A 230686-nucleotide genomic window follows, 5' to 3' on the forward strand; every position below is an offset into this window, starting at 1 on the left:
ATTACTCTGCTTAGCTTGATAGCTTTCTGGGTCGTGTATTCAATATAGAGATCATCATAATAGATAGTGTTCACGTTCAATGAATGTCCCGATAATTTTGTCATGCATTTCAGGTGACTTCGAGTAACCTAACGTCTTACGGTTAAGGCGCTTCAAGCGGTTTCTCAGATTCAAATTCTCTCTTTCTATTCGTTGCGTATAAAACTTACTTGCTACATGTTTCTGCTTGGGCAATATCTCATAAGCACTGAACTTATCCGTGCACCAAAAAGCGACATTAAACCTAGACAGTAAAGCCAGTAACTGGCGAAGAGTCCTTTTGTTTCGACGACCAAACGTATGAGCAATAATCCGTTTTAGGCGGGGCTCCCACGCATACCAAAGCCAGCGTTGTTGCTTCTTATTAGTCACAAAAGACCACTGTTCATCGACTTCGCAAAGGAGTTCAATGTGCAGATTATCAAGAGGTAAAGAGGTTACCTGTCTAGGCGAGAGTTTTTTAAAGTACGAACAACCGCATTAATGCTGATATGAAGGGCCCTAGCAGTATCACGAATACCGGCATTATTCATCGTGAGGTCGATAATTTTATCTTTAGTTCCGGGTTGGCAAGCACGATATTTATAATCGAGTTGGAAGCTTCGGCAGCAATCTTGGCAACGATAACGTTGATGACCAGTGCTACCTAATCCATGTTTTTTCACTGGGGGCGTTTGTTGACAAAATGGGCACCTTACATCGACTTTAGCCATGAATATTCTCCGATAAATTACCCTATATTACAGGTTAATCACCGGATTGAATACATGACCGAATCCCTAATACAAATACCCATACGATAAAGAATAATGACCAACCAATGAAGAAAATGATGGAATAAGGCAACATCATTGAGACAAGTGTACCAATCCCTGCATCTTTCTTATATTTCACAACAATCGCCATAATTAAGCCAAAGTAGCTCATCATCGGTGTGATAATATTCGTGACCGAATCACCAATTCGGTATGCCGCTTGAATAGTTTCTGGCGCATAGCCCGCTAACATTAGCATAGGAACAAAAATAGGTGCCGTTACCGCCCATTGGGCTGATGCTGAGCCAATCATTAAATTAATAAATGCACAGATAAGAATAAAGCCAATAAACAGCACACCACCGTGAAGGTCGATACTATTTAAGAAGTTGGCACCTTTAACTGCGATAACTTGCCCGATGTTTGTCCAACCAAAGAAAGCAACAAATTGTGCCGCGAAGAAAATAATGACAAGGTATAAACCGAGCGTACTCATTGCTCCAGCCATTGCATCAACAATGTCTTTATCCGAGCGCATAGTTTTAGCAATATAACCATACACGATGCCTGGAACGGCAAAGAAGACAAAAATAAAGACCACAATACCTTTTAAGAATGGCGAGTTGCTAACTAATCCCGTTTCCTGATTCCGTAATATTCCGTTCTCTGGTACCACCATCAACGCCAAAATTGCCGCTAATCCCCAGAAGGTAACTGATGCCCAGAATAACGCTTTTTTCTCAAGTGGAGTAACGTTTGCAGAAGCATAAAGGCTATTTTCATCTTCATCAACGGCACCACCTGTATATGGACCCAACTGGGGTTCCACAATTTTTTCGGTGATCAAATAACCTAAAATAGTGATTAAAAACGTACTGGCAAACATAAAGTACCAGTTTGCTTCTGCACCCACGATATAAGTTGGATCAATGATTTGCGCAGCTTGCTGAGTGATACCCGAAAGTAACGGGTCAACCGTACCTAATAGTAAGTTTGCTGAATAACCACCTGAAACGCCAGCAAATGCGGCGGCAAGACCCGCTAAAGGATGACGACCTAATGAATGGAAAATAATGGCAGCCAGTGGAATAAGCACCACATAGCCCAATTCTGCCGCGGTGTTTGACATGATCCCCGCAAACACGATAGCCATTGTGGTTAATTTTCGCGGAGCTTTGGTGACAATTAAGCGCATAGCCGCGGAAAGTAAGCCGGCCCGCTCTGCAATTCCAACCCCTAATAATGCCACTAATACCGTCCCTAATGGTGCGAAACCTGTAAAGTTGGTGACGACATTCGCAATAATTTTTCGGATCCCTTCGGCATCCAATAAACTTACAATATGAATAATACCGTCTTCTGCCCGCCCTTTTGCGCCTTCTGGGCGCGGATCTGGCACGCTTACACCAAAGTACTGACCAATTGCTGAGGAAACTAATAAAATTGCAATTAAAATAATAAATAAAATGACGGGATGTGGTAGTGCATTACCTAGCCACTCAACCGTTCGCAAAAAACGGCTTCCCTCTTGCTTCTTTTGTTCCATATTTTCTCCTTATAAACAAGAAAAACGGACATTACACAATGTTTTTGTTTTTTACCATTTACAAATAGATCATTTCAAATCAACAAAATTCACACAATCTAGACATAAAATTCAACATAATTAGGGATAATTCATTTTTATTAGTCATTAATATTATTAATTTAAATAAAGGCACTAATTAAAACCAAAGTAAATCAGATAAATTAATTTCTATAAGTGTGGTCAATATAACAATTTTCATATTATCTATGACGTTTATTCGTCATTTATCACTAATTAAATATTATTTTTTAGCAGTTTTATTTCATATTAATAGTAAAAACCTTATTTATAAATACTCGATAAAACCTTACTTATAATTCGGAATAACAACCCCAACAAAGAATAATCTACCAACTTTCTTTATATTGATATGGAAGGCTATAATAGTAAAAAATCAATTCATGGAGTCACTATCATGTCAGTCATTGATCTTTGGGCAGAACGCCATATTCAAGAAGCTCTGAGTAAAGGGGAGCTTTCAAATTTAAATGGCGAGGGAAAAATGTTACAGCTTGAAGATGATAGTTTAGTTCCACCTGAACTTAGGGCTGGGTATCGAATATTAAAGAACTCGGGCTATTTACCCACTGAATTACAACAAAGGAAAGATGCACTAACGCTAAGCCATATGCTACAAGGTCTCTCTGTGGACGACCCCAATTATACGTCGATGAGTAAGCAATTAGCTTTACTCGAACTAAAACTCAAACAAGCTAATGTAAATACTGATTTTTTACATGGCAACTATGCAAATTCAATTTCTGAACAAATAGCCAATAAGTCAAATACCAAATAATGTAGGTAAGTCTTACAATAAATTAATCCATTATCCGTTTACTATTTATCTTAATCATTCTTCCTTTATTTCTCTTTGCTTGATTCGTTATTAAAAATGTCCCTTAATAGTCATATTAAGACTATTTACCTCTTTTTTATATGGTTATCCAAGTATTATCAATCCCTATTTTATACTTATTAATAAGCAAGAGATGGAAAATGGAACAGAAACAATATTCTAATAAATGGCAAGAACGTTTCGACTTTTTTGATAAGCATGGTGCTCCTGATACGCCTGAATTCAAAGCAGCGTTGAAAGCCGCCTCTTTCGGTAAGCGTATTCTCATTAATATGAACATTTTTGCCTTCTTCTTCGGTATTATTTACTTCTTGATTTTAGGGCTGTGGAAGAAAGGGTTGGTGATGCTTGGTATCACTCTTGGGGTTGGTCTAGTTTTGAATATTATTGATTTTATGATTGGTGGAACGATCCCTAATGCCGTCTTTACAGGGGTATCTGTCGGTATGTCAGCGCTGTGGGCCATGGTTGCCAATTATGCTTACTATATTAAAGAAACCAAAGGATTGGACAACTGGAACCCATTTGAAGGGATCCGCATGGTCTAAGCTGTAAAAAGATAAAAATTGGCTGCGGGCGAGGTGGCTAATTTTTATCTGGCAACAAAGCTCCCCAAAATAACCTACCGTAAGTGACTTCCCTGCAAACGATATTCATTCGGTGTTTTGCTATAAAATTGGCGAAATGCATGACTAAATGCCGAATGTGAGTCATAGCCCACCGCTAATGCAATTTGTTCTATTGATTTATTGGATAATAATAAGCGCCCTGCCGCTTCCATGCGTTTTTGTAATAGAAACTGCATCGCCGTTAACTGTGTTTCAGCCTTTATTTTTCGTTGAAGCGTACTCACTGACATACAAAAAGCCGTTGCCATATCTTCACAACTAATAGGATGGTGTAGACGCAGTTCCACCCATTGAGAAAGCTCATCAATCCATTTATTTTCAGGTTTTAACTGTGCCAACAATAGACGAGCAACCGTAAAATTATGTTCCAGAGCTTGTGGGAAGTTTTGCAACCAATTCAAAAGACCAATTGCGGCAGGTGTCAGAGTAAATTGCGTCATTTTTTCATTTAATGCCCATTGTGCTGTGGCTGGCATTTCTAATACGTAGTTTTGATTTCCTAGCTGCCCGCTAAATGCATGACTCACACTAGGCGGGATCACGACCCCCTTTCCTGCATTTAACAGAAAATGTTGCCGGTACATATTAATTTCCATCTGCCCAGATAACGACAAAACGACTTGCCACTGCCCATCATGTTGATGAGAAATGACGTCGTTCGAATATTGGCGAAAATGAAGCTCAGGTAATCGCAAAGGGTTTCACTCCCACGGTCAATGAATAGCAAGAGTATAGGACTATAGGTGGTAATATTGCTATAGAGGAAGTAACTGGCCTATCTATCAAATTCATCAAAATAAAAATGTTTCAGCGGTTCCATTTGCTGGTGAAGAACTCGTATAACAAAGATATCTTTGGTTCTCTGCCGATAAAAAATGACATGCTTAGAATGATTATAACGCCTAATCCCCTCTGAAATTTCCGCACACTTCAGTCCTATCAAAGGATTGGAGCTCAACATTTCTAACGCACAATGTAAACTTTTAGTATACTCATCCGCTTTACTGACACCAAAATTCACCAAAGTATATTCAAATATTCCTTCAAAATCTTTAGCGGCTAAGTTAGAAAGTTTATACATTATGTGCGGTCTTCATTTTTTTGGCTATATCATGGAGTGTGAATGATGATTCACCGCTTTTTTCACCTTCTTCAATTAGCATCTTCAATGCAGCCGTTTGTTTTTCTTGAATTTCAAGTAAACGCAGTGCGGAGCGAACAACTTCACTTGTTGAACCATACCTTCCAGATGAAATCAGTTGATTTACAAATTCATCTAATTGCGTTCCGATTGTCACACTTGTGGTACGAGCCATAAGATCACCTTTGTGTTAATTATTAACACAATTATTTTAGTGGGTTATCACCATAAAATCAATCAATGTAGGCATTAGGCTAAAAGCGCCCCATTCGGCAAAGGTAAGTTAAATTCAGCAAGAACAATCGCCCCCTTTTCATCAGGTGCCCCCGTGATCAACACTTCCGATTTAATGCCTGCTATACGCTTGACTTCAAAGTTACACACACATAGTACCTGCTTACCAATCAAATCATCTGGCGTATAATTGACAGTGATCTGTGCGCTAGAGCGCTTAATACCCAATTCGCCTAAATCAACTTCCATAACATAAGCTGGCTTTTTGGCTTTACTGTTGACTTGTGCACTAACAATAGTCCCAACACGCATTTCAACACGGGTAAAATCATCCCATTCAATAATTTGCATAAATCCATTCCTAAATTAAATTACTTATGTGTAATAAATTAACATACAACAGGCTTTGCGGTTTATCGCCAGAACGTCATTTTATGTAGCCAAACCACCACAGGGCTCAGATGATAAGCAAAAAATAACCCTCATAAAAATGAGGGCTAAAGATAAATAACAGAAAGTATGTTGAAGTACGGCGTTTTCTTTTTTACTACATCGTTGAAAATGTATTCATAATGATCCCACCAGTGATAATGAGGCCCATCGCAAATACTGCTGGGAAATCGGGTTTTTGTTTATATAAAATCATAGAAACGAGTGTCACACCGACAATACCAAACCCACACCATAATGAATAAGCCACACCGACTGGGATATAACCCATTGCACGGGTTAGTGCGAAATAACACAAGCAATAAGCAACAATGACTAATACAGATGGACCCAATTTGCTAAAGCTATTGGTCTTTTTTATCATTGAAGTACCCGTTATTTCAGAGCCAATAGAAAGCGCTAACCATAAAAATCCAGTAAACATAATATTCCCCTTAACTTTGAATTAATGAGCTGTGTTATTTTTTGTTGATAATAATGAAGACTCAGTTTCATCTTTAGATGGTTCAGTTTCTTCCGGATCATCGGAGCCCATTTTGGAGAATAGATTCATGATCACAATGCCACTCGCGATCACGGCCATACCGATCATCGCCGCAGTGTCTGGGTGTTGCCCATAAAATAGCATGCCGAGGGTAGAAACCATTAAGATCCCTGTACCTGACCATGTTGCATAAGCCAAACCAACAGGAATATATTTTACTGCCCGAGAAAGTGAATAGTAACAAATAACATATAGCACAACGATTAATGCCAATAATAATGATTTAGTCATACCTTCACTATTATCAAACATTTTTAAGGTCGATGTTGCTGAGGTTTCAGAAACAATAACCGCCAGCATCCAAAGCCATGACTTTGCTTTAGGGGACATAGATAATACTCCTACAATAAATAGAAAGATTAATTTTTAATTTGATTAAATAACTTTATTTTTTAAGAGACTTTAAATAATCGATTGCTGAATCTGTTAATTTATTTTCATTCGCGCAATACCCCCTAGGGTTATTCATTACTTCCTTTAAAGTAATATAGCGATTTGGATGTTCATTATTTATTTCAGGTTTTAAATTTTCAGTAATATCACGAATTAAAAATTTATTTTCTATTTCATTAAATGAATCAAAATAAACACCTAACTTGATTGCTTTAGTGATATTTTCTTTAATCAACTGATTATAATTTTCATTTTTATTTAAACCTAAAACCTGACTTAATTCACTTTCAGGGCAACAATGGTATTTCAGTGCCAATATCGGCATGTTTTGTGATAATGCATGAAAGACTAACTCACTTTCCTCACTCATAAACAAACCATTGGCTATCTCACCAACGACTTTTGCATCAATAAACGGTAAAAACAGGCTGTCATAATGATTTAAACTATTTATTGATAAGGTGCTTTTATTTATAACACTTCCCAATTCAGCCCATTTTTCAACATCAAAAGACTGGTGCATTGATGCGGTGGCATAAAAGGAAAAAGAAACAGAATCTAACTGTGCCAGTCTTTGGTAAATAGCTTGCTGATACCCCTCAACAGGCGATAGCACCACCAGAACTTGTCGCTTTAACTGACGTAAAACTTGCTGCACAATTCGCTCGATCAGTTTTTCGTTCATTCTGCCACCACTCCTTAGCCCGCGATAAATACGCTATCGTTATTGCGTAAGCCCGCGGCATTTGCTTCATCGGTATCAATATGAAACTCAAGAGAAAAGCGTTCATCCACTCTCACGACAACTTCATCAAACACTAAGCTGCGTTCACCTTCAGTACGGATATTCACCTTTTGCCCATTCACCACATTTAATGCTCTTGAGTCCATCACACTCATATGAATATGACGCTGAGCACAAATAACCTGCGACTCAAGATTGACATGCCCCGCTGGGCCAATCAGTAAAGCATTGCCTGAACCTGCCATGTCACCTGACTCTCTTACCGGCGCTTTTATACCAAGCGCAAAGCAGTCGGCCTTAGACACTTCTAATTGCGTTTTTGTGCGAACAGGCCCTAGTACTCTGACTTTGCTAATCGACCCTTTTGGTCCCACCACCATGACGCATTCTTTCGCCGCAAATTGCCCGGGCTGTTTTAAATCTTTAAATGGCGTCAGCTGATATCCTTGGCCAAACAAGGCTTCAACGTCCTGTTGTGAAAGATGAACATGGCGGTTAGATATTCCGACAGGGATAGCAATGTTGGAAACGCTGCCTTGTGCTGGTGTATAGGCTGAAAGCCGCTCCAATATTTTCCCCATTAATTGCTCATTCATCATGATTTTTTCCCTTTACGCGGGTCATTCTTGATGTCTTTCACATTGATGTCGGTTTTAACTTCAACCACAGGCGCTTCTGTTTTAGCCTCAACAACCGCTTTTTCCACTAACTTTTCTGCTTTTACTTCTGGCTGAAGACTTTTCTCTAACTCACCTTTTTTACTTTTCACTGTTAGCAATTTACTGATTACGCTTTCTTCAGGCCGCGCAATCACTAATGAGCCGACGAGTAGCTGACTATTGGCGATCACTTCAATACCATGGTCAACTGCGGTGCGAACAGCACTGATTTCGCCTTGGAAACAAACGGATACCAGTCCAGAGCCGATTTTTCGATAACCTACAATTTCTACACTGGCGGCTTTACACGCCGCATCAGCAGCCTGTATTGCGGATGTCAGTCCCCGAGTTTCAATTACGCCTAAACTTTTCATCTGTCTCTCCTACTTAGTGACGAACCAGTCGAATATCGAAATCAAATTGTTTGAAGAATGCTTCAAGTTGGTCTAATTCTTCTGCACTATAGGTTGGGTCTTGCTTAACAGGATAAATCATATCCAGTTTGTCGTACTTACCGCGGCCCAACTGGTGATAAGGCAGAATATCGATGCGTTTTACATTGCCGCGTTTGGATAATTCCATCGCATAGTTAATCGCCCCTGTAATGGCATCAAACGAGTCGTTATAGCCACGAACTAATGGCATTCTGACAACCACGTTCGCGCCGAGATCAATCAATCTTTCGAGGTTGCGGCGAACATTTTCATTGCCAATACCGAATAGATTTTTATGCTGCGCAGTATCAATATGTTTAATGTCATAGAGGAATAGGTCGACAACTTCAGCTAACTTTTCATAGTTTTCTAACGATGTTGTACCTTGGGTTTCTATTGCGGTGTTGATCATCATTTTTTTACACTCACGCAGTAGAGCGACTGCAAAATCGGTTTGTAGGCTCATTTCGCCTCCACCGATTGTCACACCACCACCGGAAGAAATATAAAAATCATAATCTTGCATGATGATATCCATCATTTCGGCCACAGTGACATCTTTACCCATGATGTCTAATGCACCGCCAATGCATACTTCTTCACATTTACGGCAACCGATACAATCAATGCTGCGATTCACGCGGTGAATTTGCTCACCTTGCTCATTAATAGTTTTGTAGTGGATCCCTGTCGGGCAGACATCAACGCATTTCCCACAATTGACGCATTTATCGTGGGAAAACATCACTTGAAACTGGCTACTTAACCCTTCTGGGTTAGCGCACCATGGGCAACGAATATTGCACCCTTTTAAGAAAATCAGTGTTCGGATACCGTCGCCATCATAAATCGAGTATTTTTGGATATTAAATATCCGACCTTTAATCTCTGCCGCGCTCATCATTGCACCTCTAACACTATGTTTATAAATCAGAATTTATTATTGTTGTTATAAAATGGCAGGTATAAATTCATACCTGCCTACATGGGTTTAGAACTTCTCAATTACAGTACGGCTAATAATTTCATCTTGAACTTCTTTACAGAGTTCAACGAAGTAGGCGCTGTACCCCGCGACACGAACGATTAAATCACGGTATTTTTCAGGCTCTTGCTGGGCTTTTTTCAGCATTTCGTTATCGACATAGCTGAACTGCATTTGACCGTTTCCTAAGATAGACGCGGTTCTTAGCAAGGTGATTAAGCCGTGGCGGCCTTCTGGTGTGTCCAATAAGCCTTTTAAGAACTTAAAGTTATGCACCATGCCAATGTTCATCGTTTCAACATTCATTTTGCTGATTGATTTAATGATGGCAGTTGGGCCTTGTTTATCCGCACCTTGTGTTGGGCTGATACCATCGGATAACGGCATCCACGCCAAGCGACCGTTGGCACTTGCTGCGGTTAACTCACCAATCGGCGTGTTGTTGGAGATGGATAAAGTTCCGTGACTCAGTGTTGAATACAACATGTCGTACTTACGACACTCACGCTCTGTCCACTCCGTAATATCGAGTGCGTATTGGTCAACATAGTCATCATCGTTACCAAATTTAGGCGCATTTAAGCAGTCACGGCGTAATTCGTCATAGCCTTCAAAGTTAGCTAATAATCCATCACGAATTTGCTCAAGGGTGTAGCGGCCATCTTCATAAACCAATTTGCGAATCGCGACAATGGAGTCAACATAGGTTGCAAGACCAGAGAAAATCAGCCCTGGGCCGTGGTTGATCATCGCCCCACCCGCTGCAACGTCTTTCCCTTTTTCCATACAGCCTTCCACTAGCAAAGACATTAAGGGTTTTGGTGCCACATCACGGTGAACTCGCTGGCTGATAACGGTACCGATAGCGGATAAGCGAATAATATGAGCAATCTGCGCTTTCACTGCATTATCAAAGTCTTCGAATGTTTTCAGATCACGTAAATCACCGGTATCTAAGCCTTGGTAGCTATCGAATAGCACCATGCGACCACGGTTTAATACAAACTCAATCGCGATTGGCCATTGGGTGTAACCAGTTGATGTCCATTGATAAATACGGCCTGATTTCTGTGGCTCAACACAGCCCATCAAACAGTAATCACGCGCATCTTCAAAATCGAAGCCTTTACGCAACATCATTTTGATGTGGGAATCGTCGAAGTGACAGGCAGGGAAGCCCATTCCGGCTTTCACGACATCAACGATTTTTTCCATGTATTTCTGTGGTGATTGGTTATGAATACGACAAGCCAACGATGGCTGATACACTTTAACGAAACGAACCGCATCCATGATTAAGTAAGTTAAGTCGTTACAAGCATCGCCACCAGAACGTTTTTGTCCACCCACCGTTAAGTTGATAAATGGCTGATAACCTGCAAAATATTTCGCACCCAGCTCACTCGACATCCACATTAACTCAGCACACTTGATAATAAATGCCTGCATCATTTCTAATGCTTGTTCTTGGGTTAAACGGCCTGTTTTGATGTCGTTTTCATACATTGGGAAGCAGTACTGGTCGAGACGTCCCAAAGAAAGACCTGTTTGGTTTTCTTCGATTTCAAACAATGACTCAACAGTCCAAATGCTTTGTAATGCTTCTTGCAACGTTGTCGGTGGGTTCGCTGGCACGTTTTCGTTGACTTGTGCGATAGTCAGCAATTCTTCGCGACGTTTTTGGTCTGACTCCAGCACGGCTAATTCACGAGCATGCGCAGCAATACGGTGTGAATACGCCACTACCCCTTCACAGGTTTCAATTGACGCTTTATAGAAATAAATACGGTCAATATCTTCTGGGTTTTCCATACTTAACTCAGCCAGTTTCGCCTGAGCATCTGCTTTAATGCCATTCATTCCTTTGGTGAATAACAGCACGTCATAACCCGGACAAGTATCTCCACCACCGTTGATTTGGTGATAAGACAAGTCACTGACAAACGTTTCACCGCTGAATTCCCATACCCCCGCTTCGCGGTATTGAGCCTCACAAATTTCATCCAATGAGCGCCCTTCCCAGAATGGCGCGATTTCCTCGCGGATCACTTTTTTGTCTTCTTCTGAGATAACAAATGGATCTTGTGGGCGCGTACTCATGGTATCGAGTTCTTCGACCACCCAGCGCCATGCGATATCTGGGGAGAAAGCACCCGCACGGGCTTTACCACATGGATGGCCTACAATCAGTTCTTCCGGCTGAATTAAGATTGGCGCAGTTTCACAAGCGCGGCGGAATGCTTTCGCACGCAATAGAATTGGCGGTAAACCAGGGTTATTTTTGACAACTTCAGTGAAGGCGAGTGCACGATAGATAGACACACTTGGGCGTGCTTCTAAGTAGCGGTTACGCAAGCGTTGTAAGCGAGGCGTTAACCCTTCCATCACTTTGAATTCAGTTTCCGCTTGTGCCGTTGGAGCAACATAGCTGGCATTTGGCGCGGCGTATTGCGGCTGAATGCTGTTTTTTCCGCAATATAAACGAACTTTTAAGCCGTTATTGATGGCACTGATGTTTTCATGAGCAGATAACATCATAGCTGATAATTCGTTAATGCATACACGAGGGTCATTCAGATAAATGCCGTCTTTTAATGCATCGAACATTGGGTAGCCATCGACTTGCTTGGTTGAGCGAACTTCAGAGAGCTCAGCCAGTTTCAACCATAAACTTTCTACAATCTCATAAGCTTGTGCTTGGGTTAAGCGGCCTTGTTCAATATCGCGTTGGTAGAATGGGTAAACTGCTTTATCGAACCCCATTGGGTTAACTGCATAACTGCCATTTTCTAAATGTAGGATAAGTTGCAGTAAATAGAACGCTTGGCAAGCTTCTTTGAAGGTTTGTGCTGGTTTTGCTGGCACATTACGTAAAATTGCTGCGCTTTCTTGTAACTCTGCGCGACGGTATTGATTAGACTCTGCTGCTGCCATGCTCTCTGCTTTAGAAGCTAAAGCTTGCGCAAAATGGATAGCGGCATCACATGCGTAAATTGCCGAGCGGCAGTTATTCGCCTCATCAATACTATTACGGCTAACTGCACTGCCGATATTTCTAACTTTATTTTCTAATTGCGCTTTGATAGCTAAAAAACCGATGTTTAATACCGCTAAGTAATCGGGTGCATCAATGGCGCTATCGCCAGCTAAAAACGTATAAATGCTGTGGCTGTTGATTTCATTTTCAGTATGGAAAATCGCCCCACGAGGCGTTGATGATTGGCTACCAATAATCAACTCATCTTGGGCAATAAATGCAGGAAAATGACGGATAAATTCATAAAAACGTTGTGCAGGTTTAATCGCCTGCGGTGCGCCAGACAGTTGGTTGCCAAGCGCTTCTAAAATATTGGCACGTTCAGTAATAATTGAGCTATTGCGGGCACTTAAGCGTTCAGCCAGCATTTTTACGCGTGGGGTCAAAGCATATTTATTCATGTTAGCCTATCCTGATGTTCTTTCTAGTTTGTTGTTCATCACATAAAAGCGTTAACTGTTAAAAAGACTGTCTATACAGCACTTCCAGTTGCACCTTGCTCACATCCCGTGGATTGGTCGGAGTGCAACTATCGCGCAGTGCTTGCCCAACCATTTCCCCTAAACGGGCGTTAAAATCGAATTCATTAATACCGGTTGCTTGAATGCCTTTTGGCATATTCATTTCATCTTTCAATACGTTGATTGCCATAATTAAGCTCTCAACGCCTTCACGTATTGTTGAAGCAGGTAAATTCAAGTTTCTTGCAAGACTCGCGTAACGTTTCGCGGCTTCGCTATCACAGCGGCCTTCAAAATCCGCATTGAAAGCCACGACTTGAGCCATCAATAAGGCATTGGCACGACCATGTGGAATATGAAATACGCCGCCTAATGCATGGGCTAAGCTGTGAGTTATCCCAAGTGATGCGTTAGTAAAGGCCATACCGGCAATACATGAAGCGTTGTGCATTTTTTCGCGTGCCACTAAGTTGCTACCGTCGCGATAACAATCAATTAAGTGACCAAAAACCAATTGCACTGCTTTTTCTGCTAAGGCATCCGAAAAATCAGATGCGGTGCGAGAAACATAAGCTTCCAGTGCATGACACAGCACGTCCATACCTGTATCTGCAGTAATCGAAGCTGGTACGGATTTCACCAGTACAGGGTCTAAAATGGCGACATCTGGCAGCATGAATTCGTCAACTAAAACCAACTTTTCAGACTGTGACTTGATGACTGAAAATGAAGTCACCTCTGAACCCGTCCCACTGGTGGTTGGGATCGCGATAAACTGCGGTTTGACTCGATTGACGTTTTTTCTGGTGTGCCAGAGGGAGTAAATAACAGCTTTCGCAGCATCAATCACCGACCCACCACCGAGTGCAATCACCACATCTGGATATTGCATATCCATGATTTTCATGCCGTTAACAATGGCTGAAATGTCTGGGTCCGGCACAACATCGTCGTAAATCGAAAATGTGATGCCACTTTGGGTTAGCCTGCGAGTGACTTCATCAGCTAAGCCAAACTTCACCATCGCTTTGTCAGTGACGATAAAGGCATGGTGAGCACTCATTTGTGAGATAAAATCCAATGCGTTAGCACCGAATTGGACTTTAGGTTTAATCAAAAACTGGTTCATGCTGTTTTTACTCCTTGGTATAAACCTTCTCAACAATGGCAACCACTGACATGGCTTTGTAATTGTCTTTATTCAAAGCGAAGTAAGCTTCAGCTAACACAATGTCGTTAATACCTGCGCCAACACTGTCGACTGCCACATACGTTTTGTTTTTCAACGGTTCAAGGTCATCCCCTAGCTTGGTAACCATTAATAAGTTACTGCCGCTAAGTTCTTGGCATTTCTGCGTTGCAACAACATGTCCGACTACCTTTGCGAGGATCATGGTTTATACCGCCTTATTCCAATGAGTTACTTATTTAGGCGTCCGAGAACGGCCTTGATGATTTGCTCAACATTTTCTTCAGTGATGTCACCTTGAGAAACTACCGCCTCAGCAGTCGCAGCCGTTGTTACAGTGCTGCCAAATCGGTTATCGCCAGTTGGGTTAGCCGCGGCTGGTGATGCTGCCGTAACAGGGTTACGGAAACGGTTGTCATCAAAAATACTCACTTGCGGTTGATTTACCGAAGTTGATGCTGTTGGCTGTGCAGGTGCACAAGGCTGAGCTGGCTGTCTTAAATCATCAATGGAACGTACGCCATAACCCACTTTACGGATATTGAGTAAGTTCATCGGGCCGACGTTATCTGAACTAGAACCGCCACCAACTGCCCCACAACCGAGCGTTAAAGCAGGTGTGATATTGGTCGTTGCACCAATTCCGCCCAGTGCCGCTGGTGTATTGATCAAAATACGATTGACGGGTTTTTCCAGAGAGAATTGACGAATAACATCTTCGTTCTGCGTATGGATCACCAAGGTATGACCGAGGCCTTCGTTGGTCAGTAAGTCAACCACACGATGGCAAGCTGACTGCCAATCTTCCTCGATATACATCCCTAAAATTGGGCATAATTTTTCGCGGGAGTATGGGTTTTTCGGTGATACGGTGTCTTGTAAAGCAATCAGCACACGTGTGTTAGCCGGAACAGTGAATCCTGCACGTTGACTCAGTGTGATAGCATCTTTACCAACGACTTCAGGGTTGATAGTACCGTTCGCTCTAAGCAACATGGATGCCATGCGTTTCGCTTCGTCTTCATTCATGAAGTAAGCGCCTTGAGCGAGCAGTTCACGATGAACTTCGTTGTAAATGCAGCGTTCTACAATGATCGATTGTTCTGAAGCGCAAATGACACCGTTATCAAAAGTTTTACTGGTGATGATGTCACTCACCGCTTGCTTGATATTGGCACTACGTTCAATAAATGCAGGGCCATTACCTGGACCACCGCTGATGGTTGGTGTACCGGATGCGTAAGCAGCGCGTACCATGCCTTCACCTCCCGTTGCCAAAATTAAAGAAACGTCTTTGCTGTGCATCAGCTCTTTCGTTGCTTCAAGAGTTAGCATCGTGACGCCATCGACAATTCCTACTGGCGCCCCCGCTTCTAATGCGGCTTTTTTGACAATTTCTAATGTGCGGAAACTGCAAGCTTTGGCATTTGGATGAGGGGAAAAGACAATGGCATTACCCGCCTTCAAGGCAATCAACGTTTTGTAGATGATGGTAGATGTTGGATTAGTAGAAGGAACTAACGCCGTGATCACACCAAGAGGAACCCCCACATCCATGACTTTGTTGACTTTGTCATCATTAATGATGCCAACGGTTTTGAGATCTTTAATGTGTTCATAAACACGCATTGAAGCAAAAGTGTTTTTCAGGACTTTATCTTGCCACTTACCGAACCCAGTCTCTTCATTGGCCATTTTTGCCAGCTCTTCTGCATGAAGTGCGGACTCAATTGCAATGTGTTTAACGATATTATCGATTTTTTCCTGCGAAAATGTCGCAAACTCTTTCTGCGCTTGTTTCGCGTTTCTAACTAGCTCTCTTGCCAGTTGTCTGGATTGCAGATCTTTGTCTAATGCAACCATGTCTTCCCCCGTATCGGAGCCAAAATTAATTCATTAACTTGTCGTGTGATTGGCTTTATCAGCCAATTACTTAGGCTTTGTGTTGCTGTGCAATTTTGCCAATATCGTTGTGTGGTCTCGCAATCACGCGTGAAGTCACCACGGTTCCGATACGTTTTGCAGCCTCAACACCTGACTCAACCGCTGCGTTAACGGCACCGACATCGCCTTTAACCATCGCTGTTACCAGACCTGAGCCAACATTTTCATAACCGATTAACTCAACATTTGCGGCTTTACACATGGCATCAGCAGCTTCAATACAAGCCACTAAACCTTTGGTTTCAATTAGACCAAGTGCTTCTTTCATAAGTAATTTCCTGTTTTATTCCGTGACTTTATACTGGGCGACGATTTTCTGAATATCACTATGAGGACGAGCGATAACCAGTGATGTCACGACGGTGCCAATACGAGAGGCGGATTCAACACCTGAATCCACGGCAGCTTTCACCGCACCTACATCGCCTTTGACCATGGCGGTAACTAAACCTGACCCAACATTTTCATAACCAATCAGCACAACATTTGCGGCTTTACACATCGAATCTGCAGCTTCAATACAAGCCACTAACCCTTGAGTTTCAATAAGACCTAATGCGTCACCCATGTTTTTTTCCTCCGGAAAAAGTTATGCCTTATGCTTAATAACGATTTTATTGATATCGTTGTGTGGACGAGCAATGACTAGTGAAGTCACAACTTCACCAACACGCTGTGCTGATTCAACACCTGAATCGACGGCTGCCTTGACTGCTCCGACATCGCCTTTAACCATTGCAGTAACTAGGCCTGAACCGACATTTTCGTAACCAATTAGCTCTACATTCGCCGCTTTGCACATCGCATCAGCCGCTTCGATACAAGCCACCAGACCTTTTGTTTCAATAAGACCTAATGCATCACCCATTGTTGTTTCCTCCGAGAAGCCTTCTTTATTTTTTCTTTACCTTCGATATTCCAAGCTAATGTGTCCGAGTACATGTCCCTTGAAATATCTGGGTAATCATTTACGCCAATGGTGTCTGCGCGGTGATCTGAACGCATGAACGCAGCCTTTGGCTTCAAACTCACTATAGAACCGAAAAATAAAAACAAAATATAAATCCACAAAACGATAATATTTAGTTTTTTAATCTAAAAATTAGAGTGGTTAATTAAGCTATTTACATATTCATACTGAAAAAATTAAAAATTCACGTATCTGTGTTGCAGATAAAAATGGGCTAAATAAAGATTTAGCGTTAGCTAGGTAGATTGTTAATAAAATATTATTGAGCTGATAAAGGGGGGTAATTTGTGAAATGATAACTGTGGGTCTGCTCACTTGGTTATAAGCTTTGCCTACATCAGATATCCGCGAGTTAGGTTCTAACCAAGAGATAGTCTACCTGTCATGATGTCAATTTATAGCTAAATTGAGGATATTGCAGCTTGTGAATACCACATCAGGGAATACGACAAAATAGGAAATAAAGGGAAGTGGGATCGTCAGTTAACGATGAAGTGAACGGCTTCACCGCTAAGCTTATTTATTTAATGAGAACTGAATTAATCAAATTTGCTGCCAGGCTTTAACGTGCAGATATAAAGTGGAGAGTTAATTGAACTGAGTAATAAAGCTTTGTCATTGAGCTTTTGGGCATTAAGAAATAGCCCGTCATGGCTATCTGACATTTCTCGCATAAAGTAATCAAATATCACATCTGGTGATTCATCAATAGAAGAAGCACTCGCTTCCCATTGACTGATATTATAATGACGCTCTGTGGGAGAAACTCGTTTTGTTGTATAACTAAATTTCACATAGCGCTGTAAGTACAACCAGCCCGCTTTAGAATCGGTATATCCTTCAACAACGATGGCTCCTTTGCCATTGGCACCAAAATTGAAATGAATATTGCCATTAACGTTTTCATCCTGCATATTTTCAAAACGCATAATGCCTTTTGTCGAGCACATTAATAAACCATCTTGTTTATTGGAAAGTAAGACCGATTGAGTGTAAATCACAACAATAATAAATAGCAAAAAGCTCAGTAAGCATAATACTTTTCCTGATATCTTCATGATGGTTTCCAAGAATAGTAAAAGTAATTATCGCAATAGCTAAATGGGTTATCTTCATTTACTGCACAATGCGCAAGAAATACTCGAGCCAATCCATTAGTCTGCAATTTATCTCCATAGAAAAAAACAAACCGTTCTTTCTCGGCACAGGCTAAATTTAAGTTATTTCTAACCTTATCAAAATTTTGTACATAGTTTAGTGCGACAGAGTTATTGATCATTTTTTCATTCGATAGCACATCACAATTAGTGTGCTCAAGTACTGTCATCTTAATCGGTACTGACGGCTGGTTTGATAAATAAGCCATGACCGCGAGTAAAACGGAACACAATAAAAAGACACCGCTAGCGAGATACCAACAGATTTCTTTTTTTTCTGGCGTCAATGTTGATTCTATTTTTTTGAGGTCTACAGGCTCAGAGATAGGTTTGGGAATTGGAGATAAAACAACCTTAGCCTCTTCTATTTCACTTAAGCTAGGGATTAACTCAGAGGAAGGAATTTTAATATCATCAATTAATTCAAGTGAAACATCTGAATTAAACTCTAATCGCCCCCTCGCCACCGTCACAATAATATTTTCAATACCATATGGACGAAATGCTTTTCTTAATATACTTAGATATTGGTTTAAATTACTGTTCGATGAAACTAATCCATTATCATCCCATACCGCTTTTAACACCTCATCTCGGGAAACAACACCTCTGTGTTGAATAAAATAAAACAACAACGCATTAGCCGTTATCGACAGTTGTGCATCCACCTCATCTTCTTTTAAAGATAAAGTGCCATCAACTGCATCATATAGAATGAAAGCATTGATTTTATATTTCACTGTCGCCTCATGTGCTTATTTTATGAATAAAATTGCACTATCATTACCACTATTATTTTTACTTACGTGCTATTTTTACTTATGGAATTTGTTCAAATGATATTGTCGTTAGCCGACTAACAATCGCATCACGTTCTTGCTGTGATAACGTTTCTCCCTCAGTCAATGACGAAAGCCACAACCCATCAGCCGCATAACGCACTAACGCGCCTAAATAACTGTTATCGAACTCATCCCCCTTTTCCAAATGGTTGGTTACCCAATCTCGCCAGCACTGACGTAACACTGGCTCAGTTGGCATAGCCAAAGACAATAACGCGAGCTGAAAACTTTCATCAGATTCTTTTAACTCACCAATATAGTGCAAATAAGCACGAGAAAAACGCCCATAGGGATTTGGGTCATTATCCATAATGGTATGTATTCTCTCATCCATAATCCCCAGCAATTGCACAAACAGTGCATGAATAAGCTCTTGCTTCGTTGGGAAGTGGTGCATTAACCCGCCTTTGCTAACACCCGCTTCCCTTGCCACTGCATTAAGTGAGAGTGAAGAGATCCCTTCTCTGCCAGCAATAATACGAGCAGCTTTCAGTAACTCCACTTGAAGCTTAATAGGATCTTTTTTTCTATGCTGAGCAGATTTATTCATGCGATGAATGATACCGACCAGTCGGTATGTTTCATTTTGACTAAAATCAAGTAACCCTGATTTGTTCATGGGTAAATCTAAATAGTGGAAGAGGACTCACAATATCGAATTATGATAAGTTGTAACCCCATAATTAATTTAAAAATATCAAATATTTTTGATATTTAGTTATCTATTTTAATTTCACTTAGTTTTGCACATCCTCAGATTATGATGTTTAATAGTGAGAGTGGAACAATTCTCTATTCAATAAATAACGGTTTGCAGTATTCCTAATTAACTCCCCGTGAAAGAGGTTTTATCATGTCAAATCAATACAATATTGGTGTCATTGTGGGTAGTTTGCGCGCTGATTCATATAATTTAGTTGTCGCTAAAGCCATGACTAAATTATTCCCCACAAATTTCACGTTTAAATTTATCAATATTGGTGAACTCCCTCTCTATAACCAAGATGCAGACCAAAATGTGTCTCCTGTTGTGGCTAATTTCAAATCTCAAATTAAAGCCTGTGATGGCATTATTTTCGCCACTCCAGAATATAACCGTTCAATGCCTGGCGTATTGAAAAATGCGATTGACCAAGGCTCTCGCCCATGGGGAGATAATTCATGGGATGGCATCCCTGCTGGAGTACTAGGGGTATCTATTGGCAATATTAGTACGGCTATTGCACAACAACATTTGCGTAATAGCTTGGCATTTTTGAATATGCCGACAATGAACCAACCAGAGTGCTATTTGAAGTGGTATGAAGGAATGGTTGATGAACAAGGTAATATTTCACCCAAAAGTAAAGATTTCCTACAACCGTGGGCAGATACCTTTGTGAAGTTTGTTGGTCATAATGCCAAACGTTAGCCATTAAAAAAAGCATCACAATCGTGATGCCTGAGGTTGTTGACAAAGCGGGATAAAAGCGTGGTTTTCCCACTTTGTGTTATCAGCCGAAAATCAATAAATTGATTTTCCTAATTTATTTTCAAAACCTATTCGACTTGCCGCCAAACATAATATGTTTGTCAGCAGTCTGAGGCATCACAATCGTGATGCCTTTTTATTATCTTCAAACCCTATTTAGCTTGCGACTAAAACAATAATTAACGTCCTGCTTTTAGCTTTTGGAAATACTCTTCATAAATAATATTAGTATTCCCCACATCACTTTGCCATTCGCCTTTTTGCAGAACTTCTTCACTTGGGTAAAGTGATGGGTCATTAGCAATTTCAGCAGGTAATAATTTTTTAGCTTCTAAATTTGGTGTTGGGTAACCAATAGATTCAGCCACTTGAGCCGCAATTTCTGGACGCAATAAGAAATTAATTAACTTATGGGCCCCTTCCACATTTTTGGCGTTAGCAGGAATAGCTAAGCTATCCATCCAGAAAATCCCACCTTCTTTTGGCCACACCACTTCAATCGGTAAGCCAGCTTGCCGCGCGACGAATGCAGAACCATTCCACAACATTCCCACATCAACCTCACCTTCAATAAATGGTGTTGCTGGGTTGTCAGAGTTGAAGGCTAAAATATTTGGGCGTAATTTTTGCAACTCTTTATACGCCTCTTCAATTTGTTTCGGATCAGTCGTATTACCTGAATAACCTAATTTAGTGAGCGCAACTTGGAAAACTTCCCGTGCATCATCCATCATCAGCAAGCTATTTTTATACTCAGGTTTCCAAAAATCCGCCCACGAGGTGACAGACTGTGGGTCAACAGCTTCACCATTAATACCTATCCCTGTCGCACCCCAAATATAAGGCACTGAATAATCATTATTCGGGTCAAATTCTTTATGGATTAAGTTTGGGTCAAGGTTTTTAAAATTGGTTAATTTGCTTTGATCAATCTTTTGTAGCATTCCTTCTTTACTCATTTTGGCAATAAAATAAGTAGAAGGCACCACCAAGTCATAAGCCCCTTCTTTATAGGTCTTTAACTTGGTATACATGCTTTCGTTTGATTCATAGGTGGAGTAAATCACCTTGATGCCCGTTTCTTTGGTAAATTGCTCTAATAAACCGGGGGGAACATATTCTGTCCAGTTATAGAAATACAGTACGTCTTTGTTATCGTCAGCGGCAGTTGCCGTGCCAATACTTGCAGCCATTAACCCTGCTGCCAGTAGATAGGACCATTTTTTCATTACTGAGTTTCCCTCAACAAAGTGTTTTTATCCCTTAATGCATCAAGTAACCACTTGAATTATTTAGGGTATATATCTTATAGGCTAAATAAAGCCCACCCTCTCGCCGTATGGCATCAAAAAGGCGCTGTTATAGAAAAAACCAACACCATCACTCATTTATGATTTCGCTTTTTTCGAGTATTTATCCCGCATCACCCATTGGCTTAAACAAACGAGCAGTAAAGACATAATCAACAATACTGTCGCCAATGCGTTTACTTCTGGGGAGACCCCGACTTTTACCATTGAATATATTTTCAATGGTAAAATCTCATAACTTGGCCCCGTAACAAATGACGAAACCACCACATCGTCCATCGACAATGTAAAACTCAGTAGCCACCCTGCCACAACCGCAGGGAGCGCTAATGGCAAAATGATTTTCCTTAAGATGGTAAACTCACCCGCACCGAGGTCACGTGCAGCTTCTAGCATCTTCACATCAAAGTCCTTTAACCTTGCATACACCGTCACCACTACAAAGGGTAGACAGAATGTAATATGGGAAAAAAGCAATGACCAAAAACCTAGCGAGACCCCAAGGATCATAAATAGAACCAATAACGAAATCGCCATGACGATATCAGGTGACATCATGACCACAAATAACATGCCACCAACAAAAGGTTTTCCTCTAAAGCGATAGCGAAATAATGCAACGGCGGTTAATGTGCCAATGGCTGTTGCGAAAGTCGCTGACAAAACCGCCATGGTTAATGAATGCCCCGCAGCCTCTAATAAGCTATCGTTATTAGCTAGTAATTCATACCATTTGGTTGAAAACCCTTGCCACTGAATACCAAAACGCGACTCATTAAAGGAATTAACAATCAAAATGATGATTGGAATATAAAGATAAGCGTAGATGATGGCCATGAAGCCACCACGCAGAGTACGTCCGATCATTCTTCATATGCCTTTTTATTCAGAAGCTTAGCTGCTCGGTAATACACATACAGCAATAACCCCATCATCACCGTGAGGAAAATGCTGGTTGCTGCCCCGAATGGCCAATCACGAATATTTAAGAACTGGCTCTTAATTACGTTACCGATCAGTAGATTTTTCGCACCACCCATTAAATCCGCGACATAGAACAGCCCCATTGCCGGTAATAAAACCAGCAAACAGCCTGCAATAATACCTGGCATCGTTAAAGGAATGATAATTTTCACAAACCGTTGAAATTTATTCGCACCGAGATCTCTTGCAGCTTCTATATATGACTTATCCAGCTTTTCAATACTTGAATACAGCGGCATCACCATAAACGGCAACAATATATAAATGAGACCTAGTATGACGGCTTCAGGTGTATACATAATTTTCAACGGTTTATCGATAACACCAACCCACAGTAAAAAGTCATTTAAGTACCCTTTGGTACTGAGAAAAACTTTTAACCCATAGATACGAATCAATGAATTGGTCCAAAATGGCACAATTAACAGAAACAGCATCAAAGGTTGCACCCGTTTAGGTAGCTTTGCCAATATAAAGGCAAATGGATAGCCAATAACTAAACAGAAAAAGGTTGCGATCACCGCCATATTGAGCGAGTGCAGCATGACCTCTGCATACATCGGGTCAGACAAGCGAACATAGTTATCCCACGTAAAAACTAAGTCAACTAAGTTGGTGTCGCTACGCGTCAAAAAGCTAGTGCCAATAATCATGATATTAGGCAAGAAGACGAATAGCAGCAGCCAGGCGACCACCCCAGTGATAATAACGTTCTGCAAAATTTTATGTTTACGAATGATCATCCAGAACTACCTCCCAACTTTCAACCCAAGTCACAGCAACTTTTTGGTTAAGGGAGTGGTCGACATCGGGGTCATCTTCATTGAAGAATTCGCTAACCATGACAATTTTGCCATCTTCCATTTCAACCACTGAGTCTAACGTCATGCCTTTATAGTTACGCTCACGAACGTAGCCAATCAGCCCCGGATGGTTATCTGCATCATTCACTTCTTCAACGCGCAAGTCTTCAGGACGTAATAACACACTGACGTGTTGCCCTTCTTTGACAGAGAGCTCAGTGAAAATATCACATTCATGCCCTTCAACATTGGCTCGAATACGCTTATCATCAATGCGACACAATACTTTCGCATCAAAAATATTAATTTCACCAATAAATTGAGCTACAAACAGATTTTTTGGTTCCTCATAGATTTCGCGAGGAGTACCGTCTTGCTCAATTTTCCCTTCACGCATCACTATGATACGGTCAGACATGGCCAAGGCTTCTTCTTGGTCGTGGGTCACAAAAATAAACGTGATCCCCAGTTTTCGTTGAAGCGCTTTTAGCTCATTTTGCATTTGTTTGCGCAGTTTATAATCAAGCGCAGACAATGATTCATCCAATAGTAGGACTTTCGGGCGATTCACTACCGCACGGGCTATCGCCACGCGTTGTTGTTGACCGCCAGATAGTTGGTTGGGTCTACGCTCAGCAAAATCTTCTAGCTGCACCATACGCAAGGCTTGGTCGACACGCTTTTGAATTTCAGCCGCAGGCGTTTTTTGCATGCGCAGGCCAAATGCCACGTTGTCGAAAACTGTCATATGAGGAAATAAAGCGTAGCTTTGAAAGACGGTATTTACAAAACGGTTTTCCGCTGGAATATCCGTAATATCTTGACCATCAAGAATAATTTGACCGCCATCGGCATCTTCTAGCCCTGCAATAAGACGTAAAACAGTCGTTTTACCGCAACCAGAAGGCCCCAGAATGGTCAAAAACTCACCGTTCTGAATGGTTAAGTCAAGCTCAGAAATAATTTGTTTGCCATCAAAACCTTTACTTAAAGATTTTAATTCAATGAGTGGTGTCAGAGAGGTTGTCTCAGTCATTTATTATACACTCTATCCCTAGGAATAATGCAGATAGAACCGCCACCGTTAAAGACTGTATAAGCTTGTCGGAGGTTTACTCTGTCAACTTAAGTAACATAAGTAAATAATTTCCCCAGCAAAGCCCAAAACCAGTAGCGCCATTTAAACTTCATAAGGCATGCATGATAAACACTGTTTTTGCAAATTGAAAGCCATTTTCACAACTTCGTTTGCCTTTCATTATGAATTCTCAATAAATAAAACAGATTTTTGAGAAAAATAAGCGACATAGCGATATATAGAATCAGTCTGTCCATATCTATAGATTTACATGATACATTCGAAGATAAAACTTAAGTCAAATTCAATGAAATTCATAGAGTTAAAACAATTCACAATAAAAATAATAATAATTATGGAATTAATAGTTTTTATTATTTTTAATTTTTTAATTCATATATTTAATGATATAAATTTTAAAACTTCATGCGAGATAAAAATACAATAAGCCTTTACCATAACTAACTCGTCGAGTTTTGATGGTAGTTATATCCAGTAGATATATATCGTGATTATATATAGAACAAAGGCAATAACTGGTAACATCTATAACAAATAATTAAAGTCGCAGTTAATAATATTATTATGTGATTTAAATCTAATTTTCATTAATCCTTATTTTTTATCTCAATAAATTTAACCAATATCATATTATTCTTTGCATCTCTTTGAATATAATAATCAAATTGATATAATTTCAATCTAAACTGTAACTTTTAGTGACTTATTTTGTGATTTTTGTTTCATTATTACACCTATAAATTTTACTTTGTATCTTTCGAGTTAAATCAATTAAAGAATAAACATAAGCCTTCGGGTGATTACCTTTGGAAATTCCACTGAAATTAATATGTGAGTGAGCAAAATGGCTAATAAAGAGTTTTTTTACCAAGAACCTTATCCATTATCTGAGGATAAAACTGAGTATTTCCAAGTCTCTGATAAATATGTTTCTGTAGAACAATTTGCTGGTAAGCAAATTTTAAAGATAGAACCTGAGGCATTAACTCTCCTTGCAGAACACGCAATTTATGAATCCCAGTTTTTTTTAAGAGCTGCGCACCAGAAACAAGTCGCCGCTATCTTACAAGACCCAGAAGCCAGCGAAAACGACAAATACGTGGCGTTACAATTACTTCGCAATGCTGAAATTTCTGCAAAAGGTATTTTGCCAAACTGCCAAGATACAGGAACGGTTGCGGTTGTTGGGAAAAAAGGCCAACAAGTTTGGACAGACTGCAATGACGAAGAGTACCTCTCTCGAGGGATTTATAACGTCTTCCAACACGAAAACCTGCGTTTTTCTCAAAATGCACCGCTAGATATGTTTAATGAAGTCAATACTGGCACAAACCTGCCAGCACAGTTTGACATTTTTGCGACCACAGGCGATGAATATCACTTCCTATTTGTTAACAAAGGCGGCGGTTCAGCAAATAAATCAGCACTTTACCAAGAAACAAAAGCAACATTAACCCCAGCTAAGTTAAAAAATTTCTTAATTGAAAAAATGCGTAACTTAGGAACAACAGCTTGCCCGCCTTACCATATTGCCTTCGTTATCGGCGGTACTTCAGCGGAAACAACACTGAAAACAGCCAAACTCGCCTCCGCAAAATACTACGACAACCTGCCAACCACAGGTAATGAGTACGGCCGTGCTTTCCGTGATATTGAACTAGAAAATGAGTTATTAGAAGCTTCTCGTCATCTTGGTTTTGGCGCACAATTTGGTGGTAAATATTTTGCTCACGATGTACGAGTTATTCGTTTACCTCGTCATGGTGCCTCTTGCCCAATCGGTTTAGCCATTTCTTGCTCTGCCGACCGTAATATTAAAGCTAAAATTACCAAAAGCGGTTTATGGCTTGAAAAAATGGAGCATAACCCAGCCCAATACATTCCTGAATCTATGCGTAACCAAGCTGAAGGAAAAGTGGTACATATCGACCTCAACCGCCCAATGAAAGATATTTTGGCTGAGCTGAGTAAACACCCGGTATCAACACGTGTTTCTCTCAGCGGGCCTCTGATTATTGCTCGAGATATTGCGCATACTAAGCTTAAAGAACGTTTAGATAACGGCGAAGAATTGCCTCAATATTTTAAAGACCACATGGTGTATTACGCAGGGCCAGCCAAAAAACCAGAAGATATGGTTTCCGGCTCTTTAGGTCCGACAACCGGTAACCGCATGGACCCTTATGTTGACCTGTTCCAATCCCACGGAGGTAGCATGCTAATGTTGGCGAAAGGCAACCGAACTCAAGCGGTAACTGATGCATGTAAAAAACACGGAGGGTTTTATTTAGGTAGTATCGGTGGCTCAGCTGCGATTCTCGCTCAAGAATACGTGAAAAGTTTAAATTGCCTTGAGTATCCAGAATTAGGAATGGAAGCGATTTGGAAAATGGAAGTTGAGGGGCTGCCTGCATTCATTCTCGTTGATGACAAAGGCAATAACTTCTTTGAACAAGTCCAAAATGAGACTTGCAGTAAATGCGTTAAATAAGATTTGCCACTCTAGCGCAAAGGAATGCGCTAAATTTCGTTAGCCTATATCACTACATAACGATGTAACATAACAAAGAGCAGGCTTTTGGCCTGCTCTTTGGTTGTTGACAACGTGGGATAACAGTGTGATTTTTCCCGCTTTGCGTTATCAGCCGAAAATTAATATATTGATTTTCATCATGTATTTTTAGCCATCTCTTCGGATTAATGTTAATAATAGTTAATACGGACAATCGTTGAGGCGCTAAATGGTCCTGTTTTTACCGCTCCCACCTTTTTAACCGTCGCACTGTAGTCACGTGTAATCGATGTACTCCCTAAGGGGAGTGTTCCGAAAAACTGGAAGTAATTAAATTTTATTTTTTCCGCTTTATCATCCGAAATAATTAAATTAGTCCCATTTTTTAGATCAATGGCATACTCTCCATTTAACGGGTCTGTAGTTTCGAAGTTAATATTCATGGAAAAATTATCTAAGCAGCCCCGCTTCACCGCTTGTATCTGAAAATCTTTTTTAAACTCTTTTCCTTGATTAAGCTCAGTGATCATTAACTGACCATAGTCAATTTGCTGTGACTCTGGGTAAACTTTAATATCAGCCCCACACTTGAGAAAGCGAATACCTCGTAACCCAGTAATAGAATACTTCAAGTTTTTTGCACCATTGGTATGGTTTATCCCACCACTTCCATCAAACTGGAAAACCGTAAATTGGTTATCCCCTGTGTAGTTACCTGAAGGAGGAACAATACCCGTCACTTTGATATATAGTGTAAAAGTCACTGTTACCGTGACATTCTCTCCGCGGCGAATAGGTGGAGTCCCTAAGTTGACACGCTGCTCATTTTGTTCCAATTGTTGGCCTTGGTAATTCGCGCCTAGTAATAACCCTGTCCCAAGTTTTTGAGATTTCGGATTAAAATACATATGAACAACGTCAACAGCATTACCAAGTACATTGTCACAATAAACGGTTACTGTTAAAGGGTCGGATTGCCAAATAATAGAACCTGCCGTTGTATCAGCAGGAATGGCCAATTGACCTACAGGAACTGCGGGTTTTTCGACGACTCCAGTCCCCTTTTCCACACAATCTAATGCAAAGGTTTTTGGGCTAATAAAAACGAATAGAAATAAAATATAAAAACCATATTTTTGAATAAACTTGTGTATCATGATTTATACACCTTATATGTAAGTAATATTTAAGGTAATTTGCGTTTTAATATTACCCACTGTTAATTCATTTCTTGGTAGATAACTCTCTAGCATGGAATAAATCGTAATTTGCTGGTTATCATCAAAATAGATTGGATAACTACGGTATTCACCATTGGGGACAATATTGCCATCTTTATCCATTAATCGAATCCCATAACCATTTAGAATGGTTTTACCACCAAATAAATTACGGTCTGTACTTTCAGTTGGTTCTGAAATAAACATGATCCGAACAACCGGAACCCTATCATCGCGATTGCGTTTTGGAAAAATACAATCATCAAACTTTAGTTTGATTTCATGCTTAGGGCTTCTGTCTCCAATTTCATTAAAGTAATTCAGAGATATTGGTCCTAATTCAATATTTTGATCTATCGAGTAAAATGAAATCTTACAAGGCAATGCCACCACATTTCCCGTAAAATTAAGATCACCTCTCATCATGCTACTATCTGCATAAGCTTGGCTTCCACATAGAGATAGCATAAAAAGACATATTGAAAAGTAGCAATTTCTCATATCTAAAATCCTATTGGCTCTCTTTTGACAGCTGGCAGGTCGACGCAGCGCATTGGTAAGTCAACATTTTCATGCCACCGTAATCATCCATATAACCGGTATATAACTGATTAAAACTGCTGGCTGGTACGGGAACACTTTCCTTAGAAAGCGGGGCAATCATCACACTTTCAAAACCAGGAAAATTTTTCTGGTTATTATTACTGAGATAACCCAATGTCACATAATATTTAGTTGGATTTTCAATAAGTAATTGCCCACCTGTGTGCGTATATTTCAGCTCTTTAGCCCATACTTTATCGCTGTTATTTTCGATTTGAGGTGGTCGATAAAACATTTTTAGACGGCTTTGAATCGCAATCTGTACGACATTTTCTTTATCTGTCACCGGTGGAATTTCACGCACATTTAAATAGAACAGAGATTCTCTATCTTGTGGAAGAGCATCTATTCCCTCTGTTTTAATAATTTTAATTTGGTTTTTAGCATTCGGCTCAACGCGTTGCATTGGAGGTAAAACTGTAAAAGGTTCAGAAACCTTATTCCCTTTTTCATCTTCCATCCAAGATTGAGCTAAGTAGGGCATTGTTTTGCTTTGGTTATTAATAACCAAACTGATTGATTTATCTTTGCCTGGAAAAATGATCCGTGTACGGTCAATATTAATCGCAGCAGACGCAACTTGCATGCCGACAAAAACTAATGAAAATCCTAAAGCTACTACATACTTTTTACTCATACATCATTCCTTTATTGGCAAGGGATCAGGACTTTCCCCTGATTTTTTTCGGCAATATTAGGTAAATTCAAACTACATTGGTTTGCGCCAGCAGCCCATTTCACTATGTAGCTTTCTTCTGGAGCCACACCCGTTAAATAAGCAACACCACTATCTGCAATAATTCCGACTTCTCTTCCTGTACTTAATTCAGTCACACTGGTACCAAGCGGTGGATAATTCCCATTATTCAAACGGATAACTGCTAAAATACGTTTTCCTTGGTTCGCTTTTATTCTCTGAAAACCAATTGAACCCTCAGTTAATGTTTTACCAATAATGTTGTCATTGACATCCACATCGTCAGGCAGTGTATTCATATCAATGTAAACATCTGAATTAGAAAAACTATTTAAGCTTGTCGCAACACCAATCCCAAATCGGTTCGTGACAGATTCACCATTATTAATAGAAATCCCAGCGACATTGTCACTATCAATCATCACTCGAGGTTCGTTGTTAGTCCCGTTACGGTGCATAGCTGCGCCATATTTCGTTGCTGTCATGGAGCCATACCAACTACCGCCAAAAGCACGATATGAGTTCACATTCTCTGTCGCATTAACATTCAATACGCCATAAGGCGATGAATATTGATAACTACCGCTGATATTTGGCTCAGCACGTCCAAGCTTGTGCTGGTCACCACCAACACGCATACTCCAGTAGTTATTATTCTCGTTCGGGCTGTAATAACCTACCGATTGGCCAAAGCTATGGTCATTATCTGCATATTGAGCGTCGTAACTGACTGACGCACCATTTTCAAGTGGCACGGAGAAAGAAAGGTAAATTTGATTATCATCCGTCTCTTCATATTTAATTTTATTAAGTGATAAGGTGCCGGAAATGTTTTTAATTTGCCCTATACTAAATAGCTTACTAAAACTCATACCAAAGTTTGTTGTAGATTCACTATTCCAAAATTGATGGTGAGAAGCATTAAAATAGACAGTTAAGTCCAACGGGCTGATATATTGGTTAAAAGACGCGGTATACACGTTTTTGTCACGTCTAAAATCAAGCACACCATTCGCTGCATCAATGTATTGAGGCATAGTTAAGAATTCTTTTTCAGAAAACTTATAACCTGCAAATGTGACCTGCGAATTGGTAGATTCAAAACGTTTAGAATAATTTAAACGGTAGCTGTTACCCGAATAAGAGCCAAAATTATCTACATTTGCATGAGTGCGAGTAATATCAAAGGAAATAGCGCCAAACATATTCATGTTTTGCCCTATTCCTAAGTTTATCGCTTGGTAATTGTTATTATCTACCGTAGCAATTAACCCGCCAAAGATGGATGTGTCACCAAATAAACCATAGGAAGCTTCCCCTACAATAAACTTAGGGTCAACTTTCTGCGAGCGGCCAAATGGGTCAGATTTACCCATAGTGAATTTATAAAGCAGTTGGCCCTGACGAGTTAAAAATGGCAGCGATGCCGCCGTCACTTGATAAGTGGTTTTTGAACCGTCCTCTTCCTCAATGGTGACATCTAAAGTGCCTTGTACCGCTTCAGTAATATCTTGAATATTAAATGGCCCTGGAGCGACTTTAACTTGTTTAATCACACGCCCATTCTGTGAAATAATCACCATTGCATTCGTTTTAGCGATACCCGTCACTTGAGGCGCGTAACCACGTAGTGACGGTGGAAGCATTCGATTATCACTAAAAATAGATGCCCCTATAAAGCGAAAACTATCAAATAAGTCAGTCTTCAAATAAGACTCACCAAGTAAAACTTTTGCACCCATTTGAGGCAAAGCACGAAAGGCATATAACTGAGTCCAATCAAACCGTTCATTCGTTTTACCTTGGGAGCGATTATATTGATATTGATAATCAGCGCGGAAACGCCAAGCTCCTAAGTTAACGCCAGCGGTACCGTTACTACTACCACTGAATGTTTCACTATTATTTTTAGGAGCGGAATAGTTGGCAAACAGGTTATAATCAAGAAATGCACCCATAATTCCATTTTCCCATTGGGAAGGTGGAACCCAGTACGGGTCATCATATTCTAACCAAGCTTGAGGGATAGAAAATAAGATATTCTGGTTAGCTTTGTCAAAGCGATAATTAATATCTAAATTTTTAGATAGCTCAATACACTGGCCATTATTATTTTGCAGAAGTTCTTCCTTAACTTTCTTTTTTAATGCAAAAATATTTACCATCTCTGGTGTAACACAGAGTGTTGAGGTATCTTTACTCTCTTCAATAAATTTAATTAAATATTGCCCTGATAATTTTCGACCATTTAATGTAATATCCGTTAGGTATTCACCTGCAGGAATAAAGTCTGGGTTAGAAAACTGACTTAAGTCAATATTATCTCTATCCTTAGCATCAATAATATTCATATTAAATTCCACTGCATTAGACATTCCAGAAAAGGAAAATGCCAAAGCAATCGAAAATAATATTTTATTTATTTTAAACTGAGGAAATAGAGACATGATGTTCCCTGTAAGAAAAATAAAAATAAAGAAAGAAAAATAACAGGCAAATACATGCCTGTTATTTTAAATAAAAAATTACAGGTAGTTTAAAGCGTAAGTTGCTTGAGAAATGATGCTACCAGTTTCAACTTTGCTACCATTTGCTTCAACACGTGCACTGAATACTAATTTATTTGGACCATCCGCTAATGGCAGCTCAACACTGGTATCACCAACTTTCATTGTTGCGCCATCTGCGTTGATTAAACGAACACCAACACCTTTAGAAGTACCTGTATTAGCCAGTAATTCTTTTGCTGTAGTATCTGGAGTACCCGTGAAAGTTACTTTAACTTTGCTAACTGCAGGGAAGACAACTACATCGCTAGCATCTTTAACTTCACCTAAATCACAGTTTTCTAACTGGATATTATATTGAACGCTTTGGCTATATTTGTTACCAGTTTCTAATACTTTATTTGCAACTTGGCCGAGGTCAACGTTAATTGTACCGTCACCTGGGATTGAGCAAGGTGCATTAATAACTTTACCAGTAAAATTGATGACACCACTACCTTGATCTACAGGTGCTGCCTGTGCAATACCAAATGAAGAAGCGATAATTGTAGCTAATGCAATCTTAGTTAATTTCATTTATATTTTCCTATAAAAAGACGACAGATGTACCAATCACCTAATAATCAATAAATTACTAGGTTGATATTTATTTGCTGAGAATGTAAAGGTAAAAATAAGAAAGTTAGATTTTTACTAAAAAAATAAAAACACTACATTTTTATTTTTTTAGATATTTAGTTAACTTTAAATATGAATATTTTTATAATTAGATTACTCTTAATTTTTTAAATTAATTACTTTCTTTATTGATAAAAACATCATCAATAAAAAAGCAAATCATTTCTGTATCTAAAGCGTTAGCAAGGGTGTGCAAGTTTTCAATATTTATATTGCACTCACCCCTTTCATAACGTGAAATCTGTTGTTGGCTAACACCAACAAGATTAGCTAATTCGATGCCTGAAAGCCCTAAATGCTTTCTTCTTTTTCTAATCTCTCTGCCTACTATCCGATTTACATTTATCATCAACAATAGCCCAAAATAACCTAAAATATTAAATGGCTAAATTATATTACAAATCAAAAAATTTCACATAATAAATTGCACTGATTATATAAAAAATCAAAAAAGAACAAACCAATTAAAACACGAAATTTGAGTTAATTATAGTTTTCAATATATAAAAGTAAAACTGTTTGTAACGATCGATAGAATAAATTAAAGCCACTGAAACCTATCAATATTTCATTTTTTTAGTTTGCATTATCATATAAGATAAAAAACACATAATTCATATTAGCTATTATTCTTTTTGAAATAAACAAATAATATGCAACTAATTGATATTAAAGAAAAATAATAAATTACCACTATCAATGGTAACATCCAAAAATATAACAACGCCTTAATTTATAATGGAATGAAGGCATTTATAATTAATTTTATATGGTATTCATTGATTCCTAAGTATTTTTATATACTTATTTTTATAAATTAATTTATTTTTTACATTTTTAATGTTTGCTTCAAAAAAACAACTAACAATGGTTTTTTTATTCTTATCATTTAATTTAATTTAATTTAATAGTATTTTTAATTACTCACAATAAGAGTTATAGGATATAAAAAACTGCAATTTTTTTTTATTGGTCGCTATCTACTCATAAATAAATCAAGTTATTCATATTAAGAGTAATAACAATATTGATAGCCATCGATAACTCACATTTCGAGTAAAAAACAACAATCACCAACAAAAATAACGTATAAATAACAATGTGTTATACTTGTTTCCAATTGTAACAAAACACAAAAGTCTATTGCAGATCAACAAGGTAAAAATGAAATATAACAAAAAGAAAACATAATAATTGCACTTCTGTGAACTATAAAACGAGTAAAACAAGAGTTTTACCTCGCACTTTCACAAGAAATCAGTCAAAACAACAAGGGAAATGCTTACTATTATTGTGTGTTGCACATATAGCTTAGGTTAAATTTGTGCTTTTAATACCGAGAATAAAGAGCATTTGTATGCTTGATTCACTAAATGAAAGCATTTCATTGAGGAATAATTGACCTGATACGCTTTAAACCAAAATGGGCAGCATAGGAAGATTACACTTAACTAGGCTATTTTTCCGTATTATATATATTTCAACATCTCTTTTTACGTTAATTTATGTATAAAAATGCTAATATTGATGACCAGACAGATTCATTCAATAACCTATCGTTATGGAATGAGAAAATAACTCATTATTTTTAGCTCAAATAACATGTTTTTATTTCCCTAACTAAGGAGATAAAAATGATGCCAGCACAATCACTGCTTCGGGTTGCAACAGTCCAGTTCCAACACCGTCCTAGCGACAAAACCTACAATTTAGAACGTATCCATGAGTTTATTACTCAAGCCGCCCAACAGAAGGTAAAAATACTGGTTTTACCTGAAATGTGTATTACTGGTTATTGGCACGTGCCGAAGCTACCAGATGATGCCGTTTATGCTTTAAGTGAAACTTTACATGATAGCCCGTCATTAGCATTAATCCGCCAACGGGCCATTGAATTAGACATGATTATCGGGGTTGGGTTGATTGAAAAAGGGTTAGATGGCAAATGCTACAATACTTGGGTCGCTTGTATGCCAGATGGCCAATACCACGCTCATCGTAAATTACATGCCTTTGAGCACCCCGCCATTCATAGCGGAGACAATTACACTGTTTTCGATACGCCATGGGAAGTAAAAGTTGGTATTTTAATTTGCTGGGATAATAACTTAATTGAAAATCCACGCGTCAACGCGCTACTTGGTGCAGATATTATTCTTGCCCCCCATCAAACAGGTGGAACTCATTCGAGTAGCCCTCATGGCATGAAACCGCTCGACCTTCGTCTCTGGGAAAATAGAAAACAAAATCCTCAAGCATTATTAGATGCATGTCAAGGGGAACATGGGCGCGGATGGCTAATGCGCTGGTTACCCTCCAGAGCCCACGATAATGGCGTGTTTTATTTATTTAGTAATGGAGTTGGCTTAGATGATGATGAAATTCGAACCGGAAACGCCATGATCATAGACCCTTACGGGCGAGTAATTAAAGAAAGCTGCGCAATAGATGATGATATCGTCATCGCGGATCTTGAATTAGATTTATTGCCTACCTCGAATGGCCGTCGCTGGTTAACCGGAAGACGCCCTGAGCTCTACCGAATCATCACTGAAACTCTGGGTTACGAAACGGATATTCGCCATGTCCGTTTTGCTTCTGAGAATTCCCCTTATCATCAAGAAAAGCAATAATAGTTAAAGTCAATGGCTCATAGCATTCATAATAGAAATGTTATAGCGTCTTCTATTATCAGGAACTGGCTAACAACTATGGATACTCGACTACTCCGTGCATTTATCACTCTCGCAGAGACAAAAAATTACCGCGAAGCCTCATCACGCCTATATATTAGTCAGCCAGCTTTAACAAAACAAATTCAACTTCTTGAGAAACAATTGGATATAGTACTATTTGAGCGGGGACGTCATGGTGCGGTACTATCAGATCATGGCCGCGCTTTACTGCCTTACGCAGAACACACGCTAAACCATATGGCGGAGCTGTTAAACCAAGCCGCCGCTCTTAGAGAAACTCCCCCGCTTTCTTTAAATGTCGGATTCGGTATTGCAACTTTTCACGAAGCCTCTTTTTTTGTTGCCCGTCTGAAAGAACAACTCCCCAATGTCACCATTCTATTAGAGGACATGCCCTCACATGTCATGAGAGAGAAGCTTGTTCAGCACCAGTTAGATATCGCATTTACCCGTAGTGATAAGCAAAACTCAGTGGAATACCTTGCCAGCCGCCCATTGAAAATTGAAACACTGGCGCTTGCTGTCACCAAAGACCAACAGCCACATAGTACAATCAATGATTATTTAGCCCAATATCCACTTCTGATGTTACGCGCACAACGCGGTCAGGGTCTTTATCAACAAGTTCAACATTATTTGCAATCTGAAAATCTGCATATCACGCCACGACAAGAAGCCAGTGACATTCAGACTCTAATTGCGTTAGTCGCCGCTAAGGTTGGCATCAGTCTTGTCCCATATAGCGCCAAGCAGATTGGTGGAGAAAATATCGATTTTATTCCAATTCAGGACAATGCAAATGCTCAATGGCAAGTTGATTTAGTTTGGCAAACGACATTACCGAAGACATGGCAGTCGCTTATTGAGAAATTGGTTGAGGAAACGTCAAAACAGACAATAACCCATATGTAAATTTGAGCTGATTTATCAAACTATACGAAACTGCTATTTATCGTCCATGTGATATTTTTAACTTGGTGATCCTAACTTTTTCTACGCTAGTACATACCATTATTTCTTGATTAAAAATAACAAGATTATTACCCGTACTATCGAGAGAACTCGCAAACTTAATGCCGTCAACGCCTGTAAAAACTTTGATGAATTCACAGATAAATTGAGTTGGAATATAGTCCAGATCTGAGTCGAATCGTCTCATAGGTTGGGATAAGTCTAAGCTGATCTTTTGCCTCAGCAATGTGCCTTTAATCTTTTTATTAATCTCGTTAGGGTGATAAAGGGAGGGGGTTTCTGTAAAATCAGCAATAGCAACTCTTGTAGTAACCGTTGAATCTAATTGAAATTTAGCTACCGTGACCTCATCCAAAAAAGTGGCTCGCACCTCATAAAGTGTTGTCGACAAATTGTCACTAAGGTACAAGTACGGAATACCTATTGGATTAGCACGACCTGAAGTCGTTAAATATTTAGGAGGACAAAGCATTTCTGTTTCATTAAAAGGATCTTGCCCCTCTTTTTGATGAAGTCTCGCTCGATAAAAAATATCACTTGGGCTTATGACAACTTGGCTTTGAAAAAAACTGTCCCAGCCAAGATCTTCTGTTAAATAATTGATATCTGTAAAATATCTTTTTTCCCACTTGAGTTGCTCTTTTAGCTGCTCCCAATAGTTTATGTTTTCATAGATTTCATCTATATAATCAGCACCATCACTCGCGCGAATAAAGTTTGTATCAATATTTTGTATAACATAATTTAGAACTTTATCTGCACACGTTTGGTTTTTAAAAAAACTCCAATCTCCCTGTAACAATTTAGATAAAGACGTTCCATGCTCTTTTGGAACTAAGTTAGTAAATAGTTCTGCAAAAAAACCATATAGCTCATCAACCCTGACAACGTCTACATCTAATGTTTTGCAAAAATCACATTGATTAATCTCACGCTGAGATATAATAAAGCCAATTATTTCAGTATCTGAAAAACATTCTTTACAAACAAATTTCATATATTAAATTGACCTTATATTAATTCATTTATAACTAACACATGATTTTTAATCGATATTTTTTTAACTGTACCTAAGCCTGGGTATTTTTTATCAGTAAAATATTTTCTCAGTTCATCTATCGCAATATTATCCAATGGTAATGAATCACAAAAAGTGATGGCCTTCTTTGTTGCCTCTGCGAATTTACCTTGTACGTTTTCTATTGAATCATTAGATTCAGATGTAAAATGGCTAATCCAAACCTCATTAGTAACCTCACTCTTCGGATAGGTGAGATGGATCACCACCGCCCTAGGAGTACTACCACCATCGACAAAATCACTAGGCAATATCGTATAATCAGAGAAACCTTGGTAGCCATCCTCTTTATAATAGAGATGCTCCTCAGTAAATTTATGCGCAGCTATATCCAAAAAATCGGAATTTCTTTGTTGTTTTTCAAATAAATCATCTAATCTAATGTAGTTTATATCAAGTAATTTCATATACTTGTCTAACCCTCGATACTTATTAGGGTCTAATAACATTAAATGGGAAATTTCATCTCGGGTAGATAATTCTTTCAACTGTTCTTCATCAGAAAATTTATCTAAACAAACTATCAAGCAATTTTCCAGATTATACTTATCTATACAAGAAAGAATATAATTACTGTTATCGGTATATATAAATGCAGGTAAATATGTTTCCCCATTTAATTCTTTCAAGTAATTCAATACATCATATCTATCCCCTGCAATCTCACCACAACAAGGATTAACGATGAGAAAAGCCTTAAAATTTTTCTCTTGAAAAATATTACATGCTAAATTCAATCCACTAAAACTAGATTTAACAGGTTCTAAAACCGGCATTACCTTATTATTTACAATGCCAGATGTAGCGAGTTCCCTTAAGGAAATCAGTTCAAACTGCCTTGCTCTTAAATATGGAAAATACATAGTTTACACCGTATTCGTTTTTAGTTTACTAATCAAATCCTCTCTATCCGTCTTTTTTAAATTTAAAGAAAGGCATATCTGATTAAGCTCATTATTTAGTTTATTAAAAAACAAATTATTAACTTTTCGTTCCTTCATTGCTTCAATAAACAAATGATTCAACTGATTATTTTCAATACTTGAAATTAACTCCTTACAAATATCAAATTGATTAAATGAGTTCATCATTGGCAACTCTTTATAGTAATTTTTTGATATTTTTAAATATTCCTTAGTGTGCAAAACATTCATCAATGTATCAATATCAACATGCTGATTTACTTTTGGCTTACGTTCTAAGTTAAACGCATTACAATCATTACTATATGAAATAACCCCAATAGAATTATCAAAATCGATATATCGCCCCAAATGCTCATGAGGGACGATAATATAAACCTCATTAAATAATTTTTTATACTCTTGGAGTTGATTAGATAACCGATAATCCTTATCTAAAATAGACTTAATTTCAAAAGCTTTCGATACACCATTAAACATAGCTAAATCTGCAATGGCATTTCCAATGCGAAATTCATTAAATATTATGGAACTATTACATCCCAATTCTTTTTTAAGCCACTGATTTAAAAATTCATTTTTTAAAACATACTCATTGGGATAATGCTTTAGCAATAACTTATAGGTCTTTTTTACAAAAGATAAATAGGTTTTACCTTTGTATTTTTCATATAGCTGATATCTATGTAGTTTTACATCAATTGATTTAAAATCGCCTTTAAACCAACGCGATACCTCACTTCTCAAAAAAAGAGAAGATAAGTCTCTAAGCTGATTCGAAGGATATGACATTTTATGTACTCTTTTCAGTATGGATCATTTATGCGTTTATTCTCTTCTATTATCTAACACCTTGAGCCATTATTCAATAACATAAATTTTACTTATTAATTGATGTGATTCGTAAAAATAGCAAACCACTGTCAGTGGCAAACGTACAATTTGTAATCTTTCGGTAATATTGTGGCTTAAGACCTTTTCCATTTTGAAGTGAGTCTTCAGAATAAAATGTCTTCTTCCTCCTCGTCTTCACCAAGGCAAAAAAAACATAAAAGTAAGAACTAAGAATAATTCCGTAATTCCTATATATTAAATATTTGAACTTTGATATTTATTGTCAATATTATGATGAGATAGGCACTACTTATATGTCTGGTAATAGGTCAATCACCCCACTAAAAATCATTGCTTCTGGTGTGGCACTACCTGAAAACAAAATTTACTCCTCAATGCTTGATGAAAAGCTCAATAAACCAAAAGGTTTTGTTGAAAAACATTCAGGTATCGAATATCGCTTCCATGCAAGTCATACCGATTCACAAGCAGTGTTAGCTTCCCTGGCGATTCAAAATGCATTGCATGCGAACCATATCGTACCAAGCAGTATTGATATGCTAATTAATGCGTCTGCAATTCCCGTGCAAGCTTTGCCTTGCTCCGCAGCGCATATCCTTGAACAATCAAATTTAAATCAAGGGATTGCCTGCTTTGATGTTAATTCAAGTTGCATAAGCTTTATCACTGCGCTACAGGTTGCTGCGGGGTTATTAGCCACCAGTGCTTATCAACGCATTGCAATTGTTTCTGCGGATATCGCCTCGCGTGGTATTGATTGGCAAGATAAAGAATCATCGTTGATTTTTGGTGATGGTGCAGCTTGTGTTGTTGTGGAAAAAGGGGATGGGAATAGTGGAATTATTTCTTACACACACACCACTTATACCGCAGGCATTGATTTTTGTGAGATTCGCGCAGGTGGCACAAGACGCAATCCACGTGCAGGGATGACCGATGATGATTTTCTGTTCCATATGCAGGGGAAAAAATTGTTTCGCCTCGCATCTTCTTTGATTGAAGATTTTATGCAACAGGTTTCCAGTGAATCAGATATACAACTCAAACAAATTGGTACCGTGATCCCACACCAAGCAAGCCATCTTTCTTTAGAACATATGCGCCAACGTGTGGGCGTAACAACTGAGCAATTAGTCGATATCTACTGCCATCGTGGGAACCAAGTTGCGGCCTCTATCCCTTCAGCATTACACGAAGCAATTATCACAGGCCGTTTCTATGAAAAACCCAGTGCCATGCTAATTGGCACTGCCGCAGGGTTAGCGCTGTGCGCCATGGTATTAGTGCCATGAAGCTCCTCGTCACAGGTGCCACGAGTGGCCTTGGTAGAAATGCAAGTGAGTACTTACTGGGGCGAGGTTTTGAAGTCGTCACTTGTGGGCGAAACCCGCAAGCAGGAGAACAGCTAGTAAAGATGGGAGCTGAATTTATCTCTTGTGAACTGGCTCAGCTTTCTTTGCAACAGGCCAAAGAGATGATGACTGGCTGTGATGCCATTTGGCACTGCGCTGCTCTTTCTTCACCTTGGGGCAAACGTCAAGATTTTGAGACAACAAATGTTCATGCAACTCAAATTTTAGCTACCGCCGCGGGGGAAGCCAAAGTCTCACGCTTTATCCATATTTCCACCCCAGCCATTTATTTTAATTTCACCCACCAGCAAAATATTCATGAGTCCACGGTTAATAAACATTTCGCTAACCAATATGCCAGAACAAAATATTTAGCCGAAACTAGGATTGAGCAGTGCGTTAAGCAGTTTCCGACAACTCGTTACACTATTTTGCGCCCTCGAGGTTTATTTGGCCCCCATGACCGCGTTTTGCTACCGCGTTTGCTCGCCCAAATAAAATCACGTAAGGGAAAATTGGTGTTACCTAATGGGGGAAATAACCATTTTGACCTCACCTATGTGGGAAATGTGGTTCACAGCATGCAGTTGGCGACTTTCAAAGAAATACTCCCTAATGGCGCCATTTATAATATTACCAACCAACAGCCCCAAGCACTAAAACAGACATTAAATCAGTTATTTAGTGAGCTAAACTTAGATTGCGAAATTCGTTCAGCCCCTTACCCTTTACTGTATGTTATTGCCAGCCTATTAGAAGCCATTGGCTATTTAACGGGAAAAGAACCATTACTCACTCGCTATAGCCTTGGCGCAGCCTATTTCACCATGACATTAGATAACCAAAAAGCACAGCAAGAACTGGGTTACTATCCTTTATATAGTATGCAACAAGGTATTCATTTGACGGCTAAATGGCTGAAACAACAGGAGAACCCATGCTAAAAATTCATCAATATGAGGTGGGTTACTGCACACATCCAGGCTGTGTGGCTTTAAAAGGTGCTAGTTTTAAATCCTGTAAATTCCCAGCAAGAGCATGGCTGATTGAAGATGAACACCAGCGTTGGCTATTTGATACGGGTTATGCCACCCATTTTTATGATCATACGCGCCATGGCATTATGCGGTTATATCGAACCGTTACCCCAGTGTATTTCGAAAGCAAAGACGCCCTTGTCAATCAATTGGCTAATGATGGCTTAAAACCTAATGATATCAATGGGGTGATTTTGTCCCATTTTCATGGTGACCATATCGCGGGGCTACGTGACTTCCCTGACATCCCCATTATTTGCTCAGGAGATGGCTGGGCTAAAACACGCCCTTTAACAGGGTTTGCTGCATTGAAAAATGCCTTTGTCAGTGGTCTTCTACCAGAAGACTTTGAACAACGTACTGTATTTTATGAAGGTTTCCCAAAGGTGGCGTTACCGAATGAATTACAAGTTTTGGGCGAAGGCTATGCGGTAAATCAACAGAAGACGTTATTCATTGTGCCGCTTCCTGGGCATGCTGCAGGGCATATTGGTTTGTGTGTACTAACTGACTCAGGCTGGATATTGCTCGCAGGTGACGCAGCATGGTCTCCCACTAATTACCGTGAATTGCGCGGCCCTATGGCCATTGCCAATATCATCATGGATGATAAGCAGGCTTATTACGAAACACTCAATAAATTACATGAAATTGATAAACGCAATGTGGTTATCCAACTGTGCCACGAAGGGGATTTATTGTGATCCTCTCGATGCTTTGGCATTACTGGCGCGCTCGTCATTTGACGTTTCGCAACCGTGACGAGCTAGAAGCTTATCAACAAAAACGTTTGGCACATTTTAAGCGCAAAGTGCTATCGAAAAGCCCTTACTTTCAGCGATATATCAATCAGCCATTATCTAATTTTCCCATTATGAATAAACAAGTCATGATGGATAATTTTGATGAGATGAATACCGCCGGGCTTTCTAGCCAAAAACTTCTAGAATGTGCACAAAAAAGTGAGCAATCTCGGGATTTTGCCCCTAAAGTAGGGCGCTACAGTGTCGGGTTGTCCTCTGGAACCTCAGGCCGTCGAGGCCTTTTCGTTGTTAGCCCAGAAGAACAAAATGTTTGGTCTGGCAGCATGTTAGCTAAAATGCTACCTAAAAGTCTGTTTAGTGGTGAACGTGTTGCTTTATTTTTACGTGCTAATAATAACCTGTATGAAAGTGTCAATAACCGTTGGATTTCACTGCGTTTTTATGACCTTTTTGCAGATTTTGACCTGCAACTTACTGCACTTGAACAATATCAACCATCAATTATTGTTGCGCCAGCCCAAGTGCTATGCGCAATAGCTGACGCCATTAACCAACAGAAACTTCAACTAAATGTGCAGAAAGTCATTTCCGTGGCTGAAATATTAGAACCCCATGATAAACAAAAATTACAGAATTGCTTCCCCAATGTTGGAGAGGTCTACCAAGCAACGGAAGGGTTTTTAGGCTGTACTTGTTCTCATGGTACTTTACACTTAAATGAAGCGTTTGTGCATATTGAGCCTAATTGGCTTGATAATAACCGTTTTTCGCCGATTATTACGGATTTTACCCGTAAAACACAGCCTATCGTTCGTTATCAACTGGATGATGTGTTAGTGGTGAAAAAAAACACCTGCCCATGTGGCTCCCCTGAAATGGCGATAGAACGCATTGAGGGTCGTTGTGATGATTTACTGCAACTTCCAGGCTATAACGGCAAAATGGTGACGATTTTTGCAGATCCCTGTGCGCGGGTTATTGTGAATCACTTACCTGTTACTGCTGATTTCCGCTTAACACAGCAAGGCAACTCATTATATTTACAGGCTGAATGCTCTCCCATGGAGTTATCCCATTGCCAGCAACAGCTAGCAAGTTACTTTGCAAGCCAACACGTTGATATTACGCAATTAGATTGGCAATTATCATCAGCCGCTATTACGCAAGCACTCTCGGTTAAAAAGCGACGTATAACCCGTAAGGAAGTAAAATGAACAACAGGGAATTATTCACTCGCTTTATCTATTGCCTACTCGGCTGGGGAACCGTAGGTATTGTTTACCAATATACCGGGCAAGTGACTGGGCAAGCTCATATTTTACTCCCTAGTGAACTAGATAATGCCGTCCCATTTTCCCCCGATGCCATCTGGCTTTACCTCTCCTTTTTTCTGTTTATCCCACTTGGGTATTTTCTCTGTCCCCTAAGAAAAGCGCGCCCACTTATGTATGCCATTCAACTCTGTGCGCTGGTTTCTGGGGCTGTTTATTTGTGCTACCCCACGACTATGCTGTACCACGATTACGACTTATCAACCTTATCCGGACTGGCTTTATCTGCTTTAATGAATATTGATAGCCCACAAAATTTACTACCTTCTCTACATGTCTCATTGACTCTCGTCGTACTGAATGCATTATGGTCAACACAACAAAAATTTCGCACGGTTCTAGCCGTAATTTGGGCCCTTGCTATTTGTGCTTCTGTATTGGTGTTAAAACGCCATTTATTTATTGATGTGGTCACTGGCGCACTCACCGCTTGTGGGGCATTAGTGATTGTTCACACTGCGAAGTTTGTCTTAAAGAGAAACACTAATGAATGAATTAACCTTTCCGATTGTTTTCATGTTAGCGGTTGTGGTCGCAGAAGGTTTGGTGATAGCCAAAACACAAAAAGGAACCGTTAGCTGGCAAGAATTGGTGTTCAACCTGAACTCTGGCCATATTATGCTGTGGCTGTTTAGAGGGTTAGAGATTTTTTGTTACGGCTTTGTCGTGACCCACTATTCGTTCAATCTCGTTGAAAACTGGCCAACCGCACTGGTGTGGGTGTTTACGATTTTTGCTTGGGACTTTGGCTTTTACTGGCTACACCGTTTACACCATACTTACCGTGTTTTATGGGCCGTTCATGTGGTACATCACCAAGGGGAGCACTATAACCTATCATTAGGCGTGCGTAATTCGTGGTATTCATCACTGACATCAATCCCATTCTTTATGTTGCTGGCGCTAATGGGGATCCCTTTAGAAGTGTTTATCACCGTTTCAATATTGCACTATACCATTCAATTTTTTAACCACAGTGCGCTGATCCCGCGTTTGGGTTGGTTGGAGAAATTTATGGTAACGCCACAGCACCACCGAGTTCACCATGTGAAAGAAGGGCACTATTCCAACCGTAATTTTGGTGGCAGTTTTATTTTTTGGGACAAACTATTTGGCACATTTTCCAAATTGCCTGAAACGAAACACCATTTTGGCATCAAAGGGGCTCCTGCTTCTGAAAACCCATTTATTGATAGTAATTTGCCTTTTTGGCGTATCATTAAACGTCGCAGTCAACCCAAGGAAAAACCCGCACCATTATTTCGCGTGAACCAAATCGCATTAGTAATGGGAACACTTCTCCTATTTAGCCTAGTTATTGGTTATGTCTATATTTATGGCTATGGTTATCAGGGAACGACTCAACAGCAAGTGATTTTATTTATCTTATTAGCCTTAGGTACCGTGGCACTATCAGGTATTTCAGATGGCCGCAAAATTGGCCTGATGAGCTGGTTTTTTATCGCTTGCTTACTATTAATTTGCATTTTATTTATTTGGCAATGGACAACGCCATTTTGGGTAATTTTTACCACTGCTCTGTGGCTGCATAGTTTATTAATGTTACTTGGCATCGGCAGAAAACCCATACAGGTGCGTGATGTCGCCTGAGCCGCTAAGGCCGTTAGGCTACCAACACCGCCATGATCAAGCGTTCCAAAAAGCGTTGAACAAAGCCGCTAAACACTATTTACAACAGCGTGCAGATCACCGGTTCGCTGACTTACGCTTTTATTTAAAAAGCTTGGTTTTAATCTTGTGCTGCCTAGGCAGTTACGGCATAGCGCTATGTGTTAACGTGTCTTGGGCTTTTTTTATTTTTTATCCCCTGTTTATCTGTTTCGCATTATTATTGGCAATTAATTTAGTTCATGATGCTTCCCATAATGCGATTTTCAAACAGGCCAAAGCCAATTATTGGCTCAATTTTTGGGTCACTATTCCGTTGGGTTTAGACCCTGAATGTTGGCGAGTCAGGCATATTATTTTTCACCATGCTCACACCAACATTCGTCATTATGATTTAGATATCGAAGAAAATTTTGTCTTGCGCCAAACCCCTTATCAGCGCTGGTACCCGTTTATGCGAGCTCAGCATCTGTATTGGCCATTAATTGCCGCAATGACTTTCCCTGCATTGATTTGGTTCTTTGATTGGATGGATAGATTTCATATGACGCGCGTCGCTCCTCATATGCGCCATCAAGGCCGTCGTGGTATTGGGGCATTTTTATTGGCTAAGTTACTACATTTGATTGTTGCAATAGTCATACCTGCGTTTGTTATCACTGATATCAGTTTAGGTACCTTGCTACTCACTTACTTATTTAGCCAAATGCTTGCCTCCCTCGTATTTGTTGTATTAATACTTGGCACCCATTGGGCGAAAGCAACTTTTTATACGCCCCCCAAAGAAGGCAATATGCCGCATGGTTTTTATACTCATACTTTTTCAACCACTTATGATTGGCAAACCACACCTCGTTGGCTAACCTATTGGTTAGGCGGGTTAAACTTACATCTTACACATCATTTATTTCCGAATTGGAACCACCGCCATTACCCTGCACTTGCTAAGATCATTGAGCAAACCGCCGAACAGTTTTCGATGGATTATCATTGTATTAGCGCGAAAGAACTGTTTGTTTACCAACAACAATTTTTAAAAGAGATGGGAACGGGCAAGCAAGCGGATGAGCACTGAGCCAAACAACCCAGTGCTTACTTCGCTATATTGATTATCTGTCGATAATAATATTTTGATTTATGACGCTTTTTTCACTATTTCCTACCATCTGAGCAAATTTCTCTAATGGGTCAGTCCGAAAAGCATACAAACGTTTGAGCGCAAAAGGGTTATCCCCCAATTTAACTTTTCCTTGAATCGTAGTGACGGCAAGATGTAGCCCCGCATCTTTAGCCGCATCCATCGCTGATTGGTTATAACCACCAAATGGATATGCAAGGTAACGCTGCTCAGGTTCGAAACGGCTTAGAATTCTCATCGATCGTTTGAAATCCAACATGATCGTATGTTCTTTCCGGCTAAATAAAATGGGTGAATTATGGTTATCTAAACGATGTAAAAAGTGAGTATGAGATTGGATATTAAAAACATCTCGGCTATCTTTTATCTCTTGTTTATTCATAAATTGTAAGTCATGCGCTGACCATTTTTGTGGCTGTGTTTTAATCCGTGAAGAAATAATAAATAGCGTCGCCTGCTGGCGGTTATGCCTTAAAATCGGTAATGCATAGCGATAAACTGATTTTAAACCATCATCAAATGTCAGTACAACGGCCTTACCCGGTAGATTTGCAGATTTATTTAGATAATCTTCCACATCGGCAAGCGAAAGCGTTTGGTAACCCGCCTGTTTTAAATAATTCATTTGTTCACGAAATGCTTCCACAGATGTCGTCGTTGACGTGTCACGAAAATGCTTATTTTCACTGTCTTTGAGGATATGGTGATAAGTTAAAATTGGAATGCCTTTATCTAATGCGACATCATCTAAACGCACATAGCCCAGCCTATCCCCTAGGCGAATCGTTAGCCAAGCAGTCTTTTCTCCTGCTTTATCCGTTTTAATCATCCGTGCTAACACAGGGTAGCGCAGGTTTTCCCATAAAGAGGCAATTTGCTTACTATTACTCTGAGTTGAGTTATATACCGCTGTTTTTTGGTGCGTGACCAAATAATCATAAATGGGATTTTGTAAATCATTTAGCCTATCCACTTCAGGTACATAACGCGGTTTTTGGTTAGAAAACGATACTGTTTTTACAAAGGCATACCCATTGCCAAACTGCATTGCACAATAATCCCCCGAAGGAGAATAGGCATAAAAACCGTGTTCTGCATTGAGTTCTGCGACGGCTCGCATTTCTCCAGCAATCATCGCAAAAATAATTTCAGGCTGTTTTGTTTGCACTAGCTTTGGTGGGATGTCTGCCAACTGCCAATCGTCAGTGTTGTTGACGGTCTCAGAAGCCAAAGATTGGGGAAGATAATTCGTAAATAAAATACAAAGCAATAAAAGAAATCGTTTAGACATGTTTTATCCACTATAAAGCTGGGTTTCCGCCATTATTCTAAACCTACTCTAGATTGAACCCCATACCCTGATAAAAATTTTTATTGTTCCCTGCTTCCCACTATTTTCACCTATTAAGCTGTTATACCAATTTTAAAGATACGCCATAATCTATCATACAAAATAAAGAGATCTAGCTCATATTTATCAGTAAAAAGCGCCATACAGGCACAATCTGTAAATCATTTGACAGTTTAATCCACTTCCCGCTGTTAGATTGGCATTCAACCACCTTACAACACCTGGGAACAACAATGAAAATAAAAGAAATTAGTACTTTTATCATGCACGTACCTGTCACTAATGACCTAATTGGTGACTCAACTCACAGCATTACCCATTGGGGGATGCCGGGTGTCATGATCAAAACAGAATGTGGATTAGTCGGTTATGGCCACACAGGGACACATGCCGACATCACCACTGACCGTTTAATCACCACTATTATTGAAGATGTTTTCGGCCCAATGTTACTCGGCGAAGACCCAACAGAAGTGCGCTATTTACATCGAAAACTCACTCGCAGCTCAACCAATATCTGGGTAGGTCGTGGTGGTTTGATGCAAATGGCGATTTCTGCCATCGATATCGCCCTTTGGGACCTTAAAGCTAAAGCCGCAGATCAGCCGCTATGGCAACTGTTTGGCGGTTCAAAACACAATAAAGTTAACGCCTATAACACCGACTGCGGTTGGTTAGTGCGTAGCCAAGAAGACTTAGTCGATGATTGTAAAAAAATGATCTTCGAAGAAGGCTTCAAAGCAATAAAAATGAAAATTGGTAAACCAGATCCACGCGAAGATCTACAACGTATTGAAGCTGTTCGTAACGCAATTGGCGACGATATCGACCTAATGGTCGATGCAAACGGTAAATGGGATATCAGTATTGCCAAGCAATATGGCCACCGTTTAAATGATTTCAATATTAAGTGGTTTGAAGAACCATTATGGCATGATGATGTCGCCAGCCATAAACAGCTTGCTGCTTATATGGATACACCTATCGCATTAGGTGAATTACTTTATCACAATGATTCATTTAAAGAATTTGTCTTGGCGGGTGCCGTTGATTACTTACAACCTGATGCAACACGCTGTGGCGGTTTAACAGCGGTATGGGAAATTGCTGACTTAGGTATGGCCTTTAATTTACCAGTGACACCACACCATGGCGATATGATGCAGGCACAATTGCATCTGGTAATGGCACATCCCGCTTGTTCTTTACTGGAATTTATTCCATGGACACTGGATTGCTTTGTTGACCCAGTCGAAGTCATTGATGGTGTTTATACCACACCAACCGCGCCTGGGGCAGGTACGACGTTAAAACCTGAAGCATTAGCCAAATTTAACGTGAAATAATGATCATTCCCTTTTTCAATATTTCATTTCTAACAACATGAAAAAGGGAAATTAATAACAAGAATTATTCATTTTAAATTACTTATTTATACTCTGAATAATTCATGGTGCAATCAACAACACTGCAACTTGAAGTATGACGAGTACATTAGCTCTATACTCTACTCTGCTGGTTATTCAGCGGCGGGCTAAACACATAATAAAAATGAATAGATAACATTACTATCTTACAAAAAACTGGGGTGAACCATGTCCACCAATACGGATCATTTATCATCGGCTACCAGCAAAGCAATACGAAAAATAATACCTATGGTGGTATTAATGTTCATATTGGCTTATTTAGACCGTTCAAATATTGGTTTTGCAAAACAAGAGTTTCAATTAACAACTGGGTTAAGTGACGCTGCATACGCATTTGGCGCAGGGATCTTTTTTATCGGCTACGCACTATTTGAAGTGCCAAGTAATATTCTGTTGTACCGAATTGGCGCTCGGGTATGGTTATCGCGCATTATGGTCACATGGGGGCTAGTCTCTGCCGCCATGATGTTTGCTCATGATGAAACCACCTTTATTGTGCTGCGTTTCTTACTTGGTGTCAGTGAAGCTGGCTTCTTTCCGGGGGTTATTCTGTATTTAACCTTCTGGTTCCCACAAAATATCCGGGCACGGGTGACAGGCTACTTCTTATTTGGGGCACCACTGGCGTTTATCATTGGCGGCCCATTATCTGGCTCATTATTGTCGTTGGAAGGAACTTCATTTGCCTTCGGTTTATACGGCTGGCAGTTAATGTTTGTCGTAGAAGGCTTATTAGCATCTATTGTCGGGATTTGGGTGTTCTTTTACCTTGATGACCGCCCTGAAAAAGCCAAATGGCTGACAGCTGAGGAAAAAAGTGCACTTTCCGCTAAATTAGCCTTGGAAGAAGATGCAAAGCAGGCCATAGCCCGAAAGGCGCCTTGAGAGCATTATTAGATATGCGCGTTCTCTACCTGTGTCTGATTTGGTTTACCGTTCAAGTATGTGGCTATGGGATTTATTTCTTCTTACCAACCCAAATCGGTACGTTGTTGGGCAGTAAAGTCGGCATACTTGTAGGCTTTGTTACCGCCATTCCACCACTGTGTGCGGCGATTGCGGTTTATTATGTACCTCGTATTTCAGAACGTCTAAAAGAACGTCGTAAAGTCGCTGCCATCACCTTTATGTTAGGTGCTGCGGGAATTGCGGTTTCTGGTTTATTCGATAGCATTCCCGTCATTGCGATTATTGCCCTGTGTGTGGCAGCGGCTGGTCACTTGGCGATGCAGCCTCTGTATTGGAGCTTCCCATCTGCATACTTAGGCGGCACCGCAGCTGCATCGGGTATTGCTTTGATTAACTCAGTGGGTAACTTAGGTGGTTTTGTGGCACCAAACTTACGAGTTTGGGCTGAAACTACCTTTGAATCTGCCCGTGCAGGACTCTATTTTATCGCATTGGTCACCTTTATCGGTGGTCTGTTGATTCTGACATTAAAAAGATTAGGTATTGAAAAACGATTTGAAGATTAATTAATTATCTTTTAAATCCCTCCCGAGCCACATTAATGGCTCGGGTTTTCTATTACCCTATTTCTTATTTATGAGGTTTACTCGAATATTACGGCGGTTCATGATTGAACATAACCCTACCAAATGTCATGATAAAGTTAGCCAATCATGCAGGGAGCATTCAGATGAACATTGCGGTACAAAACAGCCAATTAGTTCTAACGCATGAAAATATTCTTGAAATATTAAAAACAAATAGTTGGTTTAGTAACTTACCTGATTATTTGATTTCCATCTTAATGACATGCGCCACATTACGTTTCTATCCAGATGGTGAAATGGTTCACTATCAGGGTGACCCTGCTCGTGGTCTATATGCGGTGATTCAAGGTTCAGTAAAAGTAAGTTCAATTTCCTCAGATGGCCGTGAATGTGTATTTCGCTATCTTTCACCAGGCAATTGGTTTGGCGAAATTGCCATGCTAGATAAATCAGCGCGCACCCATGATGCCAAAGCGATTAGCCCAACCATTTTACTGACAATATCACCGAAAGACTTAACCATGATCTTGGAAAAACACCCCGTTTTTTACCAATTTCTGAATATTTTACTCTGCAAAGTGATTCGTAATGCCTTTACCATTATCAATGACAGTGCCTTATTATCTGTTTCAGCCCGACTCGCCAAACGCTTATTGAGCTTAGCAGAAGGCTATGGCGAACCTCATGAAAAAGGAATTCAACTAAGCTTATATCTCACACAAGATGACTTAGCGACCATCATTAATACCACACGGCAAACCATCAATAAGCGTTTAGTCGCATGGGAAAAACTAGGCTGGATTGATGCAAAATACGGGAAAATTATTTTAGTTAACCTCCCCGCGCTGAAGCAAATATCGGAAGATGATGAGGAATAACTAGCTGTTATCATCCATGGTTGGGCTATCTGCGAAGAAATAGCGATCCATGGTGAATTCGAAGTCATCACTGGTCGCATTGAATAACATTTTTTTGGTATTTTCCAAATGTTGCCACATAGCTTGCCGCGCCCCTTTAGGGTCTCGACGCGCTAACGCCTGCAAAATTTGGTCATGTTCATCGCACCAGCTCTCAATCGAACGGTTATCAATGTGCTCATGAAGCTTGAGCCAGTAAGGGTTACGTAAGCGTTGGCTCCACATTTGCTCAACGATCACCACCATCGCACTGTTATGGGTCGACGCGGCAATTTGCATGTGAAAAGCAAGATCCCATGTTGAATCACGAAAACGATCCTCTTTGCGAGCATGCTTTTGAATATCAACTAGTTTTAAAATATCTTCTTTGGTGGCTTGGGTCGCGGCAAACTCGGCGATATGGCTTTCAATCAGTTGCCTTGCTTGCAAGAGCTCAAACGGTCCACAGCGGCTAAACTCTAATCCCGTTTCTGTATTGACTGAGTTATTAGACCGGTTACTAATAACATGTATGCCAGATCCTTTGCGTACATCCACATAGCCTTCTACTTCTAACATAATGATGGCTTCACGGATCACAGTACGGCTCACCTTCATTTCGTCAGCAAGTAACCGTTCCGCAGGTAATTTAGTGCCAACTGGGTATTCGTCATTTTCGATACGTTCTTTGACCAGAGCCGCAACTTGTTGGTATAGGCGCGGTTCACTCTCTTGTGAGCTCATTATTTTCTCCTTTCACATAACCACCCGACTCGCTGGCCATCAATGTCCACAGTATAACGAAATTTTTCGACGATGGGTGAAATAGAACTTCACTAATAAATAAATCACAATAAATTGGTATAACATCTTTTAAAGTTGTAAACCGGATCGTATAATGAATGAAATTTAGACAACAAAAGATCATTCATACTTTTTATGGCTGATCATGCTTAATCCGATTTCCAGTTCAGGGAACGCAATATGATAAAAGATATAATTAAAATACATCCCAATGACAATGTCACCATTACTTTAGTTAACCGACAAGCAGGGGAAACCATTAGTGTTGCAGAGCAATCAGTAACATTAAAACAAGATGTTGATCGAGGGCATAAAATTGCCCTCACCTTGATTGAGGCTGGCAATAATATTGTTAAATATGGCGCTCCTATCGGCCATGCAACGACTACCATAACGGCTGGAGAGCATGTTCATACTCATAATACCGCCACCAATTTAAGTGCCTTAAATGATTATGAGTACCGCCCTGAACACAACACAATTGCCGTTACACGGCCGGATCCAGAAGTGCAAATCTATCGCCGAGCAAATGGTGATGTCGCTATCCGTAATGAAATTTGGGTGATCCCAACGGTTGGCTGTGTTAATGCGCTGGCGAGAAAAATGATCGAACGCTTTAATAAACAACATAATGGCGCTTCTGATATTGATGGTGTTTATCTTTATAACCATACTTTAGGGTGTTCCCAGCTCGGTGATGACCATTTAACAACCCGTACTATTTTACAAGATATGGTTAAGCACCCTAATGCAGGTGGCGTTTTAGTCATCGGTTTAGGCTGTGAAAATAATCAAGTCGCCGCCTTTAAAGAAACATTAGGTAACTATGATGATGAACGCGTGAAATTTATGGTATGCCAACAATTAGATGATGAAATTGAAGCCGGTGTAGAGCACCTTAATGCACTTTATCAAATAGTACAGCAAGATAAGCGCGGGGCAGGCAAACTAAGCGAAGTGAAATTTGGTCTTGAATGTGGTGGATCTGATGGCCTTTCAGGGATCACGGCTAACCCATTGTTAGGCTGTTTTTCTGATTTTTTAGTCAGTCATAACGGAACTACGGTGTTAACCGAAGTGCCAGAAATGTTTGGTGCTGAACAAATTCTAATGAACCACTGCCATGATGAACTGACGTTTGAGAAAACGGTTAATATGATCAATGACTTCAAACAGTATTTTATTGCCCATGACCAACCAATTTATGAAAACCCATCTCCAGGTAATAAAGCCGGAGGCATTTCGACACTCGAAGAAAAATCCCTCGGCTGCACACAAAAAGCTGGCACTAGCCAAGTAATGGATGTTTTAAAATACGGGGAGCGCCTGACAACCCCAGGATTCAACTTGTTAAGCGCGCCGGGTAATGATGCCATTGCCACCAGTGCCTTAGGAGCAGCTGGCTGCCATATGGTGTTATTTACAACAGGTCGTGGCACGCCATATGGTGGCTTTGTTCCCACCATGAAAATTGCGACCAATAATGAATTAGCCGCCAAAAAACCCCATTGGATTGATTTTAATGCAGGTGCCTTATTAACAGGAAAATCCATGGATCAGTTATTAGATGACTTCATTCAGTTGGTTGTCAAAACCGTTAATGGTGAACCTACAAAAAATGAAATCAATGATTTCCGTGAATTAGCAATTTTTAAAATGGGCGTCACACTTTAAAAACAAACTGATCCCTATTGCTTTGGTTATTATTAAGCAATAGGGATATAACTAACTATTTATATTTATTAACTTTTTCCTACCGACCTTACTTTCTATCCTAAGCCATAAGCCCCATTATCGTGACACGAAGACAATAAAGAAAAGTCACCATTTCCCTATTTTTAAGATATGGTAGGATCCCTTTCGTAATGACGAATTTTAATTTATTAGCAGGGTAAATAATGATAGACCTAAAACTTAGAGAGGCCAGAGACAGCCTTTCCACCAAAGAAAAACAAGTCGCTGAGTACATTATTGCTAATAAGAAAAACATGCAAAGTATGAGCATTCAATCCCTAGCCCAAGAAAATAAGGTCAGTACCACCACTATCTTGCGCCTGTGCCATAAGTTAGGCTACCAAGGCTTTAGCGATCTAAAAATTGATTTAATTTCATCGATTAATCACAAGTCTTACGGCACTCTACTACAAGAAGATATTGATATTAATGATTCAATGGAAACCGTTAATCACAAAGTAGGATTGATTGAAAAATCATCCATAGAAGAAACTTGCGCTTTGGTCAATTTAAATGCCTTTAAGCTAGCAAATGAATTAATTAGTAAGAGTAAAAAAATTGTCATTTATGGTGCAGGCAGTAGTGGATTAGTTGCAAAAGAATTTGAATATCAACTAATTAAAATAAAAAAAGATGTTAATTGTCACCTTGATTACAGCATCCAATTCAGTATTGTGAATACATTAGATCAGAACGATCTTGTCATTGTCATCTCTCATTCTGGTGAAAACCACGAATGTATCAAACTACTCACTCTTGCCAGAGAATTGAAAGTTCCGACCATTGCTATCACGAAAATGGGGCAAAGCTCGGTGTCATCGCTAGCAGAAACAGTCTTGCACACGATCTCCACGGAGCACGTTTCAAGGCTTATCCCTATTCGCTCAAAAATTTCGCAACTGACTGTAATTAATATGTTGATTACTAACTTATTTATTAAACAGTACGATGAACGAATTCAAAAACAAATTAGTACTCGTGCGGAGCGCTTTTCTCGCTTAAATAGCAATAACTAATCGGCTTTCTCCTCCTTAATATCTTCTATGTGGCTCTAAGTAGCCACTTCGATCTTGCTCACAAAAATGACCCTTTCTAGGAACTCCCCCTTTTCATTCCCCTTTTTTGTGATATTGTTACTTTAAAATAAATATATAAAAGTAATTTTATTACTAAAATAAAAAATAAATATAAGGGGAAAAAATGAGCTCTCAAATACCTATCATACTGGCTAGCCATGGGCCTTTTGCACAAGGGTTATTGGAATGTGCTGAAATGCTAATCGGCTCTCAAGAAGATATCAGCGTGATTTCTATCCAAAGAGAAAGCAACATTAATGAGGTAAAAAAACATTTATTTGAAACATATCAAAATGTTAATAAAGGCGATGGCGTTTTAATTTTAGTGGATTTATTAGGCGGTTCTCCTTGCAATTTAGCCAGCGAGCTCGTTATTACCCAAAATGATGTTGTGCTGTACTGCGGAATCAATGTTCCTACTTTTCTCGAAATACTCAGCAGCCGAGACCTCCCTTTACATGAACTTCATCAAGTCATTAATGATGTATTCCCTGACAGTTGCCTTAATGTCGGTGAACAACTTAAACCATTAGCACAAAATGATAGCGAACTTTAGGAGAATCCCATGCCAATTAATGTTGCTCGAATTGATGACAGACTTATCCATGGCCAAGTTATAACCACTTGGGTTAAAAATTTTGATATTGAACAGGTGATTATCGTCAATGACAAAGTTGCCAATGACACCGTTCAACAATCAGTTCTTACTATGGCTGCTCCACCAGATCTAAAAGTAGTCGTTTTTGGCGTCGATAAATTCATTGAAGTCTTAAAAAAAGCGGAAATTAAACGCCGCACTATGCTGCTGTTTACTAACAGTATTGATGTGAACAGGCTTGTCGAAAGTGGCTTAAAACTGGAAAAACTGAATGTCGGCGGGATGCGTATGCAAGAAGGCCGTCGTAATTTATCCCGTGCGGTTGCTGTAACACCGGATGAAGAACAAGCCTTTAGGTCACTTATCAACAATAACGTTGCCGTTGAAATTCAAATGGTTCCTAAAGATCCCATTGTTGAATTGAAAACATTACTCAATTAATTCATTTAATCATACTTATTTTCACTCAATAAGTAAGGAGCCTATTATGTTAGTAGAGGCCATTTTAATTGCAATTTGGGCAGGCATTTGCTCATTGGATGATGTCGGTCCGCAAATGCTAAGACGCCCACTGCTCACCGGTACTGTGGCCGGTATTATCATGGGCGATATGGTTCAAGGGTTAGCCATTAGCGCCACATTAGAATTGATGTGGATGGGAATTGGTAACGTCGGCGCTTATTCTGCACCCGATATTATCGCTGGTTCAATTATTGGAGTTGCACTCGGTATTGCTTCCAATGGCGGAATTGCAGCGGGTATCGCCCTTGCCGTGCCAGTCTCTATTCTATGCCAACAATTACTGATTATCTGGCGTTCTTTTGCCAGTTTCTTAAATGTCTGGGCCAGTAAATCCATTCTTGATGGAAACTACAGTGGCCTAACAAAAGTCCATTATTTTTCGACGCCACTGTGGTTTTTTATTCGCGCCATTCCCTGCTTTATTGCCGTTTATTTTGGTAGTGACTTAGTCAATAGCATATTAAATGCCGTACCTGAAAGTATTCTTACCGGTATGGGTGTCGCATCTAAACTAATCCCTGCTGTCGGTATCTGTATTCTGTTACTCATGTTACTTAAAGGCAGAATGTGGTTTTTCTTTCTGCTCGGTTTTATGCTCACAACCTATTTAAAACTACCAATTATCCCAATTACTTTTATCGCTCTGGCATTTGCTGTGCTTTATGACATGGCATTTGCCAACAGCTTGCGCCAAACACCAGAAGAAAAAACAGCACCAACTTCCCATAAAAATGAAGAAGAGGAGTATGACCTATGAGTGAAATAACCACCTCTGAAAATAAAAAACTCACGAAAAAAGAGCTTAATGGTATGTTTTGGCGAATTCAAACCATGTCATTCTCATACAACTACGAAAAACTGCAAACAATTGGTTTTGCTCATTGTATGGTACCCGTTCTCGATAAACTTTATGAAAAAGCAGATCAAGAAACACGTATTAAAGCCATGCAACGCCACTTCGAGTTTTTTAATACACAAATTAACGCAGGTGCATTAATTCTCGGTGTCACCGCAGCATTAGAAGAAAAAACAACAGAAGAAGAAAAAGAGGCAGTCATTTCTGTAAAAGCTGGTTTGATGGGGCCATTTGCAGGTCTTGGTGATAGCTTATTAAAATTTACATGGCTGCCCATTTGCGGCAGCATCGGAGCCGCATTTGCGCTGCAAGGTAATATTATCGGCCCTATATTAATGTTTATTCTGTTTAATATCGTCAATATCGGTACCAAATATTTCTTTATTCATTATGGCTATAACAAAGGCGTTGATTTAATCGAGCAATCGAAAAAATCAAATATTATTCAGCGAATTACTAATATAGCGAACGTTGTCGGGGTCATGGTCCTAGGTTCCTTGATAGCGACGACCGTCAAGCTTTCCACTCCGCTAACCATCGCCGTCGGTGAACAATCTATCAAAGTACAAGAGATGTTTGACAAGGTAATACCTAACTTACTCACCCTTCTCTTTGCACTCGGTATTTTCTTCCTTGTTCGTAAATTTCAAGGAAAACATACCGTTGCACTCATTGTTGCCATTATGGTTTTAGGTGTTGTTTGTTCCGTGTTCGGAATTTTAGGATGATAAAGGGAAATATATGGAAATCGAAGTCAACAGAGTGAATGAATCAACACTCGAAATAAAGTTTAGTGAAATTCCATCCTCTCCTCTGGCATTATATTGGACGGATAAACCTGATACTCAGGTTTATCCTGAGAATTTCATTACAGATAAATTAGAGAATACCATTACAGTTCAAGACCCATTAAATGCTAAACAACGCATCTATTTTATTTTACAAAATGCCAATGGACGTAAATTATTCGCTGAAAGAACATTACCTATTGAGGGATTAAATAACTTCCGTGATTTTGGGGGTTATACCACAACAGACGGAAAACAGGTGAAATGGGGAATGTTATACCGTTCCAACCATCTATTTAATTTGAATGAACAAGCGGTAAATTATATTTCCCATCTAGGGATTAACAGCATTATCGATTATCGTACTCAAAATGAAATTAATAAATCGCCCAATTGCCATGTTGGTGAAAAGAAAACCTACCATCTTGATGCAACGGCTCAAACTGCTGAATTAGCAGCACAATTTGCCGCATCACCAGATAATGAAGATAAAGCGTTAATCGAAAGTGTTATCCAGCATATTCCGAAAGAGATGATTAACGGCGATGGGTTACAAATATTAGAACAATATCGCCAATTTGTAGTGAGTGATAAGTCAAAATCCGCCTTTAAGCAAATGATAGAAGTCTTATTAGATAGTCATAATGCCCCAAATATTCAGCATTGCCGCGGCGGAAAAGATCGAACCGGTTATGGCGCATTACTGGTACTTTCCATGTTAGGTGTTCCGAAAGAAACCATTGTGCAGGACTATATGCTCACCCATTTTAACCGGCTTGAACGTAACGAAATTAAAATGGCAGGATATCGGAAAATAACTCAAGACAAAAATGTACTGGATTATTTACTTTCACTGATTGATACTCAAGAATCATTTATTATAGAGGTATTTAATACGATGGAAGAAATATCCGGCTCTGTAGAAAACTATATTAAAAATGAACTTAAATTCACAAATAATGATATTAAGCAACTTAGAGAAATATACTTAGTTTAAATAAATTCACTTGTTATATAAACAACCACAGGCTTAATAAAATAAACCTGAGTGATGGCTGTATTTAATAAATAGTAAAATAGCCACATAGCCTATTTATTGTGGCTATTTTATTGACGAAAAAATCCGTTATTGGTTATAAAATCAATAATTACTTTTATTCGCCAGTTTTATTCAATAAATTTTTAACTGCTTTATTTTTGCCCGTAATACGCATTTTTACCGTGTTTACGTAAATAATGTTTATCTAATAATACTTGTTGCATTGAACCTATTTGTGAACTTAATTGACGGGTAAATAAATTCATATAGGCAATTTCTTCTAATACCACGGCATTATGCACTGCATTATCGGGGCTTGTTCCCCAAGCAAATGGGCCATGGCTATTCACTAATACCGCTGGAATATCTTTTGCTGACAGCCCTTTTTCCTTGAAGGTTTCGATGATCACATGGCCTGTTTCTCTTTCATATTCCCCTTCAATTTCACTTTCTGTCATTTTACGGGTACAAGGAATTTCACCATAGAAATAATCAGCGTGGGTTGTCCCTAAGGCACTCAATGGCTGCCCTGCTTGAGCCCAAATAGTGGCATGACGGGAGTGAGTATGAACAATACCGCCAATTTCAGGGAATGCTTGGTACAGCGCCAAATGCGTGTCAGTATCTGAAGAAGGGCGATATTTCCCTTCTACCACCTCTCCACTTTCCAACGAGACCACCACCATGTCCTCTGCTTTCATGGTTTCATAGTCAACGCCAGAAGGTTTTATCACCATTAACCCAGCTTCACGGTCAATACCACTCACATTACCCCAAGTAAAAGTTACTAGGTTATGTTTGGGTAAGGCGAGATTCGCTTCAAAAACCTGTTGTTTCAATTGTTCTAACATAACAACTCCCTAGCTTGCTAAAATATGCTTTAATATCAACAACAAAAATTTATTATGGTGATGTTTTTTGTGTGTTGATAACCTATATCTACCTATTAAGGTAAACAGATTTAGGCCATTTAAAAAGCACCTCACTTTACAAATTCGCAACAAAACAGCCTAACTCAGGCATAATCGGTCACATTCAGTCAAATAAAGTCACCACCAGAATGTGGTTAATTGACCGAGTTAGCCCAATATTTTTTGTTTATTGTGAGAAAAACAAAAAGACACCGCCAATATAGTGATATGAGTCTAATTATTATGTAATAAAATTATTATAAATTCATAAAATGAAGATCAAAGTCACTTTAATCGGCTTTGTTTTTTTCAAAAAGAGATTACTTGAATCCAATCACGACAAAAAAAAAGCAACACGGGCAGAATGAATACCGTGGAAATAATAGGAGCTAAATATGTTACAAGCCGAACGCCATAAATTAATATGTTCTCATGTTTCGCAGAATGGTTCGGCGTTGGTACGTGATTTAGCCCAATTATGTCTCGTGTCTCAAGAAACTATTCGTCGCGATTTAACGACTCTTGAGCGAGAAAATAGGATCATCCGTAGCTTTGGAGGCGCGGTGGCCATCGACCAAGAAGAAATGCCGATGGTGAATGTTATGCCATCTTCGGTCAAACTCAGTCAAATGGTTGATGGCGCAGAGTCTTTTCGTAAAAGAACTGAAGAGCATCCTGATGCCAAAATGAAAATTTCGAAGGCTGCACTAAAATTAATCCAGCCTGGTGACTGTATTATGCTAGATAACAGCAGTACTTGCTGGTTTCTAGCGCGGCAAATACCCGATATCGACATCACCGTGGTGACAAACTCGGTCAAAATTATCCAAGCGTTGGCCTGCCGTGACCGAGTTCGTGTTATTGGTATTGGTGGGGAATATTCAGAACGTCATGATGATTTTCATGGCCCAATTGCAGAAAGTATTATTCGTAGCTTTCAGATAAAAACCTTATTTCTTTCATGCCAAGGATTCAATATCGAAAATGGTATTCGCGATGGCAGTGAAATAAACTCAAAATTAAAAAATATTATGTTACAGGTTTCTGAAAATAAAGTTTTGCTCGCGGATAATAGTAAATTAGGAAAGTATGCATTTAGTCAGGTTTGTACATTTGATGATATTGACGTATTAATTACAAACAAACTAAATGATAATAATTTTCAAAAACAATTCTCTAATCTTAAAATTATCGAGTGTGACAAATAATTTATAAAAATAAAAATTATATAGCTGTAATGTAAGTAAAAATAATAAGTTCCATTTTATTTTCTGTATTAAATAAGTGCAGGGATATTATTTACTCATAATTCCTAGCACTTAATTATAGGCATATCTAAATATGAGAAATTCATTATTTCTAAAAATGAAAATTCTTGATTTAGTATCCATCTACACTAAGGAATACAACTATGAACATGAAGAAGCTAGTTTTACCTTGTTTAATGAGCGTTGCACTATTTTCAAATGTCGCGATGGCTGAATCACAAAAAGCACAAAAGCCCTTTACCATGGGTGTCGTCGTGAAAGTCGGTGGTATTCCTTGGTTTAATGTTATGGAACAAGGTATTACTGAAGAAGGCAAAAAACTGGGAGTAAACGCCTTCCAAGTTGGCCCAACAACCGCTGACCCTGCAGAACAAGTTCGTGCTATCGAAGATTTAATCGCCAAAAAAGTAGATGTCATTGGCGTTGTTCCTAACGACGCTAAAGTTCTTGAACCTGTATTAAAGCGAGCTCAAGACGCTGGAATTAAAGTCATTACCCACGAATCACCAAACCAAAAAAATGCAGATTGGGACTTTGAATTACTTGATACCCAAAGTATGGGGGCTAACCATATGAGAGATATGGCGGCATGCATGGGCGAAGAAGGCAAATATGCCATGTTTGTGGGAAGCCTGACAGTACCATTAGTGAACGAATGGGCCGACGCTGCAATTGCTTACCAGAAAGCGAACTACCCGAAAATGCAAATGGTCGATGACCGCTTTGGTGTTGCCGAATCCGTTGATGACTCAATGCGTACAGCTAATGATTTGTTATCTAAGCACAAAGACTTAAAAGGCATCATGTCATTTGGTTCACAAGGCCCTATCGGTGCAGGCCGAGCCATTGATAAACGCCGTAAAAATGATGAAACCTGTGTATTCGGGACATTCACACCTGGCCAAGGCATCAAATTACTGGAAAAAGGCGCAATTGATGGCGGCTATATTTCGAATCCAAAAGTCGCAGGACAAGTATTTGTACAGGTGGCGACTGCCATGATGAATGGTGAAGAAATTAAAGATGGCGTGTCTATTGGTGATATGGGTGAAATCAAAGTCAGTGGCAACACGATTTTGAGTGACAACCCCGTTAATTTGAATATTGAAAATACGAAAAAATTGGTCGAAGTCGGTCTGTAATTTCACCTTGTCAAAATAATGTTCAAAACAAAAATACAATATTTATCAAGATATTAATTTTAATGTTCTTTGAGTTCGAGTCGCCTGCACTAACGCAGCGGCTCGAACTCATCACGAACAAGCCAACACCAATTTATTTGCAGTAGGAATTGTACTTATGACAAGCACCTCAAAAGCTGGCAAATCCGATCCACTCATTACCTTGCGCGACCTTTCCAAAAGCTTCGGTGGTCACCGTGCATTACGCAATATCGATTTGACGCTCAACAAAGGTGAAGTGCACTGTTTAGCGGGCACCAATGGGTGTGGGAAAAGCACATTAATTAAAACTATCAGTGGTGTCTATGCCCCTGATGACGGTAGTAAAATTGAAATTGATGGGAAAAGTTATCACCGATTGACGCCCGATAAAGCACGTGAATTAGGCGTACAAGTTATCTACCAAGATTTGTCATTATTTCCAAATTTAACCGTTGCTGAAAATATCGCCTTTGAGCTAAACCTCAAAGGCTATTTTGGCTGGTTTCGCAAAAAACAACTGCGCGAGAAAGCCTTAGAAATCCTCAATGAACTGGCTTTCACCATTGACCCCGACACACCTGTGCAATTTTTACCCATTGCTCAACGCCAACAAGTTGCTATCTGCCGTGCCCTAGTTGCTGATGCACGTCTGGTCATTATGGATGAACCAACGGCTTCATTGACCCGTACAGAAGTCAACCAACTACTCTCAACGGTTAATTACCTAAAAGATAAGGGTATTACTGTTGTTTTCGTAAGTCACCGACTAGAAGAAGTGAAAGAGATTTCTGACCGCATCACGGTGATCCGCGATGGACAAAAAATTGGGACTTGGCCTGCTGAAGGCTTAACTACCCGCAAAATTACTGAGTTAATGACTGGCTTAGACATTGTCCATGAACGCAAGCCACCAAATAACGCGGAAGACCGACGCACAGTACTTGAGCTAAAAAACCTCAGTCGAGCTGGGCAATATCGTGATATCAACTTAAATTTAAAACGCGGTGAAGTGTTAGGTTTATGTGGTTTGTTAGGCTCAGGCCGTACCGAATTAGCATTATCGTTATTTGGTATTACCCATCCAGATAGCGGCGAATTATTTATCGAAGACAAGCCTGTTAAGTTAAAAAACAACACCGACGCCATTAAGCGTGGCATTGGTTATGTCTCTGAAGACCGCCTGACTTTAGGTGCCATTTTACAACAATCCATCGCAGACAATATGGTGATTTCGATTCTTGATCGACTCAAAACACCTTGGCATTTAATCGATGAAAAACAGTGCCAAGAAATCGTACAAGAGTGGATAGCCGACTTAGATATTAAAGTCACCGACCCAAATAACGCCCTTTCAACACTTTCAGGCGGTAACCAGCAAAAAGTGGTACTTGCCAAATGGATTTTAACTCGCCCTAAAGTACTGATTTTAGATTCGCCAACCGTTGGTGTTGATATCGGTGCAAAAGACAGTATTTACAAGCTGATTCACCGTTTATCAGGTGTCGGTATCTCCATTTTATTAATTACCGATGAAGCCTCCGAAGCTTATTACAATTGCGACAGAATTTTACATATGAAACAAGGCGCTATCGTCAAAGAAATTGTGACAGATTCCATCAATGAGCAACAATTGGAGGAAATCATCAATGGCTAATTGGCAAAAGTTACGACCACAATCTGTCGAAGGTTGGCTGACTTGGGTCATTCTTATCATGGTGGTGTTCTTCACATTGATGAGCCCACAATTTCTGACTATTCAAAATTTACTCGACCTCAGTGAAAGCTACGCCGTTACGGGTATTTTCGCCTTAGGATTATTTGTGGTTCTCGTCACTGGGGGTATTGATATTTCGTTTGCTGCAGTGGCTTCCGTAGTGCAATACGTGATTGCCACTTGGTTATTGCAAGGTTTTATTGCAAGCCCGGCCGTTAGTATCACATTGGCGATTATCATCGGTATCGCTTTTGGCTTAATTAACGCCATTTTGATTTACTCGCTGAATGTTGTGTCAATTATCATCACCATCAGTATGCAATCACTGTTGTTTGGAATGCTGATGTGGTTAACCAACGGTCACAGTATTTATGACTTGCCAGATTGGTGGGTTGACCCTGTGACTATCCTGCCTTTTGAAGTGGATGGCGAATATTACCAAGTTGGCTTGCCGTTAATTGTAATGCTAGGCATTGCCTTCTTAACGTGGGTTTTAATGAATAAAACCCACATCGGCCGTCAGTTATATGCTGTTGGCGGCAGCCAAGAATCTGCATCTCGTATTGGTATTCGTGTTTCCGTGATTTATCTGTTTGCTTACGGCTACCTTGGCGCGATGGCAGCGATTGGCGGCATGTTGCAAACCTACCGAATGAGTGAAGTGGTACCGAGTGCCCTTGTGGGAGGGGAGCTGGATGTGCTTGCCGCTGCTGTATTGGGTGGAGCCAGTTTATCCGGTGGCAGAGGCTCGGTGATAGGTACATTAATGGGGGTTTTCCTGATTGGTATCTTGAAAAACGGCCTTAACCTGATTGGTGTTTCAAACTACTTCGTCAATATCGTCATCGGGCTGGTTATTCTCATTGCGATTTGTATTACCCACTATAAAAAACGTAAAGAGACGGACGTAGGTTTTGTTTAACAGGAATATCACCATGAAAAAAAATGCTTTTTTTAAAATTGATGGCTCTGTTATCGGCCTGCTTTCAATCTTTGTTCTGGCTATCGCCGCGTTTAGTATTGCCATGCCAGGGCACTTTTTTACTCAAAATACCTTTTTGAGTATCACTTTTCAGTTACCTGAATTGGGCTTACTCACCTTTGCCATGTTTGTACCTATGTTAAGTGGCGGCTTAAACCTCGCCATTATTAGTACCGCTAACTTAACTGGCCTGTTTATGGCTTGGGTGTTTATCAATTACCTGCCAGTGGATGCAGGGACGGGCACACAGCTGATGTGGCTGGTCTTCGCATTGATCGGCGCAACTGTAATTGCGGTCATTATCGGTAGCTTAACAGGGCTGATGATTTCCCATATCGGGGCACACCCTATTCTAGTCACTCTCGGTACTATGACGATTATTAGTGGTATTGGCGTTTACCTAACCAAAGGAGCAGCGCTGAGTGGCATGCCGCCCATTGTTCGTGCCATTGGTTCCGATACGGTGCTTGGGGTACCAATTGCGATGATTATTTTCATTGTTACCGCAATTCTCTTAGCGCTGTTTCTAGGCTGTACGCGTTTAGGTAAAAATATCTATATGAGTGGCAGTAACATCAATGCAACGTGGTTCAGCGGTATTCGTACCGACCGTGTCATGATTGCGATATACACCATTTCTAGCCTGTTATGTGTATTAGCTGGGCTCATCATGATGGCTCGCTTTAACTCTGCACGTATGGGCTACGGGGACTCCTATTTACTGCTCACCATTCTTGCCATCGTATTAGGTGGAACTAACCCATTTGGGGGGGTTGGTAAGGTTAGCCGAGTGTTCTGTGCCTTATTGGTTTTACAGGTCATTGCGACAGGTTTAAGCCTGCTTGGTGTAAGCCTGCACTTTAACCTCGCAGTTTGGGGGATCACGCTCATCTTGGCACTAGCATTCAAGTTCTTCAAAGAAAAATGGAGTGCTAAACGTGCGATGAACCGCAACCAACGCCTTAATAAAGCATCGACACAAAGTTAATTTTTCAAGGGGAAAACCATGCGCAAGCATCCAATTGGTATTTATGAAAAAGCATTACCGAAAAACAGCAGTTGGTTAGAAAAATTAGTTATCGCAAAATCTGCAGGTTATGATTTTGTGGAGATGTCAGTAGATGAAACTGACGAACGTCTAGCTCGGTTAGACTGGAGCCCCGCTGAACGTCTGGAAGTGGTTAGAGCCATTCAAGAAACAGGTATTCGCATTCCAAGTATGTGTTTATCGGGCCATCGCCGTTTTCCTTTCGGTAGCCATGATGAAGGCACTCGCATGATGGCCTATACCTTAATGGAAAAAGCCATTAAGCTCGCTCAAGACTTAGGCATTCGCACTATTCAGCTCGCGGGTTATGACGTTTACTATGAAGAGCAAGATGCCGAAACGATTGCCAATTTCGAAAAAGGCATGCAATGGGTCAGTGAAATTGCGGCCGCTTCTCAAGTGATGTGTGCGGTAGAAATCATGGATACGCCATTTATGAATTCCATTAGCAAATGGCAAACGCTTTCCGATAAAATTCGCTCGCCTTGGTTCAAGGTGTATCCTGATGTCGGCAACTTAACGGCATGGGGCAATGATGTCGAAAAAGAATTCACCCAAGGAATTGAACACGTCGCAGCAATTCACTTAAAAGATACGTATGCGGTGACTGAAACCTGTAAAGGCCAATTCCGTGATGTGCCTTTCGGTGAAGGCTGCGTGGATTTTGTTAATTTATTCAAATTATTAAAACGTTTAAATTACCGTGGCTCCTTCCTGATTGAAATGTGGACAGAAAAAGCCGATGAGCCACTGATTGAAATTATCAAAGCTCGTCATTGGATGGAAGACAAAATGCAACAAGCAGGCTGGCACAACGCCTAAAGGAGCCGATAATGAATGCATTTTTTATGGGTGTTGACCTTGGTGGTACCGTCATTAAAGCGGGTATCTACACCGCAGAAGGCCAAGAAATTACCGTTGCTGAACATTCTTTTCCCACTGAGAGTCCACAAGCAGGTTTTAGTGAACGCAATATGGAAATGCTGTGGGAAGCGGCTTGCAGCGTGATTCGCCAAGCGATTCAAAATAGCCAGCTCAACGCCGCCCAAATTTCCGGTGTCAGCTTTTCTTCTCACGGCAAAGGGCTGTACTTACTCAATAGCCAAGGAAAACCGGTTAGGAATGGGATTGTGTCATCTGATTCACGAGCTCAATCTATTGTTGATGAATGGCACCAAGACGGCACCGCGGATAAAGCTTATCCATTGAGTTTGCAGCAATTATGGGCTTCTCATCCTGTAGCGCTGTTACGTTGGTTAAAACAACACGAGCCCGATAATTATCGCGATACTCAACATGTTTTGATGGTCCACGATTACATTCGCTACCGTCTAACCGACCAAATTGCCTGCGAAGAAACCAATATTTCTGGCAGCCAATTATTTAACCAAACCCTGTCGAGTTATGACCCTAAATTATGCCAACTATTTGGTATTGATGAGGCAAATGACAAACTAGCACCGGTGATTAATTCGGCTCAACTTGCAGGAACGGTAACCCACAAAGCCGCTGCTGAGTCTGGACTTGTAGAAGGAACCCCTGTATTTGGTGGCTTCTTTGACGTGGTGGGTGCAGCGTTGGCGTCAGGGGTGAGTCAAAAAGATAAACTCAGCGCCGTAGCCGGAACTTGGACCATTTCAACACGCGTCTTCGATGAAATCGTGCCTTCAGATTACCCATACGTATGGAGTAAATACTGTATTCCAGGTACCTATTTTGTCCACGAAGGCAGCCCGACTTCCGCCAGTAACCTCGCGTGGTTCACTCGTCACTTCTTCAATCAACGTTTGCAAGATTATGATGTACTGAATCACTGTGTGGCTGAAGGGGCAACGCGGCCAAACGATATTCTATTTTTCCCTTGGCTGTACGGTTCTAACTACCACAGTAATTTGCACGGTGGTCTACTCGGATTGAGTTCACACCATACGGATGCCGATATTGTTTATGCTATCTATCAAGGGATTGTATTTTCACATTTATTGCACCAAGACCGTATTGTTGGCCTTGATAATACAACAGAATCTATTCGTTTCACGGGTGGCCCAACACAGTCACCACTGTGGATGCAAATGTTCTGTGATGCCAGTAACTTGCCGTTAGATGTCGTCAATGTACAGCAATCAGGTTGCCAAGCCGCTGCACTTTGTGCCGCAGTCGGAACAGGTTACTATTCAGGTTTTGATGTCGCTATTGCGGCAAGCACACCAAAAATCACGACTTACCAACCAAACGCCGTTGGGTATCAACAGTTACGTGATAAATTTGCCCGCTTTAAAGCAGTTGCAGATGCATTGAGTCAATAACTTGTTGAATAAAAATAAAGGCAGAACTGATAGCTCGGTTCTGCCTTATTTTTTGACATATTAATTGTCAGCGACAACTTTGGTATTAACTGTGGCTGGTGATAATACGGTATCCTGCGGCAAGCTATCGTACTTCACAAACTCGTCCCGTGGGAAAACAAAGACATCGATATCTTTTTCAGGTGTGATAGTCTCCGCCACGATACTTTTCGCTGGGGAGGTTAGGTTAGTTTCTACTCCTAACCACGACGCGAAGTAATCAAATAAATTCCACTCACTTAACATTTCATCGCGAAATTCACGTTTAGTATCATCCGAATTGATGACCACTAATGGGACTTGATATGCCCCTTTCACGAGTTGACCATGGCGTAAGTATAGATTTCCGTCTTTGATATACCCTTTATACTCTGCTTCCAGTGCTTTTACGTGCTGCTTATTGGCTTTGACTAGCCCTTGCCCATGGTCAGAAAAATATAAAATGGAGAACGGGTAATCCCCATTTTTATTATTTTCTTGCAAGATACTATAAATATCGCCAATAAAATCATCACTCAGTTTAATCGCTGAAACATAACAGTTCGCTATACTTCCCCAGCCAGTATCAAATTGCTCAGGGTTAATGTTGTAATTATTTTTAACGAGTTCGCAAGCTCCTTTCGGCCAACCATCATGGTGAGGCCCCCACATATGAACAAAAATGACTTTTTCTTTCTCTGACGGGTTATTTAACGCAGCTTTAAAGGCAGGTAACATTTTAAAATCATTGGTGAGTTTATTCACACTGTCATCAACGACAAACTTTTCTTGCACGAAAAGGTTTTCAAAACCAGGCTTGCTGTCTCTAACCGGTAAAAAATAATTCGCCTTTAGAAAATAATTTGTAAAGCCAATTTCATCATCACCAAAACTGCCATTATTACCGATATAATAAGTTTCATAACCCGCTTTGTTGGCTAAATCAACAACTGAATTATTATTGTAATACGGCTTTTCATGGTGCTGAGTGATCGTCTTTAAATCATTTTTCGCTAAAGCTCGCGTTAAGGTCGGTACCGTATTGGATGCCGCACTAATAAAATTATTGAAAAAACGCCCATTTACCGATGAAAGAAACGGTGTATTTTCTAATGGGTAGCCATAAGTATTCATATAATTCTTATTGGTACTTTCACCAATAATAACAACTTTTATCTTATATTTATCATCGTTTTTTTTAGTAATTTGAATATCACTAGCCGTATTCACGCCATAGCAAATATCTGCATTGCTTTTTGCTGCTTGAATTAACTCAGGTGTACAGGCTTTTTTATAGACGCCGGCACTTTCATTGGTATTTGCTTGAGCCCATGAAACGCTAGCTAACAGAAGCGCACTATAAAGTGCGGTTAATTTCATTACTTTCATACTCAGAACCTCATCTTCGTAACTTATTATATTTATGAGTTGCTGTGGTGTAGCCAGGGTAGAGTTTGTGAAATAATGTAGCATTGCACTAAAATTTCACACCTTAATTAATATATTGAAATATTATTTCATTAAAAGACGAAGAAGACGAAATTGAGATACAGCTAACAATAATTAATTATGAAGAATCACGCATTTACTAGGCATATTTTCATGTTAGCTGTATATCAAGAAAGATAAAAAATTAGTAATCAACTAGTTATATACCATAAATTCATTTATCAGAATGAATAATAAGCGTTACACCCATTACATCTAGAGTTGTGATAAAGATCTGCAATTAAACATTAATCGCCATTTGATTAGTGATGCAGCTCTAATTTTGCTCTTTCCTCACTAGAAAGCATTATGGAACCGGTTCCATAATACATTATTCGCAATGACAAATGGGCAAAATGCCCTTTAATCAGACAGAGGAAAGTCATGAGCAAACACATTATTGTTGTCACTGCGGCCTATGGGGCGCAAACCGTAAAACAATTAGGCGGCCAACAAGCCTTATTCGAAGTGATTCAAAACAGCCATGCAGATGGCGTGGAGATCCGCCAAGAGCTTTTGCTGCCGAATGATAGCCTGACGGATATTGCTGATAAGCTACAAGCAAGGCAACTAAAAGCTGTCTATTCTATTCCTGATACCCTATTTCAACAACGAGCTCCTATCGCAATCACCAAATTACAAGGCTATTTCGAAGATGCCAAACAACTCAATGCACGCTTTTTAAAACTATCACTTGGTGAGCTACCTGAGTGCTATGACTTATCCGAAGTTATTGGTGTCATCAATCAATACACCACCCAATTAGTGATTGAGAACGACCAAACAGAAGCCGGTGGTCATATTGCGCCTCTTGAACGCTTTTTTGCTGATGTCAAAACCCAGAATATGCCCATAAAAATGGCGTTTGATATGGCGAACTGGCATTGGCATCGGGAAGATCCGTTAAAAGCCGCACATATTTTTGCTCCCCAAGTCGCTTACATTCACGTTAAAGCCTGCCAATTGCGTGACAACAAACGTGTTGCTGTAGCACTTGATGACAGCGATGGCACTTGGAAAGAAGTGCTAACCGCCCTACCGAATGACGTTCCTTGTGGTATCGAGTTTCCACTCGAAGGCGATGATTTACGTGCAGTCACTGAATACTATGTTTCTCTGTTAAAGACTTTCTAGGTTAGAGGGAGAATTAATTTTATGAAAAACCAATTAGATGTCGTAACTCTTGGTGAGGCCATGATGATGTTCGTCGCCACACAAACAGGGAAATTACATGAGGTCGAAAACTTTGTTCGCCGTGCCGCAGGGGCTGAACTCAACGTTGCTGTTGGCCTTTCACGCCTTGGGTTAAAAACGGGATGGATTAGCCGCTTAGGTAATGACTCTTTTGGGCGTTTTATCCAAGCCACATTGGATAATGAATATATAGATACTCAATGTGTTACGGTAGATTCTCGTTACCCAACTGGCTTTCAACTCAAATCTAAAGCCGAAAATGGAACCGATCCCATCGTAGAGTATTTTCGTCAAGGTTCTGCGGCAAGTCACTTAGATTTAACAGACTTTAATGAAGATTATTTTCTATCCGCACGCCATTTACATTTAAGTGGCGTGGCTGCTGCGCTTTCACCCACCAGCTATCAACTTTCACTGTACGCCGCGAAATGGGTGCGAAATGCAGGAAAAACACTATCATTTGACCCCAACTTGCGCCCTTCTCTATGGAAGAGTGAAACAGCGATGGTAGAACAGCTCAACCAACTCGCGTTCCAAGCTAATTGGGTCTTACCAGGCTTAAAAGAAGGCAAAATTCTGACGGGCTTCGACCAATCCGAGTCTATTGCTGACTTTTACCTCGCTCAAGGTGTTGAAGCCGTTGTGATTAAAACCGGAGAACACGGCGCATATTATAAAACTGCGGGTAACCAACAAGGTATGGTTCCTGCCGTGCATATTAAACAAGTCATTGATACCGTCGGTGCCGGCGATGGTTTTGCCGTTGGCGTCATTAGCGCCTTACTTGAAGGCTTAACACTACCGCAAGCTGTTGCAAGAGGTAATTTTGTTGGAGCTAGAGCCATTCAAGTTATAGGTGATAGTGAAGGCTTACCAACTCAAGCGCAATTGCAGCATGAAATGGCATTACTCTCCGCCACCACCACTAAAGCTGCATGTTAAAAGGAAATCGATTATGACAATGAATACTCCAGCAGCGTCACGTTGGTGGCGCATCATGCCAATCGTGTTTATCACCTATAGCCTTGCTTATTTGGATAGAGCAAACTACAGCTTTGCCGCCGCTGCAGGTATCAACGCTGACTTAGGCATTACCAAAGGGATGTCGTCACTACTCGGCTCATTATTTTTCCTTGGCTATTTCTTTTTCCAAATACCAGGCGCTATCTACGCGGAAAAGCGCAGTGTCCGCAAACTGATTTTTGCCTGTATTTTTCTCTGGGGAATGTTTGCCAGCTTAACGGGAATGGTCAGTAATATCCCAATGCTAGTGATTATTCGCTTTAGTTTGGGTGTCGTTGAAGCCGCCGTGATGCCAGCGATGCTCATCTATATCAGTAACTGGTTCACTCAATCAGAACGCTCACGCGCCAATACCTTTTTAATTTTAGGTAACCCAGTCACGGTGTTGTGGATGTCCGTGCTATCCGGTTATCTCATTCAAGCGTTCGGTTGGCGTGAAATGTTTATCATTGAAGGGGTTCCAGCGATTTTGTGGGCTTTTTTCTGGTGGAGAACAGCACGTGATAAACCAAGCCAAGTGAATTGGCTAAGCCAGACTGAAAAAGAGACATTAGATAAAATTCTCAGTGACGAACAGAAAAACATCAAACCTGTCCGTAACTACCGTGAAGCTTTTAAATCACGTAACGTGATTTTACTGTGCGCCCAGTATTTTTGCTGGAGCATCGGTGTGTATGGCTTCGTACTGTGGCTGCCATCTATTATTCGTGGAGCATCTAACCTTGGGATGGTAGAAACAGGCTGGCTTTCTGCCGTTCCTTACCTTGCGGCAACCTTAGCGATGATCCTCGTATCATGGGCATCTGACCGTATGCATAACCGCAAACTATTCGTTTGGCCAATGCTTTTACTCGGTGCGATTTGCTTCCTCGGTTCGTACTTACTCGGTAGCACGAATTTTTGGTTCTCTTATACCTTATTAGTGATTGCGGGTGCAGCAATGTACGCCCCATATGGGCCCTTCTTCGCTATCATTCCTGAAATGTTGCCAAAGAACGTTGCAGGTGGTGCAATGGCATTAATCAATAGTATGGGCGCATTAGGTTCATTCTTTGGTTCATGGTTTGTTGGCTATTAAAATGGAGCAACCGGTAGCCCAAGTGCTTCGTATATGTTTATGGGACTCGCATTATTAGCCTCGGTTTTCTTTACCTTGATAGTCAAACCAAACCAAGAACAAAACAGTGATGTTGTCATCACGAAGCATGCTTAAAAGGGATACTATGAAACAGAATATTATTTTATATAAATCCATTCCTACGGATCAACTTGAACGGCTACAGCAACACTTTAATGTTACTGTATTTGATAGCGTTACACCTGAAAATCTCGCTAGCTTTAAACAAGCGTTATCCCGCGCTGACGGCATTATCGGGGCCAGCTATCCTATCACGGCAGATGACATTGCCAATGCTCCGAATTTGAAAGCGGCATCGACCATTTCCGTTGGTGTCGATCAATTTGATATTGATGCAATGAATGCTAGAAAGATTGCATTAATGCATACACCTAATGTATTAACCGAAACCACCGCCGACACCATTTTTACGTTAGTGCTTTGCAGTGCACGCCGCATTATCGAAATGGCTGAGATGGTCAAAAATGGCCAATGGACTCAAAGTATTGGTGAAGATGCATATGGCAGTAATGTGAATGGGAAAACTATCGGTATTTTAGGCATGGGCCGCATTGGCTATGCCGTTGCCAAACGCGCTTATTTAGGCTTCGGGATGCCAGTTCTCTATTACAATAACCATATCCACCCCGATGCAGAAACCCAACTTAAGGCACGTCGTTGTGACCTCGATACGTTGCTGGCAGAATCGGATTTTGTCTGTGTCGTGCTGCCATTATCAGCGTCAACCGAAAAGTTGATCGGTAAAAATGAGTTGGCAAAAATGAAACCCAGTGCATTTTTGATCAACGGTTCAAGAGGCCGTATCGTCGATGAAGCCGCCCTGATCGATGCATTAGAAAGTGGCACAATTCGCGGGGCGGGTTTAGACGTGTTTGAAGTTGAACCCCTTCCAAGCAACTCTAAGCTACTCACGCTGCCAAATGTGGTTGCTCTGCCGCACATCGGTTCTGCCACCCATGAAACCCGTTACGCCATGGTCGAGTGTGCTGTTGATAACCTAATAGCCGCCTTAAAGGGCGACCTAAGCCAAAATTGTGTTAACCCTGAAATAGCAAAATAGCTGGAATGCCCTAATTTATTAGGGCTCTTTGGCTCTTTAACCATCAATGCGCATGAGCGTGTCCCGGGCGAGCAACATTGCTTCGCTCACACTCGGTCAAAAATTGGATAGAATTCAGTTTACTGGTTGATGGCGCTAAATAATATAATCCGACGGTTTTTTGACTGGGTGAGTATATCTCCAACATGCCATTGACATCAGAATAATAATCACCTTTATTTATCACGATGTTAAAATCTTTTATTTTCTCAACGCGTCGCTGTTCCGTACTTTTCACTAACGGATAACTCATATACTCATAGCCAACAAAATCAACGATATTAACCTGATTATTATTGAAAAAGACTTGTACCTTACTTGCACCCGTTGGAAAAATAAATTTGCCATTTCGCTCTAATGTGATGTGATTATAGCTTTGGTCAACTTGGCAGGTATATTCTTTGATACCGCTTCTGGTGCTACACCCCGCTAAAACAAGGCTAGCTAGCAATAATATCCCTATCTTTCTCATATGTTCCCTATGCCCTCAAAATGGTTATAACATAATCTGCATATCAGTATACATGCAACAAACCTTAAGCCAAATTGAGAAATAGTAACGAAATTTTAAGAACCGAATAACTTAGCCCCAAAGACTACAATGTCGTCGATTTTCGGATCAGCAATTCCCCATTAAATAAATATTGCATTGGTGGCTTATCTGGGTTTTCAAGTTTTTCCAATAAGCACTCCACCGCTTTATGCCCCATTTCCGCTGTCGGCTGAGACACTGAGGTTACCCCTTGCCCAGCCAATGCCGCCCATTCGAGGTTATCGAAACTCAAAAAGCCAATATCCGTTCCCCAACGTAACCCTTGTTTATTCATGACATATGCCAACTGCAAAGTGAGCACTCCATTAGCGGCAACAATCACTTTGCGCATACCACGATGTGCAGTACAAAAATCGGCAACAATGGCCTCTAATTTTGCAGGGTCAGGCAAGGTCACTTCATGAAATTCGCTTTGGATATGTTGATGGCTCTGCGATAACGCTTGAAAGGTCTGTAAGCGCTCTTGGCGTGCGCTGTTATACACAATGGGCTCAGTCACGAAGCAAATCGCTTCAAACCCTTGTTCAATCAGATGATTAAAGGCCATTTGTGCAGAAGCGGGGTTATCTAGCCCCACCATGTCACTGGGAAAATTGTCGATTTTTCTATCTAACAAGACGAAAGGTAGGGTGGTTTCTTTCAGCACTTCAATGAATTGTTCGTTAACACCCGCTGAATTTATGATAAGCCCATCAACGCGGTAACCTTTTAGCAATTGAATAAATTGGCATTCACGCTCAATGCTGTTATCTGCATTGCAAACCACGGTCATGAAACCTTGTTTGATTGACTCGGCTTCTACCCCTTTTAATACTTCAACAGAGAATGGATTACCAATATCGGCAATAATCAAGCCAATCAAGCCTGTCCGCCCATGTTTCAAGCTGCGCGCCATTTGGTTTGGGCGATAGTTTAATTCACGAATGGCGCTTTCAATGCGTTGACGTAAATTATCAGAAAGCAAATGAAATTCACCATTCAAATAACGTGAGATACTGGTTTTCCCTGCCTGAGCTTTGGCAGCGACATCTTTGATCGTGGCAACTTTTTGCGTTTTCGGGGCCATAGCTTCAGGTTTTTCCATTCTCTAGAAACATCACCAAGAGGTTATCTTACTCGAATAAGCATCATTTTACTTGTGGTATTGCGTTAACTTGCTGTTTTAACCATTGAATAAAAATATCCGCCTTCGGGTTTCGTTTATCATTTAGCATCGCAAAATAGTGGCGCTGTTGGCACTTCAGCGAAATATCACCAAATGGCATTACTAGTTCTTGGCGCTTTAAGCGTTTTTCAACCAATTGTTTACGTCCCATCGCCACACCGGCATGGTTCATTGCGGCAACAATCGCTAAATCAGAGCGATCAAAGCATAGGTTTCGGCGATGAGGAAACAAGGTTAATTGGTAATGTTCACTCCACGCCTTCCATTCATCATAATCAGAGTTACTGCTCCAAGCTTGTCTATCATGTAGCAAAGTACAATTTTTCAATTGATGAATATTATTAAGCAAATCATGTTGTTTAGCATATTGCGGGCTACAGACCGGAACAATTGACTCTGACATTAAATCTTCACAATATAAATTGGGCCGAGTGATATCATCATAATAAATAGCAATATCAATGCCATAGCCACGAAAGTTAACGTCATCGTTGCCCGTTAATAGATTTAACTGAATTGAGGGATATTGGTTAGCAAAATCCGCAATTTTGGGAATTAACCAGCACTGGGCGATGGATGGTCGTGAATACACCGTAAGTTCACCCGAGATTTCTTGGTTTTTGATATCAATAATTTCTTGGTTAATATCATCCAAATTTTTGCGTAGTGCCCAATAAATTCGCTCACCATCAATCGTCAGCTCAATACGCCGATGAAAACGCTCAAATAATTTAAAACCTAACTCCCCTTCTAACGTATTAATTCGGTGGCTAACTGCACTGGGTGTTAATGCCAACTCCTGTGCCGCTAATGCAAAAGAGCTATGCCGTGCTGCTGCTTCAAAGGTATGTAGGCGCGATAGCTGATAACTTGATAGCCGTTTATTCCATTGAATAAATCCAGATTGCTCAAATTGATTGAAATTTTCTGACATCAACGCCTCCAATAAAAACAACGATACTCAATGATTTCTACAATACCCTTTTTAAGATGAATTTAGATGACCCAAAGACGCTACTCTCCGTTTTATATGACTAATATCACACCTTTGAGTTAATTTAATTCATCTAAAGCTCGTGTTTCATCGTTTGTCACCACTGAATATTTATTATCCAATAGAAAAACAATAACAAGATGATCAGAGGTAGGATATGGACTCTACAATGTGGATGATTGGTACTTTAGTTATCAGTATTTTACTAATCATCGTTTCAATTATTAAATTTAAGTTTCATCCCTTTTTAGCACTTTTACTCGCCAGCTTCTTTGTCGGTATCTCCATGCAAATGAATCCATTGGAGATGGTCAACGCTATCGAAAATGGCATTGGGGGTACACTTGGTTTCTTAGCTGCCATTATCGGGCTAGGAACTATTCTTGGAAAAATGATGGAAATCTCCGGGGCAGCAGAGCGAATTGGGGTGACATTACAAAAAAGCCGTTGGTTGACTCCCGATGTCACCATGGTACTCATTGGGTTAATCTGCGGTATCACCCTGTTTGTTGAGGTCGGTGTGGTGTTACTGATCCCACTCGCATTTTCCATTGCCAAAAGAACCAATACTTCATTATTAAAGTTAGCGATCCCATTGTGTACTGCGCTGATGGCCGTCCATTGCATCGTACCGCCACACCCTGCTGCTCTATTTGTCACAAATGAATTAGGTGCTGATATTGGTACGGTGATTGTTGCAGGGTTAGCCGTAGGCCTAGTCGCATCATTAGTCGGCGGGCCACTGTTCCTCAAATTCTTAGGTGACCGCTTACCGTTTAAAACTGTGCCAGAAGCGTTCTCAGATCTTGAGGTACGTGAAGAAAAAGACTTACCTTCTTTAGGTGCGACACTGTTCACGGTGTTATTGCCAATTGCCCTCATGTTAATCAAGACTGCCGCTGACTTGAACATGAGCAAAGATAGCCAGTTATTTACCCTCTTACAGTTTATTGGTAACCCAATAACCGCTATGTTTATTGCCGCTTTTGTCGCTTATTACATGTTAGGGATCCGACGTAACATGGGTATGAGCGTATTACTCAGCAAAACCGAAGAGAGTTTTAGCTCAATCGCTAATATTTTATTGATTATCGGTGCGGGCGGGGCATTTAACGGTATCTTAAAAGGCAGTGGACTGAGCGATTCCTTAGCGATGGTGTTATCTGGTATTGATATGCACCCAATTTTACTGGCTTGGCTAGTCGCCATTATTCTTCATGCCGCTGTCGGTTCTGCCACCGTTGCGATGATGGGCGCAACGGCGATTGTTGCTCCGCTAATGCCAATGTACCCACACATTAGCCCAGAAATTATGACATTAGCCATTGGCTCAGGCGCAATTGGCTGCACTATCGTCACTGATTCATTGTTCTGGTTAGTCAAACAGTACTGTAATGCGACTTTAGCCGAAACATTCCGTTTTTATAGTGTCGCCACGTTGATTGCGTCTTTCGTCGCGCTGGCCGGGACTTTTGCACTTTCATTTGTGATTTAAAAGAGAGTAATTATGACTCAGATAAATGTTGATAAGTTAATTGCTGACTACCCTTTAGTTCAGGACTTAATCGATTTAAAGCAAATTGCGTGGTTCAACCCAAAGGTCACGACGACGCAAGCGGGTTTGCCTTATGTCGGGCTAACCATTGAAGATGTTCAAGATGCAGAAGCGCGCTTAAACCGCTTTGCGCCTTATTTGATGAAAGCGTTTCCAGAAACTCAAGCGACACAAGGGATTATTGAATCTGAAGTTATCGATATTCCCAACATGCAGGCCGCGCTGGAAAAACGGTATCAAACGCCAATAACAGGGAAAATGTTACTGAAAAAAGATAGCCACCTACCAATTTCAGGCTCAATCAAAGCCCGCGGAGGCATCTATGAGGTTTTAACCCATGCAGAAAAATTGGCTTTAGCAGCAGGTTTATTATCAACAGATGATAATTATGAGATTTTAATCTCTGAACAATTTCGTCAATTCTTTAGCCAATACCGCATCGCGGTGGGCTCAACCGGTAACCTTGGCATGTCCATCGGCATTATGAGCGCTAAACTTGGCTTTAGCGTCAGCGTGCATATGTCCGCAGATGCCAGACAATGGAAAAAAGACAAATTGCGTTCACATGGTGTAAATGTTGTGGAATATGAGCAAGATTACAGCATCGCCGTTGAACAAGGCCGTAAAGAAGCAGAAAAAGACCCAAACTGCTTTTTTATTGATGATGAAAACTCCACGACCCTATTTCTTGGCTATGCCGTCGCAGGCCTTCGTCTAAAAAAACAATTTGTAGAGCAAGGGATTACAGTGGATAACGACCACCCGCTATTTGTCTATTTACCTTGTGGTGTTGGTGGTGGCCCCGGTGGCGTTGCTTTCGGGTTAAAACTCGCCTTTGGGGATGCCGCCCATTGCTTATTTGCAGAACCAACGCATTCACCTTGTATGTTGTTAGGAGTACATACCGGGTTACATGATGGCGTGTCAGTTCAAGAGATTGGTATCGATAATATCACTGCCGCTGATGGCCTTGCCGTTGGCCGCGCATCCGGTTTTGTGGGGCGCGCGATGGAGCGGTTGATTGATGGTTATTACACTATCGATGATAGCGAAATGTATAACCTGTTAGGCTTACTCAACCAGACCGAATCTATTAAATTAGAGCCTTCGGCCTTGGCGGGTATGACTGGCAGTGTGCATGTCACGCAAAACACAGATTATTTGCAATCCAAATCACTCACGCCTAAGCAACTGGCCAACGCAACACATCTGGTATGGGCAACAGGTGGCGGTATGGTACCCGCAGATGAGATGCAAAAATATTTATCACAAGCCAATCTAAGTTAACAATTAACATGTTCAAAGCCCTCCTCACGTTAAATGATATGAGGGCTTTTTACCATCAGCCGCAAATTATTAGTTTTGCAATGATTGCCCCGGTAATGGGACTAAATCACTTTCAATATAGCGTCTCACTAAAGTCGCGAGCGCGACTAATGAGTCCAAATGAGTCCTTTCCCAACCGTGGGAGCTATCTAGTGCGAAACATGCTAAAGCCGCACGAATATCCCATCCTGCATCAATTGCTGCAGCACTATCCGAACGATAATGTTTAAACGTATCGCGGACGTGAGGAATATCATACTGCTGGCATAATTGTAATAAATGCCGCGTAATTGCTAAATCAAACGGGCCGGTTCTGTCGCGAAAAGCTAAGGTGAGGGCGTCATCCCTTGTGGTTTGGTCTGGCGCAGAAACGGAGTTATCAATCGCCAATAACTCTTGAACTTGCGGACCAAAACCGTGGGTGCCTCCGATACCGACCTCTTCTGAAATCGTGAACATCATTTGGCAAGATACCGCTGGCACAATACCGTCATCCACCAGTGATTTTAATGCGGCTAACATCACTGCACATCCGGCTTTATCATCCAAATGACGCGATACAATAAAACCGTTATCAATGAATTCGGGTTGAGCATCCACTGCAACAATATCACCGACGTTTAAGCCATGGGATTGCAAATCAGCAAAGTTATAACAGGGGGCATCAAGGCGAATTTCTAAATTATCCCAATCGGCTACTTGGGTATCTACCTCAGTATTAAAACGGTGCCCTGAGGCTTTTAATGGCAAAATTGTCCCACGATATTGGTGATCATCACTAAATACTGTCACCCTTGCACCTTCCGCAAAACGGGCTGCCCATGTGCCTGTATTACGCAGTGCCAAACGCCCATTCGGTTTGAGTTGTGTCACCATCGCCCCTAATGTATCAAGGTGTGCGGCTAATGCACGTTTAGGTTCTTCAGAACCGAGTGTGATATAGAGCACCCCGCGGCGTGTGTATTTTGGTGTAAACCCCAACTCCGACAACCATTGGTGAGTTTGCGCAACGGCTTGTTCAGTCATCCCTACAGGGCTAGGTGTGCATAATAATGTTTTTAATACAGAGGTCAGATATACTTTATCTATCATTATATTACCTATCCTCACTTAAGAAACGTTCTTGTAATGTGGCTTGTAGAGCTAACATGGCTTGTTCTGCATAAGCCATATGTGCTTCCATTACCGATTGAACTTTAGCGGCATCTTTACGGCGTAAAGCCTCGATTAATTGATATTGGTATTCGATGCCTTGGCGCCTGTCGACAGGCTCAGGTTTTAAATAAATGTCCTGACAAACGGCTAAGTCTTTGAGTAAGCGTTGTAAAAAATGGCAGATAAACACTAATAAAACGTTATCGGAATAGCTGGCGACCACCGCATGAAAATCCAGTTCTGCCATTCGTTGCTGCCAGCGTTCATTTTCATCTACGGGCTCATGGTCATAAATGGCGATGGTATCGTACAGCTTTTGAATTCCTGCGTTATCGATATTATCAATGGCACTGACTGCTACCACCGGTTCTAATAATTTACGTAACGTATAAATATCCTTGATTGATATATCCCGCGTAAATAAATAGTTCGATAACAAACTCATCGCTCGCGCTTCAGTCATTGAATCAATAAACGCGCCACCACCAGGCCCAGTTTTTGTTTTAATTAACCCTTGAACTTCCAATGACTTTAATGCTTCTCTCACAGTGCTTTTGCTAGCGTTATAATGTTCAATTAACTCTTTTTCTTGTGGCAAACGGTCACCGGGTATGAGGTTATTGGCCATAATGGTTTCTTTTATCGCATTGACGATTTCATCAGTACGTTTAATACGCACTGACTCTATCGTCATTGGCTTATTGGTGCTCATATTAGCTTCTCAACTGGTTTAAATAAGTTTCTAATCGACTGAATCAACACGAATTCGTGGGGCACTTGCCAATAAATTTCGCGTATATTCATGCTCCGGTGCGGCAAATAAGCTGCGGGTATCTCGACATTCTAGCAAATCCCCTAAATAGAGTATGGCAACTCTATCTGCAATCGACTCCACTACCGCCAAATCATGGCTAATAAATAAATACGATAATGAAAACTGTTGTTTAAGTTGTTCTAATAACAATAAAACTTGCGCTTGTACCGAAACATCCAGCGCACTAACGGGTTCATCAAGTACCAATATTCGTGCATCCGCAGCTAATGCTCTCGCAATCGCTAACCGCTGTGCCTGCCCTCCTGAAAACTCATGAGGATAGCAAGCTAAAGCGTCGATTGGCATATTGACGGCTTCGAGTAATTCCGCCAAACGCTTCGCTCTTTGTGATGTGTTCATGTGCTTTAAGTATTTCAATGGAACCGTTAATGTCTCGCCTATCGTTTTACGGGGGTTCAAAGAAGCAACCGGGTCTTGAAAAACATACTGAACGGCTTGCCCAAATGCACGTGAACCTTGTTGCAGCCATTCGGCACGAGTTTGCCCTAATACCGTAATTTCCCCCGAGGTTTCACGCTCCAACCCAACTAAAATACGCGCTAAGGTACTTTTTCCTGAGCCACTCTCCCCTACAACAGCAAGGGTTTCACCTTCATAGAGCGATAATGAAATATTTTTTAGTGCGTGAACTTGGCGCCCTCGAGGGTGAAATAGGCTTCTTGGCTGCCCGAAGGTTTTCACCAACTGATTAACCTCAATCACTTTTTTCATTAAACCTCCTGAGCCGATGTTAAATCATCACCATTGGGCTGATGACCATAAAGTTGTTGGACTTGTTTTAAAAATCCACGCCCTTCCCCTAATTTAGGGACACTGGCGATCAGGCGTTGTGTATAAGGATGCTGAGGCTGGCGTAATACCGTTTGTGTCTCCCCTGTTTCAACTATCTCACCTTGCTGCATGACGGCAACACGGTCGCAAATTTGGTTAATAACCGCGAAATCATGGGTAATAAATAAGAGTGCAACACCGCGTTCACGGCGTAGTTGGTTGAGTAACTCTAAAATACGCGCCTGCACCGTAACATCTAATGCGGTGGTCGGCTCGTCGGCAATAATCAACACAGGATCATTAGCCAATGCCATCGCTATCCCTACCCGCTGGCGCTGCCCGCCTGAAAGCTCATGGGGGTAGGCATCAAAACGCTCCTGCGCATCTGGGATCCCAACGCTATCCAATAATTCAATGGCTTTATTTTTCGCCTCATAGAATGACAACGATTGGTGAGCGGTAATGGCCTCACGCAATTGCACACCTATGGTAAATTGCGGATGGAGTGTCGTCAGCGGGTCTTGGAAAATATAGGATACCTTCGCACCGCGACGGCGCTGCATAACAGATAACGGTAATGACAACATTTCTTCATGTTCTACATAAATACCACCAGCGGTAACCAACGCAGGAGGCGATGCAAGCAACCCCATTACAGATAAAGCCGTAACACTCTTACCCGAACCGCTTTCTCCAATTAGCCCTAAACATTCCCCCGCACCAACGGTAAAACTGATCCCTTTTACCGTTGGGCGTAATTGATTTCCTTGGCGAAAAGCGACCGACAAGTCTTTGACTTCTAATACCACTTGTTCGCCTCCCGTTTTCGCAGGAATATTAACTCTGTCAGTCTGTGTCATCGGTTGTGATCGCTGTAAGGCTCCTGATTTTAACCGGGGATCAAGAATGTCACGCACGCCATCCCCTAACAGGTTAAAACTAATCACAATAAGAAAGATCATAATACCAGGTACCAATGCCACATGAGGAGCAACAAACATTTGTGCGCGCCCTTGCCCTAGCATTGAACCTAAATCTGCATTCGGTGGTTGAGTACCTAGCCCTAAAAATGACAAGCCTGCCGTCTCTAAGATCATCCAGCCAATGGTCGTTGACATGGTAACCACAATGATTGGCAAGACATTCGGTAACACTTCCGTTAATAGGACTTGTAGGTGGTTTTTACCTGACAACCTTGCAGCTTGTATAAAATCTCTATCACGTAAACCCACCGTTAACCCACGAATATTCCTAGCAAAAAAGGGAATATTCACTAATGCGATAGCATACAACGCATTGAGTAGCCCTGGCCCAAGTACCGCTACAATCGCTAAGGCTAATAAAATGTATGGAAATGCCATTAGCATATCAATACAACGCATCAATAATGTATCAGTACGATGGCCTACATACCCAGCTACCAAGCCAATTAGGGTGCCGAATATTGCCGCAATTAGTGTTGCGGAAATACCGACCAATAGGGATACTCGCGTTCCCCACAGCAATCGAGACAAAATATCTCGCCCTAAATGGTCAGTACCTAATAAATGGCCAGATGAAAAAGCGGGAAGTAGCCGATTAACTAAATCTGTTTCATCAGGATTAGCAAGAGGTAGCCAAGGCGCTAAAAATGCCAAGAGCATAATGATAGATAACGTAAATAAGCCCAAAGTTGCTAAACGGTTCGCCAGTAATAATGAGCCAATCGATTGGCGATGACGATGCTGAATAACAGGGGTCACTGACTGGCTCATGATTTCAACCTCGGGTCTAACATGGCTTGCGCAACATCCGCAAGTAAATTGATAAAGACATAGGACGCTGCTGCAATCAATACGCCCCCTTGAACTAAAAACAAGTCACGGGTTGCCACAGCCTTCACTAACATGGCGCCTAGCCCCGGCCACTGAAAAACGGTTTCAATGTACACCGCACCACCAAAAACAAAGCCCGCTTGGATACCAATGACTGGGATAACGGAAACCAGTGCCATGCGAAATGCATGGCGAAAAATCACTTTGCGCTCACTCAAGCCTTTTGCTCTTGCGGTACGAATAAAATCAAGTCGCAGTACCTCTAACATTGCTGTGCGCGTCAAACGCGCTATCACCCCTGTCGCGACTAATGAAAGCGTCACTGCGGGTAAAACAAGGTGATGCAATAAATCGCTCAGGCCACCGCCTTGCCAAATATCGTACATTCCTGATGCCGGAAACCATTGTAATTGAACAGAAAAAAGCATAATCATCAATAAGCCGATCCAAAAAGATGGCATTGAGATACCCAATAAAACAGCAAGTGTAATAAATCGGTCACTCCAACTGAATTGGCGAATGGCGGAAAGGACTCCGGCCAGTAACCCTAAAACTGAACTCAGTAACAACGCACTTCCGCCCAAAATTAATGTGGCAGAAAATCGCTCTAAAACTTCATCAACGACAGGCCGGTTAAGAACAAATGAACGGCCAAAGTCACCCGAAATTAAATTATGCATCCAAATAAAATATTGCTGATATAACGGCTTATCCAACCCAAGCTCTGTTTTTACTCTAGCCACATTTTCAGGAGTCGCCCAAGGGCCAAGCAGCGCTTGAGCAGGGTCTCCAGGGATCATTGCCATGATAAAAAAGACAATTAACGTCAAACCAATCAGTATGGGTATGGTCGCTAAAATGCGTTTCAAACAGTATAACCACATAGTTTTTCCCCATAAAATCAAAAGATTAATTGAATATTCAATTCACATTAATCAATCTTTACGAACGTCTTTAAGTAATAAGTTAAAGTTAGGCTGCAATTTGAAATGTTTAACATGCTCATTAGCGACCGCATTTTGCTTCCAATTCGCCACAAATAACCAAGGGGCATCTTGATGAACAATTTTTTGTACTTGCCGATATAACTGGGCGCGCTCCTCGAGATTATTGGTGACTCGAGCTTTGTCTAATAACCTATCGAGCTGCTTGTTACTGTAATAACCAGAATTGAACCCGCCTTTATCCGGCCAAGAAGCGCTATGTAAGGTTAAAAAGGGTAAAGTATCTGGGTCATTCGTCATCCACGCCATTTCGGCCATATGCGCTTGTTTTAGACCTGCATTGACCTTTGATAGGTAAGTATTCCATTCAAAGGTTTGAATTTCGACAGATAGCCCAACCGCTTTCAGGTCTGCTTGAATGGCTGTCGCCATGGGGATCGGGTCTAGCATCCCTGAGCCCCCTTCCGTGACATAAAAAATAACTTTTTGCCCTTGAGCCCCTGCTTCTGCTATTAATTGGCGTGCTTTTTCAGGGTCATAAGGATAAGCCTTGGTTTCTGCATCAAATGCCCAATCAAATGCCGATGGGATTGGTCCTTGTGCTACCCCCGCAGAGTTCTGAAGAATGTATTTCACAATATTGTCTTTATTTACCGCATAGTTAACGGCTTGCCTCACACGCACATCATCAAACGGTGGCTGAGACGCATTGAGCATGGCATACCAAACATGAGGCCCTACGGCTTCATAAACATGAAAGCGGTTGTCATTAACAAATAATGGGACGTTATCAGCAGGGACTTCCACCATGGCATCAATTCCCCCCGATAACATTTCGGCTACCCGAGTATTGGCGTCAGTGATAGGCCGAAAAACAACATGTTTTAAACTGGGTTTACCATCCCAATAGTCTTCATTAGCGGATACGACCACCCTTTGGTTTGCGGTCCACTCATCAAACTTGAAGGGACCTGTTCCGCTAGGGTGCCGGCTAAAGTCTTTGTCATATTTCTTTACTGCTGCGGGTGAAACAATCAGCCCTGCTGGTGTCGCTAAGTTCGATAAAAACGGGGCAAACGGTTCTTTTAAGGTAAACACCACCGTTTTATCATCTGGAGTTTCTATCTTGTCTATTGCAGAAAAGAAAAATGATAATGGGAATGGCCCTGTATGGTAGTACGGGTGCTGGTTATCCAACATTCGTTCAAATGTGAATTTGACTGCATCCGCATTGAATGGGCTGCCATCATGAAATTTTATATTCTCGCGTAAATGGAAAGTATATGTGAGACCATCATCACTAACAGACCATGATTGGGCTAAAGCAGGTTCAAGCGTTAATGTACCATCCGCATTGCGAACTAACCCTTCGTACAAGTTAACCAAAATTCGAGAATCATTCGCAGCGGTTGCCACTTGTGGGTCTAATGACTGCGGCTCAGCAACTTGCCCTAATAACAAGACATCAGGATGGTTCACTGCCAATGTCGGTAGCGAAATAAAGCATAAAAGCCAAAAACTGGCTATCCACCCACATAAACGCATTTTCATTTGCTTCCCCCTGAGTGCTGACATTGCTATATGATTGTGAAGTGTGATTTGTGTCAATTTTGTTAATAATTTTATCTTTTTCTTTATTTATGATGATAAATTATATTTCAAGCAAGAATTTATAATGATAAATTTGATCAAGGTCTAATTTATGAGGTGTAAAATGACATTTTCAATTGTGGCGCGCTGCCCATTGACAGGAAAAATAGGTGCAGCGACGGCAACAGGTGGCCCTGCGGTTGGTGCATTGGTCTTACATGGCAAAAGCCAAACGGGGGCAATCGCAACTCAAGCAATGACCAACCCCATTGCTGGCTTAACAGGTATTGAATATTTGCAGCAAGGCCATAATGCGAATAAAAGCTTAAATCATCTGGTTAAGGAAGATATTGACTGTGAACGGCGACAATTAATTATTATGGATAACTATGGTGATACAGCTGATTGGACAGGTCAATATTGCTTACCTTGGTGTGGAAGTCTATCGGAACCCAACTTAGCCATTGCTGGAAATATGTTAGCTAGTGAACAAGTTTTGGATGCTATTCATCGAAGCTATCATAAAAATGCTCATCAAGATCTGGCTGATCGATTACTTATTGCCATGCAAGCTGGTGCCGATGAAGGTGGTGATTATCGAGGCATCCGCTCCGCTGCATTAAAAGTATGGAATGACCGGCAATACGCAGACATTGATATTCGCTGCGATTGGTCAGAAGCACCGCTATCAGCGCTTGAAACCATCCTTCAACAGGTTCGCTCCGAGGATTATGCTAATTTTTTCGCGCAAATCCCCACAGGAAATGAATATATCGCTAATAAGTGAAGCTATCATGGTGCATATCGACTAATAAAGTAAAATAACTGAATGATGTGTACCTGAAGTAAAAGTAACTATTTATGAAAATATTATTAACTGCATGAATAACTCTGTATTTTTTATCATTAAAGCCAGTTTAGCTTATTATTCAATTTATCATTCATTACTTAATCTTAATTATTCACTCTTGTCATACGTCCTATTACTTTTTACTATTCGTTGCCATCAGAAAATAAGTGGTTATTTTTAACAACATTAAAAATAATGAAAAACATCTATTGCTTTAAATTTATCTAATTCTATCTCATAAATGATTACGATAATTAACCTTAATAAAGACTAGGTTATTTATTTTTGTTTAGGCGCTTCACCACAGAAACAAAATAACATTTATTATCAATTGGTTATAAAACATCTCTCCAGCTAACCTAGTGGACAATATTTATGCAACCTAGCCAATCAATATTAAATACGGTTAAATACTGCAAGCCTTAACAAATGGATGATTAATAATCAAATGAACAAAAATAGCTCAAAAAGTACATTTAAAACTCATTTATATATTAATTTCCCAATTTTAGAACTTAAGGGATATTCAGAATTTTCATCTATGGTGAAATATTAATCTCCCTCTTTGACCCCCTCATCAATTATTGCCTTTAAGCTAAATTTTCATATTTACACCTGTACACTTTTAATGACATTAACATTAAAAAAATATTAATTCTTATATCTCTAAAATAAAGTAATCACCTACAAAGCCTTTACAGCACTGAGTAGATCAATTTACGTCGCATTTCATTTCAATGACCTTTATTAACAAATGCTACCGCCACTTAACAATTACAAAATATATGATAAGATCATTATCTCAATTTGAAATTATTTACTATATAAAAAACAAGATTGTTATTGAGGTTATAGATGAAAATCTCGAGAAGAAAGCTATTATTAGGGGTTGGTGCTGCTGGTGTTCTAGCAGGAGGTGCTGCGGTTGTTCCTATGATCAATCGTGAAGGTCGTTTTGAATCGACTAAATCACGCGTACCCGCTGTTGCTGGTACAGAAGGCAAATTACCAGAGTCTGCGGATGCAGTCATCATCGGTGCTGGCCTTCAAGGGATCATGACCGCAATTAACCTTGCAGAGAAAGGTCTTAATGTTGTTATCTGTGAAAAAGGTGTTGTGGGCGGTGAGCAATCAGGCCGTGCATATAGCCAAATCATCAGCTACAAAACCTCTCCAGCTATTTTCCCTTTACACCACTATGGGAAAATTCAATGGCTCGGTATGAACGAAAAAATCGGTGCTGATACCAGCTACCGTGTTCAAGGCCGCGTTGAAGTGCCTTCAAGCGAAGAAGATTTAGAAATTTCAAGAGCGTGGATTAAGTCTGCATCTGAAAACCCAGGTTTCGATACGCCTTTACGTACCCGTATGATTGAAGGTACTGAACTGGCTAATCGTCTGGTTGATGCGCAAACCCCATGGAAAATTGGTGGTTTTGAAGAAGACTCTGGTAGCCTTGACCCAGAAGTTGTTACGCCAACGATGGCAAACTACGCTAAATCAATCGGTATTCGCATCTACACTAATTGTGCAGTACGTGGTATTGAAACTGCAGGCGGCAAAATTTCTGATGTTGTCACTGAAAAAGGTGCAATCAAAACGTCTCGTGTTGTTCTGACGGGGGGTATTTGGTCGCGTCTGTTCATGGGTAACTTAGGTATTGACGTTCCAACACTAAACGTTTATCTGTCACAACAACGTATTACTGGCGTACCAGGTGCACCAAAAGGTAACGTACACTTACCTAACGGTATTCACTTCCGTGAACAAGCTGATGGGACTTATGCTGTTGCACCACGTATCTTTACCAGCTCTATCGTTAAAGACAGCTTCCTGTTAGGCCCAAGATTCCTACATGTATTAGGTGGCGGTGAATTACCATTAGAATTCTCTCTTGGTAAAGACTTATTCAACTCCTTCATGATGGCAACATCTTGGAATTTAGACGAGAAGACACCATTCGAAGAGTTCCGTACGGCAACAAATACACCAAACAATGAACACTTAGATGGCGTTCTAGAAAGACTGAGAAAAGAGTTCCCAGTATTTAAAGAGTCTAAAGTGGTTGAGCGTTGGGGTGGTACTGTTGCACCAACGGATGATGAAATTCCAATTATTTCAACCATCGAGCAGTATCCAGGTCTGGTCATCAACACCGCTACAGGCTGGGGTATGACAGAAAGCCCTGCATCTGGTCGATTAACGGCTGAGTTGTTAATGGGTGAAACACCATTTATCGACCCTACGCCGTATAAACTTTCTCGTTTTAACTAAAAAACGGGGAAAATAACGATTTTTACTGTGGATCTATTAGCGAATAGTTTAAAGTTAAATGAAAGTTTAATTTTTGATAAAATTAATAGATCCTATTTACTTTGATAATGTTAAGGAGTTTACATGCGCTATAAAACTTTATTGCTTTCTCTGCCTTTGATTTTAGGTGTAGCAAGTGCGAATGCAGCTGATGATGTTAAACGCGTTCCAGTGAAAGGATTCCCTATCTCTGAATCAGTAGAAATCAATGCGGGCAACCTCATTTTCCTAAGCGGAAAAGTTCCTTCTAAAATCTCTGCAGACGCTAAAGAAGGCGTTTTAGAGTCTTATGGTAATACCGAAGCACAAACAATCAACGTATTAAAACAAATCCAAGCTAACCTCGAAGGTATGGGTTTGACAATGAATGACGTTGTTAAAATGCAAGTATTTTTAGTTGGTGGTGAAGAAACTCAAGGTACTATGGACTTCGCTGGCTTCATGGCCGGTTACAATAAGTTCTATGAGTCTGAGAAAATTACTAATCTGCCAGCTCGTTCTACCTTCCAAGTCGCTAAACTGGCTAACCCAGCTTGGAGAGTAGAAATAGAAGTGACAGCGGTACGCCCTGCTGCAAAAAAATAAGTTATTCAATAACGAATAGCTAAACGATAATGAGGCATAGCAATGTGCCTCGTTATAATAACACTTCTTAATTGCCACATCTTTCAACATTCCCTCACAGACTGTCATTATTGCTTCCTGTATGCTATTGCTTAAAGTTCTTCAATAAATAAACGTGCTATGCTGCAATCATTAGCACTGCAATCATTAGCACTGCAATCATTAGGGTAAAAATGAGTCATCGCATCAAATAAGGCAATATATGATTAAAGAGTCTCTCAAGATCCACGGTAAAAAACAGTTTGAAATCAAACAAAAAGTTCTATTGCCTCGTAAATCAAAAGAGATCCGCTATCAGGTCGAAAGTTTTTTCTTTCTTCCATCATCATTGCAAGTCAACCCTGATCTATACACGCCATCAAGCCTTCAACGTAGCCTCAAAAACTATATCCGCTTAAGCCCACCCACGGTTAAGCTTTCAGCTTTACCAGAAGAAAATGGCGAATTAGATGACTTAAAACGCTGGTTAGAACAATGTGACCCATTAAACCCACCCTCATTGGACGAGTATGAGAACAAGTTAAAACGCTATGCTTTAACCTTTAAGCGCACGGTACGAATTAATGTCAAAATGATAAGCCAAAACGCCCAACGACAAACAGATGAATACTTAACCGAGTTTATGGCGAACATGGCGAAATGCCTCGGGGTTTATCGGGCGTTAGCGCCACTGGCGGGAAAAATTGAAGAAAGCATTCGCTCAAATGCATTTTCTTATTGCGACGAATTTATGACCTACTACACCATGAATTATTTGCGTGATTTATTAGCTGAGAAGCAAATACCGTTACGTGAAGAAATCCGTCATTTTTGGTATCAAGAAATGCGTTACCTAAAGAAACAATACCCTGATTGTTTTCCCAGTGATGAAACTGATGCCGAATTAGTGACATATCGTCGCAATTTATTGAAAAAATACATCAATCGCTACCTTTACTTAGAGATCCGCCATAAACGTGGGTTGCCATTATTATTGCACTCCATTTATGGTATCGCTGCAGCAATCTCAATGATTTTTGCCACGTTAATCGCCTTTCTTTGGCAAGGAAAATATGGCGCATTGAGTGCAAATTTATTTTTAGCTATGGTTATTGGCTATATTTTCAAAGATAGGCTGAAAGAAATCGGTCGTGAGCAACTCTATCGCGTTTTCCAAAAGTGGATCCCGGATAGACAGCTACGTATTTATCGTGAAGGTGTTAAGGCCCCTGTCGGGCTATGCAAAGAGTCTTTTCGCTTCATCAGTGAAAACATGCTCTCCCCTGATATCCGTGAAATGCGACAAAAATCCCATTGGGTTAATTTAGTTAATGTCCAACGTATGGAAGATATCCTGTATTACCGCAAAGATGTATTGCTTCATAACCGCCATTCGGTGTTTGAAAAAAACCAATCATCAATTGCTGATATCACACGCTTTAATATTTCAGATTTTCTAAAATATATCGATATTAGCTATGAAGAACTCACTGTAAATGATGATGAACCTACAATCATTGGTGAAAAGGTCTACCATATTTACCTTTGCCGCCGTGTCACAATTAACAAAAAAACCTACAATGAGCTGGCGCGTTTAGTGGTTAATGCCGATGGGATAAAACGCTTAGAAGTGTTGCAATCACTAGATTTACTGACAACCGATGAAGACATTGAAATTTCACCGCAATGAATTCATTCTGCCACTAACGGTCTTCTATTCGGTAATATTCCCATTCATTTAGGTTGTAGCCAACACCGCTACAGCTCAAACTATGATAACCATTTAATTTTCTAAATCATTCGAACTGTAGCAAGGCGGCAAGAGAAGATATCTCGGGGAGCATACAAAAGTATGTGACCCGGAGTAGCTGAACGTAGCCAACACCGCTACAGCTCGAAGGATGATAACCATTTAATTTTCTAAATCATTCGAACTGTAGCAAGGCGGCAAGAGAAGATATCTCGGGGAGCATACAAAAGTATGTGACCCGAGTAGCTGAGCGTAGCCAACACCGCTACAGCTCGAAGGATGACGAAAATTTAGTAGTAGAGAGCAATATACTGATCATCCACCCGTTTAATATCAACCGGAGTATCAAAAATATCCTCAATAATGTCAGATTTCATGATCTCTTCTGGCTTACCGTGATAAGACAGGCGACCGTTTCTCAGAGCGACAATATAGTCCGAATAAACGGAAGCGAAATTTATATCGTGGATTACTAAGATAATGGTTTTGCCTAGCTCATCTGCCGCTTTACGCAGCAGTTTCATCATGATCACCGCATGTTTCATATCCAGGTTATTCAATGGCTCATCAAGTAAAACATATTCTGTATCTTGACATAAAACCATTGCGACATAAGCCCGTTGGCGTTGGCCACCCGATAATTCATCTAAATAACGGTGACGTAAATCTGACAAATTTAGAAAAGAGAGTGACTCATCAATTTTCTTTTTATCGTCAATGGTTAAACGGCCTTTAGTGTATGGGTAACGCCCAAAACCAACCAATTCCTCGACTGTTAAACGGCTGGCAAATTGATTTTCTTGGCGTAAAACTGACAAACATTTCGCTAATTTATCACTCGGTGTTGTCGATACGTCTAAATCATTCACTTTGACGTAACCACCGTAATCAGGCTGTAACAAGCGCCCAATTATCGACAACAGTGTTGATTTACCTGCACCATTAGGCCCGATGATTGAGGTAATACCGCTATTTTTAATTGTTGTTGTTACGTTATCTAAGACTTTAGTATCCTGATAACTTTTCGATATCTGACTAATTTCAATCATACTAAAACCTTCTTAACACCATATAAATAAAGAAAATACCGCCGACAAATTCGATAACAACTGATAATGTCCCAGCCATATTTAAGCCATATTCTAGAATCAACTGCCCACCAATCAACGCAATGACACCAAGTAGAAAGGAAACGGGTAGCAAATAGCGGTGCTGGCTACTGCCAGCCACTAAATAAGCTAAATTCGCGACCATCAAACCTAAGAATGTTAAAGGCCCAACTAATGCTGTAGAAACTGCAACTAATATTGAAATAAGCAACAAAATGACAGTGACTTGCTGGCGATAATTAATCCCTAGATTCACCGCATTGGCTTGCCCTAACGCGATAACATCAAAACAATAACGCATGCGCCACAATAGGACACCTACGACTGCCGTGATCATTAATGTGAATAGAATTAGCTCAGGTGTTCCCTTTGTGAAGGTGGCAAACATCCGGCTTTGTAAAATGGAAAATTCATTAGGGTCCATTAAACGCTGCAGCAATGTCGCTACGCTGCGAAATAATGTGCCAAGAATGATACCCACCATCAATACTAGGTTGATATTCATTTTAACTGACACAAATAACCAGCGGTAGAGCAGAACAGAGAACAGTACAAGTAGTGTGGACTCTAATAGAAACTTACCAATATTCAATAACCAAGAGGATGGAAAACTCTCACTATAGAAGATAAAAATGGTTTGTAATAATACAAACAATGCTTCTAATCCCATGATAGATGGGGTTAATATCTTATTATTAGCAATCGTTTGAAAGAGAACTGTTGAAACCCCAGCCGAGAAAGCTACCACAATCATGGTGAGAACAATATAGCCTCGATGCGGCAAAATATAAGCAAGATTGCTACCCAAATTGACCGTCATATAAAGCACAATGGATAGCAGCGATAGTGCCAGTAGTATCCATATTCTTTGCAACGGCGTTACCCCTTTTTTAGGTAACGCTATTGATGAATTAACTTTTTGCATAACGTTGTTGCTTCAACAATAAATATAAAAAAATCACCGCGCCAACGACACCTAAAATCACACTTGCTGGGATTTCAAATGGATAGCGAATTAAGCGCCCAATAATGTCACACAGTAAAACTAAGCCACCACCAGCAATACAAATCCATGGGATGGTTTTACGTATGTTATCGCCCATCACTAAGCTCACGAGATTTGGAATAATTAAGCCTAGGAAAGGTAATGCCCCGACCACCACGACCACGACGCCACTGATTAAAGCGATAATCGATAAACCAATGGTCATCACTTTGCGATAATTTAGGCCAACATTAATTGAAAACTCACGTCCCATACCAGCCACCGTAAAGCTATCGGCAATCCAGCAAGCAATTAATGTTAATATTCCCACTAACCACAAAAGTTCATATCGGCCTTGAATGATGCTAGAAAAGTCACCGCTCATCCATGCACCAAGAGATTGTAGTAAGTCGAAGTAATAAGCGGTAAAAATGGTCAATGCGCTAATAACTGCCCCTAACATAATCCCCACCAGTGGAACTATCAGGGCAGATTTTAAAATCACACGACGTAATAGCACCATAAACAACATGGTGCCAAGAAGTGCAAAACCGCTGGCCACCACCATTTTAGTCATAATACTTGCTGCTGGGAAAAGCACCATGACGACCAATAAACCTAAACTGGCTGACTGGGTTGTTCCTGCGAGGGAAGGTTCAACAAAACGGTTTTGTGTTAATAATTGCATGATTAGCCCAGCAACACTCATGGCGCTACCAGCTAAAATCAAGGAGACGGTTCGGGGAATTCGGCTAATAAAAAAGATGTCTTGCATCTCTGGGTCGGTGAAAAGCGAAACGGGTGACACGTCACCCGCTCCAATAAACAAGCTTAATACCGCTAAAACCAATAACGCGACAATTCCACAAAAAAGATAAAGCGTTTTCATCGGTTATTTTGCTTGGCTCTTCTCTAATGCTGTATTGATATCGTCCATTAACTGAGAATAAGTTTGGATCCCACCAGCAATATATACTGCAGTTGGGTCAAGGTAAGTAATTTGGCCTTTTTCCCATGCAGCGGTTTTTCTAACTAATGCGTTATCTAATACTTCCGCAGCAGGCTGTGCATCCGTTTTGCCAATTGCGCTGTCACGGTCGATAACAAATAACCAGTCTGGGTTTAATTTCACCAGTAATTCTGCATTAACGATATTACCGTGGCGACCCGTGTTTTCTTCAAACACATAAGCAGGTTCAAAACCTAATACATCAAAGATAAAACCGAAACGAGAACCTGGTCCATACGCAGAAATTTTACCGCCACTAACTAAGATTACCATCGCTTTACCCGCAGTCGGCGCTTTAGCTTTGATACCTTCAATTTTAGTATTGAAGTCAGAAATCAGTTTTTTGGCTTGTTCTTCTTTACCGAATAGCGCGCCAAGTTCATTAGTACGTTCAGTTAAGCTACCAATAAAGTTTTTGTTATCAATATCTAATGAAATAGTTGGTGCAACACCGCTGAGTTTGTCATAGGCATCACGAGCACGGCTACCACCTAAAATCAGGTCAGGCTTAGCATTACTTAAGGTTTCATAAGCAGGTTCAAATAATGTCCCGCCATTGACGTATTCAGAACCACTGTATTTAGTTAAGAACTCAGGGAAGTGAACGTTGGTTTGTGGAACACCGGCAACTGGTGCCCCGAGTGCATCCATGATGTCCAATGTTTCCATGTTCATCACCATGACTTTTTGCGGATGACGAGGAATTTCAGTTTTGCCTTGGGCATGTTCTATTGTGATAGTTTGTTTTTCTGCGACTTGAGCTGTTTCTGTCGTGTCTTTTGCGTTATCACAACCAGCTAACACTAACGCAGATAACAACGCAATACCCGAAACTAATGATTTTGCAAACATCTAATTTCCTCCGTCCATCGATAAAAGTACTGATGATAAAATTTGGTGATCCACAATGTAGCGTATATTACACGCAAATAAGCGCAAATGATATTAGTTTGCATTTGCATTCACTAAAAAGTTGTTGCAACGCACAAAAACATCAATTTAATTTGTTGAATCTATGAATTTTAAAGTGTTAAAAGGCAAGAGAGAGATAAAAAACAAGGAGAACTCTATAAAAGAAAGGGTTGGCAGTTTGTTACGACACTTAATTCAAAAATAAATAGGTTGAGTTTTCTACTGTACGTGTTTGCTTAGCGACTTTTATTACAGTTAGGCGACATAAAATCGTCATCTCAACCTATTTATCATTAACAACCATTTAAAGACTTATTATTGCGTATCATCCAGTCGCCCATTTTCACTGAGCTGAGAGCTGATATCTTCAAGGAACCAATCAATTGGTGTTCCCATCAAAAATGCAAGTTTAAACAAGTGAAACAAATCAATCTTGATTTTGCCTCTTTCATAGCGTGAAATCTGTTGTTGACTAACACCTAATAACTGAGCTAACTGAAACCCTGTATACCCCAGTTCTCTACGCTTTTCTAAGATCCTCTGACCTACCATATAATGGATTTTTTCACTGCCATTTTCTGAATACATATTTTCACCATTTATTAAGGCACAGTTAAAATAAGGGCTGCGGCACCTTCAAACTGACCGGCTTGAACTCGGCCATTAGTACCTAATACAGCTTTCATGGTTACCGAATTTGTTCCACCAGCAGGCACATGAATTCTGTAACCAGCTTCTCCTGGCGTATCGTTTCCACCTAGATACAAATTCGCGTATAAACTGTTATCTGGTCGTAAATTAACACGGCCATTTGTCACGTTAACACCTGTGGCAATCACTAGCACATCCATCGCTAAGTTACAGGTCACACTAATGTTTACTTGTTTTGATTGACCAGCAAGTTCAGCTTCACTAATCGAACCAAAGTTAATATCAGGGATCGTATTGTTAATCTTACAAGCCCCAATCGGTGGAGGCGCAATACCACATAATGAGCCGGGAATTAACCCACCGTTACTCGTAACCCCAGTACGATCTTGGTAAAACAGCCCCACACATTCCTGATTATTCTGTAGCCTAACCCCAGTATGAACAGCCCACTGTGTTGCTGGAGCTGTCGCCTTTGCCAAAACACCGGGTATATTCTGAACGTCACGCATGTATTCATACTTAGAAATTTCGGCCAACTCGACGGTTGCCGCCCCTGGTGTTCCAGCAGCTGTATGCTTATGGCTTATGGTGAGATAGCATTTCGACCACCTAAAGCAAGGATTACGCGTAGTTGGCAATTCAGGGTCCCAGCGAGCAATGACGTACTTATAGTTTGCATCCCCATTATTTGGGTTATTACCGGGCTTTGATTCAGTGATATAGGAAAAAACAGAGGCTGATGCAGTAGATGAAAACATGACTGCACCAATTAATAGCGATAAAAATACTTTCATATTAGTTCACAGCCTTATTATTCATAATCTAATTTAAATGTTGCTACAGCACTGTAAGGGCCTACTTTTATTGTCTTATTTGCAATAGCATCCGGTTCACCTTTTAAATAGGCATAGAACCTCAATTGGTTAGCACCATCTTGTAACGTTAACTTCGAGCCTTTCTGGTCAATAGCCAGTGGTGTTTTATCTGAGTTTTGTAACCCCACTGCGAAACCAGATGCAACACTACCTGTTGATAATGCAATAAAACCAGGAAGTGCAAGATTAGGTGTTCCTGAAAACGTCACTTCCACAAATTTGCCTATCGTTGTGTCACAGTCGGCCAGTTTAATCGCAAACTCTTTAGGAGGCGTTTCACCATAGGCGTAAAAGTTTTTTTCTGGTGTATCAAAAAACTCCATCAGGATGTTTTCATCACCCGGTAAAATAGTGCAGGGTTCCTCCACTAAATTACCGATAATCCTTAAATTATCAGGCACAGCGAAAGCAGTGCTAACGTTGATAAGTAAGGCACTAGCTACTGCACATTGAATTAGTTTTTTCATTATTGGTACTCCGCTAGCAATGTCCCTGTTGCGGCAAAGCCTCCTTCAGGCAACGTAACTCCCAATCTCTTTACAGGAACAACCTCTAAAACAGGTGGTTGCCCATAGCTAATCTTTAACGGTTTATTAATTTCAAAACCGAGGCCATTTTGGGTAATACGCATGCCAAGATCTCGAACATTAGTTTCCAGTGCCGACTTATCAAAATCTGTTGCTGTCCCTTTGATAGTTAGCATTAAGTCCCAACCTTTTAAGTTTTCTTCACACTTCAATGCGTAATTAATCGGTTTCGCAAAGTTAACGCCATCAACCTTATGTAAACCAATGTCTTTGTATTCGATGACGTGAACTTTATCTTCAAAAACAGTGCAAGGCGGTGGAAGTAACAAGGTTCCAGTAAATTCCACATCGTTTGCCATCGCAGCGCTAACAGGTATAACTAACAAACTCATTATCAGAGGAAGTCTTTTCATTATTTTTTTCATTATTTTCCCCTCACTGATAATCAAGTTTGATAGTGACGCCCGCATGAAAAACCCCACCCTTTGTTAATGTTGTGGATAAATCACGAACAGGTATGGCTTCAAATTGAGGGGCATTTGGATACACAAACTTAATTTCTTGGTTTAATCGAAGTTTGCTTCCGTTATAACGAAAAGCGATCCCTAAACCTTGAATGTCTGTTTCAATCGCACCACTATCAAAGGAGGCAGGAATACCAACCAACGTCATTTTCATTTGTGATGTCGGTCTTTTTTCACAATCAATATTGTAATTTATCGATTTTGCATAGGCGTTACCGTCAATCCGTGTACTCATGATTTCGTCAAAATTAACTTTGATTATATTTCCGCCATTAATTTTGCAAGGTGGTGGTGCCAAAACAACCCCTTTAATCGGTACGGTTATCATACCTGGCGTAATTGTCGCCCTTGTACTTCCTGATGGGCTAATACGCGAATCAGGTAATCCTGCATAGGAAACCGATGTAAAAAATATTCCAGCGAGACATGATGCCAGCAGGTACCGCTGCTTATTTAAATCACTCATAATCCACCTTAAAGTCCATTACGGCGCTGAAACTTCCTTCCGTCAGTTTTTCGGGAGTTCTCACTGGCGTTACAAAATATTGAAGTGTGCCTTGCGGTGCATCGAGAAATTGTGGACGACCACGACTTCCTAGCCTGATATCTTCTCGTTGTGCATCCGTCACTTCTAACGCCACGCCAGAGACACCTTTTACACTTAACATTTCTGGAAAATGCTTATCCGATACGGCAACAAAAGAAACCGTTATCACCGGTTGCATTGCATCCCAAAGTGCACGACCCGTTCGAGTGTCTTTCATTCGACTTTCCGTACGAATGCAGTGCCTAAATTCTAATTCGAATGACACTGGCTCAGCTCTATCACCAGGTTTACGGAGTGAATAAGAAGGGATCTCCCCTAGAGACACTTCTTGGCGCTTTGAATTGGTCACATCCATCGTACAAGGTGCCTCGGTCATCATGCCATTTACTGTCAATGTTCCGTGTAATCCATCAATATCCCAGCTACTTGTTCCAAAGGTAAACACTGGAACTAAGCCAAATAAGATAGTGCTGAACTGGAGAGTCCTTTTCATACATTATTCTCCGTTATCTGTCCGTCGAAGATTCAACTTTGCAAGTTGTACCGGCGCAACCAAACGTCAATTTAGGCCTTCCACCATAATCATTGATATAAGTTAGAACTGGTTTTGCCCCCATGGCACTTGCGCTACCCTTAAGCATTCCGTTACTTTTTGGTGAGATCATCACAGGCTCAAATTGCTTCACCGTATCTCCACCCACTCTTGAACTTGCATCCACAATCGTGACAAAGTAAGCAGTTGGATTTGTGATTTCGTAGGCATCTCCTTTACGCGTTAACGTAATTTTTTCCTGCCATGGATTTTCTAAATCCGTACGAGTGGCGTATAACGCTTTTGGTCTATAAAACAATTTAATACGCGTCTGTAATGCAATCTGTAAAACGTTAGCTTCTTTACTACGTGGTGGAATCTCTCGTAAGTTAAAGTAATAAACACTTTCTCTGTCCTGAGGTAATGTAGCGATATCAGGAAGAGATTGAATTTTAACCTGGCTACCTTCACCTGGTTCTACACGTTGAACTGGTGGTAAAACCGTGAGTGGGCTTTCAATTTTGTTACCATTAGCGTCTTCAATCCAACCCTGCGCAAGATAAGGTAATTCTGTGTTTTCATTCTTAATATTCAAGCTAATGGTTTTTTCAGTCCCATTATAAATAACGCGTGTTCTATCAAGTGCAATAGCAGCCAGAGCCTGCCCGCATAGCACCGCAGATAACGTGATTGTTGTAGTAAAAAATGCAATTTTTTTAATATTCATAAGTACCAACTATTTATAAAATCAAGCAACTTGGGTTACTCTGTATAATCTGTGCTGTAAGCAATATCCGGTGGTTTTAATAACCAACGCTGACTCGGCGCTACGCCCTGTTTAATCGGCGCAGGCTTGTAAACTGGAGCAGACTGCCCAACAGGAACGGCTTTTGCTGGCATATACCCAGGTTCAACACTTGGGCTGTTTGTACACGGTAATAACAGTGAGTTAAATTCAGCCGTGGTAATATTTTCTGGAACCTGAATTTTGCATTGCACACTTCCATCCCAATACACATCTAAAACTTCATTTGGGTTGATACCTGAGATATACACAGACCCATTATCAGTTACGATACCGAGCTCTCTATTCTTCTCATTTCTCACGGTGGCACCGAATGGCGGATAACTTCCATCTGCCAATGCCAATCTCACCATGGTTTTAATACCCGATAACACTTCAAACTCGCGATAACCTACAGCCCCTTCTGTCAGCGTAATTGGCTGAGATGTCCGGATGGCTTCTACGTTGTCAGGCAATTGAGTCACATCAATGGATGTACTGGTACGATAGTAATCACTGATATCAGCAACTACCGCTTTACCAAAAATATTGGTTTCAGTGGTCGGCCCAAAACCTTGAATAGGCACATTTTTCACCCCCTCAGTTCCCACCATCACACGGCTTCCACCTGGGGTATTAATGCGGTGCAATGCAGCACCATGCCCTGTGACTGTTGCACCACCTTGTAAAGAAAATGCAGCTGAGGTAGTATCGCCATTGATATAGCTGGTACTTGCAGTAAGTGTTGCTAAATCAGCGTAACGTGTATAGAAACCATCAATAGTTCCACGGCCTCGGTTACTTACCCCAGTACCCACGCGATAGTTCGTCTTATCATCAATGGAATCAAAATAACTGACGGTGTGTGAGTTACCATCTCTTGTCACCATATTGTTGTAGCTAATTGACGCTCTATCTGCCCAAGGCAAAGAAAGATTCATATATAGCCCGTCGTCATTATTTCTATTATCAAATTTGTTACGGAATGCCGTTAAACTTAAGTTGATATTTTTAAAACGACCAATATCAAAATATTTCGCAATAGAAAGGTTATAACGTTTTGCCGCTGGCTTATTCCAATAGGTTTCGTGGTTATAGTTCAGATACGCGGTCAGATCTGCACTGGTGAAATACTTATTAAATGTAATCGTATACAGCTCTTTACTATTATCGAATTCCACACCTCTATAACGACGATCGAGGTACTGGTTCATACTCATAAAGTCACGTTCAGAGAATCGGTATCCTGCGAAAGTGACTTGGCTATCATAGTCTTCAAAACGTTTTGAATAACTTAAGCGATACGATGCCCCTGTATAGATTTTGTTATCTGTTTTCAGTTTCGCGCGTGACTCGGTGACATCGAATGAAATTGCACCAAAGGCGAGTAAATCTCGACCAACACCGAGTGATAACGCGTTATAGTCACCTGCTGCTATTGCACCGCCGAATAATGACCAACCGTTGGAGACCCCCCAGCTAAATTCCCCCGTAACAAACCCTTGCCCTTCTGTTTCATGTTCCATATTATTCGGTCGGCCACCTGCAATCTTAAACAGAACTGAGCCTGGACGAGTTAAATAAGGAATGGAGGCGGTATTCATTTGGAATTCTTGTACCGAGCCATCCTGCTCTTCGACGCGTACATCTAATTTACCGCTAACCGCATCACTTAAATCTTGAATACGAAAAGGCCACGGAGCAACTTGTGTTTCATAAATAACACGTCCTTGCTGAGTCACGATCACTTTTGCATTGGTTCTTGCAACGCCAGTCACCTCCGGTGCATAGCCACGTAGGTTTGGTGGTAGCATTCTTTCGTCAGAGATCAGGCTGGCCCCCATATAACGGAATGAGTCAAATAGTCCTGAACGTAAAAATTGCTCACCCATCGTGAGCTTTGCATTTAGCTCTTTTACTGCTCTATAGGCATAATATTGGCTCCAATCCCATTTACGGTCGGTCGATTGCCCATTAGTGCGATTATAACTTGCTTGCCAATCTGCCCTAAAACGCCAAGCACCAAGGTTAAAGCCAGTTGTACCGTTACCAGTAACTGACTGGGTATTGGCTGAATCCGCAGGCCTTGTTAAGTTAGCATTCAAGTTATAGTCAAAAATTAGGGCGGGTACACCTTCATCCCAACGAGATGGCGGATCCCAGTTATCAGAAGTAAATTCGATATAAGCCTGAGGTACAGTAATTGTGACTGTTTCTTTGGCTAAAGAACCGCTTACTGTCATTCCAGGGATCGTTTCTGGAATTAAACATTGGCCATTTTTAGCAAACTCAACCTTTTTCTTCCATTCATCGCGCAAAGCAATATGTTCAACAACATCTGGCGTTAAACAAGGCTCCGTCATACTTGGATCATTAGGATCCTCGATATATTCAATATCAAAAATGTCAGCTAAGTCGCGATTATTTAAATTAATTTTAAATGGATATTTCCCTGGCATAACATAGCCCGCACGAGAGAACTCGTTTAAGGAAATATTTTTTTTATCCTGAAGATCTAAAACATCTGTATTAAACTCAATACTATCATTATTTGCATTAGCTAAATTTATATGAGCAATAGCAAGAAACACCATGGTAGCAACAGGCGTTAAAAAATAACTTACTGAGTTATTAAATACTTTATTTTTACTTTTTAATTGCAGAGCCATAATAGTCCCTTAGTAATAACTCAGTAATAATCCATTTTAAAACGGATAGTTGTCTGATAATTCCCTGGTTTTAAACGTTTATTATTAGATACTACCCGCACCTTATAATGCAGAGTTGTATTGCCTGCGCTAATAGGTAAATCAGGCATTGCTCTACCAGGTATAGCTACATTTCCAGCTGTATCAGAAATTTTTACTGACAATCCATTTGCATGCCCAAAAACATCGAAGTTACGGCCATCTGTTGGACCATCGAATGTAATATTGAAAGTTTGCCAATTAGGAGTTCCAGGAGTTACCGGTGTTAAAACACAATTGATAAGGCGTATAGAGAAATCACTTGTAGGACTTTCTCTGTCGTGAATTATCTGGCTAACCGGTACAGTCGTTATGTTAACTGATTGATCTCGGCTATCTGCATCTATTGCACAAGGGCTCTCAATGATTGAACCGCCCATGGTAACAGTTCCTTTGAACTGACTTTGTGCCCGAGAATTTTGATTTTGCGCACTAACTATCGGGGCAAATATCATTCCTGAAAGCACCATGACAATGATGCCAAAGTGATTCATAGCGACTCCATTTCAACTTAATAACCAATTTCAATGCATTAAAATTAGTGCCCATACATCCTTGTACGGGCTATACCAATTACTGGTAGCTCAGAGCAAATGTTGCAATTGCATCAAATTCACCTGGTACAGCTGGTTTGTTTGCTGCATCATCATCGCCTTGCAAATAAGCTTGGAAACGCAATGTGTTCGCACCAGTTAATAAAGTTTGAGATGGTGATTTAGCACCTAAAGCAATTTTAGTTCCGTTGTAGTCAGTGATCACGATACCCGCATTTTTCGCAGTACCAGCAATAGCTAAACCATCAGTTACCGAAGTACTTGGAATACCAGTAAATGTAGTTTGAACAGTTTTCAGAGTTGTGATGTCACACTGCTCTAATTGGATATTGAAGTCACGAGCAATACTTTTACCGCCACCGTTTAATGCAGACGTCGCGATAGCACCCATTTGTACTTCAAATGCTTGAGAACCTGGTGGAATTGAGCAAGGAGCATCAATAATTGAACCTTTAAAAGTGACTTGACCGCCACCTTGGTTTGCAGAAGCAGAACCAGCAACTACTGCCAGACCTAAACCTAATACTAAAGCAAGTTTATTTAATTTCATTTTATACATTTCCATTAGATAAAAAAGACGACACAAATTAAAATAATGAGTTATTATCAATCTGATTATTTTAATTTTTTCTTAAAATATATTCGATTAGTAAATATTAAGGATTGACACTAATAACTATTCCTATTTATCAAACTCCATTAATAAATAAAATAATTAAACAATGCATCAATGCGGTGCCATTATTATATCTCATTCTAGTTATGTCAAATCTGAAGATTAATTAACTACTCACATTGTAAGTTAGTAATATATATATAATATCCAGAGAATACTCTATTTTAAATACTCCATTACTGGATAAACGAGTGATGTACATCTAATTAAATCGACCTTTTTTTAATAAAAAACCACAAAATAAACCCAATCATTACTAATAAAGTTTTTTATACTCATAAAACGGGTTCTTATTAGTGAAAAAAAATGAGGTGGAAGATAATAATAAAACTAGAATTAGATAAAATCATTAAAACGAAAAGTTTACTGAAAAATAATTAATCAGAAACATCTCAAAAAAAACAATTAAATATTTTCATAATGTTTCTCAATTCACTAATTGTTACATTTAAGCCAAAAAGAAAAATAAACATAAAACAATAAATATCATATAGACACATTAAATTTTTGTGTTTTTCATATGAATGGCACCTAGAAAACAATAATATAATAAAACATTTTTTTAAATTGAAATGAAAATAGAAACAATTAAGAACAAACGAATTAAATAAGTATCTACTAGAAAAAAACTTCATTGCAAAATATTTCAAATGGTAATAAAGAGTAATTTTCAATAAATCTATAATTATATAAATCTTATCTTTAAGCCTCAAAAAACCAAAAAATTAGCTTCTATAATCACAATCAGGTTATTTTTTAAGATTAACTAACTAAATTAAGATACGTTGGATAAAGTCAGTTTCTAGAAAACCCACCATGAATAAACAGAACACCTTAAGTTATTCTCGATAATTACATCACTGACCTAATGGTGATAGTTAAAATATAGAGGCTATACATTTAAGTAAAAATACCAATAAAAAATATTGGAATTAAAATATGATTAAATTAGACGTTATTGAGCAAAATAGAAGATAGATTGATCTCTAGCAGATTAAAAACAATCTGTGCTAGCCTAGTTTGATGTTAATACGTTTTTGTTTTCCTGATAGGCTACTCATTGGGTGGTCATGTGATGTAGGTAAAAAGCCTTATCATGCTCGAAGCACTTGCGAGTCGACAAATAGCCGCTAACTAACCAGGGTATGAGATAAGAAGTTAAAAATTTACTGACGTTTCGTTGCATCAGAGTTTGAGGCGATTCCCTACAAGGATGGCATTTTCTTCTATTACTCTATGAAAACTGCCCCTCAATAGTGTTATCAGATTAGTTTTTCAGCTGTAAAGCAACATACAACAATACCTTACTTTCAATCGTTAATAGATCTAATTTTGTTATCTCAGATATCCTTTTTAAACGATAATCTAATGTATTTCTATGAATAAACAACTCGTTAGCTGTTTCACGAGATAATAAATTATTTTTAAACCAGACTGTTAATGTTTTAATTAGCACACCATTAGAATCTTCATGTAATAATGTATTCAATGGTTTTAATAGTTCTTCTGAAGACCATTTAAAATTTAAACCGTATAATAAAACCGGTAGCATAATATCTTGGTAACAGTAAATTTTTAACTGGGGTTTCTTAGCTTTCCCTACTTGCATGGTAATTTTAGCCGTCTCATATGATTTTTTAATCGATTCCTCTGCGGGCTCTAAAAAAAAATTACCTAATGATATTTTCACTTGTAATTTAAATAACTTCTGAATGTCTGATTCTAATTTTATAATTTTCTTTTTTGCATTATCAATATCCCATCGATTGAACTTATTTAGCGCAGGAGTTAAACAAACAATTTCCGTCAAAGATTGAATAGCGACTAAGTTATCAGGATTCTTATATTCAATTAGCTTTTTAATTTCTTGCAATTCACTAAATGCACTATTCACACCTAATTGGCCACTATCTAATTCAATAATTATAGCAACTCGTGGAATAGAAAAATTAATATTAAGCTTTTTAGACCATTCAGTTATATTATCGGGAATTGTTCCATTTTCGATATAAGTTAGAATAATTTCTTCTTTAAAACGATCGTTTAAATTCAAATGGTTATAAATCTCTGCCTGCTCTAGCATCATTACGGCTGTCATTGAAACCAACTCCCCAAATTGTTTAATTTGGGTTGGTTCTCCTGTTAATCCTATTACACCTATAATTTTACTATTCAAATAAAGAGGTAAATTAACACCTGGTTTAACCCCATGTAAATGATTTGCAGTGGCGTCATCAATAACAACCGTTCGCTTTTGCTTTATTGCAAGCAAAGCGCCTTCATGAAATTCGCCTAATCTATTACTATCTCCACTTCCTATAATACATCCAGTTTCGTCCATAACATTAATATTGCAATCAATAATCTTCATGGTTCTATCAACGATTTCTTGCGCTAATTTGGAGGTAAGACAATAATCATACATATTTCAACCTCTTTTGCTGGTGCTGTAAAATAGAAACAAGATTTTAAACTATAAGTTTTAATAATGTTTATTATTAATTTAATTGGTTCCAGTATTCAATATTCATTGAAAAAATCAAGAAAAATAAATTCAATTCAAAATAAAGCAAACAAAGCTAAATTTTCAAATTATTACTTCAATTCTTGTTGTCAATTTTAATATTCAACGTATTCGCTATATTTTTAGTACAATTAAATAAATTACTTTCAGCATTATTCAGTGCTTCTTTTAGTGAACTAATTTTATGCAAAATACTAAACGCTGAATCAATACCATATTGTTGTAAATGACTGAGGTCATCACCAAGGCTTCCAACAATGGCAATAACGGGTATTTTATGTTTTCTAGCTAACTGAGCGACGCCGAAAGGCACTTTGCCATTCAAACTTTGGCTATCTAATCGCCCTTCCCCTGTAATGACTAAACTCGCCCCTACCATATGTGATTCAAGGTTCAAGGTTTGTGCAATAATATCAAAGCCAGGCTTAAGTTCCGCTTTTAGGAAAGCAAGTAAAGCTGCTCCCATCCCTCCTGCTGCACCGGCTCCTTCAATATAATGAACCTCAACATGCAAATCTCGCTTAATGATATCTGCGAAATGTTCTAAATTTTTGTCTAACATTTCAATATGTTCATTTGTCGCACCCTTTTGGGGGCCAAATATTACAGATGCACCATTTTTACCAATCAATGGGTTCGAAACATCGCAAGCAATACTAAATTGACAAGCTTTTATCCTAGGGTCTATTGTACTGACATCAATACACGCTAAGTCGGCAAGTGCTTGTCCTCCTAATTTAATTTGTTGCCCATGTGAATCTAATAATTTGGCCCCAAGTGCTTGCAACATTCCTGCTCCGCCATCATTAGTTGCACTCCCGCCTATACCAATAATAATCTGCTTTACCCCAGTATCTAGGCAGGCTTTTATCAATTCTCCTGTTCCATATGATGTCGTAAGTAACGGGTTTCTTAATTCAACAGGGACTAGCTCTAGCCCACTTGCCGCAGCCATTTCTATAAATGCTTGCTGCTTATTTTGAGATAAACCATAGAATGCTTGAACACTCGTGCCTAAAGGACCAATAACATCAAGGTGATAGATTTCGCCATGGGTAGCCTCAACCATCGTCACAACAGTGCCTTCACCTCCATCCGCAATAGGACACTTTACATAAGTTGCATGTGGAAATACCTCTTTGAACCCGTTCTCAATAACCGTTGCGACTTTCAATGCAGATAAACTCTCTTTAAATGAGTCAGGTGCAATGACTATTTTCATAAAAATAATCCTTTAGAAATTTTTATTATCAATAAGTTAAAAATTCAGGTGGGTATTGCCCCACCTGATACGACTTTTTATTATTTCGGTTCATCAAGTAACAGGATCATAATTAAGCCAATCACCGCACAGATACCAAAGTAAGAGAAAACAGCATCAAACTTACCAGTCATATCTAACAATAGCCCTGCCATCATAGGTGAAACGAAGCCACCTAAGTTTCCTCCACTATTCACAACAGATATCGCAATTGGGTAGTTATTATTATCAGCAACTCCCATTGGATAAGCAGTAAATGCAGGCCAGCCAATATTCAAGAATAAACCAACCGAGAAAAGGGCAAGCGCAACTGCAGTCGTACTTTCAGGAACATTCAACATCACTAACATCATGGCAATCGTCGCTACTGCGGTAAATAGCATCGTAGGTTTACGACGACGACCAAAAACTTTATCAGAAATCCAGCCACCAAAAATCGAACCGATAAACCCACCAACAAATGGCATTGATGCAACAAAGCCCATCTTCATAAATGAAAAGCCTTTTTCATTCACCAGATAAGAAGGTATCCAGGTTAATATTCCATATAAAATACTGACCATCATGAAATAAGAAATGGTATTACACCAAATATTTTTAGATTTAAATATTTGGGAAGCTGAACTTAATGGCGTGACTGATTTAACACGAATAAATTTATCTAGCGTATTAAATTTAGGACTCAGAACAATATTGCCTTCTATTTTCTTTTCTGCAATTTCTGAATTATCGGCACGAATATAATCTAATTCACTTTGTGAAACAAAGCGACTTTCCTCTGGTTTTGTTCTAACAAATAAATACCAAATAATAGCGAGAAAAATACCGGGAATAGCGAACAGAATAAAGACCCAGCGCCATCCATAAGTTAATGCAATCCAAACGACTAATGGTGGAACAATAATCGGAGCAAACATCGTTGAAGCAATATAAACCCCAGTGGCAGTTGCTTTTTCTTTTGCTGGAAACCAATTATTAATTGTCGACGTTAGCCCGACAGGGGTTGGCGCTTCTGCCATACCTAGGCCAAGACGCAACCACTTAATTGCAAAGGCAGATTGGGCTAAGCCAATGAACCAAGTCATGGCGGAGAAACCGAGAATGGATAATGACACCATTCCTCTGATCCCACGTTTTGCCATCCAAAAGCCCGCGGGTATTTGGCATAAAGCATAACCGAGGAAAAACATACTCGCGAGAGATCCCGCTTCTAAATTAGTTAATTTAAACTCATCAGTAATAAAAGGTAGAACCGCACCAATATTACTTCTGTCTGCATAATTTACAGCATAGACGATAAAAATCAGGGCTAATACCACCCAACGATAATTCGTCTTTGGCTTAATCGGATTTGAATTTATCATTATTTTCGCTCCAGAGCAGTTTATTATTTAATACACGTTTTATTACCTGCTTTTTTAAGAATGAAACGATCCCTGCTAATTCATTAAAATTAACATTTAGGAACGTTATTTAATTTAAACTTACTTCAAATAATTTTATTTACTCGACAAGCTATGCATTGTTTCTTTTAATAAAGGATACAGCCCATTGTAAATATTAAACTGCTTGTCATAAGTATCTTGTGTTTTTTTATCTTGATTTGGTGTGAATGTGATATCTTCTGTTTTTATAATCGGTAAATCAGGGTCATTAATGCCACAGAAAAAACCAGCTCCTGTCGCACCAACCATTGCGGCGCCAAAAGCCGCTGCGTCTGCTGTTTGGGCAATATTATATTCAACCTGAAGAATATCCGCTTTAATTTGAGTCCATAATGTATTACGTGATCCACCTCCTACGCTGAGTAATTCATCTAATATCACTCCCCATTTTTCATTAGCAATATTCAAGATCTGTTTTAGACCATATGCTGTACCTTCAAATGCCGCCCTGACCATATCATCGCGAGTATGATTTAGACGTAAGCCTATCCATGCTCCCGATGCATTAACATCCCAAATAGGGCTACGTTCTCCAGCTAAATAAGGCAGATAAATTAAGCCATTGGCACCAGGTACTGATGATTTTGAAAATATTTCCAACTGTTCATGGTCATTAACTTCCGGCCAAATAGCCTGATTTAACCAACTGAATGTTCCCCCTGTTGTCGACATCGCACCATGGGCCAACCATTGATTGGGGACGATGTGGTACCGGTTCATAAAACGAGGATCAAAATTTGGCTCTTCTAAGCAAAACGTAATGACTCCCGATGTTCCTGTTGATTCAAAAGCCGTTTCAGGGTCAAGTAACCCAACCGCGAATGCTGCAGCGGCGGTATCTGCCGACCCTAAAATAATTGGCGTATTTTCTTTTAATCCCGTTTCTTGAGCGGCTTCTTTACTCACTTTACCAACCACAGAGGTGCATTGGTAAATCGGCGGCAAAATATCGTGATTAAACTTCCAATACCTTAATAATTCTTTTGACCACTTAGGAGCTTTCGCCAAAACCACTGCGCCAGAATACGCGGCTTGGGTCGGGTCAATGGCGGCTTTTTGGCTCCCTAACTTTAAAGATAAAAAACTATTAAGTAGCACGACTTTATGAACTTTTTGCATTAATTCCGGCTGTTGTTCTTGTAGCCATCCTAACGTTCCTACCCAACAAGCAGACGGACTTGGGCTATTACAAGAAAGCGCCCGAACATGCGTTATATTTTCCCCGAGTGTTTGCTGTATGAAGCCTTCGGAACGCCCATCGAGGTAAGTAATCCCATTTGCGACAGGTTTATTATGTTTATCCAATAAAACCAGCGTTGGGCAAGCAACAGAGAAACTCACAGATACGATATTCTTTACTTGAGAAGTCACTTCTTTAACTGCATCTGCGGTCTTTCTCCAAAAATCATTTAAGTCAATTTCATGATTTTTGGGAGATTTGGAAATAATATTGGTATCACGTGAAGCCTTTGCCAATAATTCTCCATGGAAATTAAACGCACAAACTTTCACACTACTGCTACCTGCATCAATTCCCAAATAGACACTGTCCATCATGCTGCCTCCAACGCCTGCTTTTAATTGTTATGTATAATAATTTTAATCGCGTCACCTTTTTGAGCGGTTGCCATGGCCTCGTTGATCTCATCTAAAACAAATCGGTGAGTCACTAATTTCTCAATATCAATTAAGCCAGAAGAAATCAGTGTCAAAGCTTGTTGGTATCCTTCCCGGCTTAACGCACTGGCTCCCGTAAGAATAAGCTCGTTGTAGTGAATAATATTGACATCAATTTGCGCCATATCATCTTTTGAAAAACCAGCGAACAAATTAACACGCCCGCCTTTTCTAGCGAGTTCCAACGCAGGATTAACTAATCCAGGGATGCCAATGGCAATAATCACAACATCTGCCCCCACACCTTCCGTCAAGCCTTTTACGACATCCCGTAAGTTTTCTTGCTGGCTATTAACGACGCGTGTTGCACCGCAATTTAACGCAGCCTGTTGGCGCTGTTCATTGAGTTCACTCACAATAATATTTGTCGCACCTGAGAAACGCGCAAGTTGCACGTGCATTAACCCGATAGGCCCCGCACCAATAATGACCACCGTATCACCGAGCTCAATACCCACATTTTTTTGTCCATTGATACAGCAAGCTAACGGCTCAGCTAACGCTGCGGCTTCAAAAGACATCCCTTGCGGTATCTTAAAGACGTTACCCGATGACAATGCAACCTCTGGTATTCGAACATATTCCGCAAAAGCGCCGTCAAACTCATAACCGATAGCTTGGCGATTTAAACAGACATTTTCTTTACCAATTCGGCAATAAACGCAAGAACGGCATGGTACTACAGGATCAACAGCGATTGCGTCACCGACTTTTAGGTCAGTCACATTTTCACCGACTTCGACAATTTCCCCTGAAAATTCATGTCCTATTACAGAAGGGTAACGCACACCTTTAGTTTTTTTACCTGAAATAATCCGTCCGTCAGTTCCACAAATCGCGGCTGCTTTGACTTTAATAACCACATCGCCTTTACCAACTTGTGGATATTTAACGTCTGCCACTCTAAGTTCATTAGGCGCATACAATACCGCTGCTTTCATTTTTCCTCCCCCATGCATAACAGCTATGAACGTTAGTTATTTGCCACCAGCTTGCTTATATTCCGCGATAGCTTGGTCAACCGAACAATCATCATTAATTAATGCATTCAGAGCCTTAATGACTGCTGTTGGGTTTTCGTGCTGCCATACAAAGCGCCCGTATGTCACACCACCAACACCAATATCTAATGCTTTACGTGTATTTGTTAGGAAGCTAACAAGATCACTCCCCATATCACCACCAGCTAAAGCAACCATTGCTGGGCAGCTATCAACGACTGATTTAAATGTCTCAGGAGAACCTGACCAAAGTGTTTTGATGATATCGACACCTAGCTCAGCGCCTGCGCGAACACAGTAAGCGAGATTTTTCGCATCAAAACTATCTTCAATCATTGGACCTTTTGGATAAATATGCGCGACTAAAGGCAGTCCCGCGGAAGCAGCGGCTTTTGATACTTGACCTAAAAATGTCAATTGCTGTGCTTGTTCAGGTCCTCCCATAATACAACCGACTGAAATTGCATCTGCTCCTAAACGAATCGCTTCTTCAACGTCAGCAACGGGTGTGTCATAAGCTTCATGGTAAGGTATGGAATAACTTGTCGCTTTCATGATGATAGAAACATCGGAAGCAACATACGGGGGATAAACCTTTTCAATAATACCTTTATGCATCGTAATGGCATCAGGTGCACCCGCAACAACCTGTTTCATGACAGATTTAATATCACCAATTCCCGGTAATACACCACGTGTAATCGGATGATCCATAGTAATCGCAAGAAGGCGGCCAGATTTTTTATTTAATAATCTTTTTAAACGAATTTCTTTTCCTAAAAACATATTAATGACCTCTTTAAATCAATGAGTGAATTAATTAACTAAATTTTGAGGATGGCCAGATAAAAAGGCTTCGATATTGTCCATCATCATGTCTGATAAGGTTTGTATGGCTTCAAAACTAGCCCATGAAATATGAGGGGTAAGAATAAAATTTGATAACTGAGTTAATTTCATCATATAGCTTTCTTTTTCGGGTGGTTCTGAAATACAAACATCAAACCCTGCACCTAATATTTTATTATTTATTAGAGCGCCATATAATGCTTCTTCATTAACGATCCCACCTCGTGCTGTATTAATTAAAATACAAGACGGCTTCATCTGTTCGAATTCTGAAAAGCTAATTAAATCCTTGGTGGATTTGAGTAATGGACAATGAATAGAAATAATATCACTTTTCGAAATAACATCTTCAAATGGTGTATATAGTGGGCCCATATTATTCGTTCCTTTGTATGTGGAAAACAACACCTTCATACCAAAAGCTTTTGCGATATCAGCAACTGCCTTACCTAAGACACCATCACCAATAATACCAAGCGTCGACCCAGCTAAATTATTAATTTTATAATCAAAATAACAAAACTGGCCTGATTCTTGCCAACGACCATTTCGTACTGATTGTGCATAGGCTAATAAGCTACGACGTAAGGCTAAAATCAAGGTAAACGTATGCTCAGGCACTGTATTTATTGCATAATTTCTGATGTTAGAAACTAATATATTACGCTCATTACAAGCACCAATATCAATCACATCCGTTCCTGTTGCAGCGACAGAAATGAATTTGAGTTGCTTTGCAGATTCAATAATTTTTTTAGTGATTTTTACTTTATTGGTAATAATAATGTTTGCATTTTTCACTCGCTCAATAATTTCATCTTCCGATGTTTTCCCATATAGTTCTAAACTATATTCTTTATTTATTTTCTTAATATTTATTCCTTCAGGGAAAGTGTCATGATCGAGAAACACGATTTTAACTGTCATTTTTATTACCACCCAATTAATCAACAAAATGAATGTCAATTAGACTTTTTGATTTAATAAAATTATATAATTCGCTTATCAGGAAGGCATTGTAAGAATGACTAGTTTTTAACGTGAAAAATTGAATATAATTGTGCAAATGCACAATTTGTTATGAATTCGATCACAAGAATGTGATGAATAAAAAAACCCCATCTCCTATGAGATGGGGCGCCAAAATAGCAATATTTGTTGTTTACACAAGAACAAGTTGTACAAAAGCAATGTATTGGCCCACCTCCTTGTGGAACCCAAACCTAATGGCGATTTCTCACCAATTGATACCGACGAGTCAGGTATTCGATAGGTGCACTCCAAATGTGCACTAAACGGCAGAATGGGAAGAGTAAAAATATCGTCATCCCCAACACAATATGCAGTTTAAAAACAATGCCAACCCCTTCAAGGTAATTGGATGCCCCCCAATGGAATGTCACAATAGACTGTGCCCATCCCACTAATTTCAACATTTCGCTACCATCCATATGTTGTGCTGAGAATGGAATGGTAAGTAATCCTAAGCAAACTTGCACCACCAGCAAGGTTAAGATCATGATGTCACCAAAGGATGAAGTTGCTCTCACTCGTGGGTTTGTCAGGCGGCGCTTCAATAGCATCGCGCCACCAATTAACATCATCACACCTGCTGATCCCCCACCTATCATCGCCATTAACTGCTTAATGTGCATTGGCAGAAAAGATTCATACATCCAATGAGGCGTTAACATACCTAAAAAGTGCCCGACAAAAATCCCAATAATCCCCAAATGGAATAAGTTTGATGCCAAACGCATGTTCTTTTTATCCAACATTTGGCTGGAACCCGCTCGCCACGTGTATTGCCCGTAATCGTAACGTAACCAACTACCGACAATAAATACCGTCCCAGCGATATAGGGGTAAATATCGAAGAAAAATTGATTGATAAAATTCATTTTTGAACTCCTACATGGCTGCCCACACTGAGATCCAAATACTGTGGTACCACCGCATTGGCGAAGCGATGTTGATGCGCTGCAACTTCGCTACCACATGTTTTTTCATCGGCAAAAAATTTCACTTGCTCCTCTTCCCAAACTGCATCTAGCGCCTCTGGGGTATCATCCCGTACTTCGGTTGCTACTTGTTTGCTTAATTGCTCCGCAGCAATGTCGCTATGGGAAAGCTCAAGTAAAAAATCAAATAAAACAGAGAAACGGCTTTCTCGCTGTTTCAACCTTTCCCCTAACAGCGCTAAAATTGGCGCAATATCCTGTAACCCCTCGATAGTTTCATCGGTCGGTAATGCCGTGAGGTATTCCAAATAAATGGGCAAATGATCGGGTAATTCACGGCAATCAATGTGCAAACCCTGTTGCTGATATTGAGCCATTAAATCAACCATCGCTTGCCCTCGGTCTCGGGATTCGCCATGTACATGCTCAAATAGCAATAATGATGTCGCGCGCCCTCTATCAAACAGTTCACAATATTGCGCCTGCATATCAAGTAAGTCTTCGTTGAGATACTCACGCACAAACACCATCAGTTGAACAGCCCGTGTGACAGGCAGCTCATCAGCCTGTTCTAGCGCTTCAATGAGCTCATCACGATGTAACCAAAGCGCTTCCGAAGGGTATTCCAATAACCGAGAAATCACTTTTAGTGTCATCATAGTGCTTTCTCCTGATTATTTTTTGGTGTGATATCAATGGCGTCAATGCGCCTGCTATTAAATAAATTCGCTTTGCTATCGCTGCCATGGCAACCATCACCAAAACTAAAGCCACAAGCTTTCGCTTCAGGGAATGCTTCACGCGCCAATTCTCGATGACTGGATGGAATGACAAAACGGTCTTCATAGTTAGCAATGGCTAAATAGCGGTACATTTCTTGTGCCTGAGCTTGTGTTAAGCCGACTTGCTCTAATGCACTGGTATCACATTGGTTTTCCACGGTTTCTGCCCGTTTGAAATGGCGCATCGCTAACATACGTTTTAACGCCAATAACACCGGTTCGGTATCCCCTGCGGTTAACAAATTCGCAAGGTATTGCACTGGAATGCGTAAACTTTCGACATCCGGCAATACACCTTTATTAGCTAATAGCCCTGAATCCGCCACTGACTGGATCGGTGACAAAGGTGGTACATACCACACCATTGGTAACGTGCGGTATTCAGGGTGTAATGGCAGAGCTAAGCGCCATTCCATCGCCATTTTGTACACTGGAGATTTCTGTGCCGCATCGATCACACTTAATGGGATCCCTTGTTTTTGCGCTTCTTCAATCACTTTTGGATCATGGGGATCAAGGAAAACATCAAGTTGGCTCTGGTAAAGGTCGGTTTCCTTTTCGACACTGGCAGCCGACTCAATTTTATCGGCGTCATACAGCAATACCCCTAAATAGCGGATACGACCAACACAGGTTTCAGAGCAAACCGTTGGCATGCCTGACTCAATACGTGGGTAACAGAAAATACATTTTTCTGATTTACCGCTTTTCCAATTGAAATAGATTTTTTTATACGGGCAACCAGTTAAGCACATACGCCAGCCACGGCATTTATCTTGGTCAATCAAAACAATACCGTCTTCTGAGCGCTTATAAATTGCACCACTTGGGCAGGTCGCGACACAAGCTGGGTTTAAACAATGTTCACACAGGCGTGGCAAATACATCATGAACGTATTTTCAAACTGCCCATACATCTCTTTCTGAATATGTTCAAAGTTTTTATCTTGGGCTCGTTTGGCGAATTCACCGCCTAAATCATCTTCCCAGTTTGGTCCCATTTTCACGTTACTCATTCGCTCACCAGTAATTAATGAACGAGGGCGTGCTGTCGGTACGTGCTTACCTTCTTTAGCATTTTTTAAATGGCCGTAGTCATAATTAAACGGCTCATAATAATCATCCAAAGCAGGTACATCTGGGTTAGCGAAGATTTTTGATAAAACGCCAACTTTGTTCCCCATACGTGGAACCAATTTACCCTTAATGGTGCGGATCCAGCCTCCTTTCCATTTTTCTTGGTCTTCCCAATTATGGGGGTAACCAATACCTGGTTTGGTTTCGACGTTATTAAACCATGCGTATTCTACCCCTTCGCGGCTAGTCCACACGTTTTTACAGGTCACTGAGCAAGTGTGACAACCAATACATTTATCAAGGTTTAGCACCATGCCGACTTGAGAACGAATTTTCATTATGCTTTCTCCTTTCCGCTCAAGGTCTGCTGGTAGGCATCACCTTCACCATCCAGCCAGTCAACCTGTTTCATTTTGCGAACAACCACAAATTCATCACGATTAGAACCTACGGTTCCGTAATAATTGAAGCTATAGGCAAGGTGCGCATAGCCGCCGATCATATGCGTAGGTTTCGGGCAAACACGCGTGACCGAATTATGAATTCCGCCACGTTGAGCCGTAACTTCAGAGCCTGGTAAGTTGATCAGTCGTTCTTGGGCGTGGTACATCATGATCATGCCATCAGGAATACGTTGGCTAACGATCGCTTTAGCGGTTAATGCACCATTACTGTTAAAAGCTTCAACCCAATCGTTATCTTCAACACCCAGTTCGCGGGCATCTTCTTCGCTAAGCCAAACAACTGGACCACCGCGGCCTAACGTCAACATTAATAAGTTGTCGCTGTAAGTAGAGTGGATCCCCCATTTTTGGTGCGGTGTTAAAAAGTTCAGTGCTTTTTCTGGGAATCCATTGGATTTTTTCCCCATAAGTGGCTGAGCCGCTCGAGTGTCAATTGGTGGACGATACACCACAAGGCTTTCCCCAAAGGCGCGCATCCATTCGTGATCTTGATATAATTGCTGACGACCACTGAGCGTCCGCCATGGGATCATTTCATGCACGTTGGTGTAACAGGCATTGTAGGAAACATGTTCATCTTCCAACCCTGACCATGTAGGGCTTGAGATAATTTTACGCGGCTGCGCAACAATATCGCGAAAACGGATTTTTTCGTCTTCTTTATAACGAGCAAGATGAGTATGGTCGCGGCCCGTTACTTTGCTTAATGCATCCCATGCTTTTACTGCCACTTGCCCATTGGTTTCAGGTGCAAGTGTTAAAATGACTTCCGCGGCATCAATTGCCGTTTCAATTTTTGGCCGCCCAGCATTGGTACCGTCAGGCTGGGTTTTATTGAGTTTTTTCAAGAAATCAATTTCATCTTGTGTATTCCAATTGATCCCTTTACCACCATTACCCAATTTATCCATCAATGGGCCAAGAGAGGTAAAACGTGCATAAGTATTTGGGTAGTCACGCTCAACACAGATAATATGCGGCGCTGTTTTCCCTGGAATAAGCTCGCATTGCCCTTTTTTCCAATCTCTAACATCAAAAGGCTGTGCCATCTCGGCTGCACTATCATGTTGAATCGGCAGCGTCACCACATCCGTTTCTTTGCCTAAGTGCCCAACGCTGACCTCAGAAAATGCTTTGGCAATCCCCTTATAAATTTCCCAATCGCTTTTGGATTCCCAAGCTGGGTCGACTGCAGCTGATAATGGGTGAATAAATGGATGCATATCCGAGGTATTCATATCGTCTTTTTCATACCAAGTAGCAGTCGGTAAAATAACGTCCGAGAACAGGCAGGTGCTCGACATTCTGAAGTCGAGAGTCACCACTAAGTCAACTTTCCCTTCTGCCGCTTTATCTTGCCATTCCACTTCTTCTGGTTTGACGCCGCCTTGTTGGCCTAAGTCTTTGCCTTGAATACCATTTTCAGTACCCAATAAATATTTCAATAAATATTCATGGCCTTTCCCTGCGGAACCCAATAAATTTGAACGCCAAATAAACAGATTTCGTGGGAAATTTTGAGGGTCATCAGGTTGCTCTGAAGCAAAGCGAATATTCCCTTCTTTCAACTGTTTAACAGTATAATCAGTGGGTGACATTCCTTCACTTTGTGCATTCTTCGCAATATTCAATGGGTTGACATTTAATTGTGGTGCTGACGGCAGCCACCCCATGCGTTCTGCACGTACATTCATATCAACCAAACTGCCGCTAAAGGCTTGCTTATCGGCTAGAGGCGATAACAACTCTTCTGTTGCGACTGTTTCATAACGCCATTGGCTTGAATGGTTATAAAAGAAAGATGTGCTATTCATATGGCGAGGTGGGCGCTGCCAGTCCAAACCAAAGGCTAAAGGTAACCAACCCGTTTGTGGCCGTAATTTCTCTTGCCCAACATAATGAGACCAGCCACCGCCGCTTTGCCCAACGCAACCACAGAAAATCAACATATTGATAATCGCACGATAGGTCATATCCATGTGATACCAATGGTTAATCCCTGCGCCAACAATCACCATAGAACGGCCATGGGTTTTCTCTGCGGTATCGGCAAACTCACGCGCTATGCGAATAATATTTTGGCGGCTAACCCCTGTGACTTTTTCCGCCCACGCAGGTGAATACGCTTTCATATCATCGTAATCAACCGCACAGTTTTCATCACCAAAACCACGGTCAATACCGTAGTTCGCTAGCATTAAATCATAAACACTAGTAACCAATGATTCGCTACCATCAGCTAACTGAATACGTTTAGCGGGCAGTTTATGTAATAAAACATCTTTAAGTTCAACATGCTGGAAGTGCTCACTTTCTAAGCCACCAAAGTAAGGAAAACCAACATCGACAAATTCATCATGGCTATCTGCCAAGCTGAGTTTCATTTTAATGTTATGTGCATCTTGTCCAGCACGCGGTTCTAAATTCCATTTTTGGCCACCATCCCAACGGAATCCCATTGAACCTTGTGGAGCACATAATTCACCTGTCTCTTCATCAATCGCAATAGTTTTCCATTCGGCATTTTTTTCTTCGCCTAATGAATTATGTAAATCAGATGCCCGTAGCATGCGGCCTGCGGCATAAGAACCATCTTCACGCTTATCTAGCATGACAAGCATCGGCATATCGGTATAAGTGCGCACATATTCACGGAAGTATTCCGCTTCACGTTTTACATGGAATTCATTGAGGATCACATGCCCCATCGCCATTGCCATGGCGCTATCCGTTCCTTGTTTCGGGTTCAACCAATGGTCACATAATTTGGCAATTTCCGCGTAGTCTGGCGTCACCGCGACCGTTTTCGTCCCTTTATAACGCACTTCTGCAAAAAAGTGTGCGTCTGGCGTACGCGTTTGCGGTACGTTAGAACCCCAAGCAATAATATAAGACGAGTTGTACCAATCCGCTGATTCAGGTACGTCAGTTTGTTCGCCCCACGTCATGGGTGACGCAGGTGGCAAGTCACAATACCAGTCATAAAAACTTAAGCATGAGCCACCAATTAACGATAAATAGCGAGCACCCGAGGCGTAGGAAACCATCGACATCGCGGGAATTGGTGAAAAGCCAACAATGCGGTCAGGACCAAATTCTTTAATCGTCGCGACGTTCGCTGCCGCAATCAGTTCATTCACCTCCTGCCAGCTTGAGCGAACAAAACCACCACGACCACGAGCTTGTTTATAGCTTTGTGCCTTCTGCGGGTCATTGATAATAGATAGCCACGCTGCAACAGGGTCTTGCTGCTCCGCTTTTGCTTCACGCCATAGTTTAAGTAAGCGCTTACGCATCATTGGGTATTTAACACGGTTTGCGCTATATAAATACCAAGAGTAACTCGCACCACGAGGGCATCCTCTCGGCTCATGATCAGGTAAATCTGGGCGAGTTCGTGGGTAATCCGTCTGTTGAGTTTCCCAAGTCACTAACCCATTTTTGACATAAATCTTCCAGCTACAAGAGCCCGTACAATTGACACCATGGGTGGAACGCACGACTTTGTCATGCTGCCAGCGGCTACGATAACCATCTTCCCAATCACGGTTTACATTTAACTCTTGCCCGTGATCACCTGAAAAGGTTTCGCCCAACTGCTTAAAATACCGAAATCTATCTAAAAACTTGCTCATCGGATTGCCTCCAAAGAGACGGCGACCGGCGCCGTACATTGCTAAAATTGATTTTTATGACTTGTTATTATTTGTGTTTACGGCCGTATACCAGCCATGTGATAAACACACAGGAAAGATAAAATATAAAAAACACTTTCATTGCATCTGCCGGTGAACCCGTCAGTGTTAATGATGTACCGAACGCTTTTGGAATAAAGAAGCCACCTATTGCACCAATAGCAGAGATAAACCCTAAAGCTGCAGCACTTTCTGTTACCGCCTCTTTTTGGGCTTCTTGCTCTGAAGCTCCTCTTAAGATGGCTTTGTCCATGGTTAATTTACGAAAAACAACAGCAATCATTTGGAAGGTTGAGCCACTGCCTAGCCCTGCTGTTAAAAACAGCACCATAAATACGCCATAAAACGCCCCGAAAGAGCCTCCTTGACCGTTTTCTGGTAACGTAAAAAACAGCAAGCCGGAGAAAACAGCCATGACCACAAAGTTCAGTAATGTGACTTTCACACCACCAAAACGGTCAGATAACATGCCACCGACTGGGCGAGCTAACGCACCGAGGAAAGGGCCAAAAAAGGCAAACTTCAAGATAATGACGTCTGGAAACTGGGTTTTCGATAACATCGCGAAACCAGCAGAAAAACCGATAAACGAGCCGAATGTCGCCAGATATAACAGGCTTAATACCCATAGATGGCCACGTTTCAAAACAGGTAATTGTGCTTTAAGAGATGCCTTATTAGCCGCTAAGTCATTCATGCCAAACCAAGCCATCACCGTAAAAAGCAGTAGAAATGGCACCCAAATCCAAGCAGCATTTTCTAACCACAACGTTGAGCCATCAGGCTGAGCCGCTCCAGTCCCACCAACGAAAGTAAATACACCAACACCAACGATAAAAGGCGCCACCAATTGCATGACGCTGACCCCTAGATTTCCTAGCCCACCATTTAGGCCAAGTGCACCGCCTTGGCGAGCTTTAGGGAAAAAGAAGCTGATATTGGCCATGCTGGATGCAAAGTTAGCGCCGGCAAAACCACAAAGTAGGGAAATAATGACAAAGACTTGATAAGGCGTGGCAGGGTTTTGAATCGCATAACCTAGCCAAATACATGGGATCACTAAAAACAGCGTACTAATAGCAGTCCAACGGCGCCCACCAAAAATAGGAATAACGAATGAATAAGGGACTCTTAATAAAGCACCTGAAACGGAAGGTAATGCGGTTAATAAAAATAATTGGTCTGTCGTAAAATTAAAACCCACTTTATTTAAATTAACCGCAACTGCACTAAATAACATCCATACGCAAAATGCAAGCAATAAACATGGAATAGAAATCCATAAATTACGATTGGCAATACGCTGCCCTGTTTGCTGCCAAAACCGAGTATCTTCAGGACGCCAATCCTGTATAACACCATTATTTGACTGTGCAGCTACACTATTAACATTATCTCGTTGAGACATAAATCACCCCGATAAATACAATTTCTGCTCGCAGTGTGTGGCGAATAGACCACCGTGAAGCTGATCTAAATCAAGAGAGATTTAAATGAAATATGCGTGATTTTTCTCGTTAACCACCAGAGGAGTATTAGGAGTACAAAACAATAATTGATTGAATTAAAACAAAAAAATTCATTGCCAGGTAATTTTATTTGTTGAAATTTAAAGCGAATAATTCAATGGGATATTAAGGAGTAATACCGAAGTGGCATATTCAATTTTATATAATAGAGAAACAATATCTACGTTATCAAAAATAATAAATAAACGTATAGAGTAGAAAGGATCATTTATGTCTATTGCTTATCACCGATTTTCAATCATTAACCAAGTTATTGGTTTAATGCTATTGATTGCCGTACTCGGTATTATTGGCATGACAATTTCAAATAGTATGATTATTAGTGTGCAAGGAAATGCACATGCAATAAATAAATCAGGCTCATTGCGGATGCAAAGTTATCATTTACTTTCATTAGTGCCACTCAACCAATATTCTGACGTATATGTTAGTGAGCTTGAAAAAAATTTATTAAGCAATGAACTAACACAAGTTGTCGATATAGAAGATTTAAATCCGCAATTTGCTGAGCTTTATCAATATTGGGTTACAGAATTAAAACCTGCACTTAACCATGCAGTTTCTCCTAATGATGCACGTCTCGCGGTCGTTACCTTTGTTAATAAACTCGATGCATTAGTTCGTAATATTGATGAAAAAACAGAACGAAAAATAACCTATGTAGCAATCACTCAAATGGTATTTATTGGCCTCGTTTTATTGCTACTTATTTTTGCTATCTGCCATTTTAGAAAGAAAATTTATACACCTTGGCTTAAGTTACTTCATATGGTGAACGCGATTAGTCACCAAGACTTTAGTCAGCGCTTTCCTGTAGGCAAAAAACAAGATGAGCTAAATTCACTGGGCCATACGTTAAATCAAATGTCGGATGAGCTCGCACAGAGTTACCATCAATTAGAATCTCGAGTTATCGAAAAAACCGCCGATCTGCAAAAGAAAAATAAAGTATTACTCTATTTATACCAATCTAATCGAACCCTACATGCCATTGGGCCACTATCAATCAGGTTAGAAAAAGTGTTATTTGAGCTTAAAAGCTTAATACCACTGCAAAATATTAGATTGAGGCTATATGAAGAAAACAATGATGCCTGCTTTCATGAAATTCATTGTCCTGAAAACAAGGATCAATATCTCAATTCACCCAAGATGGCTGAACACCTTAAAGTAATATCATGGGAGATTTCTGATAATTTACAGCGTTATGGCATGATTTTAGCTGAAATGGATATAAACCAGCCATTATCTGAAGAACAAAATAATTTAGTGCTGATGCTAGTTAAACAAATCGCTGGAATGCTAGCGATGGAGCACCAATTAGAGCAACAACAGCAGTTACTGATTATGGATGAACGATCGGCGATTGCGAGAGAATTGCATGATTCCATCGCACAATCATTATCTTGCCTCAAAATGCAAATTAGTTATCTACAAATGCAACCTAAAACATTGCCAACTAAGCACCAAGAACTATTAAACGAAATGCGCAATGAAATAAATTCCGCTTATAGTCAATTACGTGAGCTTTTAACAACCTTCAGACTAAAATTAACTGAACCAGGCCTATTCCCTGCCTTAGAAAGCACAATCCAAGAATTCAGTCAGCGCCTTGGTTTTCAAATTGGATTAAATTACCAAATTCCAGCCAAAAGCCTCTCTCCACATCAATCTATTCATATTATCCAGATAATCCGAGAAGCTTTAAGCAATATTCTCAAACATGCTAATGCAAACTGGTCACAAGTCTCATTAATCGAAAATAACGGATTAATCACCATGACAATAGAAGATAATGGGGAAGGTATTCAGCCTCAGCCAACAAAAAATAACCATTATGGATTGATTATTATGAGAGAAAGAGCGCTAAGCCTAAATGGGAAATATCAAATTTCCCCAAGAGTTCAGGGTGGCACTATTGTTAATGTCGTATTTCCACTGACTGTGGCTTAATTAAATTGGAGTAACTCATTAATGAAAAATGAAAATAAACTAACTGGGCAATCTACCATTTTACTGATTGATGATCACCCGATGCTACGTAATGGTGTTAAACAATTAATTAGTTTAGAACCCACATTAAAGGTAATTGGTGAAGCAGACGATGGAATAACGGGTATTAAAATTGCGGAAGAACAAGACCCAGATTTAATCCTATTAGATCTCAATATGCCTAGTATGAATGGCTTTGAAGTACTCGATAATTTACGTAACCGCGAACTTTCAGGCCGTATTATCTTATTTACGGTGTCCAATTATGGCGAAGACTTAATTAATGCGTTAAAACGAGGTGCTGATGGCTATTTACTCAAAGACATGGAGCCTGAAAAATTAATTATTGCATTAAAAGAAGCCGCAAGTGGTAAAATGGTCGTTAGCCCAACGCTCGCTTCCATTTTAGCTGAATCTTTAAGAGATAACCGAGCCCCTACAGAGCATAATCTATCAGCACTAACCCCAAGAGAAACCCATATCTTAGATTTAATCTCACAGGGGCTATCAAATAAGATGATTGCGAATAAATTACAAATCACAGAGAGCACCGTCAAAGTCCATGTCAAACACTTACTAAAGAAACTTAATTTAAAATCGCGCGTTGAAGCCGCTATTTGGGTTTTACAACAAAAGTAATGATACGGCTCCTTAACTTAATGCATCGAGCCATGGCTGTTGTTTTGGGTAACGTCGACGGTAGCCATGCATCGCAACAGATAACTGAATGAGATCCGTAAACCTTGTCGGGTCCAAACTGGTTTGCTTTTTAATTTGTTGTAACCGATAACTTAATGTATTTCTGTGAATGCCTAATTGCTGCGCGGTGCTACCTATTTCGCCATTTTGCGATAAAAACAGCTCAAGGGTTTCAAGCAAAATATCGCCCGAATCATGCAACAATATTTTATGGCAAATATCTAAAAAGAAATTAAATAGATAGCTATTTTCCAATTCATTAAAGAGGCATAAAGATGCCATTTCTTTAAATAAAAAGACTTGTTTATCGGGAACCGTTAGCCGTCCAACTTCAATAACTGAACGTGCAAAATGTACTGCATCCCTCACATGTTCTTGCGTATCTGCCTGAACACCAACACCAATATAATATTGGCTAAGTTGGCTATCTAGAATGAAATGAAGATTAGAAATAAACGATTCATTTTGATAATGCGTTGATGGGAATAGCATCAAAATTTCGCGGCTATTGAGTAATAACACATCACTTTTTTCCATAGCTGATAATTCAGTAATGATCGTATCGAGTATTTCTGGGCGGTACTGAATAGCTTCAATATTAATAATCACAGGAATAGTCGGTAAAGTGAACGCAAAACCGGAATTATGTAATTTTAGTAATGCACTGCGCCCCTGTGCTGGCGTTGTGCTTTCTATAAACTGGACAAATAGCATGTCACGCAAACGATGCTGCCAGTTAATACTACGCCGCTCAATTTCTTGTTGAATTAGCAGCTCAGCCGTCAGTATAGCGAGCTCGGCATAACGCTGGATCACAACAGGGTCACCACTCACGCCAATCACTAATTCCACTTTATCAGCCACAACAATCGGATGGTTTATCCCCGGTGCCACATTCGAATAAGCTCGTGCTTCATTTTCATTGTAGATGGTGATCCGTTTGCCGCAGCGGATCACTTCCACTGCGGCTTCATGGGTTTCACCAATACGCTTTTTTTCACCTGAAGCGATAATCACGCCCTGACTATTAATCACATTGACGTTGTGATGGATAATTCCCATTGCACGCGTGACAATATCATTGGCTAGTTTTTCAGTCAGTAGCATATTACCGCCTCACTTTAGGGTTTTATTTGCATATTCGGATTTGCGAGTACGGTACGCAGCAAATTTTCTGCTGTATCTGCCAAATAACGTTCACCATTTGTCATGGCTTGCTCAAGGGAAACTGGCCCCGGACAAAGCGACCACATTGCGGTAATGCCATGTTGGTATAGGATACGGCTATCTTCACTATACCCCCCACAAAGCGCAATGACAGGCACACCATAATGACTGGCTATACGAGCCACTCCCACAGGAGCCTTACCATTCGCACTTTGACTGTCAAGCCGCCCCTCTCCTACAATGACTAAATCCGCCTGTTGAATATAAGATTTTGCGCCAAGGAGCCCCAAAACGAGATCGATTCCTTTTTCGAGCTTTGCCGAAACAAACCAACGAAGCCCCGCACCTAATCCACCCGCTGCACCACTGCCAGCCTCCAGTGAAACATCTTTTCCCGTTATTGCTGACATTAATTTCACATAGTGAGCCATCCCAATTTCAAGCTGGTCAAGTGTGGCTTGGTCGGCCCCCTTTTGGGGACCATAAACATAAGTAGCACCATTTTTGCCTAATAAAGGGTTTTCAACATCGCAAGAGACATTAAATTCAACCTTAGCGGCTCGCGAGTCAAATTTATCAAAATCAATCTTTGCAATATTAATGAGGTCTTTTCCGCAAATTGGCGTCTCAATAAGCTGAGAATTTTTATCGTAAAACTGAGCACCCAATGCTTGAGCAAACCCAGCACCACCATCATTAGTTGCACTTCCTCCTATCCCGATAACAATACGAGAACAACCCATATCGAGTGCATGCTTGACCATTTCACCCAAGCCATAAGTTGAGGCATTTTCAACTCGACGATGCTCACGTTGAACGAGTTCCAGCCCACAACATTGCGCCATTTCGATAAAAGCGGTTTTTCCCTCCAATACTAATAACCCTGCATCAACCTTACTACCATAAGGCCCAGTACAGCTAAAAATGTAAGGTGTTACACCAGAAAGCGCGGGGCTATTCTCCAGTGACTCCAACAAACCTTCTCCGCCATCAGATATGGGTAATAACGTCATATCTAACTCAGAGGATACACGCTTGAAACCCTCAGCAACGGCTTGACATGCTAACCTTGCAGAACAACTTCCTTTAAAGGAATCAAGTGCGATAACAATTTTCATGCAGACTTTCCTATTGTAAATGGCGATGTTGAATTATTTGCTTTCCACTGAAGTCGATACTTGTAATGGCTCAGCTTCGCTCATACCGTTAGTATTCACTCGTGACGCAATAATCGTTCCGATAACTAGCAAACCGACACCAAACCATAATCCAGAAGTGGCTGTTCCTGTATAATCTTCAAAAAAGCCAAGAATGAACGGGCCAAGGAAGCCGCCAAACAGCCCTAAGCAGTTCAATAGTGCCAAACTTCCCGCTAACATGCTGCCACTCATATAAGTCGGAGGAAGCGAGAAAATAATCGATTGAACCACAAAAAACATAAATGCCGTTAAGCAAAAGCCAATTAAACCGACAACTGGGCCACCCAGTGCACCAATCACTAACCCTACGGCCATTACTGCATAACCTGAAATTAAAATACGTGATGAACGACGCGGTGTATTAGCTTTTCTCGCGACAAAAATGCCACCAATTGCGGCTGAAATCCATGGAATCGCTGTTAATAAGCCGATTTGAATAGGTGTTAATTTGCCATATTCACCGATAATAGTCGGTAAAAAATAACTTAAACCATAGACCGAGAACTGGTGAGTAAAATAGATAGCAACAATCATCATAAAGGCTTTATTCTTAAATGCCGCCTTGAGTGAGAATTTACTGTTACTCACACTAATACTGTTTTTGTCTTGATCATGTTTATATTTAATATAATTCCGATCATCTTCATCTAACCATTTTGCATCTTCTGGTTTATTCGGCAACACGAACCACACAACAAATGCTAGGATAACTGCTGGCAAGCCTTCAATAACAAACATCCATTGCCAACCATGGAAGCCTAATAAGCCATCCATACTCAGCAATAAACCACTCAGCGGCGCCCCAATAATATTTGCAAGACAAACCCCGAGTAAAAATAACCCTGTTGCTTTAGCCCGTTCTTCTTGGCTAAACCAATATGTCATATATAGAATAACCCCAGGATATAAGCCCGCTTCAGCCGCTCCCAGTAATAACCGCAAGATATAAAAAGAAGTCGGCCCCGTGACAAACGCCATCGCCGCAGATAATAACCCCCAAGTGATCATGATCCGCGTGATCCAAAAACGCGCGCCTACTTTCTCCATTATCAAATTACTTGGGATCTCAAGAATCGAGTAGGTTAAGAAAAAAAGCCCCGCACCAATACCAAACGCGGTTGCAGATAATCCTAAATCAATCGACATCGCATTTTTTGCCATGCCAATATTTGTTCGGTCAATAAAGCTAATAATGTACGCTAAAATCAACAACGGCATCAGGTTACGGTATATCTTTGCGTTGGTTTTTTTCCCCTGAGCCACATAATCTAACTTTGCATTTGTAGAAAACATAGATAAGATCCTCATGTTGTAGTGAAACAGGTACGGCTCTTGGCAATAAGTGACATACCTGTTGTTTTACTTCAGCAACAGCCCGACGCCCCACGTCGGGCTTTCTGCTTGCAGCTTTTCTTATTCTCTTTCGAACAACATTGATATCCCTTGACCACCACCGATACACATAGTCACTAACCCGGTAGTAACCTGACGGCGTTCCATTTCATACATTAACTTCACAGGTAAAATAGCCCCACTGGCACCCACTGGATGACCCAGAGCAATTGCCCCACCATTCACATTCACTTTAGTGCTATCAAGAGACAAATCATTCATAACTGCAATGGCTTGTGCAGCAAATGCTTCATTTAGCTCAATTAAATCAATGTCTTTTACATCCATTTTGAGCTTTTCCATTAATCGACGGGTTGCTGGCGCGGGTCCAAAGCCCATAATGGCCGCTTCACAACCTGCTACAGCCCAATCGACCACTTTCATTCTTGGCTTCAGACCACGTTTTTCCGCTTCTTCACGACGCATCATCACTAATGCCGCAGCACCATCATTGATACCTGAAGAGTTTGCTGCCGTAATCACACCATCAGTTTTAAATGCAGGGCGCAATTTTGCTAATTTTTCACGTGGTGTATCACGCGGATGTTCATCGGTATCAAAAATACGTGTACCTTTACGGCCTTCGGGTATTTCTACTGGTAATATTTGGTCAGAAAAATAACCGGCTTGAATCGCTTTTAACGCTTTTTGCTGGCTATCCCATGCAAAATCATCCATTTCTTCACGGGTAATATTGAACTGCTCTGCAACATTTTCTGCCGTCATTCCGTTGTGGTAAGGGCCTTCTGGCCAAGTTAGGATGGACGTTAACCCATCTTCCAGTACATCATTTCCCATGCGGTAGCCATAGCGCGCTTTGCGTAAGTAGTACGGCAGCATTGTCATATTTTCAGTACCACACGCCACCACAACATCTGATTGGCCGGTCTGCAACAACATCATGCCATCGGCTAACGCTTGTAGCCCTGAACCACATTGGCGGTTAACAGAATAAGCGGTGGTTTCTTTTGGTAACCCTGCTCGCAGTTGGCAAATACGAGCGATAAAACCACTTTCTGCGATTTGCCCAACATTACCCACAATGACTTCATCAACATCTTCGGGAGCAATTCCAGCTCTTTTCACGGCTTCACGGATAACCACCGCCCCGAGGTCATGTTGATGCGTATTTGCAAAACTTCCCCCCATCGTGCCAATTGCCGTTCTCACACCACTCACAATGACAATATCATTCGCTTGTTTCATTATTTCCCCCTATAACACCATTCCGCCGCCAACATTGATTACTTCGCCATTGATATAACGCGCTTTATCAGAGGCTAAAAATGCAACACATTGTCCAACATCGCGCGGATCTCCTGCAAAACCCGCAGGTATCTTGCTGATCATGATGTCCCACACTTTTTCAGGCACACCACGGGTCATATCCGTATCAATAAACCCTGGGCAAATCGCATTGACTGTGACCCCTTTACGGGCGAGTTCACGACAAGCCGTTTTAGTCAGGCCAATAACCCCGGCTTTGGATGCAGCATAGTTGGCTTGCCCAACATTCCCAAGCCAACTCGCCGATGAAATATTGACAATTCGGCCGCTTTCTTGCTCACGCATTAACTTTGCCGCCTCTTGCATGCAGTTAAATGTCCCTTTCAGATTGATATCAATCACTTTGTCCCAATCATCTTCCGTTAATTTATGCAGCATGCCATCTCGGTTGATCCCCGCATTATTTACCAGTACATCAATCGCCCCAAAATGCGCTAATGCGTTAGAAAATAAGGCATTTACCTCTTCACGTTTGGCAATGTCACAAGGAATGAAAATGGCTTGATGGCCTTGCTCTTGTAGCTGTTTTGCACTTTCTTCACCTGATGACATGGCTAAATCAGAAATAACGACTTTTGCCCCTTCTTCCGCAAGTACCTGAGCAATCGCAAAACCAATACCTCTTGCAGAACCCGTCACAATGGCGACTTTATCTTTTACTAACATGGATAAATTCCTCTTTAATATTGAAACTACAAATACGAAACCAGTCCAAAAGGCGCTTCTTCAAATAGTGAAGAAGACATCACTTTCAAATCAGGAGAAATTTCAGGTACGAAGTCCATATGGGCAAGAATGTCACGCTCTAGGTCAATACCGGGGGCAATTTCAACCAGTACCGGGGTTTTTCCCCCTAAAGTGAACACCGCACGTTCCGTGACAAAATGCATGGTTTGGTTAATATTTCGCGCGACATCCGCATTCCATGAAATTTGCCGTACTTGGTTAACTAACTTTCTAATATCCCCTTCCCGCACAATATTTAATTGCCCATTTTCACAACGAATATCTAACCCTTTTGCTGTGAACGTTGAGCAAAACACCACGTGTCGAGCATTTTGGGTAATATCAATAAACCCACCTGCACCAGGGCAAATATTGCCTAACAACGTCGCATTGACATGGCCACTGGCATCCATTTCCCCTGCGCCCATATACGTGATATCAACGCCTGCACCGTTGTAGTACAACATTTGGTCTTGGTGACTAATCATCGCTGACAGGTTACGGCCTATGCCAAAATCAATACCGCCTGCTTGGACGCCCCCCCAAATCCCTGACTCCACGGTGATATCGACGCGCTTGGTTGCATTTTCTTCCTGAATAATTGAGCCAATAACATCGTTTGGAATACCCGTTCCTAAGTTAATCACGCAGTTTTCGTATAGATAACGACATGCAATTCGCCCAATCAATTTGCGAATATCTAAAGGTAATGGCGTAGTTTGTTGGATAGGCGTGCGAATATCACCGCATAGCGTTGGGTCAAAAAACCAGCTCGAAGACTGGCGATGGTCTTCTTCAGGGTTATCACACACGACAATATGATCAATAAAGCTCGCAGGAACAGTGACACGCTTGGGATGTAAAGTCCCTTCTTCAACGCAATATTTCACTTGTGCAATCACTTTGGCACCAAAGCGTTTAGCCGCCAGTACCGCATGCAAGACCTCTAGGGCCATGGCTTCTTCATCGGTGGTGAGGTTGCCTTTACTATCAGCGTGAGTTCCTCTGATCACCACCACATCTAAGGGAATTTCTGGGTACCATAACCATTCTTCCCCTTTGAAATTCACTTTTTCAACCAAAGGGGGAAGTACCAACGTTTTAGCGTTCATCCTACCGCCTTCAAGGTCAGGGTCGATAAATGTTCCTAACCCTACTTTGGATAAGCGCCCCGGTAAGCCCGCGGCCATTGCACCATATAAATGCACCATTTGCCCTTGAGGGAGGCAATATGCTTCAACTTGGTTGTCATTAATCATTTGCATCCATCGAGGTGCTAGCCCCCAATGGGAACCAATAATCCGTTTCACCATCCCTTCATGGGCAAAGTGTTGATTCCCTCGAATACGGTTACATTGCCCAGCTGCGTGAACCAGTGTTAATTGATTTGGTGTACCCTCGGATAAAAAGCGTTGCTCAATTGCTGATAAAATAGATTCAGCAGCACTGGTTAATGTCATTCCCACAGTACAAATTGTATCGCCATTATTAATTAATTTAGCGGCATCTTGTTTAGAAATAAATTTATTATTCATGATAAAACCTACCTGAAGGCTAATATTTCATAGCCCCTTTTTGATTAATTAAAAACTAATTTATATTTTAGTTATTTAAAGAGTAATATCGTAATTTCAAATCTTTCTTGCTTATTTTCCCATTCCAAGTTCTAGGGAAGTTACGCGTAAACATAATTCTTACTGGAACTTTATACGTTGGCACCCTATCTTTTAACCACTCAATAATTTCTTTACTGGTTAAACACACTTGATTCTCAGGAATAATAAATGCAATGGGTTCTTCACCATAAATTGTGCTTTCAATTGGAATAACAGCGACCTCATTAACTCCTGGATAATTAGAAATTAAATCCTCGACTTCAATAGAATATATTTTTTCACCACCACGGTTAATCATATCTTTAATTCTATCTTGAATATAAAGAAAACCATCATTATCCATATAGCCAATATCCCCTGTGAAAAACCAACCATCATTAAATGATGTGGTATTCGCAGGACTATCCGGCCAATAACGTTGGATAACAACATCCCCCTTAACCCAAATATTACCTGTGCAGTTCGCGGGAAGATTTTCACCTTTATCATTACGTATGGTCACCTGTAACCCAGGGACTGGTGTACCAGAGCTAGACTTCTTATCGCTATAACGAATATCTTCACGAAATACAGTTGCTGGTGAAGAGGTTTCAGTCAAACCATAAATAGAATGAATGGATGTTTTAGCAAATATATAAGAAAGCTCTTTAATCGTACCTTCATTTAAATGCCCTGCACCACAAGCAATCATTTTTAATGAATTAAATCTTTCTAGGTTAATGCTTTTATTTTCTTTTATTTTCTGAATTAACAATATAAATACTGTTGGAGAACCATGTAAAAATGTTATTTTTTCTTTTGCAATTGTTGAAATAATATCTTTTGCATTGAATTTTTTATGAAGATAAATCGTCCCACCAATATGGATAAATAACGCCAAAATAGCAGAGAGGCCAGTAATATGATAAATCGGCACTGCTAAAATTGTTTTATCGTGTTCAGATAGCTTTAATGTTTCCTGATAGGCATATACTGCAGACAATATATTTTTATGCGTGATCACCGCACCTTTTGGCGCCCCTGTTGTACCCGAGGTAAATATTATAACAGCAGGGTCTTCTTCATTAACTTGGTTAATAAAATTAATTTCATCAGTGAATATTACATTACGCCACTGAGAAAGACTCACCCCTTTTGCACTGAGCTGTGCTAACCATGGTTGATATGTATCATCCCAAAAAACAGCATCTGCATTAATACAAGACAAATGCTCTTTACCTTCAAACTCTTTCATTTTGGTACTCAAGGGAATTACCTGAATGCCCAGACCTACCGCGGCATAAAATAATTGGCAAAACTCAATCGTATTTCCCCAGCCAAGTACAATTCGATCGCCTTTTTTCAACTGCACGGTGGTTGTTAGCCACAACATTGTTTGGTTTACTTTCACAAGTAATTGGTGATAACTCCAACTTTGCTCTTCAAATACAATCGCAACAGCGTCTGGCTGCACTTTTGCTCTCTGTAATAAGCTTTGGTAGATGTTTGAATTTGGCGCAAGCATGGGCACACTCCGATACACCTGAATATGACTGATATGCTATCAATGTATAAAATACACTCCGATAAATTAGTGCCAATCTTCACAAATTATTCACACCCTTTTTTTATTTGAATTAGTGATCTGCACAATTCGCTTGTTAACAAATTTTTAACTTAAGTCTCATTTTAAGCTCTGGTTTTTATTGCAAATGAACATATTTACCTTTTGTTATTATCAAGCCATCCCAAAAAACATATAAATTCCTATGAATAGCTCGGTCATCATTGTGCGTATATACAATTACTCATAAACCCAAAAATAGTTTAGAACTAATAATTAACTCTTTCGTTTATCCCCTATGTGTTCTTGCACTCTGTGCTATTTATCCTACCCACCAAAGCAAATATGATAAAAACAGTGGAGAATTCACGACAGATTGCTACAGTGGGGGGCCTTTATAATTAAAGAATTGATGAGAAAATAATCGCCACCTTTGAAAATGGTTAAGGAGATAACTCATGGCAAACACCCCCTATATTCCCCCGAGAGTCTGGCAATGGGAGCAAGGTAATGGCGGAAAGTTCGCCAATATTAATCGCCCAATTTCTGGTGCAACTCACGAAAAATCTTTACCTATAGGTAAGCACCCACTACAGGTATATTCATTAGGAACTCCCAACGGACAAAAAGTCACTATCATGTTAGAGGAGCTATTAGCCCTTGGCATTAAAGAGGCTGAATACGACGCTTGGTTAATTAATATTGGTGAAGGCGACCAATTTAGTTCGGGTTTTGTTGAAATTAACCCTAACTCAAAAATCCCGGCGTTAGTCGACAGAAGCGGTAAAGAGCCTATCCGAGTATTTGAATCGGGTTCCATTCTGACCTATTTAGCTGAAAAATTTTCTGTTTTTTTACCCACAACTCAACCAGAACGCGCTGAAACCTTATCATGGCTATTCTGGCAAATGGGTTCAGCACCTTTTGCAGGTGGCGGTTTTGGGCATTTTTATGCCTACGCCCCTGAAAAATTTGAATACCCTATTAACCGCTTTGCGATGGAAACTAAACGTCAATTAGATGTATTAGACAAGCGTTTAGCAGAACACAAATATGTCGCAGGCGAGAACTATAGTATTGCAGATATCGCTATCTGGCCATGGTATGGCGCTTTAGTGAAAGGTTGGCTTTATGATGCTGCAGAATTTTTATCTGTCCATGAATATAAAAATGTTATTCGTTGGGCTGATGAAATCTATGCACGCCCAGCGGTACAGCGCGGCCGCCGTGTTAATCGCCTACAAGGTGACCCCGCACAGCAAGTACGCGAACGCCACGATGCGAGTGATATAGGTTAGGAACCACTCTTAATCCACTGAATTATAAAATAGCACAAGGTAAGTTAATTAGTGCTTACCCTGTGCTAACTCTACATGTCATCGACTATAACGCCCCTGCACCCATTGTGCGCATAACATCAAGCTCAAACTTATCAGTACAGCTAAACACGCCATCGCCATGCCACTGCCAATTGAGCCTTGCTCAAATTGACGCCACACAAAGATAGACACCGTCTGCATACCGGCTGGGGCGAGTAATAGCGAAGAAACTAATTCACGCGAGGCCACGGCAAACACTAACATCATGGCAGCGACAAGGCTCGGTAAAACTAATGGAAACAAGATCAAACGCAGCGTTGTCACCGCAGATGCGCCATGCACCCGTGAAGCATCTGCTAAACTGCCACCAATCTGTGTTAATGCTGCACTGCAATAGCGAACTGGGTAAGGCAGTAACAAACAGCTATAGGCAAGCAATAAAATGCCCCATGTGTGATAAGGCGTTATTGGCCAAAAAGGTTGGTTCCACGCGAGGATCATCCCTACCGCTATCACAATTCCTGGAATGGAAATAGGTAACAAAGACAGCGCATCAATCACAACAGCACCACGAATGCGCTGAGCAACCACCAGCCAAGCACAGAGAAACCCGAGTACCCCAGTGAAAACAGCGGTTAACGTCGCCAGAGAGAGGCTCGTCCATAATGCAGACAAAGCTTCAGTTTGTGAGTCGATTAACCCAGAAAAGTGCCTGAATGTTAAGTTATCCCACGCCAAACCACCAGACACTGTAGAAGAAAATGCCGTGCCAAACATCGCTAGCAATGGCATTCCTACCGCAAGAAATGCGGTTAAAGCAAATAGCCCAACGACTGGCCAGCGCCAGTAACCAAGTGAGCGAGTCACCACTTCTGCCGCTTTCCCTGTGGTGGTGGCTACGTTTTTCCCTGATACGATAGAACGCTGTAATGTATAAGCAAAAATTGCCACACTGGCTAAAATCAACGATAACGAGGCCGCTCCGGGTAAATCAATCGGCCAATCCGCCAAGCGCTGCTCTATATCCGTAGTTAAAACACGAATACCATTCGAGGCACCAATGGCGGCAGGAATGCCATATTCTTCAATCGCCAAAGTAAAAATCAGCAATAACCCCGCCGCAATAGAGGGTAACGATAATGGAAGCGTCACTCCGAAAAAGGCATTCCAAGGAGAAGCCCCATGCACACGAGCCACATCGGCAAGTCGGTTACCATTCGCTGCCATGCTTTTCGACACCGCAAAATACAGAACTGGGAAGAGGTTTAGCGCCATAATCCCCATCATTCCACCCAGTGAGAAAATCGCACTTCCGGGGTTCACACCAAATAGCTGTTGGGAATAACCATTAGGTTGTAACGTAAGCATCCACGATAATCCAGCAATATAAGGTGGGATTAAAAAAGGAATAAGAAACAGTAGATCCCAACCTTTGGCGAAAGGGATATTAAACAGCCCGCGTAATGCCCCTAACGGAATAGCGATAATGGCGCTGATTGCTGCAACGCCTGTGCCTAGTGATAATGTATTTTGCAGTAATGATGGAAGCTCTGGCTCGTTGAGTAGCTGAATAATAGGCTCTAGCGGCTGGACAAACTGCCCTTGCCCTAATTGTGGGAAAATAGCCTGCAATACAATAAAGCATAATGGGATCACCACTAAAACCACTAATGTGGCCATCACCAAAAGCGGTAGAAAACGCGTTTTTGTCATTGAATACAACACTCCTGCTGGGCAGACAATCTACCCAGCGGTTTGCTAATTAATATGCTTACAAAACCAGCCTTAACGGAATAAAGCGCTTAAACGAGAGAGAACTTCGCCGCGCTCAGCGTTGTCTGTCGCAGCTTCTGGCAACAATTTGAGTGTTGAAAAATCAGGGCGTTTACCTGCAATATCTGCCCTAGCAGGCATTAGCCATGCATTAGCCACAATTTCTTGCCCTTCTGGCGATAGTACATAGTCGATAAATGCTTTAGCTTGGTCAGGCTGCTTAGAACTTTTTAAAATCATCATTGGGCGCGGGGCAATCGCAGTGCCACTACTTGGGAAAATCACTTCAATCGATTCTCCGTTCGCGATGCTACCATAAGCAACATAATCAACCGCACCAAAAACCGCCGCTTTAGCGCCTTGTAATACAGGAGTCAAGGCTTGAGCATTCGGCCCTGAAATCACCATACCATTGGCTTTCAAATCAGAAAATAGTGTCCATGCGGCTTCTTTTTTCGCATTCTGTAACCCTAAAACTAAGTCTAATGACGCGCCAGAAAGTGCGGGATCAGGCATTGTGACTTTATCTTTAAACTCGGGTTGGGCTAAATCTTGCCAATCTGTTGGTTTTGGGGTACCACTTTGGTTATTCCACACAATACCCAGTGCAGAGATCCCTTGCGCCACATAGTATGGCGTTTTAAAACGCTCAGGAACTTGCTGGGCATTTGGGCTTTCATAAGGTAGTAACCAACCTTTTTGTTGCAGATCAACCGCGGTATCCCATGATGCGGAAATCAATACATCCGCACGCGGGTTCGCCTGTTCCGCTTCCAGCCTCGCCATCACTTTTCCGGTTGTCGCTTGGAAAACATCTACTTTGGTACCCGTTTGTTTTTCAAACCCTGCGGCAAGCTGTTTTGCCATGGCGCCTGGGCCTGCGGTATACACGGTAATCGCTTGGGTTGAAACAGAAAATAGTGCACAGGAAAGGCCAAGGCTCATGGTAATACCCTTTAGTGAAAATCCGTTCTTTGATAGTAAATTTCGCATAACAATCTCTCTATTTATAGTGTCGTCAAACTGTCAATATTACCGTTTCGCATATGGGCGATTTGGTGTGCTAATACATGGGCTTCCGTAGGGTCGTGAGTGACATACACTGCAGTGATCCCCAAGGTTCGCAATAACTGAGCCATTTCCTCACACAGAGATTGGCGCAACGCGATATCGAGGTTTGACAGGGGCTCGTCGAATAACAAAATTTCAGGTTCAGCGATAATAGCGCGAGCAAGAGCCACACGTTGTTGTTGCCCGCCTGACAAATCGGCAGGTTTCCGTTTGGCGAAATCAGCCAGCCCTACGCGTTCTAAAGCTTGCATCACACGTTGCTGTATTTCTAGGCGGCCAATACCTCGCATCCGTAAAGGAAAGGCAACATTTTGGGATACAGTCATATGCGGCCACAGCGCATAATCTTGAAAAACCATGCCGAGGTTGCGTTTTTCTGGGGGGATAAGGTGATGTGAGCTCGCCACAAGCTGTTCGCCAAAATAAATAGTGCCATCAGTTGGTTGTAATAAACCCGCTAACAATTTCAGTAATGTGCTTTTACCACAGCCTGAAGGGCCTAATAGCGCAAGAACGGTGCCCTTGGTTACTGTTAAATTAATGCCATTTAGCACATATTGATGTGAAAATGCCTGAGATAAATTTTGTATTGAGATCATCTGTAAGCCACTCGCTTCTTGCTTAGGAGACAAAAAGACCGAGCACTCACTCGATGAAGAGAGAGCGTTTTGCATGTTCATTGTTATCCTCTTTGGGACTTAATCGTTATCAATGATGCTACGGCTTGAATACGTCAAATTGATGACAGTTTTGTGGCTAATTAATTTCAAATTCAATTGAAAAATAATCACCAAATAAAATAGTCACTTTATTTTACTGGTGAACGCCAATATATCTTTGATAACGTGCTGGCTTTAATTTGGTTAAATCCACCAGCACCAACCCGTCGATGCAATCGTTAAACGCGGGGTCTGTACCGAAATCCATAAACTGTACGCCGCCAGGTTCGCATAATTCGGTATATTGCTTATAAAGCGTTGGGATCGAGCAGCCAATGTTATTGAGTAAGCTTTTCAATTTAACCAAATCTTCATGGTAATTGCCCCCTGAAAATTGGGCTAATACCTGTGGCAAAGAAGCCGGGTACGGCTGATGTGACTGTGCAATGCTGTGTGGCGCTGAAAAATAGAGCCGATAAAAAGTAATCAGTAAATCACGTGCCGCAATTGGCATTGAGCCCGAAATAGATACAGGACCAAAAAGATAACGATAGTGTGGATATTTTGCCAAATACGCGCCAATACCTAACCATAAGTAATCTAAACCCCGTTTTCCCCAATATTTGGGCTGAATAAAACTCCGACCAAGCTCAATACCTTGCGCTAATATTGGCATCATGGCTTGGTCATAGTGAAATAAGCTAGAGCTATAAATACCCTCAAGGCCTTTGGTCTCAATTTGCTTTTTAGTCGGTATAAACCGATAAGCGCCAACAATATCAAGTTCGCTTTCATCCCATAAAACCAGATGATAATAATCGTCATCATAGCTGTCTAAATCACGGCGCTTACCTGAACCTTCCCCTACCGCACGAAATGCAATTTCGCGTAATCGACCAATTTCTCGTAAGATCGGTGACCTTACCTCTTGGTTTCGGTGATAAAGGTAAATCGCTTTCCCATCAGGAGAAGTTCCTAGCCGCTCACAGGCCACTAAGGCCTTTTTTAATTCAATTCTATCTTCTGGTAAAGCAATTGGCGATTCACTGGTAAATAGCCCTTCCTTACCTTTTCCCAGCAAATAGACATGGCGGCGAAAGCGCCCTGCTAACTCATGAGCCGCCGTATGACCATCATGCCAATGAATAAATGGGATACTGCCACCAATACGAATTTTTAATCTTTTTCCTCGCTGCTTAAACATTTCCCTGACTAACATTAAAGTAGATAATGGCTTGTAAACCAGCGAAGTTAAGTAAAATAAATGGCTATTACGCCCTTGAATATGGATGGGAACGATAGAGGCTCTAGCCTTTGCGGCTAAACGCAAAAAACCTGTACGCCAGTGGCCATCACGAACCCCTTTGCGACCAAATCGAGAAACTTCCCCCGCAGGAAACACAATTAATGCCCCTTGTTTATCCAAATGCTGTTGCATGGCTTCAACTTGTTGTCGACTGGTTCGGTTATTCATATTATCCACTGAAATAAATAAGCTTTTTAGTGGTTCTATATAATTGAGAAACTGATTTGCCACTATTTTTACATCAGGACGAACGGCAGCAACCACACGTAATAATGCAAGGCCATCGAGTGAACCTATCGGATGGTTAGCAACTAAGACAACAGGTCCTTGAGTCGGAATATTTTCTAAGTCACCCTCAACCATTTCACTAGAAATATCAAAGAACTCCATGATTTGTTCAATAAGATCCAAGCCCTTTAAGTGCGGATAATCTTGAGCAAATTGGTGAAATTCCTGTTCAAACAAAAGCTTTTTTAATAAGCGACGTTTCCATTTGCCTGGTGTTTGATGAGGAAAAATATCGTGCAGCAGGGTATCGACACTAAACATAATGCTATCTCCTAACTGAGTTACGACGAACTTAAGTCAGATTCATAACAACAATATGTTTATTTTATGACAAAATGGTGAAAGCACAAAAATGATGATGTAGATCATTACTTTTTATTTGCCAATATTATGGTTATCTAAAATCAATAATTTTCAGGAATATTGTTTTCTTAAATAATTTATATTTTACTTATTTTGTAATATGCATTTAGTCCACAACAATTAAAAAGGTAAAAACTAAACTTTTCGATTAGTTTTACTCAATTTATTTTAATAATTAAGAAGTTATCATTTATAAATATCCACCAATTAAATTGAACTAAAAATCTATTGCAGTAAGATTAATTTGAAACAATATCCTTTAAATTCAATCTAATAAAATTTAATCATCAGCTTGTTTTTTAATTATTATTTCATTGATAGGTAAATCTTATTTAAACAATCGCTTAAACCGATGGCCATCATTGATAAAAATCAAGAACTTCTCGGACTTATTTATCCATCATAGTCCGGCTGTAGAATTATATTAATTAAAAAATATTTAAATATATTTGACCGCAATCTTTCAAGGATAGTGTAATGAAAAAACTTACTCGCATTACGGTCGCTGTCATATTTTTGCTTTTACTCGGTTATTTTGGATTATCTGGATATGTGTGGTATCACGATAATCAACGAAGAGAAAATAATGACATTCAGACATCTAAAATTGCAGAAAATAATCAAGTCCTCCAATTCTTTGCCGAAAAGGGATGCGATTACTGTCACACACCGTCAACTGATTTACCTGCCTACGCATCATTCCCCATTGCTAAGCAACTGATGGAATACGATATTCAGCTAGGTTATAAGTCATTCAACCTTGAGGCTGCTCGCGCTGCACTCATCGCAGGAGAACCTGTACCACAAAGTGAATTAAATAAAATTGAGTGGGTTATGCAGAACCACACCATGCCTCCAACACGTTATGTTGCACTTCATTGGGCCAGCAGTGTCAGTGATGAAGAACGTAATAACCTATTGAATTGGATAGCTAAACAGCGGGAAGAGCACTATGCCAGCCAAGATACCGCTGCTGAACATCGCAACGAACCAATTCAACCAATTCCAAAATCACTGGATGTTGATGATGCAAAAGTCGCATTAGGTTTCCGCTTGTATCATGATGCACGCCTGTCAGGGGATAGCACAATTTCTTGTGCACACTGCCACGCACTCAATGCAGGTGGTGTTGATGGCCGTAAAACATCAATTGGTGTTGGTGGCGCAGTAGGCCCAATCAATGCGCCAACGGTGTTTAACTCTGTATTTAATGTCGAGCAATTTTGGGATGGTAGAGCACCTGATTTACAAGCCCAAGCCGGTGGCCCACCATTAAATCCTATCGAAATGGCATCAAAGTCATGGGATGAAATCATTGAAAAATTGGATAAAGACCCTGTCTTAAAACAAGATTTTAATGCGGTTTACCCAGAAGGTTTTACGGGTGACACCATCACCGATGCGATTGCAGAGTTCGAAAAAACCTTAATTACTCCAGACTCTCCGTTTGATAATTGGTTAAGAGGCGACAAAACTGCATTAACCGCACAGCAGGTCCATGGTTACCAGTTATTTAAAGAGAACAAATGTGCAACCTGCCATGGTGGCGTGATCTTAGGTGGTCGTTCCTTCGAACCTCTGGGTCTGAAAAAAGACTATGAGTTCGGTGAAATCACTGCTCAAGATATTGGTCGTATGAATGTCACCTCTGATGAGCGCGATAAGTTACGCCAAAAAGTCCCAACACTACGTAATGTCGAGCTAACCGCACCGTATTTCCACCGCGGCGATGTAGCAACCTTAGATGAAGCAGTGAAACTGATGCTGCGTTATCAAGTGGGTAAAGAACTGCCACAAAAAGATGTCGATGATATTGTTGCCTTCCTTAAGAGTTTAACAGGGGTATATACACCCTATGTGCAACAAAGTGAGTCACAACAGTAAATATCAATAGCTGATTGATATAAAAAACTAATAGCACCGTTCAAATAATAACGGTGCTATTTTTTATATAACACTGCCGTATAAGCTACCTACAACCCTGACTTGACCTGTATTCACAGCAATTCACATTATCGAACACCTCTTCCTCACTGTGTTATTACTTAAAAAGTTTCTGTTTCCTATTCATACGAAACAATGTTATCTAGCTCAAAGTTTTTATCAAATGGTATTTAAAAGGTATTATTAAATGGTATTGTTGTTTGCGTACCCTACAATACCTATAATTAGCCGTATAAAGGAATGAAAGATGAAAAAAACGACAGCAAAACTCTCATTCATGATGTTCATTGAATGGTTTATATGGGGAGCTTGGTTTGTTCCCTTATGGCTATTTTTGAATAAAAGTGGCTTTACCCCTTCTCAAATAGCATGGTCTTACGCCTGTACAGCCATTGCTGCAATTATCTCTCCGATCCTTGTAGGATCAATTACTGACCGATTTTTTGCTGCACAAAAAGTCCTGGCGGTACTGATGTTTGCAGGGGCAGTTTTTATGTTTTTCGCAGCTCAACAAACTGAATTTTCTAGCTTTTTCCCTCTGCTATTAGCGTATGCACTGACTTACATGCCAACCATTGCGCTCACCAATAGTATTGCTTTTTCCAATGTGGAAGATGTGGAACGTGATTACCCTCGTATTCGTGTAATGGGGACTATCGGCTGGATTGCATCGGGTATTGCATGTGGTTTTTTACCTTCCATGATGGGCTTTGGTGATATTTCTGCGACCAATATTCCACTCTTAGTGACAGCCGCTAGCTCGGCTTTACTGGGCTTTTTTACCTATTTCTTGCCAGACACCCCACCAAAAGGAACAGGAAAAATGAGTATTAAAGTCATGCTTGGATTGGATGCCATTGTACTGTTAAGAGACCGGAATTTCTTAGTATTTTTCGTGTGCTCATTCCTCTTCGCCATGCCTTTAGCCTTTTACTATATTTTTGCTAACGGCTACCTTACTGAAGTTGGGATGAAAAATGCTACGGGGTGGATGACCTTAGGGCAATTCTCCGAAATCTTTTTTATGCTTGCTTTGCCCTTCTTTACCAAACGTTTTGGTATCAAAAAGGTATTACTTCTTGGTTTAATCACTGCGGCTATCCGTTATGCTTTCTTTATCTATGGTGATGCAGACCACTTATTTACCTATGGATTACTCTTCCTCGGTATTTTATTACACGGAGTTAGCTACGATTTTTACTATGTCACTGCATATATTTATGTCGACAAAAAGACCCCTGTACATATGCGAACAGCGGCTCAAGGCTTAATTACGCTCTGTTGCCAAGGCTTTGGTAGCTTACTGGGTTATAGCCTAGGAGGCCAAATGATGGAAAAACTTTTTTCTTACGGTGAACCTGTCAACGGCCAGACCTTTAACTGGGCCGGTATGTGGGGCTTCGGTGCTGCCATGATCGTCGTAATCACGATTGTCTTCATGTTAATGTTTAAAGAGTCGAGTCGTGATATTCAAGAAATTGATATTAATAAAAGTGGCGTAAAACCCACATCCAATTAGTCAAGCAATCATTAATTAAACGCCTTTATTAACCAACAACCAACACATGAAGGCGCTATTTTTAGCCAAAATTGAAGGAATTATAATGAACAAAGAGAACCGTATTTTAGGCACGTTTTATGGCCAAGCCTTAGGTGATGCAATGGGAATGCCTTCTGAATTATGGCCTCGTTCTCGTGTTAAAGCACATTTTGGTTGGATAGACCGCTTCTTACCTGGGCCAAAAGAAAATAATGCAGCTTGCTACTTCAATACGGCAGAATTTACAGATGATACCTCAATGGCCCTCGCACTTGCGGACGCGATTATAGAATGTGGTGGCAAAGTAAACCCTGAATTTATTGGACGTAATATTCTAAAATGGGCAGAGCAATTTGATGCCTTTAACAAAAATGTCCTAGGGCCAACCTCTAAAATTGCATTAAATGCAATAAAACAAGGGACTCCAATTTCTCAGTTAGAAAACAACGGCATGACAAATGGTGCCGCAATGCGAGTTTCCCCACTCGGTTGTTTACTGCCAACTCATTCTATTAATGAATTTATTGATGAAATTACACTCGCCTCATCGCCAACTCATAAATCGGATGTAGCAATTGCAGGTGCGGTCGCTATCGCTTGGGCAATATCTAAAGCGATAGATGGCGAAGATTGGTCGCAAATTCGCGACCAATTACCCGCTATTGCGAAATTAGCACAAGAAAAACACGTCACAACCTTTAGCCCATCAATAGCTGCACGTATTGAACTTGCTTTACACACGGTGAAAAACACAATTGGCACCGAGCAAGCAATGGAACAGCTTTATCAACTCGTTGGCGCTGGTACTAGCACCATTGAGTCAGTTCCTGCCGCCATTGCTATGGTTGAATTAGCGGAAACCGATCCCAACCGCTGTGCCATTCTGTGTGCTAATTTAGGGGGAGATACCGATACTATAGGGGCAATGGCCACCGCCATTTGTGGCGCACTGCATGGCATTGATGCCATCGACAAACAACTTAAAAAACAATTAGATGATGTGAATCAACTTGATTTTACACAGTATAGCAAAGCCTTTATGGCATTGAGAACTGCAAGAGAAAAAGCTTATGAAAACCGCTGAACTTATTGCCCATCTTCCATTGCAAGCAGAGCATCGTCCTGTCTGCCTGATTGGCGCAGCCGTTATTGATGTGATTGCAGATGCGTATTCACTGCCTTATCGCGGAAGTGACATCGAATTGCACCAACAAAGTGTCAATATCGGTGGATGTGCTCTGAATATTGCTGTGGCCTTGCAACGCCTTGGTATCCAATCACTCAATGCATTACCTATTGGGCAAGGTGTATGGGCAGATATCATCCGCAACCAACTCAATAAAAAAGGTGTGAGTTCAGTTATAGAAACGAATAAAGGTGATAATGGCTGGTGTTTAGCCTTGGTTGAACCCGATGGAGAAAGGACATTTCTTTCAATTAGCGGTGTGGAAAACCAGTGGGAACGCCATACATTAGATGATTTACCAATTACATCTAACACCATTATCTATCTTTCTGGTTACCAATTAGCAGCAAAATGTGGCGAAACTCTGCTTTCATGGCTGGAATCACTCTCCGATAACGTCACTTTATTTATTGATTTTGGCCCTCGGATCGCCGACCTTTCGAAAACACAATTATTACGATTGATGGCTTTAAAACCTATCATTTCATTGAACCGTCAAGAAGTCGAACATATCGTCACGCTGTTCCCTGATATCGCACACCAAGGAATGGATACAGAAGCATTAGCCAATATTTGGCATTCTCAATTTTCAGTTTCCGTGATTGTTAGAGTCGACAAAGAAGGCGCGTTCTTTCAAGAAAGTTGTCGTTCATCAGGCTGGGTGGCACCATTTAAAACTACCGTTGTCGATACCATTGGTGCAGGGGATAGCCATGCAGGAGGCGTGATTGCTGCATTGGCGTCCGGCTGGGCACTACAAGATGCCGTATTACTTGGAAATGCTGTCGCATCCTATGTTGTTAGCCATCGAGGAGGTGATTGTGCGCCTTCGTCTGAGCAACTCGCCGCGTATTTACAGCAATATTAATCATTAGAATAAAAAGAGGTCATCCCTCTTTTTATTCTTCAGATACAAATACATACATATCACTACGACATTGATTGAAACTGTATTCAATAGGGACATTTTTATGGTCGAAAGCCACCTGCTTAATCACTAAAACAGGCACGATCTTTTCTAATTTAATGTGCGTTTGAAAGTCTTCATCTGGCATTCGAGCACTTACCTTGCTCTTTGTTCGCGTAGGATAAATATTTTGGCTGCGGAAATAATCGTACAAAGATAAACCAATATCGTCTACGTCACCAATCAGCCCAATAGGAACATATGATTCCTCAATAGAGACAGGCTGCTCATCCACGTAACGAATGCGTTTTAACATAAATACATCACTATTGATGGGGAGCGCTAGCGACTCTGCGACTTCCTGTGAACAAGGCACGATACTTTTATTGACCCAAAGTGTGTTTGGTTTTTTTCCAAGTAAAACAACTTGTTGTGAAAAACCCTTAGCTTCTTTGAGCGAATACTCAAACTTATCACTAATTTGGGTACCGTAGCCTTGTGACCGAATGATAACGCCTTCTTGCTCAAGTAACTCTAACGCTTTTCGAACGGTAATACGCGACACGCCTGTTTGTTGACCTAACTCCCTTTCACTGGGCAGCATATCACCTTGATGTAAAACCCCTGTTCGCACGGCAAATTTCACCGTTTCAGCAAATTTTACATATAAAGGTGTATTGTCTATTTCAGCAAGACGAGTACAAAGTTGTTGGATCAAAGATAAATGCGCATCATTCATATTGAGTTAGTCACCTAAAAATCGCAGCAATAATCCATAGTACCACTATCCATAGATTAATTGCAGGCAATTGAATTAGATAAATTTATTGCCAATGAAAAACAAAATGCTACAGGGTACCATTTCCACTGAGGTACACGCTTTTCTCTAATATAGGTAAAGTTAATTGTTGTTGATATCCATCCAATGTTTCTTTTGCCAATATTGCTAATGCACGGTAAAAATCGCTGTTAGCCGAATCTATCAATACTTCGAGAAAATGTGCCGACCAAGGTAATAGATGCCAAGCGAGTAACTCTTCTAAATCAGCTCTGCGATTTTGCTCAGCGAGCCAAGCCGCTAACATCAAGATCAGCCCAAAGTGGTCTTCTGGCTCTTTTTGTGTCGTTACGGGTTCAACACCTTTGGCTCGCATCCATTGGCGCAGCTCAACGGTTGAATCACCAAAAACAATTCTTTCTTTGTCTAGCCAGACTGAGCCCCAAGGAGGCGCGGGTAAAGCATAAGGCCCGATAAACAAGCGCTGCCATGCTTCACTCAGTGGTTCATTCTCCTGAGCACTGGATTGCAAAAGCTGGCTAATTTTCGCTAAAGAAGGTAAGGCAAATGGCCATTCTTCATGCCAAGTCGGCTCCTGAAGAATCGTGATAATCTCTGCGTTATTTTCATTTTCTGGTGAGAAATAAAATAAGGACCCCAGAACTCGCCCTGTCACTGCGACGTGTTCAAGAAAGCGTGCTTCTTGCATATTTGATTGTCTCTGAAGTTATCAGCGCAGGGAAACCATCTCCTGCGCTGAAAGGTTTACCAATTAAGCCACAGCCATGCCGACTGTCATGTGTAAACCATAGAATAGCCCACGACCGATAAATTCACCAATCAGTACCAGCACGGTACCAAGAAGTAAACTCAATACCGAAGGCTGATTTTGTCGCACAACAGGCAAAATCCATAGCAGCAACCCGAGACTGGTCACCACTAAACGTATCACTTGTAAAACACCAAAATCAGGGACTAAATCCACTGCTTTTTGTACAGAAGTGGCAATTAGCGCAATTTCTCCGCTTTGCAGTAGTACCGACGCGATAGTCACAATATAAGCCACGATACTAATCGCCGCTAATTTACCACTATTAAACGGAAATTTAGCTACTCGTAATAGCAAAGTGCCTAAGATTGGTCCGACAACAAACAGGGTCATAAAGAAGCCGATAGTGGTATGTGGTGTGTTCCATGTTGGCACCGTGCTTATCATATAAACTCGTGTCATTGCCCAAACAAATAACAGCCCCATCAACATGGTGATGATTAACCACACTTTATCTAACCCTGTTGGCATCTTTTTCATTGCAGATAACAGCCACCATAAGCCGCCCAAAGCAAAGAAAATGAAGCCAAACAACACTTCGTTACTTAATGATGACGCAAACACACGGTTCATCGAGTTAAATGCACGCATCGGTGAGCCCATATGCATCATCGATGCCAAAAATCCTAAGCCCATCAATACCCATAACGCGAACATTGCGTTCACAATGCGCTGTTTTTGTGGCTTATCATCTGTCGATAACCAAGCAAGCCCTGTCACAATCACGCCACCTGCAATACTTTGGCCTAATACCGTAAATAAAATCAGCGGCCATTCGTGTAATCCATTGCCCATGTTATACCTCCCGAGGATTGGCTAAATGGCCTGTCGTATCATTGACAGGGCGACTATTGGCATTGGGTTTAATGACAATATTGGGCTTGGTATAGTGCGCTTCTGGTAGTGGCGCAATCTCTGCCAAATTGCCATGTTTCTCACGTAACTCATCAATAGGACCAAAGTCTAATGCACGCAGTGGACAAGACTCGGCACAAATCGGTTTTTTACCGACGGCAACACGTTCATAACAACCATCGCACTTGGTCATATGCCCTTTTTCGCTATCAAATTGCGGCGCACCGTATGGGCAGGCCATATGGCAATAGCGGCAACCAATACACACACTTTCATCCACAACGACAAAGCCATCTTCACGTTTGTGCATCGCGCCACTTGGGCACACTTTCACACAAGCAGGGTCTTCACAGTGGTTACATGAAATCGACAAATAATAACTAAATACGTTTTGATGCCACACACCGTTATCTTCTTGCCAATCTCCCCCCGCATATTCATAAATGCGCCTAAAATTCACCGCAGGAGATAAATTTTTGTAGTCCTTACACGCTAATTCACAAGTTTTACATCCCGTGCACCGTGCAGAATCAATATAAAAACCATATTGTGTTGTCATGATTTATCTCCCTATACCCTTACCACTTCAACCAAATTACTGTGTTGCGGATTACCTTTCGCTAACGGTGACGGGCGTTGAGTCGTCAGGACGTTTAGGCTACCACCATGGTCCACCTTGTTTTCATCAGGTGCGTACCAAGCCCCTTCCCCCATTGCAACAACCCCTGGGATAATGCGTGGAGTCACTTTGGCAGCGATCTGCACTTCCCCTCTATCGTTGTAAATACGCACTATGTCACCATCTTTAATATTGCGACGTTTTGCATCAATAGGGTTGATCCACATCTCTTGTAAACAAGCAGCCTTAAGCACATCAATGTTGCCGTAAGTGGAGTGAACGCGCGATTTATAGTGGAAGCCACTCAATTGCAGTGGATATTTTTCGGTGAGCTTATCATCATGGCTTTCAAAGCCTGGGGAATACATTGGGAGTGCTGATATCAAATCACCTTCCGCTAGCGTCCATGTTTTCGCGATATCCGCTAATTGTGATGAATAGATCTCAATCTTTCCTGACGGGGTATTTAATGGGTTCGCAATTGGGTCTTCGCGGAAAGCTTTGTGTGCCACGACATGCCCTTGTGGGTTCATTTTTTTGTAAATCCCTTGCTGCTGGAATGTCTCAAAATCAGGTAGCTCAGGTAACTTCTGTCGTGAAATTTCATACAAATGGCGTAGCCACTCTTCTTGGGTTCGCCCTTCGGTAAATTTCTCTTCAACCCCCATACGGCGTGCGATTTGTGTACACATTTCATACACCGTTTTGCTCTCAAAACGTGGTTCAATGGCTTGGCTAGCGAAAATCACATAGCCCATATTACTAGCGGCACCATCCAAGCAAAAATCCATCTGTTCAGACGCGGTACAATCTGGCAGGACTAAATCCGCATATTTCGCTGAAGCCGTCATATGGTTATCAATCACTACTATCATTTCGCATTTTTTATCATCCTGAAGAATGTCATGCGTTTTATTAATATCAGAGTGTTGATTGATTAAACTGTTGCTGGCGTAGTTCCAAATAAACTTAATCGGAACATCCAGTTTATCTTTACCTCTTACCCCATCATGAGTTGCAGTCATTTCAGGGCCGCGCTCTATCGCATCAGTCCATAAAAATACGGAAATACTTGCTTTGACTGGATTTTTTAATGTTGGCATCCGCTCAAATGGAATATCATAGTTCCCTTCACGAGCCCCCGTATTTCCCCCATTTATACCAACATTACCGGTTAAAATCGGTAACATCGCAATCGCACGTGCGGTTTGCTCGCCGTTCGAATGGCGTTGTGGCCCCCAACCTTGGCTAATATAAGCAGGTTTTGCGGAACCAATTTCACGTGCTAATTTGATGATTTTATCAGCAGGAATACCGGTGATTTGTGCAGCCCATTGTGGTGTTTTTTCTACACCGTCATCCCCTTGCCCTAAAATATATGCCTTGTAGTGGCTATTTTTCGGAGCATCTGCGGGTAGCGTTTTCTCATCATAACCCACGCAATATTGGTCTAAGAAGGGTTGATCAACCATATCTTCAGTGATCAATACATGGGCGATTCCTGCCACTAATGCAGCATCTGTTCCGGGGCGGATCGGGATCCACTCATCTTCTCGTCCAGCAGCAGTATCGGTATAACGCGGGTCGATCACTATCATTCTTGCATTAGAACGCTCACGCGCTTGCTCTAATTGATAAGTGATCCCACCACCGCTCATACGGGTTTCGGCAGGGTTGTTTCCGAACAGAACCACCAACTTGGAGTTTTCGATATCGGAAACGCTATTACCTGCCCCACTACCATAGGTATAAGGCATCGCACAGCTGATTTGTGCTGTACTATAGGTACCGTAATGGTTTAAATAGCCGCCCATGCAGTTCATCAAACGGGCGATAGGTGAATTCGCTGGCGGCCATGAACGTGCGACTGTGCCACCTAATGTGCCAGTTCCATAGTTCAAATACACCGCTTCATTGCCATAATCGGCAATAATCCGTTTTAGATTATCGCTGATTAAATCGTAGGCTTCATCCCAACTAATTTGTTTGAATTTACCTTCACCACGTGCCCCAACGCGCAACATCGGGTATTTCAAGCGGTCAGGGTTATAGACACGACGGCGCATTGAGCGCCCACGTAGACAGGCCTTAACTTGATGCTTATTTCCGTAAACATCATCGCCGGTGTTGTCGGTTTCGACATATTTTATTTCACCATCAACAATATGCATACGCAGTGGGCAGCGACTCCCACAGTTAACGGTACATGCGCTCCAAACTATTTTTTCTTCAGGTATGGCTGTTTTGGGTGTGATTTCACTGATATCAGCAACACTATTAAAAGGTAAACTTAGCGCTCCACTTGCAAGTGCGAGTCCCCCGACGGTACTGGTTTGCATTAGCTTCCTGCGGCTGATCTCCGATTGGAGTACTCCCTCAGATAATGCTTTACTCATATCTGCCTCACTTAACATTGCTTCAAAGTTTTAAAATGGCTTTTTTGAAATTTATTTTTATCTTTAATTTATTTATCGACTTCCAATTACCATTCTATAACCGAGGCACCGTGAGGTATTGTGCACGATCAATAATCCAATATAAATTGTGTGGTTTTAATGCGTTATATCGAGTCATTCAAGCCAAATTAAAATTAATATAATTATTTTTAATGTTTAATAATGAATTAAATTGAAATAAATATAATTCCATTCTTCTTTAACTTGAGTTTACTGTTTTTCATTTATTTCCGAGTCTCAATTCATAAAAAACCCCTTAAACGAAAATCGACTAAGACGTTTAAGGGGAAATATAAAATATAAATTATCGAGTGAATATTTGTTCTGCTAACAGCACTTAAAACGGGCAATTACGCCGTTAATCCACCATCTAAGACCAATGTTTGACCTGTTAAGTACTGGCTGCTATTGCCAATCAAAAATTCAACTAGCTCTGCCACTTCTTGGGGTTGCCCTAAGCGGCGTAACGGGATGTTTTGGCACATAGCTTTTAATTTAGCTTCAGGCATTGCACGGGTCATATCACTATCAATAAGCCCCGGAGCAATACAATTCACACGTAACCCAAAACGCCCAACTTCATGAGCCAATGAACGCGTCAACCCCATCATCGCTGATTTACTCGCCGCATAAGCTGTTTGGCCAATATTGCCTTTTAACCCAGTAATTGATGACATCAATACGATTGAGCCGCTCCCCGCCATCAACATTGCAGGTAATAATTTACGGTGCCAATTCATCACGGAAATGACGTTATTCTCTAGCACATCTCGCCAGATTTCAGCATTTTGATGAATATGTAAGGCGTCCCTAGTGATACCCGCATTATGAATAATAGCCGTAGGAGCCCCAAATTGTTCCAATAACGAGCTAGAAAGCGCGTCAACTTGTGCTTCATTCTTACCATCACACGGGGATCCTTTCACCCATGTATCTAAATTGGGGTTTTCAAGATTCGCTTGTGTTTCATTAACGCCATCAACGCTACGCCCAGTAAAAACCACATTCCAGTGGCGTCGCAATTCACTAACTAGTGCGAGCCCAATTCCCCGGCTTCCTCCCGTCACGAGTATCCATTGATTATTTGCCATTTTAAGATTTCGACTCCTTATCAATATGTTCACACAGCGCTTTCACCGAAATTTCTGGATGTTCTAGGAAAAATTCCGCATCTAAAGCAACATTAAAGTCACGTTTAACAAGCACCATAAGTTCAACATAATCTAAGCTATCGAACTCTAACTGGACTAAAGTCATCTCCGCATTCAACTCTTCTGCTTCTAAATCTTTTGCATCACAGATCATGTCACTAATTTTGATATAAATTTCTTGATATTGGCTCATTTGTTTTATCCTTGCATTCTTATTGAGTTATTGAATTAACTTTCAATGTTATTGAATTATTTATTATTTTTTCTCTGTAGCGGGCGGCGATACTAATACTCACTAATCGACCACTCTCACTATCCGCGATCACTAAGGCCGGCAAAATACGTAGGTAAATAGGCTCAGGAGAGGTGATAGGAGCCCATTTCGTTAGAAGTTCACGGTCAAACAACACCTCTTGGTGGGTTTGTACGATAGGATAACGGCAAAAAATATCTTTCAATGTTGAGCCGACCGGCAACCATTGTGCGATCTCTTGTTGTTCAAATAACGAGCTATCATGAATTAAGTACCAGAACAAAACTGCGTCAATAAACTGCCATTCATACATTTCGTTGGAAAACTGAGAAAATATTGACTGCAATTTCACCATCTCTGCGGTCGAAATCATTATTTCATTCGCGATTTCATGTAATACCGGTGGAGGGGTGAGTGACAATTGGCAAGTTAAGCAGTTTTGTTGCTCATCAGAAGAGAGTAAAGCCACCGATCCCGCTTTATTTCGTGCAACTAATTGATAATCTTTATCGTTCCATAGCGGATTGCGTAACCGCACGACACATTTGATAAACTCAGAGTCGATAACCTCTTGTGAAGCCAATAATGGGTGATTTAATGACTCACTCGCGAATTGTTTCACATCGAGTAGTGCACGCATGCCATGCACACTCAGTTGATCTCCGCCCTTCGCTTTGACCCATTCAAGGTCGAAATGAATCGGGTTATCATCACCAGAAAATGATGCCCACTGTTTTGCATCCTCAAGGGTATAACGTAACGTTCTCATAACGCTTTCTCTAAAATCAGCGCCGCGTTTGCCCCACCGAAGCCAAAACTCAGGTTTAGTGCACGCTTAACTTCACCAATACGGTGTTCGTTAGGAATATAATCGAGGTCACATTGCGGGTCCGGGTGATGTAAGTTAGCGGTTGCGGGCATCACGCCATGCGCCATCGCTTGCAAGCAAATAATGGTTTCAAAGCTACCAGCAGCGGCGATTAAATGTCCGGTATAGGATTTCGTACTGGATATTGGGACTTGGTAAGCTGCCGCACCTAATGCCTTTTTCAATGATTCTGTTTCATTTAAGTCATTAAGAGCTGTTGAGGTCCCATGGGCATTGATATAATCGAGAGATTCAGGAGCGGCTCCCGCTTGTTGTAAAGCCATTTCAATAGTTTTCACCCGAGCAACACAATCTTCTGCTGGTGATGTAAAATCAAAAGCATCAGAAAAATTTGCATACCCCGTAATCTCGCCCAAAATGGTGGCCCCACGAGAAATAGCGCTCTCACGCTCTTCTAAACACAACACGGCCGCACCTTCAGAAAGGACAAAACCACTACGATCTGCACTAAATGGGCAACTGGCACGAGTCGAGTCTTCCGCTTCACGTGTTAAAGCACCAAGAACATCGATATTCCATACAGCACAATCTGTCCGCAAGGACTCTCCTGCACCAGCGAGCATCATATCGGCTCGTCCATGACGAATCGCTTCAAAAGCATCACCAATCGCAATAGTGCCTGTCGCACAAGCCGCGATGGTCGTGTTTTGATATCCACGCAAGTTCCAAAACTGGCTGCAAGCCGCCGTTGTCACATTTGGCATTGCATAAAAACAGTTGAAAGGCGAGGTCATCCCTGTCGCTTCGAATTCACTGACCGACATATAACTTTCATCAAGCCCTGCCCATCCTGTTCCCATAATGACACCGCACATCAGTGGGTCATAAAAATCAGTTAATGGCGTGCCTGCGAAGGCCATATCCATGGCTTCTCGCGCTGCCCCCAAGGCTAAACGCGTATGGCGTGGTAAACGACGACGAATAGCCGCAGGAACCCCTTTTAAGCTGGGTTCATTATCAATAAGCCCTAAAAAATGGCTGTGGATATTTTGTGCAGTTTTATCAACGTAACGATAACCGAGCTTTTTATCCATAATCGCTTGCCAACATGCTGAAGCCGTATCCCCCAAAGGAGTGACAGCCCCATAACCTGTGACAACAACGCGCTTAAAGTGAGATTTTTGGTTCATAATGGGTTGTCCTCCTGTTGGGCGCTACCGCCACCTTGTGCTAACCAAAGCTGTAGCGTTGCATAAAGATAATCGTATTGATTTTGAGCTAATGAATTTTCAATAGTTAAAAGGTCATCTTGCGCATTAAGCAGTGTTTGATAATCCACGGCACCTGCTCGGTAACGGCTGCTGGTTAGCTTTAGCCGCTGCTGGCTAAGTGATAATGACTGTTGTAATTGCTGACGAATTTCATCCGCAGCAAAACGGGCTTCCATCGCATTATCGACTTCTGACAAGGCGGTATAAGCCGCACTACGAAATGCCACTGCAGCTTGTTGCACTTGTAAGTCGGATTGTTCAATGGTCAATTTCACCGTATTCCACTGAATAAATGGCAAAGAAATCGAACCCCCAACAACACGTGTCGGGTCACTAAACCATTGAGAAAACAGCTGGCTACCCGCATTAAGCGCACCTTGCAAAGACAGTGTCGGGTAGAAGTTCAATTTAGCAGCGTCAGAATCAGCAAGCGCGGAACGTAAACGTGACTCGGCAGCTTGAATATCCGGCCGCTGTGCTAATACGGCCAACGGTGTCGCGTTAAGAATTTCAATCCGTTGATTTCGATTAAGTGCGGTGAGCTCACGCACATGTTGCTCTGCAGGGCGGTTTAACAATAGCGCTAATGCATTACGGGAGCTGTCACGTTCTTTAATGAGCCGTCGTAATTCATTTTTTCGACTAATCACAGTTTGCTGTGATTGTAAGAAATCCAGCTGGCTAACTTTTCCTGCTAAATACCATGACTTAATTTGCTGCTGGCTTTTTTCTGCAATCTTTTGGCTCGCAATCAGGTTATCAATCTGTTGATTTAACAGTGCAATATTCCAATATAATTGTGCAGTCGTATTAATAACCACTAATGCTGTTGCATGGTAATCCTGTTCGGTTGCTATTGCTTCCCACTCATTCTTTTCACGAATACGTGCCAGTTTTCCCCATAAATCGATTTCATAATTTAAAGTTAGATTTGAGCTATAACTCTCTTGGGGGGAGGTTCCATGACGTATAGATTTTGTATTACTTGCTGAGCCCCCAAGGGAGAAATCTGGGGTTATATTGGTATTTGCTAGCCCAGCCGTACTTCGCGCCAGCTTTAATTTAATTGCCGCTGTGGCTAAATCATTATTATTTTCTAATACCTGATTGATCAGTTGGGATAACAGAGGATCTTTAAAGTTATCCCACCAATTTTCAGTTAGGTTCAATGCCTGAACTGATGTCATCACGTCATTTGCACCGGATTGGCGTATTTTATCATCCCACTGCTGTGGCAAAGTGAGCTCAGGGCGTTGGTATTCCGTACGCGTAAAACTGCCGCAACCATTTAGCAAAAATAAAGCAGAAATAATATAAAGTGATTTGATATTCATTCGCGTGCCAATGCCTCCGTTGGGTTGAGTTTGGCAGCCCGACGAGCAGGAAAATAACCAAAAACCAAACCAATTAGAGCGGAGAAACCGCACGCTAATAAAACGGGGAACAGGGTAAATACCATCGTAAATTCAGTGGTGAAATAAGAGAAAACCCACCCCGCTAACCATGCACCGACAATACCAATTAACCCGCCAAGCGAACAAATCATCACGGCTTCTATCAAAAATTGGTTCATAATATCTTGAGGACGCGCTCCGACGGAAAGGCGGATCCCGATTTCATGAGTTCGTTCCGTCACAGAAACCAACATGATATTCATCACCCCAACGCCCCCAACCAATAAGGAAATAGCGGCAATCGAAGTGATCAGTAATGACATTGAGTCGGATGTTTTTTGTAATGCATTTGCGAGCTGGTCATCCGACTCAATAAAAAAGTCCTTTTTACCATGTTCGCGTAATAACAAACGCTCAACCTGTAATTCAGCTTGTTGAGAAGTTAAGTTTTCAGGGAAGCGCAACGAAATAAATTCAATGGGTTTGTCCCCGACCACACGTTGCTGTAACGATGAGTAAGGCACCCACCCCATAACAAAGCCACTCGACATTTTGGGCCCCGGTTTACGGGCAATACCAATAATTCGCCATGGTGAATGACCAATCTGCACAATTTGCCCTAACGGCTCTTCTTCTGGCTGAAAAAGTACCTCTCGGCTTCCTTCATCCAACACAATAACGGGTTCGCTGTCTGCCATATCGAGCGTACTGAAGAAACTGCCATGTAAAAGCTGAAACCCTTGTGCCGCAAAATACTCTTCTGAAACGCCATTAAGCATGATGGAGTTATCCAAGCCTTTATTAACGACCATCGTCATGCTGCTCGCGACGGGGGAAACAGACTCAATCCATGGCAACTGCTTTAGACTTTTAACATCATTTAACGATAATGCACGCTCCATATCAGGCCGCTTAGCCCCCCACCCAGTACCAGGGCGAATTTCCAGAGTCGTGCTGCCAAGCTTCCCAATTTCATCCATGATGGAGCGTCTTGCCCCTTCCCCCACGGCCATTGATGACACCACAGAAGAAATACCGATGATAATTCCCAACATCGACAAAAATGCACGCATGCGATGACCGAGTAAGGCCCGCCATGCCATACGAATAGACTCAATAATATTGCGCCACACCGATGCACGGCCATTATCTTCAACAGAAGGAAGCTGGTTCCGTTGTTTTGTGTCTGTCTGAGCTTGGTTCTGCTTATCAGAAACAATTTTTCCATCACTAATTTCAATAATTCGCTGAGTTTGCTGAGCGATATTTTTATCGTGGGTCACAATCACAACAGTGTGACCATCGAGATGAAGTTGATGTAAAATATCCATCAATGCGTGGCCACTAGCGCTATCTAATGCCCCTGTAGGTTCATCCGCAAGAATGATTTGCGCACCATTAACCAAGGCGCGGCAGACACTGACACGCTGCTGTTGCCCACCAGATAATTGATAAGGTTTGTGATCCAAGCGCGTTTGTAACCCTAACTTTTCTGCTAATAAAGCAACTCGAGCGCTCCGCTCATCTTCTGGCATCGCCGTATATAAAGCTGGGATCGCAATATTTTCTTCTGCAGTCAGGTAAGGCATTAGGTGATAACGCTGAAAAATAAACCCAAGATATTGGCTACGTAATTCTGCCAACTGATCGCTATTCACCTCATGAACCGCAATCCCATTGATCAACACTTCTCCTTGAGAAGGCTTATCTAAACAACCAATGATGTTCATCAGAGTCGATTTACCTGAACCTGATGCGCCAATGATAGCGACCATTTCCCCTTGGTTAATTGATAGCGAAATATCATTCAAAACAGGAATAGTTTGCGTACCGGCTGAAAACTCACGGTAAACATGATGAAGTTCAATCAGAGGACGGGTAAAAGATACATTTCGTGTCGTCGCCATCATTAACTCGCCACATTATCTGATTGAATAACAACTTGTTCGCCCTCGCTAATGCCCTCAAGTACTTCGACGAAATGGCGATCATTAATCCCCACTTTGATGGTGCGAGTTTCCGGTTTTTCATTGTTGATCACAGTCACTTCATATTGGTTTGCACCTACAGCTCGCCCCAGAGCACTAACGGGGAGTCGTAAAGCATCTTTCGCTTGTGCAACACGAATAAATACTTGCGCTGTCATTGATGTCTTTAATGCACGATCGGCGTTATCAACCTCGAACGTTCCGTTGTAATAAATTGCACTGTTCTGTTGCCCACCAGAATTATTGTTATTTTCATCAAGCGCTTCAGGGGGAATGGGTTGAACATACCCCATCGTACTTTCGTAGTGCGTTTCAGGGTCCGCGATCACATAGAATGTGAGGGGTTGGCCTGGGTGGATTTTTTGAATATCTGCTTCCGAAATTCGTGTCTGAACCTGCATTTTATCTAGGTTCGCCAACACTAAAATGGTCGGTGCCGTCTGTGAAGAAACGATGGTTTGCCCTTCGTTCGCCACAATACCCAGTACTTCGCCACTAATCGGCGCGATGATTCGTGTAAAATTGAGGTTAGCTTGTGCAGTTTGTACATCCATTTCTGATTGTGTGATTAACGCCTCATTAACATTAACCTGCTGTAATTGCGCCTCATATTGTGCTTGCGCTTGTTCATATTCACTGCGAATACCAGAACCATCTCGCTGCATCACTACCTGACGCCGATAGGCTTTGATGTACTGTATTAAAGTTGCTTCCGCAGCCCGTTTTTGCGCCTGAGCACTGGATAACCGGGCGGTTGCATTTTTGAGCTCAGACTGCTGGATAGTTGGGTCGATTTCTGCTAATAACTCCCCTTTAACCACTTTGTCGCCTTGTTTTACATATAATTTTCTGATTTGCCCGTTAACCTGAGCACCTACATTAACTTGCATTGAGGGCTTTAATGTCCCCGTTACCATGACGACTTTTTCAATATCGCCACGTTCCACCGATAAAATTACGTTTTCATGCAATGCTGGGGCGGGTGATTGCCACACAAAACGGCCGATCACCACGACCAGCACAAGCAATGCCACTAACCCACCTAAAGTGCGTAATCGTTGGGTCGTTAAACCCAATTTTGGTGCTACATGGCGGGAGGTCATAAGGAAGTTCCTTCCATTGCCGCTAACAAAGAAGGTTCAGATTGAGGCGTGCCTGCTGTGACACAAGGGGCTTTATTGGTGCTGTTCTCAAGACTTAATTCCCCATCCACGATTCGGTAAAGTGCATCGAAATTAGCCGCTAACTCTTCACTATGAGTGACAACAATCAATGTTTTACCTGTTTTCTGGCAATGTGACTGAATGGTTGCCATGACTATTTTCGCCGTTTCTTCATCCAAATTGGCGGTGGGCTCATCCAATAACAAAATAGGGCGGGCACTGTACAACGAACGAGCCAATAACAAACGTTGACGTTGCCCAAGTGACAGCGCCGCATGGCTTTCTCTTATTAACGCATTAACCCCACCAGGTAATTGAGTAATCACTGCGCCGAGTGCCAATTTATCAAGCAGCACTTCGACTCTTTTTTTATCTTTTTCGCGGAAGTTAGGGTCAAATAGCGTAATGTTATCTAAGACGGTCGCATTAAATAAAATATCTTCTTGGCTTTGCAAGCAAACCAATTGCGTAAGCTGCTGCACACTGACGGCTTCACCATTGGATTCGCATACTCCTTGCTGTGGGCTGAATAAACCCGCAATGGTACGTAATAACGTGCTTTTTCCTGCCCCTGACTCCCCAACAATGGCAACCTGCGTGCCTGAAGGTAAGTCTAATGACACATTATTTAAAATCGGTTTTGCAGGGTCATAACTGAAATGGATCCCCTTGAAAGATAAGTGTGGTGCTTTTCCTTGTACTGAGGTTTGTTTTTCGTGGAATGGTGCGGTGTCCTGCTCGCTTTTCTTAGGGAATAAAGAATGGGCGCGTGTATCAATAATATGCAGTTGCGACTTATGTATAATCGCATAAAAAATACGCGTCACATAATTGGTAAAAATTTGACGCAAGAAACTATAAGCAAAGAAATCCCCCAACGAAATTAACTCATTGGCCACCATGGGTAAAACCACCAACATAAAAATGACCATCTCCAAACTACCAGTTAATTGATAGATGCCATCTTTAATTTGTTGATACACATTTCTGCGTTGTATACAGGTAAACAATTCACGACTTAGCCATGCAAATTGCGCCTTACGCTGATTTTCTATCCCTGCTGTTTTTATGGTCAGAATGCCTTGCAGCGTCTCCATAAAAAAGTCATTTAATTCTGCCGATTTTAGCTGTAACTGCTGGGTATACCACCGATCACGAATAATCGCCCATACGCTAATTAAGCCCATCACGGTAACACCCACAGCTGAAATAGCCGCTAATACGGGTGCAATCCAAAACATGGTACCTAATGCTATCGCACAAATAACCCAATCCGTTCGTAGCCCGTTATCCAGCTCAATTTTTTCGGTTAATGCCCCCTGCCAAGCGACAAAACGGCTAAAAACATCCCCGGGTGCGCGTTTTTCAAAAAATCGCAATGGATTACTCAATAAACGAGAGAAACCAACCCCACTTTTAATCAACACAAAATGTTTTACGAATCTCTCACTCAGCATTCTCACACCAAGGGCTAATAGTGTTGCAACCACAAAGGCAACAATAAACCAGCCATAAGGGAAAATGGCATTTTTGGCGTCGGAAAAGGCTTGGTTGATTGCATTGCTCACCATGGCTGGCATTAAAAATAGCGTTAAAGAAACCAAAAAAGCGAATATCATCAACCAATAAACACCGCGAATCTCTGAGGTTTCTTTCAGGCTCATTGCATGAGGGGCTTTTTTCCCTGCCCCATCATTTTTGTCTTCCGGTGCTAATGATTCAATTTTTTCCAGCGCGGTATCCGGTTCTAAAATTAATGCATAACCGCTGATTTCCGCTTTTAATGCAGAGAAAGGTAGCCACTGCTGCCCAATTGCAGGGTTCATCACACACACGTTATTTCCCTTGCGATAAGCAAGCAGCACAAAATGGCTTGCTCCGTAATGTAAAATAGCGGGAAGTGGTAAACTATTGAGCTCTTGGTGCTCAAATAACACCGGTGTCGTCGCAATACCGTAATTGGCTAAAATGGACGAAAGGTCAATCAAAGAAGTTCCATGATCCGATGCTGGATAGACCTCTCGCAGAGTTTCAAGAGAAACGTTGAGACCTTGGGTTTGTGCTAACATCGCAATACATGCTAAGCCACATTCATTGGTTTCTTCTTGAGAAACAAAATTTGGAATAATATTTTTCATTATTATTTAATGGCTAATAAAATAAAGTGAATGGCTATGCCATAAAAGCCAATCATTGGGATAATGACGAACCGCATTTTCAATGATGGCTGGCATTTGAGTTGCAACATCTTTTGCTGCAACAGGCGGATAAACCTTGATTTGTAAACCATTTTGGTAGTACAGATGATAAAAAACTACCTGTGCCGAAATCGCACTGGACAAACGCACAACACCATTGTGTAGCTTTGCTGCACGGTTAAATAAGTGGCACGATAATTTGCTCGACGCCCCTTCCTCTGTTTGAACCGTGTAATCAGGGGTAATATCAGGGAAAACAATCATATTTTTTTGCCCTGCCGCCGTTTCTGTCATCGCAGTCATTAATTGGCTAGCTAATACTTTATTTCCCTGATGAATAGAACAATAAGATAAATTCACCTGGCCTAACTCACGTGCCGAAGCGTTATACTTTTGCTGCTCTGCGCTCGACGAAACCACCACCGTTGCATTCCCAGGAGTCACCCCCGCCCCAACCATGGTGGCTAAAACATCAGAAACCATATGCAACGGAGCAAGTACAACGGGTTTATTTTGTTGGTGTAAGGGCGCAACGACGCTATCAAGTTCAAGTGTACAAACTCGAACTTGCGCCATGATTTTTTGGTTTTGTCCCCATGTGGCTGCCTCTTCCAAAATGAAGCGTCGAACGGCTATCCAGCCCATATTAATATGCCCTTTCGTTTCCATTAAACTACGAAAGTTTTCCGTGGCGACTTTATTCCGATTACGATATTGACGACCTAATAAACCTACACGACATAATAAATTAGAAACAAATAATACCGATGTGATATAGCCTCGGCGCAATAACAACCGTAAAAAGGCAAGTCCACTATGATTGAGTTTTTGATATCCTTTTTTAAACGGCATCAAACAGTTTTTCGCTGTAAATACCGTCCAGACAATGAAAAACCGGATCACCGTAACTCCTTATTACTTTTATCTAATAACTCAAGCATATAGGCAGTAAAGTCTGCAAAATCACGGTCTTGGTAAACAACATAGCGTTTATTGATAATAAAGGCAGGTGTTCCAGTAATTTGATAAAATTTGCTAATTTCAAGCATATTTTTTAGACGTTCTTGAACGGCTTGGCTTTCACTGGTGTTTAGGTATTGGGTTGAATCAATATTATGCCGTTTTAACCATTGGTTTAAGACATCTTTATTAGCTAAATCAAGCTTATCGTTGATAACGGCAGTATAAAGATCCTGACGTAATTGAGATTCCCCCCCCATCTCTTCCAATGTCGCAAAAATAGGCGCATAGGCAGCCAGTCCCATATTATTATCCATGGCTAAATGAACGACTTTAAAGTTGACATTCTCAGGGAGTGTTTTTTCGAATTGGCTGACATTGTCATGATTTACTGCACAATAATGGCAACCATAAGAAAGGACTTCTATGATGCTATTATTTTCTTTTATTGGACTCAACAGAACTTGTTCACTATTAAATTCAATAAAAGAAGAGCCTTGTGCATCATCATTTGAGAAAGTATTAAAAACAAAAATATGATAGAACAAAACCGTCATGAGTGAAGAAGCAATAATAACAAATAGAGTATAAAGTGTGATAGTTATTGGTTTAAAACGAGTATTCATAACAGTTAATTCCATTCAGGTACGAAAAATACATGGGGATAACTCCCCATGTATCAATTAATAAAAATTAAATTTAATACTATGGAGCTGTTACATCACAGTTTGATGCACCAACAGCTTTCGCTTTGTATGTTTTGTTACCGTGCTTATCAGTACAAGTCGTTACTAATTGGCAAGATTTAACACCACCAACAGTGATGCTCTCGTAAGAATCAGTACAAACTTGTTTTGTTCCACCAACTACAGCAGCAGCTTCGATAGCATTTAACTTTTTCATGTTATTTCCTTTAATATAGATTTTAATTAATAAAACGCCCTATTTATTGATAATTAACACCAATAAATCCTTTAGATTTTTAATTAACACACGAATTACCACGTGAATAATTAAAAATTCAATCCTTCTAATTTCTCATTATTATCAAATAAAAAAATCGCTTTTCCTTTGACGCTTTTTGCTTTCTCTTTCTCACCTAATTCATTTAAAACAAGAATCCAAGAAAAATAAACATTAATATCTGGGCAAGAACGAGAATAGCTTTCTGCCCAAGACGAAAATAAATTCAAGTAATAGGGGTTCTGTGTCTCGTTATAGCGTAACAAATACCCCATATTGAGATCCAATTTATAACGATCATTGATTAAGTAATATTTCCACTCGCTATAATCGGGCTCATTCATAGAAAGAAGAAACTGTTGCCCTGTTTTTTCGATATACGTTAAATATTGCTGCGTTTGCAAAGTAAAATACAGCAACCCCATGGATAACAAACCACCTAACGCAATAATTGTTTTCGAACAATACCCTACAATTTTATTTAAATGATATTTTTTAGTTGGAATATCGGCACAACGTATTAGTAGTATCAATACCACCCCATGAGGTATTGATAGCCACAATGGAAACTCTGTCATCATATGAAAAACAATTGGTAACGCAATAACTAAAAAAACATAATTATTATTTTTATTTTTTAATGAAGAATAAAGTAGATACCCACTACCAATAATAACTAACAATATCGCAGCAATGCCAACTACCCCACCTTCAACCATCCAACGTAATATCTCATTATGTGGATGTGATATGACCCTTTCACTGGTTCCAAGTAACCCACCACCAAAGCGCTCTAAAAATACAGATTCAAAACTACCAACACCCGTACCAAATAAAATATTTTCACTAAATAAATATAAACTATGCTGCCATAACCCCCATCTAATGTGCGATGTCTGTAATTTACTTTCAGAAAAGTCAGAAATATTAAAACCAATTTTTATTCCATAGCCAATAATAAGACCGATAACAATCGATATTAAAGAATAAAAAATATATTTACGATGATACTTTGCAAAAAAATAAAAAACAATAACAATTAATAATAAATTTAAATATCCAGTTAATGATTGAGACAATGGCAATACCACGCTCATTAAAACGAGACTCACAATAATAATGGCTGACGCATACCATGTGACAGTTCTCATTAAAATAAACATACCTATTGCACTGGCAATGCCAACACAAATAAAACTAGAAAGAACATTAACTTGTTGGAATACGCCATATGGCCTATCCCCTGATATCGGAAAAAAATTAAAAATTTGTGCTATTGAAAATAGGCTCTCAATAATAGCAGAAAATAATATACTGCAAACAATTATTTTCAATACAGTTTCTGAAATATTTATTTGCAGTAAAGCTTGATAAAGAAATAACGCGCCCAATAACCAATATGCTGTCAAGTATGCATTAAACTGGTAATCTTTAGGCGCAAAAAAACACAAGCCTAATAATAAGACCAATCCAATCGTAATATAATTACTCGACTTAGAGTAATATAAGCTTGAATTTTTAATTTGTGTAATACTAACCACTACAATAAAAAAAGCAATAAAAAAACCACTAATTATATTGAATGGTAATGACAAACCTGTTCCGCCCATATTCGGCAGATAAATATGCAATATAATGCCAAAAAATATAACGACAAAACTTAAAAGAACCCATGGATAACGTTCTTTTTTATTATCTTTAATTTTGATTGCAAACATCATGTTTTCATTCGTTATTGATAATTTAATGTATAGTACGCAGTACTATAAAAATTCCCATAGGTAATCGTTTGGTTAATTCTCGCTTCAGGCTCAGCCTCGACATAAGCCTTAAATTGAATTTCCGTATTATTTGTTGCCAGATTTTGTGCTAATGATGGCGTATTCAATTCTATGGGTGTTTCATTTAAGTTTAATAACCCAATACCGATTCCGCTAGCTTCACTTTGGTCACTAATCGCAAGATGGTCAGGAAGATTCTTATTTTCAATTCCATTAAAAGTCACTGTCACCGATTTAAATATGGTCGTATTACAATTCGTTAAATGGATTGAGAAAATTAAAGGTTTCGACTTACCTTCTTTATAAAGGTCTTTAACCGAAATTTGTTGAAAATCAACAGGGACCTTCTCACTTCCCGGCGCTATCTGACATGGCGTAGCAATAACCATGCCTCTGAATGAATAGCTTCCCATATTAGTTGGGATCACACTCGCACTCATCGGCCCCGAGACTAATAAATATAAGCCAATCGACAATAAATATTTTGTACGCTTTATCTGATTATTATTTCGCATGATCGGCCTCATTGGAATTCAGCAAGGATTGTCCCGGTACTTGTAAATTCACCTTCTTCCACACTACTACCAGGCGCAGCTATTGGCGCAGCCGTTAAGTTCCAGGTACCTTGGTTATTAATAAAGTCAGGCACTTGGTATGCTTGATTCGGTTTTACCAATGTACCCGCCACATTATCAGTCACCACAATGCCAAGATTTGTGCGTTTCACACCGTTTTTTAACGTACCGAAATAATCAGGGTTAAAATCCGCACTGCCTGACGCCCCCGGTAAGAGTGACAGCTTGATATTTAAATCACCTGTCGTAAAACTTCCACCGGTACATTTAACTGGGATCTTAAAGGGCTGAGCATAATTAATTCCATTTAACTGTTCACTCGTATTTGCTACATCAAGAAAATCAATATTAATTGGGTTACCTTCATTAATCGTACACTCATCAGCAACCGTGATGATCCCTGCTCCTAAAACAACCCGAGTTGAAGGGATTGGCGCATAAGCTGTACTGCCATTCGCTGGGCTGCCTTTTTTGGCAAAAACCTGTACCAGCTCAGCTTGGTTGATGGTAATGCCATTAATAATCGGTTTTTTCAGCCTAAACGTGATTGTCCCACTCGACCCTGTCCGTAGCTCGACGCCATAGTCACGGCTATTAACACTCGGTGGTGTACACTCTATTGGGTCAGATCCCCCATTCCACATATCCTTCACTGGGACAGTAACTTTCTGACCAACCCTTCCCCCTATTTGAATTTCAACTTTTACATCAAAATATTCATTAAGGTTCAGGTACCCTGGGTTTTGCATTGATGTAGGAATGGTTGACATTAAATCAAATGTCATTCCTGAATCAGGATCTGAATTTCCAGGACCTCCTGGCTTCATATAACTTTGGCAGTAAATATCGAAAAAAGGCCAGTTACCCACATCAAAATTGAATACTGTTTCAGCATCTTTCTCATTGACCAGTAGCTGATTATTCATTGTCGCTTCGAATGTGTAAGTCCCCCCATCAGGTATAGCGGAGCCGTGAGGAAAGCCTAAAGCAGATAACGGCATTAACCCTATTGTGAATAGACCGGCCACAATAGTCATATCTTTTAGTTTTTTGTTGTTGGATACAAACATGGTTATAAATACTCCAGTTTTAGCCTAACTAATCCGCTAAAAGTTCCCGCTGAAACAGACTGTGCTGTAGATTCCAATGAGGCATTAAGTGTAATGTTGTTATCACCAGGTTTGATCACCCATGAACTTGTTGGCTGATTGACCATTAAGTTTTGATGATCTTTACTGGAAATACGTAATCCTGCGCCTCGAACATCGCCTGTAACTCGCACAAGATCAGGGTTAAAAAAATCCGTATCTCCCGCAATACTCAATGAAACTGCGCTTTCTCCCGTCAAGTAATAACGCTGAGCATTTTGAGTTGCCTCTCCAGCAGCATTCACAAATGACTTGGATGCCCCGCGTTGGCAATCTTTGAGCCGAATATTAAATGCAACAGGAGTACTTCTATCGCCAATGCGGTGAAATTCTCTGGCATTGATGTCACCTAAATCGACATACTGCTCTTGTGTTTCTAATTCAAGAACACAAGGTGATGCATAAACGCTTCCTGTCAAATGCACAGTACTATGTACGTCTAGCAATGTTTGGCGAGACAGCTTTTCATCCGCAATTTCTGCAACTGCGGAGAAACTTCCTAATCCCAATAACACGATCCCTAAGCACCTAATGTTCATATCAATACTCCTAGCGAATCTGTTGCTCTGGTGGTAACGCTTTACACGTATTTCCGCTACAACTGTATTTAAGTTCTGGATGACCACCATAATCATTCACATACATCATGGTGAAACTCTCGCCTGAACTATTGACCTTAATATCGAGATGCGATTTAGGGGCAATCATCACCCCTGGGAAATCGGTTAGTTTTTTTCCACCTTCTGCCACTGGTTTATTATTAAGGCTAATAATGGTTACAAAATAAGGTGTTGGGTTTTCAGCACGCCAGTTATTTCCCTGTTTATAAAATATGACTTGGTCTTGCCAAACCGCACTTCTAGATTTAGGAATAATGGCTGTCGGCCGATAAAATAATTTAATACGCGATTGCATCGCTAACTGTAAAACATTCGGTTTATCGGGTTTTGGCGGAACTTCGCGCACATTTAAATAAAATAGACTTTCACGATCTTGAGGTAACTTATCTATCTCGGCTGTTTTTGAAACACGAGCAACCCCTTTTTGCCCCCCATTAATGCGCTGTAATGGTGGCAATACAACTAATGGCGATGTAATTTTTTTTCCATTGGCATCTTCAACCCATGACTGAGCAAGAAAAGGAATACTTGAGCTGGTGTTTGATAAATTAGCACTCGCAGAATTTTCATCGCCTGTAATAATCAGTCGCGTTCTATCCAGTGAAATACCTGCATATGATTGCCCTACGCCAACCATCATAACTAGCAAACCACCTACCCATTTATTTATACGAATCGCCATTTTCTCTACCTTATAGAATACTTTTTCAAACTGTCATTACATTATTGGCAAGGCAGCAAAACTGACATGCCCGAATTTATTTTTTCAGGCAGTTGAATTTTACATTGCGCTTTTCCACCCCAAGATACTGTTAACGTTTCTTTAGGATTTACTGCCATCAAGTACGCCAACCCATTTTCCATTAACATGGCAATGTTAATTCCATCCGCGTTTGTCACATCAGCACCAAACGGAGGTACCGTATCGTTATAACGAATGGTGGCAATGAGCTTTTCACCTTGTGCAACATCAAATCGCTGATAACCGATTGCCCCTTCTGTTAATGTCGAGGTTGCGATCGCCTTATTGGTATCAACGTTATTTTTTAACTTATCGACATCAATACGTGTGTCGAAGCTGTAATAGCTGACAATATCAGGCACAACAGAGATACCAGCCCAGTTAGTTCGCGTTTTTTCATGGTTAAACGGCACGCCACCAACACCGTTGGTATCGACCATAATTCTTGCTGTATCCGTTGTACCGGTGCTGTTATGCAATGCAGCACCATGCTTAGTAGCAGTGAAGCCACCGCGCAATGTCCCGTTGATCGATGCCGTTTGTCTTTCTTGATAGCTCACATTGGTATTAACTTCAGCAAGTTGCGTCCGTTTTTGATAATATCCATCAAACCGGACGCGATCATCGCTGCTTCGGCCGGCTCTAACTCGCCATAAATTATTCGTATCCCTGTTATCACTGTAAGACAGCATATGGCTGGTCTTACTACCACTATTTTGCAAGTCGTATCCAGCCCAACGGCTATCACCAACAGGCACTGAAATCGAAAGTGAAATGCTATCGTCACGTCGACCTCGATAGTCAGAACGGTAAGCCGCAATATTGGTTGAGACACCATTGATGCCCATTAGACGAAATGTTCGCCCCACGGATAAGCCATATCTATCTTGAGATGTTTGGTCCCAAAAGGTCTGATGGGTATAAGTTAAGAATACTGTCGTTCTCCAATCAGGATCATCCGCCCAAAAAGTTTTATTCCCTGTAACGGTATACATCTCTTTTTGACGGCCAATACCCAGATATTTGTTTTCACGCTCATCTAAATATTGCGACAGCGTTCTAAACTTATCCTGCGAGAAGCGGTAACCCGCAAAAGTAATCGTACTGTTAAGTTCATCAAATGACTTTGAATAACTCAGACGATAAGAAGAACCCGTTTGTGTGTTATCACCCGGCATTCGGCTAATGGATTGTGTGATATCTGCAGAAAGTGCACCAAATATAGATAAATCGCGCCCTAACCCAGCAGATATTGCAGTGTAATCCCTACCCGCAAAAAGTAGGCCGCCAATGAGTGACCAGTTATTGCTCAGCCCCCAAGAGAAATCTCCCGTGGCAAACATTGGCCCCTCAGGCTTGTGATTAAATCGAGATGGCTTACCGACCGAAGCGTTGTAACGCACATAACCCGGGCGAGTTAAATAAGGGATATTTGCCGTATCAACTTGAAAAGTCGATACCTCGCCGTCATCACCTTCAACTTTGACATCCAAGGTTCCACGGATTGAGCTTTGCAAATCTTGAATACTGAATGGCCCCGCAGGTACCGTCGTTTCATAAACGACACGCCCAGCTTGAGTCACAACAATTTTTGAATTGCTTTTCGCGATACCATTAATCTGTGGTGCATATCCTCGTAGATTCGGCGGTAACATACGTTCATCACTGGCAAGGTTAAAACCAGTGAAGCGAATCGTGTCAAAAACCTGAGAACTTAGATAAATTTCACCCAGTGTCAGCTTAGCCGCCATGTGGATCAGAGGACGATATGCATAAAACTGGTTCCAATCGAATTTTCTATCGCCACGCTCGTTATAATTAGCTTGATAATCAGCTCTAAAACGCCATGCCCCCAAGTTAAATCCCGTTTGGCCATATGCTGATAATGAGTGTTTATTTGTATGTGTCGTCAAAGAACGAGAAACTGACCCGGTCAGGTTATAATCAAATATAAGGCCTGAAACCCCAGAATCCCAACGCTCAGGCGGCACCCAACTAGGATCGGAATATTTCATCCATGCCTGTGGAATAGTGATATCCAGTTTGCCTTCATGATTATTAATTTTAACGCCTGAAATAGGTAAAATATTTGAACATTCAGGGGATATGGCTTGGATTTTTTTTAACGCATCTTCTTTGAGCGCTAACATTTCAATTTGCTTAGGGGTAAAACAAACTAATGATTTTTCACTATCGTGAGGATCGGTAATATAAGTGACCTTCTGCTGAGACAATGATTGTCCATTAATATAGAGATCTAATAAATATGTCCCAGGAAATACGAAATTATCTTTAGAGAATCGAGTTAAATCAATATTGTTACGGTCACCAACATCTAATACGTCAACATTAAACTCAACAAGATCATTTGCAGACATATTTGGTGAATAGCAAAGTACTGCAATATATATTGCAAATAGTTTTTTTATATTATTTATATTTCCATTTAAAATAATCATTTTAGTTACTCAGTATTCACTCATTAGGCTAGAGATTTAGCTCAATTCTCTTTTATATGTAATTATTATTAGCTTTAGAAATAATCCATTCTAAACCTTAGAACTCCAGCGAAATCACCTGCCTTAATATGCTTTTGATAAGCAACTAAAATTGCAGTAAAATCTAATCTATTGCGCCCTTCTAATAATGTGTAATCCGGCATTTTTCTATTAAGTTTAAGTATTTCGCCGTGAGAGTCTCTAAACTGAATTCCAAACCCCTCTGAATCGCCGCTTACTTGTAAAAGTTGATCATCATTAACAGATGTTCCCATCATGGTTATTTGCGCGCGTGATGCACTACCTTTATCATTAGAAGGCAACGTACATCCAACGAGCTTTATAGCAAAATTCTTACTCACCAGCATATTGACTTCAGGAGTGATCTCTCGGGCACTGATTTCACCAAAATTAACCCAAAGTTCTCGGCTTTCAGGATCAATCGTACATGAGGCTTCTATTAATTCACCTTGCATTACAATATCACCGGGGGTGTTATTGGCGGTCATTCCCCAACTTAATAGAGGCCATAGCAAACTAGAGCCTAGTGCTATTTTTGCAACCCGAATAGTCATGGATAATACCATTTAGTTATTGGTAGATTTTATTAATGCGGAGTATTTAACACTCCGCATCTTGGTATAAAATCAATTACAAATTATTGGTAATCAATTTTAAAATTGATGGTTGAATCAAAGCTACCTGGAGTTACTGCATTAGATGCATTATCAGATTTTAAATAAGCAACGAATGGAATTGCAGTTTTACCATCAGTTAAATTAACTGCTGTAGAAGCTTGTCCCCAAACAACATCTTTATTTCCATTGTCTCTTAAACCGATACCAGCACCACTTGCAGTACCTGAAGTGAACGCCGCTAATGTATTATCATTAGGGTTAATAGTTGATGGTGTATAAGTTACAGTTGCAGTTTGTGCAACGGTAGTATCACACCCTTGCAGAACGATATCTTTCTTGATATTACCTGCACGCTCACCATTTTTTAAATTAGAAACAGGGATCTGATAAAAGTTTACTTTTACAGGACTTGATTCTTCACTTAAACCACAAGCAGAATTCACTAATTCACCTGAAAATTCGATAGTACCGTTAGTAGGTGTACCAGTATAAGCAGCCATTGCTGCGAACGAAGCAAAGCCTGATGCAAATACAGCACCCATTACAAATTTATTCAATTTCATGATTATTTAATCCTGTATAATACTCGTATAATGTATGTTTCGCCAAATAGTTGTTAATAACAACTTTAGATAAAAATAATCATTATTTTTAATTAAATTAATGATTATTTTTAATAAAGTTATCATATATACAAGTTATATTTACTGATTACACTTTGTAAAATAGGTTAGATTTTTATTAACTGAATTAACGCCACATTTTTTTAGTGTCTTTATCTAAGATAGCAAAATAATTATTTTCATTTTTTATAATACATTGTAATCTTTCATTATCGTATCTATCTATTACATGATTAAAAAGGTCTCTCCATGACTTATTGAATATCAAAAGGATTGTGTCCATCATTTCAAATGTCAGTTTTGTTTTTCCCGTTTCATATCGAGATATCTGCTGTTGACTAATATTCAATCTTTTTGCCAACTCTTCCCCTGTTAAGTTTCGCTCTTTTCTAATTCCTCTCAGATACTGCCCTATTTCTTTATTTATCTCATTAGAAAAATAAGTCATTTAATTTAACCTTTATATTAAAAATTAATTATAGGCACCAATCTGAACCATAGATACCGTCCTAAAATTTTTGATTATTATATGTCTGATTATTTATTTTGTATAATCGATAGAGCAAATTGATTACTATTAAAAACATTTATCGCTCTATTAATATAGGAGAAATGTAACAAAAAAAAATCACACTTAAATTAATAATATAAATAACAGTATGTTATAGATTAAAAACCAAAGCTTACCACCCAAAAAATTACATTTTGATACACTTAAAAATATTAAAACATATTTTTTACTAATGAGATGTATTTTATGGTTAAATTTCAACCACGAAATACAACTTAAAAAAGTAGATTTACTCAGATTTTGTGTTTGTAAATTATATGAGATTTTTTTAAGATTTATCTTAACCTTGTTATTTATAAACACCAACAAATTAATTATAAATTACCGTAAAATTTATAATCGAAATTATATACCACAGAAATCATCACTAGCACCCAATAAATTCCAACACAGTCTAAAAATCAGGGGATTTATTACACTAATAATGAGTATTAAGAGATTATATTTCACACATGTAATTTTGTGCTTTGATAAAGTGAATGCCTAATACTGAGAAACTTCAGTACTGGCATTAGATAATATCAGGTAGGAATACAATTAAAGAACGTAAACCTTTATTAAGATTTTATTCGTTGTGTTTGCTGGCTCCGCATGCGATAAGTAAACGCACTTCCCACGATGGCTAAATAGATAAATGGTTCAGGCGTTAAGGTTTTTAATGACAAAGTATAGTGGCAAAGCGCCAATATGAGCGTAGGGTAAAGCAGCATATGAATTCTTTTCCACCATATGCCCAAATAAAGACGTATACGGTTGAATGAACTGACTGCCATCAACAATAAACACAACCAAGCTATCGCGCCAATCACTAAATAGAGCCGCGAAAAAATCTCTTCGAAAAATAGCACCAAATTATTTATGCCAATTTCCAGTAATAGATAACTACTTAAATGCAGCACAGCCCAGAAAAAACACCATAACCCCAGTAATTTTCGCGTCTGAAACAAGGCAGTAAATCGCAATAATTTCGCAACCAGTGGGATCAGTACAATAATAACAAGCAAACGTAAAGCAGCTATTCCTGTAAAATGTTGGATATCTTTGGCAGGGTCGGCTCCAAGCCGTTGGGTATCGACTAAAAAAATCAGCCATACCAAAGGGAGCAAAGCAATAAGATGAAAGCTCCCTTTGGTTAATCCAACAATGAACTTATTGTCTTGGGGCATCAATAATATCTCCGCAAATCCATTCCTTGATACAAACTTGCCACTTGTTCGCCATATCCATTAAACAACAATGTTGGCTGGCGGGTCACTTGGCCTAAGCCCCCAGCACCAATAAAACGCTCGGTGGCTTGTGACCAACGAGGATGGCTTACATCTGGATTCACATTGGCAAAAAAGCCATATTCGCTCGGCGCTGATAAATTCCATGTCGTGTCAGGCATTTGCTCAGTAAGGCGAATTTTAACGATAGATTTAATCCCTTTAAAGCCATATTTCCATGGTACGACCAACCGGATCGGTGCTCCGTTTTGGTTGGGTAATGTTTTTCCATAAACGCCGGTCGCCAGCAAAGTCAGTGGATTCATAGCTTCGTCTAAGCGTAGCCCTTCAACATAGGGGTACGATAAACCACCACCAATATAACGACTTTTTTGTCCTGGCATTTGTTCTGGTGCGTAGCGTGTTTCAAAAGCCACATATTTAGCTTTGCTAGTGGGTTCGACTAAAGCCAATAATTTCGCTAAAGGAAAGCCAACCCATGGAATGACCATCGACCAAGCCTCAACACAGCGCATGCGATAGATGCGCTCCTCTAAGGGAAACTTAGTGTTTATGTCATCTAAATTAAGCGTCAGGGGACGATTCACTTCGCCATCTATTGTCACCGTCCACTCATCCGTGACTAAAGTATGGGCATTCTCGGCAGGATCGGATTTACCGAGCCCAAATTCATAAAAATTATTATAACCAATCACTTTATCTTCAGGGGTGAGGGTTAAAGATGGCTGAAACTCTTCAGGTTGAATAAATGTCAGAGGTTTTCTTGGCGTCATCGGAGGTGTTGGCGTATCGTCATTGAACCAAGAAAACAGCCCTGCATTAGCCGTCGTCGCAACGGTTAAACCTGCAGCTCCAATGCCTAAAGCCTTAAGTAGCTGACGGCGTTTCATAAAAAAGAGGGTTTCATCCGTGATTTGAGATGCGGGAATTTTAGGTAACTTTTTCATCATGCGCTCCATAGCAAAAAGGATATGAAATTAGTTATACCGAAAGTACGACAAAAGTGGCTGACAGTAAGATGACAAATTTGTCATCTTACTTAATTGTAGGAAATTTCAGGGTAATGGTACTGGTTCCTGCATGGTGTTCAAAACTCGCTGATCCGCCATGTAATCCGACTATCGCTTTCACAATCGCTAACCCGAGTCCTGTTCCCTCTGTCGTTCGAGCATTATCCCCGCGCCAAAAACGGGTGAAAATTTCATCACTATTTTGTAGAGGTTCACCTTGGTTAGTAATTTTAATTTCTCGCTGTTGCGGCAGCGCAATAATTTGGGTAACGACGCGAGTGCCTGAGTGAGAATATTTAATCGCGTTGGAGACAATATTCACTAAAACTCGGCTGAGTAATACTGGGTCAGCATCCAGAGTCAGGGATGAGGGCTCACAATACAGCTCAATCTGTTTTTCTTCTGCATAGGCAGAAAAGAGTTCGTAAACATCGTTAACTAACGTATATAAGGAAAGTTTTTCTCGATTTAAGGTAATATTTTTATTTTCCGCACGGGCAATAAACAAAGTACTTTGGATCATTTGTGACAGTTTATCGAGCTCTTCAATATTACTGACTATCATCCCTTCATATTCGCTAACACTGCGCGAGCGCTGAAGTGTAATTTCATTTTGTACCCGAATCGCATTAATTGGGGTTCTCAACTCATGCGCCAAGTCATCAGCAAATTGAGTAAGTTTGACAAAATCATGCTTTAACCGCTGGCGCATCGTATTCATTGATTCGCCCAGCTCTTTTAGCTCTTGTGGTAGCTGATCAATATCGATTGGATCATTTAATGCATGAACGTCTGTTTTGACCGTTATCTGGCTCAATGCTTGAATGTCGGATAACCCTTTTTTCAACAGCCATAAGCTAAGTAGCCCCATCAGCAAAATTGAGAGGACAGAAATCACCACACTTTGGGTAAGATATTGAGCCAACACGCCACTACGGTCGACAGAAACTTTACCAAGCACCACATGGAGCGACCCTATTGGAGAATTCATCGAAAAATAGACCGCAGAAATAGGGATGCCTTGAGCAGTTTGCCAATGGTTAATGGCATTGATGTTTAGCTGCTCAAGATTGACTAACTGAAGAGGTTGGGAGCCCAATAACTCGCGATTGGTTGTGACCAATATTTGCCCTGCTGCATCAGAGATTTGGATCAAGTCTTGGCGCATATCCATCATGCTTTGGAAATACATGGGAAGTGTTTTGATATCAATGCCACCAGCGATGAGTTTGGCAAGCTGCTCCGCACGGTTAACCAGTAAATTATTATCTTGTTGAGATAGTTCATTTTTGAGTGAATGATACAAAATCCATGTCACCACTCCAGCATTAGTAACCATAAGAATGATAAACAGAGAAATAAGTTTGAATCGAAGTGATTTCTTTTTCATTCTATTGGCCTATTTAAACGGTATCCCATCCCTCGAATGGTTTCGATGAGTTTAACGTCAAATTCATCATCGATTTTTTTTCTCAATCGACGGATAGCCACATCAATAATATTCGTGTCACTTTCAAAATCGATGCCCCAAACTTCGCTAGCAATTAAGGTTCTAGGTAAAATTTCATCGCAATGTAGAACGAAAAACAGCAATAAGGAAAACTCTTGCCGAGTTAAGGTGATTTTCTTTCCAGCACGCTCAACATCGTGGCGAGTTAAGTCGATTTTTAAATCCGCAATAGTTATGGTGGTTGAGGCTGGCTGGTTAATTTTTAATTGGTTTTTAACCCTGGCTAATAATTCAGAAAACGAAAACGGCTTAACGAGATAGTCATTGGCACCAAGCTCTAAACCTTTAATTCTGTCATCAACGGCATCCCGCGCAGTGAGGCAAATCACCGGTATGTTTTTAGCTGTGCGTAAGATTTTTAAAATTTCCCAGCCATTCATACCAGGCAGCATGATATCGAGGATCACCAATTGATAACTGTTTTCTAAGGCAAAATAGAGACCATCGCGACCATCATTAGTCACATCAACGAGAAAACCCGCTTCTTCTAACCCATTTTTGACCCACACTTGGGTTTTTAGGTGATCTTCAATTAATAGTATTCTCATAGGAACCTAATAGTGACTTTATTTGACTTAACTCCATTTCATCTTAAAGAAATTTTCCCTTTAAAGAAACGGGTAGGAATTTAACCATAAAATACTCGGAGAAAGACAGCGGGAAAAAACAACATGGGGCCATTAAAAGCAACTCGTAGAATGGTGAGTGGGCCGGCACGAAAAATGGAAATTAGCTGCTTTCATCGACGAGTAAGTATTGTTTCGTAGGCAAATAATCCCTTTTCCCTCGCATTTATAACACAGAATAAAAATTGATTAACCAAATATAAAACTTTAGTTAATTAGTCTTCAATTACCGACTTGGCGGATAATAAATAATTTTTTATTTCACTCATAGAATAAAGGCATTATATTTATCTAAAAAAATTAATGTGTTAGGTCGATTAATTTAGATATGATTGACCTTTTTTGACTAAATAGGGAAACGTTCATGTCCACTCGTAAGTATTTAACTCAACAGGAAATATCTCGACTTTTAGCTGCTTGTCATTTGTCGCGACATCCCGAACGTAATTCTTGCTTAATTTATATGTGCTTTATACATGGTCTAAGGGCAAGCGAAGCCCTATCGCTAAAATTATCTGATCTTAACTTAGAAAGTAATGAACTTTATGTACACCGTTTAAAGAATGGTTTTTCAGTTAATCACCCACTGATTGATGAAGAGATCCCACTCATTAAAGCTTGGCTAAAAATTAGAAATACATGGAAAGGGAAAGAAAGCCAGTGGTTATTCTTATCTGAAAGAGGGACTGCCATGACTCGCCAGCGCTTTTATCAACTTTTTTCACGACTTGGCGAGCTAGCTGAGCTGACCCTAGGTATTCATCCCCACATGTTACGACATGCATGTGGTTATGCATTAGCGGATAGAGGTGCCGATACGCGTTTAATTCAGGATTATTTGGGGCATACGAATATACAACATACCGTACGATACACAGCAAGTAACCCTGCAAGATTTCGGGGAGTGTGGTAAGAAAGGTGCTATATGGTGGGATAAAGGCGCTAAAAGAGTTGTCAAAATGCACCAAATTGACAAACGTAATGAATTAGGTGCATCTTAAGTTAAATGAAAATACACGTCAAATACGTAGCGTGTAAATAACGCTATGTATACATTACTAAAAATAAGTACATTCCATTATTAGAAGATCATTGAATTTATTAATTTTTTCACACATTCAAACTCTCCATGCCACTTCAAACTTACACATTGTAATATTCTGAAATGCTTTATTTGGAATAATTAACTAATAATTTTAAAAATAAAATACAAAATTAAAATTATTCATTCATTAATGAAATATTTAACTAACAATATACAACTATTGTCAATTTGGTGCATTTTGACAACAGTTAAATTAGTAAATCATTCAGTTTCGTGAGGAAGATTTTATGCAATCTAACTTATCTCCTAAAGAAATTGTCGGGGGTAATATATATAAAGCCCGCCGAGCAAAAGGATTAAGTGGCTCTGAGTTAGCTGATTTACTTTTATGCTCTCAGCAACATGTTTCACGTATTGAGCGCGGAGTTATTCGACTACACCTAGAGCAGATTAAGCAAATTGCGAACTCGCTTGATATTGATATTAATTGTTTATTAGATGGTGTTGGATTTCAAAATAACTCAGTAAATTATATCCATAATATGGAATGTTATTTTAAAGCTGAAGGATGGTTTTCTGGATCTAGTCAATTTATGAAATAGGTTTAACCTTATGTCAGAAAATATAATAAAACCAACATTTAATATTATTGTAGGAAAAAAAATAAAAAAACACAGAAAAGAAATGAAATTAACTGCTGAGGAACTAGGGAGATATATTGGCGTAAGCCAGCAGCAAATTTCCCGTTATGAATCAGGAGTTAACCATATTAACATTGATTTTTTATCTCAATTATCTGAGTTATTTAAAGTACCAATTCAAGTTTTTTTAATAGAAGACTAAATATATTTTTTAATTATTAACAATTCAATTTCATTTTTAGTATTTGATTTTTTAAATCAAATACTAGTGCTTTGCTTTTTTCCAGTTCATTGCAAATAGAGTGTCTGCAATGAGCAATGAAAACTGACACTCATTCTTTACTTAACAATAAACATAGGACTTTATATTCATGAAAATGAAATCTATTGCAATGGCAACTTTTATGGCTCTGGGATTAGCTTCTGCAGCAAACGCAGCAGATCAAGGCCACGGTAAAGTAACGTTCAAAGGCGCTATTATCGATGCTCCATGCTCAATCTCTCCTAGCTCAATCGACCAAACAGTTGAATTAGGTCAAATTTCTAACATGGCATTAGTTGATGGCGGTAAATCAACTCCACGTCCATTCGAAATCACTTTAGAGAACTGTGATATCACTAAACTGACTAAAGGTGTTCAATTAACCTTTAGTGGTGCTGCTGCATCTTTCGACAATACCAATAAAACACTGGGTATTGTTGGTACTGGCGCAGGCGCTGGTGTTCAGATCACTAATGGTAGCGGCAATGTGGTGACTTTAGGAACAGCAGCACCATTCCAACAAATTCAAAATGGTAACAACACACTGAATTTCGCTGCTTACTTAAAAGGTAATGGTGGCGATATCGACACTATCACTGCCGGTGACTTTAGCTCAGTAGCGGATTTCACTCTGTCTTACGAGTAATTCATCTTGAGCCAACAAATTAATTTGTTGGCTCATTCCGACTGAATTGGGTGTAAGAGAGGGAGCAATGAATAATTCGATAACCAGTGGAGTGTTTTCATTGATCTTAAGTATAGGCACGTTGACTGCGGTATCAACTGCATATGCTCAAGGCTCAGTGAGTATGAATGGAAGCATTATTGAAACAGCATGTGCAATTGATGTCGGCAGCCGTGATCAAACTATTGATATGGGAAGTATTGCGCTGACTCAAATTCGCCGTGATGGGCAAGGACCTGCTCGCCCTTTTGTTATCCGATTAGTGAATTGTGTTCTTGAACGCCAAAATCCTGACAAACCGAATTGGCAATACTTTCGCGTAACATTCGATGGCTCCCATGACAGGGGGTTATTTGGTGTGAACGGACAAGCTCAAGGTGTTGGATTACAAATTCAACGTGAGGGAGATGGTGAAATTGCCATACCTGGCCAAGGAATGTCAGTGAGCTCCCTAACAGCTGGAACAAAAGATCTCACCTATCGGCTACGGTTGGTGGCGAATAACCGCCCATTGGCATCAGGCCAATACTACAGTCAATTACGTTTCAAACTGGATTATGAATAGTCGGTTCCTCTTATAAATGAAACTCCCCTTTGTAGGATGAGCTTCGTGAGCGAAATGACATTACGGATAAAAGAACGCAAAAGAAGGTCGAGATGATGACCCTGAATTTCATTCACACGCCTGTGTTACAGATAACTCGGCCTTGCAGATTAGGGCTTTTAGTCGCGTTGGCTATTAGCTTTGGTGGTCACGCATCCGATATTAAATTTAATATGGATATGCTAGACGTCAATGATCGTAACAACATTGATCTAAGCCAATTTGCGCGTCCAGGCTATCTCATGCCTGGTGAATACAGTTTTACGGTTTTCTTAAACAAGCAAAGCATGCCGGAAGAAACTGTCTTTTACTATGCACCTGAAGGTGAGTCGAATGAAAGCCTCCCTTGCCTGAGCCCTGCTTTAGTTGAAAAATTCGGTATCAAACCTGAATTGATGTCGACGTTAAAGTGGTGGCACGAAGGACAATGTTTATCGCTTGAAAGTTTACCCGGAACTGAAGTTAAAGCCGACCTTGCAACTTCGGCTATGTATATTAGTTTGCCGCAAGCCTACCTCGAATATACCGCTGAGAATTGGGATCCTCCTGCACGCTGGGAAGAAGGATTACCCGGCGCATTGTTTGATTACAACTTAAATGCACAAGTGGGACAACAAACCCGCTCAGGACAACAAACCAACTACAGTACCAGCGGTAATGGGGTTGCTGGCGTTAACTTGGGTGCTTGGCGTGTTCGTGCTGACTGGCAAATGCGTATTGATAAGCAGCAAGGGCAAAGCACGACCACATCACTAGATTGGACTCGTTATTATGTCTACCGAGCAATCAAATCCTTAGGCGCAAAACTCACCTTAGGTGAAGATTATTTAACCTCTGATATTTTTGATAGTTTCAGATTTACAGGGCTTAGCCTGATTACCGATACCAATATGCTACCACCTAATCTACGTGGATACGCACCAGAAATTACTGGGGTAGCAAAAAGTAATGCAACCGTCATCGTGAGCCAACAAGGACGCATTATTTATCAAACTCAAGTCGCTGCGGGCCCATTCCGTATCCAAGACCTAAATGATGCATTAGCTGGGCAAATCGATGTTGAAGTTAAAGAACAAGACGGCTCAACACAGACTTTCACTGTAAATACTGCAAGTGTTCCGTATTTAACACGCCCGGGGCAACTGCGTTACAAATTAGCCGCAGGGCGCCCAACAAATTGGCGCCATCATGTTAGTGGCGATACCTTTGCAAGTGGCGAATTCTCTTGGGGGGTTAACAACGGCTGGTCACTGTATGGTGGTGGAATTGGTGCAGAAAACTATGCATCCGCGGCTATAGGGATTGGTCGTGACTTAATGGTATTCGGCGCATTGTCATTCGATATTACTCATGCTCGGGCACATTTAACCAACTTAGGTGATATTGGCAATAAAACGTATCGCGGGAGCTCGTATCGTTTAAGTTACTCTAAACGTTTTGATACTTATAACAGCCAAGTGACATTTGCAGGATATCGATTCTCTGAGCAAGGTTTTATGAGTATGTCTGAGTATTTGGATGCGCAGGAAACAGGTGCACGCCAATACAACAGCAAAGAAATGTATACCATCTCTTATAACCAACAATTTTCAGAGTTAGGGCTAAGTGCATTCATCAATTATTACCATCAAACCTATTGGGATCAACCGGATAACGACCGCTATAGTATTTCGTTAGCTCGCTATTTTGATATTGGGAAATGGAAGAATCTTAGCCTCAACTTGACGGCATATCGAAATCGTTATCGTGAAAACAATGATGATGGCGTATACGCATCACTCACAGTGCCTTGGGGTGAAAAAAGTTCCATTAGTTATAACAGTAGCTGGGATAAAAATGATAACTCACAGCGCGTGAGTTACTACAGCACCATCGATGAAAGAAATAACTATCAGTTAAGTACCGGATGGGCACGTTCAGGTGCACTTGTGAGCGGCTATTACACTCATCAGGGAGACTTAGCACAGCTCAACGCGAACGCAACATACCAACAAGACCGTTATCGATCTGCGGGGTTCTCTTTACAAGGTGGTTTCACCGCAACGGAGAAAGGTGCCGTACTGCATCGTGGTAGCCAAATTGGCGGTACTCGCATATTTGTTGATACCGATGGAGTACCTAATATCCCATTACGTGGTTACGGCTCGATTGTGCGCACTAACCGCTTTGGACAAGCCGTTATTAGTGACGTGAATAGCTATTACCGTAACCAAATTAGCGTTGATTTGAATGCATTACCAGATGAAGCGCAAGTGTCTCAATCTATAAAGCAAGGCACTTTAACGGAAGGGGCAATTGGCTACCGTCAATTTGATGTTGTCGCAGGAAACAGTGCGATGGCGTTGTTAAGGCTGTCGGACAATAGTACACCACCTTTCGGGGCAATTGTCTTAAACGGTCGTGGTCAGCAAGTCGGTATGGTGGGTGATGATGGAAATACCTATCTCACTGGTTTAAACGCAAAAGATACCTTGCAAGTTCGTTGGGATGACCAAGTGCAGTGTGAAATCACACTCCCTGGTACCTTGCCAGAAGATGAATATTTACAGGCAAGCTGGTTATTACCGTGCCACAAACCGGGAGCAAAAGCCACATCGCCAGCGACCATAAAAACACAATCAGCGAGTCGTGCATTAGAAGCAATGCCGAGAGCATCAGAACTCGTTGTGCCTGTTGTTGAAAGAACAGCGCCAAAGGAGTCAAGCCGCTGGTTACAAAAATAATAAAAATGAGTGGTACGCAAAGAGCGATGAGTGCTCCTTAACCATAGAAGATAACAATATGATGAATAACATGATGAAAAACAAATTGATGAACAAAAAAAACGCCCATAAAGCAGTATTCGCATTGGCTGGTGTTGTGTTGATTTCAACAACGCTATCTTCTGCTCAAGCGGCAGTTGCCTTAGACAGAACTCGAGCGATTATTACGGGAGACGAAAAATCGATCAGTTTAAACATCAGCAACGAAAACAAACAATTACCTTATCTCGCTCAAGGTTGGGTGGAAAATGAGAAAGGTGAAAAAATAAGCGACCCATTTACGGTATTGCCACCGGTACAGCGTGTTGAGCCGGGGGCAAAAAGCCAAATCAAAATCCAAGCTCTGCCAAGTGCCGCTTCTCTGCCGCAAGACAGAGAATCGGTGTATTACTTTAATTTGCGTGAGATTCCACCGAAAAGTGATAAACCCAATACGCTGCAACTGGCATTACAGACACGTATTAAATTGTTTTATCGACCAAAATCAATCATTCCAACACGTGAACAAATGGATAATCCATGGCAGGAAAAAGTGACTCTTACGCGTCAGGGTAACCAGTATACGATTAATAACCCAACTGCCTATTACGTTTCTTTTGTCGATGCTGTCCCCAACAAAAATGGGCAGACAGTCGCAGGGTTTGAGCCCGTAATGGTTGCACCCAAAAGCAGCAAAGCACTGAACGTCAGTGCAGACGCATTAGGTAATAAACCTGTGCTGACCTATATCAATGATTATGGTGGTCGCCCAACACTGTCGTTTACATGTCAGGGAAATAGCTGCCATGTGGTACCTGAAAAAAAATAGACTGATCTGAAATGCGCGATGAGATAGCAGGAGAATATCATGGCAAACACAAGCAGGATGCTCCGTTATGTGGGCTTAGGAAGTTTAGCGCTGAATTTATTCAGTAGCATGGCGATGGGAACAGCCCTAAATAAAGTTGATAGCTGGGATGTAGATGGTTCACATGGCACGCTATATGTCCATGGGGCCTTGACGGAAAGTGCTTGTCGTTTAGCAATGTCATCAGCATATCAAACTATTAATTTAGGTACTGTGGGAACCGGACAGCTTCAGCATGTCGGGCAAACAGGTAACCCTGTTGCGATTGAACTGCGTTTAGAAGATTGTCTAAGTGGTGAAAGCCGCAGCCGTACTGCACAGGGGAATCTTTTGTGGAGCCAACAAATGCCTTCAATGAAGATCCGCTTTTTGGCTCCTATAGATACTCAAGACCCGCGCTTGGCAGCTGTTATCGGTGTTCAGGGGATTGGCCTGCAATTAAGTGATGCAGCGCGTTCACCAATTAACTTAGGTGAGTACAGTACACCACAATTGGTTTCACCTGGGCAAAACCAATTAACTTACTATGTAACGCCAGTACGTACCTCTGCTCAACTAAATGCTGGAGCTTATCAGGCGTTAATTAGATTCCAGGTAAGTTATGAATAGGGGCATGGAGATGAGAGGAGCTTATTTTCTTACGATATGCTTTAAAGCGATTGTCCTAGTTGGGGTAATTCTCTTTGGTGCTCTGATTTCACTCAGCTTTTCTTACAAAGCTATCGCTGCGAATCTCAGCACTAATATCCAAATTCGTGTGACGGTATACGGTGAGCCGGAATGTACCCTTGGCGGTGCAACAACGACTTCTGTAGATTTTGGCGATATACATCAGGCAAAGATTGACGGTGCTTATGGGCGCTCACCTATCAATTACAACTTGATATGTAATGGCTTATATAAGAATACATTAAAGATGACGCTGAGATGGACTGATAGGCAAATTAATGGTGAGTCATCCGTGACGACCAATCTCCCGAATTTAGGTATTGCCATTTACCGTGATGGAACCCGACTCAGCAATGGCGCAACACTCAATTTTAATTATGGGAATTCGCCTGCTTTGTATGCCGTCCCCGTTAAACCTACAGGGGTAAACTTAACATCAGGTGGGGATTTTACGGGCAATCTCACGATGGTATTGGATTACCAATAGGATGATATCAATGAAATTATTCCGTTATCTTCTCTCGGTCTGCATGATGCTTAGCCTGTTTAGCCAAAGCCAAGCAGCAACACTTGGTATCCAGCTAAAAGGTCGATTATTGGTGACACCGCCCGAGTGCATTTTGAATAACAACCAACAAGAAACTATACATTTTGGCGATATATTGCTTCCACGTATTGATGGAGTTCAATACAAGCGTGCTGTACCGATGAGACTCAGTTGCACAAATCTAGCGAAAAACGCTATAAAGCTCACGCTTGTCGGCGATGGAACATCATTTAATAGCAATGGCGCATTGAAAACGAGTAACCCAAAACTCGGTCTTTCCTTTTATGTGAACAATGCTAAGCAAGTTATTAACCAGCCTTTCAATGTGTTATATACAGCGCTGCCAACCTTAGAGGTTGCCCCAGTAAAAAACAGTAATGCCAATTTTACGAATACCGATGGCGGATTTTTTACAGCACTGGCAACACTGAAAATTGAGTATCAGTGAGAATGATTATGTGGAATAACAATCAAATTAAGCATTGGATGGCAGGATTTATAATGGTGATGTCCATATCTTCAGCGCAAGCAAATTGGGCATTTGATGGCACGTTAATTATTCCTCCTGTTTGCCAATTAAGCCATGACGACCCAATAAAAGTTTCATTCGGTAAAGTGGGTGTACGAAAAATCAACGGTACCGCCTTCAAGCAATCTATTCCTTTTCAATTAAATTGTGTTGGCGATATGACACAACCGTGGGATATCAGCTTGATATTCGGGGGAACACCTGCAGGAAGTGGATTTGATAATGCGACATTAAGAACGGTGACACCGTTGAATAATGGCAAATTAGGAATTCAAATTCAAAAAAATGGCCAACCTCAACCATTGAATGAAGCCTTTTTGATTAATGCGGCTTCATTACCATCCCTTTCAGCCGTTCCTGTCATGCGTTCAGGAAGCGAACTTGTAGGGGATAATTTTACTGCATCAGGCACGTTAACCATTATTTTTGAATAGGAGGCGGCAGTCATAACTATGAATATTAAACGTAATATGAGCTTTGCCTTTAGCTTATGGTTTTTGGGTGCCACTGCGGCTTTTTCTGCAAATGTGGAGTTTGATGGCACGCTAATTGAAGATGCTTGTGACGTTTATCCAGGCGACGAATCGATTGAATTAGATTTCGGTACGATAGTGGATAAATACCTGTATCTAAATACTCAAACAAATAGCCAACCTTTTACCATTCGCTTAATCAATTGCGATTTAGCATTAGGCCATGAAGTGAAAGTCACATTTATTGGCGCAGAAAGTTCAGCTTTACCTGGTTTATTGGCATTAGATGCAGGAAGCCAAGCAACTGGCGTGGCTGTTGGTATTGAAAGTATTTCCGGTGCGGCAATCAAAATTAATAGTGGCAGTTATACCCAAGGGTTATATACCGGAAATAATAATGACCTAAGATTTCAAGCGTATGTGAGAGCTGAGCCAGTTGCATTGCAAAATAAATCAATTGTGCTCGGTTCATGGGCTGCGAGTGCCACGTTCAAATTAGATTATGAGTAAATCATTATGTATGCGAAAAAAGCAAAAATATACGGAATGTTAAATACAAGCCGTTTGAGTATTTTATTATTAATCATCGCATTAGCGTCTCTACTTCCTTCTCGCCCAGCCAATGCGATTGCGTATGTAATGCCTGTGAGTATGACCTCTGGAGCCTGGCCTCGTGTTGAGATGGACATTCTTTCTTGGAGTGAAGCAAGTGGTGTCACTAACCCTTGTTATGGGTCAACAGAATGCTGGGTAGGCCCTGATGTTCTGTATGCATCTGGTGCGCCGTCGTTGAGTGGCTCTTGCTTAGATTATGGTAACTGCATTCGAATTAACCAGTATCGAACAGCGGAAGAAGTCGCAGCGGCTTTTCGTAGTGCAAAAGGAATTCCTTATCGTGCATCGTTTGTCATTGATAGCCCAAATGCAACTTGTATTGGGTTATTTTATGTCAACCATAAACCAACCCCGGGAGTTAGGAATGCAATCCAATGGCCAGGTAGCGTTTGTGGTAAAATTCCACCTACAAATCAAACATGTAGTATTTCTTTGCCTTCTTTTGTTAATCACGGGGCGCTCAGTAACACGAGTTTAAATGGTAAAACAAACTCAGTTTCTGGCAATATCACTTGTACACAGGCGACAAATATCAACTTATTTGCTCGCTCAACCACGGGTGAGCGTTATGTATATTTAAATTCGACTTCTAACTTTTATTCAAATCCATTAATTAATAATCAAAATGGCTGGAATGGCGCGAACATGAATATTTCTGGAAACAATGCGGCGAATTCATTTACATTCACTTCTGAATTGCATGCATCAGGAACGGTAACGCCTGGATATTACACAGGAAATGCAGTCGTCATTATTGCATTTAATTAGTTAATCAAAGCCTTCGAACCCAATTCACTAACTTGGTAGTTTAGCAGCGTATTTTTAAATAGAATACGCTGCTTTTATGAATATTAATAAGCTGTAACCTTTTCATTTCAATAACATTTCTAACCCGATAGAAAACTTGAAACCCACTAGCACCGCAAAGTAAATAACCAGTGCATTGCTGGTACTCGATGTGGCACTCTCACTTCACCAAAGGTATATCTGCAAGCTAAACTATTTGGCAAATTTAGCGAAAAAACCAGCAACCACATGATATAATTTGAGTTTAGAATTAAAAGTCCTAACGATATAAACTCGCCTGAACCGGACGGTACCCCCTAATGTAATAAAAAGCCAATCATAGCTATGTATTACCGATTCAAATGTGACAATACATAGCTACCAATGCTAAATTATAAAAAGAACATGCAATCGAAAAATCTTATATTAAGTCAAATGTAAAAATTGAGTTTCTGCTGACACTCCGATTAGTTCAATACTCTGAATAGGGGTAAGTGTGTGAAATGCTCCTTTTTCATGATAAACTTATATTGAAAATATAAAGAGTTAGGTTGATTCAGACTTAGTATACAAATAAGCTCAATACTGGATTTTAGTCATGAAAGAAATCAAAAAAATGTCAGATAAAGACTTTGTTGATACACTAATACAAGAGTGGCTGGAAACCGTCCCTACATTAGACTTGAGTGGTTTGCCTATTATCGCCCGCATAGTACGCATGAGCCATTATATTTCTCAATTTATTGATGCCAATCTCGCTCGTTATAATCTAAATGTGGGTGAGTTTGAGGTACTAGCAGCACTTGCTAGGAATCCTGATCGTCAGCTTTCACCAAAAGAACTTCAAAAAAAAATCCTTATTTCCTCCGGTGGGTTATCTAACCGAATTAATCGATTAGAAGAAAAGAAATTTATTGTTAGAATTCCAGATCCTGCGGATAGACGTGGTGTGATTGTAAAAATAACACCAGAGGGACGAAAGCTAACCCTTGAAGCTGTGGAAACTCACGTCGCGATTGAAAAATCATTAGTTCAAGGATTAGATGACGAAAATAAAGATCAACTCGCAATGCTACTAAAAAAACTTATTCAATCACAAAAATCTGAGCTCAACGAAAAAAATGGGGCTTAATAAAAAACCCCAAAGTTGGAATAAACCTCAGGGTGCAGCTCACATTGAGCTGTCTTCATTTTGCCTTAATCACTTTAGTTAGGTTTTTTACTGACCCGTCCCTCAGACTTTAAAACTAACCATAACCCAGCCAAAATCAAACATAGCCCTACTATAGCAAACATATTAACATTTTCATGGGCAACAACGATCGCCAGGAAAAATGCCACAATAGGTTCAATTAAACCCAATGCCACTCCTGTTGGAGCACTAATATGTTTCAAAGCTTGAGTATATAAAAGATAAGCCACTCCAGTTGTTAATAATCCAAGATAAAATATGACTGCAATGCTCACCCAACTGACAGTTGGCGTTCCCGCTAGTATCCAAGCAATTGGAACCGCGATAAATATAGCAATACTGAATGTATGCTTAGTAATGGTTAATGGAGAATCAATGCTAACCAATTTCTTACTCATCAACGTATAAAGTGCATAGCAAAAGCCAGCACTTAAACAAATAAGTAAGCCCCCCGCATTGATTTGCCAACTGCTACTTTGAGAAAGAACCATCCATGTCCCTCCAGCCGTCGCACAAAAAGTTCCAAGCCACCAAAGTAAAGATGGGGATTTCTTGAGAAGAATCGCCTGCATTAAGCCAGCCCAAATAGGTGCGCTACCAATAGTTGTTGCTGTACCAATGGCAATCCCTGTCGCCTTTATACCTGCAAAAAACGTTAAGTTATATAACCCCATACAAATACCTGCGATAGTAATATATCGCCAATATCTCCTTGACCTATTCGAAGAATTTTCGCTTTGCTGTCGCTCATTTATTTTTAGTGATTGGCGGCTTGCACCACGATAAAAAAACAACAGATGGAAGAAAAAACACGCAACAAGCAATCTAAATGCACCAATCCAGTAAGGTGCTGTTGCACCCTGTACAAAGCTTTGAGCCGTCCCCGCAGTACCCCATAAAAAAGCGGCACTTAGCGCTAGTGTGATACCAACTAAAGATACTTTTCTCATCGTCATTGAACTTTTACCACCATTTCAATAAAAATATATCTTCACATTAAGATACTTCATAAGAAGATACAAGTTGGATTAGATTCAAGGTGAAAGAAAAGTAATTGTTCATGATAAAAATCAATTATAGTACGTTTTTTGATTGATATTAAAAAGCGAATTACTAATATTGATATATCTTCTTGTGAAGATACTTCCAATAAAGAAATAATAATGAGAGGCAGCTATGACTGTTATATTTATCAGTGTAATAGTGTTGATACTGGCGGGTTATGCAATTGCGAAGAACTACGAAGCAAAGATTGTATTGTTCACTGCTGGTATTGCGCTGATGCTCAGCGCAGCAATGTTAGGGATGCCCATTTTAGATATAAAACAAAGTACAGGGAATATTTGGCTTGATCCACTAAAACAAATACAGCTAGGGTTTATAAAACAGTTTGGTGGCGCAGGGATCATAATCATGGTCCTATTTGGTTTTTCTTCTTATATGTCACGCATTGGTGCAAACGATGCAGCCGTTCATTTAGTCGCAAAACCTATTTCAAAAATTCGTTCTCCTTATATCCTAGTCCCAATCGTTTTTTGGTTAGGAAACTTACTATCATTAGTGATCCCCAGCGCAGCTTCATTAGCCGTTATTTTAATGGCGACCTTATATCCAATATTAAGAGCTGCCAAAATGTCATCAATGACAGCGGCAGGTATTATTGCAACTACGGCGACAATTATGCCAACACCACTAGGGGGTGATAATGTTGTTGCGGCTCGATTACTGGGTTTTGAACATGTTGTCGACTACGTCACGTTACACCATGCTGTTGTCTCACTTCCTGTTTTATTATTAATGGGATTTGCACACTATTTTTGGCAAAAGTATATGGATAAGCGCCAAGGTGCATCCGCATTTACTGAAGTTGATGAAAGTAAACTCGAAGGTAATAAAGAACTACCCCCTGCTTACTACGCCTTATTTCCGCTCGTTCCACTTATTCTAATTATCGTTTTAGGACTCTGTTTTCGAGAAATCAAAGTGGGGCTTGTTGAAATCACACTCTTCTCTTTTATTCTTGCATTTGCCACTGAACTTATCCGTAAAGGCAATCCAAAAGAACAAATGGTTCAAGCTGGGCTCTTTTTTAAAGGCATGGGTGAAGGCTTTTCTCAAGTTGTTGTTCTGATTGTTGCCGCAGGTACGCTTGTTGCTGGCCTTAATGCTATTGGCATCATCGATATGATTTCGGGCGTGGTCAAAAACGTGAATAATGCAGGCGTTGGATTAATGTTTATTTTCTCCGGCTTAACAGCATTAATCACCTTTATTAGCGGTAGTGGTAATGCGGTATTTTATTCTTTCATTGAATTAATTCCATCTATAGCGAATCAAGCCCATGTTGATCCAATTATGGTTGCTCTTCCAATGCAATTTACGTCTAACTTAGTTCGAGCAATCTCCCCAGTCTCAGCTGTCGTCATTATTGTCGCATCGGTTATCAAAGTGAGTCCTGTTGAAGTAGTGAAAAGAACCTCTGTACCTTTAGCGGTAGGCACGATAGCAACGTTAATTTATGCATATTTTCTGTATGCGTAGAATGGGTTATTAAAAGGAAAATAAAAATGACTACAATAGATAATGCCTCATTAGTTACGTGGCGACGTCAATTCCACCGTTACCCAGAAACGGGTTGGGGAGAGTTTTATACCACGGCGACCTTAATTAAAATACTTGAAGAAATGGGGCACCACGTATTAACAGGGGAGCAGATCATCAACCCTGATTTTATTCGTGGGCGCAATCCATCCATTGTTGAAAAAGCCAAGCACGCAGCCAAAGAACGTGGAGTCGATGATGCGCTACTCGAAAGGATCGGCGACTACACAGGATGTGCAGCAATCTTTGATACCGGACGACCGGGGCCCACTATCGCATTTCGTTTTGATATTGATTGTGTCAATGTACAAGAAACCGATACGGCAGAGCACATTCCAAATCAAGAAGGATTTAACTCTACTAATCAAGGCTATATGCATGCTTGTGGCCATGATGGGCACATGGCTATCGGCCTCGGTGTCGCAAAATGGTTGATGGAAAATAAAAATAGTTCACTAAAAGGTGTTATTAAACTCATTTTCCAGCCAGCTGAAGAAGGTGTACGCGGAGCAAAACCTATCGCCGAAAGTGGCATTCTAGATGATGTTGATTACTTTGCTTGCGGGCATCTTGGCTGTGATATCCCAAGTGGAGTGATTGTAGCCGCACCGGAACGTTACCTTTCGACATTAAAAATGGATCTACGTTTTAAAGGTAAAGCCGCGCACGCAGGTATGGAGCCACATGCCGGAAAAAATGCATTACTCGCCGCTTGTAACGCGACTATCCAGATTTTAAGCCTACCTACCCATGGTGAAGGAATGACCCGCGCTAATGTCGGGGTATTAAATGCAGGAGAAGGCCGTAATGTGATCCCTTCATACGCACAAATGCAAATTGAAGTACGTGGCGAAAATGAAAAAATTAACAATTACATGACCGAAGAAGCCTTAAGGCGTGCACGTGGTGTAGCACTCAGCTTTGATGTTGAACTCGAAACTGAGGTCATGGGGGAAGCCGTTGATTTCATTCCTGACGATGAAATGACTGACTATATCACCGAAGTAGCCCAAACTATTCCAGCCGTAAAAAAAGTACAGCGCACCATGAATTTTAATGGCAGTGATGATGCCACACTGTTGATTAAACGCGTACAAGCTCATGGCGGAAAGGCCGCTTATTTTGTGATTGGATCTGATATCAAAGCTGGCCACCATCAAGCCAAATTTGATATCGATGAAGAACAGCTATTCACTGGTTTTTCAATCTTTACAGGGTTACTACAACGTTTATCCGTATAAAAACAGCAAATCAATATAAGCCAATTATGAAACCTTATAGCTGATGATGTTATAAGGTTTTTTTAAGGAAATATGATGAAAAAGACATTATTAAATACACTACTTTCTAGCCTGATCTTATATACCTCTGTTTCACTCGCAGCTGATGCCATTAAACCCAACGTAACTATTTTAGCCACTGGGGGGACCATCGCAGGAAGCTCCAAATCCAACCTTGATACCACCGACTATAAAGCGGGCTCACTGGGTATTAATGTGTTAATCAATGCCGTGCCAGAAATCAACGATGTTGCTATCGTCAAAGGAGAACAGATTTCTAACACCATCAGCGGCAATATTAGCAGCGAGATCCTATTAAATCTCAGTAAACGTGTTAATCATTTACTGAATGAAGGAAAACAACAAGGCGTCGTTATCACCCATGGGACGGATACAATTGAAGAAACAGCGTTCTTCTTAGAGTTAACCACCCAAAATAAACAGCCTATCGTTATTGTCGGAGCCATGAGACCAGCAACCGCTATCAGTGCAGATGGCCCAATGAATCTGCTTGAAAGCGTCGTACTTGCTGCGGATAAGAAAGCTGAAAATCGCGGAGTCATGGTAGTTTTAAACGACCGCATTGGTTCTGCTTTTTATACCACCAAAGCAAACTCAACCACTCCTGATGCATTTAAATCTTATGAACCTGGCTATCTTGGAGTCTTTGTCAGTGGAAAACCCAAATTCTACTATACCCCTGCACAGCCTGTTGACCGTACTTTTTTCGATGTTAGTAAGGTAGATAAACTCCCTAATGTCGAAATTATTTATGCCTACCAAGACCAGACCCCAGCTATGCTTCATGCCGCTATCAATAACGGAGCCAAAGGGATTATTGTTGCGGGCAGTGGTAATGGAAATGTCTCAAGTAACATGGAGGAGGCAATTAAGCAGCTCAGTGACAAAGGTATTCCTGTTGTGATGGCAACCCGAACAGGCTCTGGCTATGTGAGTAGTAAATCATTTGCTATCGGGTCTGGCTTTTTAAACCCACAAAAGTCTCGCATTCTCTTACAACTCGCCCTTGCAACTGGTGCCAATCTTAAACAAATATCGAATTACTTTGATAGCCAACGTTAATTAAATATCTTCATTGTTAAAGGCGTCTAAAATATAGACGCCTTTTTAGCATTCATCATACTTATTTCTAGGATAATAAATAAATTATAAAAACAAGTTTAAATTTATTATATAGATAATCAATATTCAGATAGCGTTAGTGCCCCACTTAGTTAAATGGCTAATATTTGAATAATTAAAATTTGGCTTTATTTGATTACTATTTTTAAATATTGGCTTTCTTTGCTAGTAGATAATAAATAATTGCTGTAATCGGAAATGCAATAAAGAATGCAAAATTATAACCTATCATACCTGATACCAACCCAATCACTAGCGCAGTAATACCCGGTTTTCGCCAGTTAGGAATATCATCGCTGTACAGGTTTTCTAAATTAAGATGACATTTACGAATAAGGTAATAATGTACTAGCATAATCGCCAATATGGGAGCGAGTATTGCAGAGAAAATCATTTGCACATAATCAAGGTAGCTTAATAATAACCATGGCATCATTAAAATACTAATCAACCCAACTAGCCATGTCGCTTTTGCGAAAGTTAATTTAGGGAAGAAATTAAGCATAATTAATGTTGCGGGAAAAATATTCGCACAGGTATTGACGGTCCATTGTGCAAATACAATGATAATACAGCTAATAATTAATATGGTTGCGTTATCAGCAAAAGCAATTTGTAGCATCCCAATAGGGTTATCGCTTTTCGTCAGATAAGCACTAATCAACCCTGCAAGAGTGAGCAATAAGCCTGTACCAACAAACCCAAGCCCAAAACAAAAGATAGTGCGTTTATTACGAGCAAAGAAGCTACTTGATGCACTGTTTTCAGGTAATTTTAGCTTTCTGGTTAAGTCACTGCCATTTAGAGCTTCAGATAACCATCCTCCACTAAAGATAGCAATAACAGTAATAAAGCTGAACCCGGTTCCTTCTAATGGAGAAGCCGTCACAATATCGGGTAAAGAAATTTGGTGTTCTTGTAATAACCAAGCAACCAATGACACCAATCCGCATGCCAAAATGGGGACTGCCAATGTGCCAAACTTACTCATACTGTCTACGTTACGGCTTGCATTGAATAGCTGTAAGGATGCATAAGTGATGAATATCACCCAAAACATGGAAACCCCAGTGACAATTTCGATAATCGCATTAATCGCCTGCGTCCCTAAAAATAAAATCACACCGCACCATGTTAAACAGACGATGGCTCGACATATCGCACCAATTTTCGCCCCTTGTTTTCCTAAGCAGTCGCGAATAAAAATGGTGAAAGGAACACCGTAACGTGTACCGATATCACCAGTTAACGTAATTAACACGGTGACTAATAAAAAACCGAAAAAACAAGCAATTAACACTTCAATAGGGGAATATCCTCCTCTTAAAAGTACTTGAGCGGGGATCACCAACCCCACAACGTTGATCACCATCGATGAACAAAGCACCAGCAAGTCGCGCGTCTTTAACGTTCTGTCTTTTTCCTGTGTAGGTAGCAATTCCTGATTGGCTTTAGCAAGCAATTCCTGTGAAATATTTTGTCCATTATTCATGAGTCTAGCCTCATATTTATTGTCGTTTTAGTTTAATTTCAAAGTACGTTTAATAAATTTCCCTTGGCCTTTACTTCCCATAAAGGTGTTGTTATCCATAATGATTTCGCCACGTAAAAGGGTTGTTTTAACCTTTCCTTTCGCTTTATATCCTTCATGTAGGCTATAGCCAGCACCACTGTGTAAGTTATTGGCTGAAATAACCCATTCCTCATTCAGATCAAAAATGACAATGTCAGCATCAGCTCCAGGTAATAGCGTCCCTTTTTGTGGATAACATCCCATGGTTTTCGCAATGTTAGTGCTACATAGTGCAACCGCTTGGTTCATAGTGATTTTTCCGTTCTCTACACCTTCGGTTACCATCAAATTAAAACGGATTTCGAGGCCAGATAACCCATTCACCACCTTAGTAAAATCGGGGATAATTTTGCCATTGGCATCGCGCTGTAAAGCCTTTTCCTTTTCCTCACGAGTGAAAGTGCAATCATCGGAACCAATCAAGGTGATCGTACCGTTCTTAATGCCATCCCAAAGTTCATCCCGCTCTTTACGAGTGCGCAGTGGAGGCGAACAAATGGCCAGATGCCCATTTTCAATATCATCATAGAGTTCATCGAACAGCGTTAAATAGTGAGGGCCCGTTTCGATATACAGTTTTTGGCCTCGCTCTTGTGCTTGTTGTGCAATGTTTAGACAAGGACCATTTGTGGTATGAACAATCAGAAGAGGAACACCAACTGATTCAGCGAGTTTAGCCACGCGGCCAAAGGCTTCTGTTTCACAAATAACGGGCTTACTATTGGCAAAGTCACGCCAAGTTAGGGTGTTATTTTTGATGCACTCATCCACCGCGGTTTCTGCTATCGCATTACTTTCCGCATGGATCAATGGCATACAGTTATTTTCTTTTGCACGTTTAAAGACCTGCATCAGAGTCATATCATCTGCCATCACACCTTCTTTACGGTAAGTCATAAATAATTTAAATGTTGGGCACCCTTTTGCCGCAAGAAGTGGAATTTCATCTAATAACTGCTCGTTAGCTTCAACAAATTTGCCATGTACACTAAAATCAATCGCAGACTCAGTCATTTCCTCAATACGGTCATCTAGCGCCTGAAGAACACTTGAGCCTTTCCAAGTATTGGTAAAATCCATATAGGTTGTGACACCCGCAAATGCGGCGCAAATACTTTGCTGATAAAAGGTAAGTTGCGGGGAAATCCCTTGAAATGGAGCCTGTGTGTGCATATGCGCATCAATTAAACCGGGTAGAACTAATCGGCCTTGCGCATCAATTTCTTTTTGGCATTCAGCGGGCTCATCAGGGCCAAGTAAAGCAGCAATTTTGCCTTTTTTAATTGCCAAATCGGCGCGAACCGTACCCTCTTCAAGAACTAAATGCCCATTTCTAATAATTGTGTCAAACATAACTATCTCCAACGATTTTTATGTCACAACACAGCGAAAAAGAGACTGTGTTGCAGCTATTATTGATTGATCAACTCAGCGTTCCTTTCCGTAAAACTTGTCCACTGCAGGCATAACTTTCAATGTGATTAAACAGCGCAATTCGACCATTAACCATCACAAGCTCAATACCTTCAGGGTATTGATTTGGTTCAACAAAAGTACCTTTGTCTGTAATGGTATGTGGGTCTAACATTACGATATCGGCTTGGTAACCCTCTTTAAGTAATCCCCTATTGGTTAATCCCAAAACCTCTGCTGGTTTGCCGGTCATTTTGCGAATCGCTGCTTCCCAAGTTAAACAAGCTTCTTCGCGTACATACTTCCCAAGTACTCGAGGAAATGCTCCAAAAACACGGGGATGAGGCTTACCTGCCCCCATTAAGCCATCCGTACAAACATTCTGCTCTGGGCGGCACAAAAATTTAATCACATGCTCTTCTGTCCCATAAAAATCCACCATTCCAACAGCGTTATCTTCCTCATATAACAGGTCAAAAGTGGCGTTATAAGGGTCTTTACCACGTAACTCTCCAAGTTGAACTAAGTTTAAACCTACTGCATCTTGGTTTTTCTGTTGCTTCACACTGGTAATGAAGATTTGATCTAACCCAGCGAAATCAATGAAGTTATCCCACCCAGGGATCCCTTTTTCGATATCGTCAATCATACGTTGGCGTAATTCAGAAGATTTCAGGCGTTCGAGTAGCTTTTCCGTACCACCTGCATGCACCCACGGCGGTAAAATCACCCCTAACATGGTGCTACCAGCAACATAAGGATATTGGTCGAAAGAGATGCGTATTCCTTCTTGCTGTGCTTGTTCAAGCATCGATAGCATTTCATCGATCAGTGACCAGTTTTTCTTACCACAGACCTTCATATGAGAAATATGTAGCCAAACTCCGGATGCATGAGCAATATCAATAAGTTCTTGAGTCGACTGAATGATGTCATCCGCTTCACTGCGCTGATGAACCACAAAAATCCCATTATATTTGGCTGTCACTTTGCAAAGTTCGGTGATCTCAGCGGTATCGCCAAAAGCACAAGGCATATAGATAAGGCCTGTAGATAGCCCATAGGCCCCTGCTTGTAACTCTCGCTCAAGAATCTGGCACATTTTGGCGACATCTTCCTGCGTCGATGCCTTACCATCTAATCCCATGGCTTCCATACGGATATTACCGTGGGGAACAAGATAAGCGAGGTTCGTAGCGCTTCCTCGCGCCTCTAACATGTTGAGATATCCCGCTGTATTTTTGAAGTGCCAGTCAATCTCATCAGAGTCACCATCGAGGCCAGCAATATTTTTACGCCACGCGGAAATATATTGTTCAGGCAAAGGTGCCAATGCAACGCCGTCTTGCCCCAACAGCTCAGTCGTGATCCCTTGGCGAATTTTTGCGGAAACTGCGGGGTTTAATAACACCGATAAATCAGAGTGAGTGTGCGTATCAATAAAACCGGGACAAATGATTTTACCGGTTGCATCAATAACCTGGTCCTGAGTGTTGGCGCTAATATCGCCGATTTGAATAATTTTACCTTCATTAACAAGTAAGTCGCTGTGATACTGACTTTCTCCTGTACCGTCAATGATGGTGGCATTTTTAAATAGTGTTTTCATTGTTCTCTTCCTTTATCAATGCCTTAGTAGTCACTAAGGCATCAAAAGATAACTATTTGTTATTATTGTAAATACTAGAAATTATGCTGTAGTAGCCTTTGACTGAGCCTGTTAATTGTCCAATTTCGATATATTCATCAATGGTGTGAGCCAGATTTTCTCTGGAAGGCCCAAAGCCAATCGTAGGAATATTGGCTTCCCCCGCATAGTGGCTACCGTTGGTACAAAATGAATATTGGGTAATGGTTGGGTTAATACCGACTTTTTTGAGCCCCGATAAAACACACTGCACAAATTCATCCGATTCATCTAACACCCAACCGGGAAAGAAACGCTCTCCTTCAATGGTACTACCGGTATAGCAAGATTCCGTACCATAGGCATAAGACACCCGCGCTTTAAATTCGGGGTCCAACTGAATCATTTCTTCCAACACTTTTTGGATAGGTTCAATTACGCTATCTTTGCTTTCACCAACCAATAACCTACGGTCATAAGTCGCTCGGCAATATTCAGGGACAACCGATGCGCCGGGATATGGTGAAGATTTAATATCCGTTAATTCAAGGATCCCTAAACCAAGAACGGGGTGAACAGGCGGAGTTAATGTTCTAATTTTTTCAACCAATGCCGCCATTTTATAAACCGCGTTAATACCCGCTTGCGGGTTTGCGGAGTGGGCTGGCTTACCAAATGTTTCTACCACCACCTCTGCGCGACCACGTTGGCCAATTTTCAGGTTAAGCTCAGAAGCCTCGCCGATAACCACATAATCAGGATGATACTTTTCAGTGACTAGGCGTGCCGCTACACCTTCAAAACATTCCTCATGTACGATGCAGGAAACATAAATTTTCCCAGCAAACTCACGCAGATAGTCTTGGCCGAAAAAACCAATGGCTGAAATCATGGCAGCAACTGCACCTTTCATATCGGTCGTACCACGACCATAAATTTTGCCGTCATTAATTTCTCCGCCAAATGGGTCTTGCGTCCATTGGCTTTCATCGACTGGAACCGTATCGATGTGTCCATCAAAAACCAGCGTTTTTCCAGGGTATTTCCCTACAATTCCACCAATGATATTGCCGTATCTATCAACATGAATATCATCAAATTCATAATCTTCCATCATGGATTTAATAACACGGACAACATTGCCCTCTTCACCGGAGTAACTTTTTTCACGAACTAAAGCCTGACAATTCTTGATGACTTCGTTAAGACGATTTTCTGAAAACATATTTTTCACCCCGATTAAAATTGGCCAAAGCTTGGGAACTCACCATCCCAAACAATATCCCGATAACGTTGAATATCCGTGTCGCCCTCAGTACTGATAAGCAAAATGCGTGAATTTTCATTCAGTTCCAGCCTGTTGCGCACATCAGCATAATTTTGGGACTGCATTAAAATAGAAAGTAACCCTGTAGTGACAGCACCAGATTCACCCGAAACAATCGGAGGGTCAGTCGGTAATGGGTTACCTAATATCCGCATCCCTCGCGTTGCGACAAAGTCAGGGCAAGAAAAGAAAGCATCGGCGTAGTCTCGTAATAATTGCCAACCTGCAATATTGGCTTCACCACATGCCAGCCCAGCCATAACTGTTTGTAGATCGCCTCCAACAGAGATCGCTTCCTCATTTTCAGCAACCGCTGAACGGTAAAGGCAATCCGCAATTTGAGCTTCAGCAATAATCACTTTCGGTCTATCCTCTCCATAAAGTGCCGTTAACATCCCCTGCACCATGCCAGCAAATGAGCCAACACCAGCTTGAACAAAAACGTGTGTCGGTTTCACTTCATGTAACTGTGACAAAGCTTCAAACATTAACGTGCTGTAGCCTTGCATAATCCACTGTGGGATCTTTTCATAGCCAGCCCAAGCGGTATCTTGCACCACCACCCAGCCATATTTTCTTGCCATTTCGGCTGTCATACGTACCGCATCGTCATAATTCATATCTACAATTTCTGCGGTCGCACCTTCATTCAAGATGGCATCTAAGCGTTCATGGGAAGAACCTTTAGGCATATAAACTACTGATTTTTGTTTAAGTTGACGTGCCATCCACGCCACGCCTCGCCCATGATTACCATCCGTCGTGGTGGCAAAAGTAATGCCATTTAATTGTTCTCTAACCTCATTGCTGACCATAACGTTATAAGGAAGCTCAGAGATATCTCTCCCCAACTCTTCGGCGATATGGCAGGCCATTGCATAGGCGCCACCTAATGCCTTAAATGCCTTGAGGCCAAAGCGTTGAGACTCATCTTTTAAGTAAATCTGTCCGACATTTAATGACTTGGCGAGTGCAGGTAAATGATAGAGCGGTGTTGGTGCATACTCAGGAATTGAGCGGTGAAATTGCCACGCTTTATGTAATTCAGCTTGCGAAAAAGAGGCAAGGTTCGCCGTAGGTTTCTGCTTAAAACGGCTGTGATTAATGTAGTACTTTAATTGCTCCTGCATGGAAAACCTCATGAACTTATTATTAATAAACAAGACAATTAAGTCTTAATAAAAAATAGGTTTACAGCTTAGGTAGCAATACACATGCCAAGATCGGCATTTACGTATAATTATAATGAGAAAATAATGTAGCCAGTTGATATAAAACAAAATTTAAAATAAACCATATAGAATTGCTTTTACTAAATTCGATATCATTGATTTACCTCATTGATAAATTATCAAATATGATAAATAGTGTGATGGCGATATATAAATAATTTAATATATTGATTTATAAATAAAACTATAATTATCACCTCAATTAAATTTATTAATATTTATCAATTTTGATAACAAGGGAAAAAATGACATCCATTCTGAGTACTATCCAAAATGAAATTTGCCATTACGCAGAAGCTATTTCTGGCGTAACCGGAACAGATGTCGAAATTATTGATGAATATCTGATCCGTATTGCAGGAACGGGTTATTACAAACACATGCTTAATCAAAACGTTTCACGTAACGGCTATATTTATCGTCATGTTTTACGAGTACAAGAAACCGTATTAATTAAAGATCCTGGGGAAAATAACCTCTGCCATCTATGTGAAAATAGAGAAACCTGTACGGAAGAATTAGACCTTAACGCACCGATTTTTTTAAATGGTAAAGTCATTGGTGTCATTGGCATTATTTGCTCGACCAAACAACAGCGAGCCGTATTACTTCAGCAACTCAATAAATTCATCACATTCATCGAACAAATAGCCGAAATGATATCGAGTAAGGTATTTGAGTGTCTTGAACGCTTGAGAGCCCAAGAATCTTTACATGCATTTCGGCGATTAATTGATGCTATGGATAGAGGCGTAATAGCCATCGATAGCCAACAAAAAATTTGGCATACCAACCGCTCTGCATCCCGCTTTTTTAATAAAGATATTATAGGCCTATCACTGTCCTTTGAACTTACAGGGGATATTTTATATGGCGATGAAGAAGCATGGTTAGAATTAGAAGGCCAGCGCTATCATGTACTCTGCCGTAATGTTACTTTTACTTCACTGGAAAATGATACGTTAACCATGATCATTTTTCAGGACGCCCGTGATTATATTACTCATGTCAATCAATCATCCGTTGAAATCAGCGAAGCCCCTTCACAGTTAATCGGTAATTCATTGACTATGATGAACCTCAAACAAACCATCAAGAAGGTCGCTGTCAGTCATGCAAATGTACTGATCACGGGGGAAAGTGGCTCAGGAAAAGAGGTCGTCGCTTATGCTCTACATACACAAAGTGCTCGACATGCTCAGCCCTTTGTCACCATAAACTGTGCGGCAATACCAGAGCAACTCCTTGAAAGCGAGCTCTTTGGCTATATCAGAGGCGCATTCACCGGAGCAGATCCTAAAGGGCGTATAGGTAAGTTTGAATTAGCCCATGGAGGTAGCCTATTTCTCGATGAAATTGGTGATATGCCTTTGTTATTACAGGCTAAGCTACTGCGTGTTTTACAAGATAAAACCATCACCCGAGTTGGTTCAAATAACCAAATACCTACCGATGTCCGCATTATTGCAGCCACAAACAAAAATTTATTAGAGATGGTCGAACACAAAACGTTTCGAGAAGACCTATATTACCGATTAAATGTTGTGCCGATCCCTGTTCCTGCATTACGGGAGCATCGTGAGGATATTGCTGATTTAGCGAAATATTTTTCTGACCAATTTTCAATGCAATATGATAGAGAAAAGCAAAAGATCCCTGATACAGTAATGAATTATTTATATGGCTATCATTGGCCGGGTAACATACGTGAACTGCGTAATGTCATCGAGTATATTTATGTAATGCAAGGCGATCTGCCTGAAATGAACCATAGCCATTTACCTGAGTATATTACAGAAACAAATTCATCAACAGAATCAATACATTCCATTACAAAAACCGCTGCGCTGCCTGTACACCATTATGAGAAAGAAACCATACAACACGTACTTGAAAAAACGGGTTACTCCATGGGAGGAAAGAAAGAAGCGGCACAAATATTAGGTTTAAGTATTGCGACACTGTATCGCCGATTAAAAAAATACGATATTTCCAGCTGACCTTCATATCTAGGCACTAATATTTCTCTCAGTGCCTGACTTATCGTACTTATTACTAATAATCCAACCAACTGTTACTGCTATACAAATAGTCACAAAGCGAATGGTCATTTTGTGATGGCTATCTTACTTTTGTTTTTACGCCCTTCTCAAAATATCTCATCTTTTAATGGCAAGTAAGATAAATTAACACCTTATGATCGCCAATAAAAACCTCGCCAACGCGAGGTTTTTATCTCTTCAGAAGAACACAAAACGAATTATACATTTTTCCTTTCGATGGTTTCTTCCCCCCAATATAGCCTATCCGCGGTGGTCTTCGAGAAGGCCAGAGGTAAAACTTCATCAGAACCTTCTTCCCAAATTTGTTCCGCTAATACTTCATCATTATTCGCTAATTCAAAAATAGCTTGAGCAATTTCAATTGAGGTTTCTCTAACTTTAGCCCATTCGGCTATATGGTGAGGGTCTTTCATTATTCGCTCCTGATTAAATGGTTCTGGTAAAAACACTGAGAGATTTCAAGTCTGTGAATAAGATCACTACGACTTTAAATATATTGCCATTTTTCCTTTTTAGTGACGCTCCATTAAACGCGCTCACTATTCACTATCTCTAGTATATGACTATAAGTTAAGTAATAGAGATTAAAAAGTCATGAATATTCGCCATGTTGTTGCTATTGATTTAGGCGCATCTAGCGGTCGTGTCATGTTGGCTTGCTATGATGTGCATAATAAAAAATTATCATTAGATGAAATTCATCGTTTTACAAACCATTTGATCACTGAAGGTGATCATTGTTATTGGGATCTGGATGATCTTGAGACTCAAATACGGATTGGCTTACACCATGTAGAGCAATCTGGCATCCATATTGACAGCATTGGCATCGACACTTGGGGCGTTGATTATGTTCTACTTGACCGTGATGGTGCCACCGTCGGTCGCAATTTCTCTTACCGTGATAACCGCACCCAAGGTGTCATGGAGCAAGTCCAAACCGACCTTGGTGTTCAAAATATCTACCAAAAAACAGGGATCCAATTTCTCCCTTTCAATACCTTATATCAATTGAAGTCCTTGCAACAATCACACCCTCAATGGCTGGAACAAGCACACCATTTATTATTGATCCCTGATTATTTCGCATACCGTTTGACTGGGCAAATCAACCATGAATATACCAATATTTCCACCAGCCAAATGGTTAACCTGGAAACAAGTGATTGGGATGATGAGTTAGTCGAGTATCTACAAATACCACGCTGTTTATTAGGTGAAATCAAGCAACCAGGTAATATCATTGGCCACTGGCAAACGCCCAAAGGTAAAAAAATTCCGGTGATTGCCATAGCAAGCCATGATACGGCCAGCGCTGTCATTGCGGCGCCGATAACCGATAGCCATAGTGCCTATTTAAGCTCAGGAACTTGGTCATTAATGGGCCTCGAACGTACTACTCCTTGTACTTGTGAATACGCATTTGCTGCCAATATTACCAATGAAGGTGGAGTAAATGGCCACTACCGTGCCCTAAAGAATATTATGGGGTTATGGTTATTCCAACGCATTTGTCTTGAACATGACGTGCAAGATATTTGCAGCCTAATTGCGTCAGCAGAAGCTATCCCCGCCTTCACTTATCTTATTAACCCCAATGATAACCGCTTCTTAAACCCTGAGTCGATGAGCCAGGCCATTAAAGAGGCTTGTCAGGAAAACCAACAACCCGTCCCAAATACTATCGCTGAGCTAGCTCGCTGTGTTTTCGACAGCTTAGCACTGCTCTATCGTCAAGTGTTTCTTGAATTGCAGCAAATAAATCATGCCCCATTACAGCAGCTGCATATCGTCGGTGGTGGTAGCCAAAATGCCCTACTTAACCAACTCTGCGCCAACACTTGCGGAGTTCCTGTGAGCACAGGCCCGATTGAAGCGTCCACCTTAGGAAACATTGGGTATCAGTTGATTGCCCTAAACACCATTCCAGATGTACCAACCCTGCGCACCATTATTGCAGAAAATACCGAGCTTTGTTGGTTTCAACCTCAAAGCATCGCGCTGGATGAACCTTGGAAACGATTTAAAACCATTACGGCCTAACTCAGGTTATTAACCGTATATCGATAAGTTATAAGGAAAATTTCATGTCTAATTACAAAGAAAGTTATCTTATTGCCAAACAACGTTTTGCTGACCTTGGTATCGATACTGAACTGGCGATGCAAGCCATGGCTGACTTGCCTGTATCGATGCATTGCTGGCAGGGAGATGACGTAGCTGGCTTTGAAAAATCTGCAACCGCTTTAAGCGGTGGTATTCAAGCTACAGGTAATTACCCCGGCAAAGCGACCAATGCGATTGAATTACGCGCAGACATGGATAAAGCAATGAGCTTAATTCCTGGCCCTAAACGCGTTAACCTGCACGCTCTTTATCTCGAAGCTGATACCGCCGTCGAACGTAATGAAATTGAACCTCGCCATTTTGCCAATTGGGTTGATTGGGCGAAAAAAAACCATATCGCACTCGATTTTAACCCTTCTTATTTTTCCCATCCACTCAGTAGCGAAGCGACGCTAACTCACAGTAATAAGGAAATTAGAGACTATTGGATTGGTCATGGACAAGCTTGTCGCCGTATTTCTGCGTATTTTGGCGAGTCATTAAATAGTGCTTCCGTAATGAATATTTGGATCCCTGACGGCATGAAAGATCTCCCCGTCGACCGCTATGCGCCACGCCAACGCTTAGTCGAGTCATTGGATGAAATTATCAGTGAAAAAATTGATATTAAATATCATATCGATGCCGTCGAAAGTAAGTTATTCGGTATTGGTGCTGAATCTTACACCGCAGGCTCCAGTGAGTTTTATTTGGGCTATGCCATCACACGTAAAACCGCATTATGTTTAGATGCCGGCCACTTCCATCCAACCGAGGTTATTTCAGACAAAATTTCAGCCGTCATTCCTTATGTTGAACGCCTATTACTGCACGTCAGCCGTCCTGTGCGTTGGGACAGTGACCACGTCATTTTACTTGATGATGAAACTCAAGCGATTGCCAATGAAATCATTCGCCATAACTTAAAAAACCGTGTGCACATTGGTCTCGATTTCTTTGACGCATCGATTAACCGCATTGCTGCGTGGGTCATTGGGACTCGCAATATGAAAAAAGCGTTACTACGCGCCTTACTTGAACCAACCGCAAGACTGCGTCAACTCGAAGCAGAAGGGGACTTCACAGCTCGCCTCGCGCTATTGGAAGAACAAAAATGCCTGCCATGGCAAGCTGTTTGGGATGAATACTGCGAACGCAACAATGTTCCTGTAGGCGAAAAATGGTTAGATGAAGTTAAACAATACGAAAAATCAACATTATTAACACGTTAAGGTGAATTGTATGCAAGATATTCTGACATCTTGGTTTGTCCAAGGGATGATAAAAGCCACCAGCGATATGTGGCTCAAAGGCTGGGATGAACGTAATGGCGGTAATGTGAGCTTACGACTAACTGAAGACGATGTTGCTCCATTTAAACACACTTTTCACGCTGACCCGCGTTATATCGAAACAACTGAACCAGTTAAAGAGCTAGCAAACCAATATTTTATTGTCACAGGTTCTGGTAAATTTTTCCGTAATGTTGCCTTAGACCCTGCAGATAACTTGGGTCTAGTTCGTATCGATAATGAAGGTCAGGGTTACCATATTGTTTGGGGCTTTGTGAATGGTGCAATACCAACCTCGGAATTTGCTGCTCACTTTCAATCACATATCACACGTATGCAAGCCACTAATGGCGCTAACCGCGTCATCATGCACTGCCATGCAACCAATATCATTGCGCTAAGCTATGTTTTACCGCTCGATAGTGCATCCATCACGCGTCATTTATGGGAAATGAGTACCGAATGTTTGGTTGTTTTCCCTGATGGTATCGGTGTGCTGCCATGGATGGTGCCTGGCACAGATGGCATCGGCTTAGAAACAGCGGAACAAATGAAACAACATGGCTTAGTACTTTGGCCATTCCATGGAATTTTTGGTTCCGGCCCAACCTTAGATGACGCTTTTGGTTTAATTGATACCGCAGAAAAATCCGCTGAGATACTTGTCAAAGTTCTCTCGATGGGCGGTAAAAAACAAACTATTTCAACAGAGAATCTGATTGCGCTTGCCAAGCGATTTAATGTCACACCAATGTCTGATGCATTGAAATAAAGCCTGTTTCTCTGTGGATAGGCCTTCCCTTCCACAGAGAAATTAAAACGATAATAAACAGTGAGGAATAGTTCATGGGCAGTGGAATTTTACTCGGTATTTTTTGGCATTTTGTCGGCGCAGCTTCGGCGGCTTGCTTCTACGCACCATTAAAAAAAGTTAAAAACTGGTCATGGGAAACTATGTGGTCCATTGCCGGGATTTTTTCTTGGATTATTTTACCTTGGACCATCAGTTATATTTTACTTCCTGACTTTTGGGCCTACTACAGCTCTTTTAGTGCAAATATTCTGATCCCCGTTTTTTTATTTGGTGCTATGTGGGGGGTGGGTAATATTGGCTATGGTCTGACTATGCGCTATTTAGGTATGTCAATGGGCATCGGAATTGCCATTGGTATTACGCTCATTGTTGGTACCTTAATGACCCCAATTATTCAAGGCACATTTGGCGAATTGATTGCCTCTACGGGCGGAAAATTAACAATTCTTGGCGTCCTTGTGGCTGTTCTTGGGGTTGCCATCGTTTCCTATGCCGGGTTACTAAAAGAAAAAGCGACCGGAGTGCAAGCCGAAGAGTTCAACCTGAAAAAAGGCTTATTACTGGCAGTCATGTGCGGCATTTTCTCAGCCGGTATGTCATTCGCAATGAGTGCAGCCGTCCCTATGCACGAGGCGTCCGCTGCCCTTGGCGTTTCTTCTCTTTATGTGGCATTACCAAGTTACGTCATCATCATGGGTGGCGGTGCATTAATCAATTTAGGCTATTGTTTTATTAGACTTATTTATCGTAAAGATATCTCTTTCAAATCAGATATCTCTGTCCCCAAAGCCCTACTGGTCAGCAATATTTTATTTGCCATTTTGGGTGGCGCTATGTGGTACTTCCAATTTTTCTTCTACGCATGGGGACATGCAAATATCCCATCACAATACGGCTTTATGAGCTGGATGCTACATATGAGTTTCTATGTTCTGTGTGGCGGTATCGTGGGGTTAGCGCTAAAAGAATGGAAAGGCACCGGCAGAAAACCCGTTCGAATTTTATGTTTAGGCTGTTTAGTGATTATCTTAGCGGCAAATATTGTTGGCTTGGGAATGGCCGCCTAATGTAACCGTTTTTTATTTTAATTGATTGGGAGGTCAGCGATGACCCATAGAATGATACTTAATGAAACCTCATACTTTGGCGAAGGGGCAATTAACCACCTTGTCGAGGAAATTCAAAAACGCCAATTTAACAAAGCACTGATTGTCACGGATGCGGATCTGGTTAAATATAATGTAGTCAGTAAAGTCACCCAATTATTAGATGACGCTAAATTGGACTACGCCATTTATGATGGCGTTATTCCTAACCCAACCATTGATACCGTCCAACAAGGGCTAAAACACTTCAAACAATCTAATGCAGATTGTCTTATCGCTATCGGAGGAGGTTCTCCACAAGACACCGCTAAAGCGATTGGGATTATTATCAATAACCCACAATACGAAAATGTGGTGAGCTTAGAAGGTGTCGCTCCAACCCAAAACCCAGCAGTTCCTATTATCGCAATCCCAACTACCGCAGGAACTGCAGCTGAAGTCACGATTAACTATGTCATCACAGATAACAAGCTGTGCCGTAAATTTGTGTGCGTTGACCCCCATAGTATTCCGATTGTTGCCATTATTGATCCATCAATGATGGCATCCATGCCTGCAAGCTTAAAGGCTGCAACTGGCGTTGATGCTCTCACCCATGCTATTGAAGGCTATATCACGAAAGGGGCTTGGGCACTTACCGATGCTCTACACCTTAAATCCATTGAGTTGATCAGCAATTCGTTACGGCAATCCGTTAAGGGCGACCCGCAAGGTGTTGAAACGATGGCACTAGCACAATACATGGCAGGAATGGGCTTTTCTAACGTTGGCTTGGGGTTAGTTCATGGTATGGCTCATCCCCTTGGAGCGTTTTACAATACTCCACACGGTGTCGCTAACGCCATTTTATTACCTCATGTTATGTCGTATAACGCTGATTATACTGGGGAAAAATATCGAGATATCGCTCGTGCTATGGGTGTAAAAAATATCGATGCCTTTTCACTTCAAGAAGCCAGAAATACCGCCATTGCTGCTGTTTTTGCGCTAAACAAGGACGTTGGTATTCCTGAAAAACTGCGTGAGATCGGCATGAAACTGGAAGATATTCCATCCCTTGCTCAAGCCGCCTTTGATGATGTGTGTACTGGAGGTAATCCACGTGACACCACATTAGAAGACATCACTGAATTATATCAAGCGATTTATTAGAGGGTGATATCATGATAAAAAAAGCATTTGTGATGCAAATTGCTCCTGACGCCCACCAAGAATATCAGCGCCGACATGATGAAATTTGGCCTGAATTAGTGCTGACACTCAAAGAACATGGCGCACATCACTATTCTATTTTCTTAGATAACAAACGAAATTTATTATTCGGCTACGTGGAAATTGAATCACAGGAACGCTGGGATAGCGTTGCACAAACGGAAGTGTGCCAAAAATGGTGGAAATATATGTCGGATATTATGCCATCAAACCCTGACAATAGCCCAATCAGTGATGAGTTAAGGTCGGTATTTTATTTAGACTAATCTCCCCCTAGGCAGTGCTAGTCTATTGGCTAGCACTTACCTCAATTTATCTTTTTGTAAAAAACAACGGCGATATGCACTTGCTGTCATTTTCATTTTTTTATGGAAGACACTCGAAAAATAATTACTGTCTTCATAACCACATTGCCCAGCGACTTCACTAATCGACAACGAGGTACTACGCAATAATAACGCCGCTTGGCACAAACGTAATTGTTGCAGATATTCCATTACCGTCATTCCTGTTTTCGACTTAAATAAACGCTGCAATGAACGCGCAGACATCTGATGCTCCTGAGCAAATTTTTCTAATGAAAATGACGTATTGATACTTAAATTTAAACAATTTATTAGCTGATCCATTTGGTGTAATAAACTTATTGGAGCTTGATCTGGCTGATAACGTAAACGATAAATATAAATAGCTAACTGTAAAAATAGCCCTTCGCAAAGATGAATAGATGGAATATCCGGTTTTTGGCATTCTAATGCCATTTTCTCAATAATGGGCGTCAACGTTGATAAGCTGGAAGGCGGCAATTTCCAGTGCCTAGATGTTATCGGCTGATAACTTAATGGAACATACTTTTCAATAGATTTTTTAATGAAAAACTCATTAGGTTTATATAATACATTAACCAGTTTTAAGTTATTTACTGAGTGATAGCCATGACAATCTTCCGCATTAATATAAAACAGATCTCCACAAGTAATTGGATAATCAATACCATTCCAATGGTGTAAACCATTTCCTGAAAAAACAATCACAAACTCATTAAAATTATGGCTATGAACAATAAAATCTTCCTGAGAATCCCGCATTTCTATCGTCACGGTATTTTCAGGCCTAATAAAATAATCACTGCTGTTGATCGAAAGAATGCTTTGTATCATGATCACCTCAAAAAAGTGTAGGGATGATCATTACGATCTTTTTTAATTACTGCAATGACGCAGGTCACGGGGTGTGAAATTATACTCACTTTTAAAACACGTCGAAAAATATGCACTATCATTAAAGCCACTTTCCAATGCAATATCCGTAATGGTTTTATCTGAAAAACGAATTTGGTAATAAGCTTCTGATAGCCTCAACTTTATTAAGTAATTTTGTGGTGATATGCCTAAATTATTTTTCATATAACGATGAAAGGTCCGTAATGACACTGAAAATTGAGTGGTTAAATGCCCCCAATCGACATCTTCGGTAAAATTCATATTTAGCCAGCGTAACATCTGGATAATACGTTGTTCATTATTCCCTTCACCAATATGGTTATAACGGCCATCTTGTAAATTAACAATTAACTGCAAAAAAAGGCTTTCAGTATAAGCAAGATCAGAGCCATCGCTTTCGTTGAGTTTATCAATAATTTGTTGTGCTTTATTGTAATGCTCTTTATTTAAGAGCCAATGTGAAATGTTTTTTTCAGCATCTGTCGGAAAAAAATGACTGATATTATTTAAATAGGTAAAACTGGAGTCTGAGCGATAAAGTACATTGGTTAAATTTAGGTTGGAAACATTATCAAATAAGTGATAATCACAGGATTTTATATAGCACACCATCCCAGGACATAATGTATAAGGCCTCCCATTAAGTACATGTAGGCCAATACCCTGAGTTACCAAAAAGATCTCACTAAAATCATGTGTATGTTCAGGAAAAATAGGCTGAGGTACCCTTGGCTCAACTGTAATGTGCTGCTGCGGTGTGATAAAAAAATCTTCGCTATATAATTTCATGAAAGATCTCCTAATAAACACTTCTCGCCCGTAAAACTGACCATGGTTTATTTATCGTTCGTGGGATTATCGTAAATACCCTTATATCCCTATTCTATTGATCTCATCCAAAATCGCCTTGAAATTATGACCAAGTAATCACGCGTTATTGGCGATATTTTCAAGAGTTCACCAAGTAAATGTACAAAATGTGACCCTGGATACATAAAAGCCACTCTATCTAAGAACACCGTCTCTGTAGCACATAGCGTATAATAACGATCACACGTTGTTGTAAGCGAGCCACAACATAAAAGGGTACAGATTCTCTACGGCTTTAATTGAATCAAGAGATACCAATAACAGATACTTGATGTAGGATGAGTTGGATTGAAATGTATTAACGGAAAAGTAGAAGATTTCTTATAACATTGTGATTTAAAACATAAAAAAAGACGCCTTTAGTATCTCAAACTGCTGACCCTAAATAGTCATTAGGGAATTATTGAATACTACCCTAAATTAAATAATTCCATCAAAAACAACACAAAATGCCTGTGTAATTTTAAACCAGAAAAACCTCATTATCTCTCCGCCATTTTAGGCTAAGCCAATACCACCGCATAGAAGTGATATTGACTTAATACAAACCTGAAACTTACTAACGATAGCTAAATAAAACATTCACGGTATTACTGAATTGCCCTGATTTAATGGCTTCGGCATCTTTCTTGGATAATTCGACACTGTAAGGGAAGTAGCCAGGCTGCTGTTTACTGATACTCCCTTTATAATAATACTGATCAAATGCGACCTGCTGGTTATTGGTTCTGTCTGTAATTGCAGCTTGTAGGCCATTGTCAAAGACGATGTACTTTTTATTTACCACGCCGCTGTTGCTTTGGAATGCAACACTGACTTCTAATGCTGCTTCACACGTTGAATCGGGCACTAAATCTAATGAAAAGTTTTCTCTAACTATTTGACCATTTTCAAAATTCTCAGCAGTGAGTTCTTTAAAATCAACCACTTTATTGCTCATACGGACAATCGGTGTTGGGCAATAGTTCACCAGTTTTCCCACAATCTGGGCGCGGTATATATCGCCAAAATTTCGGCCTGTTCCATCAACATGATAGCCCACAGTAAATAAACCTGTATCAAACGATTTTAACGGCCCTACACCTCTTTTGAGCTCATAGATATATATGAAAGCAATATTATACTGACCTGGACTCCAATACCCCACTTCTATCCTAGGTGTGTTTGTAGCGGTAATTTCTACGGGTCTATTTGGGTCCGTATATTGATAGAGCCGAACACCGTTTGACAATAAATACGCTTTTGTTGTTGCTGGTGTTTGATTAACAAAATAAATCATTCTATCTTGTGTATTTCCACTAAAATTACATCTCCATGAAAAAAAACCTGTCGATGCCGTTCCTAGTAGCGTACCCGCAGGGACTGAACCAGGCGTCGTGTTCATATCTATATTTATCAGCGGTGAAGGGTTCCAGTTGTGTCCGCCGTTAGGGACACAATCCGCGCCTGCATAGACATCATGACCAAAGGCTAAAAGCATTATCCCTAATATACCTTGCCGTGCTTTTATTGATTGTTTTTTGTTATTTTTCATTTGTTTTTCGCCTGTGGCAATAATTGGCAAGGCTGTGCTGCGGCGCACTGGTATTTATTAAATTTCAGACCACCGAAGTCATCAATATAAGCGACTTCAAAACTGTTCCATGCCGGGTTTTTCAAGGTCACGGTCGAATCACTAAACGGGGCGACAAGCACTTCAGGGAAATCTTTATCTTTACTTTGATCAACATTGATATTGGTGATCACAATATTAAACGGGGTTGGATTCGACAACGTAATCTGTCCACCTTGTTTTGTGACTTTTAAATCGCGCTGAAAATCTTTCTCGGCAGAGACTTTGTAGTCAATACCTTTTGGGCGATAAAACAGTTTTAAGCGTGATTGGATAGTAAACTGAACCGCATTCGCTTCTTTACCTTGCGGTGGAATACCTAATACATTGAAATACAACAGACTCTCCCTGTCCGTGGGTAAGGTATTTTGCCCATCCATATACGCAATTTTGATTTGTTTTTTCTGTTTAGGGCCAATTTTTTGTAAAAAAGGTAATGCCACTAGTGAGTTAGTCAGCTTTTCACCTTTTTGGTTTTCTATCCATGTCTGCGCTAAAAACGAAGAGGCGGTATCTTGGTTTTCAACAACGATACTGGTTCCGCCATCGGCTTCATTAAAAATAACACGGGTTCTATCTAACCCAAGAACGGCATACGCTTGGCTCATGACGCTTGAGAGTAAAACAACGGAAAGTACTTTTTTAAATAATGTCATTTTTTCACCCATTGAAATCACATTAGTGACGACAAGCAATTGAATCGCTACTTTTAGCCAGGAGACTGTCCGCTAAGAACGTACACGCTTGTGCATCTCCCCAGTTAACGCTAAGTTGGTCGCCCATGTTCAACCCGGTTAAGTAGACGATACCGGATTCAGCAATAATGCCTGAAACTTTACCCGTTACGTTATTTTTCACCACTGAGCCTAATGGTGGGTATTGACCATTAGCCAGCTTAATTCGTGTTATCAGTGACTTACCAATATCTGCATCCATTTTAGCATAACCGATTGCCCCATCAGTGAGTGTAGACGCTAAAACATTATCATCAATGTTTACGGTGTCTGGCAGGTTGTTCACATCCACCTTGTATTCCATATTATAGTAGGTCGGAACGTTACTGATGGTGGCTAACCCTCGGCTATTCGTCGTCGCATGGCCATTTTCAATCATCACGCCTTGCGCATTTGGCACATCAACCACTAAACGAGATTGGTCACGATACGTTAAACGGTGCGCAGAAATACCGTGCTGTGTCGCGGTGACCGAGCCACTCATCGTCATACTTAGCGACGTCATGGAATCCGATAATGACCCCGTCACTTGGACTTGGCCGGCATCCGCGCTGTGTGACACATAGGTGCTCACCATCCCTTCCGATAACCCATCTTGGGTCGATGCGGTTAAATTATAGTTCGTGTTGCTATCAACATGACGACTGTAATTCACGTTATTTGCATAGCGCTTGTTGCTGTCACTGTAAGAGGCGAAATACGATATTGATGCATTTTGGTTTTCAGTACTTAATGGTTTGCTGACGGATAAATAAACTTGGTTATCTGTTTTATTATTCGCCCCACGAACTTGGTTTAAAGACAGGGAGATATTCCCACCTTTCATGACGCCTTCATCGAAGAATTTATTGAGCCCCACACTGAAATAGTTATTTTGTTTACCATTCCAATAGGTTTTACGTGATGCGGTGATATTCGCACTCGCATTCATTCCACGTAATTGCTGAGCGTAAGACAATGAAAAAACATGTTTGTCTTTATTGGTATCGATATCTTGTCTGTCGACAAAGTTTTGCTCAACAAAATTGGATAAAGAGTTAAAGGTTCTGTCGGCAAAACGGTACCCGGTTAATGTCAACTGCCCATCAATACTCGGTAAATCTTTGGCATAGTTAATACGGTAGCTTTTGCCTTTCTCACGCCCCAATAAGGTGTCGGCGTAAGATTGGGTGATATCCACCGAAAAAGCCCCTAAAAAGCCGATATTTTGGCCAATGCCGAGGTTAATGGCTTTATATTTATTCCCTGATGTCGCCACGATTCCGCCAAAAACAGAGGTATGGTTAAACACCCCAACAGAGCTTTCGACAGTCATAAAATTGTCGTTAGCATGGGTGCCATTTTTCGGGGATAGCTGACCTAAATTCAAGGTGTAGCGCGCTTGCCCCTTACGGGTTAAAAACGGAATATTGGTTGTCGTAAACTGGAATTTCGTTTCTTTACCGTTATCCTCTGCCACGGTCACATCAATGGTACCCATGATGGATTGACTTAAATCCTTAATCACAAAAGGGCCCGCCGGCACTTTCACTTGGCTGATGATACGGCCATTTTGTGATAAGGTCACCGTTGCGTTTGAGGCGGCAACCCCAGTAATTTGAGGGGCATACCCTCTGAGGTTCGGTGGCATCATGCTTTCATCGGTAAACATGCTCACGCCTTTGAAACGCACGCTATCAAACAAGTCTGATTTAATGAAAATTTCCCCGGCAAACAACTTCGCCGATAAGCTGGCAATGTCCCTAAAAGCGTAGACTTGGTCCCAATCTAAGTTGCGTTTCTTGCTACCCCGTCCATCTTCGCCCGCCAATTTATTCTCATATTGGTAATTTGCCCGTAAACGCCATTGCGCGAAGTTAGCGCCCACATTCCCGAAGGCATAGAGTTGGTTACGTGTTTCTTCGTTTTTACGGATTAAATGATTATCGCTAATCGTATAATCTAAAATTAACCCCGCAATCCCATAATCGCGCATTTCAGGGCTCACCCACGAAGAATAAGTCGATGCCATATATTTCTGAGGTATCGAAATACTCAGGACTTGTTCGCTATCATTAAAATCGATAGCCACATTTTTATCGAGAGAGAATAAATTAATACAATCGTTTTCTTGAGTAGAAAGTAATATTTCTTTCGCTTCTTCATTTAAGGGAAAACGTTTTATTAATTGTGCCGTAATACACGGCTCAATCGTTCCATCATGATTAATAAACTTAATTTTTTCGCCGCGGATAATTTTTTTATCATTTAAAATAATGTCCGATTCATATAAACCTTCACTTAAACTATTTTTTTCAAAATAGCTTAGGTCAATATTGTCGTCTGCAGACAAATTAAGGGCATTGATGTTAAAAGTTTCCGCATTTGTATACCCACCACACATAATGAGTGAGATAATATAACCTATATTTTTTTCTTAAAATACATGTTGGCACTCTTATGATAATCGATAGTGGGAATACAAAGCTTTACGCTAATTAGCGTAAAGCTTTTGCTTAGGCATGGTGGCTATCTTATTCGTAGCTTAATACGTAGTTTGCGATAGAGTTGATGCTACCTGAAGTGGCGGCACCGGTTGCTTCTGCTTGAGCAGACAAAATAATTGTGGTGTCAGACGCTTTCAGTGTTTGCTCTAAAGTCTCACCGGGTTTAATCGTTTTACCTGTACTATCTAAGAATGAAACTGCAACGTTATTTGCGCTACCGGTGCTTGACCATAAAGATGCGTTTGTGGCATCAGGTTGGCCATTAAACGTAATTTTTACTTTAGAATAAGGAGTACCTGAAGCACTTGGGTCTAATTGGCAATCTTGTAATTTTAATTCAAATGAATTGAGTGGGCCTTTTTTACCAGCAGCATCTAAATTAACCGCGGCAATATTACCTAATTGAACTTCTTTATTCACATCAGTCGGTGCAATTGTACATGCACCGCTATTAATCGTGCCTTTAAACGTAATTTTACCTGAGCCGGCATCCGCAGCCATTGCAGAAATAGAAGTTGTCGTTAACGCTAAGCATAATGCAATTAAAGTTTTATTCATGTTATCTACCTTATATTAAGTCATTTAATTAAAAATTTTTATCTGTTGTGAAGAACGAAACAAATAATATCCATAAAATGAGTAATCAGATATCGCTAAAGTATGTATTTCGCCGGTAGAATGTAACGAAATATATTAAATTAACGCATTGAAATTAAAAGAAAATAAAAAACGAAATATTTATTAACATTATCACTAGCATCGCGTTAAGGCGTTGAATGCAGATCTTTAAGCCAAAAAACAACCCACCATAAGCATTAAACGCCAACATAACCCATAAAAACAAATAAACGCATTACAAGAGTATTTAAGCAGTGAAATATATCTTAAATAATCAAAAACCGAGTTATTGAGATATTTATTTACATCCGTTTATGAGTTTGAAATGACTTTATCGCGTTAGATTAATTCATTCGCATAAGAAATAAGTCTAATCATTTGTTTTTTAATGTTATTTTTTATGTGATTAAATGAAGGCGATATTCTGATGTTTTTCACTTATTTTTATCCGGTAAAGTAGATAAAACAAAATATATTACAAAACAATTGGTTACCATCAAACACCATACTATCATTGAGATAGCTTTTGATAAAAGGATGAATAAAGGATGAATAATAGCCCGCTTATCAATAAAAAAATCCCTTAAACCGAAGAGTAACGAAAAGTTTAAGGGATAAATGCGCGAGTCTAATTAGAAGTATAAAAAGTAGAAAGTTACGACAAGGTTAACGATTGCAGCAACTGCCATTGGGATTGCCGTTCGTTTTACTATTTGGAACGGCGAAACCCCTGCAATTCCTGCAATTGCAACAATTGCTGCAGTGATAGGTGACACAGTACGCCCAAAGCTTGTCATAATTTGCATCGGTAAAATGAGTGTCACCACATCCACTTTAAGGAAAGCAGCAATTTTCGGTGTCAATGCAGCAAAAGAGAAGAATGCTGCATTCCCTGAACCCATCAGGAAAGCCGCGAGTGCAAGGATGGCACTCATAACAATAATCATCGCACCAATACCAAAGCCGGCATCTTGAGCTGCGCTAATTAACGTATCCACCGCCACACTTTTGAGTAATCCATTTGCGAAAAACTCCCCTGAAACAATCAAAGAAACGACTAAAACAAACTGTTTCCCCATTCCTTCAAAGAACAACATAAAGCTGTCCATGACGGCTTTCGCATCACGTAAACGGACGTATTCAAAAATCAGTGCAATGACGGTACTGATAATCATCGCGGTGGTAACTTCCAACTTAATATATGGGTGTAATAATGGGCTAAACCCGATAATTAGGATCAATGGAATAACTGGTAACAACGCATAAGACAATGGGACTTTATTACCGCCATCTTCTTTAATAGTATCAATTTTGCTCAAGTCAAAAACAAATCCTTCACGCTTATCCCACCAACGCTGAACAAAGAAATGGGTGATTGCCACTGCAATAATAATAGGGATAGTTACGGGTAATTGGTGTTGAACAAAGTAAACAGCGGGTTCAATATCCGCGGTTTTCGCTGCCATAATGACATTACCAGAACCGGGTCCATGGTCGATAAACTGGCAACAACCGATAACCGCTAAAGCAGAGAGTGGGCTGATTCCCGAACGAATTAATATAGGGTACATTGTCACCATTAATAACATCCCCAACCCTGCATGGCTTGGAATGAAAATCACCAGAACTTGCGTCACTAGAAATGAAATCACTAATAGCAAATAAGGTGATTTAATGGTCTTTAGCGGCTTTTCAAAAATAGCAAATAATGCGCGACTAGCTCCCACATGCTCCATATAACGGGAGAATCCAGCAATCGCCATTAATGTTAACCCTAAGCCAGCTAATCGAGAGCTCATGATATCAGTAAAAATTTGGAAGATATCAAAGTACTTAAAATGCGTGGTTTTATTTTCTGGTAACAATGAATTAAGATCTAAAGATGCGGTTAGGAGCAACAAAAGTAAGCCCCCTAGCAACAAGACTGGCTGAGGTTTATAACCCCGAGCCAGCAGGTAAACAACCAGCGCTGTAACTAGCGCGGCAATGATTAAACCTGTCATAGAAGAATTCCCCAGTATTGGTGCAGCTTTATTGTTATTGATTTAATGTTGAAAATGCTTGTGTAATATCCGCTATCAAATCATCCACAGACTCCAAGCCAATATGTAAACGAACAAAAGGCCCATGACCTTCGCTCCAATCTGATGCTGTTCTTGCGCCGACTACGTTAGCGGGTAGTGCGAGGCTTTCGAACCCACCCCACGATGCGCCGATACCAAACAGGGCGAGAGCATCAATAAAGTTTTCTGTTTGCTTCGCGGTATATTGTTTTTTGAATTCAATGGTTAATAAGCCATTACTACCTTTGCAGTCACGCTTCCATAAATCATGGCGTGGATGAGATGGCAATTCAGGGAACCAGACTTTTTCCACTTCAGAACGCGTTTCCAGCCATTGCGAAATCGCTAGTGCAGCTTTGCCATGCGCAGCTAATCGCTGCCCTAAAGTACGCATCCCTCGTAAAACTAAGGCAGCATCATCGGGGCTACTGGCTTGACCTAAAGCTTCTGGCAAAGCGCCAATTTGTTTCCACGCTTTTTCTGTCGCAACCATAATTCCCATCATCACATCAGAGTGCCCACAAAGGTATTTTGTCGCTGCAATCACAGAGACATCTGCGCCTAATTCCAACGGGTTATATAGCCATGCTGAACCCCAAGTGTTGTCAACACCCACTGGGATATTTCTTTCATGTGCAATACGGCATATTTCGGGTAAATCCAACATTTCATAAAGTAATGAACCTGGGGATTCAACAAAAATAAGTTGTGTATTACTTTGAATTTTTTGCTCAAAATCTGAAGCATCTGTTTTAAAGAAGCTGTAGGCGATGTTATTTGGTTTTAAAAAAGCATCGGCTATTTTACGTACAGGTTCATAAACAGAATCTGCAAACAATACGTGCCCACCACTGTGTGCATAGCCCATAATAGTGACTGCAATCGCGGCTAGACCCGTAGGAAATAATTGCGCTCTATAGCCCCCTTCTAATTCAGTCACCAGGCTTTCGAGTGCAAATGCGGTTTCTGTACCTCGCGCACCGTAACTTAAAACACGTTCCGTTGCGCGGCGATCGCGAACATCACGCCAGCTTTTAATTGAATCAAAAACAATAGTACTCGCTCTCATTACTGGCGGATTAATTGGTCCTGATGTTGTAATAGGTTGTCGTCCACTATGTATTAATTTTGTATATTTATTTAATGTCATTGTTTATTTCTCCAAATATAGAAATAGATTCCCTAGTAATTAAAAGGAAGGTTATTTATTTTTAAAAGTTCGATTTCATATTATGTATATCAAATTACTTTCCTTTTAAAACATGACTTATTTAAAAAGATGATCTTCATCATATAAATGAGCATTAATTAAATTAATGAAAACTTAAGAGAAAATTAAGAATTAAAATCGATATGTAATAAACAATAAATTAAAATATAACAAATTGATTTAAATGGAAAAATAAATACATAAGAAAGTCTTTTATTAACATTAATCTTATTAAGGTGTTTATTTTTATTTTTTATTGCATAAATAAAGCAACTCTCTAACAAATAACCACCTTTTAATTTTCAATATTATTCTTATACAGGGGAATATTATGGGTACCAGTGTTTTTGATTCTGTATTATTAAAAAACTTATGGTCTACAGAAGAAATGCGCGCTATTTTTTCTGATAAGGTCAGAATGCAAAATTGGCTTGATTACGAAGCTGCATTAGCGATTGAACAAGCTGAATTAGGTTTAATTCCAAAGCAAGCCGCAGAGGTCATTGCTGATACGGCAAAACTTGAAAAGTTAGATATGGATTTCATCTTAGAGCAAGTGCGTTTAACTCGTCATCCACTTGTTCCAACCATTCGTGGTTTAGAGCATGCTTGCCCTGAACATTTTGGTGAATATGTCCATTTTGGGCCCACGACACAAGATGTTATGGACACAGGCTTAGTGCTTCAACTAAAAGAGGCTCATAACATTTTTTTACGTGATATCAAAATATTAGGGCGTTCTCTATTATCGTTAAGCGAAAAACATCGCAATACACCAATGCCTGGACGAACCTTAGCCTTACAAGCCCTACCGATTACTTTTGGCCACAAAACTGCTATTTGGTTAACGGAATTAGCACGCCATTATCAACGGTTAAAAGAAATCGAACCTCGCTTATTCGTTGGTAGCGTTGTTGGCGCTGTTGGAACTAAGGCCTCATTGAGCGACAAAGCAGATGAGCTTGAAGTTCGTGTATTAAATCGACTCGGTTTAGGCACCCCTGAGATTTCTTGGCAGCCGGCTCGTGACCGATTTAGTGAATATGGCATGCTGATTGGTTTAATTAGCGGCACGTTAGGAAAAATTGCCAATGAAATTTTATTATTAGCTCACAATGAAATTGATGAACTTTCAGAGCCTTTTAGTAAAGGTCAAGTTGGCTCCTCAACGATGCCACACAAGCGTAACCCTGCCATTGTCGAAAATGCGGCCTGTGTCAGTAATACATTGAAAGCTAACCTTTCTGTGCTTACCGACATGATGAAACACCAACACGAAAGAGATGGTGCGATTTGGAAGATGGAATGGAAAGTGATGCCAGAAATGTGCCTGATGCTTTCGGTGATCTTCGATAACATGAAAACTGTATTAGGGGGATTAAACGTACATACCGATAAGATGCGCCAAAATTTAGATATTTTAGGTGGATTTATGCTTGCTGAGCGCGTCATGTTTGCGTTGTCAGACAAAGCGGGTAAACAAACTGCCCATGAAATTGTTTATGAAGCTTCTATGTCTGGCCAAGAAGAAGGCATCACCTTTATTGAGGCCATTAACCGTGACACGCGCATTCGTGACCATATAACGCAAGAAGAACTTGATGCCCTATTAGACCCAACGACCTATGTAGGGAATGCACCTGAACAAGTCACTCGAGTAATAGAACAAACCAAAGCATCCGGTTGGCTTAATGACTAATGCATTTTAGCAAAGTTTAAATCTCTACTTTCTTAAAGCCAGTCAAGTGCTGGCTTTTTCATTCACCAGAGGTATCTATGACATTAAGCCAACAGCTAAGCCAATTTATCACATCCCTATCATTTTCTGATATTCCACCGCAAGTTATTGAACGCGCCAAATATCATTTACTCGATACATTAGGCGTTGCACTTGCCGGAAGCCTCCAACAAAGCGCAACACAATGCCGTAAGGGAGTCGCTTATTTACCTGATCATCAAGGAAAAATTCCAATTTGGGGAAGTAACCAAACCGTTTCAACTACCACCGCCGCTTTAGCAAATGGTATTTCTGCGCATGTATTAGATTTTGATGATACACACACCGACTCAATCACTCACGGTAGTGCCGTACTTACTCCTATAGCCTTTGCACTCGGTGAACATTTACAGGCGACAACAAAAGAGATCCTTACTGCATGGATTATTGGCTGGGAAGTCGCAGCCAGAGTGGGATTAGCAAGTCATAGTGGGTTTCACCTACGCGGCTTCCACTCTACAGCTATAGCGGGTATTTTTGGTGCGACGGCTTGTGCAGCTTCATTACTCAAATTAACTCGGGAACAAACAGTTAACGCTCTAGGCCTAACAGGAAGCCAAGCCAGTGGTGTTGCTGAATACCTAACCAATAGCTCGTCAGCAAAATGTTTTCATGCGGGCTGGGCTGCGCAATCAGGCATTATTGCAGCTTGTTTAGCTAAAGGCGGAATGACAGGGCCAGAAACTATTTTTGAAGGACGCTATAGTCTGTACCAAACACATGGTCTCCGTGAAAAGGCACATCCAGAGCAAGTCGCCCAAGACTTAGGTAATGTTTGGCAATTCATGAATGTTTCCATTAAGCCCTACCCTGTTTGCCATTTTGCTCATGCCACCGTCGATTGTGGGAGACGATTATTACAACGAGGAATAACCCTCGATCAAATTGCAAAAGTAGAATGCGTTGTCGATCCCGTTGCAGCGGCCTTAATTTGTGAGCCACCAGAACAAAAATGGGCACCTCAGAGTGCCTATGCAGCGAAATTTAGCCTCCAGTGGTTGTTTGCCGCTGGTTTTATCGAAGACAAATTAACATTAAGTTTGCTCTCTACCGAAAATTTACAGCGAGCAGATATCCAAAACCTCGCGAAAAAAGTCAGCTATCGTTATCCCACTGAAAATGAAATTCCTTTCCCAACCTATTTTCCCGGCCTAATTTTTGTCACATTAACCCATGGTGAGACAATAACGGAACGATTAGATATCCAATACGGTAACCCACAAAATCCAATGTCTTTGGAGGATATTGTGAGCAAATTCTATGACAATGCAGGGCTGGTAATGAAAAATGAACAAGCTGCGCAGCTTGCTAAAAGTGTATTATCTTTTGAAGCGAAAACTATATCGGCTATCACACAGCTATTGCGTGTTGGTCTTTAATAAGACCGACTAACGAATAGAAGCCCACACTGAATGGGCTTCTATTTTTCCTTCCTCTTATTATTCATTTAACTGAGCAATAATTTGCTGTAAATGAGCAATAGCAACATCATTGAGAGGTTCTTGTGGAAGGATCGGGTCACCAACATTAAACCCTTGAATGTTTAAAGATGCTTTAATACATGACGCTAATGCATATTGCGTAAAAGCTTCGTTGATTTGCCACATTTCTTTCTGTTTTGCTAACGCTGTATCCCAATCCCCTCTAGTGGCCAACTCATACAGTTCAACACACTGTTTTGGCAACACACAGGCAGGACCCGCCATCCAGCCTACACCACCTAATTTAATAACTAATAGAGGAATATGTGCTGAAGCACTAAAAATTTTAACCCGCTCACCGAAGGTGTTGAGCATCGTTAATAACCTTCCAGTATTACTCGATGCATCTTTAACATATTCGATATTAGGGATATAGCTTAATTCATTCAAAAGAGAAATAGACAGTACATCCCCCAGCAAACCAGGGTTGGTATAGACCGTCATGGATTTTTCAGGAAAAGACTCCGCTATTGTTTGGAAATAACCCAATTGGGCTTTATCACTCAGAGGGTACATTTTTTGCGATATCAGCACCATGCCATCCACACCTAAATTGGCATACTGTTCCGCTTGAAAACATGCATCTGACGTTGAGAAACTGGCAACCCCCGCTAATACAGGTACTCGCCCCGCAGCTTGATCAACTGTAATGCGAACCACCTCATTTCGTAATTCCTGTGACAAATATGCGTATTCACCAGTGCTCCCTAATGGGCTCAATCCGTGAACTCCGCTCGAAATGAGGTGCTCAATTAGGTGACGAAGAGATGATTCAAGAACAGTACCTTTAGTTTGATCGACTGGTGAAACAAGATAAGGAAAAATACCGTGAAAATGGGTCATAATTATTCCTAATTTTAGTTGTTATGGGAGATAACGGCTGTTTGTTCATTTTTTAATGAGTTAAAAAGAATTTGTGCGGCTTTGGTTGGGCTTTTTGAGTTGAGATACAGGTTATATCGAATTGCCGGAAGTACTGGTAGCCCTTCATCCTCACCGAGTATGCGCAAATCCTCCCCTGAAAGCTCAATTGAGCGAGCCATAATACCCAATCCCGCCCTAACCGCAGCGCGTGCTCCAGATAGTGTTGTCGCCATATAAGCAATGCGCCAAGGTATTTGCTGTTGTTCGAGGTGATTGATCATCATCTCGCGATAAGTACTCGGCTCATCTAACACAACTAATGGCAGCGGCTGCTCTAAGTTAAAACTAAAATGTTTCCCGCAATACCATAGTGAAGGGGAAACACGTAAGACAATTTTAGGGTAGCCAACATGCTCCTCGGTTGAGATCGCCAAATCGAGTTCATTATCCTCTAACATTGACATAAGAAATGGGCTGCGTTTGACAATAATATCCATGATTAAATTTGGATAAGCTCCTGAAAATCTGGCTAATAAATCAGGCAATATAGTATTCGCGGTGTCATCTGGCGAACCAATTTTTAATACTCCGTCAATTTCTTCATAAACTAGTGATAAACATGCCTCATCATTAAGACGTAAAATACGGCGGGCATAGCTCAATAGTTGTGTACCAGAGTCCGTCAATGCTTTATTTCTGCCCTGCCGGACAAATAACTCCTTGCCAATGAGTGACTCCAGCCGTTGCATTTGTTGACTCACCGCTGATTGCGTTCGGCAAACAGATTCTGCGGCGGCGGCAAAAGTTGCACCATCAACAACCGCAATAAAAGTGCGAAGTAAATCAAGCTCTAAATTAAAAATAGGACGTTTAGCAGCTGGCATTTTAGTTATCTCTTTTCTTAAGGTGTGTGGTGTCATCCAACAAAAGTGTTTAATTTACATACTAAGAAGAAAGCCTTAAATAATCTATGTTAGAGCTCAATAGTTTGGCTCTAAATTGTAGCGACTTAATAATAAATTTGACTACCTGAATATCCGCCATAATACGATTGATAAAGTAGCTACAGATGGAAAGACATAACAAATGGTTATTTATAGGCGATTCTCCTCAAAAGAGTTTGCCATCAGATAAACTTAGTCAGTAATTTCATTCGGTATCCCCAATTTCAAAAGTCACTGATTGATTTTGTGTGCAGTGTCGTGACTACTTCAAACTCAATCAAAAATGTTGCCCGAACTGTCGAAAGGGGATTTTGTGTATTGCTGCGAAGAATGTTACAGAGGAACATCGGCTTAAAATAGAAGACTAATTTGCATATAAACAATTTAAATATTAATGGATTTTAATAATTATAATGCTATTCATTTTATAACCTAACTCACTCCTATATTCTGTGTATAATTAAGCACTAATCCCAATTTCGTTGAGAGAGCTGCTATGGCTGGTGTGAATAAAACTCATCTGACTGAAACAGACATCATCACTAAATTTATCCTCCCTGCAATTAAAGATGCGGGTTGGAACTTGATGTCGCAGATCCGCCAAGAAGTCAAACTTCGCGATGGTAAAGTCGTTGTGCGTGGTAAGCTAGCAGCACGGTTGACAGTGAAATCAGCCGACATAGTGCTCTACCATAAGCCGGGGTTACCACTTGCAGTCATAGAAGCTAAAGCGAATAAGCACGAGATGGGAAAAGGGATGCAGCAAGGGCTAGATTACGCGCGCCTACTCGATGTCCCTTTTATTTTTGCTTCTAATGGTGATGGTTTTATCTTCCACGACAAAACAAATCCTGCGCAGCTTGAATCCGAAATTACACTCGACGATTTTCCAACACCTGAACAGCTTTGGACTAAATACTGTATTTGGAAAGGTTTTACCGCTGAACAATTGCCTGTCATCAGCCAAGACTATTACGATGACAGTAGCGGCAAATCCCCTCGTTATTATCAACTACAAGCCATTAATAAAACCGTAGAAGCCGTTTCTGCAGGACAAAAACGTGTATTACTTGTGATGGCGACGGGGACTGGCAAAACCTATACCGCATTTCAGATTATTTGGCGCTTATGGAAAGCTAAAAATAAAAAACGCATTCTGTTTCTTGCCGACCGCAATATCCTTGTCGACCAAACTAAAAATAACGACTTCCAACCCTTTGGTAGCGCAATGGCAAAGGTGACTGGTAGAACAATTGACCCAGCTTATGAAATTCAATTGGCACTCTACCAAGCAATTACAGGCCCAGAAGAACACCAAAAAGCCTTTAAGCAAGTTGCTCCCGATTTCTTTGATTTGATTGTTATCGACGAGTGCCACCGCGGTAGTGCATCGGAAAACAGCGCATGGCGAGAAATTCTTGAATACTTCAGCAGTGCGACCCAAATTGGCTTAACTGCAACACCAAAAGAAACCGATGACGTTTCCAGCACTGATTACTTTGGCGACCCCGTTTATACTTATTCACTTAAAGAAGGTATTGAAGACGGTTTCCTTGCACCATACAAAGTCGTTCGAGTCGATATCGATGTCGACTTACAAGGTTGGCGCCCCACTAAAGGCCAAGTTGATAAACAAGGCCAACTGATTGATGACCGAATTTATAACCAAAAAGACTTTGACCGCACTATGGTGATTGATGAGCGTACCCAATTGGTCGCACAAACCATCACTGACTACCTAAAACGCACTAATCCTATGGATAAAACCATCGTTTTTTGTAACGATGTTGACCACGCTGAACGTATGCGCCGTGCGTTGGTAAACCTAAACCCAGAACAAGTGCGAATAAATGAAAAATACGTGATGAAAATCACTGGCGATGACGACATCGGTAAGGCGCAACTCGATAATTTCATCAACCCGAAAAAGCCTTACCCAGTGATTGCAACCACCTCAGAACTGATGAGTACGGGTGTGGATGCGCAGACCTGCAAACTGGTCGTGCTAGATCAAAACATTCAATCCATGACCAAATTTAAGCAGATCATCGGGCGTGGAACACGTATTAACGAGAAGTTCGATAAACTCTGGTTCACCATTCTCGATTTCAAAAAAGCCACCGAATTGTTTGCGGACGAGCGCTTTGATGGCGTGCCTGAAAAAGTGATCCGCACAACACCTAAAGATATTTCCGATCCTGAATCGGATTTCAATGAAATACTCGAAGGTGAAACGTCAGAAAGCGAAACGTTAGATAACGACGTATTTATGGGCACAGAAGAATCATCCGCTCACTATGGCGCCACATCAGAAAGTGCCAATGGTGCTTTCGAAGAGTGCGAAGAAAACAGAATTCGCAAATATCATGTCAACGGCGTCACCGTAAAGGTGCTAGCAAAACGCGTCCAATATTACGATGCCGATGGCAAATTAGTCACCGAATCCTTTCAGGACTACCCCCGTAAAACGCTACTCAAAGATAAAGACTTTGCCTCTCTTGATAACTTCATTCGAAAATGGCACTCTGCCGAACGCAAACAGGTTATCATTGATGAACTTCAGCAGCTTGGTGTGCTTTGGGAAGTGTTAGCAGAAGAAGTGGGTAAAGACCTTGACCCATTCGATCTCCTTTGTCATGTGGTTTATGGTCAACCGCCCCTGACGCGTAAAGAACGGGCTGACAACGTGCGTAAACGTAATTACTTCACCAAATATTCAGAACCTGCACAGCATGTACTCAATACCTTGCTGGATAAATACGCGGATGAAGGTGTGCAGGAAATCGAAGATATTCAGGTGCTAAAACTAAAACCGTTCGACAGCCTAGGCCGTCCGCTAGAAATCATCAAAAGTAGTTTTGGAAATAAACAAGCATACGAGCAAGCCGTCAATGAGCTGGAAGACCAAATTTATCAGTTACCACCTCGCCAGGCCTAATAACCCATATTATTTTACCACCGTGAGCCACCCGCTCCCGGTGGCTTCATTTTTACCAATGGAATACAAACATGTCGATTAGCTCAGTCATTAAATCCTTACAAGACATCATGCGCAAAGATGCAGGTGTAGACGGTGATGCTCAACGCCTTGGGCAACTGTCTTGGCTATTATTTCTGAAAATATTTGATACTCAGGAAGAAGAGCTTGAACTCGAGCAAGACGACTACCAACTCCCGATTAACTCGCGTTACTTGTGGCGTACTTGGGCGGCAAACAGCGAGGGAATCACAGGGGATGAACTGCTCGAATTCGTTAATGACGATTTATTCCCTGCTTTAAAAAACCTGACCGCGCCTATCGATAAAAACCCACGGGGCTTTGTGGTGAAACAAGCGTTTAGCGATGCCTATAACTACATGAAAAATGGTACGCTCTTACGCCAAGTCATCAATAAGCTGAATGAAATCGACTTCAGCAACAGCACCGAACGCCACTTATTCGGTGATATCTATGAACAAATTCTACGCGACTTACAAAGCGCAGGTAACGCAGGTGAGTTCTATACTCCACGTGCGGTCACTCGCTTTATGGTCAACC

Annotated in this window: 206 protein-coding genes and 2 pseudogenes (1 of these 208 only partly in view); 76 read left to right on the forward strand and 132 right to left on the reverse strand. The window is 40.7% G+C overall.

Going from position 1 to position 230686, the window contains the following annotated elements:
• Positions 1-54 precede the first annotated feature (54 nt).
• Positions 55-752, reverse strand: a protein-coding gene (locus M1F17_RS17165; RefSeq protein WP_104872948.1) for an IS1 family transposase whose coding sequence is annotated in 2 segments (ribosomal slippage) — positions 55-503 and positions 503-752 — 699 coding nt in all. Because the reading frame shifts where the segments join, the coding sequence is not laid out codon by codon here.
• 34 nt (positions 753-786) lie between these two features.
• Entirely contained in the window at positions 787-2340 is a 1554-nt protein-coding gene (locus M1F17_RS17170) for an AbgT family transporter (RefSeq protein WP_318837082.1), read from the reverse strand.
• A gap of 457 nt (positions 2341-2797) precedes the next feature.
• On the opposite strand from M1F17_RS17170, the gene M1F17_RS17175 reads away from it, so the two are divergent.
• Both M1F17_RS17175 and M1F17_RS17180 read left to right on the forward strand, forming a co-directional pair.
• Entirely contained in the window at positions 2798-3178 is a 381-nt protein-coding gene (locus M1F17_RS17175) for a DUF1992 domain-containing protein (protein ID WP_094961550.1), read from the forward strand.
• Between the two features lie 200 nt (positions 3179-3378).
• Complete coding sequence (locus tag M1F17_RS17180; protein WP_036958052.1) at positions 3379-3786, forward strand: DUF2628 domain-containing protein; 408 nt, start codon at positions 3379-3381, stop codon at positions 3784-3786.
• Positions 3787-3860: 74 nt separating this feature from the next.
• Here the strand turns inward: M1F17_RS17180 and M1F17_RS17185 are convergent, their stop codons facing one another.
• The 21 genes from M1F17_RS17185 to M1F17_RS17285 all read right to left on the reverse strand — a co-directional run bounded on the left by M1F17_RS17185 (position 3861) and on the right by M1F17_RS17285 (position 19602).
• The gene (locus M1F17_RS17185) at positions 3861-4562 is read right to left on the reverse strand and encodes a helix-turn-helix domain-containing protein (RefSeq protein ID WP_094961551.1); all 702 of its coding nucleotides are present in this window, start codon (positions 4560-4562) and stop codon (positions 3861-3863) included.
• An 80-nt stretch (positions 4563-4642) separates the two neighbouring features.
• Positions 4643-4948, reverse strand: coding sequence for a type II toxin-antitoxin system RelE/ParE family toxin (locus tag M1F17_RS17190; RefSeq protein ID WP_047757257.1), 306 nt, complete (start codon positions 4946-4948; stop codon positions 4643-4645).
• The gene (locus M1F17_RS17195) at positions 4941-5183 is read right to left on the reverse strand and encodes a type II toxin-antitoxin system ParD family antitoxin (protein ID WP_094961552.1); all 243 of its coding nucleotides are present in this window, start codon (positions 5181-5183) and stop codon (positions 4941-4943) included. The genes M1F17_RS17190 and M1F17_RS17195 overlap by 8 nt, the downstream gene beginning before the upstream one ends.
• A 74-nt stretch (positions 5184-5257) precedes the next feature.
• The gene (locus tag M1F17_RS17200) at positions 5258-5593 is read right to left on the reverse strand and encodes a tRNA-binding protein (RefSeq protein WP_110591171.1); all 336 of its coding nucleotides are present in this window, start codon (positions 5591-5593) and stop codon (positions 5258-5260) included.
• 196 nt (positions 5594-5789) lie between these two features.
• Entirely contained in the window at positions 5790-6116 is a 327-nt protein-coding gene (locus tag M1F17_RS17205) for a DMT family transporter (RefSeq protein ID WP_004259019.1), read from the reverse strand.
• 21 nt (positions 6117-6137) lie between these two features.
• Positions 6138-6566 (reverse strand): DMT family transporter, encoded by a 429-nt coding sequence (locus M1F17_RS17210; RefSeq protein WP_004259023.1) that lies wholly within the window; start codon positions 6564-6566, stop codon positions 6138-6140.
• Between the two features lie 55 nt (positions 6567-6621).
• On the reverse strand, positions 6622-7287 hold the full coding sequence (locus M1F17_RS17215; protein WP_240704998.1) for a hypothetical protein: 666 nt from the start codon (positions 7285-7287) through the stop codon (positions 6622-6624).
• Between the two features lie 41 nt (positions 7288-7328).
• The gene (locus M1F17_RS17220; RefSeq protein WP_094961555.1) at positions 7329-7973 is read right to left on the reverse strand and encodes a phosphate propanoyltransferase; all 645 of its coding nucleotides are present in this window, start codon (positions 7971-7973) and stop codon (positions 7329-7331) included.
• The gene (locus M1F17_RS17225; protein ID WP_047757251.1) at positions 7970-8407 is read right to left on the reverse strand and encodes a BMC domain-containing protein; all 438 of its coding nucleotides are present in this window, start codon (positions 8405-8407) and stop codon (positions 7970-7972) included. Before M1F17_RS17225 ends, M1F17_RS17220 begins: the two co-directional genes overlap by 4 nt.
• Positions 8408-8420: 13 nt before the next feature.
• Positions 8421-9371 carry a choline TMA-lyase-activating enzyme gene (gene cutD, locus M1F17_RS17230; RefSeq protein ID WP_004259033.1) on the reverse strand — a complete coding sequence of 317 codons (951 nt, stop codon included), beginning with the start codon at positions 9369-9371 and terminating at the stop codon, positions 8421-8423.
• An 87-nt stretch (positions 9372-9458) separates the two neighbouring features.
• A complete protein-coding gene (gene cutC, locus M1F17_RS17235; RefSeq protein ID WP_094961556.1) occupies positions 9459-12890 on the reverse strand; it encodes a choline trimethylamine-lyase in 3432 nt (1143 codons plus the stop codon).
• A 58-nt stretch (positions 12891-12948) separates the two neighbouring features.
• On the reverse strand, positions 12949-14079 hold the full coding sequence (locus tag M1F17_RS17240) for a 1-propanol dehydrogenase PduQ (RefSeq protein ID WP_004259053.1): 1131 nt from the start codon (positions 14077-14079) through the stop codon (positions 12949-12951).
• Positions 14080-14086: 7 nt separating this feature from the next.
• Positions 14087-14344, reverse strand: a complete 258-nt coding sequence (locus M1F17_RS17245) for a EutN/CcmL family microcompartment protein (RefSeq protein ID WP_004259057.1) — start codon at positions 14342-14344, stop codon at positions 14087-14089.
• Positions 14345-14370: 26 nt separating this feature from the next.
• Entirely contained in the window at positions 14371-16002 is a 1632-nt protein-coding gene (locus tag M1F17_RS17250) for an acetaldehyde dehydrogenase (acetylating) (protein ID WP_136135367.1), read from the reverse strand.
• A 70-nt stretch (positions 16003-16072) separates the two neighbouring features.
• Positions 16073-16351 (reverse strand): BMC domain-containing protein, encoded by a 279-nt coding sequence (locus M1F17_RS17255; protein ID WP_004259063.1) that lies wholly within the window; start codon positions 16349-16351, stop codon positions 16073-16075.
• 15 nt (positions 16352-16366) lie between these two features.
• Complete coding sequence (locus M1F17_RS17260; protein ID WP_004259066.1) at positions 16367-16651, reverse strand: BMC domain-containing protein; 285 nt, start codon at positions 16649-16651, stop codon at positions 16367-16369.
• A 21-nt stretch (positions 16652-16672) separates the two neighbouring features.
• Positions 16673-16951 carry a BMC domain-containing protein gene (locus M1F17_RS17265; RefSeq protein WP_004249182.1) on the reverse strand — a complete coding sequence of 93 codons (279 nt, stop codon included), beginning with the start codon at positions 16949-16951 and terminating at the stop codon, positions 16673-16675.
• A complete protein-coding gene (locus M1F17_RS17270; protein ID WP_165880770.1) occupies positions 16936-17088 on the reverse strand; it encodes a hypothetical protein in 153 nt (50 codons plus the stop codon). Before M1F17_RS17270 ends, M1F17_RS17265 begins: the two co-directional genes overlap by 16 nt.
• Before the next feature lie 504 nt (positions 17089-17592).
• Positions 17593-18111, reverse strand: a complete 519-nt coding sequence (locus M1F17_RS17275; RefSeq protein WP_004259073.1) for a FidL-like protein — start codon at positions 18109-18111, stop codon at positions 17593-17595.
• On the reverse strand, positions 18108-18950 hold the full coding sequence (locus tag M1F17_RS17280; protein ID WP_318837083.1) for a transcriptional regulator: 843 nt from the start codon (positions 18948-18950) through the stop codon (positions 18108-18110). Before M1F17_RS17280 ends, M1F17_RS17275 begins: the two co-directional genes overlap by 4 nt.
• Positions 18951-19029: 79 nt before the next feature.
• Positions 19030-19602 carry a TetR/AcrR family transcriptional regulator gene (locus M1F17_RS17285; RefSeq protein ID WP_036958231.1) on the reverse strand — a complete coding sequence of 191 codons (573 nt, stop codon included), beginning with the start codon at positions 19600-19602 and terminating at the stop codon, positions 19030-19032.
• A 303-nt stretch (positions 19603-19905) separates the two neighbouring features.
• Between M1F17_RS17285 and M1F17_RS17290 the strand changes: the two genes are divergently transcribed.
• On the forward strand, positions 19906-20463 hold the full coding sequence (locus M1F17_RS17290; RefSeq protein WP_094961559.1) for an NADPH-dependent FMN reductase: 558 nt from the start codon (positions 19906-19908) through the stop codon (positions 20461-20463).
• Positions 20464-20702: 239 nt separating this feature from the next.
• Here the strand turns inward: M1F17_RS17290 and potD are convergent, their stop codons facing one another.
• The 4 genes from potD to potA all read right to left on the reverse strand — a co-directional run bounded on the left by potD (position 20703) and on the right by potA (position 24656).
• Entirely contained in the window at positions 20703-21752 is a 1050-nt protein-coding gene (gene potD / locus M1F17_RS17295) for a spermidine/putrescine ABC transporter substrate-binding protein PotD (protein WP_094961560.1), read from the reverse strand.
• Positions 21753-21911: 159 nt separating this feature from the next.
• Positions 21912-22700 (reverse strand): spermidine/putrescine ABC transporter permease PotC, encoded by a 789-nt coding sequence (gene potC, locus M1F17_RS17300; RefSeq protein ID WP_004259098.1) that lies wholly within the window; start codon positions 22698-22700, stop codon positions 21912-21914.
• Positions 22697-23560 (reverse strand): spermidine/putrescine ABC transporter permease PotB, encoded by an 864-nt coding sequence (potB, locus tag M1F17_RS17305; RefSeq protein ID WP_004259100.1) that lies wholly within the window; start codon positions 23558-23560, stop codon positions 22697-22699. Before potB ends, potC begins: the two co-directional genes overlap by 4 nt.
• Positions 23547-24656, reverse strand: coding sequence for a spermidine/putrescine ABC transporter ATP-binding protein PotA (gene potA / locus M1F17_RS17310; protein WP_144141134.1), 1110 nt, complete (start codon positions 24654-24656; stop codon positions 23547-23549). The genes potB and potA overlap by 14 nt, the downstream gene beginning before the upstream one ends.
• 907 nt (positions 24657-25563) lie before the next feature.
• Between potA and M1F17_RS17315 the strand changes: the two genes are divergently transcribed.
• On the forward strand, positions 25564-27210 hold the full coding sequence (locus tag M1F17_RS17315; protein WP_004259110.1) for a fumarate hydratase: 1647 nt from the start codon (positions 25564-25566) through the stop codon (positions 27208-27210).
• A gap of 212 nt (positions 27211-27422) precedes the next feature.
• Here the strand turns inward: M1F17_RS17315 and M1F17_RS17320 are convergent, their stop codons facing one another.
• The 6 genes from M1F17_RS17320 to M1F17_RS17345 form a co-directional block, all read right to left on the reverse strand.
• A complete protein-coding gene (locus M1F17_RS17320) occupies positions 27423-28388 on the reverse strand; it encodes a fimbrial protein (protein ID WP_004259112.1) in 966 nt (321 codons plus the stop codon).
• A 12-nt stretch (positions 28389-28400) separates the two neighbouring features.
• Entirely contained in the window at positions 28401-28952 is a 552-nt protein-coding gene (locus M1F17_RS17325) for a fimbrial protein (protein WP_036958054.1), read from the reverse strand.
• Between the two features lie 10 nt (positions 28953-28962).
• Positions 28963-29691 carry a molecular chaperone gene (locus M1F17_RS17330; protein WP_004259120.1) on the reverse strand — a complete coding sequence of 243 codons (729 nt, stop codon included), beginning with the start codon at positions 29689-29691 and terminating at the stop codon, positions 28963-28965.
• An 11-nt stretch (positions 29692-29702) separates the two neighbouring features.
• Positions 29703-32198 (reverse strand): fimbria/pilus outer membrane usher protein, encoded by a 2496-nt coding sequence (locus M1F17_RS17335; protein WP_094961562.1) that lies wholly within the window; start codon positions 32196-32198, stop codon positions 29703-29705.
• 78 nt (positions 32199-32276) lie between these two features.
• Positions 32277-32834 carry a fimbrial protein gene (locus M1F17_RS17340; protein ID WP_004259129.1) on the reverse strand — a complete coding sequence of 186 codons (558 nt, stop codon included), beginning with the start codon at positions 32832-32834 and terminating at the stop codon, positions 32277-32279.
• Between the two features lie 214 nt (positions 32835-33048).
• Positions 33049-33285 (reverse strand): helix-turn-helix domain-containing protein, encoded by a 237-nt coding sequence (locus M1F17_RS17345; protein ID WP_004259130.1) that lies wholly within the window; start codon positions 33283-33285, stop codon positions 33049-33051.
• 1288 nt (positions 33286-34573) lie between these two features.
• Between M1F17_RS17345 and M1F17_RS17350 the strand changes: the two genes are divergently transcribed.
• Together M1F17_RS17350 and M1F17_RS17355 are read left to right on the forward strand one after the other, a co-directional pair.
• The gene (locus M1F17_RS17350; protein WP_144140555.1) at positions 34574-35569 is read left to right on the forward strand and encodes a nitrilase family protein; all 996 of its coding nucleotides are present in this window, start codon (positions 34574-34576) and stop codon (positions 35567-35569) included.
• A gap of 78 nt (positions 35570-35647) precedes the next feature.
• Positions 35648-36544: a LysR family transcriptional regulator gene (locus M1F17_RS17355; RefSeq protein WP_094961563.1), complete on the forward strand. Its 897-nt coding sequence runs from the start codon at positions 35648-35650 to the stop codon at positions 36542-36544.
• A gap of 37 nt (positions 36545-36581) precedes the next feature.
• On the opposite strand, the gene M1F17_RS17360 is transcribed toward M1F17_RS17355, so the two are convergent.
• The 3 genes from M1F17_RS17360 to M1F17_RS17370 are packed head-to-tail and all read right to left on the reverse strand — an operon-like array spanning position 36582 to position 39397.
• Positions 36582-37601: an RES family NAD+ phosphorylase gene (locus M1F17_RS17360; RefSeq protein WP_094961564.1), complete on the reverse strand. Its 1020-nt coding sequence runs from the start codon at positions 37599-37601 to the stop codon at positions 36582-36584.
• A gap of 14 nt (positions 37602-37615) precedes the next feature.
• Complete coding sequence (locus M1F17_RS17365; protein WP_094961565.1) at positions 37616-38545, reverse strand: sce7725 family protein; 930 nt, start codon at positions 38543-38545, stop codon at positions 37616-37618.
• 3 nt (positions 38546-38548) lie between these two features.
• Positions 38549-39397: a sce7726 family protein gene (locus M1F17_RS17370; protein WP_094961566.1), complete on the reverse strand. Its 849-nt coding sequence runs from the start codon at positions 39395-39397 to the stop codon at positions 38549-38551.
• Between the two features lie 356 nt (positions 39398-39753).
• Between M1F17_RS17370 and M1F17_RS17375 the strand changes: the two genes are divergently transcribed.
• Genes M1F17_RS17375 through M1F17_RS17405 form a run of 7 tightly spaced genes read left to right on the forward strand, consistent with a single transcriptional unit; the run spans position 39754 to position 46648 of the window.
• The gene (locus M1F17_RS17375) at positions 39754-40752 is read left to right on the forward strand and encodes a 3-oxoacyl-[acyl-carrier-protein] synthase III C-terminal domain-containing protein (protein WP_094961567.1); all 999 of its coding nucleotides are present in this window, start codon (positions 39754-39756) and stop codon (positions 40750-40752) included.
• On the forward strand, positions 40749-41756 hold the full coding sequence (locus M1F17_RS17380; RefSeq protein ID WP_094961568.1) for an NAD-dependent epimerase/dehydratase family protein: 1008 nt from the start codon (positions 40749-40751) through the stop codon (positions 41754-41756). The genes M1F17_RS17375 and M1F17_RS17380 overlap by 4 nt, the downstream gene beginning before the upstream one ends.
• Entirely contained in the window at positions 41750-42553 is an 804-nt protein-coding gene (locus M1F17_RS17385) for an MBL fold metallo-hydrolase (protein ID WP_094961569.1), read from the forward strand. The genes M1F17_RS17380 and M1F17_RS17385 overlap by 7 nt, the downstream gene beginning before the upstream one ends.
• Entirely contained in the window at positions 42547-43827 is a 1281-nt protein-coding gene (locus M1F17_RS17390) for a F390 synthetase-related protein (protein ID WP_318837438.1), read from the forward strand. The genes M1F17_RS17385 and M1F17_RS17390 overlap by 7 nt, the downstream gene beginning before the upstream one ends.
• Positions 43824-44438 carry a phosphatase PAP2 family protein gene (locus M1F17_RS17395; protein ID WP_318837084.1) on the forward strand — a complete coding sequence of 205 codons (615 nt, stop codon included), beginning with the start codon at positions 43824-43826 and terminating at the stop codon, positions 44436-44438. The genes M1F17_RS17390 and M1F17_RS17395 overlap by 4 nt, the downstream gene beginning before the upstream one ends.
• Positions 44431-45555, forward strand: a complete 1125-nt coding sequence (locus tag M1F17_RS17400) for a sterol desaturase family protein (protein ID WP_181488675.1) — start codon at positions 44431-44433, stop codon at positions 45553-45555. Before M1F17_RS17395 ends, M1F17_RS17400 begins: the two co-directional genes overlap by 8 nt.
• Positions 45545-46648 carry a fatty acid desaturase family protein gene (locus M1F17_RS17405; RefSeq protein WP_206277434.1) on the forward strand — a complete coding sequence of 368 codons (1104 nt, stop codon included), beginning with the start codon at positions 45545-45547 and terminating at the stop codon, positions 46646-46648. Before M1F17_RS17400 ends, M1F17_RS17405 begins: the two co-directional genes overlap by 11 nt.
• Positions 46649-46682: 34 nt before the next feature.
• Here M1F17_RS17405 and M1F17_RS17410 read toward each other — a convergent pair whose 3' ends face one another.
• A complete protein-coding gene (locus M1F17_RS17410) occupies positions 46683-48002 on the reverse strand; it encodes a polysaccharide deacetylase family protein (RefSeq protein ID WP_004259157.1) in 1320 nt (439 codons plus the stop codon).
• Positions 48003-48295: 293 nt separating this feature from the next.
• Between M1F17_RS17410 and M1F17_RS17415 the strand changes: the two genes are divergently transcribed.
• The 4 genes from M1F17_RS17415 to M1F17_RS17430 all read left to right on the forward strand — a co-directional run bounded on the left by M1F17_RS17415 (position 48296) and on the right by M1F17_RS17430 (position 51866).
• A complete protein-coding gene (locus tag M1F17_RS17415; protein WP_004259162.1) occupies positions 48296-49408 on the forward strand; it encodes a mandelate racemase/muconate lactonizing enzyme family protein in 1113 nt (370 codons plus the stop codon).
• Positions 49409-49657: 249 nt separating this feature from the next.
• A complete protein-coding gene (locus M1F17_RS17420; RefSeq protein ID WP_318837085.1) occupies positions 49658-50377 on the forward strand; it encodes an MFS transporter in 720 nt (239 codons plus the stop codon).
• A 14-nt stretch (positions 50378-50391) separates the two neighbouring features.
• On the forward strand, positions 50392-50967 hold the full coding sequence (locus tag M1F17_RS17425) for an MFS transporter (RefSeq protein ID WP_318837086.1): 576 nt from the start codon (positions 50392-50394) through the stop codon (positions 50965-50967).
• A gap of 164 nt (positions 50968-51131) precedes the next feature.
• Complete coding sequence (locus M1F17_RS17430) at positions 51132-51866, forward strand: Crp/Fnr family transcriptional regulator (protein ID WP_099975398.1); 735 nt, start codon at positions 51132-51134, stop codon at positions 51864-51866.
• On the opposite strand, the gene exuR is transcribed toward M1F17_RS17430, so the two are convergent.
• On the reverse strand, positions 51867-52628 hold the full coding sequence (exuR, locus tag M1F17_RS17435) for a transcriptional regulator ExuR (RefSeq protein WP_004259169.1): 762 nt from the start codon (positions 52626-52628) through the stop codon (positions 51867-51869).
• 240 nt (positions 52629-52868) lie between these two features.
• Between exuR and M1F17_RS17440 the strand changes: the two genes are divergently transcribed.
• The 7 genes from M1F17_RS17440 (at position 52869) to M1F17_RS17470 (ending at position 59259) form a co-directional block, all read left to right on the forward strand.
• On the forward strand, positions 52869-54362 hold the full coding sequence (locus tag M1F17_RS17440; protein WP_318837087.1) for an altronate dehydratase family protein: 1494 nt from the start codon (positions 52869-52871) through the stop codon (positions 54360-54362).
• 224 nt (positions 54363-54586) lie between these two features.
• Positions 54587-55438: a MurR/RpiR family transcriptional regulator gene (locus tag M1F17_RS17445; protein ID WP_004259175.1), complete on the forward strand. Its 852-nt coding sequence runs from the start codon at positions 54587-54589 to the stop codon at positions 55436-55438.
• Positions 55439-55622: 184 nt separating this feature from the next.
• Complete coding sequence (locus M1F17_RS17450) at positions 55623-56054, forward strand: PTS sugar transporter subunit IIA (RefSeq protein WP_004259178.1); 432 nt, start codon at positions 55623-55625, stop codon at positions 56052-56054.
• Positions 56055-56063: 9 nt separating this feature from the next.
• Positions 56064-56537, forward strand: a complete 474-nt coding sequence (locus M1F17_RS17455; protein WP_004259181.1) for a PTS system mannose/fructose/N-acetylgalactosamine-transporter subunit IIB — start codon at positions 56064-56066, stop codon at positions 56535-56537.
• A 46-nt stretch (positions 56538-56583) separates the two neighbouring features.
• Positions 56584-57375 (forward strand): PTS mannose/fructose/sorbose/N-acetylgalactosamine transporter subunit IIC, encoded by a 792-nt coding sequence (locus M1F17_RS17460; protein WP_004907885.1) that lies wholly within the window; start codon positions 56584-56586, stop codon positions 57373-57375.
• Positions 57372-58202 carry a PTS system mannose/fructose/sorbose family transporter subunit IID gene (locus tag M1F17_RS17465; protein ID WP_004907883.1) on the forward strand — a complete coding sequence of 277 codons (831 nt, stop codon included), beginning with the start codon at positions 57372-57374 and terminating at the stop codon, positions 58200-58202. The genes M1F17_RS17460 and M1F17_RS17465 overlap by 4 nt, the downstream gene beginning before the upstream one ends.
• A gap of 13 nt (positions 58203-58215) precedes the next feature.
• The gene (locus M1F17_RS17470) at positions 58216-59259 is read left to right on the forward strand and encodes a tyrosine-protein phosphatase (protein ID WP_109912665.1); all 1044 of its coding nucleotides are present in this window, start codon (positions 58216-58218) and stop codon (positions 59257-59259) included.
• Positions 59260-59453: 194 nt separating this feature from the next.
• Here the strand turns inward: M1F17_RS17470 and araD are convergent, their stop codons facing one another.
• Entirely contained in the window at positions 59454-60152 is a 699-nt protein-coding gene (gene araD, locus M1F17_RS17475; RefSeq protein WP_004907879.1) for an L-ribulose-5-phosphate 4-epimerase, read from the reverse strand.
• 455 nt (positions 60153-60607) lie between these two features.
• Between araD and M1F17_RS17480 the strand changes: the two genes are divergently transcribed.
• From M1F17_RS17480 to M1F17_RS17510, 7 genes are all read left to right on the forward strand, one after another.
• Positions 60608-61420: a DeoR/GlpR family DNA-binding transcription regulator gene (locus tag M1F17_RS17480; protein ID WP_004907878.1), complete on the forward strand. Its 813-nt coding sequence runs from the start codon at positions 60608-60610 to the stop codon at positions 61418-61420.
• Between the two features lie 209 nt (positions 61421-61629).
• Positions 61630-62622, forward strand: coding sequence for a substrate-binding domain-containing protein (locus M1F17_RS17485; protein ID WP_036958239.1), 993 nt, complete (start codon positions 61630-61632; stop codon positions 62620-62622).
• Between the two features lie 157 nt (positions 62623-62779).
• Entirely contained in the window at positions 62780-64297 is a 1518-nt protein-coding gene (locus M1F17_RS17490) for a sugar ABC transporter ATP-binding protein (protein ID WP_144140533.1), read from the forward strand.
• Positions 64290-65279, forward strand: a complete 990-nt coding sequence (locus M1F17_RS17495) for an ABC transporter permease (protein ID WP_144140535.1) — start codon at positions 64290-64292, stop codon at positions 65277-65279. Before M1F17_RS17490 ends, M1F17_RS17495 begins: the two co-directional genes overlap by 8 nt.
• A 13-nt stretch (positions 65280-65292) precedes the next feature.
• On the forward strand, positions 65293-66327 hold the full coding sequence (locus M1F17_RS17500; RefSeq protein WP_004259206.1) for an ABC transporter permease: 1035 nt from the start codon (positions 65293-65295) through the stop codon (positions 66325-66327).
• 18 nt (positions 66328-66345) lie between these two features.
• Positions 66346-67209: an L-ribulose-5-phosphate 3-epimerase gene (locus M1F17_RS17505; RefSeq protein ID WP_094961583.1), complete on the forward strand. Its 864-nt coding sequence runs from the start codon at positions 66346-66348 to the stop codon at positions 67207-67209.
• A gap of 11 nt (positions 67210-67220) precedes the next feature.
• Positions 67221-68693 carry an FGGY-family carbohydrate kinase gene (locus M1F17_RS17510; protein ID WP_144140537.1) on the forward strand — a complete coding sequence of 491 codons (1473 nt, stop codon included), beginning with the start codon at positions 67221-67223 and terminating at the stop codon, positions 68691-68693.
• Between the two features lie 60 nt (positions 68694-68753).
• Here the strand turns inward: M1F17_RS17510 and M1F17_RS17515 are convergent, their stop codons facing one another.
• Positions 68754-70100, reverse strand: coding sequence for a phosphoethanolamine transferase (locus M1F17_RS17515; protein WP_161595390.1), 1347 nt, complete (start codon positions 70098-70100; stop codon positions 68754-68756).
• Between the two features lie 483 nt (positions 70101-70583).
• Between M1F17_RS17515 and M1F17_RS17520 the strand changes: the two genes are divergently transcribed.
• From M1F17_RS17520 to M1F17_RS17535, 4 genes and pseudogenes are all read left to right on the forward strand, one after another.
• Positions 70584-71333 (forward strand): sugar phosphate isomerase/epimerase family protein, encoded by a 750-nt coding sequence (locus tag M1F17_RS17520; RefSeq protein WP_094961586.1) that lies wholly within the window; start codon positions 70584-70586, stop codon positions 71331-71333.
• Between the two features lie 21 nt (positions 71334-71354).
• Positions 71355-72335 carry a sugar kinase gene (locus M1F17_RS17525; protein WP_318837088.1) on the forward strand — a complete coding sequence of 327 codons (981 nt, stop codon included), beginning with the start codon at positions 71355-71357 and terminating at the stop codon, positions 72333-72335.
• Positions 72336-72348: 13 nt separating this feature from the next.
• Positions 72349-73629: pseudogene (locus M1F17_RS17530) on the forward strand (MFS transporter).
• Positions 73630-73639: 10 nt separating this feature from the next.
• A complete protein-coding gene (locus tag M1F17_RS17535; protein ID WP_096864472.1) occupies positions 73640-74614 on the forward strand; it encodes an NAD(P)-dependent oxidoreductase in 975 nt (324 codons plus the stop codon).
• A 43-nt stretch (positions 74615-74657) separates the two neighbouring features.
• On the opposite strand, the gene M1F17_RS17540 is transcribed toward M1F17_RS17535, so the two are convergent.
• From M1F17_RS17540 to dsdC, 3 genes are all read right to left on the reverse strand, one after another.
• Positions 74658-75125, reverse strand: a complete 468-nt coding sequence (locus tag M1F17_RS17540; protein ID WP_004259227.1) for a hypothetical protein — start codon at positions 75123-75125, stop codon at positions 74658-74660.
• A 124-nt stretch (positions 75126-75249) separates the two neighbouring features.
• Positions 75250-76290 carry a LacI family DNA-binding transcriptional regulator gene (locus tag M1F17_RS17545; protein WP_094961590.1) on the reverse strand — a complete coding sequence of 347 codons (1041 nt, stop codon included), beginning with the start codon at positions 76288-76290 and terminating at the stop codon, positions 75250-75252.
• Between the two features lie 43 nt (positions 76291-76333).
• Positions 76334-77305: a DNA-binding transcriptional regulator DsdC gene (gene dsdC, locus M1F17_RS17550; protein ID WP_004259232.1), complete on the reverse strand. Its 972-nt coding sequence runs from the start codon at positions 77303-77305 to the stop codon at positions 76334-76336.
• 217 nt (positions 77306-77522) lie between these two features.
• Between dsdC and dsdX the strand changes: the two genes are divergently transcribed.
• Together dsdX and dsdA are read left to right on the forward strand one after the other, a co-directional pair.
• Entirely contained in the window at positions 77523-78860 is a 1338-nt protein-coding gene (dsdX, locus tag M1F17_RS17555; RefSeq protein WP_094961591.1) for a D-serine transporter DsdX, read from the forward strand.
• A 12-nt stretch (positions 78861-78872) separates the two neighbouring features.
• Positions 78873-80207 carry a D-serine ammonia-lyase gene (gene dsdA, locus M1F17_RS17560; protein WP_206277428.1) on the forward strand — a complete coding sequence of 445 codons (1335 nt, stop codon included), beginning with the start codon at positions 78873-78875 and terminating at the stop codon, positions 80205-80207.
• 69 nt (positions 80208-80276) lie between these two features.
• Here the strand turns inward: dsdA and M1F17_RS17565 are convergent, their stop codons facing one another.
• From M1F17_RS17565 to M1F17_RS17590, 6 genes are read right to left on the reverse strand one after another with little or no spacing between them, the layout of a single operon-like run.
• On the reverse strand, positions 80277-81338 hold the full coding sequence (locus tag M1F17_RS17565; protein ID WP_036958059.1) for an osmoprotectant NAGGN system M42 family peptidase: 1062 nt from the start codon (positions 81336-81338) through the stop codon (positions 80277-80279).
• A gap of 4 nt (positions 81339-81342) precedes the next feature.
• Positions 81343-82113: a FadR/GntR family transcriptional regulator gene (locus M1F17_RS17570; protein ID WP_004259240.1), complete on the reverse strand. Its 771-nt coding sequence runs from the start codon at positions 82111-82113 to the stop codon at positions 81343-81345.
• Between the two features lie 30 nt (positions 82114-82143).
• The gene (locus M1F17_RS17575; RefSeq protein WP_206277427.1) at positions 82144-82947 is read right to left on the reverse strand and encodes an ABC transporter ATP-binding protein; all 804 of its coding nucleotides are present in this window, start codon (positions 82945-82947) and stop codon (positions 82144-82146) included.
• The gene (locus M1F17_RS17580; protein ID WP_094961595.1) at positions 82947-84761 is read right to left on the reverse strand and encodes a dipeptide/oligopeptide/nickel ABC transporter permease/ATP-binding protein; all 1815 of its coding nucleotides are present in this window, start codon (positions 84759-84761) and stop codon (positions 82947-82949) included. The genes M1F17_RS17575 and M1F17_RS17580 overlap by 1 nt, the downstream gene beginning before the upstream one ends.
• Entirely contained in the window at positions 84758-85705 is a 948-nt protein-coding gene (locus M1F17_RS17585; protein ID WP_004259249.1) for an ABC transporter permease, read from the reverse strand. Before M1F17_RS17585 ends, M1F17_RS17580 begins: the two co-directional genes overlap by 4 nt.
• 51 nt (positions 85706-85756) lie before the next feature.
• Positions 85757-87316 carry an ABC transporter substrate-binding protein gene (locus M1F17_RS17590; protein WP_144140543.1) on the reverse strand — a complete coding sequence of 520 codons (1560 nt, stop codon included), beginning with the start codon at positions 87314-87316 and terminating at the stop codon, positions 85757-85759.
• A 163-nt stretch (positions 87317-87479) separates the two neighbouring features.
• On the opposite strand from M1F17_RS17590, the gene M1F17_RS17595 reads away from it, so the two are divergent.
• From M1F17_RS17595 to M1F17_RS17610, 4 genes are all read left to right on the forward strand, one after another.
• A complete protein-coding gene (locus M1F17_RS17595) occupies positions 87480-88142 on the forward strand; it encodes a DUF1028 domain-containing protein (protein WP_144140545.1) in 663 nt (220 codons plus the stop codon).
• Between the two features lie 918 nt (positions 88143-89060).
• A complete protein-coding gene (locus M1F17_RS17600) occupies positions 89061-90479 on the forward strand; it encodes an NAD(P)/FAD-dependent oxidoreductase (RefSeq protein ID WP_004259261.1) in 1419 nt (472 codons plus the stop codon).
• A gap of 123 nt (positions 90480-90602) precedes the next feature.
• A complete protein-coding gene (locus M1F17_RS17605; protein ID WP_004259262.1) occupies positions 90603-91103 on the forward strand; it encodes a RidA family protein in 501 nt (166 codons plus the stop codon).
• Positions 91104-91344: 241 nt separating this feature from the next.
• The gene (locus M1F17_RS17610) at positions 91345-92811 is read left to right on the forward strand and encodes a hypothetical protein (RefSeq protein WP_144140547.1); all 1467 of its coding nucleotides are present in this window, start codon (positions 91345-91347) and stop codon (positions 92809-92811) included.
• Between the two features lie 350 nt (positions 92812-93161).
• On the opposite strand, the gene M1F17_RS17615 is transcribed toward M1F17_RS17610, so the two are convergent.
• From M1F17_RS17615 to M1F17_RS17740, 26 genes are all read right to left on the reverse strand, one after another.
• On the reverse strand, positions 93162-93920 hold the full coding sequence (locus M1F17_RS17615) for an ABC transporter ATP-binding protein (protein ID WP_144140549.1): 759 nt from the start codon (positions 93918-93920) through the stop codon (positions 93162-93164).
• 1 nt (position 93921) lies between these two features.
• On the reverse strand, positions 93922-94905 hold the full coding sequence (locus tag M1F17_RS17620) for an iron chelate uptake ABC transporter family permease subunit (RefSeq protein ID WP_004259269.1): 984 nt from the start codon (positions 94903-94905) through the stop codon (positions 93922-93924).
• A complete protein-coding gene (locus M1F17_RS17625) occupies positions 94892-95854 on the reverse strand; it encodes an ABC transporter permease (protein WP_004259272.1) in 963 nt (320 codons plus the stop codon). Before M1F17_RS17625 ends, M1F17_RS17620 begins: the two co-directional genes overlap by 14 nt.
• A gap of 3 nt (positions 95855-95857) precedes the next feature.
• On the reverse strand, positions 95858-96826 hold the full coding sequence (locus M1F17_RS17630) for a siderophore ABC transporter substrate-binding protein (protein WP_153674135.1): 969 nt from the start codon (positions 96824-96826) through the stop codon (positions 95858-95860).
• Positions 96827-97201: 375 nt separating this feature from the next.
• Positions 97202-97474: a helix-turn-helix domain-containing protein gene (locus M1F17_RS17635; RefSeq protein WP_004259284.1), complete on the reverse strand. Its 273-nt coding sequence runs from the start codon at positions 97472-97474 to the stop codon at positions 97202-97204.
• A gap of 14 nt (positions 97475-97488) precedes the next feature.
• The gene (locus tag M1F17_RS17640) at positions 97489-98331 is read right to left on the reverse strand and encodes a fimbrial protein (RefSeq protein ID WP_096864459.1); all 843 of its coding nucleotides are present in this window, start codon (positions 98329-98331) and stop codon (positions 97489-97491) included.
• A gap of 17 nt (positions 98332-98348) precedes the next feature.
• Positions 98349-98879: a fimbrial protein gene (locus tag M1F17_RS17645; RefSeq protein ID WP_136134280.1), complete on the reverse strand. Its 531-nt coding sequence runs from the start codon at positions 98877-98879 to the stop codon at positions 98349-98351.
• Positions 98879-99364, reverse strand: a complete 486-nt coding sequence (locus M1F17_RS17650; RefSeq protein ID WP_036958061.1) for a fimbrial protein — start codon at positions 99362-99364, stop codon at positions 98879-98881. Before M1F17_RS17650 ends, M1F17_RS17645 begins: the two co-directional genes overlap by 1 nt.
• A 10-nt stretch (positions 99365-99374) precedes the next feature.
• Positions 99375-99929 carry a fimbrial protein gene (locus M1F17_RS17655; RefSeq protein WP_004259293.1) on the reverse strand — a complete coding sequence of 185 codons (555 nt, stop codon included), beginning with the start codon at positions 99927-99929 and terminating at the stop codon, positions 99375-99377.
• Entirely contained in the window at positions 99922-100503 is a 582-nt protein-coding gene (locus M1F17_RS17660; protein ID WP_144140553.1) for a fimbrial protein, read from the reverse strand. The genes M1F17_RS17655 and M1F17_RS17660 overlap by 8 nt, the downstream gene beginning before the upstream one ends.
• 13 nt (positions 100504-100516) lie before the next feature.
• Positions 100517-101269 (reverse strand): fimbria/pilus periplasmic chaperone, encoded by a 753-nt coding sequence (locus M1F17_RS17665; protein ID WP_004259296.1) that lies wholly within the window; start codon positions 101267-101269, stop codon positions 100517-100519.
• A 35-nt stretch (positions 101270-101304) separates the two neighbouring features.
• Positions 101305-103995 carry an outer membrane usher protein gene (locus tag M1F17_RS17670; protein ID WP_318837089.1) on the reverse strand — a complete coding sequence of 897 codons (2691 nt, stop codon included), beginning with the start codon at positions 103993-103995 and terminating at the stop codon, positions 101305-101307.
• 20 nt (positions 103996-104015) lie between these two features.
• Positions 104016-104567 (reverse strand): fimbrial protein, encoded by a 552-nt coding sequence (locus M1F17_RS17675; protein ID WP_004259299.1) that lies wholly within the window; start codon positions 104565-104567, stop codon positions 104016-104018.
• Between the two features lie 79 nt (positions 104568-104646).
• Positions 104647-105177 (reverse strand): fimbrial protein, encoded by a 531-nt coding sequence (locus M1F17_RS17680; protein ID WP_036958062.1) that lies wholly within the window; start codon positions 105175-105177, stop codon positions 104647-104649.
• Positions 105178-106570: 1393 nt separating this feature from the next.
• Positions 106571-107728: a sugar diacid recognition domain-containing protein gene (locus M1F17_RS17685; protein WP_110591140.1), complete on the reverse strand. Its 1158-nt coding sequence runs from the start codon at positions 107726-107728 to the stop codon at positions 106571-106573.
• A gap of 175 nt (positions 107729-107903) precedes the next feature.
• Entirely contained in the window at positions 107904-109049 is a 1146-nt protein-coding gene (locus M1F17_RS17690; RefSeq protein WP_180312155.1) for a glycerate kinase, read from the reverse strand.
• An 80-nt stretch (positions 109050-109129) separates the two neighbouring features.
• Complete coding sequence (locus M1F17_RS17695; RefSeq protein ID WP_004259309.1) at positions 109130-110452, reverse strand: MFS transporter; 1323 nt, start codon at positions 110450-110452, stop codon at positions 109130-109132.
• A 135-nt stretch (positions 110453-110587) separates the two neighbouring features.
• A complete protein-coding gene (locus tag M1F17_RS17700) occupies positions 110588-112090 on the reverse strand; it encodes a xylulokinase (protein WP_096864455.1) in 1503 nt (500 codons plus the stop codon).
• A gap of 20 nt (positions 112091-112110) precedes the next feature.
• A complete protein-coding gene (locus tag M1F17_RS17705) occupies positions 112111-113151 on the reverse strand; it encodes a zinc-dependent dehydrogenase (RefSeq protein WP_166184798.1) in 1041 nt (346 codons plus the stop codon).
• Between the two features lie 36 nt (positions 113152-113187).
• Complete coding sequence (locus tag M1F17_RS17710) at positions 113188-113997, reverse strand: class I fructose-bisphosphate aldolase (RefSeq protein WP_004259316.1); 810 nt, start codon at positions 113995-113997, stop codon at positions 113188-113190.
• A gap of 30 nt (positions 113998-114027) precedes the next feature.
• Positions 114028-114987, reverse strand: a complete 960-nt coding sequence (locus tag M1F17_RS17715) for a D-2-hydroxyacid dehydrogenase (RefSeq protein WP_180312156.1) — start codon at positions 114985-114987, stop codon at positions 114028-114030.
• A gap of 296 nt (positions 114988-115283) precedes the next feature.
• Positions 115284-115961: a respiratory nitrate reductase subunit gamma gene (narI, locus tag M1F17_RS17720; protein WP_004259342.1), complete on the reverse strand. Its 678-nt coding sequence runs from the start codon at positions 115959-115961 to the stop codon at positions 115284-115286.
• Complete coding sequence (narJ, locus tag M1F17_RS17725) at positions 115958-116680, reverse strand: nitrate reductase molybdenum cofactor assembly chaperone (protein WP_004259346.1); 723 nt, start codon at positions 116678-116680, stop codon at positions 115958-115960. Before narJ ends, narI begins: the two co-directional genes overlap by 4 nt.
• Positions 116677-118218 carry a nitrate reductase subunit beta gene (narH, locus tag M1F17_RS17730; protein WP_004259350.1) on the reverse strand — a complete coding sequence of 514 codons (1542 nt, stop codon included), beginning with the start codon at positions 118216-118218 and terminating at the stop codon, positions 116677-116679. The genes narJ and narH overlap by 4 nt, the downstream gene beginning before the upstream one ends.
• A complete protein-coding gene (locus M1F17_RS17735) occupies positions 118218-121979 on the reverse strand; it encodes a nitrate reductase subunit alpha (protein ID WP_137019289.1) in 3762 nt (1253 codons plus the stop codon). Before M1F17_RS17735 ends, narH begins: the two co-directional genes overlap by 1 nt.
• 67 nt (positions 121980-122046) lie before the next feature.
• A complete protein-coding gene (locus M1F17_RS17740; RefSeq protein WP_094962389.1) occupies positions 122047-123447 on the reverse strand; it encodes a NarK family nitrate/nitrite MFS transporter in 1401 nt (466 codons plus the stop codon).
• A 331-nt stretch (positions 123448-123778) separates the two neighbouring features.
• Here M1F17_RS17740 and narX point away from each other — a divergent pair, with 331 nt between their 5' ends.
• Both narX and narL read left to right on the forward strand, forming a co-directional pair.
• Complete coding sequence (gene narX / locus M1F17_RS17745; protein WP_004259358.1) at positions 123779-125521, forward strand: nitrate/nitrite two-component system sensor histidine kinase NarX; 1743 nt, start codon at positions 123779-123781, stop codon at positions 125519-125521.
• Positions 125522-125542: 21 nt separating this feature from the next.
• On the forward strand, positions 125543-126199 hold the full coding sequence (narL, locus tag M1F17_RS17750) for a two-component system response regulator NarL (RefSeq protein ID WP_004259360.1): 657 nt from the start codon (positions 125543-125545) through the stop codon (positions 126197-126199).
• Between the two features lie 12 nt (positions 126200-126211).
• On the opposite strand, the gene M1F17_RS17755 is transcribed toward narL, so the two are convergent.
• The 7 genes from M1F17_RS17755 to M1F17_RS17785 all read right to left on the reverse strand — a co-directional run bounded on the left by M1F17_RS17755 (position 126212) and on the right by M1F17_RS17785 (position 135150).
• Positions 126212-127366, reverse strand: coding sequence for a CdaR family transcriptional regulator (locus tag M1F17_RS17755; protein ID WP_004259365.1), 1155 nt, complete (start codon positions 127364-127366; stop codon positions 126212-126214).
• A gap of 14 nt (positions 127367-127380) precedes the next feature.
• Positions 127381-128544: a glycerate kinase gene (locus M1F17_RS17760; RefSeq protein ID WP_318837090.1), complete on the reverse strand. Its 1164-nt coding sequence runs from the start codon at positions 128542-128544 to the stop codon at positions 127381-127383.
• Between the two features lie 33 nt (positions 128545-128577).
• Entirely contained in the window at positions 128578-129918 is a 1341-nt protein-coding gene (locus M1F17_RS17765; RefSeq protein WP_004259371.1) for an MFS transporter, read from the reverse strand.
• 120 nt (positions 129919-130038) lie between these two features.
• Positions 130039-131223: a thiolase family protein gene (locus M1F17_RS17770; RefSeq protein WP_153674139.1), complete on the reverse strand. Its 1185-nt coding sequence runs from the start codon at positions 131221-131223 to the stop codon at positions 130039-130041.
• A 9-nt stretch (positions 131224-131232) separates the two neighbouring features.
• The gene (gene fabG / locus M1F17_RS17775; RefSeq protein WP_004259376.1) at positions 131233-131970 is read right to left on the reverse strand and encodes a 3-oxoacyl-ACP reductase FabG; all 738 of its coding nucleotides are present in this window, start codon (positions 131968-131970) and stop codon (positions 131233-131235) included.
• Positions 131971-131996: 26 nt separating this feature from the next.
• The gene (locus tag M1F17_RS17780; protein WP_094962384.1) at positions 131997-133565 is read right to left on the reverse strand and encodes an acyl CoA:acetate/3-ketoacid CoA transferase; all 1569 of its coding nucleotides are present in this window, start codon (positions 133563-133565) and stop codon (positions 131997-131999) included.
• A gap of 67 nt (positions 133566-133632) precedes the next feature.
• A complete protein-coding gene (locus M1F17_RS17785) occupies positions 133633-135150 on the reverse strand; it encodes a class I adenylate-forming enzyme family protein (protein ID WP_096864442.1) in 1518 nt (505 codons plus the stop codon).
• Positions 135151-135647: 497 nt separating this feature from the next.
• Between M1F17_RS17785 and yghU the strand changes: the two genes are divergently transcribed.
• Positions 135648-136487, forward strand: a complete 840-nt coding sequence (yghU, locus tag M1F17_RS17790) for a glutathione-dependent disulfide-bond oxidoreductase (RefSeq protein ID WP_318837091.1) — start codon at positions 135648-135650, stop codon at positions 136485-136487.
• A 78-nt stretch (positions 136488-136565) separates the two neighbouring features.
• Here yghU and M1F17_RS17795 read toward each other — a convergent pair whose 3' ends face one another.
• The 4 genes from M1F17_RS17795 to M1F17_RS17810 all read right to left on the reverse strand — a co-directional run bounded on the left by M1F17_RS17795 (position 136566) and on the right by M1F17_RS17810 (position 141866).
• Positions 136566-138221, reverse strand: a complete 1656-nt coding sequence (locus M1F17_RS17795) for an iron ABC transporter permease (RefSeq protein WP_318837092.1) — start codon at positions 138219-138221, stop codon at positions 136566-136568.
• 72 nt (positions 138222-138293) lie between these two features.
• Positions 138294-139274 (reverse strand): ABC transporter substrate-binding protein, encoded by a 981-nt coding sequence (locus M1F17_RS17800; RefSeq protein WP_094962380.1) that lies wholly within the window; start codon positions 139272-139274, stop codon positions 138294-138296.
• A 14-nt stretch (positions 139275-139288) separates the two neighbouring features.
• Positions 139289-139951, reverse strand: coding sequence for an ABC transporter ATP-binding protein (locus M1F17_RS17805; RefSeq protein ID WP_112307669.1), 663 nt, complete (start codon positions 139949-139951; stop codon positions 139289-139291).
• 214 nt (positions 139952-140165) lie between these two features.
• Complete coding sequence (locus M1F17_RS17810) at positions 140166-141866, reverse strand: lysophospholipid acyltransferase family protein (protein ID WP_094962379.1); 1701 nt, start codon at positions 141864-141866, stop codon at positions 140166-140168.
• A gap of 579 nt (positions 141867-142445) precedes the next feature.
• On the opposite strand from M1F17_RS17810, the gene M1F17_RS17815 reads away from it, so the two are divergent.
• The 4 genes from M1F17_RS17815 (at position 142446) to M1F17_RS17830 (ending at position 147506) form a co-directional block, all read left to right on the forward strand.
• Positions 142446-143852 (forward strand): cytochrome-c peroxidase, encoded by a 1407-nt coding sequence (locus M1F17_RS17815; RefSeq protein WP_094962378.1) that lies wholly within the window; start codon positions 142446-142448, stop codon positions 143850-143852.
• A 307-nt stretch (positions 143853-144159) separates the two neighbouring features.
• Positions 144160-145431: a nucleoside permease gene (locus tag M1F17_RS17820; RefSeq protein WP_004259450.1), complete on the forward strand. Its 1272-nt coding sequence runs from the start codon at positions 144160-144162 to the stop codon at positions 145429-145431.
• 85 nt (positions 145432-145516) lie between these two features.
• The gene (locus tag M1F17_RS17825) at positions 145517-146536 is read left to right on the forward strand and encodes an ADP-ribosylglycohydrolase family protein (protein WP_318837093.1); all 1020 of its coding nucleotides are present in this window, start codon (positions 145517-145519) and stop codon (positions 146534-146536) included.
• Positions 146523-147506: a PfkB family carbohydrate kinase gene (locus tag M1F17_RS17830; RefSeq protein ID WP_047757124.1), complete on the forward strand. Its 984-nt coding sequence runs from the start codon at positions 146523-146525 to the stop codon at positions 147504-147506. The genes M1F17_RS17825 and M1F17_RS17830 overlap by 14 nt, the downstream gene beginning before the upstream one ends.
• Positions 147507-147537: 31 nt before the next feature.
• Here the strand turns inward: M1F17_RS17830 and M1F17_RS17835 are convergent, their stop codons facing one another.
• The 29 genes from M1F17_RS17835 to M1F17_RS17975 all read right to left on the reverse strand — a co-directional run bounded on the left by M1F17_RS17835 (position 147538) and on the right by M1F17_RS17975 (position 178742).
• Positions 147538-148284 carry a GntR family transcriptional regulator gene (locus tag M1F17_RS17835; RefSeq protein ID WP_318837094.1) on the reverse strand — a complete coding sequence of 249 codons (747 nt, stop codon included), beginning with the start codon at positions 148282-148284 and terminating at the stop codon, positions 147538-147540.
• 109 nt (positions 148285-148393) lie between these two features.
• On the reverse strand, positions 148394-149032 hold the full coding sequence (dmsD, locus tag M1F17_RS17840; protein ID WP_094962376.1) for a Tat proofreading chaperone DmsD: 639 nt from the start codon (positions 149030-149032) through the stop codon (positions 148394-148396).
• Positions 149033-149095: 63 nt separating this feature from the next.
• Entirely contained in the window at positions 149096-149947 is an 852-nt protein-coding gene (locus tag M1F17_RS17845) for a DmsC/YnfH family molybdoenzyme membrane anchor subunit (protein ID WP_206277817.1), read from the reverse strand.
• A 1-nt stretch (position 149948) separates the two neighbouring features.
• A complete protein-coding gene (locus M1F17_RS17850) occupies positions 149949-150566 on the reverse strand; it encodes a DMSO/selenate family reductase complex B subunit (protein ID WP_004259506.1) in 618 nt (205 codons plus the stop codon).
• A gap of 11 nt (positions 150567-150577) precedes the next feature.
• Positions 150578-153022: a DMSO/selenate family reductase complex A subunit gene (locus M1F17_RS17855; protein ID WP_206277819.1), complete on the reverse strand. Its 2445-nt coding sequence runs from the start codon at positions 153020-153022 to the stop codon at positions 150578-150580.
• Positions 153023-153432: 410 nt separating this feature from the next.
• The gene (locus tag M1F17_RS17860) at positions 153433-154173 is read right to left on the reverse strand and encodes an SDR family NAD(P)-dependent oxidoreductase (protein ID WP_094962373.1); all 741 of its coding nucleotides are present in this window, start codon (positions 154171-154173) and stop codon (positions 153433-153435) included.
• Position 154174: 1 nt separating this feature from the next.
• Positions 154175-154426 carry an acyl carrier protein gene (locus tag M1F17_RS17865; protein ID WP_004259523.1) on the reverse strand — a complete coding sequence of 84 codons (252 nt, stop codon included), beginning with the start codon at positions 154424-154426 and terminating at the stop codon, positions 154175-154177.
• Positions 154427-154445: 19 nt separating this feature from the next.
• Positions 154446-155255 (reverse strand): MaoC family dehydratase, encoded by an 810-nt coding sequence (locus tag M1F17_RS17870; RefSeq protein WP_172767464.1) that lies wholly within the window; start codon positions 155253-155255, stop codon positions 154446-154448.
• On the reverse strand, positions 155252-156505 hold the full coding sequence (locus tag M1F17_RS17875; protein WP_153674148.1) for a beta-ketoacyl-[acyl-carrier-protein] synthase family protein: 1254 nt from the start codon (positions 156503-156505) through the stop codon (positions 155252-155254). Before M1F17_RS17875 ends, M1F17_RS17870 begins: the two co-directional genes overlap by 4 nt.
• Complete coding sequence (locus tag M1F17_RS17880) at positions 156502-157914, reverse strand: efflux transporter outer membrane subunit (RefSeq protein WP_094962396.1); 1413 nt, start codon at positions 157912-157914, stop codon at positions 156502-156504. The genes M1F17_RS17875 and M1F17_RS17880 overlap by 4 nt, the downstream gene beginning before the upstream one ends.
• Positions 157915-157916: 2 nt before the next feature.
• Complete coding sequence (locus M1F17_RS17885) at positions 157917-159890, reverse strand: ABC transporter permease (RefSeq protein WP_094962370.1); 1974 nt, start codon at positions 159888-159890, stop codon at positions 157917-157919.
• The gene (locus M1F17_RS17890; protein ID WP_232062933.1) at positions 159890-161071 is read right to left on the reverse strand and encodes an efflux RND transporter periplasmic adaptor subunit; all 1182 of its coding nucleotides are present in this window, start codon (positions 161069-161071) and stop codon (positions 159890-159892) included. Before M1F17_RS17890 ends, M1F17_RS17885 begins: the two co-directional genes overlap by 1 nt.
• Positions 161068-163269, reverse strand: a complete 2202-nt coding sequence (locus M1F17_RS17895; RefSeq protein WP_110591116.1) for a peptidase domain-containing ABC transporter — start codon at positions 163267-163269, stop codon at positions 161068-161070. The genes M1F17_RS17890 and M1F17_RS17895 overlap by 4 nt, the downstream gene beginning before the upstream one ends.
• A 6-nt stretch (positions 163270-163275) precedes the next feature.
• Positions 163276-164232, reverse strand: a complete 957-nt coding sequence (locus tag M1F17_RS17900) for an ABC transporter (RefSeq protein ID WP_036958073.1) — start codon at positions 164230-164232, stop codon at positions 163276-163278.
• The gene (locus tag M1F17_RS17905) at positions 164229-164915 is read right to left on the reverse strand and encodes a DsbA family protein (RefSeq protein ID WP_318837095.1); all 687 of its coding nucleotides are present in this window, start codon (positions 164913-164915) and stop codon (positions 164229-164231) included. Before M1F17_RS17905 ends, M1F17_RS17900 begins: the two co-directional genes overlap by 4 nt.
• A 79-nt stretch (positions 164916-164994) precedes the next feature.
• On the reverse strand, positions 164995-165192 hold the full coding sequence (locus M1F17_RS17910; RefSeq protein WP_004259555.1) for a DUF4762 family protein: 198 nt from the start codon (positions 165190-165192) through the stop codon (positions 164995-164997).
• A gap of 110 nt (positions 165193-165302) precedes the next feature.
• Positions 165303-166973, reverse strand: a complete 1671-nt coding sequence (locus tag M1F17_RS17915; RefSeq protein WP_318837096.1) for an O-antigen ligase family protein — start codon at positions 166971-166973, stop codon at positions 165303-165305.
• 11 nt (positions 166974-166984) lie between these two features.
• Entirely contained in the window at positions 166985-167548 is a 564-nt protein-coding gene (locus M1F17_RS17920; RefSeq protein WP_226617009.1) for a fimbrial protein, read from the reverse strand.
• Between the two features lie 8 nt (positions 167549-167556).
• Complete coding sequence (locus tag M1F17_RS17925) at positions 167557-168678, reverse strand: fimbrial protein (protein WP_094962365.1); 1122 nt, start codon at positions 168676-168678, stop codon at positions 167557-167559.
• A gap of 2 nt (positions 168679-168680) precedes the next feature.
• A complete protein-coding gene (locus M1F17_RS17930; protein ID WP_004259573.1) occupies positions 168681-169295 on the reverse strand; it encodes a fimbrial protein in 615 nt (204 codons plus the stop codon).
• A gap of 10 nt (positions 169296-169305) precedes the next feature.
• Positions 169306-170058, reverse strand: a complete 753-nt coding sequence (locus M1F17_RS17935) for a molecular chaperone (protein ID WP_004259578.1) — start codon at positions 170056-170058, stop codon at positions 169306-169308.
• Between the two features lie 41 nt (positions 170059-170099).
• Complete coding sequence (locus tag M1F17_RS17940) at positions 170100-172577, reverse strand: fimbria/pilus outer membrane usher protein (protein ID WP_144140505.1); 2478 nt, start codon at positions 172575-172577, stop codon at positions 170100-170102.
• Between the two features lie 74 nt (positions 172578-172651).
• Positions 172652-173191 carry a fimbrial protein gene (locus tag M1F17_RS17945; RefSeq protein ID WP_004259587.1) on the reverse strand — a complete coding sequence of 180 codons (540 nt, stop codon included), beginning with the start codon at positions 173189-173191 and terminating at the stop codon, positions 172652-172654.
• Positions 173192-173274: 83 nt separating this feature from the next.
• Positions 173275-173817: a fimbrial protein gene (locus M1F17_RS17950; RefSeq protein WP_004259591.1), complete on the reverse strand. Its 543-nt coding sequence runs from the start codon at positions 173815-173817 to the stop codon at positions 173275-173277.
• 187 nt (positions 173818-174004) lie between these two features.
• Positions 174005-174325: a helix-turn-helix domain-containing protein gene (locus M1F17_RS17955; RefSeq protein ID WP_004259596.1), complete on the reverse strand. Its 321-nt coding sequence runs from the start codon at positions 174323-174325 to the stop codon at positions 174005-174007.
• Between the two features lie 680 nt (positions 174326-175005).
• The gene (locus M1F17_RS17960) at positions 175006-175614 is read right to left on the reverse strand and encodes a sulfite oxidase heme-binding subunit YedZ (RefSeq protein ID WP_004259599.1); all 609 of its coding nucleotides are present in this window, start codon (positions 175612-175614) and stop codon (positions 175006-175008) included.
• Positions 175614-176621 (reverse strand): protein-methionine-sulfoxide reductase catalytic subunit MsrP, encoded by a 1008-nt coding sequence (msrP, locus tag M1F17_RS17965; protein WP_036958075.1) that lies wholly within the window; start codon positions 176619-176621, stop codon positions 175614-175616. The genes M1F17_RS17960 and msrP overlap by 1 nt, the downstream gene beginning before the upstream one ends.
• A gap of 88 nt (positions 176622-176709) precedes the next feature.
• On the reverse strand, positions 176710-178074 hold the full coding sequence (locus M1F17_RS17970) for a heavy metal sensor histidine kinase (protein WP_144140503.1): 1365 nt from the start codon (positions 178072-178074) through the stop codon (positions 176710-176712).
• A complete protein-coding gene (locus M1F17_RS17975) occupies positions 178071-178742 on the reverse strand; it encodes a heavy metal response regulator transcription factor (RefSeq protein WP_004259607.1) in 672 nt (223 codons plus the stop codon). The genes M1F17_RS17970 and M1F17_RS17975 overlap by 4 nt, the downstream gene beginning before the upstream one ends.
• 442 nt (positions 178743-179184) lie before the next feature.
• Between M1F17_RS17975 and M1F17_RS17980 the strand changes: the two genes are divergently transcribed.
• The 14 genes from M1F17_RS17980 to M1F17_RS18045 all read left to right on the forward strand — a co-directional run bounded on the left by M1F17_RS17980 (position 179185) and on the right by M1F17_RS18045 (position 190417).
• Positions 179185-179733, forward strand: coding sequence for a tyrosine-type DNA invertase (locus M1F17_RS17980; RefSeq protein WP_014657972.1), 549 nt, complete (start codon positions 179185-179187; stop codon positions 179731-179733).
• A gap of 419 nt (positions 179734-180152) precedes the next feature.
• Positions 180153-180467, forward strand: coding sequence for a helix-turn-helix domain-containing protein (locus tag M1F17_RS17985; protein ID WP_004259612.1), 315 nt, complete (start codon positions 180153-180155; stop codon positions 180465-180467).
• Between the two features lie 10 nt (positions 180468-180477).
• Positions 180478-180708 (forward strand): helix-turn-helix domain-containing protein, encoded by a 231-nt coding sequence (locus M1F17_RS17990; protein ID WP_110591112.1) that lies wholly within the window; start codon positions 180478-180480, stop codon positions 180706-180708.
• A gap of 169 nt (positions 180709-180877) precedes the next feature.
• The gene (locus tag M1F17_RS17995; RefSeq protein ID WP_004259621.1) at positions 180878-181414 is read left to right on the forward strand and encodes a fimbrial protein; all 537 of its coding nucleotides are present in this window, start codon (positions 180878-180880) and stop codon (positions 181412-181414) included.
• A 67-nt stretch (positions 181415-181481) separates the two neighbouring features.
• Complete coding sequence (locus M1F17_RS18000) at positions 181482-182018, forward strand: fimbrial protein (RefSeq protein WP_004259625.1); 537 nt, start codon at positions 181482-181484, stop codon at positions 182016-182018.
• Between the two features lie 92 nt (positions 182019-182110).
• On the forward strand, positions 182111-184780 hold the full coding sequence (locus tag M1F17_RS18005; protein WP_318837097.1) for an outer membrane usher protein: 2670 nt from the start codon (positions 182111-182113) through the stop codon (positions 184778-184780).
• A gap of 73 nt (positions 184781-184853) precedes the next feature.
• Positions 184854-185627: a fimbria/pilus periplasmic chaperone gene (locus M1F17_RS18010; RefSeq protein WP_409418040.1), complete on the forward strand. Its 774-nt coding sequence runs from the start codon at positions 184854-184856 to the stop codon at positions 185625-185627.
• Between the two features lie 39 nt (positions 185628-185666).
• Positions 185667-186275 (forward strand): fimbrial protein, encoded by a 609-nt coding sequence (locus M1F17_RS18015; protein WP_004259635.1) that lies wholly within the window; start codon positions 185667-185669, stop codon positions 186273-186275.
• Positions 186276-186285: 10 nt separating this feature from the next.
• A complete protein-coding gene (locus tag M1F17_RS18020) occupies positions 186286-186822 on the forward strand; it encodes a fimbrial protein (protein ID WP_226617010.1) in 537 nt (178 codons plus the stop codon).
• 10 nt (positions 186823-186832) lie between these two features.
• Positions 186833-187330, forward strand: coding sequence for a fimbrial protein (locus M1F17_RS18025; RefSeq protein ID WP_036958077.1), 498 nt, complete (start codon positions 186833-186835; stop codon positions 187328-187330).
• A 2-nt stretch (positions 187331-187332) separates the two neighbouring features.
• Positions 187333-187845: a fimbrial protein gene (locus tag M1F17_RS18030; RefSeq protein WP_004259643.1), complete on the forward strand. Its 513-nt coding sequence runs from the start codon at positions 187333-187335 to the stop codon at positions 187843-187845.
• 18 nt (positions 187846-187863) lie between these two features.
• Complete coding sequence (locus tag M1F17_RS18035; RefSeq protein ID WP_112307642.1) at positions 187864-188394, forward strand: fimbrial protein; 531 nt, start codon at positions 187864-187866, stop codon at positions 188392-188394.
• A gap of 6 nt (positions 188395-188400) precedes the next feature.
• Positions 188401-189267: a hypothetical protein gene (locus M1F17_RS18040; RefSeq protein ID WP_272670598.1), complete on the forward strand. Its 867-nt coding sequence runs from the start codon at positions 188401-188403 to the stop codon at positions 189265-189267.
• 616 nt (positions 189268-189883) lie between these two features.
• Positions 189884-190417 (forward strand): MarR family winged helix-turn-helix transcriptional regulator, encoded by a 534-nt coding sequence (locus tag M1F17_RS18045; RefSeq protein WP_004259653.1) that lies wholly within the window; start codon positions 189884-189886, stop codon positions 190415-190417.
• Positions 190418-190491: 74 nt separating this feature from the next.
• Here the strand turns inward: M1F17_RS18045 and M1F17_RS18050 are convergent, their stop codons facing one another.
• Positions 190492-191433: a DMT family transporter gene (locus M1F17_RS18050; RefSeq protein ID WP_180312162.1), complete on the reverse strand. Its 942-nt coding sequence runs from the start codon at positions 191431-191433 to the stop codon at positions 190492-190494.
• 220 nt (positions 191434-191653) lie between these two features.
• Between M1F17_RS18050 and dcuC (M1F17_RS18055) the strand changes: the two genes are divergently transcribed.
• The 3 genes from dcuC (M1F17_RS18055) (at position 191654) to M1F17_RS18065 (ending at position 195441) form a co-directional block, all read left to right on the forward strand.
• Entirely contained in the window at positions 191654-193018 is a 1365-nt protein-coding gene (gene dcuC, locus M1F17_RS18055; RefSeq protein WP_004259659.1) for a C4-dicarboxylate transporter DcuC, read from the forward strand.
• 26 nt (positions 193019-193044) lie between these two features.
• Positions 193045-194319 carry an amidohydrolase gene (locus tag M1F17_RS18060; protein ID WP_004259661.1) on the forward strand — a complete coding sequence of 425 codons (1275 nt, stop codon included), beginning with the start codon at positions 193045-193047 and terminating at the stop codon, positions 194317-194319.
• Positions 194320-194391: 72 nt separating this feature from the next.
• Entirely contained in the window at positions 194392-195441 is a 1050-nt protein-coding gene (locus M1F17_RS18065) for an asparaginase (RefSeq protein WP_004259666.1), read from the forward strand.
• 205 nt (positions 195442-195646) lie between these two features.
• Here the strand turns inward: M1F17_RS18065 and M1F17_RS18070 are convergent, their stop codons facing one another.
• The 5 genes from M1F17_RS18070 to dpaL form a co-directional block, all read right to left on the reverse strand.
• Complete coding sequence (locus tag M1F17_RS18070) at positions 195647-196993, reverse strand: cytosine permease (RefSeq protein WP_004259669.1); 1347 nt, start codon at positions 196991-196993, stop codon at positions 195647-195649.
• Between the two features lie 27 nt (positions 196994-197020).
• Entirely contained in the window at positions 197021-198427 is a 1407-nt protein-coding gene (gene hydA, locus M1F17_RS18075) for a dihydropyrimidinase (RefSeq protein WP_180312164.1), read from the reverse strand.
• 70 nt (positions 198428-198497) lie between these two features.
• Positions 198498-200096 (reverse strand): N-acyl-D-amino-acid deacylase family protein, encoded by a 1599-nt coding sequence (locus M1F17_RS18080; RefSeq protein WP_096865084.1) that lies wholly within the window; start codon positions 200094-200096, stop codon positions 198498-198500.
• A 52-nt stretch (positions 200097-200148) separates the two neighbouring features.
• A complete protein-coding gene (locus M1F17_RS18085) occupies positions 200149-201339 on the reverse strand; it encodes a YgeY family selenium metabolism-linked hydrolase (protein ID WP_096865085.1) in 1191 nt (396 codons plus the stop codon).
• Between the two features lie 14 nt (positions 201340-201353).
• Positions 201354-202571 carry a diaminopropionate ammonia-lyase gene (gene dpaL, locus M1F17_RS18090; protein ID WP_096865086.1) on the reverse strand — a complete coding sequence of 406 codons (1218 nt, stop codon included), beginning with the start codon at positions 202569-202571 and terminating at the stop codon, positions 201354-201356.
• Positions 202572-202918: 347 nt separating this feature from the next.
• On the opposite strand from dpaL, the gene M1F17_RS18095 reads away from it, so the two are divergent.
• Positions 202919-204673, forward strand: a complete 1755-nt coding sequence (locus M1F17_RS18095) for a sigma-54-dependent Fis family transcriptional regulator (RefSeq protein WP_004259685.1) — start codon at positions 202919-202921, stop codon at positions 204671-204673.
• 260 nt (positions 204674-204933) lie between these two features.
• Here the strand turns inward: M1F17_RS18095 and M1F17_RS18100 are convergent, their stop codons facing one another.
• Entirely contained in the window at positions 204934-205149 is a 216-nt protein-coding gene (locus M1F17_RS18100; RefSeq protein ID WP_047756975.1) for a YccJ family protein, read from the reverse strand.
• 181 nt (positions 205150-205330) lie between these two features.
• On the opposite strand from M1F17_RS18100, the gene rhaB reads away from it, so the two are divergent.
• The 6 genes from rhaB (at position 205331) to rhaM (ending at position 211532) form a co-directional block, all read left to right on the forward strand.
• Complete coding sequence (gene rhaB, locus M1F17_RS18105) at positions 205331-206779, forward strand: rhamnulokinase (RefSeq protein WP_180312165.1); 1449 nt, start codon at positions 205331-205333, stop codon at positions 206777-206779.
• A 44-nt stretch (positions 206780-206823) separates the two neighbouring features.
• Positions 206824-208074: an L-rhamnose isomerase gene (locus M1F17_RS18110; protein ID WP_004259694.1), complete on the forward strand. Its 1251-nt coding sequence runs from the start codon at positions 206824-206826 to the stop codon at positions 208072-208074.
• Positions 208075-208084: 10 nt separating this feature from the next.
• Complete coding sequence (gene rhaD, locus M1F17_RS18115; protein WP_004259698.1) at positions 208085-208906, forward strand: rhamnulose-1-phosphate aldolase; 822 nt, start codon at positions 208085-208087, stop codon at positions 208904-208906.
• Between the two features lie 74 nt (positions 208907-208980).
• Positions 208981-210015 carry an L-rhamnose/proton symporter RhaT gene (rhaT, locus tag M1F17_RS18120; RefSeq protein WP_004259701.1) on the forward strand — a complete coding sequence of 345 codons (1035 nt, stop codon included), beginning with the start codon at positions 208981-208983 and terminating at the stop codon, positions 210013-210015.
• A gap of 39 nt (positions 210016-210054) precedes the next feature.
• Positions 210055-211206, forward strand: coding sequence for a lactaldehyde reductase (fucO, locus tag M1F17_RS18125; RefSeq protein ID WP_136135314.1), 1152 nt, complete (start codon positions 210055-210057; stop codon positions 211204-211206).
• Positions 211207-211217: 11 nt separating this feature from the next.
• Complete coding sequence (rhaM, locus tag M1F17_RS18130; RefSeq protein WP_096865089.1) at positions 211218-211532, forward strand: L-rhamnose mutarotase; 315 nt, start codon at positions 211218-211220, stop codon at positions 211530-211532.
• A gap of 36 nt (positions 211533-211568) precedes the next feature.
• Here the strand turns inward: rhaM and M1F17_RS18135 are convergent, their stop codons facing one another.
• The 8 genes from M1F17_RS18135 to metC all read right to left on the reverse strand — a co-directional run bounded on the left by M1F17_RS18135 (position 211569) and on the right by metC (position 222022).
• Positions 211569-212426, reverse strand: a complete 858-nt coding sequence (locus M1F17_RS18135) for a helix-turn-helix domain-containing protein (protein WP_144140484.1) — start codon at positions 212424-212426, stop codon at positions 211569-211571.
• Between the two features lie 42 nt (positions 212427-212468).
• Positions 212469-213278, reverse strand: a complete 810-nt coding sequence (rhaS, locus tag M1F17_RS18140) for an HTH-type transcriptional activator RhaS (RefSeq protein ID WP_096865091.1) — start codon at positions 213276-213278, stop codon at positions 212469-212471.
• A 640-nt stretch (positions 213279-213918) separates the two neighbouring features.
• Entirely contained in the window at positions 213919-214893 is a 975-nt protein-coding gene (locus M1F17_RS18145) for a hypothetical protein (protein ID WP_272674543.1), read from the reverse strand.
• Positions 214890-215627 carry a molecular chaperone gene (locus M1F17_RS18150; RefSeq protein WP_164456118.1) on the reverse strand — a complete coding sequence of 246 codons (738 nt, stop codon included), beginning with the start codon at positions 215625-215627 and terminating at the stop codon, positions 214890-214892. The genes M1F17_RS18145 and M1F17_RS18150 overlap by 4 nt, the downstream gene beginning before the upstream one ends.
• A 22-nt stretch (positions 215628-215649) precedes the next feature.
• Positions 215650-218037 carry a fimbria/pilus outer membrane usher protein gene (locus tag M1F17_RS18155; RefSeq protein WP_318837098.1) on the reverse strand — a complete coding sequence of 796 codons (2388 nt, stop codon included), beginning with the start codon at positions 218035-218037 and terminating at the stop codon, positions 215650-215652.
• Between the two features lie 181 nt (positions 218038-218218).
• Complete coding sequence (locus M1F17_RS18160) at positions 218219-218749, reverse strand: fimbrial protein (RefSeq protein ID WP_004258966.1); 531 nt, start codon at positions 218747-218749, stop codon at positions 218219-218221.
• A gap of 692 nt (positions 218750-219441) precedes the next feature.
• Positions 219442-220812 (reverse strand): C4-dicarboxylate transporter DcuC, encoded by a 1371-nt coding sequence (dcuC, locus tag M1F17_RS18165; RefSeq protein ID WP_318837099.1) that lies wholly within the window; start codon positions 220810-220812, stop codon positions 219442-219444.
• A gap of 34 nt (positions 220813-220846) precedes the next feature.
• The gene (gene metC, locus M1F17_RS18170) at positions 220847-222022 is read right to left on the reverse strand and encodes a cystathionine beta-lyase (RefSeq protein WP_004264200.1); all 1176 of its coding nucleotides are present in this window, start codon (positions 222020-222022) and stop codon (positions 220847-220849) included.
• 391 nt (positions 222023-222413) lie between these two features.
• Between metC and purB the strand changes: the two genes are divergently transcribed.
• Together purB and M1F17_RS18180 are read left to right on the forward strand one after the other, a co-directional pair.
• A complete protein-coding gene (gene purB, locus M1F17_RS18175; protein WP_094961545.1) occupies positions 222414-223781 on the forward strand; it encodes an adenylosuccinate lyase in 1368 nt (455 codons plus the stop codon).
• Positions 223782-223858: 77 nt separating this feature from the next.
• Complete coding sequence (locus tag M1F17_RS18180) at positions 223859-225238, forward strand: MmgE/PrpD family protein (RefSeq protein ID WP_318837100.1); 1380 nt, start codon at positions 223859-223861, stop codon at positions 225236-225238.
• Positions 225239-225298: 60 nt separating this feature from the next.
• Here M1F17_RS18180 and M1F17_RS18185 read toward each other — a convergent pair whose 3' ends face one another.
• Together M1F17_RS18185 and M1F17_RS18190 are read right to left on the reverse strand one after the other, a co-directional pair.
• Complete coding sequence (locus tag M1F17_RS18185) at positions 225299-226183, reverse strand: dihydrodipicolinate synthase family protein (RefSeq protein WP_094961543.1); 885 nt, start codon at positions 226181-226183, stop codon at positions 225299-225301.
• A gap of 14 nt (positions 226184-226197) precedes the next feature.
• Positions 226198-227088 carry a LysR family transcriptional regulator gene (locus M1F17_RS18190; protein ID WP_036958742.1) on the reverse strand — a complete coding sequence of 297 codons (891 nt, stop codon included), beginning with the start codon at positions 227086-227088 and terminating at the stop codon, positions 226198-226200.
• 556 nt (positions 227089-227644) lie between these two features.
• Here M1F17_RS18190 and hsdR point away from each other — a divergent pair.
• Positions 227645-230086, forward strand: coding sequence for an EcoAI/FtnUII family type I restriction enzme subunit R (gene hsdR, locus M1F17_RS18195; RefSeq protein ID WP_318837101.1), 2442 nt, complete (start codon positions 227645-227647; stop codon positions 230084-230086).
• Positions 230087-230157: 71 nt separating this feature from the next.
• Positions 230158-230686: pseudogene (locus M1F17_RS18200) on the forward strand (N-6 DNA methylase) (its annotated part continues 47 nt past the right edge of the window); the annotation flags it as partial.

The sequence above is a fragment of the Providencia sp. PROV073 genome, from assembly GCF_033688125.1.
In the GTDB taxonomy this organism is placed as follows: Bacteria; Pseudomonadota; Gammaproteobacteria; order Enterobacterales; family Enterobacteriaceae; genus Providencia; species Providencia hangzhouensis.

Bases quoted from the DNA above. Each gene is read 5' to 3' on its own strand.
- M1F17_RS17500 (WP_004259206.1), top strand. From the start codon at position 65,293: ATGAAAAAAAATGCTTTTTTTAAAATTGATGGCTCTGTTATCGGCCTG.
- M1F17_RS17335 (WP_094961562.1), bottom strand. From the start codon at position 32,198: ATGTCTCTATTTCCTCAGTTTAAAATAAATAAAATATTATTTTCGATT.
- M1F17_RS17330 (WP_004259120.1), bottom strand. From the start codon at position 29,691: ATGAGTAAAAAGTATGTAGTAGCTTTAGGATTTTCATTAGTTTTTGTC.
- M1F17_RS17860 (WP_094962373.1), bottom strand. From the start codon at position 154,173: ATGGCAAATAATCAATGGATACTCGTGACGGGAGGAAGCCGGGGAATT.
- M1F17_RS17925 (WP_094962365.1), bottom strand. From the start codon at position 168,678: ATGTTTGTATCCAACAACAAAAAACTAAAAGATATGACTATTGTGGCC.
- M1F17_RS17875 (WP_153674148.1), bottom strand. From the start codon at position 156,505: ATGAACCAAAAATCTCACTTTAAGCGCGTTGTTGTCACAGGTTATGGG.
- M1F17_RS17710 (WP_004259316.1), bottom strand. From the start codon at position 113,997: ATGTTTTTAGGAAAAGAAATTCGTTTAAAAAGATTATTAAATAAAAAA.
- M1F17_RS17675 (WP_004259299.1), bottom strand. From the start codon at position 104,567: ATGAATCACTTTGGCATCATTGTCATGGTGCTTTCAGGAATGATATTT.
- M1F17_RS17700 (WP_096864455.1), bottom strand. From the start codon at position 112,090: ATGATGGACAGTGTCTATTTGGGAATTGATGCAGGTAGCAGTAGTGTG.
- M1F17_RS17630 (WP_153674135.1), bottom strand. From the start codon at position 96,826: ATGTTTGCAAAATCATTAGTTTCGGGTATTGCGTTGTTATCTGCGTTA.
- M1F17_RS17640 (WP_096864459.1), bottom strand. From the start codon at position 98,331: ATGAAAGTATTTTTATCGCTATTAATTGGTGCAGTCATGTTTTCATCT.
- M1F17_RS18065 (WP_004259666.1), top strand. From the start codon at position 194,392: ATGATGAAAAAGACATTATTAAATACACTACTTTCTAGCCTGATCTTA.
- M1F17_RS17890 (WP_232062933.1), bottom strand. From the start codon at position 161,071: ATGACCTCCCGCCATGTAGCACCAAAATTGGGTTTAACGACCCAACGA.
- araD (WP_004907879.1), bottom strand. From the start codon at position 60,152: ATGTTAGAACAATTGAAACAACAGGTTTTTGAAGCGAATCTCGCCTTA.
- M1F17_RS17685 (WP_110591140.1), bottom strand. From the start codon at position 107,728: ATGTATGATTATTGTCTTACCTCCAAATTAGCGCAAGAAATCGTTGAT.
- M1F17_RS17245 (WP_004259057.1), bottom strand. From the start codon at position 14,344: ATGATCCTCGCAAAGGTAGTCGGACATGTTGTTGCAACGCAGAAATGC.
- potC (WP_004259098.1), bottom strand. From the start codon at position 22,700: ATGATCGGACGTACTCTGCGTGGTGGCTTCATGGCCATCATCTACGCT.
- M1F17_RS18100 (WP_047756975.1), bottom strand. From the start codon at position 205,149: ATGAAAGACCCTCACCATATAGCCGAATGGGCTAAAGTTAGAGAAACC.
- M1F17_RS17950 (WP_004259591.1), bottom strand. From the start codon at position 173,817: ATGAAATTGAATAAATTTGTAATGGGTGCTGTATTTGCATCAGGCTTT.
- M1F17_RS18150 (WP_164456118.1), bottom strand. From the start codon at position 215,627: ATGACATTATTTAAAAAAGTACTTTCCGTTGTTTTACTCTCAAGCGTC.
- dsdA (WP_206277428.1), top strand. From the start codon at position 78,873: ATGACTCAGATAAATGTTGATAAGTTAATTGCTGACTACCCTTTAGTT.
- M1F17_RS17505 (WP_094961583.1), top strand. From the start codon at position 66,346: ATGCGCAAGCATCCAATTGGTATTTATGAAAAAGCATTACCGAAAAAC.
- M1F17_RS17265 (WP_004249182.1), bottom strand. From the start codon at position 16,951: ATGGGTGATGCATTAGGTCTTATTGAAACAAAAGGTCTGGTGGCTTGT.
- narH (WP_004259350.1), bottom strand. From the start codon at position 118,218: ATGAAAATTCGTTCTCAAGTCGGCATGGTGCTAAACCTTGATAAATGT.
- M1F17_RS17510 (WP_144140537.1), top strand. From the start codon at position 67,221: ATGAATGCATTTTTTATGGGTGTTGACCTTGGTGGTACCGTCATTAAA.
- M1F17_RS17570 (WP_004259240.1), bottom strand. From the start codon at position 82,113: ATGAGCACCAATAAGCCAATGACGATAGAGTCAGTGCGTATTAAACGT.
- M1F17_RS17655 (WP_004259293.1), bottom strand. From the start codon at position 99,929: ATGAGTGATTTAAATAAGCAGCGGTACCTGCTGGCATCATGTCTCGCT.
- M1F17_RS17855 (WP_206277819.1), bottom strand. From the start codon at position 153,022: ATGAGTAAAGCATTATCTGAGGGAGTACTCCAATCGGAGATCAGCCGC.
- M1F17_RS17800 (WP_094962380.1), bottom strand. From the start codon at position 139,274: ATGCGAAATTTACTATCAAAGAACGGATTTTCACTAAAGGGTATTACC.
- M1F17_RS17940 (WP_144140505.1), bottom strand. From the start codon at position 172,577: ATGATTATTTTAAATGGAAATATAAATAATATAAAAAAACTATTTGCA.
- M1F17_RS17485 (WP_036958239.1), top strand. From the start codon at position 61,630: ATGAAGAAGCTAGTTTTACCTTGTTTAATGAGCGTTGCACTATTTTCA.
- M1F17_RS18045 (WP_004259653.1), top strand. From the start codon at position 189,884: ATGAAAGAAATCAAAAAAATGTCAGATAAAGACTTTGTTGATACACTA.
- M1F17_RS17765 (WP_004259371.1), bottom strand. From the start codon at position 129,918: ATGTTTTCTACAAATGCAAAGTTAGATTATGTGGCTCAGGGGAAAAAA.
- M1F17_RS17780 (WP_094962384.1), bottom strand. From the start codon at position 133,565: ATGAATAATAAATTTATTTCTAAACAAGATGCCGCTAAATTAATTAAT.
- M1F17_RS17660 (WP_144140553.1), bottom strand. From the start codon at position 100,503: ATGAAAAGGACTCTCCAGTTCAGCACTATCTTATTTGGCTTAGTTCCA.
- M1F17_RS17795 (WP_318837092.1), bottom strand. From the start codon at position 138,221: ATGACAAAAACGCGTTTTCTACCGCTTTTGGTGATGGCCACATTAGTG.
- M1F17_RS18005 (WP_318837097.1), top strand. From the start codon at position 182,111: ATGATGACCCTGAATTTCATTCACACGCCTGTGTTACAGATAACTCGG.
- M1F17_RS18085 (WP_096865085.1), bottom strand. From the start codon at position 201,339: ATGTTTTCAGAAAATCGTCTTAACGAAGTCATCAAGAATTGTCAGGCT.
- M1F17_RS17615 (WP_144140549.1), bottom strand. From the start codon at position 93,920: ATGATTGAAATTAGTCAGATATCGAAAAGTTATCAGGATACTAAAGTC.
- M1F17_RS17590 (WP_144140543.1), bottom strand. From the start codon at position 87,316: ATGAAAATGCGTTTATGTGGGTGGATAGCCAGTTTTTGGCTTTTATGC.
- M1F17_RS17205 (WP_004259019.1), bottom strand. From the start codon at position 6,116: ATGTTTACTGGATTTTTATGGTTAGCGCTTTCTATTGGCTCTGAAATA.
- M1F17_RS17250 (WP_136135367.1), bottom strand. From the start codon at position 16,002: ATGGTTGCATTAGACAAAGATCTGCAATCCAGACAACTGGCAAGAGAG.
- M1F17_RS18070 (WP_004259669.1), bottom strand. From the start codon at position 196,993: ATGAATAATGGACAAAATATTTCACAGGAATTGCTTGCTAAAGCCAAT.
- potD (WP_094961560.1), bottom strand. From the start codon at position 21,752: ATGAAAAAATGGTCCTATCTACTGGCAGCAGGGTTAATGGCTGCAAGT.
- M1F17_RS18145 (WP_272674543.1), bottom strand. From the start codon at position 214,893: ATGAAAAATAACAAAAAACAATCAATAAAAGCACGGCAAGGTATATTA.
- M1F17_RS17170 (WP_318837082.1), bottom strand. From the start codon at position 2,340: ATGGAACAAAAGAAGCAAGAGGGAAGCCGTTTTTTGCGAACGGTTGAG.
- M1F17_RS18015 (WP_004259635.1), top strand. From the start codon at position 185,667: ATGGCAAACACAAGCAGGATGCTCCGTTATGTGGGCTTAGGAAGTTTA.
- M1F17_RS18060 (WP_004259661.1), top strand. From the start codon at position 193,045: ATGACTACAATAGATAATGCCTCATTAGTTACGTGGCGACGTCAATTC.
- M1F17_RS17715 (WP_180312156.1), bottom strand. From the start codon at position 114,987: ATGACAGTTAAAATCGTGTTTCTCGATCATGACACTTTCCCTGAAGGA.
- M1F17_RS18110 (WP_004259694.1), top strand. From the start codon at position 206,824: ATGTCTAATTACAAAGAAAGTTATCTTATTGCCAAACAACGTTTTGCT.
- M1F17_RS18040 (WP_272670598.1), top strand. From the start codon at position 188,401: ATGTATGCGAAAAAAGCAAAAATATACGGAATGTTAAATACAAGCCGT.
- M1F17_RS17705 (WP_166184798.1), bottom strand. From the start codon at position 113,151: ATGAAAGCAGCGGTATTGTATGCGCCTAATGAACTTAGAGTGGCAGAC.
- M1F17_RS17990 (WP_110591112.1), top strand. From the start codon at position 180,478: ATGTCAGAAAATATAATAAAACCAACATTTAATATTATTGTAGGAAAA.
- M1F17_RS18190 (WP_036958742.1), bottom strand. From the start codon at position 227,088: ATGCCAGCTGCTAAACGTCCTATTTTTAATTTAGAGCTTGATTTACTT.
- hydA (WP_180312164.1), bottom strand. From the start codon at position 198,427: ATGTTTGACACAATTATTAGAAATGGGCATTTAGTTCTTGAAGAGGGT.
- potA (WP_144141134.1), bottom strand. From the start codon at position 24,656: ATGACTGAGACAACCTCTCTGACACCACTCATTGAATTAAAATCTTTA.
- M1F17_RS17315 (WP_004259110.1), top strand. From the start codon at position 25,564: ATGGCTAATAAAGAGTTTTTTTACCAAGAACCTTATCCATTATCTGAG.
- exuR (WP_004259169.1), bottom strand. From the start codon at position 52,628: ATGAGCTCACAAGAGAGTGAACCGCGCCTATACCAACAAGTTGCGGCT.
- M1F17_RS17975 (WP_004259607.1), bottom strand. From the start codon at position 178,742: ATGAGAATACTATTAATTGAAGATCACCTAAAAACCCAAGTGTGGGTC.
- M1F17_RS17740 (WP_094962389.1), bottom strand. From the start codon at position 123,447: ATGTCTCAACGAGATAATGTTAATAGTGTAGCTGCACAGTCAAATAAT.
- M1F17_RS17580 (WP_094961595.1), bottom strand. From the start codon at position 84,761: ATGAGCCAGTCAGTGACCCCTGTTATTCAGCATCGTCATCGCCAATCG.
- M1F17_RS17380 (WP_094961568.1), top strand. From the start codon at position 40,749: ATGAAGCTCCTCGTCACAGGTGCCACGAGTGGCCTTGGTAGAAATGCA.
- M1F17_RS17870 (WP_172767464.1), bottom strand. From the start codon at position 155,255: ATGAGAACGTTACGTTATACCCTTGAGGATGCAAAACAGTGGGCATCA.
- M1F17_RS17470 (WP_109912665.1), top strand. From the start codon at position 58,216: ATGGAAATCGAAGTCAACAGAGTGAATGAATCAACACTCGAAATAAAG.
- M1F17_RS18035 (WP_112307642.1), top strand. From the start codon at position 187,864: ATGAATATTAAACGTAATATGAGCTTTGCCTTTAGCTTATGGTTTTTG.
- M1F17_RS17815 (WP_094962378.1), top strand. From the start codon at position 142,446: ATGAAAAAACTTACTCGCATTACGGTCGCTGTCATATTTTTGCTTTTA.
- fabG (WP_004259376.1), bottom strand. From the start codon at position 131,970: ATGTTAGTAAAAGATAAAGTCGCCATTGTGACGGGTTCTGCAAGAGGT.
- M1F17_RS17785 (WP_096864442.1), bottom strand. From the start codon at position 135,150: ATGCTTGCGCCAAATTCAAACATCTACCAAAGCTTATTACAGAGAGCA.
- M1F17_RS17955 (WP_004259596.1), bottom strand. From the start codon at position 174,325: ATGACTTATTTTTCTAATGAGATAAATAAAGAAATAGGGCAGTATCTG.
- cutC (WP_094961556.1), bottom strand. From the start codon at position 12,890: ATGAATAAATATGCTTTGACCCCACGCGTAAAAATGCTGGCTGAACGC.
- M1F17_RS17445 (WP_004259175.1), top strand. From the start codon at position 54,587: ATGATAGACCTAAAACTTAGAGAGGCCAGAGACAGCCTTTCCACCAAA.
- M1F17_RS17200 (WP_110591171.1), bottom strand. From the start codon at position 5,593: ATGCAAATTATTGAATGGGATGATTTTACCCGTGTTGAAATGCGTGTT.
- M1F17_RS17270 (WP_165880770.1), bottom strand. From the start codon at position 17,088: ATGCGTTCAGATCACCGCGCAGACACCATTGGCGTAAATGATTACCCA.
- rhaB (WP_180312165.1), top strand. From the start codon at position 205,331: ATGAATATTCGCCATGTTGTTGCTATTGATTTAGGCGCATCTAGCGGT.
- M1F17_RS17365 (WP_094961565.1), bottom strand. From the start codon at position 38,545: ATGTATTTTCCATATTTAAGAGCAAGGCAGTTTGAACTGATTTCCTTA.
- M1F17_RS17810 (WP_094962379.1), bottom strand. From the start codon at position 141,866: ATGTTTAGTGTCGATACCCTGCTGCACGATATTTTTCCTCATCAAACA.
- M1F17_RS17175 (WP_094961550.1), top strand. From the start codon at position 2,798: ATGTCAGTCATTGATCTTTGGGCAGAACGCCATATTCAAGAAGCTCTG.
- M1F17_RS17355 (WP_094961563.1), top strand. From the start codon at position 35,648: ATGGATACTCGACTACTCCGTGCATTTATCACTCTCGCAGAGACAAAA.
- narI (WP_004259342.1), bottom strand. From the start codon at position 115,961: ATGAATTTTATCAATCAATTTTTCTTCGATATTTACCCCTATATCGCT.
- M1F17_RS17960 (WP_004259599.1), bottom strand. From the start codon at position 175,614: ATGCCCCAAGACAATAAGTTCATTGTTGGATTAACCAAAGGGAGCTTT.
- narX (WP_004259358.1), top strand. From the start codon at position 123,779: ATGTCTATTGCTTATCACCGATTTTCAATCATTAACCAAGTTATTGGT.
- M1F17_RS17895 (WP_110591116.1), bottom strand. From the start codon at position 163,269: ATGAAAAATATTATTCCAAATTTTGTTTCTCAAGAAGAAACCAATGAA.
- M1F17_RS17835 (WP_318837094.1), bottom strand. From the start codon at position 148,284: ATGAATGATGCGCATTTATCTTTGATCCAACAACTTTGTACTCGTCTT.
- M1F17_RS17600 (WP_004259261.1), top strand. From the start codon at position 89,061: ATGAAAATCTCGAGAAGAAAGCTATTATTAGGGGTTGGTGCTGCTGGT.
- M1F17_RS17565 (WP_036958059.1), bottom strand. From the start codon at position 81,338: ATGATAGATAAAGTATATCTGACCTCTGTATTAAAAACATTATTATGC.
- M1F17_RS17825 (WP_318837093.1), top strand. From the start codon at position 145,517: ATGAACAAAGAGAACCGTATTTTAGGCACGTTTTATGGCCAAGCCTTA.
- M1F17_RS17370 (WP_094961566.1), bottom strand. From the start codon at position 39,397: ATGTCATATCCTTCGAATCAGCTTAGAGACTTATCTTCTCTTTTTTTG.
- M1F17_RS17345 (WP_004259130.1), bottom strand. From the start codon at position 33,285: ATGATAAATGTAAATCGGATAGTAGGCAGAGAGATTAGAAAAAGAAGA.
- M1F17_RS17460 (WP_004907885.1), top strand. From the start codon at position 56,584: ATGTTAGTAGAGGCCATTTTAATTGCAATTTGGGCAGGCATTTGCTCA.
- M1F17_RS17195 (WP_094961552.1), bottom strand. From the start codon at position 5,183: ATGGCTCGTACCACAAGTGTGACAATCGGAACGCAATTAGATGAATTT.
- M1F17_RS17865 (WP_004259523.1), bottom strand. From the start codon at position 154,426: ATGAGCCAATATCAAGAAATTTATATCAAAATTAGTGACATGATCTGT.
- M1F17_RS18020 (WP_226617010.1), top strand. From the start codon at position 186,286: ATGAGAGGAGCTTATTTTCTTACGATATGCTTTAAAGCGATTGTCCTA.
- M1F17_RS17350 (WP_144140555.1), top strand. From the start codon at position 34,574: ATGCCAGCACAATCACTGCTTCGGGTTGCAACAGTCCAGTTCCAACAC.
- M1F17_RS17985 (WP_004259612.1), top strand. From the start codon at position 180,153: ATGCAATCTAACTTATCTCCTAAAGAAATTGTCGGGGGTAATATATAT.
- M1F17_RS17920 (WP_226617009.1), bottom strand. From the start codon at position 167,548: ATGCGAAATAATAATCAGATAAAGCGTACAAAATATTTATTGTCGATT.
- M1F17_RS17190 (WP_047757257.1), bottom strand. From the start codon at position 4,948: ATGTATAAACTTTCTAACTTAGCCGCTAAAGATTTTGAAGGAATATTT.
- dsdC (WP_004259232.1), bottom strand. From the start codon at position 77,305: ATGTCAGAAAATTTCAATCAATTTGAGCAATCTGGATTTATTCAATGG.
- M1F17_RS18080 (WP_096865084.1), bottom strand. From the start codon at position 200,096: ATGAAAACACTATTTAAAAATGCCACCATCATTGACGGTACAGGAGAA.
- M1F17_RS17180 (WP_036958052.1), top strand. From the start codon at position 3,379: ATGGAACAGAAACAATATTCTAATAAATGGCAAGAACGTTTCGACTTT.
- M1F17_RS17395 (WP_318837084.1), top strand. From the start codon at position 43,824: ATGAACAACAGGGAATTATTCACTCGCTTTATCTATTGCCTACTCGGC.
- yghU (WP_318837091.1), top strand. From the start codon at position 135,648: ATGGCAAACACCCCCTATATTCCCCCGAGAGTCTGGCAATGGGAGCAA.
- M1F17_RS17320 (WP_004259112.1), bottom strand. From the start codon at position 28,388: ATGATACACAAGTTTATTCAAAAATATGGTTTTTATATTTTATTTCTA.
- M1F17_RS17760 (WP_318837090.1), bottom strand. From the start codon at position 128,544: ATGAAAATTGTTATCGCACTTGATTCCTTTAAAGGAAGTTGTTCTGCA.
- M1F17_RS17385 (WP_094961569.1), top strand. From the start codon at position 41,750: ATGCTAAAAATTCATCAATATGAGGTGGGTTACTGCACACATCCAGGC.
- M1F17_RS17645 (WP_136134280.1), bottom strand. From the start codon at position 98,879: ATGAAAAAACTAATTCAATGTGCAGTAGCTAGTGCCTTACTTATCAAC.
- M1F17_RS17255 (WP_004259063.1), bottom strand. From the start codon at position 16,351: ATGAAAGAAGCACTTGGTCTAATTGAAACCAAAGGTTTAGTGGCTTGT.
- M1F17_RS17690 (WP_180312155.1), bottom strand. From the start codon at position 109,049: ATGAAAATAGTCATTGCACCTGACTCATTTAAAGAGAGTTTATCTGCA.
- M1F17_RS17770 (WP_153674139.1), bottom strand. From the start codon at position 131,223: ATGAAACAAGCGAATGATATTGTCATTGTGAGTGGTGTGAGAACGGCA.
- M1F17_RS17665 (WP_004259296.1), bottom strand. From the start codon at position 101,269: ATGAATATTAAAAAAATTGCATTTTTTACTACAACAATCACGTTATCT.
- M1F17_RS17935 (WP_004259578.1), bottom strand. From the start codon at position 170,058: ATGGCGATTCGTATAAATAAATGGGTAGGTGGTTTGCTAGTTATGATG.
- metC (WP_004264200.1), bottom strand. From the start codon at position 222,022: ATGACATTAAATAAATATACAAAATTAATACATAGTGGACGACAACCT.
- M1F17_RS18010 (WP_409418040.1), top strand. From the start codon at position 184,854: ATGAAAAACAAATTGATGAACAAAAAAAACGCCCATAAAGCAGTATTC.
- dmsD (WP_094962376.1), bottom strand. From the start codon at position 149,032: ATGCAAGAAGCACGCTTTCTTGAACACGTCGCAGTGACAGGGCGAGTT.
- M1F17_RS17610 (WP_144140547.1), top strand. From the start codon at position 91,345: ATGATTAAAGAGTCTCTCAAGATCCACGGTAAAAAACAGTTTGAAATC.
- M1F17_RS17980 (WP_014657972.1), top strand. From the start codon at position 179,185: ATGTCCACTCGTAAGTATTTAACTCAACAGGAAATATCTCGACTTTTA.
- hsdR (WP_318837101.1), top strand. From the start codon at position 227,645: ATGGCTGGTGTGAATAAAACTCATCTGACTGAAACAGACATCATCACT.
- M1F17_RS17430 (WP_099975398.1), top strand. From the start codon at position 51,132: ATGAACATTGCGGTACAAAACAGCCAATTAGTTCTAACGCATGAAAAT.
- rhaS (WP_096865091.1), bottom strand. From the start codon at position 213,278: ATGAAATTATATAGCGAAGATTTTTTTATCACACCGCAGCAGCACATT.
- M1F17_RS18095 (WP_004259685.1), top strand. From the start codon at position 202,919: ATGACATCCATTCTGAGTACTATCCAAAATGAAATTTGCCATTACGCA.
- M1F17_RS17410 (WP_004259157.1), bottom strand. From the start codon at position 48,002: ATGTCTAAACGATTTCTTTTATTGCTTTGTATTTTATTTACGAATTAT.
- M1F17_RS17420 (WP_318837085.1), top strand. From the start codon at position 49,658: ATGTCCACCAATACGGATCATTTATCATCGGCTACCAGCAAAGCAATA.
- M1F17_RS17490 (WP_144140533.1), top strand. From the start codon at position 62,780: ATGACAAGCACCTCAAAAGCTGGCAAATCCGATCCACTCATTACCTTG.
- dcuC (WP_004259659.1), top strand. From the start codon at position 191,654: ATGACTGTTATATTTATCAGTGTAATAGTGTTGATACTGGCGGGTTAT.
- M1F17_RS17650 (WP_036958061.1), bottom strand. From the start codon at position 99,364: ATGAAAAAAATAATGAAAAGACTTCCTCTGATAATGAGTTTGTTAGTT.
- M1F17_RS17275 (WP_004259073.1), bottom strand. From the start codon at position 18,111: ATGAAGATATCAGGAAAAGTATTATGCTTACTGAGCTTTTTGCTATTT.
- msrP (WP_036958075.1), bottom strand. From the start codon at position 176,621: ATGAAAAAGTTACCTAAAATTCCCGCATCTCAAATCACGGATGAAACC.
- M1F17_RS17575 (WP_206277427.1), bottom strand. From the start codon at position 82,947: ATGAAAAAAGTGATTGAGGTTAATCAGTTGGTGAAAACCTTCGGGCAG.
- M1F17_RS17755 (WP_004259365.1), bottom strand. From the start codon at position 127,366: ATGCTACTGACTGAAAAACTAGCCAATGATATTGTCACGCGTGCAATG.
- M1F17_RS17945 (WP_004259587.1), bottom strand. From the start codon at position 173,191: ATGACTATTCGGGTTGCAAAAATAGCACTAGGCTCTAGTTTGCTATGG.
- M1F17_RS17620 (WP_004259269.1), bottom strand. From the start codon at position 94,905: ATGCAAAAAGTTAATTCATCAATAGCGTTACCTAAAAAAGGGGTAACG.
- M1F17_RS17425 (WP_318837086.1), top strand. From the start codon at position 50,392: ATGCGCGTTCTCTACCTGTGTCTGATTTGGTTTACCGTTCAAGTATGT.
- M1F17_RS17805 (WP_112307669.1), bottom strand. From the start codon at position 139,951: ATGATCTCAATACAAAATTTATCTCAGGCATTTTCACATCAATATGTG.
- M1F17_RS18050 (WP_180312162.1), bottom strand. From the start codon at position 191,433: ATGACGATGAGAAAAGTATCTTTAGTTGGTATCACACTAGCGCTAAGT.
- M1F17_RS17885 (WP_094962370.1), bottom strand. From the start codon at position 159,890: ATGATGGCGACGACACGAAATGTATCTTTTACCCGTCCTCTGATTGAA.
- M1F17_RS17820 (WP_004259450.1), top strand. From the start codon at position 144,160: ATGAAAAAAACGACAGCAAAACTCTCATTCATGATGTTCATTGAATGG.
- M1F17_RS17360 (WP_094961564.1), bottom strand. From the start codon at position 37,601: ATGAAATTTGTTTGTAAAGAATGTTTTTCAGATACTGAAATAATTGGC.
- M1F17_RS17930 (WP_004259573.1), bottom strand. From the start codon at position 169,295: ATGAACATTAGGTGCTTAGGGATCGTGTTATTGGGATTAGGAAGTTTC.
- M1F17_RS18030 (WP_004259643.1), top strand. From the start codon at position 187,333: ATGATTATGTGGAATAACAATCAAATTAAGCATTGGATGGCAGGATTT.
- M1F17_RS18025 (WP_036958077.1), top strand. From the start codon at position 186,833: ATGAAATTATTCCGTTATCTTCTCTCGGTCTGCATGATGCTTAGCCTG.
- M1F17_RS17450 (WP_004259178.1), top strand. From the start codon at position 55,623: ATGAGCTCTCAAATACCTATCATACTGGCTAGCCATGGGCCTTTTGCA.
- fucO (WP_136135314.1), top strand. From the start codon at position 210,055: ATGACCCATAGAATGATACTTAATGAAACCTCATACTTTGGCGAAGGG.
- M1F17_RS17325 (WP_036958054.1), bottom strand. From the start codon at position 28,952: ATGAGAAATTGCTACTTTTCAATATGTCTTTTTATGCTATCTCTATGT.
- M1F17_RS17285 (WP_036958231.1), bottom strand. From the start codon at position 19,602: ATGAATAAATCTGCTCAGCATAGAAAAAAAGATCCTATTAAGCTTCAA.
- M1F17_RS18135 (WP_144140484.1), bottom strand. From the start codon at position 212,426: ATGATACAAAGCATTCTTTCGATCAACAGCAGTGATTATTTTATTAGG.
- M1F17_RS17970 (WP_144140503.1), bottom strand. From the start codon at position 178,074: ATGAAAAAGAAATCACTTCGATTCAAACTTATTTCTCTGTTTATCATT.
- narJ (WP_004259346.1), bottom strand. From the start codon at position 116,680: ATGATGACACTAAAAGTGATTTCTCGGTTATTGGAATACCCTTCGGAA.
- M1F17_RS17585 (WP_004259249.1), bottom strand. From the start codon at position 85,705: ATGTGGTTATACTGTTTGAAACGCATTTTAGCGACCATACCCATACTG.
- M1F17_RS17375 (WP_094961567.1), top strand. From the start codon at position 39,754: ATGTCTGGTAATAGGTCAATCACCCCACTAAAAATCATTGCTTCTGGT.
- M1F17_RS17440 (WP_318837087.1), top strand. From the start codon at position 52,869: ATGATAAAAGATATAATTAAAATACATCCCAATGACAATGTCACCATT.
- M1F17_RS17220 (WP_094961555.1), bottom strand. From the start codon at position 7,973: ATGATGAATGAGCAATTAATGGGGAAAATATTGGAGCGGCTTTCAGCC.
- M1F17_RS18160 (WP_004258966.1), bottom strand. From the start codon at position 218,749: ATGAATAAAACTTTAATTGCATTATGCTTAGCGTTAACGACAACTTCT.
- dcuC (WP_318837099.1), bottom strand. From the start codon at position 220,812: ATGACAGGTTTAATCATTGCCGCGCTAGTTACAGCGCTGGTTGTTTAC.
- M1F17_RS17525 (WP_318837088.1), top strand. From the start codon at position 71,355: ATGAAAAACCAATTAGATGTCGTAACTCTTGGTGAGGCCATGATGATG.
- M1F17_RS17845 (WP_206277817.1), bottom strand. From the start codon at position 149,947: ATGGGCAATGGATTACACGAATGGCCGCTGATTTTATTTACGGTATTA.
- rhaD (WP_004259698.1), top strand. From the start codon at position 208,085: ATGCAAGATATTCTGACATCTTGGTTTGTCCAAGGGATGATAAAAGCC.
- M1F17_RS18000 (WP_004259625.1), top strand. From the start codon at position 181,482: ATGAATAATTCGATAACCAGTGGAGTGTTTTCATTGATCTTAAGTATA.
- M1F17_RS17400 (WP_181488675.1), top strand. From the start codon at position 44,431: ATGAATGAATTAACCTTTCCGATTGTTTTCATGTTAGCGGTTGTGGTC.
- M1F17_RS17635 (WP_004259284.1), bottom strand. From the start codon at position 97,474: ATGTATTCAGAAAATGGCAGTGAAAAAATCCATTATATGGTAGGTCAG.
- rhaM (WP_096865089.1), top strand. From the start codon at position 211,218: ATGATAAAAAAAGCATTTGTGATGCAAATTGCTCCTGACGCCCACCAA.
- M1F17_RS17210 (WP_004259023.1), bottom strand. From the start codon at position 6,566: ATGTCCCCTAAAGCAAAGTCATGGCTTTGGATGCTGGCGGTTATTGTT.
- M1F17_RS17595 (WP_144140545.1), top strand. From the start codon at position 87,480: ATGACATTTTCAATTGTGGCGCGCTGCCCATTGACAGGAAAAATAGGT.
- M1F17_RS17495 (WP_144140535.1), top strand. From the start codon at position 64,290: ATGGCTAATTGGCAAAAGTTACGACCACAATCTGTCGAAGGTTGGCTG.
- M1F17_RS17545 (WP_094961590.1), bottom strand. From the start codon at position 76,290: ATGGAAAAACCTGAAGCTATGGCCCCGAAAACGCAAAAAGTTGCCACG.
- M1F17_RS17465 (WP_004907883.1), top strand. From the start codon at position 57,372: ATGAGTGAAATAACCACCTCTGAAAATAAAAAACTCACGAAAAAAGAG.
- M1F17_RS18185 (WP_094961543.1), bottom strand. From the start codon at position 226,183: ATGACCCATTTTCACGGTATTTTTCCTTATCTTGTTTCACCAGTCGAT.
- dsdX (WP_094961591.1), top strand. From the start codon at position 77,523: ATGGACTCTACAATGTGGATGATTGGTACTTTAGTTATCAGTATTTTA.
- M1F17_RS17340 (WP_004259129.1), bottom strand. From the start codon at position 32,834: ATGAAATTAACTAAGATTGCATTAGCTACAATTATCGCTTCTTCATTT.
- rhaT (WP_004259701.1), top strand. From the start codon at position 208,981: ATGGGCAGTGGAATTTTACTCGGTATTTTTTGGCATTTTGTCGGCGCA.
- M1F17_RS17850 (WP_004259506.1), bottom strand. From the start codon at position 150,566: ATGACAACACAATATGGTTTTTATATTGATTCTGCACGGTGCACGGGA.
- M1F17_RS17515 (WP_161595390.1), bottom strand. From the start codon at position 70,100: ATGAAAGTAATGAAATTAACCGCACTTTATAGTGCGCTTCTGTTAGCT.
- M1F17_RS17225 (WP_047757251.1), bottom strand. From the start codon at position 8,407: ATGAAAAGTTTAGGCGTAATTGAAACTCGGGGACTGACATCCGCAATA.
- M1F17_RS17405 (WP_206277434.1), top strand. From the start codon at position 45,545: ATGTCGCCTGAGCCGCTAAGGCCGTTAGGCTACCAACACCGCCATGAT.
- M1F17_RS17680 (WP_036958062.1), bottom strand. From the start codon at position 105,177: ATGAAATTAAATAAACTTGCTTTAGTATTAGGTTTAGGTCTGGCAGTA.
- M1F17_RS17625 (WP_004259272.1), bottom strand. From the start codon at position 95,854: ATGAAAACGCTTTATCTTTTTTGTGGAATTGTCGCGTTATTGGTTTTA.
- M1F17_RS17830 (WP_047757124.1), top strand. From the start codon at position 146,523: ATGAAAACCGCTGAACTTATTGCCCATCTTCCATTGCAAGCAGAGCAT.
- cutD (WP_004259033.1), bottom strand. From the start codon at position 9,371: ATGATGAGCGCGGCAGAGATTAAAGGTCGGATATTTAATATCCAAAAA.
- M1F17_RS17995 (WP_004259621.1), top strand. From the start codon at position 180,878: ATGAAAATGAAATCTATTGCAATGGCAACTTTTATGGCTCTGGGATTA.
- potB (WP_004259100.1), bottom strand. From the start codon at position 23,560: ATGATCATTCGTAAACATAAAATTTTGCAGAACGTTATTATCACTGGG.
- dpaL (WP_096865086.1), bottom strand. From the start codon at position 202,571: ATGCAGGAGCAATTAAAGTACTACATTAATCACAGCCGTTTTAAGCAG.
- M1F17_RS17605 (WP_004259262.1), top strand. From the start codon at position 90,603: ATGCGCTATAAAACTTTATTGCTTTCTCTGCCTTTGATTTTAGGTGTA.
- purB (WP_094961545.1), top strand. From the start codon at position 222,414: ATGGGTACCAGTGTTTTTGATTCTGTATTATTAAAAAACTTATGGTCT.
- M1F17_RS17670 (WP_318837089.1), bottom strand. From the start codon at position 103,995: ATGGCTCTGCAATTAAAAAGTAAAAATAAAGTATTTAATAACTCAGTA.
- M1F17_RS17695 (WP_004259309.1), bottom strand. From the start codon at position 110,452: ATGATAAATTCAAATCCGATTAAGCCAAAGACGAATTATCGTTGGGTG.
- M1F17_RS17240 (WP_004259053.1), bottom strand. From the start codon at position 14,079: ATGAACCAGTTTTTGATTAAACCTAAAGTCCAATTCGGTGCTAACGCA.
- M1F17_RS17535 (WP_096864472.1), top strand. From the start codon at position 73,640: ATGAAACAGAATATTATTTTATATAAATCCATTCCTACGGATCAACTT.
- M1F17_RS17290 (WP_094961559.1), top strand. From the start codon at position 19,906: ATGTCAAATCAATACAATATTGGTGTCATTGTGGGTAGTTTGCGCGCT.
- M1F17_RS17455 (WP_004259181.1), top strand. From the start codon at position 56,064: ATGCCAATTAATGTTGCTCGAATTGATGACAGACTTATCCATGGCCAA.
- M1F17_RS17915 (WP_318837096.1), bottom strand. From the start codon at position 166,973: ATGATGTTTGCAATCAAAATTAAAGATAATAAAAAAGAACGTTATCCA.
- narL (WP_004259360.1), top strand. From the start codon at position 125,543: ATGAAAAATGAAAATAAACTAACTGGGCAATCTACCATTTTACTGATT.
- M1F17_RS17415 (WP_004259162.1), top strand. From the start codon at position 48,296: ATGAAAATAAAAGAAATTAGTACTTTTATCATGCACGTACCTGTCACT.
- M1F17_RS17735 (WP_137019289.1), bottom strand. From the start codon at position 121,979: ATGAGCAAGTTTTTAGATAGATTTCGGTATTTTAAGCAGTTGGGCGAA.
- M1F17_RS17520 (WP_094961586.1), top strand. From the start codon at position 70,584: ATGAGCAAACACATTATTGTTGTCACTGCGGCCTATGGGGCGCAAACC.
- M1F17_RS17540 (WP_004259227.1), bottom strand. From the start codon at position 75,125: ATGAGAAAGATAGGGATATTATTGCTAGCTAGCCTTGTTTTAGCGGGG.
- M1F17_RS17260 (WP_004259066.1), bottom strand. From the start codon at position 16,651: ATGGGTGACGCATTAGGTCTTATTGAAACTCAAGGGTTAGTGGCTTGT.
- M1F17_RS17480 (WP_004907878.1), top strand. From the start codon at position 60,608: ATGTTACAAGCCGAACGCCATAAATTAATATGTTCTCATGTTTCGCAG.
- M1F17_RS17910 (WP_004259555.1), bottom strand. From the start codon at position 165,192: ATGAAAAAGTTAAATGCTATCGAAGCTGCTGCTGTAGTTGGTGGAACA.
- M1F17_RS18180 (WP_318837100.1), top strand. From the start codon at position 223,859: ATGACATTAAGCCAACAGCTAAGCCAATTTATCACATCCCTATCATTT.
- M1F17_RS17905 (WP_318837095.1), bottom strand. From the start codon at position 164,915: ATGAATACTCGTTTTAAACCAATAACTATCACACTTTATACTCTATTT.